At 67.1% G+C, this 230,686-nt stretch carries 180 protein-coding genes, 2 tRNA genes and 1 riboswitch (2 of these 183 only partly in view); of the genes, 96 read left to right on the forward strand and 86 right to left on the reverse strand.

Annotation, left to right across the window (positions count from 1 at the left end; all coding sequences use genetic code 11):
- Positions 1-743, forward strand: partial view of a TAXI family TRAP transporter solute-binding subunit gene (locus tag H7H34_RS07785; protein ID WP_185924809.1) — the 3' portion only. The gene continues 211 nt to the left of window position 1, outside the view; the window shows 743 of its 954 coding nt (coding positions 212-954); its start codon lies off the left edge, out of view; the stop codon is at positions 741-743.
- 151 nt (positions 744-894) lie between these two features.
- Positions 895-2,652, forward strand: coding sequence for a TRAP transporter permease (locus tag H7H34_RS07790; RefSeq protein ID WP_185924810.1), 1,758 nt, complete (start codon positions 895-897; stop codon positions 2,650-2,652).
- 84 nt (positions 2,653-2,736) lie between these two features.
- Here the strand turns inward: H7H34_RS07790 and H7H34_RS07795 are convergent, their stop codons facing one another.
- A complete protein-coding gene (locus H7H34_RS07795) occupies positions 2,737-4,242 on the reverse strand; it encodes an ABC transporter substrate-binding protein (protein WP_185924811.1) in 1,506 nt (501 codons plus the stop codon).
- An 85-nt stretch (positions 4,243-4,327) separates the two neighbouring features.
- Entirely contained in the window at positions 4,328-5,599 is a 1,272-nt protein-coding gene (locus H7H34_RS07800; RefSeq protein ID WP_120270768.1) for an acetylornithine deacetylase/succinyl-diaminopimelate desuccinylase family protein, read from the reverse strand.
- Positions 5,600-5,739: 140 nt separating this feature from the next.
- Between H7H34_RS07800 and H7H34_RS07805 the strand changes: the two genes are divergently transcribed.
- The gene (locus H7H34_RS07805) at positions 5,740-6,717 is read left to right on the forward strand and encodes a DUF6030 family protein (RefSeq protein WP_185924812.1); all 978 of its coding nucleotides are present in this window, start codon (positions 5,740-5,742) and stop codon (positions 6,715-6,717) included.
- Here H7H34_RS07805 and H7H34_RS07810 read toward each other — a convergent pair.
- Together H7H34_RS07810 and H7H34_RS07815 are read right to left on the reverse strand one after the other, a co-directional pair.
- The gene (locus H7H34_RS07810; RefSeq protein WP_120270770.1) at positions 6,695-7,621 is read right to left on the reverse strand and encodes a pirin family protein; all 927 of its coding nucleotides are present in this window, start codon (positions 7,619-7,621) and stop codon (positions 6,695-6,697) included. The two genes, H7H34_RS07805 and H7H34_RS07810, sit on opposite strands and share 23 nt — an antisense overlap.
- A 233-nt stretch (positions 7,622-7,854) precedes the next feature.
- Entirely contained in the window at positions 7,855-8,928 is a 1,074-nt protein-coding gene (locus H7H34_RS07815; protein WP_185924813.1) for a type I restriction endonuclease, read from the reverse strand.
- 153 nt (positions 8,929-9,081) lie between these two features.
- Between H7H34_RS07815 and H7H34_RS07820 the strand changes: the two genes are divergently transcribed.
- The gene (locus H7H34_RS07820; RefSeq protein ID WP_185924814.1) at positions 9,082-10,638 is read left to right on the forward strand and encodes an alkaline phosphatase family protein; all 1,557 of its coding nucleotides are present in this window, start codon (positions 9,082-9,084) and stop codon (positions 10,636-10,638) included.
- A gap of 11 nt (positions 10,639-10,649) precedes the next feature.
- Here the strand turns inward: H7H34_RS07820 and H7H34_RS07825 are convergent, their stop codons facing one another.
- Complete coding sequence (locus tag H7H34_RS07825; RefSeq protein ID WP_185924815.1) at positions 10,650-11,699, reverse strand: LysR family transcriptional regulator; 1,050 nt, start codon at positions 11,697-11,699, stop codon at positions 10,650-10,652.
- A gap of 179 nt (positions 11,700-11,878) precedes the next feature.
- On the opposite strand from H7H34_RS07825, the gene H7H34_RS07830 reads away from it, so the two are divergent.
- Complete coding sequence (locus H7H34_RS07830) at positions 11,879-12,337, forward strand: (2Fe-2S)-binding protein (protein WP_185924816.1); 459 nt, start codon at positions 11,879-11,881, stop codon at positions 12,335-12,337.
- A 4-nt stretch (positions 12,338-12,341) separates the two neighbouring features.
- Positions 12,342-14,564: a xanthine dehydrogenase family protein molybdopterin-binding subunit gene (locus H7H34_RS07835; protein WP_185924817.1), complete on the forward strand. Its 2,223-nt coding sequence runs from the start codon at positions 12,342-12,344 to the stop codon at positions 14,562-14,564.
- An 83-nt stretch (positions 14,565-14,647) separates the two neighbouring features.
- Here the strand turns inward: H7H34_RS07835 and H7H34_RS07840 are convergent, their stop codons facing one another.
- Positions 14,648-15,229: a hypothetical protein gene (locus H7H34_RS07840; RefSeq protein ID WP_185924818.1), complete on the reverse strand. Its 582-nt coding sequence runs from the start codon at positions 15,227-15,229 to the stop codon at positions 14,648-14,650.
- Positions 15,226-16,098 carry a hypothetical protein gene (locus tag H7H34_RS07845; protein WP_185924819.1) on the reverse strand — a complete coding sequence of 291 codons (873 nt, stop codon included), beginning with the start codon at positions 16,096-16,098 and terminating at the stop codon, positions 15,226-15,228. Before H7H34_RS07845 ends, H7H34_RS07840 begins: the two co-directional genes overlap by 4 nt.
- Positions 16,099-16,409: 311 nt before the next feature.
- Here H7H34_RS07845 and H7H34_RS07850 point away from each other — a divergent pair, with 311 nt between their 5' ends.
- The 6 genes from H7H34_RS07850 (at position 16,410) to H7H34_RS07875 (ending at position 23,963) form a co-directional block, all read left to right on the forward strand.
- On the forward strand, positions 16,410-17,558 hold the full coding sequence (locus H7H34_RS07850; protein WP_185924820.1) for an iron-containing alcohol dehydrogenase: 1,149 nt from the start codon (positions 16,410-16,412) through the stop codon (positions 17,556-17,558).
- Positions 17,559-17,659: 101 nt separating this feature from the next.
- Complete coding sequence (locus H7H34_RS07855; RefSeq protein WP_158592759.1) at positions 17,660-18,613, forward strand: LysR substrate-binding domain-containing protein; 954 nt, start codon at positions 17,660-17,662, stop codon at positions 18,611-18,613.
- A 140-nt stretch (positions 18,614-18,753) separates the two neighbouring features.
- Positions 18,754-20,013 carry a sarcosine oxidase subunit beta gene (locus H7H34_RS07860; protein ID WP_185924821.1) on the forward strand — a complete coding sequence of 420 codons (1,260 nt, stop codon included), beginning with the start codon at positions 18,754-18,756 and terminating at the stop codon, positions 20,011-20,013.
- Positions 20,014-20,027: 14 nt separating this feature from the next.
- Entirely contained in the window at positions 20,028-20,321 is a 294-nt protein-coding gene (locus H7H34_RS07865) for a sarcosine oxidase subunit delta (protein WP_185924822.1), read from the forward strand.
- A complete protein-coding gene (locus H7H34_RS07870; protein WP_185924823.1) occupies positions 20,318-23,308 on the forward strand; it encodes a sarcosine oxidase subunit alpha family protein in 2,991 nt (996 codons plus the stop codon). The genes H7H34_RS07865 and H7H34_RS07870 overlap by 4 nt, the downstream gene beginning before the upstream one ends.
- The gene (locus H7H34_RS07875) at positions 23,301-23,963 is read left to right on the forward strand and encodes a sarcosine oxidase subunit gamma (protein WP_158592760.1); all 663 of its coding nucleotides are present in this window, start codon (positions 23,301-23,303) and stop codon (positions 23,961-23,963) included. The genes H7H34_RS07870 and H7H34_RS07875 overlap by 8 nt, the downstream gene beginning before the upstream one ends.
- Before the next feature lie 136 nt (positions 23,964-24,099).
- Here the strand turns inward: H7H34_RS07875 and H7H34_RS07880 are convergent, their stop codons facing one another.
- The 5 genes from H7H34_RS07880 to H7H34_RS07900 form a co-directional block, all read right to left on the reverse strand.
- Positions 24,100-24,954 carry an ABC transporter permease gene (locus H7H34_RS07880; protein ID WP_120270782.1) on the reverse strand — a complete coding sequence of 285 codons (855 nt, stop codon included), beginning with the start codon at positions 24,952-24,954 and terminating at the stop codon, positions 24,100-24,102.
- Positions 24,955-24,968: 14 nt separating this feature from the next.
- Positions 24,969-26,273 carry an ABC transporter permease gene (locus H7H34_RS07885; protein WP_120270783.1) on the reverse strand — a complete coding sequence of 435 codons (1,305 nt, stop codon included), beginning with the start codon at positions 26,271-26,273 and terminating at the stop codon, positions 24,969-24,971.
- A gap of 337 nt (positions 26,274-26,610) precedes the next feature.
- Positions 26,611-27,711, reverse strand: a complete 1,101-nt coding sequence (locus H7H34_RS07890; protein ID WP_120270784.1) for an extracellular solute-binding protein — start codon at positions 27,709-27,711, stop codon at positions 26,611-26,613.
- 96 nt (positions 27,712-27,807) lie between these two features.
- A complete protein-coding gene (locus H7H34_RS07895) occupies positions 27,808-28,902 on the reverse strand; it encodes an ABC transporter ATP-binding protein (RefSeq protein ID WP_120270785.1) in 1,095 nt (364 codons plus the stop codon).
- 322 nt (positions 28,903-29,224) lie between these two features.
- Positions 29,225-30,766, reverse strand: coding sequence for a trimethylamine methyltransferase family protein (locus tag H7H34_RS07900; RefSeq protein ID WP_185924824.1), 1,542 nt, complete (start codon positions 30,764-30,766; stop codon positions 29,225-29,227).
- 283 nt (positions 30,767-31,049) lie between these two features.
- Here H7H34_RS07900 and H7H34_RS07905 point away from each other — a divergent pair, with 283 nt between their 5' ends.
- The 5 genes from H7H34_RS07905 to H7H34_RS23720 all read left to right on the forward strand — a co-directional run bounded on the left by H7H34_RS07905 (position 31,050) and on the right by H7H34_RS23720 (position 36,225).
- Complete coding sequence (locus H7H34_RS07905; RefSeq protein WP_185924825.1) at positions 31,050-33,611, forward strand: GcvT family protein; 2,562 nt, start codon at positions 31,050-31,052, stop codon at positions 33,609-33,611.
- Between the two features lie 271 nt (positions 33,612-33,882).
- Positions 33,883-34,896, forward strand: coding sequence for a betaine--homocysteine S-methyltransferase (bmt, locus tag H7H34_RS07910; protein ID WP_185924826.1), 1,014 nt, complete (start codon positions 33,883-33,885; stop codon positions 34,894-34,896).
- A 99-nt stretch (positions 34,897-34,995) separates the two neighbouring features.
- Positions 34,996-35,469: a hypothetical protein gene (locus H7H34_RS07915; RefSeq protein WP_185924827.1), complete on the forward strand. Its 474-nt coding sequence runs from the start codon at positions 34,996-34,998 to the stop codon at positions 35,467-35,469.
- 8 nt (positions 35,470-35,477) lie between these two features.
- The gene (locus H7H34_RS07920) at positions 35,478-35,756 is read left to right on the forward strand and encodes a hypothetical protein (RefSeq protein ID WP_185924828.1); all 279 of its coding nucleotides are present in this window, start codon (positions 35,478-35,480) and stop codon (positions 35,754-35,756) included.
- 268 nt (positions 35,757-36,024) lie between these two features.
- Complete coding sequence (locus tag H7H34_RS23720) at positions 36,025-36,225, forward strand: KTSC domain-containing protein (RefSeq protein WP_185924829.1); 201 nt, start codon at positions 36,025-36,027, stop codon at positions 36,223-36,225.
- A gap of 233 nt (positions 36,226-36,458) precedes the next feature.
- Here H7H34_RS23720 and H7H34_RS07930 read toward each other — a convergent pair whose 3' ends face one another.
- Entirely contained in the window at positions 36,459-36,974 is a 516-nt protein-coding gene (locus H7H34_RS07930; protein ID WP_185924830.1) for a hypothetical protein, read from the reverse strand.
- 137 nt (positions 36,975-37,111) lie between these two features.
- Positions 37,112-37,675 (reverse strand): ATP-binding protein, encoded by a 564-nt coding sequence (locus tag H7H34_RS07935; protein WP_185924831.1) that lies wholly within the window; start codon positions 37,673-37,675, stop codon positions 37,112-37,114.
- 197 nt (positions 37,676-37,872) lie between these two features.
- Here H7H34_RS07935 and H7H34_RS07940 point away from each other — a divergent pair, with 197 nt between their 5' ends.
- On the forward strand, positions 37,873-38,796 hold the full coding sequence (locus H7H34_RS07940) for a DUF1194 domain-containing protein (RefSeq protein ID WP_185924832.1): 924 nt from the start codon (positions 37,873-37,875) through the stop codon (positions 38,794-38,796).
- 48 nt (positions 38,797-38,844) lie between these two features.
- Here H7H34_RS07940 and H7H34_RS07945 read toward each other — a convergent pair whose 3' ends face one another.
- The 7 genes from H7H34_RS07945 to H7H34_RS07975 all read right to left on the reverse strand — a co-directional run bounded on the left by H7H34_RS07945 (position 38,845) and on the right by H7H34_RS07975 (position 45,584).
- Complete coding sequence (locus H7H34_RS07945; RefSeq protein WP_185924833.1) at positions 38,845-40,884, reverse strand: ASKHA domain-containing protein; 2,040 nt, start codon at positions 40,882-40,884, stop codon at positions 38,845-38,847.
- A gap of 32 nt (positions 40,885-40,916) precedes the next feature.
- Complete coding sequence (locus tag H7H34_RS07950) at positions 40,917-41,870, reverse strand: methyltetrahydrofolate cobalamin methyltransferase (protein WP_185924834.1); 954 nt, start codon at positions 41,868-41,870, stop codon at positions 40,917-40,919.
- Positions 41,867-42,763: a methylenetetrahydrofolate reductase gene (locus tag H7H34_RS07955; RefSeq protein WP_185924835.1), complete on the reverse strand. Its 897-nt coding sequence runs from the start codon at positions 42,761-42,763 to the stop codon at positions 41,867-41,869. The genes H7H34_RS07950 and H7H34_RS07955 overlap by 4 nt, the downstream gene beginning before the upstream one ends.
- Entirely contained in the window at positions 42,760-43,104 is a 345-nt protein-coding gene (locus tag H7H34_RS07960; RefSeq protein WP_067340388.1) for a virulence factor, read from the reverse strand. Before H7H34_RS07960 ends, H7H34_RS07955 begins: the two co-directional genes overlap by 4 nt.
- Before the next feature lie 264 nt (positions 43,105-43,368).
- Positions 43,369-44,016: a type B chloramphenicol O-acetyltransferase gene (catB, locus tag H7H34_RS07965; RefSeq protein WP_185924836.1), complete on the reverse strand. Its 648-nt coding sequence runs from the start codon at positions 44,014-44,016 to the stop codon at positions 43,369-43,371.
- A gap of 188 nt (positions 44,017-44,204) precedes the next feature.
- Positions 44,205-44,873: a DUF1638 domain-containing protein gene (locus H7H34_RS07970; RefSeq protein WP_185924837.1), complete on the reverse strand. Its 669-nt coding sequence runs from the start codon at positions 44,871-44,873 to the stop codon at positions 44,205-44,207.
- Positions 44,874-44,876: 3 nt separating this feature from the next.
- Complete coding sequence (locus H7H34_RS07975) at positions 44,877-45,584, reverse strand: corrinoid protein (RefSeq protein ID WP_185924838.1); 708 nt, start codon at positions 45,582-45,584, stop codon at positions 44,877-44,879.
- A 176-nt stretch (positions 45,585-45,760) separates the two neighbouring features.
- Between H7H34_RS07975 and H7H34_RS23725 the strand changes: the two genes are divergently transcribed.
- Positions 45,761-46,828, forward strand: a complete 1,068-nt coding sequence (locus tag H7H34_RS23725) for a methylglyoxal synthase (RefSeq protein WP_185924839.1) — start codon at positions 45,761-45,763, stop codon at positions 46,826-46,828.
- Positions 46,829-46,842: 14 nt separating this feature from the next.
- Here the strand turns inward: H7H34_RS23725 and H7H34_RS07985 are convergent, their stop codons facing one another.
- On the reverse strand, positions 46,843-47,589 hold the full coding sequence (locus H7H34_RS07985) for an NAD(P)H-dependent oxidoreductase (protein WP_185924840.1): 747 nt from the start codon (positions 47,587-47,589) through the stop codon (positions 46,843-46,845).
- A gap of 90 nt (positions 47,590-47,679) precedes the next feature.
- Between H7H34_RS07985 and H7H34_RS07990 the strand changes: the two genes are divergently transcribed.
- The 7 genes from H7H34_RS07990 to H7H34_RS08020 all read left to right on the forward strand — a co-directional run bounded on the left by H7H34_RS07990 (position 47,680) and on the right by H7H34_RS08020 (position 53,096).
- The gene (locus H7H34_RS07990) at positions 47,680-48,537 is read left to right on the forward strand and encodes a LysR family transcriptional regulator (RefSeq protein ID WP_245165009.1); all 858 of its coding nucleotides are present in this window, start codon (positions 47,680-47,682) and stop codon (positions 48,535-48,537) included.
- A 325-nt stretch (positions 48,538-48,862) separates the two neighbouring features.
- Positions 48,863-49,510 carry a DsbA family oxidoreductase gene (locus H7H34_RS07995; protein ID WP_371811368.1) on the forward strand — a complete coding sequence of 216 codons (648 nt, stop codon included), beginning with the start codon at positions 48,863-48,865 and terminating at the stop codon, positions 49,508-49,510.
- A 61-nt stretch (positions 49,511-49,571) separates the two neighbouring features.
- Positions 49,572-49,892, forward strand: coding sequence for a DMT family transporter (locus H7H34_RS08000; RefSeq protein WP_097174015.1), 321 nt, complete (start codon positions 49,572-49,574; stop codon positions 49,890-49,892).
- Positions 49,893-49,944: 52 nt separating this feature from the next.
- Entirely contained in the window at positions 49,945-50,319 is a 375-nt protein-coding gene (locus H7H34_RS08005; RefSeq protein ID WP_120270802.1) for a DMT family transporter, read from the forward strand.
- Positions 50,316-50,792, forward strand: a complete 477-nt coding sequence (locus tag H7H34_RS08010) for a nucleoside deaminase (protein ID WP_209006177.1) — start codon at positions 50,316-50,318, stop codon at positions 50,790-50,792. Before H7H34_RS08005 ends, H7H34_RS08010 begins: the two co-directional genes overlap by 4 nt.
- A 117-nt stretch (positions 50,793-50,909) precedes the next feature.
- The gene (locus H7H34_RS08015; RefSeq protein ID WP_185924843.1) at positions 50,910-51,329 is read left to right on the forward strand and encodes a MarR family winged helix-turn-helix transcriptional regulator; all 420 of its coding nucleotides are present in this window, start codon (positions 50,910-50,912) and stop codon (positions 51,327-51,329) included.
- Positions 51,330-51,581: 252 nt separating this feature from the next.
- The gene (locus H7H34_RS08020; RefSeq protein ID WP_185924844.1) at positions 51,582-53,096 is read left to right on the forward strand and encodes an ATP-binding cassette domain-containing protein; all 1,515 of its coding nucleotides are present in this window, start codon (positions 51,582-51,584) and stop codon (positions 53,094-53,096) included.
- A 35-nt stretch (positions 53,097-53,131) separates the two neighbouring features.
- Here the strand turns inward: H7H34_RS08020 and H7H34_RS08025 are convergent, their stop codons facing one another.
- Positions 53,132-54,046 carry a LysR family transcriptional regulator gene (locus tag H7H34_RS08025; protein WP_185924845.1) on the reverse strand — a complete coding sequence of 305 codons (915 nt, stop codon included), beginning with the start codon at positions 54,044-54,046 and terminating at the stop codon, positions 53,132-53,134.
- Positions 54,047-54,149: 103 nt separating this feature from the next.
- Between H7H34_RS08025 and wrbA the strand changes: the two genes are divergently transcribed.
- From wrbA to H7H34_RS08040, 3 genes are read left to right on the forward strand one after another with little or no spacing between them, the layout of a single operon-like run.
- Positions 54,150-54,776, forward strand: coding sequence for an NAD(P)H:quinone oxidoreductase (wrbA, locus tag H7H34_RS08030; protein ID WP_185924846.1), 627 nt, complete (start codon positions 54,150-54,152; stop codon positions 54,774-54,776).
- Entirely contained in the window at positions 54,776-55,996 is a 1,221-nt protein-coding gene (locus tag H7H34_RS08035; RefSeq protein WP_185924847.1) for an MFS transporter, read from the forward strand. The genes wrbA and H7H34_RS08035 overlap by 1 nt, the downstream gene beginning before the upstream one ends.
- Entirely contained in the window at positions 55,993-56,394 is a 402-nt protein-coding gene (locus tag H7H34_RS08040; RefSeq protein WP_185924848.1) for a VOC family protein, read from the forward strand. Before H7H34_RS08035 ends, H7H34_RS08040 begins: the two co-directional genes overlap by 4 nt.
- 30 nt (positions 56,395-56,424) lie before the next feature.
- Here the strand turns inward: H7H34_RS08040 and H7H34_RS08045 are convergent, their stop codons facing one another.
- Entirely contained in the window at positions 56,425-57,753 is a 1,329-nt protein-coding gene (locus tag H7H34_RS08045) for an aminotransferase-like domain-containing protein (RefSeq protein ID WP_185924849.1), read from the reverse strand.
- Positions 57,754-57,837: 84 nt separating this feature from the next.
- On the opposite strand from H7H34_RS08045, the gene H7H34_RS08050 reads away from it, so the two are divergent.
- The 5 genes from H7H34_RS08050 to H7H34_RS08070 all read left to right on the forward strand — a co-directional run bounded on the left by H7H34_RS08050 (position 57,838) and on the right by H7H34_RS08070 (position 61,913).
- Positions 57,838-58,467 (forward strand): LysE family translocator, encoded by a 630-nt coding sequence (locus H7H34_RS08050; protein ID WP_185924850.1) that lies wholly within the window; start codon positions 57,838-57,840, stop codon positions 58,465-58,467.
- A gap of 100 nt (positions 58,468-58,567) precedes the next feature.
- Positions 58,568-58,996, forward strand: coding sequence for a carboxymuconolactone decarboxylase family protein (locus H7H34_RS08055; RefSeq protein WP_209006179.1), 429 nt, complete (start codon positions 58,568-58,570; stop codon positions 58,994-58,996).
- Between the two features lies 1 nt (position 58,997).
- Positions 58,998-59,888, forward strand: a complete 891-nt coding sequence (sigJ, locus tag H7H34_RS08060; protein ID WP_185924852.1) for an RNA polymerase sigma factor SigJ — start codon at positions 58,998-59,000, stop codon at positions 59,886-59,888.
- Complete coding sequence (locus H7H34_RS08065; RefSeq protein ID WP_185924853.1) at positions 59,885-61,336, forward strand: MFS transporter; 1,452 nt, start codon at positions 59,885-59,887, stop codon at positions 61,334-61,336. The genes sigJ and H7H34_RS08065 overlap by 4 nt, the downstream gene beginning before the upstream one ends.
- A gap of 46 nt (positions 61,337-61,382) precedes the next feature.
- Positions 61,383-61,913 (forward strand): GNAT family N-acetyltransferase, encoded by a 531-nt coding sequence (locus tag H7H34_RS08070; protein WP_185924854.1) that lies wholly within the window; start codon positions 61,383-61,385, stop codon positions 61,911-61,913.
- A gap of 209 nt (positions 61,914-62,122) precedes the next feature.
- Here H7H34_RS08070 and H7H34_RS08075 read toward each other — a convergent pair whose 3' ends face one another.
- The 6 genes from H7H34_RS08075 to H7H34_RS08100 form a co-directional block, all read right to left on the reverse strand.
- On the reverse strand, positions 62,123-62,416 hold the full coding sequence (locus H7H34_RS08075; protein WP_185924855.1) for a GIY-YIG nuclease family protein: 294 nt from the start codon (positions 62,414-62,416) through the stop codon (positions 62,123-62,125).
- Positions 62,417-62,474: 58 nt separating this feature from the next.
- Positions 62,475-64,145, reverse strand: coding sequence for a formate--tetrahydrofolate ligase (locus tag H7H34_RS08080; RefSeq protein WP_185924856.1), 1,671 nt, complete (start codon positions 64,143-64,145; stop codon positions 62,475-62,477).
- A gap of 154 nt (positions 64,146-64,299) precedes the next feature.
- Positions 64,300-65,142: a 3-mercaptopyruvate sulfurtransferase gene (gene sseA, locus H7H34_RS08085; protein WP_185924857.1), complete on the reverse strand. Its 843-nt coding sequence runs from the start codon at positions 65,140-65,142 to the stop codon at positions 64,300-64,302.
- Positions 65,143-65,180: 38 nt separating this feature from the next.
- Entirely contained in the window at positions 65,181-65,894 is a 714-nt protein-coding gene (locus H7H34_RS08090; protein WP_185924858.1) for an alanyl-tRNA editing protein, read from the reverse strand.
- A 99-nt stretch (positions 65,895-65,993) separates the two neighbouring features.
- Positions 65,994-67,445, reverse strand: coding sequence for a cardiolipin synthase (gene cls / locus H7H34_RS08095; protein WP_185924859.1), 1,452 nt, complete (start codon positions 67,443-67,445; stop codon positions 65,994-65,996).
- Positions 67,446-67,581: 136 nt separating this feature from the next.
- Complete coding sequence (locus H7H34_RS08100; RefSeq protein ID WP_185924860.1) at positions 67,582-68,622, reverse strand: cysteine synthase A; 1,041 nt, start codon at positions 68,620-68,622, stop codon at positions 67,582-67,584.
- Positions 68,623-68,985: 363 nt separating this feature from the next.
- Here H7H34_RS08100 and H7H34_RS08105 point away from each other — a divergent pair, with 363 nt between their 5' ends.
- Positions 68,986-69,630: a ChrR family anti-sigma-E factor gene (locus H7H34_RS08105; protein ID WP_120270818.1), complete on the forward strand. Its 645-nt coding sequence runs from the start codon at positions 68,986-68,988 to the stop codon at positions 69,628-69,630.
- A 144-nt stretch (positions 69,631-69,774) separates the two neighbouring features.
- Entirely contained in the window at positions 69,775-70,602 is an 828-nt protein-coding gene (locus H7H34_RS08110) for an SDR family NAD(P)-dependent oxidoreductase (RefSeq protein ID WP_185924861.1), read from the forward strand.
- Between the two features lie 22 nt (positions 70,603-70,624).
- On the opposite strand, the gene H7H34_RS08115 is transcribed toward H7H34_RS08110, so the two are convergent.
- The 13 genes from H7H34_RS08115 to H7H34_RS08175 form a co-directional block, all read right to left on the reverse strand.
- Positions 70,625-71,968 (reverse strand): MFS transporter, encoded by a 1,344-nt coding sequence (locus tag H7H34_RS08115; RefSeq protein ID WP_185924862.1) that lies wholly within the window; start codon positions 71,966-71,968, stop codon positions 70,625-70,627.
- Positions 71,969-71,971: 3 nt separating this feature from the next.
- On the reverse strand, positions 71,972-73,201 hold the full coding sequence (locus tag H7H34_RS08120) for an SAM-dependent methyltransferase (RefSeq protein WP_185924863.1): 1,230 nt from the start codon (positions 73,199-73,201) through the stop codon (positions 71,972-71,974).
- A gap of 34 nt (positions 73,202-73,235) precedes the next feature.
- Positions 73,236-74,072, reverse strand: a complete 837-nt coding sequence (locus H7H34_RS08125; protein ID WP_185924864.1) for a DUF1365 domain-containing protein — start codon at positions 74,070-74,072, stop codon at positions 73,236-73,238.
- The gene (locus H7H34_RS08130; protein WP_185924865.1) at positions 74,069-75,373 is read right to left on the reverse strand and encodes an NAD(P)/FAD-dependent oxidoreductase; all 1,305 of its coding nucleotides are present in this window, start codon (positions 75,371-75,373) and stop codon (positions 74,069-74,071) included. Before H7H34_RS08130 ends, H7H34_RS08125 begins: the two co-directional genes overlap by 4 nt.
- Before the next feature lie 16 nt (positions 75,374-75,389).
- Positions 75,390-76,859 (reverse strand): cryptochrome/photolyase family protein, encoded by a 1,470-nt coding sequence (locus H7H34_RS08135; protein ID WP_185924866.1) that lies wholly within the window; start codon positions 76,857-76,859, stop codon positions 75,390-75,392.
- A 244-nt stretch (positions 76,860-77,103) separates the two neighbouring features.
- The gene (locus tag H7H34_RS08140; RefSeq protein WP_209006180.1) at positions 77,104-77,787 is read right to left on the reverse strand and encodes a single stranded DNA-binding domain-containing protein; all 684 of its coding nucleotides are present in this window, start codon (positions 77,785-77,787) and stop codon (positions 77,104-77,106) included.
- 354 nt (positions 77,788-78,141) lie between these two features.
- Entirely contained in the window at positions 78,142-78,936 is a 795-nt protein-coding gene (locus tag H7H34_RS08145) for an ABC transporter ATP-binding protein (protein WP_120270824.1), read from the reverse strand.
- On the reverse strand, positions 78,933-79,964 hold the full coding sequence (locus tag H7H34_RS08150) for a FecCD family ABC transporter permease (RefSeq protein WP_185924867.1): 1,032 nt from the start codon (positions 79,962-79,964) through the stop codon (positions 78,933-78,935). Before H7H34_RS08150 ends, H7H34_RS08145 begins: the two co-directional genes overlap by 4 nt.
- On the reverse strand, positions 79,940-81,019 hold the full coding sequence (locus H7H34_RS08155) for an iron ABC transporter substrate-binding protein (protein WP_209006181.1): 1,080 nt from the start codon (positions 81,017-81,019) through the stop codon (positions 79,940-79,942). Before H7H34_RS08155 ends, H7H34_RS08150 begins: the two co-directional genes overlap by 25 nt.
- Positions 81,020-81,086: 67 nt before the next feature.
- A complete protein-coding gene (locus tag H7H34_RS08160) occupies positions 81,087-81,905 on the reverse strand; it encodes a molybdate ABC transporter substrate-binding protein (protein ID WP_185924868.1) in 819 nt (272 codons plus the stop codon).
- Positions 81,906-82,013: 108 nt separating this feature from the next.
- Positions 82,014-82,847 (reverse strand): ABC transporter substrate-binding protein, encoded by an 834-nt coding sequence (locus H7H34_RS08165; RefSeq protein ID WP_120270827.1) that lies wholly within the window; start codon positions 82,845-82,847, stop codon positions 82,014-82,016.
- 23 nt (positions 82,848-82,870) lie between these two features.
- Positions 82,871-83,674, reverse strand: a complete 804-nt coding sequence (locus H7H34_RS08170) for an ATP-binding cassette domain-containing protein (RefSeq protein WP_185924869.1) — start codon at positions 83,672-83,674, stop codon at positions 82,871-82,873.
- Positions 83,667-84,374, reverse strand: a complete 708-nt coding sequence (locus H7H34_RS08175) for an ABC transporter permease (RefSeq protein WP_120270829.1) — start codon at positions 84,372-84,374, stop codon at positions 83,667-83,669. The genes H7H34_RS08170 and H7H34_RS08175 overlap by 8 nt, the downstream gene beginning before the upstream one ends.
- A 225-nt stretch (positions 84,375-84,599) precedes the next feature.
- On the opposite strand from H7H34_RS08175, the gene H7H34_RS08180 reads away from it, so the two are divergent.
- The gene (locus tag H7H34_RS08180; RefSeq protein ID WP_185924870.1) at positions 84,600-85,751 is read left to right on the forward strand and encodes a putative sulfate/molybdate transporter; all 1,152 of its coding nucleotides are present in this window, start codon (positions 84,600-84,602) and stop codon (positions 85,749-85,751) included.
- Positions 85,752-85,762: 11 nt separating this feature from the next.
- On the opposite strand, the gene H7H34_RS08185 is transcribed toward H7H34_RS08180, so the two are convergent.
- Complete coding sequence (locus H7H34_RS08185) at positions 85,763-86,818, reverse strand: META domain-containing protein (RefSeq protein WP_185924871.1); 1,056 nt, start codon at positions 86,816-86,818, stop codon at positions 85,763-85,765.
- Between the two features lie 315 nt (positions 86,819-87,133).
- Here H7H34_RS08185 and H7H34_RS08190 point away from each other — a divergent pair, with 315 nt between their 5' ends.
- Positions 87,134-88,846 carry a methyl-accepting chemotaxis protein gene (locus tag H7H34_RS08190; protein ID WP_120270832.1) on the forward strand — a complete coding sequence of 571 codons (1,713 nt, stop codon included), beginning with the start codon at positions 87,134-87,136 and terminating at the stop codon, positions 88,844-88,846.
- Positions 88,847-88,993: 147 nt separating this feature from the next.
- Positions 88,994-89,890, forward strand: a complete 897-nt coding sequence (locus H7H34_RS08195) for a VOC family protein (protein WP_185924872.1) — start codon at positions 88,994-88,996, stop codon at positions 89,888-89,890.
- Between the two features lie 24 nt (positions 89,891-89,914).
- On the opposite strand, the gene H7H34_RS08200 is transcribed toward H7H34_RS08195, so the two are convergent.
- Positions 89,915-90,418, reverse strand: coding sequence for a MarR family winged helix-turn-helix transcriptional regulator (locus H7H34_RS08200; RefSeq protein ID WP_185924873.1), 504 nt, complete (start codon positions 90,416-90,418; stop codon positions 89,915-89,917).
- A 145-nt stretch (positions 90,419-90,563) separates the two neighbouring features.
- On the opposite strand from H7H34_RS08200, the gene H7H34_RS08205 reads away from it, so the two are divergent.
- From H7H34_RS08205 to H7H34_RS08215, 3 genes are all read left to right on the forward strand, one after another.
- Complete coding sequence (locus H7H34_RS08205) at positions 90,564-90,944, forward strand: cupin domain-containing protein (RefSeq protein ID WP_185924874.1); 381 nt, start codon at positions 90,564-90,566, stop codon at positions 90,942-90,944.
- A gap of 15 nt (positions 90,945-90,959) precedes the next feature.
- Positions 90,960-91,181, forward strand: a complete 222-nt coding sequence (locus H7H34_RS08210) for a DUF4287 domain-containing protein (RefSeq protein WP_120270836.1) — start codon at positions 90,960-90,962, stop codon at positions 91,179-91,181.
- Between the two features lie 90 nt (positions 91,182-91,271).
- Positions 91,272-91,745 carry a TspO/MBR family protein gene (locus H7H34_RS08215; protein ID WP_185924875.1) on the forward strand — a complete coding sequence of 158 codons (474 nt, stop codon included), beginning with the start codon at positions 91,272-91,274 and terminating at the stop codon, positions 91,743-91,745.
- A gap of 81 nt (positions 91,746-91,826) precedes the next feature.
- Here the strand turns inward: H7H34_RS08215 and H7H34_RS08220 are convergent.
- Positions 91,827-91,901: transfer RNA gene (locus tag H7H34_RS08220), tRNA-Asn, on the reverse strand.
- Positions 91,902-92,113: 212 nt separating this feature from the next.
- Positions 92,114-92,339: riboswitch (cobalamin riboswitch) on the forward strand.
- 122 nt (positions 92,340-92,461) lie between these two features.
- On the opposite strand from H7H34_RS08220, the gene cobU reads away from it, so the two are divergent.
- Genes cobU through H7H34_RS08245 form a run of 5 tightly spaced genes read left to right on the forward strand, consistent with a single transcriptional unit; the run spans position 92,462 to position 100,075 of the window.
- Positions 92,462-93,049 carry a bifunctional adenosylcobinamide kinase/adenosylcobinamide-phosphate guanylyltransferase gene (gene cobU, locus H7H34_RS08225; RefSeq protein ID WP_371811369.1) on the forward strand — a complete coding sequence of 196 codons (588 nt, stop codon included), beginning with the start codon at positions 92,462-92,464 and terminating at the stop codon, positions 93,047-93,049.
- Positions 93,046-94,164, forward strand: a complete 1,119-nt coding sequence (gene cobW / locus H7H34_RS08230) for a cobalamin biosynthesis protein CobW (RefSeq protein ID WP_185924876.1) — start codon at positions 93,046-93,048, stop codon at positions 94,162-94,164. Before cobU ends, cobW begins: the two co-directional genes overlap by 4 nt.
- A gap of 36 nt (positions 94,165-94,200) precedes the next feature.
- Entirely contained in the window at positions 94,201-97,974 is a 3,774-nt protein-coding gene (gene cobN, locus H7H34_RS08235) for a cobaltochelatase subunit CobN (RefSeq protein ID WP_185924877.1), read from the forward strand.
- A 17-nt stretch (positions 97,975-97,991) separates the two neighbouring features.
- The gene (gene cobO / locus H7H34_RS08240) at positions 97,992-98,603 is read left to right on the forward strand and encodes a cob(I)yrinic acid a,c-diamide adenosyltransferase (RefSeq protein ID WP_158196361.1); all 612 of its coding nucleotides are present in this window, start codon (positions 97,992-97,994) and stop codon (positions 98,601-98,603) included.
- Positions 98,603-100,075, forward strand: coding sequence for a cobyric acid synthase (locus tag H7H34_RS08245; RefSeq protein ID WP_185924878.1), 1,473 nt, complete (start codon positions 98,603-98,605; stop codon positions 100,073-100,075). Before cobO ends, H7H34_RS08245 begins: the two co-directional genes overlap by 1 nt.
- A 2-nt stretch (positions 100,076-100,077) precedes the next feature.
- Here H7H34_RS08245 and H7H34_RS08250 read toward each other — a convergent pair whose 3' ends face one another.
- The 5 genes from H7H34_RS08250 to H7H34_RS08270 form a co-directional block, all read right to left on the reverse strand.
- Positions 100,078-100,692, reverse strand: a complete 615-nt coding sequence (locus H7H34_RS08250) for a DUF938 domain-containing protein (RefSeq protein WP_185924879.1) — start codon at positions 100,690-100,692, stop codon at positions 100,078-100,080.
- Between the two features lie 8 nt (positions 100,693-100,700).
- Complete coding sequence (gene cbiB, locus H7H34_RS08255; RefSeq protein WP_185924880.1) at positions 100,701-101,681, reverse strand: adenosylcobinamide-phosphate synthase CbiB; 981 nt, start codon at positions 101,679-101,681, stop codon at positions 100,701-100,703.
- Between the two features lie 4 nt (positions 101,682-101,685).
- On the reverse strand, positions 101,686-102,705 hold the full coding sequence (cobD, locus tag H7H34_RS08260; protein ID WP_185924881.1) for a threonine-phosphate decarboxylase CobD: 1,020 nt from the start codon (positions 102,703-102,705) through the stop codon (positions 101,686-101,688).
- A 115-nt stretch (positions 102,706-102,820) separates the two neighbouring features.
- Positions 102,821-105,463, reverse strand: coding sequence for an EAL domain-containing protein (locus tag H7H34_RS08265; protein WP_185924882.1), 2,643 nt, complete (start codon positions 105,461-105,463; stop codon positions 102,821-102,823).
- Between the two features lie 407 nt (positions 105,464-105,870).
- Positions 105,871-105,944 (reverse strand) — tRNA-Cys (locus H7H34_RS08270).
- 307 nt (positions 105,945-106,251) lie between these two features.
- Between H7H34_RS08270 and H7H34_RS08275 the strand changes: the two genes are divergently transcribed.
- Entirely contained in the window at positions 106,252-106,851 is a 600-nt protein-coding gene (locus H7H34_RS08275; RefSeq protein WP_185924883.1) for a DMP19 family protein, read from the forward strand.
- 62 nt (positions 106,852-106,913) lie between these two features.
- On the opposite strand, the gene H7H34_RS08280 is transcribed toward H7H34_RS08275, so the two are convergent.
- The 7 genes from H7H34_RS08280 to uraD form a co-directional block, all read right to left on the reverse strand.
- Positions 106,914-107,756, reverse strand: coding sequence for a hypothetical protein (locus H7H34_RS08280; protein WP_185924884.1), 843 nt, complete (start codon positions 107,754-107,756; stop codon positions 106,914-106,916).
- Between the two features lie 309 nt (positions 107,757-108,065).
- Positions 108,066-109,865, reverse strand: coding sequence for an NAD(P)/FAD-dependent oxidoreductase (locus H7H34_RS08285; RefSeq protein ID WP_185924885.1), 1,800 nt, complete (start codon positions 109,863-109,865; stop codon positions 108,066-108,068).
- 204 nt (positions 109,866-110,069) lie between these two features.
- Positions 110,070-112,007: a sigma-54-dependent Fis family transcriptional regulator gene (locus tag H7H34_RS08290; RefSeq protein ID WP_097173968.1), complete on the reverse strand. Its 1,938-nt coding sequence runs from the start codon at positions 112,005-112,007 to the stop codon at positions 110,070-110,072.
- A gap of 109 nt (positions 112,008-112,116) precedes the next feature.
- Positions 112,117-112,872: an aspartate/glutamate racemase family protein gene (locus tag H7H34_RS08295; RefSeq protein ID WP_185924886.1), complete on the reverse strand. Its 756-nt coding sequence runs from the start codon at positions 112,870-112,872 to the stop codon at positions 112,117-112,119.
- On the reverse strand, positions 112,872-114,152 hold the full coding sequence (locus tag H7H34_RS08300; RefSeq protein WP_185924887.1) for a TRAP transporter large permease: 1,281 nt from the start codon (positions 114,150-114,152) through the stop codon (positions 112,872-112,874). The genes H7H34_RS08295 and H7H34_RS08300 overlap by 1 nt, the downstream gene beginning before the upstream one ends.
- Positions 114,149-114,634 (reverse strand): TRAP transporter small permease, encoded by a 486-nt coding sequence (locus tag H7H34_RS08305; RefSeq protein WP_067222202.1) that lies wholly within the window; start codon positions 114,632-114,634, stop codon positions 114,149-114,151. Before H7H34_RS08305 ends, H7H34_RS08300 begins: the two co-directional genes overlap by 4 nt.
- A 4-nt stretch (positions 114,635-114,638) precedes the next feature.
- Positions 114,639-116,195, reverse strand: a complete 1,557-nt coding sequence (gene uraD, locus H7H34_RS08310; protein ID WP_185924888.1) for a 2-oxo-4-hydroxy-4-carboxy-5-ureidoimidazoline decarboxylase — start codon at positions 116,193-116,195, stop codon at positions 114,639-114,641.
- A gap of 113 nt (positions 116,196-116,308) precedes the next feature.
- Here uraD and H7H34_RS08315 point away from each other — a divergent pair, with 113 nt between their 5' ends.
- The gene (locus H7H34_RS08315) at positions 116,309-117,247 is read left to right on the forward strand and encodes a LysR family transcriptional regulator (RefSeq protein ID WP_185924889.1); all 939 of its coding nucleotides are present in this window, start codon (positions 116,309-116,311) and stop codon (positions 117,245-117,247) included.
- A gap of 56 nt (positions 117,248-117,303) precedes the next feature.
- Here the strand turns inward: H7H34_RS08315 and H7H34_RS08320 are convergent, their stop codons facing one another.
- Entirely contained in the window at positions 117,304-118,758 is a 1,455-nt protein-coding gene (locus H7H34_RS08320; RefSeq protein WP_185924890.1) for an NAD-dependent succinate-semialdehyde dehydrogenase, read from the reverse strand.
- Positions 118,759-118,840: 82 nt separating this feature from the next.
- Positions 118,841-119,557, reverse strand: coding sequence for a GntR family transcriptional regulator (locus tag H7H34_RS08325; RefSeq protein ID WP_185924891.1), 717 nt, complete (start codon positions 119,555-119,557; stop codon positions 118,841-118,843).
- 281 nt (positions 119,558-119,838) lie between these two features.
- Here H7H34_RS08325 and H7H34_RS08330 point away from each other — a divergent pair, with 281 nt between their 5' ends.
- Positions 119,839-120,867, forward strand: coding sequence for an Ldh family oxidoreductase (locus H7H34_RS08330; protein WP_185924892.1), 1,029 nt, complete (start codon positions 119,839-119,841; stop codon positions 120,865-120,867).
- 848 nt (positions 120,868-121,715) lie between these two features.
- On the opposite strand, the gene H7H34_RS08335 is transcribed toward H7H34_RS08330, so the two are convergent.
- Positions 121,716-125,771, reverse strand: coding sequence for a translocation/assembly module TamB domain-containing protein (locus H7H34_RS08335; RefSeq protein WP_185924893.1), 4,056 nt, complete (start codon positions 125,769-125,771; stop codon positions 121,716-121,718).
- A 248-nt stretch (positions 125,772-126,019) separates the two neighbouring features.
- On the reverse strand, positions 126,020-127,882 hold the full coding sequence (locus H7H34_RS08340) for an autotransporter assembly complex protein TamA (protein WP_185924894.1): 1,863 nt from the start codon (positions 127,880-127,882) through the stop codon (positions 126,020-126,022).
- Between the two features lie 566 nt (positions 127,883-128,448).
- On the opposite strand from H7H34_RS08340, the gene H7H34_RS08345 reads away from it, so the two are divergent.
- The 4 genes from H7H34_RS08345 (at position 128,449) to H7H34_RS08360 (ending at position 133,935) form a co-directional block, all read left to right on the forward strand.
- Entirely contained in the window at positions 128,449-129,582 is a 1,134-nt protein-coding gene (locus tag H7H34_RS08345) for a polysaccharide biosynthesis/export family protein (protein ID WP_120270859.1), read from the forward strand.
- A gap of 93 nt (positions 129,583-129,675) precedes the next feature.
- A complete protein-coding gene (locus H7H34_RS08350; protein WP_185924895.1) occupies positions 129,676-131,028 on the forward strand; it encodes a capsule biosynthesis protein in 1,353 nt (450 codons plus the stop codon).
- The gene (locus H7H34_RS08355) at positions 131,012-132,310 is read left to right on the forward strand and encodes a capsule biosynthesis protein (protein ID WP_185924896.1); all 1,299 of its coding nucleotides are present in this window, start codon (positions 131,012-131,014) and stop codon (positions 132,308-132,310) included. The genes H7H34_RS08350 and H7H34_RS08355 overlap by 17 nt, the downstream gene beginning before the upstream one ends.
- A complete protein-coding gene (locus tag H7H34_RS08360) occupies positions 132,307-133,935 on the forward strand; it encodes a capsular polysaccharide export protein, LipB/KpsS family (RefSeq protein ID WP_185924897.1) in 1,629 nt (542 codons plus the stop codon). Before H7H34_RS08355 ends, H7H34_RS08360 begins: the two co-directional genes overlap by 4 nt.
- Positions 133,936-133,957: 22 nt before the next feature.
- Here the strand turns inward: H7H34_RS08360 and H7H34_RS08365 are convergent, their stop codons facing one another.
- The 3 genes from H7H34_RS08365 to galE (H7H34_RS08375) form a co-directional block, all read right to left on the reverse strand.
- The gene (locus H7H34_RS08365) at positions 133,958-135,340 is read right to left on the reverse strand and encodes an aminotransferase class I/II-fold pyridoxal phosphate-dependent enzyme (RefSeq protein ID WP_245165011.1); all 1,383 of its coding nucleotides are present in this window, start codon (positions 135,338-135,340) and stop codon (positions 133,958-133,960) included.
- Positions 135,341-135,384: 44 nt separating this feature from the next.
- Positions 135,385-142,986 carry a type I polyketide synthase gene (locus tag H7H34_RS08370; protein ID WP_185924898.1) on the reverse strand — a complete coding sequence of 2,534 codons (7,602 nt, stop codon included), beginning with the start codon at positions 142,984-142,986 and terminating at the stop codon, positions 135,385-135,387.
- A gap of 432 nt (positions 142,987-143,418) precedes the next feature.
- On the reverse strand, positions 143,419-144,414 hold the full coding sequence (galE, locus tag H7H34_RS08375; RefSeq protein WP_185924899.1) for a UDP-glucose 4-epimerase GalE: 996 nt from the start codon (positions 144,412-144,414) through the stop codon (positions 143,419-143,421).
- A 313-nt stretch (positions 144,415-144,727) separates the two neighbouring features.
- On the opposite strand from galE (H7H34_RS08375), the gene H7H34_RS08380 reads away from it, so the two are divergent.
- The 8 genes from H7H34_RS08380 (at position 144,728) to H7H34_RS08415 (ending at position 154,369) form a co-directional block, all read left to right on the forward strand.
- Positions 144,728-146,047, forward strand: coding sequence for a UDP-glucose dehydrogenase family protein (locus H7H34_RS08380; protein WP_185924900.1), 1,320 nt, complete (start codon positions 144,728-144,730; stop codon positions 146,045-146,047).
- 54 nt (positions 146,048-146,101) lie between these two features.
- Positions 146,102-146,950, forward strand: a complete 849-nt coding sequence (gene cysQ, locus H7H34_RS08385; RefSeq protein WP_185926479.1) for a 3'(2'),5'-bisphosphate nucleotidase CysQ — start codon at positions 146,102-146,104, stop codon at positions 146,948-146,950.
- A gap of 750 nt (positions 146,951-147,700) precedes the next feature.
- Positions 147,701-148,606: a sulfate adenylyltransferase subunit CysD gene (cysD, locus tag H7H34_RS08390; RefSeq protein WP_185924901.1), complete on the forward strand. Its 906-nt coding sequence runs from the start codon at positions 147,701-147,703 to the stop codon at positions 148,604-148,606.
- Positions 148,607-148,616: 10 nt separating this feature from the next.
- On the forward strand, positions 148,617-150,503 hold the full coding sequence (gene cysN, locus H7H34_RS08395; RefSeq protein ID WP_185924902.1) for a sulfate adenylyltransferase subunit CysN: 1,887 nt from the start codon (positions 148,617-148,619) through the stop codon (positions 150,501-150,503).
- Between the two features lie 174 nt (positions 150,504-150,677).
- Positions 150,678-151,688 carry an ABC transporter substrate-binding protein gene (locus H7H34_RS08400; RefSeq protein WP_120270867.1) on the forward strand — a complete coding sequence of 337 codons (1,011 nt, stop codon included), beginning with the start codon at positions 150,678-150,680 and terminating at the stop codon, positions 151,686-151,688.
- A 170-nt stretch (positions 151,689-151,858) separates the two neighbouring features.
- The gene (locus tag H7H34_RS08405) at positions 151,859-152,647 is read left to right on the forward strand and encodes an ABC transporter ATP-binding protein (protein WP_185924903.1); all 789 of its coding nucleotides are present in this window, start codon (positions 151,859-151,861) and stop codon (positions 152,645-152,647) included.
- Positions 152,644-153,408 carry an ABC transporter permease gene (locus tag H7H34_RS08410; protein ID WP_067340180.1) on the forward strand — a complete coding sequence of 255 codons (765 nt, stop codon included), beginning with the start codon at positions 152,644-152,646 and terminating at the stop codon, positions 153,406-153,408. The genes H7H34_RS08405 and H7H34_RS08410 overlap by 4 nt, the downstream gene beginning before the upstream one ends.
- Before the next feature lie 115 nt (positions 153,409-153,523).
- Complete coding sequence (locus H7H34_RS08415) at positions 153,524-154,369, forward strand: class I SAM-dependent methyltransferase (protein WP_185924904.1); 846 nt, start codon at positions 153,524-153,526, stop codon at positions 154,367-154,369.
- 21 nt (positions 154,370-154,390) lie between these two features.
- On the opposite strand, the gene H7H34_RS08420 is transcribed toward H7H34_RS08415, so the two are convergent.
- From H7H34_RS08420 to H7H34_RS08445, 6 genes are all read right to left on the reverse strand, one after another.
- On the reverse strand, positions 154,391-155,482 hold the full coding sequence (locus H7H34_RS08420) for a hypothetical protein (RefSeq protein WP_185924905.1): 1,092 nt from the start codon (positions 155,480-155,482) through the stop codon (positions 154,391-154,393).
- A gap of 27 nt (positions 155,483-155,509) precedes the next feature.
- Positions 155,510-156,871 carry a KpsE/RkpR family capsule polysaccharide export protein gene (locus H7H34_RS08425; protein WP_120270869.1) on the reverse strand — a complete coding sequence of 454 codons (1,362 nt, stop codon included), beginning with the start codon at positions 156,869-156,871 and terminating at the stop codon, positions 155,510-155,512.
- Between the two features lie 79 nt (positions 156,872-156,950).
- Entirely contained in the window at positions 156,951-158,237 is a 1,287-nt protein-coding gene (locus H7H34_RS08430; protein WP_185924906.1) for a KpsE/RkpR family capsule polysaccharide export protein, read from the reverse strand.
- A 28-nt stretch (positions 158,238-158,265) separates the two neighbouring features.
- Positions 158,266-158,919, reverse strand: a complete 654-nt coding sequence (locus tag H7H34_RS08435) for an ABC transporter ATP-binding protein (protein WP_120270871.1) — start codon at positions 158,917-158,919, stop codon at positions 158,266-158,268.
- Positions 158,916-159,701, reverse strand: coding sequence for an ABC transporter permease (locus H7H34_RS08440; protein WP_158592765.1), 786 nt, complete (start codon positions 159,699-159,701; stop codon positions 158,916-158,918). Before H7H34_RS08440 ends, H7H34_RS08435 begins: the two co-directional genes overlap by 4 nt.
- Before the next feature lie 106 nt (positions 159,702-159,807).
- The gene (locus H7H34_RS08445; protein WP_185924907.1) at positions 159,808-160,902 is read right to left on the reverse strand and encodes an NAD(P)/FAD-dependent oxidoreductase; all 1,095 of its coding nucleotides are present in this window, start codon (positions 160,900-160,902) and stop codon (positions 159,808-159,810) included.
- Positions 160,903-161,101: 199 nt separating this feature from the next.
- On the opposite strand from H7H34_RS08445, the gene rfbC reads away from it, so the two are divergent.
- The 12 genes from rfbC to H7H34_RS08505 all read left to right on the forward strand — a co-directional run bounded on the left by rfbC (position 161,102) and on the right by H7H34_RS08505 (position 179,014).
- Positions 161,102-161,659, forward strand: a complete 558-nt coding sequence (gene rfbC / locus H7H34_RS08450; protein WP_120270874.1) for a dTDP-4-dehydrorhamnose 3,5-epimerase — start codon at positions 161,102-161,104, stop codon at positions 161,657-161,659.
- Positions 161,660-161,892: 233 nt separating this feature from the next.
- Positions 161,893-162,915, forward strand: a complete 1,023-nt coding sequence (locus H7H34_RS08455; protein WP_185924908.1) for an NAD-dependent epimerase/dehydratase family protein — start codon at positions 161,893-161,895, stop codon at positions 162,913-162,915.
- A 7-nt stretch (positions 162,916-162,922) separates the two neighbouring features.
- Positions 162,923-163,798: a dTDP-4-dehydrorhamnose reductase gene (rfbD, locus tag H7H34_RS08460; protein ID WP_185924909.1), complete on the forward strand. Its 876-nt coding sequence runs from the start codon at positions 162,923-162,925 to the stop codon at positions 163,796-163,798.
- The gene (rfbA, locus tag H7H34_RS08465) at positions 163,795-164,664 is read left to right on the forward strand and encodes a glucose-1-phosphate thymidylyltransferase RfbA (protein ID WP_185924910.1); all 870 of its coding nucleotides are present in this window, start codon (positions 163,795-163,797) and stop codon (positions 164,662-164,664) included. The genes rfbD and rfbA overlap by 4 nt, the downstream gene beginning before the upstream one ends.
- Positions 164,665-164,675: 11 nt before the next feature.
- Complete coding sequence (locus H7H34_RS08470) at positions 164,676-165,998, forward strand: rhamnan synthesis F family protein (protein WP_185924911.1); 1,323 nt, start codon at positions 164,676-164,678, stop codon at positions 165,996-165,998.
- 17 nt (positions 165,999-166,015) lie between these two features.
- Positions 166,016-166,885, forward strand: a complete 870-nt coding sequence (locus tag H7H34_RS08475) for a class I SAM-dependent methyltransferase (protein ID WP_185924912.1) — start codon at positions 166,016-166,018, stop codon at positions 166,883-166,885.
- Positions 166,885-167,637 carry a class I SAM-dependent methyltransferase gene (locus H7H34_RS08480; protein WP_120270879.1) on the forward strand — a complete coding sequence of 251 codons (753 nt, stop codon included), beginning with the start codon at positions 166,885-166,887 and terminating at the stop codon, positions 167,635-167,637. The genes H7H34_RS08475 and H7H34_RS08480 overlap by 1 nt, the downstream gene beginning before the upstream one ends.
- Before the next feature lie 323 nt (positions 167,638-167,960).
- Positions 167,961-168,869: a sulfate adenylyltransferase subunit CysD gene (gene cysD, locus H7H34_RS08485; RefSeq protein ID WP_185926480.1), complete on the forward strand. Its 909-nt coding sequence runs from the start codon at positions 167,961-167,963 to the stop codon at positions 168,867-168,869.
- Between the two features lie 2 nt (positions 168,870-168,871).
- On the forward strand, positions 168,872-170,773 hold the full coding sequence (gene cysN / locus H7H34_RS08490) for a sulfate adenylyltransferase subunit CysN (protein WP_185924913.1): 1,902 nt from the start codon (positions 168,872-168,874) through the stop codon (positions 170,771-170,773).
- Between the two features lie 140 nt (positions 170,774-170,913).
- Positions 170,914-171,903, forward strand: coding sequence for a UDP-glucose 4-epimerase GalE (gene galE / locus H7H34_RS08495; protein WP_185924914.1), 990 nt, complete (start codon positions 170,914-170,916; stop codon positions 171,901-171,903).
- Between the two features lie 69 nt (positions 171,904-171,972).
- Positions 171,973-176,991 (forward strand): glycosyltransferase family 2 protein, encoded by a 5,019-nt coding sequence (locus H7H34_RS08500; protein ID WP_185924915.1) that lies wholly within the window; start codon positions 171,973-171,975, stop codon positions 176,989-176,991.
- A gap of 25 nt (positions 176,992-177,016) precedes the next feature.
- Positions 177,017-179,014 carry an HAD-IA family hydrolase gene (locus tag H7H34_RS08505; RefSeq protein WP_185924916.1) on the forward strand — a complete coding sequence of 666 codons (1,998 nt, stop codon included), beginning with the start codon at positions 177,017-177,019 and terminating at the stop codon, positions 179,012-179,014.
- Here H7H34_RS08505 and H7H34_RS08510 read toward each other — a convergent pair.
- A complete protein-coding gene (locus H7H34_RS08510; protein WP_185924917.1) occupies positions 179,005-180,477 on the reverse strand; it encodes a class I SAM-dependent methyltransferase in 1,473 nt (490 codons plus the stop codon). The genes H7H34_RS08505 and H7H34_RS08510 overlap by 10 nt on opposite strands.
- A gap of 242 nt (positions 180,478-180,719) precedes the next feature.
- Here H7H34_RS08510 and H7H34_RS08515 point away from each other — a divergent pair, with 242 nt between their 5' ends.
- From H7H34_RS08515 to H7H34_RS08525, 3 genes are all read left to right on the forward strand, one after another.
- Positions 180,720-181,808, forward strand: a complete 1,089-nt coding sequence (locus H7H34_RS08515; protein ID WP_185924918.1) for a DUF2793 domain-containing protein — start codon at positions 180,720-180,722, stop codon at positions 181,806-181,808.
- 97 nt (positions 181,809-181,905) lie between these two features.
- Positions 181,906-183,093 carry a tetratricopeptide repeat protein gene (locus H7H34_RS08520; protein WP_185924919.1) on the forward strand — a complete coding sequence of 396 codons (1,188 nt, stop codon included), beginning with the start codon at positions 181,906-181,908 and terminating at the stop codon, positions 183,091-183,093.
- Positions 183,090-184,154: a glycosyltransferase family protein gene (locus H7H34_RS08525; protein WP_185924920.1), complete on the forward strand. Its 1,065-nt coding sequence runs from the start codon at positions 183,090-183,092 to the stop codon at positions 184,152-184,154. The genes H7H34_RS08520 and H7H34_RS08525 overlap by 4 nt, the downstream gene beginning before the upstream one ends.
- A 3-nt stretch (positions 184,155-184,157) precedes the next feature.
- Here H7H34_RS08525 and H7H34_RS08530 read toward each other — a convergent pair whose 3' ends face one another.
- The 4 genes from H7H34_RS08530 to H7H34_RS08545 form a co-directional block, all read right to left on the reverse strand.
- Positions 184,158-186,071 carry a nitric oxide reductase activation protein NorD gene (locus H7H34_RS08530; RefSeq protein WP_185924921.1) on the reverse strand — a complete coding sequence of 638 codons (1,914 nt, stop codon included), beginning with the start codon at positions 186,069-186,071 and terminating at the stop codon, positions 184,158-184,160.
- Positions 186,072-186,075: 4 nt separating this feature from the next.
- Positions 186,076-186,894, reverse strand: a complete 819-nt coding sequence (locus H7H34_RS08535; RefSeq protein ID WP_185924922.1) for a CbbQ/NirQ/NorQ/GpvN family protein — start codon at positions 186,892-186,894, stop codon at positions 186,076-186,078.
- A gap of 94 nt (positions 186,895-186,988) precedes the next feature.
- The gene (locus H7H34_RS08540) at positions 186,989-188,347 is read right to left on the reverse strand and encodes a cbb3-type cytochrome c oxidase subunit I (RefSeq protein ID WP_120270891.1); all 1,359 of its coding nucleotides are present in this window, start codon (positions 188,345-188,347) and stop codon (positions 186,989-186,991) included.
- 13 nt (positions 188,348-188,360) lie between these two features.
- Positions 188,361-188,843, reverse strand: a complete 483-nt coding sequence (locus tag H7H34_RS08545) for a c-type cytochrome (protein WP_120270892.1) — start codon at positions 188,841-188,843, stop codon at positions 188,361-188,363.
- Between the two features lie 175 nt (positions 188,844-189,018).
- Here H7H34_RS08545 and H7H34_RS08550 point away from each other — a divergent pair, with 175 nt between their 5' ends.
- Genes H7H34_RS08550 through mog form a run of 3 tightly spaced genes read left to right on the forward strand, consistent with a single transcriptional unit; the run spans position 189,019 to position 190,452 of the window.
- Positions 189,019-189,591: a cytochrome c oxidase subunit 3 family protein gene (locus tag H7H34_RS08550; RefSeq protein WP_185924923.1), complete on the forward strand. Its 573-nt coding sequence runs from the start codon at positions 189,019-189,021 to the stop codon at positions 189,589-189,591.
- Between the two features lie 5 nt (positions 189,592-189,596).
- Positions 189,597-189,857 (forward strand): cytochrome C oxidase subunit IV family protein, encoded by a 261-nt coding sequence (locus H7H34_RS08555; RefSeq protein WP_185924924.1) that lies wholly within the window; start codon positions 189,597-189,599, stop codon positions 189,855-189,857.
- Positions 189,858-189,903: 46 nt separating this feature from the next.
- Complete coding sequence (gene mog / locus H7H34_RS08560) at positions 189,904-190,452, forward strand: molybdopterin adenylyltransferase (RefSeq protein ID WP_185924925.1); 549 nt, start codon at positions 189,904-189,906, stop codon at positions 190,450-190,452.
- Here mog and ubiV read toward each other — a convergent pair.
- The 3 genes from ubiV to ubiT are packed head-to-tail and all read right to left on the reverse strand — an operon-like array spanning position 190,424 to position 192,886.
- Entirely contained in the window at positions 190,424-191,350 is a 927-nt protein-coding gene (gene ubiV / locus H7H34_RS08565; RefSeq protein WP_185924926.1) for a ubiquinone anaerobic biosynthesis protein UbiV, read from the reverse strand. The two genes, mog and ubiV, sit on opposite strands and share 29 nt — an antisense overlap.
- Before the next feature lie 4 nt (positions 191,351-191,354).
- A complete protein-coding gene (gene ubiU / locus H7H34_RS08570; protein ID WP_120270920.1) occupies positions 191,355-192,332 on the reverse strand; it encodes a ubiquinone anaerobic biosynthesis protein UbiU in 978 nt (325 codons plus the stop codon).
- Positions 192,332-192,886, reverse strand: coding sequence for a ubiquinone anaerobic biosynthesis accessory factor UbiT (gene ubiT, locus H7H34_RS08575; protein ID WP_209006182.1), 555 nt, complete (start codon positions 192,884-192,886; stop codon positions 192,332-192,334). Before ubiT ends, ubiU begins: the two co-directional genes overlap by 1 nt.
- A gap of 129 nt (positions 192,887-193,015) precedes the next feature.
- Between ubiT and H7H34_RS08580 the strand changes: the two genes are divergently transcribed.
- From H7H34_RS08580 to ileS, 11 genes are all read left to right on the forward strand, one after another.
- Positions 193,016-194,509, forward strand: a complete 1,494-nt coding sequence (locus H7H34_RS08580; protein WP_185924927.1) for a UbiD family decarboxylase — start codon at positions 193,016-193,018, stop codon at positions 194,507-194,509.
- Positions 194,506-195,081: a UbiX family flavin prenyltransferase gene (locus tag H7H34_RS08585; RefSeq protein ID WP_185924928.1), complete on the forward strand. Its 576-nt coding sequence runs from the start codon at positions 194,506-194,508 to the stop codon at positions 195,079-195,081. The genes H7H34_RS08580 and H7H34_RS08585 overlap by 4 nt, the downstream gene beginning before the upstream one ends.
- Before the next feature lie 133 nt (positions 195,082-195,214).
- Positions 195,215-196,633: a mannose-1-phosphate guanylyltransferase/mannose-6-phosphate isomerase gene (locus H7H34_RS08590; RefSeq protein ID WP_371811370.1), complete on the forward strand. Its 1,419-nt coding sequence runs from the start codon at positions 195,215-195,217 to the stop codon at positions 196,631-196,633.
- Between the two features lie 59 nt (positions 196,634-196,692).
- Positions 196,693-198,189, forward strand: coding sequence for a phosphomannomutase/phosphoglucomutase (locus H7H34_RS08595; RefSeq protein ID WP_185924930.1), 1,497 nt, complete (start codon positions 196,693-196,695; stop codon positions 198,187-198,189).
- A gap of 34 nt (positions 198,190-198,223) precedes the next feature.
- Positions 198,224-199,402, forward strand: coding sequence for an AGE family epimerase/isomerase (locus tag H7H34_RS08600; protein WP_185924931.1), 1,179 nt, complete (start codon positions 198,224-198,226; stop codon positions 199,400-199,402).
- Between the two features lie 122 nt (positions 199,403-199,524).
- A complete protein-coding gene (locus H7H34_RS08605; RefSeq protein WP_185924932.1) occupies positions 199,525-199,995 on the forward strand; it encodes a hypothetical protein in 471 nt (156 codons plus the stop codon).
- A 93-nt stretch (positions 199,996-200,088) separates the two neighbouring features.
- Positions 200,089-203,220 (forward strand): M10 family metallopeptidase C-terminal domain-containing protein, encoded by a 3,132-nt coding sequence (locus tag H7H34_RS08610; protein WP_185924933.1) that lies wholly within the window; start codon positions 200,089-200,091, stop codon positions 203,218-203,220.
- Positions 203,221-203,546: 326 nt separating this feature from the next.
- Positions 203,547-207,800 (forward strand): beta strand repeat-containing protein, encoded by a 4,254-nt coding sequence (locus H7H34_RS08615; protein ID WP_185924934.1) that lies wholly within the window; start codon positions 203,547-203,549, stop codon positions 207,798-207,800.
- Between the two features lie 318 nt (positions 207,801-208,118).
- Entirely contained in the window at positions 208,119-211,049 is a 2,931-nt protein-coding gene (locus tag H7H34_RS08620) for a beta strand repeat-containing protein (protein ID WP_185924935.1), read from the forward strand.
- Positions 211,050-211,195: 146 nt separating this feature from the next.
- Complete coding sequence (locus H7H34_RS08625; protein ID WP_185924936.1) at positions 211,196-212,521, forward strand: nucleotide sugar dehydrogenase; 1,326 nt, start codon at positions 211,196-211,198, stop codon at positions 212,519-212,521.
- Positions 212,522-212,662: 141 nt separating this feature from the next.
- Positions 212,663-215,800, forward strand: coding sequence for an isoleucine--tRNA ligase (ileS, locus tag H7H34_RS08630; protein WP_185924937.1), 3,138 nt, complete (start codon positions 212,663-212,665; stop codon positions 215,798-215,800).
- Positions 215,801-216,552: 752 nt separating this feature from the next.
- On the opposite strand, the gene iolG is transcribed toward ileS, so the two are convergent.
- Positions 216,553-217,551: an inositol 2-dehydrogenase gene (gene iolG / locus H7H34_RS08635; RefSeq protein WP_185924938.1), complete on the reverse strand. Its 999-nt coding sequence runs from the start codon at positions 217,549-217,551 to the stop codon at positions 216,553-216,555.
- 166 nt (positions 217,552-217,717) lie between these two features.
- Between iolG and H7H34_RS08640 the strand changes: the two genes are divergently transcribed.
- Positions 217,718-218,845 (forward strand): Gfo/Idh/MocA family protein, encoded by a 1,128-nt coding sequence (locus tag H7H34_RS08640; protein WP_120268249.1) that lies wholly within the window; start codon positions 217,718-217,720, stop codon positions 218,843-218,845.
- On the opposite strand, the gene H7H34_RS08645 is transcribed toward H7H34_RS08640, so the two are convergent.
- A complete protein-coding gene (locus tag H7H34_RS08645; protein WP_185924939.1) occupies positions 218,846-220,264 on the reverse strand; it encodes an aminotransferase-like domain-containing protein in 1,419 nt (472 codons plus the stop codon).
- A gap of 121 nt (positions 220,265-220,385) precedes the next feature.
- On the opposite strand from H7H34_RS08645, the gene H7H34_RS08650 reads away from it, so the two are divergent.
- Positions 220,386-221,246 (forward strand): DMT family transporter, encoded by an 861-nt coding sequence (locus H7H34_RS08650; protein ID WP_185924940.1) that lies wholly within the window; start codon positions 220,386-220,388, stop codon positions 221,244-221,246.
- A 9-nt stretch (positions 221,247-221,255) separates the two neighbouring features.
- Here H7H34_RS08650 and H7H34_RS08655 read toward each other — a convergent pair whose 3' ends face one another.
- Positions 221,256-222,137, reverse strand: coding sequence for a LysR family transcriptional regulator (locus H7H34_RS08655; RefSeq protein WP_185924941.1), 882 nt, complete (start codon positions 222,135-222,137; stop codon positions 221,256-221,258).
- 202 nt (positions 222,138-222,339) lie between these two features.
- Here H7H34_RS08655 and H7H34_RS08660 point away from each other — a divergent pair, with 202 nt between their 5' ends.
- The 3 genes from H7H34_RS08660 to H7H34_RS08670 all read left to right on the forward strand — a co-directional run bounded on the left by H7H34_RS08660 (position 222,340) and on the right by H7H34_RS08670 (position 226,524).
- Positions 222,340-223,839 (forward strand): CoA-acylating methylmalonate-semialdehyde dehydrogenase, encoded by a 1,500-nt coding sequence (locus H7H34_RS08660; RefSeq protein ID WP_067341626.1) that lies wholly within the window; start codon positions 222,340-222,342, stop codon positions 223,837-223,839.
- A 370-nt stretch (positions 223,840-224,209) separates the two neighbouring features.
- Positions 224,210-225,403 carry an acetyl-CoA C-acyltransferase family protein gene (locus H7H34_RS08665; RefSeq protein ID WP_120268245.1) on the forward strand — a complete coding sequence of 398 codons (1,194 nt, stop codon included), beginning with the start codon at positions 224,210-224,212 and terminating at the stop codon, positions 225,401-225,403.
- A gap of 113 nt (positions 225,404-225,516) precedes the next feature.
- Entirely contained in the window at positions 225,517-226,524 is a 1,008-nt protein-coding gene (locus H7H34_RS08670) for a ChaN family lipoprotein (protein ID WP_185924942.1), read from the forward strand.
- An 18-nt stretch (positions 226,525-226,542) separates the two neighbouring features.
- Here H7H34_RS08670 and H7H34_RS08675 read toward each other — a convergent pair whose 3' ends face one another.
- From H7H34_RS08675 to H7H34_RS08690, 4 genes are all read right to left on the reverse strand, one after another.
- Positions 226,543-226,869, reverse strand: coding sequence for a hypothetical protein (locus H7H34_RS08675; protein ID WP_147421841.1), 327 nt, complete (start codon positions 226,867-226,869; stop codon positions 226,543-226,545).
- 117 nt (positions 226,870-226,986) lie between these two features.
- The gene (locus H7H34_RS08680) at positions 226,987-229,104 is read right to left on the reverse strand and encodes a potassium/proton antiporter (protein WP_209006183.1); all 2,118 of its coding nucleotides are present in this window, start codon (positions 229,102-229,104) and stop codon (positions 226,987-226,989) included.
- 171 nt (positions 229,105-229,275) lie between these two features.
- Entirely contained in the window at positions 229,276-230,406 is a 1,131-nt protein-coding gene (locus H7H34_RS08685; protein WP_185924943.1) for a saccharopine dehydrogenase family protein, read from the reverse strand.
- Positions 230,407-230,521: 115 nt separating this feature from the next.
- Positions 230,522-230,686 carry the end of a helix-turn-helix domain-containing protein gene (locus tag H7H34_RS08690; protein ID WP_120268240.1) on the reverse strand. The gene runs 840 nt beyond the window's last position, so 165 of the gene's 1,005 nt are visible here — the last part of the coding sequence; the start codon falls outside the window, past its right edge; its stop codon occupies positions 230,522-230,524.

Here is a 230,686-nt window from a genome sequence, read left to right on the forward strand (position 1 = left end):
TGGAAGCGGCAGTTCGGCCGGGCAACTACGTTTTCACCACGCCTCCCGGCCTCGTCGGCCTGGCGCAGGGCGCCAAGGGCCCGTTCGACGGCAAGGGCAATCCGAAGTTCGACGAGATCCGCGCGCTCTTCCCGATTCCCTCGCTGACGATGCACTTTGTCATGTCGACGGAGAGCGGCGTGACCGATTTCGCCGGCATGGAAGGCAAGAACATCCTGATCGGCAAGGGCTCCTTCGGTGCGACGGAAGGCGCTAAGTATCTCGATCTCTTCGGGCTGAAGGACAAGGTCAACCTCGCCGACGTCGAGCTGTCCAATGCGGGCGCTGCGCTCAAGAACGGCCAGATCGACGGCTTCGTGACCGCCGGCTCCTGGCCGGCGCCGAATGTCATCGAGGCAGCCGCCGGCACCGGCGTGACGCTGCTCTCGCTTTCCGATGAGCAGGTCGCGGCGACCAAGCGCACCCGCACGGTGATCCCGGCCGGCACCTATGCCGGTCAGGACAAGGACGTCGTCACCACCTCGCTGGACGTGGTCGCCTTCGCCACCACCGCGATGGATGACGAGACTGCGTATCAGATGACTAAGACCTTCTGGGAGCAGAAGGAAAAGATGAGCGCCGATGCGCCGTGGTGGAAGGGCGTGACGACCGAAATGCTCGCCAGCATTTCCGGCAAGATCCACCCGGGCGCGCAGCGCTACTATTCGGAAAAGGGCATTGCCCTGACCGACGCGCAGAAGTAAGCGCACAACAGTCAGTGTCTGGGGCCGGCCTCTAAGCCGGCCGTCTGCCAGACTTACGCGGTTCCGGCCCGGGCATCTGTCCGGGCCGATGCCTTTTCCCTTGCAGCTTTCGTTTCCGGCTCGGTGCCGGCGGTTCACCAGGACGGCGTTCATGTCTCTTTCGGCCCGGCTCTTCTGGGCAGCGCTCGGCGCGCTGTCCATCGGCTTTCACCTCTGGCTGGTCTTCACCGGCCTGGTGCCAAACCTGGTAAGCCGGCCGTTGCACATGGCGCTTGCAGTTCCTTTCGTCTTCGTGCTGATGGCGCGTACTCCGTTCCAGCGCTGGACCGGCTTGCCGCTTGCCGCCGTCGGCATCGCCGCGTGCCTGTGGGTCGCCTGGAACCACGACATGCTGGGCGACCAGTACGGCTTCCTGGTGGATGACGGACAGCTCGCCATCGCCCTTGCCCTGCTTTTCGTCACGCTGGAGATGGCGCGCCGGGCCATCGGCTGGCCGCTGCCGCTGGTCGCCGCGATTGCGCTCGCCTATGCGGTCTGGGGCGAGGCGATCCCCGGCGAGTTCGGCCATCCCGGCCTGCCGATGGCCAGTCTCTTCGGCACGCTGACGATTGCCGAGGGCGCTCTGTGGGGCAAGCTGACTGGCGTCTCGGTCTCGGTCGTCGCCATCTTCGTCATCTTCGGCGCGGTGCTGAATGCCGGCGAGGCGGGGCAGGGGTTCATGAATGTCGCGGCGGCCGCCGCAGGCCGCCTGCGCGGCGGTGCGGCCAAGGTCTCGGTGATCTCCTCCGCGCTGTTCGGCTCGATTTCGGGCTCGGCCTCGGCCAATGTCGCCTCCACCGGCGCCATCACCCTGCCGGCGATGACCCGGCTCGGCTATCCACGCTCGCTCGCAGGCGCGGTCGAGGCGGTCGCCTCCTCGGGCGGTCAGATCATGCCGCCGCTGATGGGGGCAGGCGCCTTCGTGATGGTGGAGCTGACCGGCACGCCCTACTCGGACATCATGATGGCCGCGCTCCTGCCGACCTTTCTCTATTTCCTTGCCGTGTGGGTGGGCATTGATGCCTTCTCCTTCCGCCATGTGCTGAAAGGCATCGCGCCGGAGGACCGGCCGGCCCTGCGTGCGGTCGTCATCACCTCCGCCTTCTTCCTCGTGCCGTTCTCGATCCTGCTGTGGGGCATGTTCGGCCTCAAGGTGACGCCGCAATACGCCGCCTCGCTGGCGATCCTCGTCGGTGCCTTGCTCCTTGTCCTCGATGCTCGCCTGAGTTTCGATTGGCGCCGCACCCTGTTGCGACTGGAGGAAGCGGCGGTGAACTCCGGCCGGCAGATCGCCACCATCGCGGCGATCATCCTGTGCGCCTCCATCATCATCGGCGTGCTCGGGCTGACCGGTCTTGGGGTCAAGATCACCTCGCTGATCCTGTCCGGCTCGGGCGGGCTGCTGTGGCCGGCGCTGCTGCTCACCGCGCTCGCCTGCCTCATCCTCGGCATGGAGGTGCCGACGACGGCCGCCTACGTGATCTGCGTTTCGGTGGCCGGCCCGGCGCTTACCGCACTCGGCGTGCCGGTACTTCAGGCGCATCTCTTCGTGTTCTGGTACGCGCTGCTGTCGACCATCACGCCGCCGGTCTGCGGTGCGGTCTTCATTGCCGCCGGCATGGTCGGGGAGAACTGGCTGAAGGTCGCGGCCTCGGCCATGGCGCTCGGCCTCGGGCTCTATCTCGTGCCGCTCGGCATGATCGCCAATCCGGACCTGATCGCGCTCGCTGCTGACCCGGCCATGGCACTGCTCGCCGCTCTGAAAGTCGGCGCGGCCCTCTCGGCCATATCCTTCGGCGTCATCGCCCCGATCAATCCGCTGCTGCGCGCCGGGCTCGTTGCGGGCGGCGGCGTGCTGCTCTTCATCTAGCGAACGCCCGCAACGGCGCAATGAAAAGGGGCGGGGCCTTGCGGCCGCCGCCCCTCGTCGTTTCTGCCGGCCGTCAGGCCGGGGTCATTCCCAATAGACGCCGGTCAGGTCGTTCGCCTGGATCGGCGAGTTGACCCACATGCCCTTGAGGTTGGCGCTCCACACACCGGCCTTGGCCAGCTGGAACAGGAACACGTTGACCGCGTCCTCGGCGATGATCCGCTGGGCATCGCCCAGCAGCTTGTAGCGCGCCTGTTCTTCGGTCGTCGTCTCCAACTCGGCCATCACCTTGTCGAAGGCCTCGCTGTCATACTGGAAATAGTAGTCCTTGCGGCCGTAGATGTTGATGTCCATCGGCTCGGTATGGGAGATGATGGTGAAGTCGAAGTCCTTGCCCTTGAAGACTTCAGACAGCCACTGCGCCCATTCCAGCGGCACGATCTCCAGCTCGACGCCGATCTTCTTCAGGTCCGAGGCGATCAGCTCGCCGCCGCGGCGGGCATAGGTCGGCGGCGGCAGCTTCAAGGTCGCCTTGAACCCGTCCGGATAGCCGGCCTCGGCAAGCAGCGCCTTCGCCTTGTCGAGATCGAGCGGATAGGTGCCCGTCAGGTCGACATAGGCCGGGTGATGCGGAGCGAAATGGCTGCCGATCGGCGTGCCGTTGCCGAACATCGCGCCGTCGATCACCGCCTGGCGGTCGACCGCATGGGAGATCGCCCGGCGCACCCGCACATCGGAAAGGGGCCCTTTCTTGTTGTTCATGGCGAGGATGGTCTCGCCCTCGGTCGAGCCGACGGCCACGGTAAAGCGCGGGTCGGCCGCCAGCATCGGCAGGTTCTCGGTCGCCTGGAAGTTCGGGAAGGCGTCGATATCGCCGGCCATCAGCGCGGCGAGCTCCGCCGCCGGATCGGCGATGATGCGGAAGGTCGCCCGGTCGAGCTGCGCCGGCTCGCCCCAGTATTCGGCGTTCTTGGCCAGCTCGATACGGTCACCCTGCACCCACTGAACCAGCTTGAACGGCCCCGTGCCGATGGGCTTGGAGGTGTTGGAGGAGGCGGTCTCCTCCGCCACCATCGCGGCATCGCCCCAGCCCAGATTGAACAGGAACGCGCCGTTCGGCTTCTTCAGCGTGACCTTGAGCGTCAGCGGATCGACGACCTCGACCTCCTCGATGCCCTCGAACAGCGGCTTCTGCGCATTGGTGCTGAACTCGCCGCGTGCCCGGTTGAGCGAGAACTTGGCGTCGTTGGCGTCGAAGTCGGTGCCGTCGTGATACTTCACGTCCGCCTGCAGGTGGAACGTGTAGGTCAGCCCGTCTTCGGAAATCTCCCAGCTCTTCGCGAGCCAGGGCTTCACAGCTCCCTCCGCGTCGATGCGCGTCAGACCCTCGAAGATGTTGGCATAGGTGATCTCGTCGATGGCCGCTGCCGCGCCCGCGGTCGGGTCGAGATGCGGCGGCTCGAGCCGGACGCCGATATTGACGTCGGTGCGGATCGTCTGCGCGCCCGCCGGGGTGATGGGGGCGGTCGCCGCCAGCATCGCCGTGAGGGCGGTGGCGAGCACGCCGCGCCGGGTGAAACGTCCAGTCATGCCTGAGGCCTCCCGTTCTTTTGCACGTCCTTCGCCCGTCCGGCCACCGGAGGGGCGGGTTCTCTTCCCGCGTGTGCGGTGCACACTACCGCGCCATTCCCAGCAGCGCCATGGTCGCCTGGGCCATCACCTTCGCGCTGTCGACCATGTCGTCGATGCCCACGAACTCGTCCGGCCGGTGGGCCATGTCGAGAATGCCGGGGCCATAGGCGATGCAGTCGTGCAGGTGGCCGATACGCGCGATGTGCTTCTGGTCGTAGGAGCCGGGCGAGATCACATAGTCGGGGCTCTTGGCCAGCACCTCGCGGATGCCGTCCGCCACCGCCCGCACCACCGGCGCGTCGCGATCCGTCATGGTCGGGATCACTTCCATCAGGTCGCGGATGCGATAGTCGAAGTTCTGGCGCGTGCGCGTCAGGTCGTCGAGGATCGACATCACCTCGTCCTTGACCTCGTCCAGGCTCTCCTCGATCAGGTAGCGCCGGTCGATGACCATGCGGCAACTGTCGGGCACGCAAGGGGAGGGCAATCCGTCGAAGCCTTCGGGCTGGCCGCCATGGACCGAGTTGATGTTCAGCGTCGAGGAGCGCGCCCCTTCCGGCACCACCGGCATATCGGTGTGCTTGGCTGCCAGCTTGGGGAACAGCTCGGTCTCGAACCGGTCGAGCACCGCCCCCATGTGGCGCACGGCGCAGTCGCCCAGGAACGGCATCGATCCGTGGGCGATGGAGCCCTTGGTCTCGATCTCCGCCCACCACACGCCGCGATGGCCGAGGCAGATGCGGTCCTTGTTCAGCGGCTCGGGGATGATCACGTGGTCGACGCGCGGCTTGGAGAACATGCCGAGCCGGGCGAGATAGGCAACCCCGCCGAAGCCGCCGGACTCCTCGTCCACCGTGCCCGAGATCTCGATGGCGCCGGGAAAGTCCGGCACCGCCTCCAGCAGGGCCTCCACTGCGATGATCGAGGCGGCGAGGCCGCCTTTCATGTCGCAGGCGCCGCGTCCGTAGACCTTGCCGTCCTTCACCTCGCCGCCGAACGGATCGAAGGTCCATCCCTGGCCGGCCTCGACCACGTCGATATGCGAGTTGAAATGCACGCAAGGTCCGGGCCGGCGACCCTCGATGCGGGCGACCACATTGGTCCGCGGATAGCGGGCGCTGTCGCCCGGCGTGTCTTCTGCGCGGATGTAGCGAACCTGAAAGCCGCGCCGCGCCAGCCGGTTGCCGATCAGCTCGGCACAAGGGGTATAGGCCTCGCCCGGCGGGTTGATGGTCGGAATACGGATGAGGTCCTGCGTCAGCGCGACGACGTCGTCCCGCTTGTCCTCGACGCGTCTAAAAAGCGCCTCCAGCATGTGGTCTCCCGTGATAGGACTTGAACTGCGCAACCGGTGGTGTCGGGACGGCATCGTGCCTCAGGCCGGAACCGGTTTCCAGCGCATCCGCAAGGCAGGCCTTGCGGGATTTTCGGGCACGACGCCCGTCGGGAGCGGCAATGGCGAAAGACGCTGCGTCACGCGGTGGAGGGCGGCCGGAAAAATCGATCCTGCCTCCGCTCTTGCGCGGGGTGGCGGGACCGGGCGCGTCCGCGCTCGCCGCGTTGAACCGTCGCCGGATTTTCGCCAGGACCCTGATTCTGCTGGCGATCGGCAGCGGCGTGGCCGCCGGGTCGCTGCTGTTCCTGCGTCCGCCAGTCGAACCGCCGGCCCCTGTGGAGGTCGCGCCGCCCGACCCCTTCGCCGGTTTGCCGCCGCGCCTGCGGGCACGGCTTCTCGACGAGGCGCCAGATACCGCGCTCGAGCGCCCCGCCGCCTTCAAGCGGGTCTTCGGCGGTGATCCGCGCGACCTGTGCAAGGCGATCTCCGAGCTCGGCGTGCCCATGTCGGAATGGCGGCTCGATCCCTTCGTTGCCGGCTTCTGGTACTGCGTCAGCGATCTCGCGGTGATTGGCCGCGCGACGCCGGGAGGGGCGCGCTCGTCCTTGTTCGTCAACCTGCGCGGCCAGTCGGAACAGACGCTCAACACGGTGCGGATCAAGCTGAACGGCGACAACCCGCAGACGGCGCCGGCGGCCCGCGCCGCGCTCCTGCGCGTGCTGGATGCGGTCGGCGAGCGCTACGGCTGGCCCTGGCCGGCAGAGTTCCGGGCGGCCATCGAGCAGGGCGGAGAGGTGGAGCTGGAGCAGTTCGGCATGCGCCTGCGCGTGCTGCCGGAAGACGCGCAGCTGACGGGCGACGAGGCGTCTGTCGTCCGTCTCAACGTCATCCTCGATTTTCCCGTCGTCGACCTTGTGGCTCCGGCGGAGCTGTTCGCGCCCTTTGCCTGGGAGGAGGAGGCGAGCGGGCGCCGCCGCAACCGCCCGGTCGGCGGAGCGACGCTGCGCACGCCGCCCTCCGGCGACATCATCTTCAGCGCGACGGAGGAGGAGACGGAGGGCGAACGCCCGCCGCTCAGCGGCCGGGAAGCGGAATGAACTCTTCCGCGTCGCCAGGAACGGTGTCGAAGCGCATCTGCTTCCAGTCTTCCTTGGCCTGGTCGATCCGCTCCTTCGAGGAAGAGACGAAGTTCCACCAGATGTAGCGCGGCCCGTCCATCGGCTCGCCGCCCAGCAGCAGGAAGCGCGCCGGCAGGCTGCCGGTCGCCCGCACCGTGATGTTGTCGCCGGGCTTGAACACCAGAAGTTGGCCTTCCTCGAAGCTCTCGCCGGCGATCTCGATGGTGCCGCCGACCGTATAGATCGCGCGCTCCTCGTGGGTGGCGTCGACCGGCATGGTTCGGCCCGGCTCCAGCGTCACGTCCGCATAGATCGTCTCCGAAGCGGTCTTGACCGGCGAGCGGGCGCCGAACATGTCGCCCGCGATCACCCGGACATTGACGCCGTGGTCCTCCAGAACGGGCAAGCCGTCGCGGCCGACATGCTCGAAGGCCGGCGCGCTTTCCTCCGCATGCTTGGGCAGCGCCACCCAGCTCTGGATGCCGAAGAGCTTGCGCCGGTGGCCCTTCACTTGCGGGTCCTCGCGCTCGGAATGGACGATGCCGCTGCCGGCGGTCATCCAGTTCAGCTCGCCCGGACGGATAGCCAGGTCCGACCCTAGGCTGTCGCGGTGGTGGATCTCGCCCTCGAACAGGTAGGTCACGGTCGCAAGGCCGATATGCGGGTGCGGCCGCACGTCGATGCCGCCGGTCTCGAGGAATTCGGCCGGTCCCATCTGGTCGAAGAAGATGAAGGGGCCGACCATCTGCCGCTTCGGCGAGGGCAGGGCACGTCGCACCTCGAAGCCGCCGAGGTCGCGGGCACGCGGCACGATCACCGTGTCGATCAGGTCGCAGGCGCCGGCATCGCCGGGCGTGGGGTCGAGGTCGGGCATCCAGGTCATCGGCAGGTCTCCCTCTGGCGGCCTTGTCCGCGTCGGACAAGCGGCTGGTCATGAGACGGGCCGCTGGGTTCGGCGACCGTCCCTTAGGGTCTCGCCATTCCACGCGGAAGGCAAGGCAATGACAGGGAGATAACCCTTGCAGGATCTCGCGCTAGATGCGGCCGGCGCGACACAGCGTTCCCGTTTGCGGAACCAGCCGCCACCATCCCACCGGCCGGTTTGCCGAGAGTCCGTTAGGCAGGTTCTGGCGTCAGGTACCTTCCAACCGTTTCCAGAATTTTGTCTTTGTGAGCGAATATTTCTTCAAGGGTCTCTATCGGGACGCGCGTTTCTGTCTTCGTTTCATCAAATAGTCCAATGTAAAATTTCTTCCCATTGAAGTGAAGGCGAACAATGGGCTTGCGGTTATTGTTCTCGAAGAGGACGCCGCAATAAGATTTCTGGTCTCGCATGTGGATGTTGGAAGCAGGGGTCACTTCAGAGCAAATCGCCCTTATCATGTAGAATGCGTCAAGCTCTTCCTGAGTGGTAACGATGTCGCTCGCTTCCTCTTCTTCGGGAAGGCTATCAGCATCGGTGGCTCCGTCGCGCTCGTTGCCTTCCAGAACGGCATTGAATTTCTGCCGCGCTTTTTGTCTGAAAAGGTCGTCGAACGCACGCTTGATTATCGGTCGCAGTGACTCGACGACTTGTTTGGTGATGTTGCCTTCATAGAAGCTGCGGGCGACGGACTTTACAAACTCATCGTCCGGCGCGTTCCACTGGCTGTTGATGTAGGCGGTTGCCAAGCGTGTGTACTTCAACGAAGACGCCGCGGAGCGGATCTTTTCTATGTCGAACCGATCAACATGGAATTTCTCGATCTCCTTCAAGTCATTTTCGTCGTAAGCATCCAAATCAAACTTGAAAAACGGTGCGCTATCCATCTTGTTCTTGTCTTCGATGTCAGTGAAGAACCAGAACTGGATGCCATTGGTCAGGATGGCGATCCGAGCCTCGGTGACCGTAAAGTATCGGAATAGCTGATTGTACTGAGCGTCAGAAAGATTGGTGCTGATCGATTTCGCTTCGATTAGGTATTCAATTCTATCGCCAATCCGAACTGCGTAGTCGACTTTTTCTCCTTTCTTCGTTCCAACATCGGATACGAATTCGGGAATGACTTGCGATGGATTGAAGACGTCGAACCCCAAAGCTCGGAGAAAGGGCATCACCACAGCGTTTTTTGTGGCTTCTTCTGTTTGTGCCATCTTGCGCGCTGACTGTGAGCGGACGGACAGCTCGGAAACAGAATCCTTGAAACTCATTTTAACCCCCCAATAAAAACAACTGAAAACATATGCAATTATCAAAGTTCGAAATTGGAAATTCAACAATATTTTTCTAAGCTTCGGGTCCCGTCACCGCGCTGCAATGCTCCACTGCTAACCAGCCGAAAACTTGGTCTTGAAGGTCTGGCGATGTCTCTCAACGTGCTTCTCATCACTGCCGACCAGTGGCGCGGCGACTGTCTCGGGATCGCCGGCCACCCGGTCGTGCGCACACCCAATATCGACGCCCTGGCACGGGAAGCGGTGTATTTCTCCCGCCACTACTGCCAGGCCGCGCCCTGCGCGCCGGCACGTGCCTGCCTCTATACCGGTCTCTACCAGATGACCAACCGGGTGGTGCGCAACGGCACGCCGCTCGATGCGCGGCACGACACCATCGCGCTTGCCGCCCGCCGGGCCGGCTACGACCCGACGCTGTTCGGCTATACGGACCAGTCCGTCGACCCGCGCACGGTCACTGGCGACGATCCCTGGCTGCGCACCTATGAGGGCATTTTGCCGGGCATGAGCGTGCGTGTGCGCGTGCCGGAGGATCACGGCCCCTGGCTCTCCTGGCTGGCATCGCGCGGGCACGAGTTGCCCGATCCGCCGCAGGACATGTGGCTGCCTGTGGACGGTCCCGCCGATCCGCCCTCGGGCCGTCCGGCGCGCTATTCGGCCGAGGAGACCGAGACCGCGTTCCTGGTCGACGAGTTCCTGCGCTGGCTCGGCGAGGTGGAAAGCGCTCCGCCCGCCCGCGCCAAGGCCGGCGGGCGCCCCTGGTTCGCGCATCTGAGCTTCATTCGGCCGCACCCGCCCTTCATCGTGCCGGAGCCCTATGCCTCCATGTACGATCCGGCCGATGGGCCGGGCTTCCTCGGCGCGGCAACGCCCGACGAGGCGGCGCGCCTGCATCCCTTCCTCGGTTATGCGGTCGAGCAGCAGGACAAGTCGCATTTCGTCTGGGGCGCGACGGGCAAGGTGCGCGACTGGGACGAGAGCGTACGCCGGCAGATGCGCGCCACCTATTGGGGAATGGTCTCCGAGGTCGATGCGCAGATCGGCCGGATCGTCGCCGAGCTGAAGGCGCGCGGGGAATGGGACAACACGCTGGTCGTGCTCACCGCCGACCACGGCGAGATGATGGGAGACCACCAGCTCTTCTCCAAGCTCGGCTTCTACGATCAGGCCTATCACATCCCGCTGATCGTCCGCGATCCGCGCAAGGGCAAGGGCCATGGCCGGACGGTCGAGGCCTTCACCGAGTCTGTCGACATCATGCCGACGGTGCTGGAAGCGATCGGGGCGACCTGTCCGCCATGGCTCGACGGAGCGCCTCTGACCGCCTTCCTGGAAGGGGGCGTTCCGGCCGAATGGCGCGATGCGGCGCACTGGGAGTACGACTTCCGCGAGGTCGCGACCGGCGAGGCGCAGACCGCGCTCGGTCTGTCGCTCGATGCCTGCTCCATGAGCGTGATCCGCGATGCGGACGTGAAATACGTCCACTTCGCCGGCCTGCCGCCGCTGCTCTTCGACCTTGCCGCCGATCCTCACGAGACGCGCAATGTCGCGGATGACCCGGCTTATGCCTCGCTGCGGCTGCACTATGCGGAAAAGATGCTGTCCTGGCGCGCGCGCCATCTCGACCGACGGTTGACCGGCATCGAACTCACCGAGGACGGACCGGTCGACGCCAGAGGCGCCTGACCGGCAGGGCTTCAGGCGGACGCGGGAACGCGCTCGGTTTCGGCCGGGTGCTCCTGCGCTGCCGCCTCGGCGGCCATCTCGCCGGCGGGAGCGGGATTGGGGCGGCACATGCCGGCCAGCGTCTGGCAGATCGGCCAGCGGTCGGTGTCGCTGAGCGTCGTGACCTCACGCACCACGTCGGCCACGGTCTCGCGCAGCCAGCGATGGGCTGGCTCGGCATCGTCGCGCCCGTGCCAGATCAGCGACACGGTGAAGTCGTCCAGCTCCACCGGCGGTTCGAAGATTTCCAGGTCCAGCATTTCCGCCTTGGCCAGCGCGATACGCGCCGGCAGGCAGGAGACCAGGTCGGCCTTGGCGACCGCATAGGGCGCCATGATGAACTGCGGCAGCGTCAGGAACACCCGGCGCGACAGACCGCGATTGGCAAGCTCCCGGTCCAGCGAGCCGCCGGTGGCGTGGCGCGGCGTCACCACCACGTGCTCGGCCGCCACGAACTGTTCCAGTGTCGGCCCCTGCGGGCCGAACCGCCCGCGCCGGGCGATTCCCACCAGCCGGTCCGAATAGAGCGGCATCGCCCGGTGGCGTGCCTCCAGCTCGCCGGCAACGCCGATGGCCATGTCGATCTCGCCGTCGTCCAGCATCGGTGTCATGCCGGCGGCGCGGGAGTTCTTGATGTGCAGGTCGAGCTTGGGCGCTGCATTGCGGAACCGCAGGATCAGAGCCTCCAGCAGCACCGCCATCGAATTGTCGGTCATCGCGATGCGCACCGACCGGTCGAGGTTGCACGGGTCGAAGGTGAGCGCCGGCGCGATGGCCTCTTCGATCCGCCGCAGCGCCTCCGACACCGGCATGGCCAGCGACTGTGCCCGCGCGGTCGGCTCCATGCCCCGCCCCGAGCGCACGAACAGCTCGTCGTCGAGGAGCGCCCGCAGCCGCGACAGCGCGTTCGACATCGCCGGCTGCGACAGGCCGATGCGCCGCGCGGCGCGCGTCACGTTGCGCTCGCTCATGAGCGCGTCGAACGCCACCAGCAGGTTGAGGTCGACCGAGGATATATTCATCTCGTCAATGTTCCCGGATATCCAAAATCAATTGGACGATGGATGGATCGTGACCCACTTAAGGTCGCGTAGCAATCGCGCAAGTCCCGTCTCCCGGCTTTTTGCGTTTCTTCGGGCGGAAGAAAGCAGGGAGAGGGGACTGGCGCGATCCAGCCAATCCCGTTCATCAGGAGGGACGGATGATCCGATTGAACATCAATGGCCAGGATCGCGAGATCGATGTCGATCCCGATACGCCGCTGCTCTGGGTCCTGCGCGACGAACTCGGCATGACCGGCACCAAATACGGCTGCGGCATCGCCGCCTGCGGTGCCTGCACCGTCCATCTCGACGGCATGGCCGTGCGCTCCTGCCAAACCATGGCGAGCGATGCGGAAGGCATGTCCATCGTCACCATCGAGGGTGTCGACGGCAAGGCGGCCAAGGCCGTCCAGGACGCCTGGCGCGAACTCGAAGTGCCGCAATGCGGCTACTGCCAGTCCGGCCAGATCCTGGCCGCCACTGCGCTTCTCGCCGAGACGCCGAAGCCGTCCGATGAGGACATCGACATGGCGATGAGCGGCAATGTCTGTCGCTGTGCCACCTACACCCGTATCCGCGCGGCGATCCATCGCGCCGCCGACACGATGGAGGGCTGAGCTCATGTTTCATGTCATGAAGCGAATGCAGGACGCCGCCGCGCGTCCCACCCGCCGCAACTTCCTGAAGATGTCGGCGGTCGCCGCCGGCGGTCTCGTCGTCGGCTCGCGGCTCGCACTGCCCGGCGCGGCACTGGCCGAAGGGGCTGCGGCGGAAGATGCCTTCACGCCCTTCATCCGGATCTCGCCGGACGGCCTCGTCACGGTGCTGAACAAGCATCTCGACATGGGGCAGGGCAACGCCACCGGCCTTGCGACGCTCGTCGCCGAGGAACTTGACGCGGCCCCCGAGCAGATGCGGGCCGAGTTCGCCCCCGCCGATGTCGAGCGCTACAAGAACCTTGCCTTCGGCATGCAGGGCACCGGCGGCTCCACCGCCATTGCCAACTCTTTCGAGCAGTATCGCAAGGCCGGCGCCACGGCCCGCGCCATGCTGGTTGCGGCGGCGGCAAAGGCCTGGGGCGTTCCGGCCGGCGAGATCACCATCTCCGGCGGCACGCTGTCGCACAGTTCGGGCAAGTCCGGCACGTTCGGCGAATTCGTCGAAGCGGCGGCGAAGCTGGAGGCTCCGGCCGAGGTGACGCTGAAGTCCCCCGACCAGTGGGTCTATATCGGCAAGTCCTTCCCGCGGCTCGACGTGCCGAACAAGACGGTCGGCGCGCCGAACACCTACGGCATGGACGTCCAGCGCGAGAACATGCTGGTCGCCGTGCTCACCCGTCCGCTGGCCTTCGGAGCGAAGGTGAAGTCCTTCAACGCCGATGCCGCCAAGGCGGTAAAGGGTGTCGTCGATGTCATCGAGGTGCCGGGCCATGGCGTCGCGGTGCTCGCGACCTCCACCTGGCCGGCGATCAAGGGCCGCGAGGCACTGGAGATCGAGTGGGACGAGGCTGGTGCCGAGACCCGTTCGAGCGATGCCTTGTTCGCGGAGTATCGTGAACTGGCCGAAACGGCGGGGCCCGTGTTCCGCAACGACGGCGATGCGGAGGCTGCGATTGCGGGCGCTGCGACGGTGGTCGAGCAGGTCTTCGAGTTCCCGTATCTCGCCCATGGCATGATGGAGCCGATGGTGCTTACCATCCATGTCGAGGGCGACCGGGCAACGCTCTGGTATCCCTCGCAGTTCCAGACGGTCGACCAGCAGACGGCGGCGACGGTGCTCGGCATCCCGGTACAGAACGTGACGATCAACACGCTCTACGGCGGCGGCTCGTTCGGCCGGCGCACATCGCCCGATGCACGCCACATCCTCGAGGCGGCGAGCATCGCCAAGATCTGGGGCAAGTCGCAGCCGATCAAGCTGGTCTACACCCGCGAGGACGACACCCGCGCCGGCTACTACCGGCCGATGGGCGTCCACAAGGTGCGTGCGGGGCTCGATGCCGACGGCAATCTCGTCGGCTGGCATCACCGCATCGTCCAGCAGTCGCTGATGTCCGGCACGTTCATGGAGCAGTTCATGGTCCATGACGGCATCGACGAGACCTCGGTCGAGGGCGTCAAGGATGCCAGCTACGCGATCCCGGCCTTCCATGCCGAGCTGCATTCGCCGAAGGTCGGCGTGCCGGTGCTGTGGTGGCGCTCGGTCGGCCACACCCAGACGGGCTATGTCGTGGAAGCGATGATGGACAAGGCAGCCCGCGCCGCCGGCGTCGATCCGCTCGAGTTCCGCCGCCTGCACCTGTCGCAACCTTCCGGCATTGCCGAGCGCGACAAGGACAATGCCCGCAAGCTCGGTGTGCTGGACAAGGTCGCGCAGATGTCCGGCTGGTCTGGTTCGCAGAATGGCGAGCGGTTCCGCGGCATCGCCGTGCACAAGTCGTTCAACACCTATGTGGCCGAGGTCGCGGAGGTCAGCCGCCGCGAGGACGGAACCTTCCGGATCGAGAACGTGTGGTGTGCGGTCGACTGCGGCGTTGCGGTCAACCCGGACAACGTCAAGGCCCAGATGGAAGGCGGCATCGGCTACGGCCTTGCGGCGGTGCTGTTCAGCGAGATCACCCTGACCGACGGCCACGTGGATCAGCTGAACTTCGACACCTACCGTCCGCTGCGCATCGAGGAGATGCCGAAGGTCGAGGTCGAGGTTCTGGCCTCCGCCGAGGCCCCGTCGGGCGCCGGCGAGCCGGGCACCCCGCCGGTCGGTCCTGCTGTGGCGAACGCGATCCTTGCCGCCACCGGCGAGCTGCCGGCGGTCCTGCCGCTGACCAAGGCCGGTCTCGCGTAAGGTCCGTTGCTTCGGATCCAATATGAACGAACGGGCCGGCGCGCTTTCGCACGCCGGCCCGTTTTCTTGCGGTCTGCGCGTTCTCAGTAGACGCGGATGCGCGCCGGGATCGGATTGCCCTTGAACCGGACCGCGCCGATATACTCGCCCGCATCGGTCAAGGTCAGCGTGCCGACAAAGTCGCCGACGTTGAACAGCATCGTATCGCCCTTGAGCGTCAGCGACTTGCCTTCATAGCAGGCGCCTCTGTTGTAGAAATCGATACAGCCCTGTTGCCGGCTGCGGTAGCGCACCTCGTAGGAGAACACCGTGCCGTTGTCCTTGAGAAACCTCTGAACCTTCTCGTTGGCTCCGTTCGGCGCCAGCTCCAGGTCGATCCGCGGCAGCGCCATCAGCGCGTCGAAGGCGATCTGCTGGCGCAGGATCGGGTCGCGGGCACTCGCCAGTCCCGCGCGCGTTGCGTAGGCGCGCATCACCGGCTGGTCGGAGCAGGCCAGCCCCTGATAGGCGAAGAAGCGGTCGATCGGGTCCGCATTCGCATCCGACAGCACGTCGCGATACTGCTTGAGTTCGTCCTGCGACATCGTCTTGTACTCGTCGCAGGCCCATCCGGACGTCGTCATGGCCAGCAAGGCCGGAATGGCGAGTGTCAGGAGTTTTTTCATCTGCCCTGTTGCCCCGTCTGGTTCGGTTGTTCGGTGATCGCGACGTATTGCACGCCGTGCGAAGTCTGCACATTGAAGGTGGCGAGGCAGCCGGGAAACACCTGTGTCGGCGCGGCCGAGGTCACGCGGTAGGTCCACGGCGCCAGCGTTCCCTGCCGCCTGAAGGGGAAGGTGCGATCCTGGTTTTCCAGCAGGATGCCGAGCGCGCTCGGCCTTGCCTGGAATGCGCCATGGCCGCACAGGCTGAACGTTTCCGATGCCAGTACGTTGATGCTGCGCGGCGTCGCCGGCGCGGCCGCCTGCACCTCGCGCTGCGGTGTCCGGTGCATCGGTACGGCAACGCCCGGGTCGCTGCGGGAGGCGAGCTCGATGTCCTGAGGGGCGTCCTGTTCGTCGGCCTTCGGGGCCGGCGTCTCCAGCGGCCGCAGCGGCATGTCGTGGGCCGGCTCACGCGCGGCCGCTTTGGGTTCGGGCAGTGGCTCCGCGGTGGCTATCGGCGGAGGTTCTGCCTGCCGGGTATCGGCCTTTGCGGCCCCCGCCTGCGGTGGCTCGGCCGGGCTCTGCGGGGTCTTGACGGCGGCGGGAGGGGCAGTCTGTGCGACCTGCGCCGGCGCGGGCGTGCTCGGCGGCTGCTCAGCAGGAGGTGCTGTGAGCGGTGCAGCCTTCGTTTCCGGCGGCGGCGCTGCTGCCGGCGTTGCCACCTGTATTGGTGCAGGCGCAGTGGGGTGCTGCTGGGTGGCGACATAGGTGTAGATGGCAATGCCGACGCCCGCGACCGTACTCAGCGCGCCGATGGGAGCCCAGATCGGGTGCTTGGAGAACCGTTCGAGCGCGCCGGCCTGCCGCTGGTCGGAGTGAGCGTCGTCCATCTCGTCGAAAAAGCCCCGTTCGCGGCGTCGCCGCTCAAGTCACGTCACGAACCCATGTTGCCCTCCACGGCATCCGGACGGACAACCGAGGGGCAAGAACTGCATGCAGCCCCACTTTAGGCGTGCCGGGGAGGTGGTGTCGAGGCCCTGACGGCCATTCCGGCCCCCGACATAATGTCATTGGCCGATGGTTTTTTTGCATTTCCGTGCAAGGGCATTGCGGCCCTAGCATTTTCTCCTTCGTCCGGTTTCCGTCGCGGCCCATGCGGGCAGCGTCCGGGCCGGCTTGGCACCCTTTGCAGGGAGGGGAGATGCAGCCTTTCACCACCAATCAGGTGCCGCGCATCGTTGCGGGCCCGGGGCGCAGCAGCGAGATCGGCGCCATCGTCACCGAGCTTGCCGGGGCGGGGGCCTGCGTGCTGCTGGTCGCCGACAACGGCCTGACCGGCATCGGGCTGACGCAGCGCATCGCCGGCGTGCTCAAGGATGGCGGCCACCGCGTCGTCACCCATGACGCCATTGTCAGCGATCCGAAGGAGCCGGCCGTGGCCGAGGCGGTGCGCGTCGCCCGCCAGGAGGGAGTTGGCGCCGTCGTCTGCCTTGGCGGCGGCTCGGCCCTCGATGCGGGCAAGCTTGTCTCCGCGATGATCGGCGCGTGCGGAAAGCTCGAGGACTACCGCCTTGCCGCCGCCGCGCTGCCCGTGGCGCGGGTGCCGCTGGTCTGCGTGCCGACCACCGCCGGCACCGGCTCCGAGGCGACTGCCGTCTCGGTCATTTCCGATGCCGGGGGCACCAAGTACTGGTATTGGGCGCCGGCCCTGAAGCCCGATGTCGCCCTGCTCGACGCGCGGCTCACCACCGGCCTGCCGCCCCAGCTGACGGCGGCCTGCGGCGTCGACGCCATCGTCCATGCCATGGAGGCGGCGACGGGCCGCGCCGCCTTTGCCGAGAACTCCCGCATCTGCCACGAGGCAATCCGCCTCGCCACCTCGCATATCGACCGCGCCGTCGCCGAGCCGAACGACCTGGAAGCGCGCGGCGCCATGCTGCTTGCCGCCACCTGGGCCGGCATCGGCATCGACAATGCCGGAACGGGCATGGCCCACAACATCGCCCATGCGCTGGCAAGCCTCGTGCCGATCCATCACGGCCGCGCCGTCGCCATCGGCATGGCCGCTTCGCTCGGCTGGTCGATGGAAGGGGAGGAGGAGGCCTATACGGAGGTCGCCCGCGCCTTCGGCTGCGCCCATTACGGCGAGCTGCCGATGGCGTTTTCCGGTCTTGTCCGCCGTCTCGGCATCCGCCTGTCGCTGGCAGCCGACATCAACCGGCTGAGCCCGGAACGCCTTGCCGCGCGCATGGCCGCGCCGGAGAACGCGCCGATGCGCGCCGCCAGCCGCCGCCTCGTCACCGACGAGGACCTGCTGCTGCTGGCCGAGCGCGCGCTCGGCTTCGGTTGAAGACAGGGAAAGGGCTGCCGATGAACCCTTTGCAGCCGGACGCTGCCGTCGTAGCCTTCACCGAGCGGCGGGAGGATACGCGCCGCCCGGAACCTGTGAGCATGACCGCAAGCCCGATCGACCGCCGCCGTCTGCCGCTCAACTCGCTGCGCGCCTTCGAGGCCGCTGCGCGGCAGATGAGCTTCACCCGCGCGGCCGAGAGCCTCGGTGTCACCCAGAGCGCCGTCAGCCGCCATGTCCTCAACCTCGAGGAGGTGATCGGCGCCCAGCTGTTCGAGCGGCGCGGCTCCTCTCTGGCTCTTACCGCCGCCGGGCAGGACCTCATCGGCAACGTCACCCCGGCCCTCGACCGGCTCCAGGCCGGGCTCAACGCCATCTGCGAGATCGACCGCGGCGGCACGCTGCGCCTTGCCCTGCCGCCGTCCTTCGCCATTCGCATGGCCGCGCCGATCATCGAGACCTGCCGGGCGCAAGGCGGCGTCGCCATCGAGATCGACACGCCCTACGTGCTGGAAAGCCTCGACAGCACGGTTCACGACGCGGCCGTCGTCTTCTCCCGTCCGCGTGTCACCGACCAGGTGATGGACCTGTTGTGGATGGAGGAGCTGACCCTTTTGTGCCGGCCGGACATGGCGCCGCGCGTGCGGGAGGAGGGGATCGCCGCAGCGCTTGCCCGCGAGACCGTCATCCACATCCGCAACGAGGCGGGTCGCCACACCGCCTGGGTGGAGTTGTTGCGCGCCGCCGGCGTTACCGCCACCCTGCCGCAGGGCATCGTCTTCGACACCGCGCATATGGCACTGGACTTCGCCGCCCGCGAGGGCGGGCTGGTCGTCGCCGACCGCCGGCTCGCCGCGCGCGACATCGCCGAAGGGCGTCTTGCCGCTCCGCTTTCCGTCACTGCCGCCTCCGGCTTCGGCTATTTCATGCTGTTCCGCCCGGACGACCTGCAGCGCGAGGCGGTGCAGATCTTCCGCCGCCGCATGCTGACCGAGTTCGCGCCTTCGCTGGAGCGCCTGCCGGCGGGAAGCGAGCGGGCGCAAGGGGCGGCTTGAACGCCGGTTGTCGTGCGGGTCGCATATGCGACAGCGGCGGGACGGATATCGGCCATTGGGCCTTTCTCGTCGGCGGGTTAGGCTGGCTCCGCCCTCCGTTTTTTTAACCGGGCCTGCCCACCAGGAAGGACGTCTTGCCCTTGCAGAAATATTCGGCCCTCTCGCTGCTGCGCAACGCCCTGTCCGGACACCGCGACTGGCAGCCCGCCTGGCGTAAGCCCGATCCCAAACCCGCCTACGATGCGATCATCGTGGGCGGCGGCGGCCATGGTCTTTCGACCGCCTATTACCTCGCCAAGGAGCACGGCCTTACCAATATCGCGGTGCTGGAAAAGGGCTGGCTCGGCTCCGGCAATATCGGCCGCAACACGACGATCGTGCGCTCCAATTATATGCTGCCGGACAACAATCGCTTCTACGAGTGGTCGATGAAGCTGTGGGAGGGCCTGTCGCTCGACCTCAATTACAATGTGATGTTCTCTCAGCGCGGCGTCCTCAACCTGGCGCACACGCCGTCCCAGCTGGACGACTACGCCCGGCGCGGAAACTCCATGCGGCTGGAGGGCATCGACGCGGAACTGCTTGGCCGCGAGGAGGTCGCGCGCATGGTCCCGGGCCTCGACATGTCGCCAAGCGCGCGCTTCCCGGTGCTGGGCGGGCTTTTGCAGCCGCGCGCCGGCACCGCCCGCCACGACGCCGTCGCCTGGGGCTACGCACGCGCTGCCGATGCGCGCGGCGTCGACATCATCGAGAACTGCGAGGTCACGGGTTTCCTGCGCGAGGGCGGGCGGATCGTCGGCGTCGAGACGACGCGCGGCGAGATCCGCGCGCCCAAGGTCGGCGTTGCCGTGGCCGGCAGCACCTCGCAGGTGCTGCGTCTCGCCGGCATCGAGCGTCTGCCGATCGAAAGCCATGTGCTGCAGGCCTTCGTCTCCGAGCCGGTCAAACCGATCCTCGACTGCGTCGTCACGTTCGGCGCCGGCCATCTCTACATCTCCCAGTCCGACAAGGGCGGGCTGGTCTTCGGCGGCGACATCGACAAGTACAATTCCTACGCCCAGCGGGGCAATCTGCCGGTGGTCGAGCACGTCATGTCGGAGGTGAGCGTGATGCTGCCCTTCGTCTCGCGCCTGCGGCTGCTGCGCAACTGGGGCGGCATCATGGACATGAGCATGGACGGCAGCCCGATCATCACGACCGGCCCGCTGCCCGGCCTCTACCTCAATGCCGGCTGGTGCTATGGCGGCTTCAAGGCAACGCCCGCCTCCGGCTGGTGCTTCGCCTGGACGATGGCCAGGGACGAGCCGCACCCGCTCAACGCCCCCTTCACGCTCGACCGGTTCCAGCGCGGCTACGTTCTCGACGAGCGCGGCGCCGGCCCCTATCCGAAGATGCACTGAGAGGACGCCCGCCCATGCGCATCCATTGTCCCTGCTGCGGGCCGCGCGGCGTCGCCGAGTTCTCCTATGGCGGCGATGGCACCATTCGCCGGCCGGATCTCGCCGTTACCGACACCGACGCCCATGTCGCCTATGTCTATGAGCGGGAAAACCCGCGAGGGCCCCATGTCGAGCTCTGGCACCATATCGGCGGCTGCCGCCACTGGCTGCGGGTGACGCGCGACACGCTGACCCACGAGATCAGCAGCGTCGAGATGGCCGGGCGCTTTGCCGGCGATGCCGCGCGCATGCCGGGAGCGGGCGCATGAGCGGCTACAGGCTTTCCCACGGCGGCAGTCATCTCGACCGCTCGCGGCCGCTCGCCTTCCGTTTCGATGGCGAGCCGATGCAGGGCTTTGCCGGCGACACGCTGGCCTCCGCGCTGCTCGCCTCCGGCCGGGTGCTGGTCGGCCGCAGCTTCAAGTACCATCGCCCGCGCGGCGTCATGGGTGCCGGCCCGGAGGAGGCCAACGCGCTGGTCGAGCTGCGCGACGGTGCCCGTCAGGAGCCCAACACCCGCGCCACGATGACGGAACTCTATGGCGGGCTGGAAGCGGCGAGCCAGAACCGCTGGCCGTCGCTCTCCTTCGACATGATGGCGGTCAACGACCTGCTTTCGCCGCTGTTTTCCGCCGGTTTCTACTACAAGACCTTCATGGGAACGGGGCAGGCGACTTGGCATTTCTGTGAGCGCTTCATCCGCAAGGCGGCGGGCCTCGGCCGGGGTACCCATCTTGCCGATCCCGACCGCTACGAGAAGACCAACGCCTTTTGCGACGTGCTGGTGGTCGGTGCCGGTCCGGCCGGACTGATGGCGGCGCGCGCGGCGGTTGCCGCCGGCCTGCGCGTCATTCTGGCGGACGAGAACGCACGGCCCGGCGGGTGCCTCTTCGATGACGGCGTGCATCTCGACGGTCTGGCGCCGGCCGATTGGGTCTACGGCGCCTTGCGCGAGATCGAGGCAGGTGGCGGCCGCATCCTGCCGCGCACCAGCGTTTACGGCTATTTCGACGGCAACGTGCTCGGCGCGGTCGAGCGGGTCGCCGACCATAAGCGCAAGCCGGCCTCGTTCGAGCCGCGCCAGCGTCACTGGACCATCCACGCCCGCCATGTGGTGCTGGCAACCGGCGCCATCGAGCGGCCGCTGGTCTTCTCCGGCAACGATGCGCCCGGCGTCATGCTGGCCTCCGCCGGCCTTGCCCATGCGACGCGCTACGGTGTTGCCGTCGGCTCCTCGGTCGTCGTCTTCGCCAACAATGACGGCGGCGCACGCACGGCGATCCGCCTTGCCGACCTTGGCATGTCGATCAAGGCGGTGGTAGACCCGCGCCGCGAGATCGCTCCCGCTCTTGCCGCAGCGCTCGGTGAGCGGGGCATCCGCCTCGAAACCGGAGCGGTCGTCGCTGCCACCAGAGGGCGCAAGGCCTTGGCCGGCGTCGACATTCGCGGCTTCGACCCTGTTTCCGGCGTGCTCGGCGCCAATGTGATGCAGCCCGGATGCGACGCGCTTCTCGTCTCCGGCGGCTGGACCCCGAGCGTGCATCTGGCGAGCCAGGCCGGCAGTGCGCCGGTCTTCGACGATGCGCTGCAATCCTTCGTGCCGGGCACCGCCCGCGAGGCCTGGACGGCGGCAGGAGCCTGCGCGGGTACGCTGGACCTTGTCGGCTGCCTTGCCGCAGGCCTTGAGGCCGGACATAAGGCCGCCCAGGCTTGCGGAAAAACGCTGGAAAACGGCGGAATTCCGCTGCCCGAGTTGTCGGGGCAGCTGGCGGGCACCGACCTGCCGTTCCCGCTCTTCGACGTCCCGGCGACCGGCCGGGGCAAGCGGTTCGTCGACTTCCAGCACGACGTCACGGCGGATGACGTGGAGCTTGCCAATCGCGAGGGCTTCCGCTCGGTCGAGCACCTGAAGCGCTACACGACGCTCGGCATGGCCGCCGACCAGGGCAAGACCTCCAACGTCAATGCGATCTCGTTGATGGCCCGGGCGCGCGGCCTGAGCGCGCCGCAGGTCGGAACGACCCGCTTCCGCATGCCCTGGACGGCGGTGACCATCGGCGCGCTGGCCGGCCGCGAGACCGGCCACCACTTCGCGCCGGTGCGGCGCACGCCGATGCATGACTGGCACGTGGCAAAGGGCGCCGAGATGATGGCGGCGGGCCTGTGGATGCGCCCGCGCGCCTATATCGGGCCGGGCGAGACCCTGCGAGACGCCTATATCCGCGAGGCGACGGCCGTGCGCCACCGCGTTGGCATTGTTGACGTTTCGACGCTGGGCAAGATCGACGTGCAGGGCCCGGACGCCGCCGAATTCCTCAACCGGCTTTACACCGGCGGCTTTGCCAAGCTGCCGGTCGGCAAGGCGCGCTACGGCGTCATGCTGCGCGAGGACGGCATCATGTTCGACGATGGGACGGCCTGGCGGCTGGCGCCGAACCGCTTCCTCGTCACTACCACGACGGCCAATGCCGGCGCAGTGCTGGCCCATATGGAGCACTATCTGGAGGTGGTCTGGCCGGACCTGAACGTCCACGTCACCTCGGTGACCGACCGTTACGCCGGCATGGCGGTGGCGGGACCGCAGGCGCGCAAGGTGCTGCAGGCCGCGCTCGATGAGGGTGACGTGTCGGCCGAGGTGTGCCCGCATATGGGCATCGTGCGCGGACGCATCGCCGGGGCGGCGGTGATGATCGCGCGGCTCTCCTTCTCGGGCGAGCTGGCCTACGAGGTCTATTGCGACTGGCCGGCCGGCCTTGCCGTCTGGCAAGCACTGATGGAGGCCGGAAAACCCAATGGAATCATGCCTTACGGGATGGAGGCGCTCGGCACGCTGCGCATCGAGAAGGGACATATAACGGGCGCTGAAATGGACGGTCGGACCACGCTGGCCGATGTCGGGCTTGGCGGCATGGCGTCGCGGAAGAAGCCGTATGTCGGCTCGACGATGACGCAGCGTCCCGCTTTCGTCGATCCGGAAAGGCCGGTGCTGGTGGGGCTGATATCGCGGGACGGGCAGGCGATCCGCTCCGGCAGCCACTTGACCCTGCCCGGTGGAGGGGCGAGTCTGGGGCATGTCACCGCCGTGACGTGGTCGCCGGCCCTCGGCGCCAACATAGCGCTCGCCTTCCTGTCCGGTGGCCGTGACCGACACGGCGAGCCGCTGGAGGCGGCCTTCCCGCTGAAGGACGAGCGGGTGGCGGTGACGGTCACCGATCCCTGCTTCTATGACCCCGACGGGAGCCGAATGCATGTCTGACGCCAGCAACGCACCGCCCACCACCGCCGAAAGGACTGCCGGCACGACGCCGGAAACCGCCGTTGCCCGGCCGGTGGTCGGCCGGCTGGTGCCCGGCGAGGCGGCGGGCGCCGAAGACCCGTCGCTGACCTTGAGCGAGCTGTCCGCCGGCGCTCTGCTGGAAGTCGGCGCCTGGCCCAACCGATTGGAAACTGTTGCGAATCGCCTCGGCGAGCTCGCCGGCGTGACGCTGCCGGGCCGCCCGGGCCGCTTCACCGAAAGCGCCTCCGCGCTGGTCTGCTGGATCGCTTTCGGGCGGTTCATCTATGTGGGTGCGGCAGCCGAGGACACGGCCCGCGTCGACACCGCACTCGACACGGAGGACGCCGCCGTCGTCGATCTCGCCGGTGCGCGCCGGATCGTGCGGATCGAGGGCGGGGCGGCGCCGGCGCTGCTCAACAAGGCGGTCGCCATCGACTTCGACCCGGCCGCGTTTCCGGCCGGAGCGCTGGCCCAGTCGGTGATCCACCAGATCCCGGTGGTGATCCTGCGCCGGAGCGAAATGGCCTTCGACGTGCTGGCACCGTCGAGCCTTGCCGATGCGCTGATCGACTGGATCACGGATGCGGCGCTGGAATTCGGCTACCGGGTCGGGGAGCCCGGCACGATCCTGTAAGCACACCGAAAACGACCGGAAATACACGAAAAACCCCGCAACCTTTTGAAGCTGCGGGGTTTTTCGTTTCGAGACGGATTTTGCGAAATTCCGTCTCAATTTTCCGGATTTTCGAGAGCGCCGTCTCGAAATCGCCTCAGGAGGGCGTCAGCCCGCGCAACCTCTCCGAACGCCGCCGCAAGAGCTCCAGAACGGTCAGCAGGGCGATGGAGATCGCGACCATCAGGGAGGCGACGGCGAGGATGGTCGGCGAGATCTGTTCGCGTAGTCCGGTGAACATCTGCCAGGGCAGGGTCTTCTGGCCGGCCGAGCCGAGGAACAGGACCACGACCACCTCGTCGAAGGAGGTGATGAAGGCGAAGAGCGCGCCGGAGACGACGCCGGGCACGATCAGCGGCATCTGCACCTTGAAAAAAGTTGTCACCGGATTTGCGCCAAGGCTCGCCGCCGCGCGAACGAGGCTGCGGTCGAAGCCGACCAGCGTCGCCGTCACCGTGATGATGACGAACGGCGTGCCGAGGGCGGCATGGGCGAGCACGACGCCGAGGTAGGTGCCCTGCAGGCCGATGCGCGAATAGAAGAAGTACATGCCGGCGGCCGAGATGATCAGCGGTACGATCATCGGCGAGATCAGCACCGCCATGATCGCCGAACGCCAGGGCACATGGCTCTGGGACAGGCCGATGGCGGCGAGCGTGCCGAGCACAGTGGCGAGCAGCGTCGCCACCGGCGCGATGGCGAAGGAATTGCGCAACGCCTGCTGCCAGTCCGGGTTGGTGAAGAAGTCTTCGTAGTGCTTCAGCGAATAGCCGGCCGGATCCAGCGCCAGCATCTGCGGCGTGAAGGTGAAGAAGTTCTCCGCATTGAACGACAGCGGCACGATGATCAGGATCGGGAAGATCAGGAAGAAGAAGATCATTCCGCAGATCGCGCGAAAGCCGTAGTACCAGGCGCGCTGGCCGGCGGAAGCATAGGAGGGAAGGGCGCTCATCTGTGGTCTTCTCCTTATCCGAGCTTCACGTTGTCGATGCCGACGATCTTGTCGTAGACGTAGAAGAGCAGCATCACCGCGGCGAGCAGAAGCACGCCGAGCGCGGCCGCCAGACCCCAGTTGAGCGACGACGAGATGTGATAGGCGATGCGGTTGGAGATGAAGATGCCGCTGGTACCGCCGACCAGCTCCGGCGTGATGTAGTAGCCGATCGACAGGATGAAGACGAGGATCGACCCGGCGCCGATGCCAGGCACGGTCTGCGGGAAGTAGACCCGCCAGAACGCGGTCCAGTCCGTCGCCCCAAGGCTCTTGGCCGCCCGCACATAGGTGGGCGAGATGGTCTTCATCACCGAATAGAGCGGCAGGATCATGAAGGGCAGCAGGATGTGCGTCATCGCGATGATGGTGCCCGTCTGGTTGTTGATCATGACGAGGCGGCCGGCATCGCTGACAAGGCCGGTCCACACCAGGAAGTCGTTGATGACGCCCTGCTGCTGCAGCAGCACCTTCCAGGCGGAGGTGCGCACCAGCAGCGAGGTCCAGAACGGCAGCAGAACCAGGATCATCAAGAGGTTCGACGTGCGCGCCGGCAGTGCCGCCAGCAGATAGGCGATCGGATAGCCGAGCAGCAGGCAGCAGGCCATGATGGTCAGCGACAGGAACAGCGTGCGGGCGAACAGGAACAGGTAGATCCGCTCGTTCTCGGGCTTCAGCTCGACGCCGTCGGTCGTCATCTGCATGTCGACCGCATTGAGGAAGTAGCCGGAGGTCAGCTCGGGCGAGAAGCGCTTGAGCACCCGCCAGGTGGCGACATCGCCCCAGTCCTTGTCGATGTCGATGAATTGCGCCTTGTAAGGCTCGGCATCGTCCATCCGGTCGGCGCGCCGGCCGGTCTTGCGGAACAGGCTCGACATGCCGGAGGATTCGTAGTTGAGCCGCGAGCCGAGCCGCGTGTGGGTCTTTTCCTCAGTGGCGATCAGGAGGTCCGCATGAAGGGCCGCGAAGACCGGTTCGCCGGGCGCCTCGCCGGAGGTCTCGTCCCAGTCGGCCAGCGCCTCGACGGTCCTTGGCAGCGTGTCTGCGACGATGCCGTTCTCGACCGAGCGGAACAGCATGTCGGCGATCGGCGCGGCGAAGGTCAGCACGATGAACAGCAGGAGCGGCGCGATCAGCAGCAGCGCCCGCATCTTCTCTCGCCGCAGGGCTCGCATCAGGCTGACCTTGAGCGGGGTGCCGTCGCGGGTGGTGAGCACCTGCGGCTGCGGCGGCGGGTCGGCCGGCGGGGCGGCCCTGGAGACTGTGTCGGTTGTCGTCATGCTCGCTGTCCGTTCGGGACGTGTCGTCCGTGTTGGGTCATCCGGCAACGGAGGGGCCTCGGCCCTGCGGCCGGCCGAAAACGGCCGGGCGGCAGGCGGGCGGCCCAGGGGCCGGGACAGAGCCGCAAGAAGCGGCCGCGAAGGCGCCTTCCGTGGTCACCGGAAGAAGCGGCCTGTATCCGGACAAGCACGCGAGGGAGCACGCCGGAGCGCGTCTGCAGGCTTGTCGGGAGGCAGGCAGGGCGGCGGATCGCCCCATCGGCGCCGCGGCGGAACATCCGCCACGGCAATCGCGTCGGCGGGCGGCAGCATGCACCGCCACCCGCCTCAAGCCGCCTTAGCTGGCGAGCCAGGCCTGGAACTTGGCGTCCAGGTCATCGCGGTAATCGGCCCACCACTCGTAATTGAACAGGAAGGTGTTCTTGGAGTTGGCCGGGTCGGTCGGCATGTGCGGAGCCATCTCGATGCCGAGCTCGGCATGCTTGCCGACGAGCGGCGCCGAGGAGTCGCGGGCCGGGCCGTAGGAGATGTACTTGGCCTGGTCGGCGAGACGCTGGGTGTCGGTGGCGAAGCGCAGATACTCCATCACCGCGTCGAGGCGCTCCTTCGGCAGGCCGGCCGGCACGATCCAGCCGTCGAGGTCGAAGACCTGCGCGTCCCAGAGCATCTTGACCGGCTGGTCCTGCTCCTCGATCAGCGAGAACAGGCGGCCATTGTAGGTGGAGCCGATCACCACTTCGCCGTCGGCGAGCAGCTGCGGCGTCTCGGCGCCGGCCGACCACCACACGGTCTGGTCCTTGATCGTGTCCAGCTTGGCGAGGGCGCGGTTCACTCCTTCCTCGGTCTCCAGCATCTCATAGACGTCTTCCTTGGCGACACCGTCGCACAGAAGGGCCCATTCCATGTTGTTGATCGGGCGCTTTTCCAGCGCGCGCTTGCCTGGGAAGGTCTCCAGGTCGAAGACGTCGCAGATGTCGTCCGGCTCCTTGCCGTTCCACGCCTCGACGTCGGTGCGGTAGCCGAAGGTCGTGGAATAGACGATCTGCGGGATGAAGCAGTCGGCGACGATCAGGTCGCCGAAGTCCTTGGAAGCCGGCGTGCCGTCGGGCGCCGGGGCCAGCACCTCGTCGTGGTTGACCTCCATGGCGAGGCCCTCGTCGCACAGACGGATGGCATCGGAGGCGAGCACGTCGACGAGGTCCCAGGTCAGGTTGCCGGCCTCGTTCATGGCGCGCAGCTTGGCGACCGCCTCGTTCGAGCTCTCGTCGTTGATGATGGTCACGTCCGGATTTTCGGCCATGTAGGGCTTGTGATAGGCCTCGTTCTGCGAGTTGGAATAGGCCCCGCCCCAGGAGACGATGGTGAGGTCGATGGCGCTGGCGCCGGTCGTCATCATCGCCGTTGCAGCGCTTGCTAGAAGAAGCGTCTTGAAGGTCATGTAGTTCCCCTTGTTTTGAGTTGGGTGCGGGACATGGGGTCCCGGCTTTGGTCGCGGCGGCCCTGACGGGCGCCACAGCTGGTCGATCGGGCTGCGTCAGCCGACGGCGTCGAGCGCCTTGCAGTCGGACGCTGCCCAGCCGATCTCCACTGTCTGGCCGGTTCGCAGGTCGCGCCTCTGGCCGCGGTTGCGAACCTTGACAATGAATTCCGTGTTGCCGGCGACGTTCATCCGCACGCGGATGTGGTCGCCGAGATAGATCATTTCCTCGATGCGGCCCTTCACGAGGTTGTCCATCGACTGGTCGGTGTCGAATTCGACGCGCTCGGGGCGCAGGGAGATGGTGGTGCGTGAGCCGACGCCTTCGATATTGACCGCCTCGGCGGCCAGTTCGGTCCCGTCGTCCAGCCGCACCTTGCAATCGGAGCCGGAAACCTCGGTCACGGTGCCCGAGAGCTTGTTGTTCTCGCCGATGAACTGCGCCACGAAGGAATTCTGCGGGTTCTCGTAAAGCTCATCCGGCGTCGAAAGCTGCTGGATCACCCCGTCGTTGAACACGGCGACCCGGTCCGACATGGTCAGCGCCTCGGTCTGGTCGTGCGTCACGTAGACGATGGAGACGCCGATATTCTCGTGGATGTGCTTGATCTCGTACTGCATCTGCTCGCGCAGCTGCTTGTCGAGCGCACCCAGCGGCTCGTCCATCAGCACCAGCTCCGGCTCGAAGACGAGGGCGCGGGCCACGGCAACGCGCTGCTGCTGGCCGCCGGACAGCTGTGCCGGGCGCCGCGAGCCGAAGTCGCCGAGCTCGACCATGTCGAGCGCGCGCTTCACCTTCTCTTCCTGCTCCGCCTTGCCGATGCCGCGCACCTGCAGGGGGAAGGCGAGGTTCTCCGCAACGCTCATATGCGGAAACAGCGCGTAGTTCTGGAACACCATGCCGATGCCGCGCTTGTGCGGCGGCACGTTGTTGATCGGGTTGTCGTTCAGGAAGATCTCGCCATGGGTGGCAGGTTCGAACCCCGCCAGCATCATCAGGCAGGTGGTCTTTCCCGAGCCCGACGGGCCCAGCATGGTCAGGAACTCGCCAGGCGGAATATCTAGATTGAGATTTTTTACGACGAGCGTCTCGCCATCATAGCTCTTTTGAACATTTTCGTAGCGGACGGCAGCGCCCCTTGATTCTGTCATTGTTGCCCCTAAGCAAAATGCAGGCAAGGGGAATGCATTCGCGCCGAGTTAACGGCGCGTTCGCTCCTTTTCCCCTCTCGCGAACTCTTTTGGTCCGCTGTTTTGCCCTGTTGGTGACCGTACATAAGCAAAAAATGACAGGGATGGGAAGGGCATCTGTGGAAAAAATATTAAAATCTGAGTGAAAAAACAAAGCGCTCTTGCAGCGCAGCGAAGAATGCCGTGCCGAAGAGCGCCCGAGAAAGTCAGAGATTTGCTCTATTTTCGAGGGGTCTGGCGGAAATAGCCAGACCCCGTTTCGTATTCGCAAGATAGACTGTGATTAGACGTTGCTGTCCGGGAATTCAGCTTTTCGATTAGCCATGAAGCTGATCAGAGATTCGTCGATAGACGGATCGAGCGGCGGAGCCTCGTAGGATGCGAGCATCTGCTTCCACTTCCGGTTCGCCCGCCATGCAGCGTCCAGCCCGCCATCGGCGCTCCACTGTTCGTAGGAGTTGTTGTCGGCGATCTCCGAACGGTAGAAGGCGGTCTCGAAATTGCGCTGCGTGTGCATGGCGCCGAGGAAGTGGCCGCCGGGGCCGACCTCGGCCAGCGCGTCCATCGCCTGGGCTTCCTCCGACAGGTCGATGCCCTTGGCCAGCACGTGCATCATTCCGAGCTGGTCGGCATCCATGACGAACTTCTCGTAGGAGGAGCACAGGCCTCCCTCCAGCCAGCCGGCCGCATGCAGGCAGAAGTTCACCCCCGACACCAGCGTTGCCAGGATGGTCTGCGCGGACTCCTGCGCCGACTGTGCATCCGGGGTCTTCGAGGAGGTGAACGAGCCGCCGGAGCGGAAAGGCAGGCCTGCGCGGCGCGCAAGCTTCGCCGCGCCGTTGAGCAGCAGGCTGCCCTCCGGCGAGCCGAAGGTGGGGGCGCCGGACTGCATCGAGATGGACGAGACGAAGGCGCCGAAGACGACGGGCGCACCGGGGCGCACCAGCTGGGTCAGCGCGCAGCCGGCCAGCGCCTCGGCTAGCACCTGCGACAGGGTGCCGGCGACCGTGACCGGGCTCATGGCACCGGCCAGAATGAACGGCGAGACGATGCAGGCCTGGTTGGCCGCCGCATAGACCTTCAGCGCGCCGAGCATGGTCGCGTCGTAGACCAGCGGCGAGTTGGCGTTTATCAGCTGGATCATCACGCAGTTCTGGTCGACGAACTCCTTGCCGAAGACCAGCTCCGCCATGGCGACGGAATCGCGCGCCCGCTCCGGTGCCGTCACCGAGCCCATGAACGGCTTGTCCGAATATTTCAGGTGCGCGTAGACCATGTCGAAATGCCGCTTGTTGACCGGCAGGTCGACGGGCTCGCACACCGTGCCGCCCGAATGGTGCAGCCAGGGCGAGGCGTAGGACAGCTTCACGAAATTGCGGAAGTCCTCGATCGTGCCGTAGCGCCGGCCGCTGTCGAGATCGGTGACGAAGGGCGGGCCGTAGACCGGCGCGAACACGGTGTTGTTGCCGCCGATGACGACGTTGCGCTCCGGGTTGCGCGCATGCTGGACGAATTGCGAGGGCGCGGTCTTGATCAGCTCGCGCAGCATGCCCTTGGGAAAGCGCACGCGCTCGCCGGCAACGTCGGCGCCGGCCGCCTTCCAGATCGCGATGGTCTCGGGATCGTCGCGGAATTCGAGGCCGATCTCCGCCAGCAGCCGGTCGGCATTGGCCTCGATCAGCTCGGCGCCCTCGTCGCTGAGGATGTCGTAGACCGGCAGGTTGCGGGAAATGTAGGGCAGGGCGCCGGCCGCCTGCGATCCGCGCCGCTTTTCCGTTCTCGCCGCCCGGCCGCGCCGTCCGGCGCGCGCTTCCTGGTCACTCATGCGCTGCAAGCCCTTTGTGCATAACTGCCGTTGGCCGTTTTCCGACTGCCACTGTGCGACGGGGGGCGGCGCGTCTGCGGCGCGAAAGCGTCGTCGGTTTCTCTAAAAGCGTCATGCAGCCGGGGAGGGGGAAGTCGCCTCATCTTTGCGCCCGCGTGTCGTCGCGGGGATGGTGGCATGACGCAATCAGGCCATCGGGAGCCGCAAATCGTGGCGATACTGCCCGGCAAGGACGTGCCGGCGGGCCGCCGGCTTGCGGAATCGGTTGCGAAAAGGGTGGACAATGTCGGCGTTCCCGGACAAGGCACAAATCGTCATCGTCGGCCTCGGCGGCATCGTCGGTGCGTCGGTGGCGCATCATCTGCTGGAGCGCGGCTGGACCGATGTCGTGGGCATCGACAAATCCGGCATCCCGACCGATATCGGCTCGACGGCCCATGCCTCCGACTTCTGCTACACGACCAGCCACGACTACCTGTCGGTCTGGACGACGCAGTATTCCATCGATTTCTTCGAGAAGATGGGCCACTACGCGCGCATTGGCGGGCTGGAAGTGGCGCGCACCGGCGACGACACCTGGATGGAGGAGATCCGGCGCAAGGCGAGCTCCGCCAAGGCCTTCGGCACCCGCGCCCATCTGGTGACGCCGGCCGAGATCAAGCAGAAGTTCCCCCTGATCGAGGAGGAGATGGTCCAGGGCGGGCTGTTCGACCCGGATGCGGGCCTTGTCGTGCCGCGCTCGCAGACGGTCGCCGGTAAGCTGGTCGACGAGGGCGAGAAGACCGGCCGGCTGCGGGCCTTTGCCAACACGCCGGCGCAATCGCTGGTCATTGAGGACGGGCGTATTGCCGGCGTCGTCACCCATCGCGGCACGATCCGCGCCGACCACGTCATCGTCTGCGCGGGCCTGTGGGGCCGGCTGATCGCCGAGATGGTCGGCGAGGACCTGCCCGTCATGCCGGTCGATCATCCGCTGACCTTCTTCGGGCCCTATACCGAGTTCGAGGGCACCGGCAAGGAGATCGGCTGCCCGCTGCTGCGCGACCAGGGCAACTCCGCCTACATGCGCGACACGGGCGACCCGAAGACCACCGAGGGCGGCCAGATCGAGTGGGGCTATTACGAGACCGACGAACCGCGCCTGTGCCACCCGCGCGAGCTGCTGGAAAAGCACGAGGCGCGCCTGTCGCCCTCGCAGCGCGACCTGGAGATGGAGCAGGTGATCGGCCCGCTGGAGCGGGCGATGGAGCTGACGCCGATCCTCGGCGAGCTCGGCTACAACGAGAGCCACTCGTTCAACGGGCTGCTGCAGGTCTCCGCCGCCGGCGGGCCGTCCTGCGGCGAGAGCCAGAAGGTGCGCGGCCTGTGGTACTGCGTCGCGATCTGGGTGAAGGACGGGCCGGGCTACGGCAAGCTGATCGCCGACTGGATCACCGACGGGCGCACCGGCATCGACCACGCCTCCATCGACTATTCCCGCTTCTATCCGCACCAGCTGACCGAGGATTTCATCGAGGGACGCTGCCGCGAGGCGGCGCAGAAGATCTACTTCCCCGCGATCCATCCGCGCGAGCCCTACGCGACCGGGCGAGGTGTCAAGCGCTCGCCGTTCTACGAGCGCGAGGTGGAGCTCGGCGGCCACTTCATGGAGCTCGGCGGCTGGGAGCGCGCCCATGGCTACGCGGCCAACGAGCACTTGCTTGAAAAATACGGCGACCGCGTGCCCGAGCGGAAAAACGAGTGGGACAACAGGCACTTCTGGCGGGTGTCGAATGCCGAGCATCTGGCGATGAGCGAGGACTGCGCGCTCATCAATCTCTCGCATTTCTACATGTTCGAGGTCGAGGGCCCGGACCATGTGGAGCTGCTGGAATGGCTCTGCGCGGCGAAGATCGGCGGCGACGGCAACATCGGCAAGGGCATCTACACCCATTTCCTCGACGACGAGGGCATGGTGCGGGCGGACCTCACCGTGATCCGCCTGGCCGACCGTTGCCGCATCATCGACGGCGCCGATGCCGGCCCGCGCGACCTCCATTATGTCCGCCGGACGGCGCAGGACCGCGGACTTGACGTCACCGTCACTGATGTCAGCGAGCGCTATACCACCATCGGCATCTGGGGCCCGAACGCCCGCGAGAAGTTGAAGCAGGCGGTCACGGATCCGGCCGGCCTCGAGCCGGACGCCTTCCCCTTCGCGGCGATCCGCGAGATCGAGATCGCCGGACGCAAGGTGACGGCGCTGCGCCTGTCCTATGTCGGCGAGCAGGGCTGGGAGCTGCATATGCGTTACGAGGACGGGCTGGCCGTCTGGGACGCGCTGCGGGCGCTCGGCATCATGGCGGCGGGCGTGGAGACCTACGCCAATTCGCGGCGGATGGAGAAGTCGCTGCGCCTGCAGAACGCCGACCTGCTGACGCAGTACAACCTCTACGAGGCGGATCTTGCCCGTCCCAAGGTCAAGGAGGCCGACTTCCGCGGCAAGGCGAAGCACCTGGAATACCGGGCGCGCGAGCACCAGCCGGCGATGCTGTGCACGCTGGTGATGACCGACAATTTGGATGCGAGCGGCACGCCGCGCTATCCGGTCGGCGCGCTGCCGGTGATCGATCCGGCGACCGGCAAGACCCTGGTCGATGCGCTGGGCCGGCTCTCCTATACGACCTCGATCGCCTATGGCCCGACGGTGGGCAAGAACATCGCGCTCGCCTACCTGCCGCAGGAATTTGCCAAGGTGGGTCAGAAGCTCAGCGTCGAGTATTTCTCGCAAGAGTTTCCGGTCGAGGTCGCAGGCGTCGGTTACGCGCCGCTCTACGATCCGCAGAACCTCAAGCCGCGGAGTTGAGGGGCTGCGCGGGTCCGCGCTCCGGCCTCTCGGGCGTCATCCCGGCCGCAGCGCCGGGATCGGCGAGTCGGGAGCGTATGGGGTGCGCTCCGGGAGGTCCCCACGACCATGGTGCCTCTCCGGTCCCGGGTCGCGGCTGCGCCTTGCCCGGGATGACGAAAACAGTCGCCGGGGCGCGCCGTAGAGGTACGTTGATGCGAGGCCGAAAACAGACGCAGCGCGGTAAACTTTGCGCAACAGCAACACGCCATGACGGCAACAGGGCAGAACCATGAGCAAGCTTGACGAACTCCTCGCGAAAAAGGGCACGCTGCTTGCCGACGGCGCGACGGGCACCAACCTCTTCGACATGGGGCTGACCTCCGGCGATCCGCCGGAGGAGTGGAACGTCACCCAGCCGGAGAAGATCCGCACCCTGCACCGCAAGTTCGTGGAAGCCGGCGCCGATATCATCCTGACCAACACGTTCGGCGCCAACCGCCATCGGCTGAAGCTGCACAAGCTGGAAGGGCGCGTGCACGAGCTGAACAAGGCGGCGGCGGAGTTGGCCCGCGAGGTGGTGGCGGAGGCCGGGCGCGAGGTGATCGTCGGCGGTTCCATCGGCCCGACGGGCGAGCTGTTCGCTCCGCTCGGCGCACTCACCTATGAGGAGGCGGTCGAGGCCTTCGCCGAGCAGGCGGAGGGGCTGAAGGCGGGCGGCGCCGATGTCGCCTGGATCGAGACCATGTCGGCGCCGGAGGAAATGCGCGCGGCAGCCGAGGCAGCCGCGAAGGTCGGCATGCCCTTCGTGGTGACGGCAAGCTTCGACACGGCGGGGCGCACGATGATGGGCCTGCCGCCGAGCGGCCTGGGCGATCTTGCCGGCCAGTTTTCCTGCGCGCCCGTCGCCTATGGCTCGAATTGCGGGGTCGGCGCGTCGGATCTTCTCGCCGCCGTGCTGGAAATCACCCGCGATCATCCGGACGCCATCGTCATCGCCAAGGCGAATTGCGGCATCCCGGTCATTCGCGGCGACGAGGTGGTCTATACCGGCACGCCGGAGCTGATGGCCGACTATGCGCGGCTGGCGGTCGATGCCGGCGCGCGCATCATCGGCGGCTGCTGCGGCACGTCCTACGCCCACCTGGCGGCGATGCGCCAGGCGCTCGACGGGTACGAGAAGGGCACGCGCCCGAGCGTCGAAGAGGTCGTCGCCCGCATCGGCCCGCTGGTCTCCCCGCCGGCAGCAAGCCCCACGGAGGGCGGTGACGGCGAGGGCGGAAGGCGGCGGCGCAGGAGGGGCTAAGCGGCAAGCGGGCAGGGCAGCTCGGGACTGGACTTGTGCCGCACGGCCGGTCTCCGCCAATATGGCTGGCGAGGGGAGATCTGGCCGGGGAGGGGCACGGTGACACCAGCACATCGCTTTGCGGCGGCCATTCTCGGCGGTGCGGCGCTGGCCGCCGTGGCAGGTTCCGCCATTGCCCAGGACACCTTGCCGCCGCAGTTCCAGGGACTATGGCAAATCGTCAAGCCGGGCGAGACGCCCTCCTGTTCTCCCGCCGACGCCGATATCAGGATGCGGGTGTTCCGCGAGCGGATCGAGTTCCATGAAGGCAGGTGCGATTTCGTCTCGGTAAGAGCGAATGCCGACAGGACGAAAGCCGAGATCGAGCTGTCCTGCCGGGGAGAAGGCGAGGAATGGCGGGACCGCCAGGCCTGGACCTGGCGAAAGACGGAGACCGGTGCGGTCCTGTCGCTCGATTGGCTGGACCGGGATCTTTCGACGGTTCATTACGCCCCGTGCCGGGGCGATGCGTCGGCCGCCGCCGCGCCGGCCGTACCCGCCGGGCCTGTTACGACGACGGCAACTCGTCGCTGACGATCAGGATGGTCTCGGCCTCGCAGGCGGAGATCGTGGTGAACTCGGTGCAGAGCCGGGGCGCGCATATGTGCAATCTCAGCGGCATGGCTGAGGCGATGTCCGGCGGGTGGCGCTACACCGAAAGGATCGACGGTGTCGGGGACTGCCAGCTGGATATCCTGATCGGTGAGGACCGCAGTGTCCGCATGGTCGACCGCGACTGGACCTGCAAGGCCTATCACTGCGGCGCCCGCGCCGCCTTCGACCATATCGAGTTCGCACCTTCCTCCGAACGCGGGTGTTGAGGGGGCCGTAGAAGGGGATGCCGACGGGCGCGTTCTGCATCTTGTTTGTGTCTTTGGGCCCAGAGCTTTAATCGGAAGAGGGCAATCCAAGATTACGTCTTGCAAATAGGCCGAGGGGCTACGTTCTGATATTCTTGAAAGATGATAAAAGAGCTCGACCCTTTCGGTTGGGTGCATAAGATTTTTGGAGTTAATTTTTTTATATTGAAATTTATTTATTATTTTGGTTTGTTATTTTGATTTTATCTATGAAGAGGAGTTGTTCTGCATGCCTTACTTCAATTCAAGCGCTATTGCACGCGCGGAGTATGACCCTCGGACCGCAGTGTTGCAGATTTGGTTTGTCGAGAGTGGAGGGCCCTACGATTTTTTCGGGGTTCCGCAGCACATCTACGATGGACTTTGCGGTGCTTGGTCCAAGGGGGCTTATTACAATGAACACATCAGAGATCAGTATGGGAATGGTTAGGCTAGGTTGGCAGTAGCCGACCACGAGGCTAAAGTGCGGAAATGTCAGGGCTTCGCTCGCGGCCATCTTGAGCTATACGTCATGTATTCGACGGATACGAGAAAACGCGCGTCCGAGCGTTCCCGACGTCATCGCTCGCATCGGCAACGATGAGAGCCGCCCGAGGTAGCCTTGGAAGGAGCGCGAGCGCCAGGTCGGCTGCGCCCAAGAGAGAGCAGTGCTGAGCGTTTTACTCAGCTGCCCGGCGCCTGCATCCTGAGGCAGGCATCCAATATTTTGCCTGTTTTTGTCGAGCCTCGTGCATTCATGAGGTGAGGACGATCCGAGATGCCATCTTGCACCGCGATCTGCCGGCCGGCCTTCATGAACGCGTCCACAAAGCGGCGCGAGTTTGCCGTTGTCAGCTGAACTTGCGCAACTGCGAGGTTGTCTCCGACGGAGCCGGTCTCTCCGGTTTGAGACAGAAGAAGATCTCCATCGATCGCGAACTGCATATTTGGCGAGACAAGCGAGAGAACGTCCGTATAGGCGAAGCCCGGGACCGCACGGACAAGGACACCGGGCTTGCTCGAATCGCACATGATCAAAATGCCGGAGCGGATTGTCGACATGTTCGAAACGGTGACAGACAACCCTTTTGAGAAGGGGTTTTCTTCTACCTCCGCAGTCCATCTGTCGAAGCCCGCGATTGCATTTGAATAAGTCGCAAAAAGGAAAGGGAGAAGGAAAAGCATGCGTTTGATATTCATGATAAAACCGTGTTTTATTGAAGTTAATTCAGTATTTGCGAATTATGCTCGTTCCTGAGGGTTTGTCCAGAAGCTCGAGCCGCCTTTGAGAGGCGATTTCCTGGATTGTTGGGAAATTCAACGTTGGCGAGGGTGACTCACCCCTCAAGCTGCCCCACAACGCTCTCCACCAGCTCGTCCACCGGGCGGCTGCCGTCGAGGCGCAGGACGGGGGCGGTTTGGGCGCTAAGCCATTCCTCGTGGCGGGCGCGGTTGCGGCCCGAAAAGCCGGGCGTGTCGTAGCCGGCGGCCCATGCGGCGAAGGCCGTGTGGATCTCGTGCATGTCGCCGCCCGGATCGATGCGGGTGCCGTAGCGCTGGCGCTCGCGCGCCATCAGCCGTTCCAGCCGCAGGGGCGTCGGCGTCGCCACGAAGACGATGAGGTCGACCTCCTCGATCAGGGCATCGCCCCAGCCGTCGAACGAGCCGGTCAGCACCCAGCCGCGGCCCTTTGCCTGCTCTACTTCGGCCATGTCGGCGGCGATCAGGCGCACGCGGTCCTGCGGCGGGCGCTTCTGGGTGAAGGGCGGATCGGTCGGCAGCCAGTAATAGTCGTCGACATCGAACTGGGAGACGCCGAGACGGGCGGAGAGTGCCGCGCCGAGCGTGGTGACGCCGGCGCAGGAGGCGCCGGTGATGTAGATGCGGGCTGAACGGGTCATGCGGCGATCCTAGGACTGTGCTGCACGGGGTGCCAGTGCAACCTGCAAGGGCAGCCGCATCGGCAGTGGACGACTGGGGACAGGCAGCGGAAAGCCCGGCAAGCCTTGCTGCGGCGGGCGAGAATGCCGGTCTGCCTGTTCCCGCGATCACGCGACTGTGCGCTGGCGTTGCCGCGATCTTCCGCTAGGCTTTTGCAATGAGGTGGAGAGCAGGCGCCGTTGTCCGGTCGATACCTGCCGCGGCGCTGCTGCTGGCCGCGGGGCTGGCGCTTGCCGCTGCCCAGCCGGCACGGGCGCAGCCGGCGACGGCGACCGGCGAGCCTGTCGATGTCGCGCTGGTGCTGGCCATCGACGTGTCCCGATCCATGTCGCGCGAGGAACTGGCCATCCAGCGCAGGGGCTATGCCGAGGCGATTGCCAGCCGCGAGGTGCTGCGGGCGATCTCGCAAGGCCCGCACGGGCGCATCGGCATCGCGATCTTCGAATGGGCCGGGGATTTTCACGGACGCGAGGTCGTGTCCTGGACGATCATCGAGAGCGAGGCGGACGCGCAGGGCGTTGCCGCGCGGCTGCTGGAACAGGAGAGCATCGCCGAGCGGCGCACCTCGATTTCCGGCGCGCTGATGCGCGGTATGGCGATGCTGCAGGCGGTGCCCTACAGCGCCGAGCGGCTGGTGATCGATGTGTCCGGCGACGGGCCGAACAACCAGGGCCCGCCGGTGACCGAGCTGCGCGATGCGGCGGTGAGCCGGGGCATCACCATCAACGGCCTGCCGATGATGACCACCGACGGGTTCGCCCACATCTTCGGCATCCCCGATCTCGACGAATACTATCGGCGCTGCGTGATCGGCGGGCCGGGCGCTTTCGTGGTGCCGGTCAACGGCTGGGACCAGTTTCCCGAGGCGGTGCGCCGCAAGCTGGTGCTGGAGATCGGCGGACTGGCGCCGCCCGATGATCCTCTGCGCGATCCATGGCTCGATCTCTGGCAGCACCCGCTGCAGGACGCCCGCCCGCCGGTGGTGCCGGCGCAGTTTGCCGCGCCCGCGCCCTATGACTGCCTGATCGGCGAGAAGATCTGGCAGAACCGTCGGAACCTGTTCGACGACGGCTACCGCTAGTTCGGCGAACTGGAACGCCGCCTCGGCCGGCAGCGCTCGATGCGTGGTTCAGCCGCGCCGCCGACGCCGCCTGCGCCCGCCGTCGCCGTCTTCCTCCGAGCCTTCGCTGGCCGCGCGCGGCTCGGGCAAGGTCACCGCCTCGCGCAGCTTCACGAAGGGATCCACCTTGTTGGGGATCGCCATCGCGTTGACGAAATGCTCCTGGAAGCGCGGCTCCAGCGCGGTCTCGATCTTCTCGATCTCGCGCACGACGCGCTCGACCGTGCGCCGCTCGCCGCGATTGACCAGCGCCATGCGTGCGCCCGTGCCGGCGGCATTGCCGACGCTGGAGACATGGGCAAGGTCGCAATCGGGGATCAGCCCGAGGATCATCGCGTATTTGGTGTCGATATAGCTGCCGAAGGCGCCGGCAAGGCGAATGCGCTCTATTGGAGGATTGCCGAGCTTGTCGGAGAGCAGCTGGATGCCGGCATAGAGCGCGGCCTTGGCCAGCTGGATGGCGCGGATGTCGGTCTGGGTGATGGTGAGCTCGATGCCCTCGCTCGCCACCACATAGGCGAAGGTCCGCCCCTTTTGCACCACGCGCGACGACCGCTCGGCGAGCGCGCCGTCGATCAGCCCGTCCACGGTGATGACGCCGGCAAGATAGAGCTCGGCAACCGCCTCGATGATGCCGGAGCCGCAAATGCCGGTGACGCCGACCTGGTCCTTCTTTTCCGCGAACTCCAGATCGTCCGACCATTCGTCGAGGCCGATCACCTTGAAGCGCGGCTCGAGCGTCACCGGATCGATGCGGATGCGCTCGATGGCGCCGGGCGCCGCGCGCTGGCCGCAGGAAATCTCCGCGCCCTCGAAGGCCGGCCCCGTGGGGGAACTGGCCGCCAGCAGCCGGTCGCGATTGCCGAGCACGATCTCGGCATTGGTGCCGATGTCGACGACTAGGGTCAGCGCCTCTGCCTCGAACGGGCGGGTGGAGAGCGCGGCGGCGGCGGCATCGGCGCCGACATGGCCGGCGATGCAGGGCAGGATATAGGCGCGCGCGCCGGGATTGAGCTCCAGCCCGAGCTCGGAGGCGGGGATATGCACGGCGCCCGACACGGCAAGGGCGAAGGGCGCGCCGCCCAGCTCCGTCGGATCGATGCCGAGGAAGAGGTGGTGCATGATCGGGTTGCCGACGAAGACGGCGTCCATGACGTCCTCGCGGGTCGCGCCGACATCATTGACCAGCTTGGCGACCAGCGCATCGACGGCGGCGCGCACCGCCGCGACGAGATCGGGCAGGCGCGCCGGGTTCATCTGCACATAGGAGACGCGCGACATCAGGTCTTCGCCGAAGCGGATCTGCGGGTTCGAGGTGCCGGCCGAGGTGACCGTGCGCCCGTTGGCGAGATCGCAGAGATGCGCGGCAATGGTGGTGGAGCCGATATCGACGGCAAGTCCGTAGACGGTCGTCTTCTCGCCCGGCCACAGGGCGGTAACGCGCGGGGGAAAGCCGTCGTCCTGCCAGATGGCGGCGGTAACGCGCCAATGGCCGGCGCGCAGCACCTTCTGAACCGTCGGCAAGAGCGGCGGGTCGAGGCTGAGGCCGGCAAGCCCGGAGGCTTCGGCAACGGCGGCGAGCAGCCGGTCGCCGTCGCCCAGCGGCTGTTCCATGTCCGGCTCGCTGACCTCGACGGTGACGAGGCGGATGGCGCTGTCGGGGGCGACGGTGACGTTCTCGGCGCGCTTGCGCACCACCTGGCGGTTGGTCTGCGCCTCCATCGGCACGTCGACCACCATGTCGCCGAGGATCGCGGCCTGGCAGGAGAGGCGTCGGCCCTCCGGCAGGCTGCGCAGGGAGACGTAGCGGGCCTCCGCGTCGGTCACCGGGCCGAGATGGTCCGCCGTGCTGACGATCTGCTCCTTGGCGAAGGCGCCTTCGGAGACGGAGACCTGGCAGCGGCCGCAGATGCCGCGCCCGCCGCACACGGATTCCACATAGACGCCGAGCGCGCGCGCGGCATCCAGCAGCGGCGTGCCGAGCGGGAACGTGCCCCGCCGGCCGCTCGGCTGGAAAACAACCTTCGCCGTTTCGGGCGTCTCGCTCATGGCCTCGCCCGTCCTCGCTGTCGCCCGTTCGTTCAAGCGCTGGCCCGCCGTCGTCCCTCGCGTCCGCCGCGCCGCCCGGAGCTGCCGGAGGCGGCGGGGGCGGCCGCCGGGCCGCCTTCCGCGCCTGGCTTGTAGTCGCGATAGGTCATGATCCAGTCGGAACAGTTGGGATCGTTGCCGGTCAGGACGTTGGCGGCGCGCACCGCCTCCATCTCCTGCGGGCGGCAGGGATTCATGATGGCGCTGGTCATGCCGGCGCCGATCACCATCGGGATGAAGCCGGCATTGATGCCGTGCCGGTGGGGCAGGCCGAAGGAGATGTTGGACAGGCCGCAGGTGGTGTTGACCTTCAGCTCCTCGCGCAACCGGCGGAGCAGTCGGAAGACCTGCTGGCCGGCGCTGCCCATGGCGCCGATCGGCATGACCAGCGGGTCGACGACGATGTCATGGGCGGGAATGCCGTAGTCGGCGGCGCGCTCGACGATCTTCTTCGCCACCGCAAAGCGCACGTCCGGGTCTTCGGAAATGCCGGTCTCGTCGTTGGAGATCGCGACGACGGGCACGTTGTATTTCTTGACGAGCGGCAGGATCGCCTCGAGCTTTTCCTCCTCGCCGGTGACCGAGTTGACCAGGGGACGGCCCTTGGCGACGCGAAGGCCCGCCTCAATGGCGGCGGTCACCGAACTGTCGATGGACAGCGGCACGTCGACGAGGCTCTGGACGATCTCCAGCGTCCGGACCAGGAGCGGCGGCTCGGTCTCGTTGGGATTGACGGCGGTGACGCCGGCATTGACGTCGAGCATGGTGGCGCCGGCGGCGACCTGCGCGAGCGCATCCTTCTCGACGGTCGAGAAGTCGCCGGCGATCATCTCGGCGGCGAGCTTCTTGCGGCCCGTCGGGTTGATCCGCTCGCCGATCACGCAGAACGGCTGGTCGAAGCCGATGACGATCTCGCGGGTGGCCGAGGCAACGATGGTACGGGTCATTGAGCTACCTCTGCGGGGTAAGTCGCGGTGCCAGCGGCGGGAAACGTCCAGCTCCCGCGGGCGCTGAGCCAGTCGGCCGTCTTGGTCAGGCCGCCGAAGGGAAAGACGTGGATCTGCTGCAGCCGGGTCTCGGGCTGGGTCTGGATGCGCAGCTCCAGCGGGCCGACCATTGTCTCGGGATCGTAGCCCGACAGCATGGAGACGACGGCGCCGCCCCGCTTCTTCAGGAAGGAGAGCGAGTTCTCCACCCCGGCGAAGGCAGCGTATTTCAGCAGCGTGGTCATCTTGGCCGGGCCGGCGACGCCGATATGCACGGGGAAGCGGTTGCCCCAGGCGGCGATCTCGTCGAGCCAGAGGCTGACCTTCTGCGGATCGAAGCCGAACTGGGTGACGATGTGGAACTCCGCGTCGCTCTTCGCCGCGAGCTCGTGCTTGCGCATCAGGAAGGCGCGGATGGTCTCGCGCGAGATCTCCGGCGCGCCTTCGGGGTGGCCGGCAACGGCGATGCGGGTGATGCCGAGCCGGTCGAACAACCCGGTCTCGATCATCGCGACGGAGGAGGTGAGGGGACCGGGCGTCGGCGCCTCGCCGGCAATGGCCAGCACCTCCCGCACGCCGGCTTCCGCGACGAGGCGGGTCAGCCGGTACTCGAAGGCGACGAGCGAGGGATAGCGGCGCGCGGCCATGTGCGGCACCGGGACGAGACCGGCATCGGTGACCGTGCGGGCGGCGCGGACGATGTCGTCCTCCCCGACATTGCCGAGGTCGGTGAGGTAAAGGCGCGTGCCGGCGGGGACGAGACGGAGCAGCTCCGGCTTCTCCACCACCTGGCGGGGCGACATTTCCGTGGAGGCGGCAAGGCGCCCGAAATCGTTGAGGCGGTGGTCGGTCATGTCGCCGGTCCCGTGCTGGCGTGGTCGGGAGAGGGGGAGGCGGCTGCATCAAAGCCTTCGGCTGCGACAAGCGCCGCAAGCCGCTCCGGCGGATAGGCCTCGACAAGCGCGGCAAGCGCCGCCTCCGCTTCGGCCTCGAGATCGTCGCCGACCGCGACGGGATCGCCCCGCCGCCACTCGGCCAGATAGGCATCGCTGTCCTTGGCGCCGACGCGCATGGCGCAGCGGTCGACAGCCTGGATGAAACGTTCGGGCAGCTCTCGGCGGGCGCTGGCGCGGCCGGCCCGGACCAGCACCTGGGCCGGGATGTCACGCCAGTAGACGATGGTTTTTTGCGCCACGGAAAAGCCCTGCAAACCGGGTCGGGAACGCCTCTCGTTCCCGCGCTTTCAAGCATCATGATGCCTTCGGCCGGCCATCTCATCGGTGCACAGACGACACCGGAAAGTCAGAAAGCGACAGCGGCGGGACGCGCGGAAACACGGGCTTTCGGCGGGCACGAGGAAAGCGGCAGACGGGCGCTCGAAAGCGACACGCCCGCCGGGGGCTTTCGCTCCCGGCGGGCGTGCCTGTCGGTGTGCAGGGCATGCGCGATGCGCGGAGACTCAGGCCTCGGCTGTGCCGTCCGGGTCCGCCTTCCACCGGGCATACAGGGCGGCGATGTCGCCCGAGCACAGGGTGCGCATCTCGCGGCCGATCCGCTCGATCGGCCAGTCCCACCACGCCATCTCGAGCAGCATGGCGATCTCCTCGTCGGAGAAGCGCTTGCGGATCTCGCGCGCCGGGTTGCCGGCGACGATGGTGTAGGGGGGGACATCCTTCGTGACGACGGCTCGGCTGCCGATCATCGCGCCGTGGCCGATGCGGATGCCGGGCATGATCATCGCTTCCGCCCCGATCCACACGTCATTGCCGACGACCGTGTCGCCGGACGGACGGTAGCCGGTCTCCGCATCCGCGAAGGCTGGCTCCTCGGACATGAAGAAGAACGGGAAGGTGGAAATCCAGTCCATCCGGTGGCCCTGGTTGCCCGCCATCATGAAGCAGGCGCCGGTGCCGATGGAGCAGAAGCTGCCGATGACCAGCCGGTCGACATCGTCGCGGTCGGGCATCAGGTAGCGGGCGCAGTCGTCGAAGGAATGGCCGTGGTAATAGCCGGAGTAGTAGCTGTAGCGGCCGACCGAAATGTTGGGGTTGGTCACCTGCTCGCTCAGCAGCTTGCCCTTGAAGGGGCTTTCGAAAAAATTGCTCACGGGAGGTCGTCCTCTGTCGCGAGGCTGGGCCCTTTCCGGCCCGTTGGATGAGATGAGGGGACCGGTCCTGCGGCTCATGCCACGCAGACCCGTCCGTGCCGCCGGGACAGCGCTTCTAGCACGCGCTGGCTAGCGCGCAATGACACGGATGCAACAGATGCGTGCAAAGCGGCGACGGGTGCGCGGGATCAGGTGCCAATGGTGGTGAGGCGGGTTTCCAGCAGGCCGTAGCCGGTGACCCGCTTGGCATAGGCAAGGCCGAGCCGTTCGGCCGCCGCGCGGGCGCGCGCCTCGATTTCCGGATCCGCCGCCTGTTCCAGATAGAGCAGGCGGGTGTAATGGCCGAAATAGGCGTCGCGCAGCTCAGGATAGGTGTCGAGCCCGAGCGGGCGGATCACCAGCGTCTCGAAATGGCGGGCGAGGAAATCGGTGAGGTAGAAGGTGCCGGGCTCGGCCTCGGCTTCCGCGTCGAAGACATCGAGGCCGGCGAAGAAGGCGTAGCAATGGGCGCCCTCGATCCGCTCCACCCCTTCCTCGGCCAGAACCTTGTCGAGGAGGCCGCCGGTGCCGCAATCGCCATAGCCGACGAGAATGCGGGTGTGGTCGCGCTTCGCCTTGCGGATCTCGGCGCGCACGGCGGCGGGGATCTTCTCCGGACGGTTATGCAGCTGCGCTGGCAGGCATTGCAGTTCCACATGGGCAAGGCCGTTGGCCTCGACGATGGCGAGGATTTCCCTCGCGAGCGCGCCGCAGGCGATGACCAGAACCTTTTCGCGGGCGATGCCGGGTGCAACGTCGAGAGCCGGGGCGGCCGGTGCCGCCCCGTTCCCAGACGCGCCCGGAAGCAACGCCTGCATGGCTCAGCCCGCCCGCGCCGCCAGCTGGTTGTGCTTGCGCGCGATCAGGTCCTTGGCGAGTTCCACGGTGACGGCCGCATCGCGCCCGTAGGCATCGGCGCCGATGGCCTGGCTGAACTCCTCGTTCAGCGGCGCGCCGCCGACCATGACGATGTAGTCGTCGCGGATGCCCTTCTCGATCATCGTGTCGATGACGACCTTCATGTAGGGCATGGTGGTGGTCAGCAGGGCCGACATGCCGAGAATGTCCGGCTTGTGCTCCTCGATGGCCGCCAGGTAATTCTCGACCGGGTTGTTGATGCCGATGTCGATCACCTCGAAGCCGGCGCCCTCCATCATCATCGAGACGAGGTTCTTGCCGATGTCGTGGATGTCGCCCTTGACGGTGCCGATGACCATCTTGCCGACCTTCGGCGCCCCGGTCTCGGCCAGCAGCGGGCGCAGCAGCCCCATGCCCGCCTTCATGGCATTGGCCGACATCAGCACTTCCGGCACGAAGAGAATGCCGTCCCGGAAGTCGACGCCGACGATCCGCATGCCTTCGACCAGGGCCTCGGTGAGGATCGCGTAGGGCGTCCAGCCGCGCTCCAGCAGGATCTCCACGCCCTCGACGATTTCGTCCTTGAGGCCGTCATAGAGATCGTCATGCATCTGCTCGACGAGTTCCTCGTCGGACAGCGACCTGAGATCGAGATCGTCTTCCTGGGACATCGCGGGCGCTCCGTTTGCGCGTTCGGGGGACAGGGCTCGCTTACGGGCCTGCTCCCAGTACACTGGTTCGCGCCGCCTCCCGTCGATATCTTCAAAGCGACATGCGGAGTCGCGGGAGCGACAGCACCGGCGCCCGGCGGGCGCCGGCCGCAGACTTCAAGGGGACAGGTGCGTCGATGGCCTTCGATTTCATCTTCATGCTGACGGAGGACGACAGCACCGTCCCCGATGCCCGCCGCCGGCTGGACGAGGTGCTGGCGGGCGGCGCAAGGCATATCGGGTTCAAGGATGTGGGCCTGCCTTTCGAGGAGCTGCAGGGCCTCGCCCGCGACATTCGCGCCGCCGGCGGGCGGGTCTATCTGGAGGTGGTGAGCCTCGATGCGCAGAGCGAGCTGCGTTCGGCGCGCGCGGCCATCGGCCTGGAGGTCGACTGCTTGCTCGGCGGTACCCGGCCGGCCGAGGTGGCCCCGCTGTTGAAGGCGCATCCGATCCGCTACTACCCGTTTCCCGGCGAGATCGTCGGCCATCCGAGCGTGCTGGCGGGAACCATCGAAAGCATCACGGAGAGCGCCCGGGCGCTGGCCGATCTGGAGAGCGTGCACGGGCTGGACCTGCTCGCCTACCGTTTCGCCGGCGACGTGCCGGCCTTGATGCGCAGCGTCTGTGCGGCCTGCGACAAGCCGGTGATCATGGCCGGCAGCATCGACCGGGCGGCGCGCATCGTCGAAGTGGCGGAGGCGGGCGCGGCCGGCTTCACCGTCGGCACGGCGGCGCTGAAGGGCCAGTTCGCGGCCCCCGAAGGCGACCTGGCCGCGCAGGTGCGGGCGATCCTGTCGCTGACGCTGGAGGCGCGCCGCCGCTCCACCGCGCCGCGCCGTATCGCGCTGGTCGCCCACAATGCCCGCAAGGCGCATCTGCGCGCCTGGGTGGGGCGGCATGCGGAGGTGCTGCGCCGGCAGAAGCTGGTGGCGACCGGCGGCACCGGCGCCATGTTGCTGGAGGCGGTGCCGGGGCTCGCGATCCAGCGGCTGCAGCGCGGCTCGCATGGCGGCGACCAGCAGCTCGGCGCGCTGATCGCCACCGGCGAGCTGGACGCGGTGATCTTCTTCGCCGATCCGCACGGCCACCACACCAGCGATGTCGACCTGATGGCGCTGACCCGGCTGGCGATCCTGCACGACACGCCCATCGCCTGTTCTCCGGCGGCCGCGGACCTGGTGGTCGCGGCAAGCCTCGGCGGGTAGCGGGAGAAGCCTCGTCAGCCGCGCGCCGCGTGCTCGGTGCGCAGCGGCTGGCCGGCCGCATCCCAGTCCTGCCAGCCGGGAAAGGGGAGCGCGGGGAGGGTTTCCGCGCTTGCGACATGTGCTCCCCAGGCCTCAAGAACCGAGCCTAGGCGCTGTTTCTGGGTGCTCTCGTCCTCGTAGGAATAGCCGTGCCCCTGCACCCCGCAGGCGGTGAAGGGCGGCAGGACCGTGAAGCCGAGATAGTGCAGGGAGTAGTGCAGCGGCCAGAGCATCGTGGCGAAGTCGCCGCCGCGTGCACCCGGCCCGAAAGCGCTTTCCGGTGCGCCGGTTGTGACGCTGAGCAGGGCGCGGCGGCCACGGAAATAGCCGGCGTCGTAGCGCACGCGGCTGGTGTAGAGGCCACCGCTCAGGAACACCCGGTCGAACCAGCCCTTCAGCATTGCCGGCGGGCCGTGCCACCACAGCGGAAACTGGAGCACGAGCAGGTCGGCGCGCTCCAGCTCGGCAATCTCGGTGAGGACGTCCGCCGGGACGCTGCCGCTCTGCCAGGCGTGGCGCTGCTCGGCGAGCGGGACGAACGCGGCTGCATTATGCCTGTTGGTGTAATGCGCGCCCTTTTCGACCGGATCGAAGCCGGAGGCGTAGAGGTCCTGAAGGCTGACCGTGTGGCCGTCGCGGCTCAGCGCCTGTGCGGCCGCGCGGGACAGGGCGCCGTTGAAGGATCCCGGATCGGGATGGGCCTGGATGATGCGAACATGCATGCGGGTTTCCTCTGAATATGGACGTTCGCTTCAGCTTATCTTGCGAAAATGATAGGGTTACGGTCGATATCGCAGATGGAGTTTGCAGTTTTGCAAGATCGACTCGACTGGAGCGACTATCGCCTGGTGCTGGAGATCGCCCGCGCCGGGTCGCTGACGCTGGCCGGCCGCCAGTCCGGGCGCAGCCATGCGACGCTGTTCCGCCGGCTCAACGCGGTAGAGGAACGGCTGGGAACGCGGCTGTTCGACCGGCACCGCAACGGATACGCGCTGACCAAGGCCGGGGAGGCGGTCGTGGCCGCGGCAAAGGCCTTCGAGGAGCTGGCCGTCACGACCGAGCGGAAGCTTGCCGATCTCGACCGCCGAGCGGAGGGACTGGTCACCCTGACGACGACCGATGCGCTGTTTTCCGGGCTGATCGCGGGTGCGCTTACCCGGTTTCGCCAGGAGGCTCCGGCCATCTCGCTGGAGGTCAGGCTGTCGAACGACCTGCACGATCTGGCAAGGCGCGAGGCGGATATCGCCGTGCGTCCGACCACCGCTCCGGAGCCGCACCTGTTCGGGCGCAATCTCGGCGCGATCCGGCAGGCGGTGTATGCGCCCGCGCATATCGAGGACGATGCCGGGCTGCGGTGGATCGGCCCGGCCGCCTCCATGAACTACGCCCAGTACGAGCGCTGGCTGCGCCGGCAGGGCGCCGGGGAGGCAGCAATGGAGGTCGAGGGGACGCTCGGCATCCACGCGGCGGTGCGAGCCGGCGCGGGGCGGGCGGTGCTGCCCTGCTATCTCGGCGATGCCGACGAGGGCCTGCGCCGCTGCGGGCCGGTGGTCGAGGAGCTGGGAATCCCGCTCTGGATCCTGATCCATCCGGACCTGAAGGACGTGGCACGGGTGCGCAAGGTCCTGGAGTTCCTCGGCAAGGACAGGCAGCTCGGGCAAAGGCTCTGAGCCTGCCACGCTGTCGGGCGGCGCCGGCCGCCGGCGGTTCCTGCCGGCAGGCCTGATCACCTGCGGTGATCAAGACGATGAAAATTCCCTCACTTCAACGCATCCCCGATAGGTGCGATCCCGGTCACGTCTGACGCAAGGGGCGCTAAGCGCTGCCGCCCTGGCCGCCAGTCGCGCACCGCGCGCACCCACGTCCGGCGCTTCACGGGGCGCGGCCGATCCTCCGGAGGGTCGCTCAAAAATATGCTTGCGCATGCATATATATTGACAGTGAGGATGCTTCCAGTTTAATGCATGCGCATGCAAGCAAATGGAGAGGTGTGAAGTGAACACCGTAACCGTCTATTCCGACTATGTTTGTCCGTTCTGCCTGCTGGCGGAACAGGTGCTGTCGAAGGCCATCAAGGGCAGGGACGTCCCTGCCTCCTGGCGCATCTCCTGGCGTGCCTTCGAGCTTCGGCCCGAGCCGGTGCCGACCCTGCGGCCCGAGGACCCCTATCTGCCGGCGATCTGGAAGACCTCGGTCTATCCGCTGGCCGAAAGGCTCGGGGTGCCGATCCGGCTTCCCTCGATCTCGCCGCAGCCGCGGACGGGCAAGGCCTTCGAGCTTCTGGCGCTGGCGCAGGACCGCGGGGCGGATCACGCCTATTCGATGGAGGTCCTGCGGGCCTTCTTCCAGGACAACCGCGACATCGGCGATCCCGACGTGCTGGTCGAGCTGGCCGGGAAGGCGGGGCTGGACCCCGCCGAGGCACGCCGGGCGCTCGACAGCGGCGCCTATGCGGAGCGTCACCGCGAGGCGCTGCGCCATGCCCGCGAGGACATGGAGATCACCTCCGTTCCCACCATCGTCGTCGGCGACCGGGTGTTCCGGGGAACGCCGTCCATGGACGAGCTGGTTCAGGCACTGGACGAGCTGGAATCCAGCACCGGCACCCCGGACCGCTCCAGCCAGGCGGAGCTGCCGCTCTGACCGGCTTTTGCCCTCCCCAACCCACCAAACACCATTCCTCACTCATCAAAGGATGCATGAAATGAGCTGGCTTTATCTTGGAATCGCCGTCGTCTTCGAGATCGCGGTCGCAATCAGCGCCGGCAACGCGAAGGGCTTCACCCGCCTGTGGTGGACCATCGCGACGCTGGTCAGCGGCGCCATCGCCACCTTCTTCCTGAGCCTTGCGCTGCTCACCTTCGACGTGGGCGTCGGATACGCCATCTGGACCTCGGTGTCCGGGGTCGGGATCGTCATCCTCGGCGCGATGTTCTTCGGCCAGACGCTGAACGCCAAGAAGGCGCTGGGCATGATTCTCGTCATCGGCGGCGTTGTCGGCCTGCGCCTCAGCGGCGCCGCGTGAGGCGCGGCAAGTCCTCCCGAACAGTTTCTCCCGATCAAAGGAACCGAACATCATGGATACCAACAAGAACACCCAGAGCGTCGGCGCGGCATGGGGCATGCTCCTGCTGGCCAGCATCTTCGAGATTGGCTACGCGCTCAGCGTCGGCGGCAGCCAGGCCTTCACCGTCCTGAGCTGGTCGGTGGCGGCCGTCGTCTTCTTCCTGCTGACGCTGTACTTCCTCAGCGCCGCCCTGCGGACCATCGACGTGGGCATCGGCTATGCGGTCTGGGCCGGCATCGGCTCGGTCGGCGCGGCAGGCTTCGGCAGCGCGCTGCTCGACCAGCCGCTGACGCTGATCCAGACCTTCTGGCTGGCGGTGATCATCGTCGGCGTCGTCTGGTTGAAGCTCGCCGACAGCGCCAAGCTGCAGGGCGAGGCGGCATGACCCCCGCACGCCTCACCGAGCTCATGGAGGAGGCCGTCGCCTTCTCCGTGCAGCATGTCCACGACGGCGGCATTCCCTTCACGGCCCTTATCGTCGACCGGGACGGCGTGGTTCTCGGGCGCGGTGTCAACCGCGTCCGGGAGCATCACGACCCGACCGCCCATGCCGAGGTGGAGGCGATCCGCGACGCCTGCCGCCGGCATGGCACGACTCACCTGCACGGGACGACGCTGCTGGCCTCCGGAGAGCCTTGCGCGCTGTGCTACATGAGCGCCCACTATTCCGGCATCGCGCAGGTGCTCTTTGCCGCCGACCGCGAGGAGGCGGCAGCCCACGGCTTCGACTATCGCGGGACCTATCGGCTGTTCGCCCAGGACCCGCTGACCTGGCGCGTGCCAGCGGCGGGAAAGCTCACCGTCGGCGACAGCCTGTTGCCCTTCGCAAGCTTCGGCACCCGGCCGCACAAGAGCTAGGTTGAGGCAGGGGGCCGAGGCCTGGGCGGGGGGCATGGATGGGAACGAGGCTTGAAAGCGTTGTTGCATGAGCATACATGCTTCAGATCCGTCACCCTTCGTCCGGGAGAATTGCGCATGTCCGCAAGAGGCGATCTCTGGCTCCGGCTGGTCCAGTCGGTCGCGACCGTCGAAGCCGAGCTGGGCAGGATCCTGCAAGACCAGTACGGCATCGGCCTGTCGGACTACCGCGCGCTGGAGGCGCTCGAAAGGGCGCCGAAAAGCGAGCTGCGCATGCAGGAGCTGGCGGCCCATCTGCAACTCAACCAGAGCTCGGTTTCGCGGATGGTCGAGCGGCTGGAACGCAGCGGCCTCACCATTCGGGACCTGTGCCCGGACGACAAGCGCGGCGTCTACACGGTGCTGACCGACAAGGGCCGCGCGCATCTGACGGCGGCTCGGCCCGATTACGAAAAGGCGCTGGAGGCGGCCATCGCCAAGCATGGCGGGGGCGATGCTCTCGCCGCGGCCTTCGCCAGTGCGGGGCAGGCGACCTAGGCCGTTGCCGCAGGTCTGGCCGCAGGCACGCCGGACCGGGTTGCCGTGCGGCCCGTTAGATGCTGTTATTCTGCTCAGGAATCACGCCAGAGAGGGGAAGTCGATGCCTTACGATCACTTCCATGACAACAAACGCGGACCTGTCTCCGCCCCGCGCTTCTTCCCGCGGGGCTGACAAAGGACCGCATCGCCGTCTCATCGTCAGCCTTTTCGGCACCCTAGCGTGTGCCTGCCTGATCCGATGAGACTGCCATGTCCCTTATCTCTGCCAAAGACCTTTCCCTGACCCGCAGCGAGACCCTTTTTGCCGGGCTCGATCTCTCCATATCCAAGGGCGACCGCCTCGGCCTCGTGGCCGCGAACGGGCGCGGCAAGTCCTCGCTTCTGCGCATTCTGGCGGGCGAGGAGGACGCGACCTCGGGAACCGTTGTCCGCGCCCGCGGACTGGTCGCCGCCCTGGCGCCGCAGGATCCGCCGGAGCACCTGCTGCCGCTGAGCTTCTACGACGCGGTGCGCGACGCGCTTGCCGCGGAGGTCGCGGAAACCGAGAGCTGGCGGGTCGATATCCTGCTCGATGATCTCAGCGTTCCGGAGGAGCTGCGCGGGCGCGCCGTCGGCGAGCTGTCCGGCGGCTGGCAGCGCACCATGCTGCTCGCCAGGGCCGCCGTGATCGAGCCCGACCTGCTGCTGCTGGACGAGCCGACGAACCATCTCGATATCGGCCGGATCGGCGCGCTGGAGCGGTTTCTTGCCGGCCTGCCGCGCGATTGCGCGGTGATCGCGGCGAGCCACGACCGCGCCTTCCTGGACGATACGAGCACCCGCACGCTGTTTCTGCGACCGGCCGAGAGCGAGGATTTCTCCTTGCCCTATTCCCGCGCCCTGGAGGCGCTGGAGGAGCGCGATGCCGCGCGCGACCGGCAGTTCAGGAACGACATGCGCAAGGTCAAGGCGCTGCGCCAGCAGGCGGCCAAGCTCAAGAACATCGGCATCAACTCCGGCTCCGACCTGCTGGTCGTCAAGACGAAGCAGCTGTCCGAGCGCGCCGACAAGCTGGAGGAAAGCGCGCGCCCGGCGCATCACGAGGGGACGTCGGGGGCGATCCGGCTGACCAACAGCGGAACCCATGCCAAGGCGCTGGTCGCGATCGGCGATACCGCGATCACGACGCCGGACGGCCGGCTGCTGTTCCGCACGGGGAAGCTGTGGATCGGCAATGGCGACCGGATCGCGCTGCTCGGCGCCAACGGCACAGGCAAGACGCGCATGGTCGACAGGGTGCGGTCGGCCCTGGCGGGGGAGGACCCGGACATCCGGGGAGCGGCGAGCCTGAAGCTCGGCTACAGCGATCAGGCACTGTCCCAGCTCGCCGCGTTTGCAACGCCCTGGGATGCGGTCAAGCGTAGCGACAAGCTGACCGACCACCAGGCAAGGGCGCAGCTTGCCGGAGCCGGGATCGACATCGACGCGCAGAACGCGCCCCTTGCCCGGCTTTCGGGCGGCCAGCGGGCGCGGCTCGCCATGCTGCTCCTGCGCTTGTCGCGGCCGAATTTCTATCTGCTGGACGAGCCGACCAATCATCTCGACATCGACGGACAGACCATGCTGGAGGGCGAACTGATCGAGCACGGCGCCGCCTGCCTTCTGGTCAGCCACGACCGGACCTTCGTCAGTTCGGTGGCGACGCGGATCTGGGTGATTTCGGGCAGACGGCTGATCGAGGTGGACGACCCGGCCCCGGTGTTCGAGCGACTGATCGCAGAGTGACGGCAGGCGGCCCCGGCCTGTGCCCGGTGCCGGCCTCAGGCGCCGCCGGTGTCCAGTTCGATGAGAAGATCGGCAAGGCGGCGGGCCGCCGGGCCCATCGCCTCGTCCAGCCGGTGGGCGACATAGGCCTCCGACGCGGTTTCGCCGCCGCGCCCCAGCGCGCCGATGTTGAGCCGCGCCAGCCGGCCCTGCTCGATGTCCCGCTCCACCAGCCAGAACGGCAGGCGCCCCCATCCGGCGCCGCCGAGGATCAGGCTGTGCTTGGCGTCCTGGGTGTTGACCCGGCAGGTCTGCGGCGAGAGCACGCCGAAGTCGCGCCCTTCCGAAATGGCGGAAGGATCCGACAGCACGATCTGGAGATGGTCGGCAAGATCCAGCACCTCCAGGGGGCGGCCGGGCTCTCCGTCCGCGAGCGGATGCGTCGCGGCGACGACGGCAACCTGGGTGATGGACGAGAGCGCGTCGAAGCGGATGCGGGGGTCGCGAAAATCCTCGCCGACCATGACGGACAGGGCGCAGCGCTTCTGCCTCAGCGCGTCGAGCGGGCCACCGAGAGGCTCGACCCGCACCCGCACGGACACGGACGGGAAGTCCTGGCGCATCCGCGAGATCGCCCGGCCGACCTGCTGCAGCGGATAGAGCGTGTCCACCGCGACCGCGAGCTCGGTCTCCACCCCGTCCGCATAGCCGCGCGCCTTCGCCCGCAAGGCATCGACACGCACGATGATGTCCCGCGCATTGCCGAGCAGCGCCCGGCCCTGGGCCGTCAGGACGGGTCGGTGCCCCGAACGGTCGAACAGCTCGACGCCGAGCTGGGCCTCGAGGTTGGCGATGGCAACGCTCACCCCCGACTGCACGCGCGAGAGCTTCCGGGCGGCGGCACGGAAGCTGCCGCTTTCGGCGATCGTCACGAAGGTGCGCATCTGGTCGAGGGTCAGGGCATCGAGCATGATCAATCCAGATGATCGAGTTGATAGATTTTATATCACTTAAACTGTTCGAGATTTGGGGGCAACTTCGACCTCATTCGCAATCAGACGTGAGGTTGAAACGATGGCCAAGGTTCTCGTGCTCTACTACTCCTCCTACGGTCACATCGAGACGATGGCCGAAGCGGTGGCCGACGGCGTCCGTCAGGCCGGCGCGGCCGTCGCCATTCGCCGGGTGCCCGAGCTGGTGCCCGAGGCGGTCGCCGAGAAGTCCGGCTACAAGGTCGACCAGGGGGCGCCGGTCGCCACCGTCGCGGAGCTGGCCGACTACGATGCGATCATCGTCGGAACGCCGACGCGGTTCGGCAACATGGCCTCGCAGATGAAGAACTTCCTCGACCAGACCGGCGGTCTCTGGTTCGAGGACAAGCTGGTCGGCAAGGTCGGCAGCGTCTTCACCTCGACCGGCAGTCAGCACGGGGGGCAGGAGACGACCATCCAGTCCACCCAGACAGTGCTGTTCCACCTCGGAATGATCATCGTGGGCCTGCCCTACAGCTTCAAGGGGCAGATGCGGATGGACGAGATCACCGGCGGCTCGCCCTATGGCGCCTCGACGCTGGCGGATGACGGCAACGGCGGGCATCGCGACCCGAGCGAAAACGAACTCGACGGCGCGCGCTTCCAGGGGCGGCATGTCGCCGAGATCGCGCTGGCGCTGGCCGCCGGGCGGCAGGGCAGGGCCGCGTGATGACCGCCGCTGCAAGGCTGGAGCCGTCCGCCACGCGCTGGGCGGCCGTCGGCCTGATCGTCGCGGCCGGGATCGTCGCGGCGTTGCAGGTGGGCAAGGCGCCCATCGCAGCGCCCTTGCTGGAAGGCGATCTCGGCGTGGGGCTTGCAGCGCTCGGCTGGCTGACCGGTGTCTTCGCCCTCATCGGGCTGGTCGGGGGCATCCCGACCGGGGCGCTGGTCGGCAGTCTCGGCGCGCGCCGGGTCCTGGTCGCAGGGCTGCTGGTCACGGCGGCGGGCGCGGCAGCCGGGGCGCTGTCCGCAGGTCTTGCGATGCTCATGGTCTCGCGGATCGTCGAAGGCGCGGGGTTCCTGCTGATCATCGTCGCTGCTCCGTCGCTGCTCGGGCGCGTCTCCCGGCCCGGCGACCGGGACCTCGCCTTCGCGCTGTGGAGCTGTTTCATGCCGCTCGGCTTGGCGGCGGCGATGCTGGTCGGGCCGATGTTCGACGACTGGCGCGCGATGTGGTGGGCGAGCGGCGGGCTCGCCCTGGCGCTCTGCCTGCTGGTGCCGCTCGTCGTGCCGGTCTCCCGCGAGCGCCACGCCTGGTCATGGCGGCACCTGCGGGACGATACGGCGGCGGTCTTCGGCAATGCCGGGGCGGTCGGGCTCGCCATCTCCCTCGCGCTCTACAGCCTGATGTTCTTCGCGCTGTTCAGCTTCCTGCCGGTGCTGCTGATGGAGCAGATGGGCGTGTCCCACCGCACCGCCGGGCTGCTCAGCGCGCTGGCCTCCGCCGTCAACGTGATCGGCAACCTGGCGGCGGGCGTGATGCTGTCGCGGGGCGTCAGCCGGCCGGCGCTGCTGATCGGGGCCTGCCTGATCATGGGCGCGGCGAGCCTCGGCATCTTCCTGCCCCTGCTGCCGGCAACCGCGACGTTTCTCCTGTGCGTGCTGTTCTCGGCCGTCGGCGGCCTGATCCCGGCAACCATCCTGTCGTCCGCTCCGATCGTCGCCTCCTCGGCCGCCCTGGTGCCCGTGGTGATCGGCCTCATCGTTCAGGGCAACAATCTGGGACAGATCCTCGGCCCCGTTGCCGTCGGCAGCGCCATCGAGCGGTTCGGCTGGAGTTCGGCGGCGGTCATCGTTGCCGGCGCGGCCCTGATGGGAACAACCGTGGTGGTCGCCTATGCGCATCGGCTCGCGGTGCCGAATTCCGAAAGAAAGGGAGGCTCCCGATGAGCATCAACCTCGACCACACGATCCTGCCGGCGAAGGATGCAAAGGCCTCGGCCCTGTTCCTGGCAAGGATCCTGTCGCTGCCGGAACCGAGGGAATGGGGGCCGTTCTGGATGGTCACCACCGACAACGGCGTCAACCTCGACTACATGGAACAGAAGGGGGAACAGGCGGGAGACGTCGCCGCGCGGCACTACGCCTTTCTGGTGGATGAGGCGAGCTTCGACGCGATCCTGGCGCGGATCGAAACGGCCGGCCTGCCGTACTGGGCGGATCCGGCCAGAACCACGCCGGGACTGAACCGGCACGACGGCGGGCGCGGGCTCTATTTCGACGATCTCAACGGGCACCTGCTCGAGGTGATCACGCGGCCCTATGGCAGCGGCGGCTGGCAGCCCTGAAACTCCGGCCCTGAGGGGCGCCGAAGCCGGTCACTCGATCTGGTCCGGCGAGGACGCGGCAAGGGCGTTCAGCACGTCGAGACTGTCGGCCAAAACGGCCAGGGGCGGCGAGGCGAGGGCGAGGCGAACGGCGTTGGGCGCATGGCCCGGCGAGACGGCGAAGGCGCTGCCGGGAACGACGGCGATGCCCCGCCGGGCCGCGAACATCGCGAACGTGTCCGCGCGCCAATGGTCGGGCAGGGTGGCCCAGACGTGATAGGCGCGCGGATCGCCGTCGATCCGCAGGTTGCCGAGATGCCGGCGGGCGAGGGCGTTGCGGGACATGGCGTCCTCGCGCTTCAACTCGCCGATCCGGTGTGCGCTGCCATCGGACATCATCTGCAGGCCGAGGGCGAGGGGGAAGCCCGACGGCCCCCAGCAGCCGCTGCGCACGCTCGCGATGATCTGCCCGCGCATGTGAAGCGGGGCCGCGATGAAGCCGGCGGTGGTGCCGGGGGCAATCCGCTTGGAGAGACTGTCGACCAGAACGGCATGCGCCGGCGCGTAATGGGCGAGCGGTTCCTCGTCGGTCAGAAAACCGTAGATGCCGTCCTCGATGGCGACGAGGCGCGTGGTCTCGAGAACCGCCGCGATCTCCCGGCGGCGGGCCGTGTCCATCGTCGTGCCGACCGGGTTCTGCAGGCTCGGCTGAACATAGAGGCCGCTGAGCGGGGCGGCCGCGTGCGCGCGCAGGATCGCATCCGGCAGCATGCCTCGCGTGTCGCAGGCGATCGGCACCAGGGTGATCCCGAGGCGCGCGGCCAGCCCCTTGAAGACCGGGTAGGTCAGCGCCTCCACCCCGAAGCGGCTGCCCGGAGGTGCGAGGGCGGAGAGGGTCGCGGCGATGGCCTGCCGGCCGTTGCCGGCGAAGACGATGGCCTCAGGATCCGCCCGCCAGGCGACCCGGCGCAGATGATCGGCAACGATGGCGCGCGCCGCCGGCGTGCCCGTCGCTCCGATCGGCCGCGACACGTCCTCCATCGCGCTGCCCTGCAGCAAGGCGGCAACGGCGCGTCCCGTCATCGCCGCTTGCTCGTCGACGATGGGGAAGTTGAGCTCCAGGTCTATCGCGGCCGTTGCCGGCTCGGTGAGGGCAGGGGCCTGGCGCGAGGTCGGGAGGCGGACGAAGGTGCCGCGGCCGGTCTCGCCGGTCACCAGCCCGCGCCGTGCAAGCTCGGAATAGACGCGCGCCGCGGTCGAGGCCGCAATGCCGCGCCGATAGGCGAAGTCGCGCTGTGGTGGCAGGCGCTCTCCCGGCTTCAGCTCGCCCGACATGATCTGGGCGCTGAGCGCGTCGGCGATTTCCCTGAAGCCGTGCATCTATATTGCTCCGAGTGCAATGTTGAAATTGCACCGAGATTGTGAATGAACGAGGCTGCCTTCGCAACAGGCCGGAGGCATATCGTGGTCACGAGCACCAATCTTGCAGCATTCGCTCTCGTCTCGTTCGGGATGGTGATCACCCCCGGACCCAACATGATCTACCTGATCAGCCGCTCGATCCTGCAGGGCAGCGTCGCGGGCTTCATCTCGCTGTTCGGCGTGATCGCGGGCTTCGTCTTCTACATGCTGTGCGCGGCCTTCGGCGTGACGGCCATCGTGCTGGCGGTGCCCTTCGCCTTCAAGGCGATCCAGTTCGCTGGCGCTGCCTACCTGCTGTATCTCGCCTGGCGTGCGGTCAAGCCCGGTGCGGGCTCGGTCTTCCAGCCGCGCACCGACCTTCCCGTCGATCCGCCGCTGCGCCTGTTCACCATGGGCTTCGTCACCAATCTGCTCAATCCGAAGATCGCGCTGCTCTACATGTCGCTGCTGCCGCAGTTCCTCGACCTGGAGAAGGGCAACCTGCTGGCCCAGAGCGTGCTGCTGGGGAGCGTGCAGATCATGGTGAGCTTTGCGGTGAACGCGGCAATCGTGCTCGCCGCCGGCTGGGTGGCGCGCTGGTTCGCCACCCGTCCGGGCTGGATGCGGGTGCAGCGCTGGGCGATGGCGTCGGTGCTGACGGCGCTCGCCCTGAGCGTCGTCACCGCCCGCTAGCAGCGCATGGGCACGCCTTGCCGGAGATTTTCCGGCGGGCACGTCACAAACCGGCCGGCTCAATCGTCAAGCGGGTATACCCAAGCCAATGGAGCTTACGATGACGACCAAGCCGGTAAATCACTACAAGAACGTTCCCGATGTCTTCGGGGCGCTGGAGAATGTCCACGGGGCCATCGATGTGCACGGCCTCGACCGGATGCTGCACCATCTGGTGCAGTTGCGGGCCTCGCAGCTCAACGCCTGCGCCTATTGCGTCAAGATGCATACCAAGGAAGCGCGCGACGACGGCGAGACCAACGAGCGGCTGGACCGCCTGACCGTGTGGGAGCATGTCGGCGACTTCACCGCCAAGGAGCGCGCCGCGCTCGCCTGGACCGAGGCGCTGACCCAGCTCGACCGCAAGACCGACTACGGCGTGTTGCGTGCCGAGCTGCGCGAGCACTTCAGCGACACGGAGATCAGCGCATTGACCGCGACTGTCGCGATGATCAACCTCTGGAACCGCATCCAGGTCTCGACGCACTGACATGCAGCCCTCCGACACAGCCTTGTTCGAAGAACGGCGACCGTTCCTGACAGGTCTGGCCTACCGCATCCTCGGCTCGCGTGCCGAAGCCGAGGATGCGGTTCAGGACACCTACCTGAAATGGCAGACAAGCGAGCGCGCCACCATCTCCAACCCCGCCGGCTGGCTCACCGCCGCCTGTACGCGTCGTTGCATCGACATGCTGAGGTCCGCCCGCCGCGCGCGGGTGGACTATGTGGGTGCGTGGCTGCCGGAGCCGATCCAGACGATGACCGAAGATGGCCCGGAAGAGGCGGCAGACCTGTCGTCCACGCTCTCGCTCGCCTTCATGCTGGTGCTGGAACGGCTCGCCCCGAAGGAACGCGCCGCCTATCTCCTGCGCGAGATCTTCGACCAGTCCTACGAGGACGTGGCGGTCGCGCTGAACGTGAGCGAGGCGGCCTGCCGCAAGCTGGTGTCCCGCGCGCGCAGCCGCATCGGCCGGGAAGAGCCCGGCGCCGCCGTGCCGAAAGCCCGCCAGGACGCGCTGCTTGCCGCCTTCCAGGCAGCCATCATGACCGGAAGCACGGCGCAGCTCGCCAGTCTGATGCGCGAAGACATCGAGCTGAAGACGGACGGGGGCGGCAAGGTACAGGCCCTGCTGCAGCCGCTCATCGGCAAGGCCGACGTGCTGGACTTCGTCGGCGGAACGCTCGGCGAATACTGGTCCCGCTACGAGTGGCGGCACATCGACATCAACGGCGCGCGCGGGGCGCTGGTCCTCGACGGGCCCGAGATCGTCGCGTCGGTGAGCCTTGCCTGCGATGCCGAGGGGCGCCTGACCGGCATCTACATCATGCGCAATCCGGACAAGCTGGCGCGCCTCGGCGATGCCGAAAGGACCATCCAATGACCGATGCGCGTGTCGTCACAGCCTCGCCCGGCTGGGCGGACTTGCTGTCCGGCGGCAATCTTGTCCGCTCGCTCGCCCTGAGCGGCGGCGTCGCCCTGCATGCCGTCAATCTCTACATTTCGACGACGATCCTGCCGACCGTGGTGCGCGAGATCGGGGGGCTGGACTTCTATGCCTGGAACACGACGCTGTTCGTGATCGCCTCGATCCTCGGTGCGGCGCTGTCCTCTCCGGTATTGGCACAGACCGGCCCGCGCGGCGGCTATGTCGTGGCGGCGGCGGTGTTCATTGCCGGGACGCTGGCCTGCGCCGCGGCCGGATCGATGCCGGTGATGCTCGCCGGCCGCTTCGTGCAGGGCCTGGGCGGCGGCATCCTGCTGGCGCTGGCCTATGCGATGGTCCGGCGGGTCTATCCCGAGCCGCTCTGGCCGCGCGCGCTGGCGCTGCTGTCCAGCATGTGGGGCATCGCCACCCTGCTCGGGCCGGCGGTGGGCGGCATCTTCGCCGAACTCGACCTGTGGCGCGGGGCCTTTCTCATCCTGGTCCCCTTCGCAGCCCTGATCGCTTGTGCCGCGTTTCTGGTCCTGCCGAGGCGTGCGGCGGACGGAAAGGGCGCCGAGCCGTTGCCTCTCGTCCAGCTCGCGCTGCTGACGATTGCCGTCTTCGCCGCCTCGTGGGGTGGGATCGGCGAGACTATCGTGTCGACCGTTACGGGAATGCTGGCCGCCCTGATGCTCGTGGTGCTGTTCGTTGTGGTGGAGCGCAGATCGGCGAGAAAGCTGCTGCCGGCCGAGACATTCAGGCTGCCCGGCGCGCTCGGGAGCCTCTATGCGACCTCGGCGCTACTGGCCATGACCGTCACCTGTACGGAGATCTTCCTGCCGCTGTTCCTGCAGGAGCTGCATGGCCGCTCGCCGCTGGAGGCCGGCTATATCGCGGCCGTGATGTCGGCGGGCTGGACGGCCGCCGCGATCCTCGCCTCCGGGTTTCAGGGCGCGCGCCGCACGCTTGCGGTGCGGGCCGGGCCGGTCCTGTCGCTCGCCGCGATGATCGCCCTGGCGCTCGTTCTGCCGGTAGCCGGCCCGGTGTCTGGTCCGGCGGGCGACTGGCTGCGGCTCGCCCTGATCTGTGCCGCGCTGATCGCCGGCGGGGCGGGCGTCGGGCTCGCCTATCCGCATCTGTCGGCGATGGTCCTGCAGGTGGCCCCGCCCGAGGAGGCGGACAACGCGGCCTCGTCGATCATGACGGTGCAGCTCTGCGCCACCGCCTTCGGTGCGGCCATCGCCGGGCTTGCGGTCAATCTGGCCGGCGCGGGCGCGCCATCCGGTGGTATGGATGTGGCCAATGCGGCACGCTGGCTGTTCGTGACCGTGGCGCTCGCCCCGCTGCTCTGCATCCTCGCGATGCGCAGCGCATCGTTCCGGCAGGCGACCCTGCGATCCCGGTGAGGGACCGCAGGGGGCCTTTCCGACCGCAGACCTGAAGGGAATTGCAATGTCTGTCGCATTCGTCGAGCCGTATCCTGGATTGCTCGAGCGCCTGCTGCCGGTCGCACGGCAGATCTTCACCGACACGTTCGCGGAGCGCTACGACACGGCTGCCTTCGAGGTGTATTGCGACGAGGTCTATCGGCCCGGCGGGGCCATGTCGCAGGACTTCGAGGCACCTGGCATACGCTGGCTGGTGGCGGTGAGCGCGGGGCAGCCGATCGGCTATGCCAAGCTGAGGCCGCTTCGCGCGCCGGCGCTCGACGCCGAGCCCGGCGCGCTGGAGCTGCAGCAGCTCTACGTCCTGCGCGACTGGCAGGGCAGGGGCGTCGCCGACCGGCTGATGACATGGGCGCTGGAGACCGCCGCCGCAGAGGGGACGGGAGAGGTCTACCTGACCGTCTTCGATCACAACGAGCGGGCGAAGCGCTTCTACACCCGCTACGGGTTCAGGGAAGTCGGGCGCTGCACGTTCCAGCTCGGCGAGCGGATCGACGATGACCGCATCTGGCGCGTGCGCCTGCCGTCCCGCCGTTGAGGCAGCCACCTTCTCCGCTGTCATGCCTGCAAAGGCAGGCATCCAGTATCCGCTGGCGGTGTTGGTGACGCGAAAGGGCCGGGGGCTTCTTCGCGGTGTTTACGGCTTGAGCGGAAACGTCCGGGGTTACTGGGTCCCGGTCTTCGGCTGCGCCGAAACCGGGACGACAGGCGGAGGGCGGGGTGCTGCCTGCCTGTCTTTATGGTCGGCTACGGAAGGCCGTGAAAGAGGTCGCGCCAGTCGGGGTTATGTTCTTCGATGAGCCTGATCTTCCAGGCTCGTTTCCAGCGCTTGATCTGCTTTTCGCGCCGAATGGCGGCTTCGACATCGGTGTGATGTTCGAAATAGACAAGGTGGGTGACGTCGTGGCGGGAGGTGAAGGAGCGCGCGATCTTGTCGCGATGCTCCGAAACCCGGCGTGCAACGTCGTTGGTAACCCCCGTGTAGAGGGTTCCGCCGACGCCGCTGGCCAGGATGTAGACATAGTAGTTGTGATCGCGCATTCGCCCCACCCCGTTGGCGTTGCCCGATCACCCCTCGGCCGCCTCGCCAGGGCGACGGCTAGAACAGGCCCTCGATCTGGCCGTCCGCATCCAGGCGGATGTGGTTGGCGGAGGGCACCTTCGGCAGGCCGGGCATGGTCATGATCTCGCCGCAGATCGCCACGACGAAGCCGGCACCAGCCGAAAGGCGTACCTCGCGCACCGGCACGATGTGGCCGGTCGGCGCACCGCGCAAGGTCGGGTCGGCGGAGAAGGAATACTGCGTCTTGGCCATGCAGACCGGCAGATGGCCGAAGCCGTCCGCCTCCCAGCGCTCCAGCTGGTCGATGACCGACTTGTCGGCGGCAACGCCGTCGGCGCGGTAGATCTTGCGGGCGATGGTCTCGATCTTCGCCAGGAGCGGCATGTCATCGGGATAGATCGGCGCGAAGTTGGACGACCCGCCCTCGACCATCTCGACCACCTTGCGGGCGAGCGCCTCGGTTCCCTTGGAACCGTCCGCCCAGTGGCGGCACAGCACCGCCTCGACGCCCTGCTCGGCGGCATAGGCCTGGAGCGCGGCAACCTCCGCATCCGTGTCGCTGACGAAGTGGTTGATGGCGACGACCACCGGCAGGCCGAAGCTCTTCACGTTCTCGATGTGGCGGCCGAGATTGACGCAGCCGCGCACAAGCGCCTCGACATTCTCCTCACCCAGCGCCTCGCGGCCGACGCCGCCGTTCATCTTCAGCGCCCGGACGGTCGCGACGATGACCGCCGCGTCGGGCTTGAGGCCCGCCTTGCGGCACTTGATGTCGAAGAACTTTTCCGCGCCGAGATCGGCGCCGAAGCCGGCCTCGGTGACCACGTAGTCGGCGAGTTTCAGCGCGGTTCTGGTAGCAATCACCGAGTTGCAGCCATGGGCGATGTTGGCGAAGGGGCCGCCATGCACGAAGGCCGGATTGTTCTCCAGCGTCTGCACGAGGTTCGGCTGCATCGCCTCCTTGAGCAGGACGGTCATGGCGCCGTCCGCCTCCAGGTCGCGCGCGGTGACGGCGCTGCGGTCGCGGCGATAGCCGACGATGATGTCGCCGAGGCGCTTCTGCAGGTCGGCAAGGTCGCTGGCAAGGCAGAGGATCGCCATGATCTCGGAGGCGACGGTGATGTCGAAGCCGGCCTCGCGCGGGAAGCCGTTGGCGACGCCGCCGAGCGAGGAGACGATCTGGCGCAGCGCCCGGTCGTTCATGTCCATCACCCGCCGCCAGGTGACGCGCCGAGTGTCGATCTGCAGCGCGTTGCCCCAGTAGATGTGGTTGTCGATCAGCGCCGAGAGCAGGTTGTGGGCGGAGGTGATGGCGTGGAAGTCGCCGGTGAAATGGAGGTTGATGTCCTCCATCGGCACCACCTGGGCGTGGCCGCCGCCGGCAGCTCCCCCCTTCATGCCGAAGCAGGGGCCGAGCGAGGGTTCGCGCAGGCAGATCGCCGCGCGCTTGCCGATGCGGTTGAGTCCGTCGCCGAGGCCCACCGTGGTCGTGGTCTTGCCCTCGCCGGCAGGCGTCGGGTTGATGGCGGTGACCAGTACCAGCTTGCCGTCCGGCCGGCCGGATAGACCCTTGATGAAGTCGGAGCGGACCTTTGCCTTGGTCGATCCGTAGCTTTCCAGCGCTTCCGCCGGAATGTCGAGCCTGGCGCCGATCTCGGTGATCGGCTTCAGACTGGCTGCGCGGGCAATCTCGATGTCACTGGCCATGGCAAACTGTCCTCTCCCCGGGCGGTCGTTTCATCTGCCGCCGTCTATCGTTCGATTTGGAAAGCCAATCCTAAAGGCTGAGGGCAGGGCCGACTGTTTGCGAACCGACATGGCGGCATCGCGCAATCGTCGTCCTGCGGGTGAAAAGCTGCGATCAGTCGTCGCCGGTGGCGAGCGGCATGTCCTCGCGTCCGCCCCATTCCGTCCAGGATCCGTCATAGACGGCGGAGCGGTCGTGGCCGGTGATGGCGAGCGCCAGCGACAGGATCGCGGCGGTGACGCCGGAGCCGCAGCTGGTGATGACGGGGCGCGAGCGGTCGATGCCGGCCGCGTCGAAGGCGGCGGCAAGATCCTCGGCCGGCTTCAGGCGGCCGTCTTCCATCAACTCGGTGAAGGGCAGGTTCAGCGCGCCGGGCATGTGGCCGCTGCGAAGCCCTGCGCGCGGCTCCGGATCGCGGCCGGCGAAACGGCCGCGCGAGCGCGCGTCGAGGACCTGCTGGCCGCCCTGCAGCGCCTTGGCCACCTTGTCGAGATCGGCGACGAGACCGTTGTTGAGCCGGGCGGTGAAGTGGCGCTCGCCGCGCGGGGCGGGCGCGCCATCCTCGATCGGGCGGCCTTCCGCCTTCCACTTGGGCAGGCCGCCGTCGAGCACGAAGACCTGGCTGACGCCCATGGCGCGGAACATCCACCATACGCGGGCGGCCGAATAGAGCCCGATGCCGTCATAGACGACGATGGTCTGGCCGTCGCCGATGCCCATTTGCCGCATCATCGAGGAGAAGACATGCGCAGGCGGCAGCATGTGCGGCAGGTCGCTGGTCTTGTCGGCGACCGCGTTGACGTCGAAGAACACCGCGCCGGGAATATGGCCTTGCGGATATTCCGGCGGCACGTCCGGCTGGCCCACCGGCGGTAGCCAGGCATTGACGACGACGACATCCGGCGAGGCCATCTTGTCGGCCAGCCACTGGGTCGAGACGAGCGGGGAAAGCGCCATTCTTGAAAGCCTCGCTTGAGCGATGGAACGGGAGAGCGTCAGTCGACGAGCTGGATGCGCACGCGCCGGTTCTGACGGCCCTTCTTCTCGATCTTGGTGACGGCGAGCGGGCCGATCTCCGAGGTACGGCTGACATGGGTGCCGCCGCAGGGCTGCAGGTCGACATCGCCGATGCGGACCAGCCGCACGCGCCCGCTGCCCATCGGCGGCTTGACGCTCATGGTCTTGACCATCTCGGGCTTGGCCAGCAGCTCCTCGTCGGTGATCCAGTCGGTGGTGACCGCATGGTCGGCGGCGGCGATCTCGTTGACCTTCGCCGCGACCTCGTCCTTGTCCGGGCTGCCCTCGGGCAGGTCGAAGTCGAGACGGCCTTCGCCCTCGCCGATCTGGCCGCCGGTGACAGGAAAGGGCAGGACGACGGAGAGCAGGTGCAGCGCGGTGTGCACGCGCATCAGGCGGTAGCGGCGGTCCCAGTCGAGATGCAGCACGATCTCGTCGCCGACGGCAGGGAGCGTCTCGCCCTCGGCCGGAACATGGACGATCTGGCTGCGGTCCTCGCCATAGACGGTGGTGGCAATGGCGATCTGGCGGCCGTCGGCCAGCTCGATGCGGCCGCTGTCACCGGGCTGCCCGCCGCCGGTCGCATAGAAGACGGTCCGGTCGAGTACGATGCCGCCGCGATCGGTGATGGCGGTTACCCGCGCATCGCAGCTGCGCAGATAGGCATCGTCTCGAAAAAGCAGTTCCGTCATGAGAAGTCCCCGGTCGGTCAGCCGTGATTCAGGCAGGAGCGCCAGCCTATCCGATCGGCACCGGCAATCAACCATCCGCGGCGGCAAGGCCCGGCGCGGTCAAAGGATCGGCGAGAACAGCCGCGCAGCCTGGGCAATGAGGCGAAAGGCGAAGGAGCGCACCTCCAGATCCTCCGGCGTCGTCGGGCGGGAATTGGCGAAATCGCGCTCCAGCATCCGCTCCACCTTGTTCACGGAACGCTCGTGGGTGAACCACAGCGTCACCTCGAAATTGATGTGGAAGGAGCGGGAATCGAAGTTCACCGTGCCGATGCCGGCGAGCGCGTCGTCGACCAGGATCACCTTCTGGTGCAGGAAGCCGGAGGAGTAGCGATAGACCTTGATGCCGTAGTCGACCATGTCGTCGGCATGGGCATAGCTCGCCAGCCAGACCAGCCGGTGGTCGGCCTTTTCCGGCAAGAGGATGCGCACGTCGACGCCGCGCATGGACGCGGCCATCAGTGCGGTCTGCATCGCCTCTTCCGGCACGAAATAGGGACTGACGATCCACAGCCGCTCGCGCGCCCTGGCGATGGCCTCGGAAAAGGCGATGGCGCAGTCGTCGAAGCGGTCGGCAGGACCCGTCGGCATCACCAGAACCGGCTCGTCGCCCGGCTGGGGGATCGGCACCGGCAGATAGGGACGGATCGGCGTGCCGGTGGCCCAGTGCCAGTCTTCGCAGAAGGAGAGGGCACAGGCGATGGCTGCCGGGCCCACCACCTTCACATGTGTGTCGCGCCAGTGGCCGAATTCCCTCGATAGGCCGACATATTCATCGCCCACATTGTGCCCGCCGACCCAGGCGGCCTCGCCGTCGACCACGACGATCTTGCGGTGGTTGCGGTAGTTGAGCCGCATCGGCCCGGTGAAGCGCAGCCACTTGTGGCGCTGGTTGAAGCCGGCGATCTGAACGCCGGCCTCGCGCAGCCGGCGGCGATAGCTGCGCGGCAGGCTCTTGGAGCCGACGTCGTCGTAAAGGACATGGACCCGCACGCCCGCCCTGGCACGTTCGGTCAGCACCTCGGCAAGGCGCTGGCCGAGGCCGTCGTCGCGGATGATGAAGAACTGGACCAGCACCTCGTGGCGGGCCTTGGCAATGCCGGCGAAGATGGACTCGAAAGTGTCCGGCCCGTCGACCAGCAGCTCCACCGAGTTGCCGGCCAGGAACGGCACCTGGGCGATGCGGGTGAGCACCGGCCAGCTGGTGCTGGTGGTGGCATCGGCAAGGCGCAGCTCGCCGGCGCGCGCGGCGCGGGTGGTGCGGCCGGCATAGGTGCGGACCTCGCCGTAATCCTCGAAGCGCTTCCAGCCGAAGACGAGGTAGAGGAAGGCGGTGGGGAAGGGCAGGAACAGCAGCGACAGGAGCCAGGCGATCGAGCCCTGCGAGGTGCGCGAATGCAGCACCTCACGCACCGCGCACACGGCGGCAAGCGTGTAGAGCGCGAAGGTGAGCGCGGCGATGATCGGAAGGTTGGCGACGAGCGCCTCGGCGAGATCGAAGTCGCGGATCATCTCAACTCGGAGGTGAAAAGGGTCGGGGGAAGACGGTAGGCAGGAACCTGCCCGAATACAAGGCAGGCCTACCCCTTATGATCCGCTTCCCGCCCCCTTGCGCCGCCTTCCGCAGCGTCCCGCTCAGGTCACCTTCTCAGGCGACCTGCTCGAACGGGGCGGCGATGCTGCTCGGCTTTTCCAGCCAGCCCGGGACCGGCAGGTCCTTGGAGCGCAGGAAGTCCGGGTTGAACAGCTTCGACTGGTAGCGGTTGCCGTAGTCGCACAGGATGGTGACGATGGTGTGCCCCGGGCCCATCTCGCGCGCCATGCGGATGGCGCCGGCGACATTGATGCCGGAAGAGCCGCCAAGGCACAGGCCCTCGTGCTCCAGCAGGTCGAAGACGACCTGCACCGCCTCCGCATCCGGGATCTGGAACGGCATGTCGACCGGCGCATCCTCCAGATTGGCGGTGATGCGGCCCTGGCCGATGCCCTCGGTGATCGAGGAGCCTTCCGCCTTCAGCTCGCCATGGGCGTAGTAGTTGTAGAGCGCCGCGCCCATCGGATCGGCAAGGCCGATGCGGATCTTCGGATTGAACTGCTTCAGCGCCATGCCGACGCCGGCCAGCGTGCCGCCCGAGCCGACGGCGCAGACGAAGCCGTCGACCTTGCCGTCCGTCTGGCGCCAGATCTCCGGCCCGGTCGTCTCGATATGGGCCTGCCGGTTGGCGACATTGTCGAACTGGTTGGCCCAGATCGCGCCGCTGGCTTCCGTCTTGGCCAGCTGCTCGGCAAGGCGACCGGACAGCTTCACGTAGTTGTTCGGATTGCGGTAGGGCACCGCCGGCACCTCGACCAGCTCCGCACCGGCGAGCCGCAGCATGTCCTTCTTTTCCTGGCTCTGGGTCTCGGGGATGACGATCACCGAGCGGTAGCCGAGCGCATTGCCGACCAGCGCCAGGCCGATGCCGGTGTTGCCGGCCGTGCCCTCGACGATGACGCCGCCGGGCCGCAGGGCGCCGCGCGCCTCCGCATCTCGGACGATATAGAGGGCGGCACGGTCCTTGACCGACTGGCCGGGATTCATGAACTCGGCCTTGCCGTAGATCTCGCAGCCGGTCAGCTCGGAAGCCCGGTTCAGGCGGATCAGCGGCGTGTTGCCGATTGCGTCGATCACGGAGGTCTTGATGTCCATCGCTCGTTCCGTCCGTTCCAGGTGGCGGCACTCCCTGCAGAAGGAGCGGGCCGCGTATCAAGTGGGCCGGCAGGGTAGGCCGGAGGGGGCCGGGCCTTCAAGCGAACCCGTGCCATTTGTCTGGCCTTCGTTGATAATCCTTTCGGCCCTGTTCTACAAAGTTGGTCGATAAATCATCACAGTCCACGTAAGCTTGGAATCGTATGCTTGCGATGATCCGCTGCGGGACTGGCGTCGTATCACTGGCAAAGGATCTCCGGACACGACCGCACCGTCATTCGGGATGTATTGGCGCGGAGCCGTTCGTGGAGTATGAGCGATGAGACGCGGCCTTGGGGGTGCCGCGACAGGGATTGGATTGGAATGGACGCATCACGCGAACAGTTCGACGCGCTGCTGGCCGGATATGTGGCCGGCACGCTGGCCGAACCTGCAAGACTGCTTGTGCGGAGCCATCTCGACCTGTCGCCGGTCAATCGCGGTTTCGTCCGCGATCTTGAGGCTGCAGGCGGAGCGATGCTGGAAGATATCGCGCCGGTAGGGATCGACAACCGCGACGCCATGCTGGCGGCGATTTTCGCATCCCCTGCCGAGGAGCCGATCTCGGTGCCGCAGATGGTCACCAGAACGAGGCTGCCGCAGCCGCTCTTCGACTTCATCGGCAAGGATGTGGCGGAGATCCCCTGGAGGACCAAGATTCCGGGGCTGAAGGAGTACAAGGTCGCGGAGATGGACGGCTGCAGCGCCAGCCTGCTGTGGATCCGCGCCGGCATGGCGATGCCCTCGCACACCCATCACGGCACCGAGCTTACCCTGGTGCTGGAAGGCGGGTTCTCCGATCTCCACGGACACTACATCCGCGGCGATGTCGCCTATGCGGACGATGATATCGATCACCGCCCGGTGGCCGACGACGACGAGGACTGCATCTGCTTCGCCGTCACGGAAGGCAGCCTGCGCCTGACCGGCCCGATCGGCCGGCTGTTCGCACCGTTCATGCGCGGCTGAGCCGCCGCAAATCCGGGCGACCCCGTCCCGGCCGGACCCAGACAGGATCCGGCCGGAAAAATCTCCTTTGTCTTTCCGAACGTTCGAGGCGATCCGTCGGCGTCCGCCTGCCGTAAACCCTGAACAACAGGATGGAGGCAGACGATGAGCGCGAGAGCGATCGGGGCCGTTGCTCCGCAGGACGGCGTGGCCTGGGTGACCGGCGCAAGCTCCGGCATCGGGGCGGAACTGGCACTCGAGCTGCAGCGGCACGGTTGGACCGTGGCGGTGACGGCGCGCTCGGCCGATGCGCTGCAGGACCTTGCCGCACGCGCGCTGCCGGGTGCCATCCTGCCGATGCCGGGCGACGTGACGGATGCGGCCCGCATGGCCGAGATCGTTGCGGAGCTGGAAGAGCGCCATGGCGGCATCGCGCTCGCGGTGCTGAACGCCGGTGTCTACCTGCCGGTCGACGGGACCGATCCGGACCTTTCCGCCTTCCACACCTCCTTCGACGTCAATCTCAAGGGCACGGCCAACGCCCTGGTGCCGCTGGTGAACGCGATGAAGCCGCGCCGACGCGGCCAGATCGCCATCGTCGCCTCGGTGGCGGGCTATAGCGGCCTGCCGACCTCGGCGGCCTATGGGGCGACCAAGGCGGGCCTGATCAATCTGGCGGAGTCGATGAAGTTCGACCTCGACCGGCTCGGCATATGCCTGCAGGTGATCTCGCCGGGCTTTGTCGATACGCCGGCGACGAAGGACAATCCCTTTCCCATGCCGCACTTGATGAGCGTGGAGGCGGCCGTCGCCGAGTTGATCAAGGGGCTGGAGGACCCGGCCGACTTCGAGATCTCGTTCCCCAAGCGCTTTACCCGGCAGCTGAAGCTGCTGCGCATGCTGCCCTACCGGCTGTATTTCCCCCTGATCGCCCGAAGCACCGGCTGGTCGCGCAAGGGAGATCCGGCGGCAGAGCCGACAGACAAGGCGTAGGGCCGGCGGTCACGCCGGCCGGTCATCCCGGCGGGTTTGGCGCGGCCTCCCGCGCGGCGAGGGAGCGGGCAAGATCCGCATGCGCGCCCGCATCGAGCGGGAAGTTCCACATCAAGGCGATGGCAACGAGCTTGAGGGCGACGGGCACGAGTGCATAGAGCGCCACCAGCATGCCGAGGCCGCTGTCTCCGGTGCCTTCCGCGACAAAGCCGGCAAGGTCCAGCAGCGGAAAGGCAAGGCCCACGGCAAGCGCCAGCGACAGTTTCGTAGCAAGCCCCCACAGCGCGAAATAGAGCCCGGACCGGCGGCTGCCGGTCGCAAGGCGGTCGACGTCGATCACGTCCGCCTGGATCGCGGAAGGGAGGGCGAGATCGGCGCCGAGGGCAAGGCCGGTGAGGACGCAGATCGCCGCGAAACCGAGAAGGTCGCCCGGGCCGAGCAGCGGCACCAGGGCGAAGATCGCGCAGGCCCCCAGCATGGCGAAAGACCAGCTGCGATGCTTGCCGAGCCGCCTCGAGACGGCGATCCACAGCGGCACCCCGGCAATGCCGCAGAAAAAATAGAGAAACAGGAACGGCCCCTGCATCTGCGGGGCTTCCAGCACCCGCGCCACGAAGAACAGGAAGAGGGTGGCCGGCAACCCGTTGGCAAAGCCGTTGACGACGAAGGCAATGAGCAGGCGCACGAAGGGCCGGTTGGCGGCCAGATGGGCAAGGCCCTGACGCAGGCCGGGCAGGGCTCGGGCCGCCTCCGCCGGCTCCGGCAGGGCGCGGATCGCCACAACGACCGCCAGGGGAAGCGACAGCGCGACGAGCCAGGCCAGCACGGCAAGCGCATCGCCCTGGCTGCCGGCCCCGCTCGCCTCCACCAGCGCCGGCACCGAGATCGCGACCAGCGTTCCGACCAGCACCATCCCCTCGCGCGCGCCGGCGACGCGGCTGCGGCCGTGATAGTCGTCGGCAAGCTCCGCCCCCCAGGCGGTGTAGGGGATGATCGCCGCCGTATAGCCGAGCGAGAGCGCAAGGCCCCAGCCCAGCAGATAGGCCCAGCCGGCGTCGGCCGGCGGCGTCAGGATCATGAAGGCCGCGAGCGCGGCGGGAAGGGCGGCGAGCGCCAGCCAGCCGCGCCGCCGGCCGAGCGGCGGGTGGAAGCGGTCAGCGGCAAGCCCCACGAGAGGATCGGAGATCGCATCCGCGAGCCGCACGATCAGCAGGATGAAACCGACCTGCGCCAAGGGCAGGCCGATGGCACCGGCATAGTAGCTGGGCAGGATGACGTAGAGCGGCAGGGTGAGCGCTGCCAGCGGCAGCGCCGGTCCCGCATAGGCCGCAAGTTGCCCCCATGACGGGCCCGGCGCTGGCGCCATGTGTCAGTGCGCCTTTTCGTAGATCATCTGGCGCACGTCGATATTGCCCGAGCGGAAGCCGGCCTCGCAGTAGTGGAAGTAGAACTCCCACAGCCGCTTGAACCGGTCGTCGAAGCCGAGCGGGCGGATGCGCGGCCAGGCGTCCCAGAAGCGCTGGCGCCACTCCTCCAGCGTGCGGGCATAGTCGTGACCGAAGATGCGCTGGGCGGCGAGCTTCAGCCCGCTGCGGTCGCCGAGCGCTTCCAGCTCGCCCGGCGGCGGCAGCATGCCGCCCGGAAAGACGTGGCGCTGGATGAAGTCCGGCGTACGGCGGTAGTCGTGGAACAGCTTGTCCTGGATGGTGATGATCTGCAGGCCGGCGCGCCCGCCGGGCTTCAGGCAGTTCGACACGGTCTGGAAGTAGGTGCTCCAGTACTCCTCGCCGACCGCCTCGAACATCTCGATGGAGGCGACGCGGTCGTACTGCTGGCGCTCGTCGCGATAGTCCTGCAGCTTGAGTGTCACCCGGTCGGCAAGGCCGGCATCCTGGATGCGCTTGGAGGCGAAGTCGAACTGCTCGCGCGAGATGGTGAGGCCGGTGACCTTGGCGCCGATCTCGCTCGCGACGAATTCGGCAAAGCCGCCCCAGCCGCAGCCGATCTCCAGCACATGGTGATCGGGCGTGATGCCGCTTTCCTCCGCCAGCGCCCGGTACTTGCGCTTTTGCGCCTGTTCCAGGTCGTTGACGCCGCCGTCGTAGAGCGCCGAGGAATAGGTCATCGTGGGATCGAGCCACTCCCGGTAGAAGGCATTGCCGAGATCGTAGTGGGCCGAGATGTTGCGCCGCGAGCCGGAGCGGGTGTTGCGGTTCAGCCAATGGCGGAAACGCACCATCATGCGGAAGATCGGGCTACCGCGCAGCATGTCGGCGGTGGCATCGCGGTTGCGGCAGAACAGCTCCAGGAACGTGGTGACGTCGGAACTGGTCCACTCGCCGACCATGTAGCTTTCGCCGACGCCGATATCCGACCCGCTGAGCAGGCGGCGGATGAAGCGCCAGGAATGGATGCGTACCTCGGCCTCCGGTCCGGGCAACTCGCCACGGATCAGGAAGCGCTTGCCCTCAGGGGTCTCAATGCTCAGGGATCCGGCCTTGAGGTTGAGGGCGATGCGAAGGCCAAGGCGTGCGAGCCGGGGAAGTCCGGCCAGGGCCTGGCGGGCATTTTCAGGTGTGAGAACGATCGCAGTCGACATGGTCGGTCGCTCCTCGTCGGACAGCCGGGACATTTCAGCTACCCGTATATGCGTTGTGGCGTCGAATGGTTCCCGGACGTTGAGACGGCGAATGAAAAGGCGCGCCCTTCAGCCACAAACGGAGCGCCTCCCAGTGGATTCCGCCCACCACTTTGAGTGTCATGAACGGGATTTTCAAGCAGAGCGAGAGAAGCGCCCCGCTGCTCGCCGGTACCGCCGTGCCCGCGAAGGCGGCGGACAGAAGAGGCCCCGTTGCGTCACTTTCCAGGATGCGGATGCGCACCGCCTTGCCCGGCGGCAGCACGCGGAACGCATAGGTCTGTGCCATGTCGATGAAGGGAGAAACGTAGAAGGCCTTGGCGCGGGACTGGCGGATGCCCTCCGGCCCCCGCTGGCTCTCGCGCACCGGCTCGACATAGGTGTGAATGTCGCCGAACGTGTTGCGCACCTCGTAGACGAGGGCGAGAAGCTCGCCGGCTGCGTCATAGGCGAAATAGACCGACAGCGGATTGAACACGTAGCCGAGGATGCGCGGATAGCACAAAAGCAGGATCCGCGCCGGCGGCTCGTCGATCCCGCGCGCGGCCAGCAGCGTCTCGACATGGGCGCGCAAGGGGGAGCCGTCGCGCGGCCCGTGATCGGCCTCGTGGAAGGAGGCGAGGTTGAAGCGGCCGACGGAGAACAGGCGCGACTGCCGGTCAGCCTCGTCCAGCCGGTCGAGATCGACGAGCAGCGAGAAGACCGAATAGTCGAAGCGGTGGCCGAAGGGCTTCAGCCGGGCATGCATGACCTTGCCCGGATAGAGCACGGCGGCAGCCTCCGGCGGCGGGCCGTTGGCGTCCTGGGTCGTCGCCATGGGGCGCGTGGTCATTCGGCGGCCTCCGCAGTGCGCGCGACGCCGTCCGCGCCGACGCGCCAGGGGATCTCGCAGCCGATCGCCTCGGCGACCGAGAGGCCGGCGGCAAGGCCGTCCTCGTGGAAGCCGTATCCGCACCAGGCGCCGCAGAACCAGGTGTTGCGGTTGCCCTGGATCTGGCCGAGTGCCTTCTGCGCGGCGATGGCGGCCGCGTCGAACTGCGGATGATCGTACTCGAACCGGCCGAAAGTAAGGTCTTCGCTCGGCGGTTCCACCGGATTGAGGCTGACGAAGACCGGCTTGTCGCCGGGCAGGTTCTGCAGCCGGTTCATCCAGTAGGTGACCGAGGCATCGCGGTAGGGCGCGCCCGGATCGCTGGAGGCGATGTAGTTCCAGGACGCCCAGACCCGGCGCCGTTGCGGCATCAGGGCGCGGTCGCGGTGCAAATAGACCTGGTTGGGCCGGTAGCGCACCGCGCCGAGGATGTTGCGCTCCTCCGGCGAGGCATCCGCGAGCATCGCCAGCGTCTGGTCGGTGTGGGAGGCGAGCACCACATGGTCGAAGACATCCTCGTGGCCGGACGTGTCGCGCACATGGACGCGGCCGCCGCGGCGGGTGACCTCGGCGACGGGCGTTGCCAGCCGCACCCGGCCCTGCAGCGGCGACAGTAGCCGCTCGACATAGCTGCGGCTGCCGCCCGAGACCGTGCGCCAGACCGGGCGGTCGCGGTTGACCAGCCGGTGGTTCTCGAAGAAGGCGATGAAGTTCTCCGCCGGGAAGGCGAGCATGTGGGCTGGCGGCGTCGACCAGATCGCCGCGCCCATAGGCAGCAGGTAGTCGCTGGCAAAGCAGGGTGAGAACTTGCGCCGCTCGAGGTAGTCGGCAAGCGACAGGCCGGCGAGATAGCCGGAGGCGCGGTCGGCGACGCTCATGCGGTTGAAGCGCAGGATCTCGCGCAGCATCCACATGAAGCGCAGCGAGACGATGTTGCGCCGCTGGCCGAAGATGGTGCCGAGATTGCAGCCTGACCATTCCCGAACGCCGCCATCGAGCGAGAAGGAGAAGCTCATGTCGCTCGCCTCGGTGGCGACGCCGAGATGCTCGAACAGCGCGGTCAGGTTGGGATAGTTCAGCTCGTTGTAGACGATGAAGCCGGTGTCCACCGCCATCTGCGTGCCGTCATAGTCGATGTCCACCGTGGCGCTGTGGCCGCCGGGGCGCGCCCGCTTTTCGTAAAGCGTGACGTCGTGCCTCTCGCTCAGGGCCCAGGCGGCGCTGTTGCCGGCGATGCCGGAACCGATGACGGCGATGCGCATTGCGTATCCTTCTTCTTCAGGAAGCGTTTTTTATGGTCTGGAAGGCATCGAGGGCACGCTGGCGCGCCTTGGCATGCTCGACCATCGGTCGGGGATAGGTGTCGCCGAGGCGGATGCCGGCGCGCTCCAGCATCTCGCGCGGGGCCTCATGGGGCTTGTAGATGTGGGAGGCGGGCAGGCGGGCGAGCTCCGGCACCCAGCGCTTCACATAGATGCCGTCCGGGTCGAACTTCTCGCCCTGGCTGGTGGGGTTGAAGATGCGAAAGTAAGGGGCTGCATCGGCGCCGGAGCCTGCGACCCACTGCCAGCTGGCGGTGTTGTTGGCCGGGTCCGCGTCGACCAGCGTGTCCCAGAACCAGGCCTCGCCCTCGCGCCAGTCGATCATCAGGTGCTTGATCAGGAACGACGCGACGACCATCCGCACCCGGTTGTGCATGTAGCCGGTGTGCCAGAGTTCGCGCATGCCGGCATCGACCAGCGGATAGCCGGTCTGCCCCTTGGTCCAAAGGCGGAACTGCTCCGCATCCGACCGCCAGGGAAAGGCGTCGAAGCGCGGCTGGAAATTGGCGTGGCCGATGTCGGGGAAGTGGAACAGCAGGTGGTAGGAAAACTCCCGCCAGCCGAGCTCGGCGCGGAACTTGTCCAGCTGCTTGTCGCTGATCTCCTCGCGCGCGGCGGCGCGGTCGCCGGCCGCATGCCAGATGCGCCGGGGCGAGATCTCGCCGAAGCGCAGATGCGGCGACAGCAGGGATGTTGCGTCCTCGCCCGGCATGTCGCGCTCGTCGGCATAGCGGCGCAGCCGGTCGCCGAGAAACGCCTCCAGCCGCTTGCGCGCACCGGCCTCGCCCGGCGTCCAGGTCTCGCGCAGGCCGCCGGCCCAGTCCGGACGCGAGGGCAGGGGAAGCAGCGCATCGATCTCCTCGCTCTCAAGCGCGGGAGGCTGCGGCAGGAGCGTGGAGGGGGCCTTGAACTCCGTCGGCTGGGCCGGGGCGCCGCGCACATTCATCGCCCGGAAGAACGGGGAGAACACGCGGTAAGGCTGGCCCTCGCCGGTCTTAACGTCCCACGGCTCCGCCAAGAGCGCGCCGTTGAAGCTCTCGGCGACGAGACCGTCGTCGCGCAAGGCGGACTTCAGCTCCGTGTCGATGGCAATGCCGGGCGCGTCGTAGCGCCGGTTCCAGACGATGCGCCCGGCACCGGCCTCGGACACCACCTGGCGCACGGTCTTGGGGGCGGGTCCCTTGCGCAGGACCAGGGGCACGCCGACCTTGGCAAGGTCTTCGGCCAGCGCCTTCAGCGACAGGTTCAGCCACCAGCGCGATGCGCCTCCCGGCGCGCGGGGTGCGCCCTTGCCTTCGTCGAGCACGTAAAGGGCAATGACGGGGCGCCCCTCTCCAACGGCTGCGGCGAGCGCAGGATTGTCGTCGAGGCGCAGGTCATCGCGGAACCAGACGACAATCGGGGAGGGACTGTCCTTTGAGGGCATATGGCGAATGTTCCGTCTTCAGCGGGTCTGTGCTCATGGTTACGCCTTTCAGGGCCTGATGGATCAGCACTTTTTGCTGGGCCGGCGGGAAATGCGAGCAGGCCGGCGGCCAGAAACGAAAAACGGCCGCGTCGGGGGGACGCAGCCGTTTTTCGGGTCGTGGCAGTCATGGTCCGGAGCCGGACAACGCGGGGAAGCGGATTGCTCTGGCTCGGGCCGGTCAGTCAGTCGTGATCCGTTTCCCTCAGGCGCGGAACGGCTCGGTGATCCAGTTCCAGGCGACGGCGACACTGTCGGCGGCCGCGCCGAGGCTGGCGATGAGGGCGGTCCACACGGCATTACCGAACGCGGCGATGCGCATCATCGCGGTTGGTTCCGAGCGGGGCGTCTCCTCGATGAACTCGATCGTGGTCTGCAGGTTCGGGTCGTCGACGACGCGGCGGGTCACCACCAGGCGGGCGTCGGGTGCAACGCGGGACTGGTCGGTCTTGGCGACGCGGGTCTCCCCGTCCTGCGGGTCCGTCATGGCGCGCACGACGACGGCGCGGCCATCAGGCAAGAGGTGCGTCTCGTTCTGCGCGACTTCGCTGTCGTAGATGACTTCGCCGTGCTCGTCGATCAGCTCGACCCAAGCGGTCTTGCGGCCGTTGCGCTCGACCTCGCCGACCCAGATCGCGTAGGAGCTCTCACCGTCGGTGCCCTGGGGCGTGCCGAGCGTGACCGCCAGGCGGTCCTCGGGAATGAGGAAAGTCTCGCGGTCGCTCTTCTGGAGGACCGTCTCCGCGGATTCAGCGCGCAGTTCGGATGCGGTCACCGCCGCAGCGATACCGATCGCCGCCGCAATGGCCAGTCCAACATGCGCAGCACCGTGCCGCGAAGTCACACTGCGTGACTTTCCCGCAACGATATTCTTTGCAAGTTCAAACATTCGTCGCCTCCCAAGGCTGGGCGGTCCCGAGTTCTTTGGTCGGTAACCGCCTGAATGTTGCTAAGCTTGAGATTTGGTACTCATCGCCCAAATATTCTAGGCCAAGCGTAGCCAAACGTCTCTCAAACATCCTGACAAAACAGTAACGCGCATCACACCTGTGCGGTTCCCGCGGAAACGTTTTTTTCATACTTTCACAGGACGCGAGGGCAACGCGCTGGAATCGCACGGGTTTCAAACCGGGCGCAAATGCGGCAGGTGCCGGGCGAAAAGATGGCGAGGTTAATCTCACGTTTCCGTGAGTTCAGGCTCGGCGAAGCCTGGGCGGTCTTTCACGTCTGCTGAACAGGCGGATCACGCGCCGGGGCGCGCCTGCGGGCCGGCAAGGCTCGGCAGGCAGACAGTGCGCCCGGAGGCGGTGCGCTCCACCGTGACCTCGACGCCGTAGACCGTGGACAGCGCCTGCGGGGTCAGCGTTTCCTGCGGAGCCCCCTCCGCCAGGACGTTGCCTTCGTGCAACAGCGCCACCCGCGTTCCCACCGCAAAGGCGTGGTCGGGATCGTGGGTCGACAGGATCACCGTCAGTCCGCCGCCGGCAAGCCCGGCGATCTCGGCGAGCACCTTCGCCTGGTTGCCGAAGTCGAGGCTGGCGGTCGGCTCGTCCATGACCAGCAGCGGTGTTTCCTGGGCAAGGGCACGGGCGATCAGCACGAGCTGGCGTTGGCCGCCGGACAGGCGCGTGTAATCCTGCGGGGCGAGGTCGGCGATGCCCAGACGGGCGAGTGCGGCCTGTGCGGCCTCACGGTCGCGAGGCCCCGGCTGGGCGAAGGTGCCGAGCCGGGCGGTGCGGCCCATCAGCACCACCTCCTCCGCCGGGAAGGCGAAGGGGATCGCATGCGCCTGCGGCACATAGGCGATCTTGCGGGCGATCTCCGCGCGCGGCAGCCGGCCAAGCGATGTGCCGTCGAGCAGCACCTCGCCGCCCTGTGAGGGGATGAGGCCGAGCAGCGTCTTGAACAAGGTCGTCTTGCCCGAGCCGTTGGGGCCGAGCAGACACAGGACCTCGCCGGGGCCGGCGGCAAGCGTGATGTCGCGCCCGACGGAGCGGCCGCGATAGCCGGTGGCGAGCGCGCGGGTCGCCAGCCTCATGCCCAGGCCCTCCGCCCGCGCGCCAGCAGCCACAGGAAGAACGGCGCCCCGACGACGGCGGTGAGAATGCCGAGCGGCACTTCCGCGCCCGAGACGGTGCGCGCCAGCGTGTCGACGACCAGCATGTAGGCCGCGCCGAGGAGGGCCGCGACCGGCAGCAGCGTGCCGAAGCCGGGGCCGACCAGCATGCGCGCCACATGCGGGATGACCAGGCCGACCCAGCCGACGACGCCGGCAATGGCAACCGCGCTCGCGGTCACCAGCGTGGCGCAGCAGATCACGGCAAGGCGCAGGCGCCCCGCCTCGATGCCGAGCGAGCGGGCTTCCTCGTCGCCGAGCGACAAAACGTTGATGCGCCAGCGCAGCAGCACCAGGGGCACCAGCCCCAGCAGCACGACGGGCGCGGCCGGCAGGACGTCCTCGGCCTTGATGCCGGCCAGCGAGCCGAGCAGCCAGAAGGTGATGGCCGGCAGCTGGTCGTAAGGATCGGCCAGCACCTTGAGCAGCGAGGTCGCCGCACCGGTCAGCGCGCCGACGACGACGCCGGCCAGCACAAGCACCAGCGTCCGGTCGCCGGTGCGCACGGCCGCGGCGACGAAGCCGACAAGGGCGACGGCGGCAAGCCCGCCGGCAAAGCCCATCAGCTGGATCGCGGCGACGGGCAGCGACAGGAAGATGCCGAGCACCGCGCCGAGCCCGGCGCCGGCCGAGACGCCGAGAATGTCGGGCGAGACCAGCGGATTGCGGAACAGGGTCTGGTAGCAGGCACCGGCCGCGGCAAGGGCGGCGCCGACGAGAAGTGCGGCAGCAACGCGCGGCAGGCGGATCGACAGGAGGACGGTTGCAGCCCGGTCGCCCTCGGCAAGCGTGCCGGTCGCGCCGCGCCACAGCACGGCGAGCGCTTCGCCGGGCGACAGCGGGAAGGGGCCGATCAGCAGGGCCGCAAGCGCCAGCAGCGGCAGCGCGGCGACCAGCAGGGCAACGGCGAGCCCGGACCGGGGCCTCAAGGCGCGCGCCCGTTCGCCCATTCCAGCAGCGTGTCGAGTTCGGCGTCCGACAGCTCGACATGATACCAGAGCCGATAGAAGGCGCGGGTCTCCTCGCGCAGGTCCTTCGTCCAGAGCTCGGGGTAGAAGAGGCCGGCGAGCCATTTCAGGCCCATCATCCGGTTGAGGGAGGGCGGCCGGTCGATCCAGCCGAAGGGCGCGGTCGGCGAAAGGTAGACCCGCCCCTCGCGCACTGCCGTGATGCCGGACCACACCGGGCTCGACCACACGGCTTCGAAGAAGGTGCGGTCCCAGGTGATGATCGTGTCGGGATCGGCAAGGATCACCTGTTCGGGCGAGGCCTGCACCAGCCCGTACTGGCCCGGCGCCTCGGCGACGTTGCGCCCACCGGCCCGCTCGATGATCTCGGTGTTGATCGAGCCCTTCATGCCGGTCTCGAGCCCGTCGGGACCGCGTGCGAGGTAAACGCGCGGACGCTCCGCCTCGGGCACCGCGCCGAGCGCGGCGTCGAGAGCAGCGAAGGTCTCCTCTGCGTCGCGCGCCAGAGCCTCGCCGCGCTCCGGCACGCCGAGCGCCTCACCGACGAGGCGCAGGGAACTCGCGGTCTCGTCGAACCGGCCGTTGATCAGGATATAGGGAATGCCGGTCTGCGCCTGCACCCGGTCGGCAAGGTCGGCATAGGTGTCGCGCACGGAGCCGAAGTCGATGATGAGGTCGGGTTTCAGCGCCAGAACCCGTTCAAGGTTCGCCTCGCCGCCGCGTCCGGTCAGCCGGCCGGTCTCCGGCAGGTCGCGATAGGCCTCGGCGATATAGGGACGCTCCTCGCGGCGCAGCGCCCGGGGCCAGCCGAGCAGCGCTTCGGGCTTCAACGCATAGACGAGGATGGAGGCGGGCGGGCCGGCGGCGAAGACCCGCGAAACCATGTTGGGCACCTCGACGGTGCGGCCGGCGGAATCGACAATGGTTCTTGCCGAGGCAGGCGCGCCCGCGATCAGGACGGCCAGCAGCGCCGCCATCAGGGCCAGGGCAGGGGTAAGGGCGCGGGCAAAGGCAGGGAACCTGGCAGGCTGCGTCATTTCGGGCTCCCCTCTCGTTCGCCCCGGGTCATGCGCCCTCCATCGGGCGATAGCCGCCCGCCCGGTGTCAGTCGAGCGTGCCCGGCGCGTCGAAACCGTAGTCGGCCAGAATCTGCTGACCGGCCGGCGACAGTATATAGAGCGCAAGTTTCCAGGCGTCGCCAGAGGCCCCGTCCATCACCGTCAGGCCGTAATCTGCGCCGACCGCCAGCGTCGACGGCAGCTGCACGATCTTCAGCGCTTCCACTTCGTTGCGGGCGAGCAGCGCGTTGGTGCAATAGGTGAGGAAGATGTCGGCCTTGCCGCTTTCCATCACCCAGCCATAGGGATTGCGCCCTTCGGGGGCCGGCTCGCTGTTCTTGCCGCCGGTCAGTTGCAGTGCCTTGGCCTTGAGCGTTTCGGTGGCGCCCGCCGTCACGGCCTCGGCCTTGTCGAAGGCCTGGAAGGCGTAGTCGCCGGAGGGATCGGCCTTGGGCGTGGAGGTGCCGACGCGGATGTCCTCGCGCAGCATGGTGGCGAGCAGCCCGTCGCTGTCGGTCTCGACGTCGGGCTGGACGAGGGCGCACAGCCGGTTGCGCGCGAACAGGACCACCGGGGCGGCCTTGCCCGCCTCGGCGAGGCGCCGGGGATGGGCCATGTTGGCCGAGGCGAAGACCTCTGCCTTCTCGCCGCCCTCGATCCGCTCGCGCAGCAGGCCCGAGGGACCGAATGCCCGTTCGACTTCGGTGCCGGATGCCTTGGCGAAGGCATCGGCAATGTCGGTCATGGCCGACTTCAGGCTGCCGGCCGCATGCAGATGGACGGGAGCGGTGTCTGCCATGGAGGGCGTGCCGGAAGCGAGGGTGGCGGAAACGGCGAGAACCGTGGCGGCGAGGGTGCGGCGCATATGCAAAGCCTCAGGGCCGGGCCCTGACCGCAAGGGCGGGCCGAGGGAAACGAAGCCGGCGCGGGACGGACCCCGCGCCGGGGATGGGCCGGTTGTGCGGGATCCGCCTCAGCTGCCGGGCTTGGCGTTCGCGAAGAACAGCTGCTGGCCGTCGATCTTGTAGTCGGCGATGACCTGCTGGCCCTCGTCGGAGATCACCCAGTCGACGAACTGCTGGCCGAGATCGGCCTTCACGTTCGGGTGCTTCTCCTTGTTCACCAGGATGATGCCGTACTGGTTGAACATCTTCTCGTCGCCCTCGACGGCGATCTTGTACTCGCCCTTGTTGCCGAAGGAGATCCAGGTGGCGCGGTCGGTCATGATGTAGGCGCCCATGCCGGTGCCGGTGTTGAGTGTCGCGCCCATGCCCGAGCCGGTCTCGCGATACCAGCCGCCCGACGCCGCCTTGACATCGACATCGGCCGCCTTCCACAGGCGCAGCTCGGCCTTGTGGGTGCCGCTGTCGTCGCCGCGCGAGGCGAACGGAGCCTTGGCCTCGGCGATCTTCTTCAGCGCCTCGGTGACATTGCTGGAGCCGGCGACGCCGGCCGGATCGGACGGTGGGCCGACGATGACGAAGTCGTTGTACATGACGTCGAAGCGCTTCACGCCGTCGCCGTCGGCAACGAACTTCTCTTCCGCCGGCTTGGCATGGACGAACAGCACGTCGCCGTCGCCATTGGCCGCGTTCTTGATCGCCTGGCCGGTGCCCACGGCCACGACGCGGACCTCGATGCCGGTCTTCTCCTGGAACTTCGGCAGCATGAACTCGAACAGGCCCGAGTTCTGGGTGGAGGTCGTGGACTGCACCACGATGAACTTCTCTTCCGCATGCAGCGGGGCGGCAAGGCTCGTGGCCAGAAGGCCGGCTGCCGCGAGTGTCAGAAACTGACGACGAAGCATGTTGAAACTCCCTGTATTGTTGGTCAGCTTTGCGCGCCCTGTCCGTCGAGGAAAAGGCGCCCTTCCAGCCACGCTCGGGCGGCTTCGGAACGGGGGGTGGAGAGCACCCGCGAGGCCGGGCCGCTCTCCGCGACCTGGCCGGCATGCAGGAAGACGATGTCGTCTGCCAGCCGCCGGGCCTGGCCTAGGTCATGGGTCACCATCACGACTGTGACGCCGCGCCGGCTGGCGTCGGCGATCAGGCTTTCGATGGCCTGGGTCGAGGCCGGGTCGAGGCTCGCCGTCGGCTCGTCGAGAAACAGAAGCTCGGGATCGCAGGCGAGCGCGCGGGCAAGGGCGAGGCGCTGCTGCTCGCCGCCGGACAGGACGCGCGCCGGGCTGCGGGCGAGGTCGGAAAGCCGTGCCTTGTCCAGCGCCTCGTCGATGCGCGCCTGGCGCGCCGCCCCGCGCAGGCCCCGCACCTTGAGCGCGAAGGCGAGATTGGCCAGCACCGACCGGCGCAGCATGACCGGGCGCTGGAACACCATCGCCTGGGCGCGCCGGGCGCTCTTGTCGAGCGGGCCGCCGCGCCAGGTCATCTGGCCGGCAGAGGGTGCGATCAGCCCGTGCAGAAGCCGCAGCAACAGGCTCTTGCCGGCGCCGTTGGCGCCCATGATCATGGTCTTGCGGCCCTGGCCGATGCGGATGTCGATGCCGTCGATCAGCCGCTTTCCGCCGACCTCCAGCCGCAGGCCGCGCGCGTCCAGCAGGGCGGGCGCCGGGGGCGCTTCGTGCAGCTCCGGGCCGGCTGCGCCGTCCGCGCGTGCCAATGCTCCTGCTTCACGCATAGGCAGCCCTCGCGGCGGAGGCCCGCAGGCCCATGACGGCGGCATTCACCAGCACGGCGATCACCAGCAGCACCACGCCGAGCGCCAGCGCCAGCTCCAGGTTGCCCTTGGAGGTTTCCAGCGCGATCGTCGTGGTCATCACCCGGGTGACGTGGTTGATGTTGCCGCCGACGATGATCACCGCGCCGACCTCCGCGACCGCCCGGCCGAAGCCGGCCAGCGCCACGGTGAGCAGGCTGTAGCGCGCGTCCCACAGCAGCGCACTGACGCGGGTGAAGGGGCCGACGCCGAGCGAGCGGAACTGCTCGGAATATTCGCGGTCGAGATCCTCGATCACCTGGCGGGTGAGGGCGGCGACGATCGGCGTCACCAGGATGGTCTGGGCGATCACCATCGCCGTAGGCGTGTAGAGCAGCCCGAGCGGGCCGAGCGGACCGGAGGCGGACAGCGCCAGATAGACGATGAGGCCGACCACGACCGGCGGCAGGCCCATCAGCGAATTGAGCAGGACGGTTGCGAGAATGCGCCCGGGAAAGCGGAATGCGCCGACGACGGCGCCGAGCGGCAGGCCGATCACGCAGGCGACGATCACCGCGGTGATCGTGACGCGCAAGGACAGTGCGATGATTTCCATCAGGTCCGCGTCGCCCGACAGGATCAGGGCAACCGCGTCGCCCAAAACGGACGCGAAGTTCTGCATGCCTGTGATTTCTCCCTCTTATGGGAAGAAATACACAAAAAGATCGAAAAATCCACTGGCGGGCGACGCCCTATGGCAAATCTCATGATCAAAAATGCGGAGAACGTTGCATTCCCGCGGAATCTTCGGGATGCTGTTGGCCAGTTGCTGTGAGATCGCGCAAGAAAAAAGAAAATAATGCACGAAAATGCACAAAAACGCACAGTTGAGGTGGGTGTGGCGCCGATGGCACCGCAGCAAGGTCGCGTGCGCGACGGGCTGGCGCATGTGCTGGCCGAGGCCTCGGGCGCCTGCGGCGACCTCGGCACGTTCCTTCCCTATGTGGTTCTGGTGCTGGTCGCGGGCCTCGCTGCCCCGGCGCCGGTCTTCGCCGGATTCGCCATCGCCTACCTGATGGTGGCGCTGGTCTATCGCCTGCCCATCGCGGTGCAGCCGATGAAAGCCTTCGGCGTGGCGATCCTGACCGGGACCGTCGCCGGCGTCGAGATCGCCTGGGGCGGGGCGCTGCTCGGCGCGCTGCTGGTCGGTTTCGCCTGCACGCCGTATCTGGTGCGGGCGGCGCGCGCCATCCCGCAGTCGGTAGTGACGGGATTGCAGGCCGGGCTCGGCCTGCTGCTGGGGGCGCTGGCCTTGCGGATGATCGGCGGGCAGTGGTTGCTGGGGGCGGCGGCCGTCGCCGTGCTGGCGCTGAGCTTCGTGCTGCCGCGCGGGCCCTGGGCCCTAATGCTTGTGGTCGCCGCCATCGCGTTCGGCCCGCTGCTGGGCGATGGGCTTGCCGCGCCCGGCCTGACGCTGCTTGCCGCCGGCGGATCGGCGGACGGGGCCGGGCAGACGCCTTCGCTGTTGGATGCGGTGACGTTCGGCGTGCTGCCGCAGCTGCCGCTGACGCTGCTCAACGCGGTCGTCGTGGCCGCAGCCGTCGCGCGTTCGCTGCACGGCGAGGCGGCACGGCATGTGAGCGAGCGCCGGCTCGCGGCAACCTCGGGTCTCTTCAATCTGGTGATGGCGCCGCTCGGCGCCTTGCCCATGTGCCACGGTGCGGGCGGCATTTCCGGCCATCACCGCTTCGGCGCGCGCGGCATGCTCGCTCCGCTGCTGCTGTCGGCGCTGTGTGCGGCCGCCGCGCTGTCGGGCGATGCGGTGGTGGAGCTGCTGGCCCGTATCCCCGCGCCGGTCGCCGGCGCGCTGCTGCTCTATGCTGCCTGGGATCTTGCGTTCAGCCGCCGTCTGTTCGATGCCCGGCCCGATTGTCGCCCGGTGATCGCCGCGACAGCCCTCGGTACGTTCGGCCTCGGCGTGCTCCCCGGCTTTGTCGCAGGCCTTGCGGCCGAGGCGGTGCGGGCGCGCCTGTCCGCGCGGCGGCGCGCCAGCAGGTAAACCGCGCCTGTTCAGCCGTCGCGGCGGGCTTTCACCAAGGCACCGTCGCTGCCTTCCAGCAGCAGGGCGCCGGTCTCGTCGATGCGCCAGCCAGTGAGCTTCGGCAGGGTGTCCAGGAACTTGCGCTCCTGGTTCATCAGGGCCGGGGCGCAGCCCATCATCGTCGAGATCGCGCGCGGGTCGATGGCGATCCGGTCGCCATTGGTGGCAAAGCGGGTGCCGTAGCTGTTGCAGGTGGCGCGCCCGCTGAGCTGGCCGTCGGCGGCGAAGATCAGCGTCACGCGCGAATTGTCGATGATGCCGCTGCTCGAAATGCCCTCCACCACCCATTCGCCGCCCGGCAGGGTATCCAAGCCCGAGGCGATCTCGGGCGCCTCGATCTCCAGCGTGCAGGGCGGCTGCTCCTGTCCGCGCAAGGTGAAGCTCGCCTCCGGTCCCTTGGTCCACAGCACGGTGGTGGCGTCGTCCGCCGCCTCGTAGCGCACGCCGCTGGCGGCCGGCGTCTGCCTGAGAGCCAGCGTCTGACCGCCGAAGTCCAGAACGGCGATCTCGCCCTTGTGCTGCAGGCGGCCCGTCTCGTCGCCGCAGGCAAGGCGTGCCGTGGTCTGGACGGGCAGGCTGCGCACGAGCAGCACGTTGCCGGCCTCGATCTCGACCTTGCCGGTGGCCGCTTGCGGGATCTCGACCGCGATCGGCGCCGACACCCAGCCCGGGCCATCGCCATTGGTGAGTTGCAGGCGCAGGGCATAGCTGGTGCCGGGGACGAGGCTGGCGCCTTCTGCCTTCAGATAGAAGGGGAGCGGCACCTGCCGGCCTTCCAGCTTTTGGCGGTTTTCCGCAAGCAGGCGCACGGAGCCGGCATCGACAGCCGGGTCGAGCGCGCCCATCTCGCGCAGTTCGACCACCAGCTCCGCATCGCTGCCGATGGCGATCCGCTCGCGATAGGCGGCGCTGCCGATGACCTTCGCCGACCAGGTCTCGTCCTGCGCAAGGGCCGGCGTCAGCGCGGTACCGGCAAGGCTCCAGGCGAGAAGGGCTGCTGCGGTTGTTCTTGTCGTTCGTGCCATGCCTGTCCTGCCTTTCCTGCCAGGTCGTTCGCGCATCCTTGTCGCGGTGCGCGCTCGGTTGGATCCTTTCCCGGATTAGCGGCGAAAACGGGGCCGGCACAACCCTTGTCTGCGCATGTCCCTTCAGCGGTGCGAAAACGTATTTCGCCGTCCCTGGACCTGCGTTTCTGTGAAGAGATTCGAAGGCTGTCGCGGCTATTCGATAAATCTTCCCGTCAAATCAGTCCTCTTTTTTCTGTATCGGCAAATTTACCTAGCGTTCATGTCGGCCCGCCAATATCGCCGCAAGGTCACGTCCGCATCTGGAGGAGCGCAATGCGCAGCCGAACGTTCAGCCTCAGCGTCGCTCACAAGATTGGTGCCACGATGGCCCTGTTGATCGGGGTCGCGGTCATCAGCAGTCTTGTCTCCTTCAACGCCACCCAGCGGGTCGGCGAGAACGGCGTCGACCTGGGCGAGGCCGAGGCGCCGCTCGCCGATGCGGCGATGGAGATCAAGCTCTCCGCCACCCATGCCCATCTCCTGTTCGAGGAGATCATGTCCGGCGACCAGGGCGAGAGCGTCGAGGAGGTCTGGCGGCTGATCGACGAAGCCCGGTTCTATGCCCGGGCCATCCTGGAAGGCGGCAGCAACGACGAGGGGACTTTCATCGCGACCACCGATCCGGCGGTCCGCGAGATCGTCGAGGATGTCGCCACCAAGATCGACACGTTCGAGGAGGTCGCACGAGAACGCCATGCCGGCCTTGCCTCCGGGGTTGCGGGGGCGGCCGGGTCGAAGGCCGACGAGATCTTCGACGAAACGTTCGAGAGCTTCATCGCCCGCGCGGACGAGGCCGAGGAGCTGATCCACGATTCGATGGATGTGAGCCTTGCGAAGCTGCGTTCGGAAGCCGAGTGGGCGCGCACCGTCAGTCTCGGCGGTGTCGCCGCGATGATCCTCGTGTTTCTCGCCGGCACCGTCTTCGTGCATCGGGCCGTTGCGATGCGTCTGCGCGATCTCGACCGGCTGGCGCGCGCCTATGCCGATGGGGATACCGAGGCTCCTGCACCGACGTGGCGATCGGGCGACGAACTCGGGCGCCTGTCCGAGGCTCTGGCCCGGTTCCGCGAGGGCGTGATCCACCAGCGACGCCTGGCCGAGGAGGCTGCCGAGCAGGAGCAGCGCCGCGCCGGCGAGCAGCGCGAGCTGGAGCGCCGCACCGCGCAGTCCTTCCACGAGACGACCCGCGCGTTCTTCGATTCCCTGGAAGGGGCGGCCGGCGATCTGATGAAGGCCGTCGACACGCTGGAGACCATGAGCGTGCGCTCGGGCGAGCTTTCGGAGCGCACGACCGCCGCGTCGCGTCACGCTTCGGACAATGTGCAGACCGTGGCGGCCGCCGCGGAGGAGCTGTCCTCCTCGATTTCCGAAATCGCCCGGCAGGTGACCTCCACCACCGAGGTCGTGTCGCGGGCGAGCGACCACGCCAAGCGCACCAACGAGACGGTGTCGCGGCTTGCCGCCGGTGCCAGCAAGATCGGCGAGGTCGTCTCGCTGATCCAGGCGATTGCCGAACAGACCAACCTGCTGGCCCTCAACGCGACCATCGAGGCTGCGCGCGCCGGCGAGGCCGGCAAGGGCTTCGCGGTCGTTGCGGCAGAGGTGAAGGAACTGGCCACGCAGACCTCCAAGGCGACCGAAGAGATCGGGGCGCAGATCGCCGCGATCCAGGGATCGACCGAGGAGGCGGTGGCCGCCATCGGCGAGATCACCCGCACCATGCACGACGTGGACGGCTTCACCGGCTCGATCGCCGAGGCCGTCGACCAGCAGGGGCAGGCCACCGGTGATATCAGCCAGCACGCGCAGCAGGCCTCGACCCGGACCAGCGAGGTTGCGGACACGATGGGCGAGATGTCCTCGGCCATCGGCGAGACCAGCAAGGAGGCGGCGATGGTGCGCGAGCTGTCGCGCACGGTGCATCGCGAGGCCGGCAATCTGAGAAGCTCGGTGCGCGACTTCCTCGCCCGCTTCGACGCGGCATAAGCCGCAGCAGCGGGATTCGAGGGCGACTGTTTCCGATACGTGAACGATACTGTAAGGAAACGGCGGATTGTAATTGCGCGATGTGAAGCGCACATTCCAGGTCACAGACTGCGGGCCCAAAGCCCGCCTTGAGACCTGGAGACAGTCATGTCCGCCACCACCCTCGACATCCGAGCCGGCGCGCAAGCCGACCGTTTCGACATGGCCGCAGCGCCCCTGCGCGTCGGCCTCGTCACGCTGGCCGTGCGCGACAGCGCGCGCGTTGCAGCCTTCTATCGCGACATCCTGGGTCTGGAAGACCTCGGCACGGACGGTGCGGAGGTGCTGCTGGGCGCTGGCGGCGTGCCGCTGCTGCGCCTGCGCGGCGACGCGGAGCTCGAGATTGCGCCGCGCTCCGAGGCGGGCCTGTTCCACACAGCATTCCTGCTGCCGACGCGCGCCGACCTTGGCCGCTGGCTCGCCTTTGCCGCCGCGCGCGGCCTGCGCCTGCAGGGCGCGTCCGACCACAAGGTGAGCGAGGCGATCTATCTCGCCGATCCGGAAGGCAACGGCATCGAGATCTACGCCGACCGCGCCCCGTCCAGATGGACGGATGCGTCGGGCGCCATCGTCATGTCGACGGATCCGCTGGATGCGCCTTCGCTGCTCGCCGCCGCCGAGGGGACGCAGTGGCAGGGTGCGCCCGCCGGCACCATCGTCGGCCATGTGCACCTGCAGGTCGGGGCGACCGACAAGGCCGATGGCTTCTATGCCGGGCTGCTCGGCTTCGACATCGCCGCGCGCTATCCCGGCGCGAGCTTCTACGGTTCGGGCGGTTATCACCACCAGCTGGCCGGCAACATCTGGAACAGCCGGGGCGCGGGACCGCGAAAGGACGGACGCACCGGGTTGGCCGAGCTGGAGATCGTCCTGCGCGACGCCGGCCGGGCCGGGGCCATCGCCGATGCGGCGCGCAAGGCGGGGTTGGAGATGGCCGAGGAGGGGAGCGAGGGCCTCGTCATCGCCGACCCCTGGGGCACGCGCCTGCGCCTGACTGCAGCCTGAGGGCAGGGCGCCGGTCAGGGCCGCTCAGGCCTTGGCTTCCGCGGCCTCCAGCTCTTCCAGAAGCGCGCGCAACAACCCGGCCAGCGCCTCGCGCTCAGCCGGGGCAAGGTGCGCGAGATAGCGCGCCTCGTTCGCCATGTCCGCCCGGAACGCCTCTTCCGCCAGCAAGATCCCGGCCGGCGTCAGCACGACCTCGAGGCTGCGCCCGTCGCTCGCCGATTTCTCGCGCACGACCAGCCCCGCCTTTTCCAGCCTTGCCAGCCGATGGGTCAGCCCGCCCGAGGAGATCATCAGCGTCGAATAGAGCTCCGTCGGTGTAAGCCGATAGGGCGGCCCTGCGCGGCGCAAAGTCGAGATGACGTCGAACTCGCCCCGGTCGAGGCCGAAGCCTGAGAAGGTTCTCTCGATGCTGGCACCGGCCAGCAGCGTCAGCCGCCGCGCGCGGCCGAGGATGGCCATCGGCTCGGTGTCGAGATCCGGCAGTTCCCGCGCCCACTGCGCCCTCAGCCTGTCGACATGATCCGCCATGGCAGTCTCCGCTTCAGTTCCCGGTCCCCGCCGCTGCTCTAACGCGGCTTCAGGTTCGGTCTCTCGATATCAAGATATTTATCTTGACGCAAAGGCAAATCTCCGAAAGTATCTTCACGTCAAGATAAATGCAGGAGGGATTGCCATGATAGCCAGTGCTCACGCCTCGGCCAAAGAGGCCGGGCGGCCCGATATCTCCGTCCGCCGCCACCGCCCGCCGGCTCCGGGCGAAAGCCCGACGGTCCGGTTCGAGGGCAAGGACTACGGCGCGCCGGTGTCCATGTTCGTCACCGACAGTGCGCCGGGAACCGGATCGCAGCTGCATGTCCACCCCTATCGCGAGACCTGGGTGGTGCGGAAAGGCGAGGCGGAGTTCCTGGTCGGCGACGAGCGGCTGCGCGCCTCTGCCGGGGATATCGTCGTTGCGCCGGCCGATGTGCCGCATCGCTATCTCAACGTGGGTACGGATCAGCTGGAGCTGGTCTGCATTCACCCGTCCGATACGATCCGCCAGCGGGATCTTTAGGCAAGGAAGCCAGCTATGTCGTTGTCCGGAAAAACGCCGCCGGTGAAGGGGCCGGCCTCCTACTTCCCCTCCATCGAGAAGACCTACGGCCGGCCCATCGCCGAATGGAAGGCCCTGATCCGTTCGCAGTCCGGTCTCAAGCACATGGAACTGGTGGCCTGGCTGAAGCAAACCCACGGGCTCGGCCATGGTCATGCCAACGCGCTGGTTGCCCATACGCTCGCCGAGGATAAATGAGGGGGAACTTGGCCAGCCCGCGATGCGTTGGCTTGGCAAGAGGGGCTCGCCCCCGAGCACAACGGTTCGTGAACGTTCGAGGCAAAGCTGATGGATTCGTCGACCCTGCCGGCTCTTTTCGGGTTTCTGGCAGCCTGTTTTCTCGCCGCCCTGACCGGGGCGCTGTTCCGCCCCGGCGAATGGTACGAACGCCTTAAGAAGCCGTCCTGGCGCCCGCCCAACAAGCTGTTCGCCCCGGTGTGGACGATGCTCTACGTGATGATCGCGGTGTCCGGCTGGCTGGTCTGGCGCAAGGCGGGCTTTGAAGGCGCGGCCCTGCCGCTCACCGTCTACGGCATCCAGCTGGTGCTCAACGGGGTGTGGACGCCGCTGTTCTTCGGCCTGCACCGCCCGGACCTCGGCATGATCGACATCGTGCTGGTGTGGCTGTCGATTCTCGCGACGATCGTGCTGTTCTGGCCGGTGCACATGCTCGCGGCGCTGCTGCTCGTGCCGTATCTCGCCTGGGTCACCTTCGCCGCGGCGCTGAACTTCTCGATCTGGCAGCTGAACCGCGAGGGGTGAGGCAAACGCAAATTACCGCGCGGCGCGTTGCGTCGTGCGGTGGCGCGATGGTCGGCTATTTGGGGGAAGTTAGAAGAAGAGTGGCTCCCCGGGCCGGATTCGAACCAGCGACCAAGCGGTTAACAGCCGCTTGCTCTACCACTGAGCTACCGGGGATCACCAATCACGCGGGGCAGATGCACCGCGTCGGTGGCAGGCGTATAGCAAACTGCGCCGCCGCTTGCCAAGCCCTTTGTCGCAAAACTTTTCCACAGTCGGGGCGGGGCGCGGCTATCGGGGCTTTTTCGCCTGCGCCGGCAAATACTCCGCAAGGGAAGGCGTGCAAGGCCTTTCCGCCTCGCTGCTGGACGCGGGGCCCTTCGGCAGGCTATGAGTCGTCATCCTCCGGTCCTTTCTGACGGACGAAGTCCGATGAAAGGGGAAAGTCGGAATGCGGTGGGGGAGGACCCAAGTCGGGCTCCCGAATCCGCAGCTGCCCCCGCAACTGTGAGCGGCGAGTCTTTCTGCATGAACCACTGGGCCTTTTGGTCCGGGAAGGGCAGGACAAGGCGACGACCCGCGAGCCAGGAGACGAGCCGGATCATCCGGGCCCCCACGGGGCCCGGCCCGAAACGTCACGCGCCGTCGGGTGGACGGCAGGAGGCCAGAATGTTCCCGTTGAAGGGCGCCCGCCGCTTCAGCTCTCCCGGCATATCCAGCCGCGGGGAGACCTGCGCGTGAGCCATGCTCCCGCATCCAATACCTTGCCTGCCCCGGCTCGTGTCGTGGCCCGCACCGTGCTGGTGACGGGCGGCGCGCGCTCGGGCAAGAGCCTTTATGCCGAAGGGCTGGTGAGCGCAGCGCAGCGCGAGCGCATCTATGTCGCCACCTGCACACCCTTCGATGACGAGATGCGCCAGCGCGTCGACCGCCACCGTCACCAGCGGGGCGAGGGCTGGCGCACCATCGAGGAGCCGCGCGACCTTGCCGGTGTCATCGCCGCCGAAAGCACGGCCCAAAGCGCCATCCTCGTCGATTGCCTGACGCTGTGGCTCAGCAACCTGATTTTCGCCGAGGCCGATCCGGAAGTGGAAACGGTCCGGCTTGCCGAGGCGCTGCGCTCAGCGCCCGGTCCCGTCGTTCTCGTCACGAACGAGGTCGGCTCGGGCATCGTTCCCGACAATGCGCTCGCCCGCCGCTTTCGCGACGAGCAGGGGCGCCTCAATCGCCGCATCGCGGAACTCGCCGATGTCGCGGTGCTTGTCGCCGCCGGCCTGCCGCTCGTTCTCAAGCCGTCCCACCTTCAGCCGGAGATTCGCCTATGACCGCATCCACGCCCCGCACCGCCGGCAAGATCCCGGCCACCATCGTCACCGGCTTCCTGGGGGCCGGCAAAACGACGCTGCTCTCCAACCTCCTGCGCGAGGCGAAGGGCAAGCGCATCGCGCTCATCGTCAACGAATTCGGCGACATGGGCTTCGACGGCTCGCTGGTCGACGGCTGCGCCGATCCGGACTGCGCGGCGGAAGAGGTGGTGGAGCTGACCAACGGCTGCATCTGCTGCACCGTCGCCGACGACTTCCTCCCCACCATGGAAATGCTGATCGCCCGCGATGAGGCGCCGGACCACATTGTCATCGAGACCTCGGGCCTTGCCCTGCCGCAGCCGCTGGTGCGCGCCTTCTCCTGGCCGAGCGTCAAGACCCGCGTGACGGTCGACGCGGTGGTGACGGTGGTGGACGTTGCGGCCGTCGCCGAAGGTCGCGTGACGGGCGACGAGGTGGCGCTGGCTGCGCAGCGCGCCGCCGACGAGGCGCTGGACCACGACAGCCCGGTGGAGGAACTGTTCGAGGACCAGCTCGTCTGCGCCGATCTCGTGGTGCTGAACAAGGCCGACCTCGTCGACGCGGCGACGCTGGAGCGCGTGCGCGCCGAGGTTGCCGGCCGCGTCCGCGCGGCGGTGGAGATCGTCGCGGCGGAAAAGGGCATGCTTGCCGCAGACGTGCTGCTCGGCCGCGCCAGTGCCGCGGAAGAGGACATGCACGGCCGCGAGAGCCATCACGAGCATCACCACCACGACGACCATGACCATGATCACGACGATCACGATCACGACCATGACCACGATCACCACCACCACCATCATCACGACCACGACGACTTCGTCAGCCATGTGGTCGAGCTCGCCCCGCTCGCCTCTCTGAAGGACCTGGAAGCGCGCGTTGCCGCCGCCATGGCGGTGCCGGGCGTCCTGCGCATCAAGGGGGCGGTCGGCATCGAGGGCAAGGCGGCGCCTGCCATGGTGCAGGCGGTCGGCCCGCGCGTCGAAGCGTGGTTCGCGCGCGATGCACGCGGTCCCGGCCGCGTCGTGGTGATCGGCCTTGCCGGCTTCGACCTTGCCCGTGTCGAGGGCCTGCTCGCCAGCGCGCTCGCGGCCTGATCCGGACGACAGGCTAGGCGCAGGGCAGGAGACGGCATGCATATTCTCGCAGGACGCAGCGGACGCATCGACCAGGGCGACGAGGCGGTTGATCTCGGCCAGTCGCCGGCCGATGTCGTCGTGCTGTCGGCAGCCGATACGGAACTCGCCTCGCTAGCTGCCGTGGCGGCGGGCGGCGGGGCGGAGCAGCCGAGCCTGCGTCTTGCCAACCTGATGGCCCTGTCGCACCCCTATTCGGTCGACATGTATGCCGAGCAGACGGTGGCGGGCTCGCGGCTCGTCGTGCTGCGTCTGCTCGGCGGAGCGGAATACTGGCCCTATGGCGTCGAGCGGCTGACCGAGGCGGCGCGCGGCCACGGCCTGCACCTGGCGGTGATGCCGGGCGACGACCGCTGGGACGCGGATCTTGCCGCCCGCTCCACGCTGCCCGTCGACGAGGTGATGCGCCTGTGGCGCTACCTCGCCGAAGGCGGGGCGGAGAATCTCGGCAACTTCCTGCGCTACGCCGCGCATCTGCTGGACGGGGCGGAGGAGCCCGATCCGCCGCGCCCGCTGCCGCGCGCCGGCCTGCTGCTGCCCGGCCGGGCACGCCCGACGCTGGCCGACCTGCGGGCGACCTGGGCCGATCCTGCCGCCCCCGTTGCCGCCATCGTCTTCTACAAGGCCTTGATGCAGAGCGCTGCGACCGCGCCGGTCGAGGCCCTGTGCGAAGCGCTGGCGGGCGAGGGCATCAACCCGCTGCCGATCTTCGTCTCTTCGCTGAAGGAGGCCGAATCCGCCTCCGTGCTGGCCGCGCTCTTTGCCGAGGCGCCACCCGCCGTGGTGCTAAACGCGACAGCCTTCGCCGTCTCGAAGGCCGGCGAGGCCCACAGCGAAACGCCGCTCGACGCACCGGGCGTGCCCGTGCTGCAGGTGGTGTTCTCCTCGTCCTCGGAAGAGGGGTGGCGCGATGCAGACCAGGGCCTGTCGATCCGCGACCTTGCCATGCATGTGGTGATGCCGGAGGTGGACGGGCGCATTCTCACCCGCGCGGTCTCTTTCAAGGAGCAGGCGCCGCACGATCCGCTGACCCAGTCCGCGACCATGCGTTTCGTGCCGAAACCCGACCGGGTGGCCTTCGTCGCCGCCCAGGCCGCGCGGATCGCCCGCCTTGCCGCCACCCCGGCGGCGGAGCGCAAGGTGGCGCTGATCCTTGCCAACTATCCCAACAAGGACGGGCGCCTGGCCAATGGCGTCGGCCTCGACACGCCGGCCTCCTGCGCCCTGCTGTTGCAGCGGCTGGCCGCCGAGGGCTACCGCATCGACGGCGCGCCGGAGGGCTCTGCCGAGCTGATGGCGCGGATCAGCGACGGCCCGACCAACGACATCGCCGCCCGCCGCGTGCGCCATGGCGGCGCTGAGCTGCCGCTCGCTGACTATGCCGCCGCCTTCGCCCGGCTGCCGCAGGCGGTGCGCGAGGCAGTCACCGCGCGCTGGGGGGAGCCGCAAGACGATCCGCATGTGGAGGAGGGGGCGTTCCGCCTCGCCGTGACGCGCTTCGGCAATGCGGTCGTCGGCATCCAGCCGGCGCGCGGCTACAACATCGATCCCAAGGCGACCTATCACGACCCGGATCTCGTCCCGCCGCACCACTATTTCGCGTTCTACATCTGGCTGCGCGAGGCATTCGGTGTCCACGCCGTGGTGCATCTGGGCAAGCACGGAAACCTCGAATGGCTGCCGGGCAAGGCGCTGGCGCTGTCGGAAGACTGTTTCCCCGAAGCCGTGCTGGGGCCGCTGCCCAACATCTATCCCTTCATCGTCAACGACCCGGGCGAGGGCGCGCAGGCCAAGCGCCGCACCTCCGCCGTCATCGTCGATCATCTGACGCCGCCGCTGGCGCGGGCCGAAAGTCATGGCGTCGCCGCCGAGCTGGAGGTGCTGCTCGACGAGTATTACCTGGCGCAGGGCGTCGACCCGCGCCGGCTGAAGGCGCTGACCCGCGACATTCTCGAGGCGGCGGAACGACACGGTCTCGACCGCGACATCGGCCTGACCAGCGAGATGGACGAGGAGACGCGGCTCGCGCGGCTCGACGCGCATCTGTGCGACCTGAAGGAGCTGCAGATCCGCGACGGGCTGCATGTTCTGGGCGCTGCACCTGGCGGCGATCTGCTGACCGCGCTGCTCGTCGCACTGGTGCGGGTGCCGCGCGGGGAAGGGCCGGCGAATGAGGGCATCACCCGGGCGCTCGCCTGCGATCTCGGGCTGGAGGGCTTCGATCCGCTCGCCTGCGCCTACGAACTGCCCTTCGACGGGCCGCGCCCGCCGTTGCTTGAAGAGGTGGCAAGCAGCCCCTGGCGCAGCTGCGGCGACACGGTGGAGCGGCTGGAACTGCTGGCAGCCCGGCTGGCGGAGCAGGGATCTGCGCCGGACGGCTTTGCCGCTACCGCCGCGGTGCTGGAAGAGATCGAGACCCGCATCCGCCCGGCCGTCACCGCCTCGGGCGAGGCGGAAACCGCCGGCGTTCTTGCCGGTCTTGCCGGACGCTTCGTGCCGCCGGGGCCGTCCGGAGCGCCGACGCGCGGGCGCCCCGATGTACTGCCGACGGGCCGCAACTTCTACTCCGTCGATGTGCGCGCCGTGCCGACCGAGACCTCCTGGCGCATCGGCGCGGCCAGCGCCGAGCGGCTGGTCGAGCGGCATTTCCAGGACGAGGGCGAGTATCCGGCCGCCGTCGTGCTGACCTGCTGGGGCACGGCCAACATGCGCACCGGCGGCGACGACATCGCCCAGGCGCTGGCGCTGATCGGCGCCCGGCCGAAATGGGAGGCGGGCTCGGGCCGCGTCACCGGTTTCGACATCCTGTCGCTGGCCGAGCTCGGCCGGCCGCGCGTCGACGTCACGCTGCGGATTTCCGGCTTCTTCCGCGATGCCTTCCCGCATCAGGTCGACCTGTTCCAGTCGGCGGTCGCCGCCATCGCCAAGCTGGAGGAGCCGGAGGACGCCAACCCGCTCGCCGCGCGCGCCCGCAAGGAAGCCGCCCGGCTGGAGGCGGACGGCCTTGCCCCGGAAAAGGCCCGCCGGCAGGCGCTCTACCGGGTCTTCGGCTCGAAGCCCGGAGCCTATGGCGCCGGCCTGCAGGCGCTGATCGACGAGCGGATCTGGGATGCCCGCGCGGACTTTGCCGACGCGTTCCTCGCCTGGGGCTCCTACGCCTATGGTGGCGGGGCGAAGGGCGAGGGCGCCCGCGCCAGCCTGACCGCGCGCCTGTCGCAGGTCGACGCGGTGCTGCACAACCAGGACAACCGCGAGCACGACCTGCTCGACAGCGACGACTACTACCAGTTCGAGGGCGGGCTCGCCGCGACGGTGGAAACGCTGAAGGGCACGGCGCCGAAGATCTATCACAACGACCACTCGCGCCCCGAGCGCCCGGTGATCCGCACCCTGTCGGAGGAGATCGGCCGGGTGGTGCGGGGGCGCGCCGCCAATCCGAAGTGGATCGCCGGCGTCATGCGCCACGGCTACAAGGGCGCGTTCGAGATCGCCGCGACGGTGGATTATCTCTTCGCCTTTGCCGCCACCACCAATGCGGTGGGCGACCATCACTTCGACCAGCTCTATGATGCCTATCTGGACGACGGCGAAGTCCGCGCCTTTCTGGAGAAGGCCAATCCGAAGGCGCTGGAGGAAATCGAGGCGCGCTTCCGCGAGGCGGTCGAGCGCGATCTGTGGCGGCCGCGGCGCAATTCGGTGCGCGCGGCCTTGAACATCGAAAGCCCGCAGGGGGAAACTCCGCACGGGCAGGAAAGGGAGACGACCTCGTGAGCGACAAGAAGGCCGAAATGAGCGAAGAGGAGCTCAACGCCCGCCACGCCGAGAAGATGCGCAAGAAGAAGGCCGCGCGCGACAAGATCATGGCGACCAAGACCATCGAGAAGGGTCTCCTGATCGTCCATACCGGCAAGGGCAAGGGCAAGTCGACGGCCGGCTTCGGCATGGTGTTCCGCTCGCTCGGCCACGGCCACAAGGTCGCCGTGGTGCAGTTCGTCAAGGGCCGCATCGAGACCGGCGAGCGCATGGCGCTGGAACGCTTCTCCGACCTCGTCACCATCAAGCGCATGGGCGAGGGCTTCACCTGGGAGACCCAGGACCGCCAGCGCGACATCGATGCCGCCCGAGCCGCCTGGGAAGCGGCCAAGGACCTGATCCGCTCGCGCGAGCATCGCCTCGTCCTGTGCGACGAGCTGAACATCGTGCTGCGCTACGACTACCTGCCGATCGAGGAAGTCGTCGCCTTCCTGCGCGACGAGAAGCCGGAGGACGTGCATGTCGTCGTCACCGGCCGCAACGCCAAGGACGAGCTGATCGAGATCGCCGACCTCGTCACCGAGATGGAGCAGGTCAAGCACCCGTTCCGCTCCGGCGTGAAGCCGCAGGAGGGGATCGAGTTCTGATGGCGGTAGCCCGCCGCATCCCCGCACTGATGATCCAGGGCACCGGCTCGAATGTCGGCAAGAGTCTCGTCGTGGCGGGGCTCTGCCGGCTGTTCGCCGACCGGGGGCTGAAGGTGCGGCCGTTCAAGCCGCAGAACATGTCGAACAACGCGGCCGTGACCAGTGACGGCGGCGAGATCGGCCGGGCGCAGGCGCTGCAGGCGATGGCCGCGCGCGTGCCGCTGTCGGTGCACATGAATCCGGTGCTCTTGAAGCCCGAGACGGATGTCGGGGCGCAGGTCATCGTGCAGGGCCGGCGCGCGGGCACGATGCGCGCGCGCGAATACGGCAGCCGCAAGGCCGAGCTCCTGCCGAAGGTGCTGGAGAGTTTCGCCCGCCTCAGTGAGGGCGCGGACCTGGTGCTGGTGGAAGGGGCGGGCAGCCCGGCGGAGATCAACCTGCGCGCAGGCGACATCGCCAATATGGGCTTTGCCGAGGCGGTGGATATCCCCGTCGCCCTGTGCGGCGACATCGACCGCGGCGGGGTGATTGCAAGCCTTGTCGGCACCCATGCGATTCTGCCCGAGGCGGAGCGGACCCGCATCAAGGCCTTTCTCGTCAACCGTTTCCGGGGGGATGTGTCCCTGTTCGACGAAGGCGTGCGGGAGATCGCCGCACGCACTGGCTGGCGCCCGCTCGGCGTGGTGCCGTGGTTTGCCGATGCGCACCGCCTGCCCGCGGAGGATGCGCTGGCGCTGGAGGAAAGCGACGGCGACGGCTCGGTGAAGATCGCCGTGCCGGTGATCAGCCGCATCGCCAATTTCGACGATCTCGATCCGTTGCGGCTGGAGCCGGGCGTGACACTGGAGCTCATCGGCCCGGGCCGGCCGCTGCCGGGGGATGCGGATCTGGTGCTGTTGCCCGGGTCCAAGTCGACGGTCGGGGATCTCGCCTTCTTCCGCGCGCAGGGCTGGGACATCGATCTGGCCGCCCATGTGCGGCGCGGCGGGCGCGTCATGGGCGTGTGCGGCGGCTACCAGATGCTGGGACGGACGATCAGCGATCCCGACGGCATCGAGGGAACGCCCGGCACCGTCGACGGGCTTGGCCTGCTCGACGTCGACACGGTGCTGACGGCGGACAAGCGGCTTGTCGAGGTGACGGGCCGCCATGCGGCGAGCGGGGCGGCGCTCTCCGGCTACGAGATCCATATTGGCCGCACGCAAGGGGCCGACACCGCACGTCCCTTCGCGCTGCTGGGCGAGAGCGGCGAGCCGGACGGCGCGGTCTCGGCAAACGGTCGCATCGCCGGCACTTATGTGCACGGCCTGTTCGCGTCGGACACGTTCCGCGCCGGCCTGCTGGCGGAACTGGGCAGCGGCTCCACCCGTGCTTACGAAGGCGAGATCGACCGCACGCTCGACGCGCTGGCCGCGCATCTGGAAGCCTCGCTCGATATCGACGCGCTGCTGGAGATCGCCCGCGCGCGGTGACCTTACCCGCCGGTGCGCCGCCATATCAGCAACTGGTTGTTCGCCGGCATCGCAATGTCTTCCAGCAGGGTCAGCCCCTGCGCTTGCGCCAGCGCATCGAGCGCCTCGAAATCCCGAATGCCGCTCTGCGGGTCTCGCGCCCGCAATTGCGCGTCGAATTCGGCATTGCTCTCGGTGGTGAAGGCGCCGCCATATTTCATCGGCCCGTAGACGCAGCACAGACCGCCCGGCGCCAGGATCTCGCCGATGCGGGCGAAGAACTGCCCAACATGGGCGAAGGACATGATGTGCAGCGTGTTGGCCGTGAAGACCGCGTCGAAGGCATCGGGCGCCTCTGCCGCTGGCAGCGGCCAGGGCGGGGCGGCGACATCGAGCGCGAGCGGCGGCGGTGTCCGTTCCGTTCCCTCGCTCTCCAGCCGTGCCGCAATCCCCGGTATGGCGCCGGGCAGGTCGCTGCACTGCCAGACAAGCTGCGGCAGGGCTTGCGTCATGTGCAGCGCATGCTGGCCGGTGCCGCTGCCGATCTCCAGAACGCGCCGACGGTGTGCGAGATGGGGACGGAGTGCTGCGAGGATCGCGTCTTTGTTGCGCTCGGCCGATGGGGCGAAGGGAATCATCGCGGACCTCACAGGAACAGGGCAACGAGTGCGATGGCCGCGACCGCAACGCCCTGCAGCACCATCGCCTGGCGGAACACCTTCAGCGCCCTGGAAATGTCTCCGGCGGTCGCTTCGCGCCGGCCGCCTTCGTTCATGAACGGATCGTCGACCGTGTAGCCGGGATAGGCGCGCGGGCCGGCGAGCGCCAGTCCCAGGACCGAGGCCATTGCCGCTTCCGGCCAGCCGGCATTGGGCGAGCGGTGCTTCGGCGCATCCCGCCGCATCACGGCAAGGCTTTGCTTGATACTGCCGCCGTTCAGCGGCGCGGTGAGCGCCATGGCGAACCCGCACAGGCGCGCGGCCGGCCAGTTCACCAGATCGTCGAAGCGGGCCGAGGCCCAGCCGAAGGCCTCGTGACGCTCGGTCCGGTGGCCGATCATCGAATCCGCCGTGTTCACCGCCTTGTAGGCGATCAGCCCCGGCAGGCCGAGCAGCAGGAACCAGAAGGCCGGCGCCGTCACCCCGTCGGCGGCGTTCTCGGCGCAGGACTCGATGGCCGCGCGGGAAACGCCGGCCTCGTCGAGCTGTTGCGGATCGCGGCCGACGATCATCGCGACCGCCCGGCGGCCGCCGGCAAGCCCGTCCTCCAGCAGGCGGTCGCGGACCGCGGCCACATGCTCATAAAGGCTCTTCTGGGCGATGAAGATCGCCGCGATCACGGCGATGCCGATCTCGCCGAAGGGAAGGGCGCGCAGGATCGCCTCCAGCAGCGCGCCGATCAGCAGCGAGCAGGCAACGAGGCTGGCGAGAAACATGGCGCCGTAGATCTTGCGCGCGCGGGGCGAGGCGGCGGGGTCGTTGAAGTCCTGGTCGGCGATCTCGATCACCTTGCCGAACAGCACCACCGGATGCGGCACAGTGCTCCACAGCCAGCGCGGGTCGCCGACCAGTGCATCCAGCACCAGGGCCAGCAGCAGCAGGAAGGCGGTGTCGGCAAACAGCAGCATGGCCCTAGCGTCCCGATGCTGTGCCGCTGTCGGCCATGGCGTTCTGTAGCGCAGCCTCCAGTCGGACCAGTCCCTCGCGTCCACCGGGAAGGCCGATGCGCAGCCAGGTCGGGGCGTAGTCGAAGATGCGCGTCCAGATCCGCTGCCGGGCGAGCGCTTCATGCAGGCCGGCGGCGTTGCGCGTGCCCGCCAGCACGAACAGCGGCGTGCCGCCGAACACGGAAAGCCCGTGCATCTGCAGGGACAGAGTCAGGTCTGCGGCCTCGTCCGCCAGTTGTGCCATCATCGCCTTGCGCCAGGCAGTATTGGCGAGCGCCTCAGCCCCGGTCTCGATGGCCGGGCCGGAGACGGCCCAGCTCTCCAGCCGCTCGCGGAGGACGGCGAGAATGTTCTCGGGGCCTGCGGCAAAGCCCAGGCGCAGCCCGGCAAGGCCGTAGAACTTGCCGAAGGAGCGCAGCACCACCGCCGGGCGCCCGGCCAGATGCGGCAGCACGCTGGCGCCCGGCACGCAGTCGGCAAAGGCTTCGTCGATGACGAGCATGCCGCCGCGCTCCGCCATCTGCCCGGCCATGTGACGCAGGCTCGACGGGTCGACCAGTCGGCCGTCGGGATTGTTCGGGTTGACGATCACCAGCACCTTCACCTGAGGTGCCAGCTCCGCATGCGGCGAGGTGATCTCGCAGACCCGCCGTCCTGCGCGGCGCCAGCTATCCCCGTGGCTGCCATAGGTTGGCCCGGCAATGGCGACGTCGCCCTGCGGGAGCACATGCGGCAGCAGGGCGATCAGCGCCTGCGTGCCCGGCGCGGCGACGAGCTTCAGGTGGGCGGGCACCTCATAGGCCTTGCGCGCGGCGGCGAGCAGCCGATCGAGCGCGCCTTGCGAGGGCAGGTCCTGCCAGCAGCGGGAAGGCAGGGAGGGCACGGGATAGGCATGCGGATTGATGCCGGTCGACAGGTCCAGCCAGTCCTCGGCAAGTCCGCCATACCGGGCCATTGCGCCGCCCAGATCGCCGCCATGCTTCATGCGCTCGCCTCCGTTCCTTCCGTTCGGAACGGACCCTAGAACACGAGGCGCGAGGCAGGAAACGCTTTTCCGCGTGCGCAGCATGGGCGTCGCGTTTTGCCGCTTCGCGTGTCGCTCAGGTGGTCGGTTGCGATGAGGCGTGCGGGCCGGGGCGGCCGAGCAGGTATCCTTGGGCTCGCCCGCATCCGGCCTTGTGCACAAGGTCCAACTGCGCCTGCGTTTCCACGCCTTCCGCCGTGCAGTGCATGCCGATGCTGCGCGCCAGCCCGGCGATTGCCGAGACGATCGCCGCAGAGGTCTCGTCCTCCTCCATGCGCTGGATGAAGGTGCGGTCGATCTTCAGTCCGTTGAACCGATAGCGGTGAAGGCGGTTCAGCGAAGAGTAGCCCATGCCGAAATCGTCAAGCACGAGACCGACGCCGAGCGCCGCCAGGGCATCGAGGTCCTCGAACACTTCCGGGCCGCTGTTGATCAGCAGGTTCTCGGTGATTTCCAGCTCGATTCGGGTCGCAGGTGTGCCGTACCGCTCCAGTGCGGCGGCAACCGCCGGCACCAGGAGGCCCTTGCCGAACTGACGCGGGGAGGTGTTCAGCGACAACCGGGTGCCTTCGGGCCAGTCGCGCATGGCTTCCAGGCCGCGCTCGAGCGCGAGAAGGCCGATCTGCTCGACTAACCCTGTCTCCTCGGCGACTGGAATGAAATCGTCCGGTGGGATGAAGCTGCCGTCCGGCTGTCGCCAGCGGGCAAGAGCTTCATAAGTGCAGATCTGGTCACCGCTCAAATCCACGATCGGCTGGAACCAGATCTCCAGTTGCTTGTTCTCGACGGCTGCAGCAAGTCCGGTCTCGATCCGGCGGCGCGCAAAAAGCGCCTTCCGGATGTCCTCATCGAAGATGCGGTACCCGGGATCTGCGCTGGATTTTGCTCTGTAGAGTGCCGCATCCGCGTAGCTGTGCAGGGTTTGCGGGTCGGTCGCCGTCTCGTCGATGGCGACGATACCGATGCTGACGCCGGGATGGACGACTGCCCCCTCCAGTGTATGGGGCTGCGATATCTGCTCGACCAGCCGTTCCGCGACGGCTCGCGCGTTCGTGAGCGTTCCCAGCTTCAATATGATCGCGAACTCGTCGCCGCCAAGCCTGGCACTGACGTCGTTTGGAGCTGTCGCCTGTTTCAGGATCTGTCCGACCTGGACCAGCAGTTCGTCGCCCTTGAGATGCCCGAACTTGTCGTTGACCGCCTTGAAGCGGTCGAGGTCGATAAGCAACAGCGCCGACTTGGCGATCCCTTGCCGCGCAGCCGCGACGCAGGCCTCCAACTCCCGGGAGAAGACTGCGCGATTGGATAGCCCGGTAAGGGGGTCGGTTTCGGCGGCAATGCGAATGCGTTCGCTTGCCTCTTCGAGATCGGTGATATCCTCGTGCGTCTCGATCCAGCCGTCACCGGGGATGGGTGAAAGGGTGGTGGCAATGATCGTGCCGTCCTTCTTGCGCGACTTCAGACGGTAAATCTGGCCGTCGCGCAATCTCTTGCGAACGGTCCGCGGATTGGGGAGCGTAGAGGCCAGTCGTCCGTCGGCGGCAGTCTGCGCTTCGGCCACGGCCTCATGGGGCATGCCGGCACGCAAGGTATTGTCCTTGAGATCGAAGAGCTGGACCGCCTGCGCATTCCAGATCTGGAGCCGGTCGTCCGCATCGAACAGCATCACGCCCTGGCGCATCGAGGCGAGCAGGCTCTCCAGTTCCCGGGTCCGCTCCCGTGCTTCGGTTTCCTTGGCACGCAGATTGTACTCCAGCAGCTTGTGCTCGCTGACGTCCCAATTGAGACCGATGGCTTCTGCCGGGGCGCCCGTCGCGTCAAAACTGCATTGGGCATGGGCCTGAAGCCACCGCACGCTGCCGTCCCGGCACCGGATGCGGAAGCGCGAGGTGAAGCGGCCTCCGGCGTCCCGGGCGTTCTCGAACTCCGCGACAGCGCGGGAGAGGTCGTCCGGATGGACGCAGGCGGTCCAGTCTGCGAAGCGCCCGCTGAAGCGCGTGGGGTCGACATCGTAGAGAGGGAACATGGCGGCATCCCACTCCAGCCTGTCTGCCGGAAAGTTGTAGCGCCACATGGCGATCCGCGCCGAGTGACGCGCAAGGTCCAGCATCGTCAGGCTGCGTTCGGTCTCCTCATGCGACAAGATCGAACGGCGGACGCTTTCCGACAAAAGCCCGAGGATGACCACCCCGGCGACGTTGCCGAGGAGCAGCAGGTGCCAGGCGCTGGAGAGGATCGTCAGCCCGGTGGCAAATCCCCGGTCGACGAAGAAGCACGGCAGGACGAAGAATGTGCCCGCAAGCGCAAGGGCAACGAAATCGGGCAGGCTCGGCTTGCGACGCAGCTGACCGAACACGATCAGGCCGGCAACGACGCCGACGGAGGCGTAGACAAGCGGACTGAGCGTTCCGCCGATGACCGCCGGCCCTCCGACCCAGTAGCGCGCCGCGGCGGCAATTACACCGCAGGTCACCCCTGCGACGGGGCCACCGAAAAAGCCGGCGAGCATCGCAGGCGCCGCGCGCGTGTCGAAGGTTGCGCCGAGCGGAATGGTGACGGGGAAATTGACGACCAGGACGGCCAGTAGGCCGAAGGAGATGCCGATCAGCAGCTCCTGCAATCTGTTGGGCAGCTTGAGGCCGAAATGTTCCCGGGAAAAGAGCATTGCGAGCGCGCCAAGGCTCAGCAGGCCGATGTTGGCGATGCCGCTCAGCAGCATTGGGACCTCATGTGACCAAAGTATCGTTGTCGTGGATGGCTTTTGCGCATCCTTGAGGCTCTGTATAGCCAGTTTTCGGATGTGGTACAGTCCGGTTCACACCGGATCGTCCGCGATTGCACCAATTGATAGGGAGCGGAATTCGAAAAACGGGAATTTATTGATTGAAATGCAAGTAAACGTTGAGATTATTGGTGTATTTCAGTCAGGTTTGATGGAGTTTCGTGCGCACGGCAAGCCATCGCCTCTCGATAGGGCGTGCGCAGTTTTCCGCGTGGGATGAGGCTTGTTCCGGCTGCGTTAGATGCCGTTGTAGACGCAGCGACCTCGATAGGCGCCGCTGCTGGCAGCGCGGCTACCTGTCAAGACATCTGCCGTCAGAACATAGGATTGTCTAGAGAGGGTGCTGGAGGCCTCGCCCGGAATCGAACCGGGGTGCACGGATTTGCAATCCGCTGCGTCACCACTCCGCCACGAGGCCAGCGGGCAGACTTATCAATCACATGCGAGGCAAGGTCAAGCGGTGTTCGCCGTTTCCCCCGCACGTCCGGCGAAAATCGTCGGGCAGCCCGCGACAAGGCCGCGCCCGCGCTGTCTTGTCCACAGGGGATGGGAAGGCGCGTCCGGCAAGATATGCCCTCTGGCAGATCATTTTATGCAAGGCATTTACGTGTGCACAACCTGAGGTCGATTACGTTGTGCAGAGTTGTTCGAATGGCGAGGCACGAGACGTGTTCGGAAAGAGGCGCGGACCGCCGGCAGATATGAAGCCGGTGAACGATGACGAGATGATCAAGACCCTCCCTATCCGCAGGCGGATATGGGATCTTGCCCAGCCGGGCATTCAGACTCGGCTGCGGCTTGGAGATAAGGGCTATCTGGATTTCTTCGAGATCGACCAGAGCCTTGTGGACTTCGTCAACATCCTGTGCAATCGGGCGAGAATGCCGATGGGCCGGATCTATCCGAAATTCAGGCAAGCCTACTACTTCAGTTATTATATGGCGCAGGTGAACAATGGCGGCCATCGTCAGTTCATCGTCAATTCCAGCCCGAGGCGGGTTTGGTATCTGGAGGAAGCCCTGATGGCGGCTCACGCGATGGGGGCGCAGGAATACGCCGAGGTCCTGGTCGACTACCTGGGTTGGCTGCGCCAGAATCCGGAGAAGATCGATCAACTGTCGGACTGGTCCGACAAGGCGGTGGCCGCACCTCTTTATGCGCTCGACGACCGCTTTTTCGCGCACCAGAAAGGGCCTGAGCCCGTCCACTATCTGGTGGAGTGGATCGCAACCTGGCCGGAGGTCGCCGTTCTCGAAGACGATGCCTACGACGCGGAGATCGAGCGCATCTTGAGGTTGGTGCCGTCGCCGGCCGTTCAGGTGTAAAGGCTTTTGATGCGCTGGGCGGGATGGTGTTGTTGCCTCCCGTCCGGCGAAGCCTACCCCGGTCAGGACGCGCAGGCGTCCTTGCCGTAGGCGTTGAGGGCCTCGCCCAGGCGCTGTGCTTGTTCGGTGGAGGAGGCCTTGAACTGCAGCAGTTGGGGAACCATTACCGCGCCGGAGATCAGGTCCTCCCGCTTTTCCCCGGACTTGTTGAACTGCAGGAATATTCCCGCCAGCTGAGGGGCGGGGAGGGCCGCAACCTGCTGGGCGAAATCATAGAACTGCGGCGCGTCCTTGTGAGGCTGGATCGGACCGCCGCCCACACCGACGGATGTCAGGCGGAAGACAAGTGTTCCGTTCTGCGATTTCAGGATCTGCTCCAGCCGATCGCGACCTATGCCCGTTCCGCTTGCGACGGCCGTACTGTTTTCCCGGGTGGAGGTTTGTCCGTTGGACAGCGTGAGCTGGCCTTCCTTGCTCTGGAACTCGGCGGGCAGAAGCTTCGATATCCGTTCGGCCTGGTCGAGAAGTTTGCCGTCCACCGGCTTTCTCTCGAAGCTCAGAACCGCTCCGTTCTGGTCGGTCGGTGTTATCCCGGCGCGGTCCAGATTGAACAGCGAAAGATCGGTTCGCAGGACCTGCCGGATATTCCAGCCCATCGGGTTCACGGCCGCCACGGTCACCTTCAGCTCGCAGCCCCTAAAGACGATATTGTCTTGCGCAAGGTCCGGGCTGCTCTCCGCGAGAATCTGCCTGACGGCGGCTTCCGGATCCTCACCCTGACAACCGCTTGCAAGCAGCAAGACGCCCAGCAAGGCAGCCGCCTTGGCTGCTGTGCTCACTGGGGAGGATTTGGATTGGTTCCGGAGGCGAGAAAGGTCAGGGCGCGCAATAGTCGTGAGTTTCATCGATCTTGTCGTCCGAAATCAGGCTGTATGTCTATTGAAGCGGTATTCGAAAGAATGTGTCTCTGCTGCTGGGACGATGCTTTCGACCGGAACAGGCCTGCACCGCAGCACTCTTCTGCGTTGTAGCTGGTCTTTTCGCGGATTGCCGCGACAATCTGGATGTTGCCCTGCTTGTTTGCGCAATCCTGCCTGCGTGCGGCTGCGGGACTGGCCAATTCGGCGGACACAAGACAGCTTGCTGCCGGCGACCCTGAACACGCAAAAACCGGGCGGATCGCTCCGCCCGGTCCTGTGTCGGCTGGCCCTGGCTCAGCCCTTGTGGTGCACCTGTTGCAACCCGTAGACCGGCGTCGGGATGCCTTCCATCCGCGCTTTCAGCTGAAGCGACAGGAACTGCGAGTAGTGGCGCGACTGGTGCAGGTTGCCGCCGTGGAACCACAGCGCTTCCTGCTGCGTCGGCTTCCACATGTTGCGCTGCTCGCCCTCCCAGGGGCCGGGGTCCTTGGGCGTGTCGGAGCCGAGGCCCCAGACCTTGCCGACCTTGTCGGCGGTCTCCTGGTCGATCAGGTCGGCGACCCAGCCGTTCATCGAGCCGTAGCCGGTGGCGTAGACGATCACGTCGGCCGGGATCTCGACGCCGGTGTCGAGCTTGACGGACGTCTCGGTGATCTCCTCCACCTCGCCGGCGGCCAGCTTGATCTTGCCGTCGATGATCAACTGCGAGGCGCCGATGTCGATGTAGTAGCCCGACCCGCGCCGCAGGTACTTCATGAAGAGCCCCGAGCCGTCGGCGCCGAAGTCCAGCCGGAAGCCGGCCTTCTCCAGTGCCGCATAGAAGTCGGCGTCGATCTCGCGGATCTTGTCGTAGATCGGCTTCTGGAACGTGTGCATGATCCGGTAGGGGAGCGAGGCGAAGATGAGATCCGCCTTCGCCGTGGTCATGCCGCCGGCCACCGCCTGCTCGGAATAGAGCGCGCCCAGCCCGTGCTCCATCAAGGGTTCGGAGCGCACGATATGGGTGGTCGAGCGCTGCACCATGGTCACGTCGACGCCCGCCTCGTAAAGCGCGGCGCAGATGTCATGGGCCGAATTGTTCGAGCCGATGACAACGACCTTCTTGCCCTTGTACCCGTCGGGGCCGGGATGCTTCGAGGAATGGTGCTGCTCGCCGGCAAAGCGGTCTGCGCCCTTGAACTGCGGGATGTTGGCCTTGCCCGACATGCCGGTCGCGAAGACCAGCTGCTTGGGCCGCAGCACCACTTCCTCGCCGTCCCGGTCCACCGTGACGACCCATTCCTTGTTGGCCTCGTCCCATTTCGCCGAACGTGCGGTGGAGCGGGTCCAGTAGTTCAGCTCCATCACCTTGGTGTACATTTCCAGCCAGTCGCCGATCTTGTCCTTCGGCGCGAAGACAGGCCAGTTCTTCGGGAAATCGATATAGGGCAGGTGGTCGTACCAGACCGGATCGTGCAGGCAGAGCGACTTGTAGCGCTTGCGCCAGGAATCGCCCGGCCGGTCGTTGCGCTCCACGATGATCGTCGGAACGCCGAGTTGGCGCAGCCGCGCGCCGAGCGCGATGCCGCCCTGGCCGCCGCCGATGATCACCACATAGGGCTGCTTGGTATAGCCGAGCGTCGCGGCCTCTTCCTCGCGCTCCTCCTTCCAGGTCTTGCCGCCGGGATTGACCCCGTGCTTGGCGCCGAGCGGCCGGCTGAAGCCGGACTTCTCCTCGTGGCCCTTCAGCTCGACCATGGTGGTCAGCAGCGTCCAGATCAGCCCGTCCTTGAGGCGGATCAGGCCGTAGCCCCGCGCCACCGCGGTCTCGAAGGTGATCCAGGCCTGGGTCACGCCGTCGGCCTCGCTGGCCTCCTCTCCTTCCGCCACCTGCCAGGCGGTCGGCTTGGTCAGGGCGAGCTGCGCTTCCAGCATGTCGCGGACTTCGCTGCGTCCCTCGGCGGTCTTGAGGTTCCAGGTGAAGGTCACGAGATCGCGCCAGTAGCACTCCTCGGCGAACATGTTCACGGCCTCGTCGATCCGGCCCGCCTCCAGCGCCCCGCCGAACCGGTCGAGAAAGGCCTGCACGCGGGCCGTCGGTGTCTTGTCGAGCATATCGTCTCCTCCCGTTGCTCATGTCTCCGGGGACGGATCTGCGCCCGCCCGGTGCAAGGTAGGTGGCAAGCCGCGTGCCAGTCTCGAAAAGGCTGGGAGCTCTTTTTCTTCAAGGGCTTGCGTATGTGTGTTGCAGGACCTGTTGCAGCGTTGCGCAACAGGCCTGCAACACCTGTCGCAGGCGATGCGACAGGCCGGAGCAGGTCAGCCGGTGCGCGGGGTGCCGCGTTTCAGCCAGCGATGCACGGTCGAGCGGTTGACGCCGAGCCGGCGCGCCAGCGCCGAGACATTGCCGCCGCAGGCCGCGAGCTCTTGCAGGAGGTCGCCTTCGCCTGCCGCATCCGTGCTGCCGGGCGGCGTTGCCGGCGGCATCGGGGCGAGGGCAGGGCGCAGCGGTTGCCTGGCGCCCGGCCGGCCGATCTGCTCGGGCAAGGCCTCGGCATCGATCCTGTCCCCGTCCGCCAGCGCTGCAGCGACCTTCAGGGCGTTGTGCAATTCCCGCAGGTTCCCCGGCCAGTGGTGGGCACGCAGCGCCATGCGCGCGCCGGGGGACAGGCGCGGGCTGCCGCCCGTCTCGGCGGCGATGCGGGCCAGCATGCGCTCGGTGAGCGCATCGAAGTCCAGCCGCTCGCGCAAGGGCGGCAGGGTGAAGGTGGCGGCGTTGAGCCGGTAGTAGAGGTCCTCGCGGAACCGGCCCTCCGCCACCAGCCGGCCGAGATCCCGGTGCGAGGCGGAGATGAGCTTCAGCCGCACGGGCCGTGTCTTCAGCGCGCCGACGGGCTGCACCTCGCCCTCCGACAGGACGCGCAGCAGGCGGCTTTGCAGCGAGAGCGGCATGTCGCCGATCTCGTCGAGAAACAGCGTGCCGCCGGCCGCGGCCTCGATCAGGCCGGTCTTGCCGCGTGGGGCCGCGCCGGTGAAGGCGCCGGGAGCGTAGCCGAACAGCTCGGACTCGATCAGGTGCTCGGGGATCGCCGCGCAATTCACAGCGACGAAGGGGCCGGGGCGCTCGCGGCTTTCGTGGATGGCGCGGGCGAGATACTCCTTGCCCGTCCCGGTCTCGCCATGGATCAGGATAGGGATGTCGAGCCCGGCGAGCCGCGACACCCGCGCCAGCATCGCCTCCATGCGCGGATCGCCGAAACTCAAGGTGGAGAGCGCGCCCGGCAGGCGCGGACGGGCGGTTGCCGGCCCGCGCGGCGCCACGACCGGCGCGATGGAGCTGGCGAAGAAGGCCGAGCCGTCGCGCGCCCGCAGCACCCGTTCCCGGTCGGCACCGCCGCGCATGTAGCGCGGCAGGTCGTTGATATCGATCTCGAAAAACCGGTCGATCCGCTCGCCGATCAGTTCTCGCGCGGTGAAGGCGGTCAGGTTCATCGCCCGCGCCAGCGCGTTGAAGCCGCCATGGGTGATGCCGGTGACGCGGCCGGTTCCGTCGAGCGACAGCGCCGCATCAGGGTCGACGTCGAGAAAGTCCGGCAGGCGCGACAGCCGCAGCACCCAGTCGTTGCGGGTGCGCGAGATCAGGTTGGCAAGCTCGATCCGCCGCGCGGTCGCCGCGACCAGATGCAGCGCCAGCTGCTGGCTGGCCTTGGCGGTGGGCGAGCGCAGTTGGGAGATATCCAGCACGGCGGTCAGGTCGCCGAGCGTGTCGTAGATCGGCGCGGCGGTGCAGGTCAGGCCGATATGGCTGCTGTCGAAATGGTCGTCCTGGTGGATCACCACCGGCTTGCCGGAGACGATGCAGGCCCCGACCGCGCAGGTGCCGGCGCGGTTTTCCGACCATTCGGAGCCGAGATAGAGCCCGGCCTTGCGCAGCTGGTTGTCGAAGGTCGGGTCGCCCATGAACTCGACGGTGACGCCGCGCGCATCCGACAGCAACAGCACGTATTTCTGTTCGGCGACCTGGTTGAACAGTGTTTCCAGCCCGCTGCGGCCGATGCGGATAAGTTCCTCCGCCTGCTCGCGGTGCTCGCGCAGCTTCGTCTGCGGAACGATATAGGCTTCCTGCGCCTGGGCCGGGTCGAGCCGGTAGTCGTTGACGCAGCGCAGCCACGACTGGACGACGGGCATATCCCGGCCGCTCGCCCCGCCCATGGCGACGCGCTCGATCTCCCTGATGTGCGACAGCGCCGACACCATGGCTATTTCCTCCCGCCGCGATGCTCGCATGGCAGGGCGCCCCTCACAAGGCGGGATCGGGGACTTGTGCCAAAGGAGGAGGACGCGGGCGCGGGGATATCCGCTGCGCTCAAGGCGCGTCGGGCGCGTCCTTGCCGGCGATCCGGTGTGCGAGCGCCGGGGAGAGGCCGGTGCTGTCCTTCGCCGGCGGGCGGGCATAGCTGCCCTTGTCCGCGCCGGAGGGGCGCAGGCGGTGAAGCGAAACCGCCTGCAGGACCGCGGCTTTCACCGGGTCGAGAAGCACCGCCGGAACCTCGTCGGCGATATCCCCGGCCAGCCCGGCGATCGGCGCGCCGCCGAGTATCAGGATATCCGCATGCGCTGCTGCGCGGCGGCAGGTCTCCACCAATGGCGCGCGCATCTCCTCCGCCACTGCCGCGATGGAGCCGAGGGTGGCATCCGGCGTGAACGTGCCGGCAAAGCGCATGCCGAGCCCCGCGCGCGTCACCTGCTCCTCGTACCAGGGCGTGAGGCGGGGCGAGAAGGTGACGAAGGCGAAGCGCTCCCCCAGTGCCAATGCGGCGAGCATCGCCGCCTCGGAAAGCCCGGTCACCGGCAGGTCGAAGAGCTCGCGCGCCGCAGACAGCCCCGGATCGCCGAAGGCGGCGATGACCGCGGCATCGAAGCGTCCCTCGTGCTGCGCCAGCAGGTCGAGCACGGCGGCGCCGGCAATCTGGGCCTCCGCGCGCGAGGAGATGTAGGGAAAGCCTTGGCGTGCGGTCAGGGGCAGCAGTTCGACATCGGCCGGCAGTACCGTTGCCGCGCTGCGCGCGAGGCGGTCGGTCAGCGCCTCGGTGGTATTGGGGTTGAGCAGCAGCAGGCGCATCAGTAGCCCAGCCTTTCGGGCAACCAGGTGACGATGCCGGGAAAGATCATGCAGGCCAGCAGCACGGCATACATCGCCGCGATGAAGGGCCAGCTCTCGCGCACCAGCTCGCCCATCCTGACGCCGGTAATGCCGCAGACGACGAACAGCACGACGCCGACCGGCGGGGTCAGCATGCCGATCACCAGGTTGAAGACGAAAAGAAAGCCGAAATGCAGCGGATCGATCCCGTATTGCAGGGCGATTGGGTGGAACAGCGGCACCAGCATGATGTAGGCGGCGTTGGATTCCAGGAACATGCCGACCACGAGCAGCATCGCCGCGATCAGGCAGAGGAACAGGAACGGACTGTCGGTGACGCCCTGCATCAGGCCGGCGAGCTTCATCGGCAGCAGGTCGATGGTGAAGAGAAAGGTCACCGTCGAGGCGAAGGCGATCATCGCGCCGACCAGTGCGGAGGTCTTGGCGGCGGTAAGCAACACGTCCGGCAGGTCGGACAGCTTCAGCTTGCGCGTCACGAAGAAGCCGAGGACCAGCGCGTAGCAGACGCCGACCGCGGCCCCTTCGGTCGGGGTGAAGGCACCGCCGACGATGCCGCCGATGACCAGAACCGGCATCAGGAAGATGACGAGGCTGCGCCTCAGCTCGCGCAGAATGTTGGAGAGCGTCACCGGCGTGCCGGCCAGCGGGTAGTTCCGCTTCCAGGCGATCAGCCAGCACAGGATCATGAACAGGGCGAACAGGATCAGTCCGGGAATGACGCCGGACATGAACATGCCGCCGACCGACACGCTGGACCCGGCCATGAACGCGTAGACGATCATCGCGCCGGAGGGCGGGATGATCGGGCCGAGATTGGCGGCCGCCGCCACGATGCCGGTGGAGAAGCCGAGGCCGTATTGCTTCCTGAGCGATGGCACCAGCGTGGAGGAGAGGGCCGAGGCGTCGGCGACAGCTGCGCCCGAAACGGAGGCGAGGCCTGCGCCGGCGACGATGGTCACCTGCGCGAGGCCGCCACGCACCCGGCCGATGAAGGCGTTGGCGAAGTCGACCAGCCTGTCCATGATCCCGCCCTTGAGCATCAACTCGCCGGCGATCATGAACAGCGGGATCGACATCAGCGGAAACGAGTTGACCGCGTTCATCAGGCGCGGCGCCAGCACCGCGACGTCGATGCCCGACAGCCACAGGCCGGCGAGCGCCGCAACGCCGAGCGAGAAGGCGAGCGGCATGCCGAGAAGGGCCAGCACGAGAAAGGTTGCGATGACGAAGAGGCTCATGCCCGGGGCTCCATCGGGACCAGCGCGAGATGGACGAGATGCAGGGCCGAGTGCAGCGCGCCGAGAATGACGGGGAAGAAGAATACGCTCGAGGTGATGTTCAGCGCGCCCAGCCGCTCGGACCATGTGGCCAGCGCGACGCCGATGGTGGTCCAGAACACGACGCCCATCAGCGCCGCGCCGAGGGCGCTGGTCGCGCGTGCAACGAGGCGCTGCACGCCGGCGGGCAGGCGCTCGACCAGCAGCGTGATCCCAACATGGGTCCCGTCGCGGATGCCGAGCGGGATCGCGAGGAAGATCGTCCACACGAAGGCGATGCGGCTGACCTCGTCGGCCCAGTCGAGCGAGCCGTTGAAGACATAGCGCATCACCACCTGGGCCGAGACCACGGCGACCATGGCGGCCGCACCCAGGATGACGAGGAGGCGCGCGCCGGTATCGGCGCGCGCAAGGACGAAGGTCAGGAGGCGGTCGAGCGCCATCGGGTCACATGCCGAGCTTGGCGGTCTCGGCATCCAGCAGCTTCACCAGCTCCGGATCGAGGCGGGCCTTGGTCTCGGTGGCGACGCCGGCGGTTTTTTCGCGCAGGGCGGCTGCCAGTTCCGGCGAAACCTCGGTGAAGGTCATGCCCTTGGCCGTGAGCTGCGCCAGGCCCGCTGCATCCTGCTCGGCGGCCAGCTCGCGCTGATAGGCAACGGCGGTCGCCATGGCCTCGCGGACCATTGCCTGCTTCTCCGGGGCGAGCCCGTCGAACCACTTCTTGTTGCCGACGACCGAGATGAAGTCGAAGAAGTGCCCGGTGTTGGAGACATGCTTCTGCACCTCGGCATAGCCGGCGACATTGATGATCGCGAAGGGGTTTTCCTGGCCGTCGATCACGCCCTGTTCCAGCGCGGAGTAGAGCTCCTTCACGTCCATCGCCACCGGATTGGCGCCGAGGGCACGGAAGGTGGCGAGATGCGTCTCGTTCGGCTGCAGGCGGATCTTCAGGCCCTCGATGTCACTGATGGCGACCACCGGGCGGACATTGTTGGTCAGGTGACGGAAGCCCAGCTCCATGTAGCCGAGGGAGGTCATGCCCTCCTTGGCCATCATGTCGTCCAGCGCAGTGCCGACCGGTCCGTCAGTGATGGCGAAGGCTGCCTCGCGGCTCGGGAACTGGAACGGCAGGCCGATGACCTCAAGCTCCGGCACGGTGCGGGTCAGGTAGGCGGTGCCCACCCACATCATCTCGATGGCGCCGATCTTCACGGCCTGAACGTTTTCGGCCGCCCCGCCCAGCTGCTGCGCCGGGAAGACGTTGACGTCGATCTCGCCGCCGGACAGGCGCTCGAGCTCTTCCTCGAACTTCGCGATGGCAAGCGAGGAGGAGTGCTCGGTGGCGAAGTTGCCGGCGATGCGGATCGTGTCCTTGGCATCGGCCATGGCGGTCGACAGCACGAGGGCGGTGGAGGCGACAAGCGGGAGGATGGCTTTCATGGCTGGGTGCTCCAGGGTTGCGGCGAGGGAGGTCCGGGGCGGTTTCGCGCCCGGCCCGAAGGCGCGGGCGGCACGGGAGCGGATCACCGAGGCGATCTCGTCCAGTGTGGCGGCATGCTCTTCCGGCGCAGGCGCTGCGAGGCGGCGCTCGAAAGTGGCAAGAAGGGTTTCAAGGTCCGGCACGCGGTGCAGGGCGATGATGAAGGGATGGGAGAACCGCGCCCGATAGGCGGCATTGAGCGCGCGCAGCCGGGCGGCATCGTCCGCTGACAGCGACAGCAGGCCAAGCCGGGCCTGTTCGCCGGTCGAGGCGTCGGTCATGCGCCCTTCGGCCGCTTCCTGGCCGGCAAGCTCCGGGTGAGCGGCAAACAGCACCCGCTGGCGCTCGGTGCCGGCTGCAAGGATCGTGTCCGCCAGCGCCGCGGCAAGCGCCGCATCGTCCGCGAAGGGGCGCTGGTCGACGGTCAGCTCCACCACCCAGGGGGAGCGCTCGACCAGGGGCTCCAGCAGCGCTAGCGCTGTTTCGCGGGAAGCCGAGTTGAGCGTGTCGAGGGCGGAAGTCATGGCGGGCCTTTGCCGTCCGGTGTCCTTTATGCCCTGAACGCTAGCCGGCCCTCGTCATTGCAATCCATGACATTATCGACAATCCTGCATTCTAGAAATTAGGATGCCCGGAAATGTCGCTCCACCTCGTTCCCCGCGGGTTGCACTATGTCGAGGCCGTTGCAGAGCACGGCTCGATCCAGGCGGCCTCGCGCGCCATCGGCATTGCCGCTTCGGCGATCGACCGGCAGATCAAGCTGCTGGAGGACCGGCTCGGGGTACAACTGTTCGACCGCATGACCACGGGCATGACCTTGTCCCCGGTCGGCGAGATGTTCGTGGTGCTGGCGCGGCGCTGGCGGGCGGACGAGAACCGCCTGTGGTCCGACGTGAAGCAGATGCAGGGCATCAGCCTCGGCCATATCCGCCTCGTGACGATGGACAGCCTCGTCAACGGCGTGCTGCCGCGCTTCCTGCATCATGTGGCGGAAGTGTATCCGCGGGTTCGCATCGACGTGGAGATCACAACGCCCGACGATGCGATGGCCGTGCTCGATCGGGGCGATGCCGACGTGGCGCTCGCCTTCAACCTGCGCCCGCATCGCGACCTGCATGTGGTGTGGAGCGCCGAGCTGCCGCTGCACTGCGTCGTCGCGCCCGGCCATCCGCTTGCGGAACTGAGCCAGGTGAGCCTTGCCAAGGTGCGCGACCAGGCAACCGTGGTGCAGAGCCCGTCGCTGGCGATCCGCCGGATGCTGGACGCCCGCCACGGTTGGATGTTCTCGGAGAACCGCCCGCCGGTGGTCACCAACTCGCTGCAGCTTCTCAAACAGCTCGTCGTCTCCGGCAGCCATGCCGCGCTCACCTCGGAGCTGGACACGGCGCAGGAACTGCTGGACGGGCGCCTCGTCGCCATCCCCGTGACGGGGCAGAACGTGGTGCCGCAGAGCATCGCGCTGGCCATCAGCTCCCGCCGCGCGCTGCCGCGCATCGCCACCCGCGTCGCCGATCTTCTCGCCGCCGATGTCGCGGCGATGCTCGCCGAGGTGCGAGCGCGCAACCAATTGACCTGAAACGCAAAAGGGCCGCCCCGGAGGGCGGCCCTTCGCTTATTCGGAGTGGGACAGGATCAAAGCCCCAGCCCGCCGACGCAGGCATATTTGATGTTGAGGTAGTCCTCGACGCCGTATTTCGAGCCCTCGTTGCCGAGGCCGGAATCCTTGACGCCGCCGAAGGGCGCGACCTCGGTGGTGATGAGCCCCTCGTTGACACCGACCAACCCGTATTCCAGCGCCTCCATGACGCGGAAGGCGCGCCCCAGATCCTGGGTGTAGAAGTAGCAGGCAAGGCCGTATTCGGTGTCGTTGGCCATCGCCACCGCCTCGTCTTCCGTGTCGAAGCGGAAGAGGGGCGCGAGCGGCCCGAAGGTTTCCTCGCGCGCCACCTTCATCTCCGGGGTCGCGCCGACGACCAGCGTCGGCTCGAAGAAGCTGCCGCCATTGGCGTGGCGCTTGCCGCCCAGAACCACCTTGCCGCCCTTGGCGAGTGCGTCCTGGATGTGCTCCTCCACCTTCTCGACGGCCTTGCCGTCGATCAGCGGGCCCTGTGTCACACCCTCTTCGAGGCCGTTGCCGACCTTGAGCGCGGCGACGGCGGCCCCGAGCTTTTCGGCGAAGGCATCATAGACGCCGGCCTGCACGTAGATGCGGTTGGCGCAAACGCAGGTCTGGCCGGAATTGCGGAACTTGGAGGCCATAGCCCCTTCCACCGCCGCGTCGAGATCGGCGTCGTCGAAGACGATGAAGGGGGCGTTGCCGCCGAGCTCCATCGAGATCTTCTTCATGTGGGCGGAAGCGTTGGAGGCGAGCTTCTTCCCCACTTCCGTCGAGCCGGTGAAGGTGATCTTGCGCAGATGCGGGTTCTCGCACATTTCGGCTGCGATCTCGGCGGCCGAGCCGGTGATGACGTTCACCACCCCGCGCGGGAAGCCGACTTCCTCGGCAAGCGCTGCGAAGACGAGGGCGGAGAAGGGCGTCTGGCTCGCCGGCTTGATCACCATGGTGCAGCCGGCGGCAAGGGCCGCGCCGAGCTTTCGCGAAATCATCGAGTGGGGGAAGTTCCAGGGGGTTATCGCGCCGGTGACGCCGACCGGCTCCTTGGTCACCAGGATCCGCTTGCCGCGCCAGGGCGAGGGGATGATGTCGCCGTCGATGCGCTTGGCCTGCTCGGCGAAGAAGCGGATGTATTTGACGCCGAGGGCGATCTCGCCCTTCGCCTCGGCCAGCGGCTTGCCCATCTCGGTGGTGAGGATTTCCGCCAGCGCGTCGTGATTGGCCATGATCGCATCACACAGCTTGTGCATCAGGGCGCCGCGTTCCTCCGCTGTCGTCGCCTTCCAGTCCTGGAAGGCGAGATAGGCGGCCTCGATGGCCCGGGCGGTCTCCGCCCGGCCGCAGCGCGGCACGGTGCCGATGATCTCGCCGGTCGCCGGATTGTCGACCTCGATCACCGATCCGGTGTCGGCGTGGGTCCACAATCCGCCGATATGGCAGGACTGCTTGAAGAGCCTGTGGTCGCTGATCATTCTTGCACTCCCGTTGTGTTGTCGTTGCGCGCCGGCAGGAGCCGGCCATCGTCCTGTCGGGGCCGCGCATGCGGCCCGAAACTCAGCGAAGCGTCACGGAATAGACGAGATCCTGCGTGTTGCAGGCACTGACCCGCCATTCGACCGGGGTTCCCTCCAGGTCATAGGCGATGCGGTCGACGGCCAGCAGCGGGAAGCCCGGCGCAACCTCCAGAAGGCCGGCCTGCTCCGCATCGGCCGCAATCGACCGCAATTCCTCATGCACCGCGGTGACCATCACCCGGAATTCGCTCTGGTACATGGCGTAAAGCGCCTGGGGCAGCCGCAGGTTCCCGATGCCGGCGAAACGGTGGCCCGGCAGCACGATGCGCTCGACCAGAACCACCTGTCCTTCGAGGCTGCGCTCGCGGAACATCCGCACTACCGGTGCGCCGGGGTCCAGGTGAAGCCGTGCGGCCTCCGCCTCGTCCGCCGTGCCGTCCTCGACGCTGGTGCGGCGAAGGTCCGGCGTCAGCCGCTCGCCCCCCGGCCGGGCGAGAAAGAAGAACTGGAACATCGGCCGTGCGACCTGAGGCTGGCGGGCGAAGCTGCCCTTGCCCTGCCGCCGCTCGATCAGGCCCTCGGCCGCCAGGGTCTCCACCGCCTTGCGCAGCGTGCCCTGGGCAACGCCGAACTCGCCCGCCAGCGCCTGCTCGCTCGGCAGCTTGTGGCCCGGCGGCCAGCTGCCGTCGGTCAGCCGGGTCCGCATGATGTCCTCGACCCTGCGGTAGAGCGGACTGTATCCGGCCTTGGCGATCATGAAGGAGGAACCTCATGCGGAGGGAGCATTGAAAACGCGTGCTTCGCATCATTCATCAGACAAATATCATATACAAGAATATGATGGAGGTCTCGCCCCGCAATCGGTCCCGGCGATCGACTTTTGCGGCCCGCCCCGGTGCGGCGAAGGGCGCGGGCGGAGGGGGGCGGCGCACACGCCCCTTTTCGCGCGGCGCGAAGCGGTCTAAACGGCGGGAAGACCAGGCGCCCCCACGCGCTGCAGCCCTTAATCCGGCCCTGCCGACCACGAAAGCCTTCGCCATGTCCTCCCCGGTCACCCTCACGCTGGACGAAGCCGGCGCCTTTGCCCGCGCCGCTCTCATCGCTGCGAACACCTCCGCAGAAAACGCCGAGTCCGTCGCCCGCGCGCTTGTCGCCGCCGAAGCGGACGGCCAGGCCGGCCATGGCCTGTCGCGGGTGTCTTCCTATGCGGCGCAGTCGAAGAGCGGCAAGGTCGACGGCCATGCAGTGCCGGACTTCTCGCGCCCCGCGCCGGCCCTGCTGAGGGTCGATGCGGGCCTCGGTTTCGCCTATCCGGCCTTCGATCTCGTCATCGACGCGCTGCCCGGCATCGTCGCGGAAACCGGCATCGGCCTTGCCGCCATCCGCCGCTCCCACCACTTCGGCCAGGCCGGCGCCCATTGCGAGAAGCTGGCGGAGAAGGGCCTCGTTGCCTTCGTCTTCGGCAATGCGCCCAAGGCCATCGCGCCGTGGGGCGGTCGCAAGCCGCTGTTCGGCACCAATCCGATCGCCTTCGCCGCGCCGCTGTCTGAGGGGCGGGCGCCGCTGGTGATCGATCTCGCCGTCTCGCGCGTCGCGCGTGGCCGTATCCTGTCGGCGCAAAAGGCCGGCCTGCCGATCCCTGAAGGCTGGGCGCTCGACGTCGACGGCAACCCGACGACCGATGCCGATGCGGGCATGGCGGGCACGATGATCCCCATCGGCGAGGCCAAGGGCGCGGCGCTGGCCCTGATGGTGGAGGTGATGGCCGCCGCTCTGGTCGGGGCGAGCCTTGCCTTCGAGGCATCGAGCTTGTTCACGGGGGAAGGGGCCGCGCCGGACCTTGGCCAGACGGTGATCGCCATCGATCCGGGCATGAGCTCGGCCGGCGCCTACGGCGAGCGGATGGAGACGCTGGTCGCGGCCATCGAGGCGGAGGACGGGGTGCGCCTGCCGGGATCGCGCCGGCTCGAGGCGCGCGCCCGAGCCGCCCGCGAGGGTCTGACTATCCCCGCAGCCGTGCATGCGGAAATCGCAGCGCTGGCCGGCGAGGATTGGCGCGACGCCTGAGGGGATTTCTTCGGCGCGCCACCTCCACCGCTGTCATGCCTGCGAAGGCAGGCATCCAGTATCCGCCGGGGTGGTTGGTAGGGACGCCGGCGGATGCGACTTTGTGCCGGCGCCGCGACCTGAGCGGCACGACCTGTGGTTACTGGATCCCGGTCTTCGGCTGCGCCGAAACCGGGACGACAACGGGGGTGACCCGTGCCATCGCACAGGCCTCTCCTTGCGTCCTCCCGGACGGCGCGCGAGCGCCGAGCCGGGACCGGAGAGCCGAGGGCGCTTGCGGACGCGCTCCGGGACGGAGCCACGACCGCCGTGGCCCGCCGGTTCCGGGTCGCGCTTCGCTTGCCCGGAATGACGCGTCGGGAGGTTGGAGCAAAGACAACACCTGCCGAGGTTGCCAATGGGTCCCGGCTCTCCGGCTTCGCCTGCGGCCGGGATGACGGCCTGAGAAGGAGGCGCGGTCCTGGCTTTCCCCTCCGAAGTCACCCCGGGCAAGCGGAGCGCGACCCGGGGGCCATTGGTTGCCAGAGCGACGGCGAGACGCACAGGCCTCTCCTTGCGTCCTCCCGGACGGCGCGCGAGCGCCGAGCCGGGACCGGAGAGCCGAGCGCGCTTGCGGACGCGCTCCGGGACGGAGCCACGACCGCCGTGGCCCGCCGGTTCCGGGTCGCGCTTCGCTTGCCCGGAATGACGATGAGAGAGGGCGGGGCAAGGTCGCGGGTGGATGCGGCTTTGTGCCGGCGCCGAGGCCTAAGCGGCACGACCTGTGGTTACTGGATCCCGGTCTTCGGCTACGCCGAAACCGGGACGACAACGGGGGTGACCCGTGCCATCGCTCTGGCTGCCTTCCGCTAGTTGCCGAATTCGCGCTCGAAGAAGATGCCGGCCTTGGACTCGCCGTCCGCGCCGACCTCGCCGCGCAGCTTCAGCGACTTGGTGACGTCGATGTCGACGGTGACACGGCTGGAGCCGGCTTCCGTGCCCTGTTTCACGCCGAGATAAATGTTGTCGCTCAGGTACTTGCCGACGGCGAGCGAGGGGCCGGAGGTCCCGTCGGTCTCCACGTCGATGGCATCGACGCCGAGCGACTGGCGTAGCGCGCCGAGCGGGCCTTCGCCGCTGCCGCCGGTCAGCGCCAGAACGGAGGCGCCGAGCTGGGCGATCTGCGTGGGCGAGAGCTGGCTCATCGACCGGTCGAACAGGAACTGCGCCAGCACCTCGTCCTGCGGCAGCTGCGGCGAGGAGGTGAAGGCGATCTCCGGCTGCGCCGCCGGGCCGGTGACGGTGATGGTGACCGCCGCGCTGCTGGTCTGCGAGGTGGCGGCGAAGTCCAGCCGCGGCATCAGGGAGCCGGTGAAGCTGACATCGCCCCGGTTGAACTGGACGCGCCGGGTCAGCACCTGCAGCAGGCCGCGCCGCATGTTGAACGAGCCGATGGCCTGGATGTCGGCGGTGGTGCCGGCCACCCGCAACGTGCCGCCCATTTCCGCGTCGAGACCACGACCGCGAACGAAGATGCGTCCGGGGGCGGAGACAGTGACGTCCAGTGCGATCGGCCGGCTGCTGCCGCCGCCGGAACCGCCCTGGTCGCGGGCCAGCGCTGCGTCCTGCTGGCGCACCGCTTCCGGTGCGTTGACATGGGTCACCGCGAGGGGATTGATCGCCCCCGGCAGGCTGCTGGGAATGGTGATGTCGGCACGGGCGACGGTGACGTTACCCTCCAGCCGGGCACCGCGCGCCTGGTCGGCGAGGGGGCCGGTCAGCCGCAGGTCGGCGCCGACCGTTGCCTGCACCACGCGACCGTCGGAATAGCGCCCGTCGCGCACTTGTACCCTGAGGTCCGCCGGCATGCCGGCGCCGAGCCCGACCCGCCCGCCGGCCGACAGGTTACCCCCGGCGGCGATGGCTGCGTTAAGATCGTTGATCGCAACACCGGCATTGTCGATGGCGATGCTGCCGGTGAAGTTCTGCAAGGTGAGCCCGGAGGCGAGCTGCGTCAACGACAGCTGGCGCGGCTGCAGGGTGATGCTGTAGCGCGGCGCGGCGAAGGGGCCGGTGACCTTGCCCGAGACGGCAAGCCCGCCCTGGCCGGAAAAGCCCGACAGGATCAGCCGCTGCCGTGCCGCACCGACCGGGACGTTGCCGGAGAGCGTGATGTCGAGGGCCCCGGGCGCCGCAATGGCGACGGGCCCGCTGGCGGTGAGCGCCAGTCCGTCCGAGCCGGTGATGTCCGTCGTCTGGGTGATGCGGCCGCCCTGGAAGCGGCCGTTGGAGCGCAGATTGACCGCCGCAATGCCGTTCTCGCGCAAGGGGGCGGCGGAGAGCTCGGCGATCGACAGCGACCATTCGGCCTGCGGGTCGGCCGCAGCGCCGCGCACGGTGACCGTGCCCGAGGCGCTGCCGGTCGGGGCGACGCCCGGCGCGAGCGGGGCCAGCGCCGTCAGCGGCAGCGCGGCGATCTTCGCGTCGATGGCGAGGCGGTCGGAAGCGGTGCCGCTGATGTCGATGCGGCCTTCGCCGATCCGCAGCCCCAGGTTCTCGATTGTGGTGGTGCCGTCGGCGATGCCGATCCGCGCCTCGCGCGCTAGGCGCGTGGCAAGACCGCGATAGCGCCCCTGAAGCGAGGACAGCAGCACATCCAGCCCGTTTTCGGTCGGCTGCAGGGCCGCGGTCAGCACCACGCCATCGGCATTGCCGCCCTGCGACAGGCGGGCGTCCACCTCGATATCGGTGCGCGAACCCTGTGTGGTCGCGGTCGCGGTGACCGTCTCGATGGCGGTGCCGCCAGCATTGATGCCGCCAAGCCGCGCCTCGCCCGAAAGCTTGGGAGCCGCAAGGCCGCCGCTGGCGGTGCCCGAGGCGGCAAGCCGGGCGATCCGGTTGCCGGCAACGACCACGTCTTCGCCCTGCAGGTCGAGCTGCGCCCGTTGATCGGCGCCGGTTCCCGTCAGCGCCAGCTTGCCCGACAGCGCGCCTTCCAGTTCCGTCAGGGCGAGGGCCGAAAGCTCGGAGAGCTTCGGCGCGGCGATGTCGAGCGTGCCGGTGACGGTGCCGAGCGCATCGGCAAGGTCGCCGATCTCGAAGGCGCCGGTGATCCGGTTTTCCCCCGTCGCCAGCGAAAAGGTCGGGATGGAGAGGCCGGGGCCTTTCGGCTCCGCGTCGATCTCCGCATCCAGCCGGTTGCCGTCGACGGTGCCGCGCGCCTGGATATTCGCGGACAGCGCGTCCGGTGCTGTCGTCGCGGTGACGTCAATCTCAAGATCTGTGACCGGCTTGCCGGCGAGCTGCAACGCCTCGGCCGTGAGCTTCGCGACGACGTCGGGGCCGGTGAGCGTGCCCTTGGCCGTGCCTTCGATCCGGGCCGCACCCACGACTTGCGGCGCGAAGCGGGCAAGGTCGGCGAGCGTCACCGTATAGCTGCCGTCGATGGTCTCCGCCGTGACAGCGCCGTCGAACGTCGTCTCGATGCCGTTCAGCGTCAGGGTGAGGGCGTCGATCTCCGCGCCCGGGGCGGCCGGGTCGACGGTGGCGCGCGCGTCGAGCGTCAACGGCCCGGCGAGCATCTCTGCGCCCTCGATCAGCGGCTGCAGGTGGCGCGCGGTCAGTTTGGCGGTGAGGCCGAGCGGGGCGTCCGCGGTGGTGGTGTCCAGCTGTTCGCCGGCAAGGCGCAGGCCGATGCCCTCCAACTGGGCTTCCGTGGTCTGCAGGCGCACTGTGTCGAGCGCCAGCGACCAGTCGAGCGCATCTCGCGGGCCGCTGGCAGTCAGTGACAGGTTGGTCTCGCCGATGGCGATGAGCCGGTCGGGCAATTCGATGCCGATCATCGCGCCGTCGCCGGCCGACAGGCGCACCTTCGCGTCCGCATCGATCCGCCCGTCCTCGGGCAGGTCGGCGCGGAAACTGGAGGACAGCGTGCCGGTCGCCAGGGTGCCCTGTGCCCGCCGCGGGGCGAAGTCACGGGTGAGGATAACCTCCGCGTCGAGCACCGTGCGGCCCATGACCAGCGCGGCGGCGACCGGCGGGGCGAGGGCGGACAACTCGCCCTCCAGCCGCGCGTTCAGCTTGCGGGTGTCCCCGGTCTCGGCAAGGCGGGCGGTGCCCGCGATCTCGGTGCGCCCGTCCAGCGCCAGCGACAGCTGCGCCTGCCAGTCGTCCAGCGGGCCGTCGCCCTTCAGCGCGATGTCGAGCGCCGGCAGGCCCTCGATCTGCAACAGCCTTGCGGCAAGGCCGCCGCGCGGCTCCTTCACCGTGACGTCGAAGAACAGCTCCTCGGCCTGCGGCATGAAGCGCACGGTCGCGGCGATATCGCCCGGCGTGCCGTCGATGCGGCTGATGGTGAGTTCGGCATTGGCCGCCTGCGGGGCGTCGGACAGGCTCGCCTGCGCCTGCGCGGTCAGGCGAACCGGGATGCCGACGACGGGGGCGCCGATGTCGATCTCCGCGATCCGGGCCTGGCCGAGGCGGAAGGGCAGCAGCGGCACGGAGCCGCCGGACGTGTCCTCGCTCTGCGAGGGGACGGGCAGGCGCGCAAGGGAAACGCGGGCGACGTCGACGGCTTCGACATCGATAGTGCCGGACAGCAGCGCCAGCGGAGCCCAGGCAAGCCGGGCCTGCTCGACAGTCAGATAGGTGCCTTGCGCGTCAGAGACCTCGACCCGCTCGACGCCGGCATCAAGGCCCCAGCCGACCGTGAGGCCGGAGAGCTTCACGCCGCCGTCCGGGCCGCCGGCGATCCCGTTGACCAGTGACACGACCGCGTTGCGCCCCGCATCCGTCTGCAGTGCGCCGAGCAGGCCGAGCGCCAGCAAGGGCACGATCACCACGATGGCGGCGAGCACGCGCAGCAGCAGCCGGGCTGTGGCACGCAGGAAGGAGCGGGAACGGCGGCGGGGCATCGGCTCGGTCAAGTCACGCCCCCCGGCGAGCTGGAAAACGATTCGTCATGGAAAGACTTATCCCGCAATCTTGAAGCGAAATCATGGCGTAGCGGCAGCTTGCCCTGAATCGATGCCTCAAGGCGTTGAATCGGAATCGGAACCTTATCGGCTCCGATTATGTCGCTGAAATGATTCGCAGAATCGATTTTCGAGACGATTTTGCAAAAATTCGGGAAATTTTGCGTTCGGAGCGCCGAAACCGTCTCAATTTCTCGAAATCAGAACGCCTGGCTGAGGCCGACATAGACGGCGAAGCTGGGGTCGTCCTTTTCCGGGTTGAGCGGCACGGCGACGTCGAGCCGGAGCGGCCCGACCGGGGTGAAGTAGCGGATGCCGGCACCGGCGCCGACCTTCAGCCCCTCCGAGAAATCCGGATAGACGGAGCTGAAGCTGTTGCCCGCGTCGACGAAGCCGACGAGGCCGATCGTCTCGGTGACTTTCATCCGCACTTCTGCCGAGGCCTCCACATAGGAGCGCCCGCCGGTGACCTCGCCGGCGATCCGCGGGCCGACATTGCGATAGGCGTAGCCGCGGATCGAGCCGCCGCCGCCGGAGAAGAAGCGCCGGGCCGCCGGCACCGCGCGGATGGACGGGGCGATGATGCTGCCGGCGCCGAGGCGCCCGGCGAGCACGAAGCGGCGGGACTCGTCCAGCGCCTGGTAGGCGGAGACCTGCGCCTTGGTGAAGAGCATGAAGTTGCCGCCCTTGGCGTCATAGGCGGGTTCGGCGAAGGCGACCGCGTTGATGCCCTTCGTCGGGTTCAGCTTGTCGTCGCGGGTGTCGTAGGCGACCTCGCCGATGATGCCGGTCAGCAGGTAGGTGCGGTTGCCGAAGACGTCCTGCTCGTCGGCGAACTGGACCTCGGCGCCGACCCGCGCCGACAACTGGTCGCTGAACTCGCGCCGGACGAAGGCGTCGAGCGTGACGTTGCGGCTGCGATAGGCGTCCGGAATTTCCTGCTTGGCGCTGAGGCTGGTCGTGAAGGTGGTCAGCGGCCCGAAGGCGCCGGGCTTCTCGAAGGCGATGCGGCCGGCATATTCCAGGTCCGACAGGCTGTTGTCGCCGATGCGGCCGACCGAGCCCTCGATGCTGAGCAATTCGCCGCGGCCGAACAGGTTGCGCCGCCGCCAGTAGGCCTCGACGCCGAAGCCTTCCGAGCTCGACCAGTTGGCGCCGACGCCGATGACGTTGCGCTTGCGCTCGGAGACCTCGATGGTCATCGGCAGGCGCCCGTCGGGGCCGACCTGCTCGCCCGGCACGATACGCACGGAGGAGAAGATGCCGAGATCGGACAGCCGCTTGGTGGCGCGCTCGATCGCCTCGGGCGAATACTGCTCGCCCTCCGGCAGCATGGCCTGGGTGACGACGAAATCCGGATCGGTCGCCTCGGTGCCGCTGACGGTGACCTCGCCGAAGCGGGCCGCCCGGCCGGGGGCTGCGACGAGGCGCACGTCCAGCCGGTTGGTCGCGTGGTCGGCGACGATCTCGCGCCGTTCGATGCTGGCGAAGGGATATCCGGCCGCCTTCAGCTGGGCGACGATCTGCTGCTCGGCGCGCAGCACCTTCTCGGAATTGGCGGTCTCGCCGGGGACAAGTCCGTAGCTCTCCGGCGTGCCAACCAGGGCGTCCTGCGAGGTGCTCTCGACCGCAAGGTTGCCGAAGGAAAACAGCGCGCCCGGCGAGACGCGGATCGTCACCGGAACGGGGCGCGGGCCAGGCAGGGAGGGCATGCGCAGCGCCGCCTCCAGCGTCAGCCCGGCAAGGCGGATGTCGACGGTGCCGGCATAGTAGCCCTCGACATAGAGCCGGCCGACAAGGCGCTCGAAGTCGGAATTGGCGCGGGCGATGAGACCGGCCTCGCCCGAGGGCGGGCGGTCCGCATCGCTGACGAGTTCGGAGGTGCTCTCTAGCCTCTCCTTGAGCTCATCGTTGGAGCCGGCCAGCGACAGGGTGACGGTATAGGGGAAGGGATCGACGACGGCGGTTTCCGTCTCGCTCTCCGACTTGCCGAAAGGCAGCCAGCCAAGCAGGTCGAGCGCGGCGGCCGGAGAGGACGGAAGGCTGAAAAGGGACCCGGCCATCAGCGCAGCAAAAAGGGCGCGCCGGCGAGTGCCTCGCTGCGCCGTCCTCGCATTCCCCGTCAAAAACGCCGACGAGTCTGCCGCCCGGATCTCGTTGATACGCACGAGACATCCTGTTCCGGTTGAGCCCGAAAGGTCCTTCATCGACCCATCTTGTAAGCCTCAGGCTAGGCCCGAATGGTTGACCGGTTCTGAACCGATGGCCCCATCCGGACCAATTCGCTCACCATATGGCATGTTTCATGCGCTTTGACGAATCTCGCCCTGCGGCGGATTCGGCGAGGCAGGGCGCGCGGTTGCGGGTGCCGGCCGCGATTGCCGTCAGGGTAGAAACGCTGCCCGCTCCTGTCGCTCCCCTCGAAATCCGGCCCACAAATGCCTGAAAACGGGGACAATTTTGTCAGATTCATTTTCTGTTTGATTAACCAATGAGGTAAACAATGTTGCCGATGGACAACAGGTGCCGGGCTTGCGGCGGCGCGTGTCCATCCAGCTTGGACACCCGCCCGAGAGGGTGCTAACAGAAGCGGGCGTGACACGTCCGGAATGTCACTACCGAGGCCTTGATGCGTTTCTTGATCCCTGTTTTCCTTGCGTTTTCGCTCGCGGGCTGTGCTGGCCTGCCTGGGCAGGGACCGGCTGCGATCACCATCACGTCCGAGGAAATCGAGGGCGACGCGGTCAGCTCGGACTACGTGCTCCTGTCGCTCGACCGCCAGACGATCTCGGCCGTGCACGACTATCGCCCGGCGCTGTTCTCCCGCCACTTCGCCTCGGTGCCCGGTGCCGGCCGTTCGACGCGCCTTGGCATCGGCGACCGCCTAGTCGTGACGATCTGGGAAGCGGCACCGGAAGGCCTGTTCTCCACCACCGACGGCAAGAACGTCTCCGTTCCCGTGGTGGTCGACGAGGCCGGCTATATTTTCATTCCCTATGCCGGCCGCATCCAGGCGAACGGCCTGTCGGTCGAGGGGCTGCGCTCCTCGATCCAGGAGCGGCTGAAGGGCAAGGCCATCGAGCCGCAGGTTCTGGTCCTGGTGGAAGGCAACGAGAGCAGCGGCGTCGTCGTGGTCGGCGACGTGATGAAGCCCGGCCAGTACACCATGTCGGTGCGCGGCATGCGCCTGCTGGAAGCGGTGGCGCGGGCCGGCGGCTCGCGCGAGGCGACCTACGAGACGGTGGTGACGGTCAAGCGCGGCTCGCGCTCCGGCGAGGCGCGCCTCGTCGACCTGATCGAATATCCGGAAAACAACATCTGGCTGACGCCGGGCGACAACGTGCTGGTGACGCACAAGCCGCGCACCTTCTCCGCCTTCGGCGCGGTGCAGGCGACGCAGCTCGTGCCGTTCAAGACCGAATCGGTGACCCTGGCCGAGGGCCTTGCCCAGGTCGGCGGCCTGAAGGACTTCTTCGCCGATGCCGGCGGCATCTTCCTGTTCCGCTTCGAGGACCGGGAACTGGTGCGCCGGATTCGCGGTGACGAGGTGGCGCAGAAGTTCTCCAAGACCCGCGTGCCGGTCGTCTACAAGCTGAACATGCGTCAGGCCGAGGCCTTCTTCCTCGCCCGTTCGTTCGAGATGCGCGACAAGGACATCATCTACGTCGCCAACCATCCGACGGCGGAGTTCGGCAAGTTCCTGCAGATCATCGGCCCGCTGCTGTCGAGTGCGAGAACGGTCGACGCGCTGGCCACCAATTGATGGCGGGCCGCGCCCCGGAAAGGGGGCGCACGCCCGCGACGCCGCGAGCGGCAGGCTTCCGCCAACCGGCCGGCGTCGCAACGGACGCCTGACATGCCGCAAGAGACGCAAACGCGCACGGTGCTGTTCCTGCAGGGTCCGCCCTCGGACTTTCCGCGCGTCGTCGCCAACGAGCTGGAAGCGCTCGGTCATCGCACCCTGCGCATCAACCTGAGCCTGTCCGACTGGCTGCTGTGGCACGATGCCCGCTGCACGAGCTATCGCGGCAGCCTGACGGCGTGGCCGGATTTTCTCGAGGCCTATGTCCGCAAGCACGGCGTCACCGACATCGTCTTCTATCAGGACCGCTTCCCCTACCACTCGGCGGCCATCGAGGTCGCCGGGCGACTGGGCCTGCGTACGGTCGCCTACGAGAACGGCTATCTGCGCCCCGACTGGATCACCGCGGAACTCGACGGCATGTCCGCGCGCTCGCTGTTTCCCGACGACGTGAGCGCGATCCGCGAGGCGGCCTCGGTGTTGGCGCCCATCGACCTGACCGTGCGCTATCGCCATCCGTTCTGGCTGGAGGCGGTGCACGAGGTGACCTTCCACCTCGTCAATGCGTTCCTCTTCCTGTTCTGGCCGCGCTTCACCCAGGACAAGTTCTACCATCCGATCTTCGAGTTCACGGCGATGGTTCCGCGGCTGCTCTTCGCCAGCCGGCGCGACCGCAACGCCAATATCCTGATCGCCGACCTGATCGAGTCGCGCTGTCCGTATTTCGTCTTTCCGCTGCAGCTCCAGAGCGACTACCAGCTGCGCTACAATGCGCAGTATGGGCATCTGGCCGAGGCGCTGGACGAGGTGTTCGCTTCTTTCGCCGCCAATGCGCACCTGGCGGCGCAGCTGGTGATCAAGATCCATCCGATGGACCAGGGCATCGAGCCATGGGGGCGGATCGTGCGCCAGCTGGCGCGCAAGCACCGGGTCAAGCACCGGGTCCATCTGGTCGACGGCGGCCATCTAGTGACGCTGCTGGAGCATGCTTCCGGCGCGCTGATGGTCAACTCCACCACGGGCCTGCATGCGGTGCGGCTCGGCTGTCCGGTGAAGATCCTCGGCGTTGCCGTCTACGATCTGCCGGGGCTGACCTGCCAGCTGCCGCTCGACCGGTTCTGGCGTACGCCGCAGGCCCCCGATGCCGGCGTCTACGACGCGGTGCAGCGGCTGATGGGCCATGCGATCCAGATCCAGGGCAATTTCTACACGGCCGAGGGCAAGCAGGCGGCCGCGCGCGAACTCGCCCGCCGGCTGACGCAGAACGGCGTCAACGAGCCCGGCGCCTGCGTGCGTCCGGCACCGCGCGGGGAAAAGGCGCGGCGGCTCGGCATTCCCATGACCTTCACGCAGGAGATGCAGGTTCGCGGCCGCATCGGGCGGTGGTGGCGTGCCTGGCGCGGCTGAGACGCGCGCAGGCCGCGCCCGGCATTTCCTGTTCCTGCAAGGGCCGCTGTCGCCGCTCTACCGCAGTATCGGCGCAAGACTGGCCAAGGCCGGCCACCGGGTGACCCGGGTGAATTTCTGCAGCGGCGACTGGTTGCACTGGCACGGGCGCGAGTGCCGATTCTGGCGCGGCAAGCTCGCCGACTGGCCGGCCGAGGCGGCGCGGCTGATGGAGGAGGGCGGCGTCACTGATCTCGTGCTGCATGGCGACACGCGGCCCTATCACCGCCCGGCGGTGCTGGCGGCGGAGCAGCGCGGGGTCGCCGTCCATGTCACCGAACTGGGGCTGGTGCGGCCGGGTTACATGACGCTGGCGCGCGGCGGGCTCGGCGTGCTGAGCCGGCTGCCGGACGACCCGGCGATCATCCGCCGCGCAGGGGCGCGTCTGACTGATCCGGACCTGTCGCCCCGCTATCCCGGCTCCTTCGCGCTGGAGGCCTGGCAGGACGTGTCCTATCACCTGCCGAATGTCGCGGGCTTTGCCTTCCATCCCTCCTATCGCCGCCACACGCCGAGCCATCCGCTCGTCGATTACCTGTCCTGGATACGCCGGCTCGCCGGTGAGCGGCGGCGCAAGGCCGTGGCTTCGCGCATCGAGGCGGAGCTCCTGGGGGGACAAGAGCCGCTGTTCCTGCTGCCGCTGCAGGTGGAGGGGGATTACCAGATCCTGGCGCATTCCCATTTCGGCACCATGCGCGCAGCGCTCGGCCACGTGATTGCGGCGTTTCGCGAAGGTGCGTCGAAAGAGGCCCGGCTGGTGGTGAAGGCGCATCCGCTGGACAATGGCGAGGTGGACTGGCGGGCAGAGATCGCGCGTCATGCCGGCGAGGACGGAGGGCGGATCGTCTTCCTCGACGGCGGGTCGCTGGCCGCGCTGTTCCCGCGTCTTTCCGGGTTGGTGACGGTGAACTCGACCGCCGGGCTCGACGCGCTGAGGGCCGGGGTGCCGGTCGCAGTGCTGACGCCGGCGCTCTACGACATGGAGGGGCTGACCCATCGCGGTCCGCTCGAAAGCTTCTGGCGGGCGCCGCAGCCGCCCGATCCGGCGCTGCTTGCCGATTTCCTGAAAGTCGTGGTGGCAAGCTCGCAGCTGCGCGGCTCGATCCACAATCGCGAGGGGCTGCATGTCGCCGTGGCGACGATGACGGCGCGGCTGCTGGACGACACGGCACCGGATCCGGACTGGCAGGCGGAGCTGCCGCCGCGCCTTGCCCGCGCCCGCGCGATGGGTGTGCCGCTGTGAGCGTGTGGCCGACCTGCCGGCGCTGGCTCGTCGCGGGCAAGGAGCTTGCGCCGTGTGCCCGCGCGCTTGCCGCGATCCTGGGGAAGCCGGCAGTTGTTGCGACCCGCGCGCCGCAGACGGGCGAAGGGCTGGTGTGCCCTGCCGGAAGCGCCGAGGTGGCGGAGCGGGCGCGGCAGGCGGCAGGGACCGGCGTTCCGTTGCTGCTGGCCGGCCTGATCCGCCTCGATGCCCCGCCGGCCCCGCTCGCCAGAGATACGCTGGTGGCAGTTCTCCTGCCGGTCGATCCGGCAGTGGTTCTGCGCGAAGGCGAGGCAGCGGCGAGCGCCGCTGCGGTCGCGGCGCTGAAAGCTGTGGCGCTTGAGGATGCGGCGGGCTGGGGTTCTGCGCTGTGTCGGAGTTTCGGGCTCGATGAGGACCTGGCCGAAGAGTGGGCCGGGATTCTGCTGGCGCAAGCGCACATCTATCCTTCGCCCTATGAGGCGGGACAGGCGCTGCCGGCGGCGCTGGCGCTGCAAGGAGTGGCGGCGGCCGCGCGGCGGGTGGAGGTTTCGCAAAAGCCGCTGTTCTGCTTCGGCGCCAAGTCCTGGAACCACGCGACGATCCGTGCGGCGCTGGCGGGACCGGGCCGGGATTTCGCCTTCTGTGCGAGCGCGGACGAGGCGATTGCCCGCGCGGCGCGCGAGGGCGGACGGGCGCTCGGCTGGGCGGCGGGCGTGAGTGCCGAGGCCGAGGCGGCGGCGGCTCGCGCGGGCGTCGACCTGTGGCGGATCGAGGACGGCTTCCTGCGCTCGGTCGGGCTCGGTGCGGGACTGGCGCGCGGCGCCTCGGTCGGCTTCGACAATGAGGGCATCTATTTCGATGCGCTGCGGCCGAGCCGCATGGAGCGGCTGCTGGGGGAGCGGGAACTGACCCCGGTGGAGCGGGCCCGCGCCGACGGGCTCATCGCCCGCATCCGCAAGGCGCGGGTCACCAAGTACAATGTCGGCGGCAAGGGCACGCTGCCGAGCGTGCCGAGAGATCGCACGGTGATCCTGGTGCCGGGGCAGGTGGCGGACGATGCCGGCGTGCGCCGCTCGCTGTCGGCGACCATCGACTGCGCGGCTTGCCAGAACGTCAATCTGGAGCTGCTGCGGCAGGTGCGCGCCCGCAACCCGCAAGCCCATATCCTGTTCAAGCCGCATCCGGATGTGGCCGCGCGCTTGCGCGCCGGGCGGCTGGAGCCGCACGAGACCGAAGGGCTGGCCGATCAGGTGGTGGAGGGCTGCGATATCCTCGACCTCGTCGATCTGGCCGACCGGGTCGAGACCTTCTCCTCGCTGAGCGGCTTCGAGGCGCTGCTGCGCGGCAAGCCTGTGACGGTCTACGGCATGCCGTTCTATGCGGGATGGGGGCTGACGGACGACCTGACCGAGTGCGCAAGGCGCGGGCGGCGGCTGGATCTGGCAACGCTCGCCCATGTCGCCTTCATCGACTATCCGCTGACGGTCGATCCGGTGAGCCTCGTCCCTTGCGGGCCGGAATTCCTGATCGCGCGGCTGGAGAGCCAGAGGGCGAGCACCCGCCACCGGATCGTGACGCGGATCCGGCAGGAGCTGTCCTGGCTGGGGCGCAAGCTGGGGCTCTAGCTTGCCGTCTTAACTGGTCTGTCTAACTTGTCTGGCGGACGCTTTTGACCAGCGACGAGAAGCCGACATTCTCTTCCCGCATTGTCTTCAGCTCCTGGGCGGTGGCATCGACCGCGCGGTCGATCTGCTCGGCGCTGTGCTCGCTGGTGATGAAGAAGCGGATGCGGGCGGATTTTTCCGCGACCGCCGGGAAGACGATGGGCAGCGCGTTGATTCCGCGTGCCAGCAAGCGGTTGGAAAGCGTTGCCGCGCCGATGGAATCGCCGACGATGACCGGAATGACGCTGAGGCCGGCGCTGGGGCCGGTGTCGAGGCCGGCGGCCCTTGCGCGCTCCAGGAAGCGCCGGCCGTTGGCCGCAAGCCGCTGCACGCGCTCGGGCTCGCGCTCCAGGAGGTCGGCGGAGGCGATGGCCGCCCCGGCAAGCGCCGGCGACAGGCCGACGGAGAAGACGAAGCCGGGCGCGGTGGCGCGCAGGTAGTCGCACAGGGCCTTGGAGCCGGCGATGTAGCCGCCGCAGGCCGAGAAGGTCTTGGAGAGCGTGCCCATCCACATTTCGACGCTGCGCGGATCGACGGAATACTGCTCCGCGAGCCCGCGCCCGGTGGCGCCCAGCACGCCGACGGAATGGGCCTCGTCGACCAGCAGCCAGCAGTCGAAATTCTGTTTCAGGCGGATCAGGCGGGCAAGGTCGGGATAGTCCCCGTCCATGCTGTAGATGCCCTCGACGACGATCAGCACATGGTCGAACTTGTGCCGGTTCTGCGACAGGATCTGCTCCAGCGCGTCGAGATCGCCATGGGGGAAGTTCATCCGAGCCGCGCCCGACAGGCGCGCGCCCTCGGTGACCGAATTGTGCACCAGGGAATCGGTGAGGATAAGGTCGTCGCCCTGCATCAGGTGGCCGATGACGGTGACGTTGGTGGCGTGGCCGCTGACCATCACCACCGCATCCTCGACGCCGTGCAGGCGGGCGAGGCGCTCCTCCAGCTCGCGGTGGATTGGCCGCTCGCCGGCCACCACGCGGCTGGCCGAGGCGCTGGTGCCGTAGGTGGCGATGGCGCGGGTGGCGGCCTCGTTCACCTCCGGATGGCCGTTCAGGCCGAGATAGTTGTAGGAGGCGAAATTGTCGTAGGTCTTGCCGTCGATCACCGTGGTGGCGCCGGCAACGCCCGCATGCGGGCGGAAGAACGGGTTGTCGAGGCCGATGAGATCGGCCGCGGCCCGGTGCATGCGCAACTGGCGCAGCTGCGGCAGTTCGGAGAAGTCGAAGGCGGCGGGACCGGGAGGCGGCGGGGCCTGCACGGCCGGGCGCGCGGGCTGGCGCTGACGCGCCGCCTTGTGGCCGGCGCGAAGGTTCGCCATCAGCTCGCGCCGCTCGTCCGACTTGCTGCCGTGCTGGTCCAAGTTGTCGTCTCCTCGAGAGCTGGGCGTTGCGCCCGCATCGCCCACTATAGCAGCGAGCGGACGTTGCGGGTGCGTTCCTCGACCTCGGCCGCCACATCGGCCAGCGCCTCCGCGTCGCCGTCGAACACGTCGTCGCCGAGATGCTGCATGGCGTTGGTGCGGGCTTCGCTGGACAGATCCGAGCCAACGCCGGCGACGCCCGACAGGGCCTGGTCGGCGATGCGGGTGGCCATGTCGCTGAGCGTTGCGCCGTTGGCCAGCGACATCAGCGGGATGTCGATGCCGAACTGGCGTTCCGCCGCCATGCGCAGCTCCAGCGCCATCAGCGAATCCATGCCGACTTCCGTGAGCGGACGCGCCGGGTCGATATCGTCCTCGCCGATGCGCAGGATGCGGCCGATTTCCACGGCCAGCAACTTGCAGATCTTGGCGATGGCGCTGGCGCGGTCGAGACCCTTGACCAGTGCGGCAAGATCGATGGTGCCGCCTTCGCCGGCCCCGTCATTGCCGGCCGCGATCCCCAGCCGCTCGGCGAAGGGCGTGGCGAGGAGGGCGAGATCGCGCCGCGCCGCCGCCCAGTCGATGCGGGCATAGCCGGGCGCGGCCGCGGCCGCGTCGTCCTGCGGCAGGGCCATGAGCGTTGCCAGCCCGTCCAGCGCCTCGCGCGCGGTGAGCGCGTGGCGTCCGAGCTTGCGCGCCAGCAGGTCGCCGACATCGGCGTTGCGGGCAAGGTAACCGGCATCGGAAATCGCGCCCCAGGCAACCGCAAGGCCGGGCAGGCCTTCGGCGCGCCGGCGGGCAGCAAGGCCCTCCAGATAGCCGTTGGCGGCCACATAGTTGGCCTGTCCCGGATTGCCGACGAGCGTGGTGGCAGAGGAGAACAGCACGAACTGGCGTAAGGAATCGCCCCGCGTCAGCCGGTCGAGAAGCTGCGCGCCGCGCACCTTCGGCGCCAGCACGGCGTCGAGCTGCTCGCGGGTGAGGTTGGAAAGCAGGGTGTCGTGCAGGACCATCGCCGTGTGGAAGGCGGCCTGGATCGCGCCGGCATCCTTGCGGATCGCCGCAAGCGCGGCCGTGACAGCGCTTTCGCTGGTGGCATCGCACGCATGACCGACGACCGTGACGCCGCGGCGGCCCATCTCCTCGATCAGGGCAGCGGCCTCCGGCGTGGTGGCGCCGCGCCGCGACAGGACGTCGATGCGTGTCGCGCCCATGTCGGCGAGCCGGCCGATCAGCGCCGCGCCGAAGCCGCCGAAGCCGCCGACGACCACGAGGCTTCCCGCCTCGCTCTCGAAGCGGAAGGGCGCGGGCGCAGCCTGCGGGGCTGCGGGCTGCTGCGGCGGGCGGATGACGATCTTGCCGATATGGCCGGCCTGCTGCATCAGGCGGAAGGCGGCGACCGCCTCGTCGGCCTCGAAGGCGCGATAGGGCAGGGGCGACAACGCGCCGCCGGCGAAGAGCTGCATCAGCTCGTCGAGCAGGCGCTCGGCCAGGGCCGGCTGATGGATCAGCAACTGGTCGGCATCGATGCCGAAATAGCTGAGATTGCGGCGGAATGGCCGCAGGCCCAGATGGGTGTTCTCGTAATAGTCGCGCTTGCCGAGCTCGAGGAAGCGGCCGAAGGGGGCCAGAACCTCGATGCTGCGCTCCATCGCCTCGCCGGACAGCGAGTTGAGCACCACCTCGATGCCCTTGCCGCCGGTCAGCCGCATCACGTCGTCGGCGAAGGTCAGCGAGCGGGAATCGAGCACGTGGTCGACGCCGAGCTGGCGCAGAAGGCTGCGCTTTTCCGGGCTGCCGGCGGTGGCGATGATCGTCGCGCCGATATGGCGGGCGACCTGGATCGCGGCAAGGCCGACGCCGCCGGCACCGCCATGGATCAGCACGGTCTCGTGCGCTTCCAGCCGGGCAAGCCGGTGCAGCGCGTAATAGCTGGTGAGGAAGGCGACGGGGATGGTCGCCGCCGCTTCCGGAGCGAGCCCCTGCGGCGTGCGGGCGCAGCCCTTTTCCGAGACGGTGACGCGGCTGGCGAAACAGGCCGGCGCAAAGGCGATGACCTTGTCGCCGGGGCGCAGGCGGCGCGCTTGCGGGCCGGTGGCAACGACCGTACCGGCGCATTCCATGCCGAGCGTCGGGCCGGCGAAGCCGTCCTCCAGCGCCTCTTCCGGCAACAGGCCGAGCGCCCACATCACATCGCGGAAGTTGAGGCCGCTCGCCTCCACCGCAATTTCGACCTCGTCGCCGACAAGGGCACGGGCGGGAAGGCGCGACCACGACAGGCGGTCGAGCGAGCCCTGCTGGGCGATGTCGAGGCGCAGGATGCCGGTACCCTCGTCCGCCGCGCCGGTGCCGGGCTGCGGCAGCTCCGGACCGCGCTCCAGGCGCAGGCCGAGACGGGTGTCGCCGTCGATGACCAGCTCGCGCTCGTCGGTGCGGTCCAGCCCGACGATCTCGGCGGCAAGGCGCAGGGCGGCAGCGCTCGCGTCGAGATCCTTGCGGATATCGACGAGCCGCAGGCCGGCGGAGGGGAACTCGTTCATGGCGACGCGGCCGAAGGCCCACACGCCCGCCTGCAGCGGATCGGGGGACGTGCCGCAGGCCGGGGCGCGCGCGCCTTCCGGCGCGACGACAATGATCGGGCCGGCCGCGCTGCCGCGTCCCTTGAGCATCTGCGCCAGCTGCCAGGTGCGGGCGGAGAGAGCGGCGCTGGCATCCTCACCGGAACCGGTGCGGGCATAGGCGCCGGCGAGATGGACGATGCCGTCGCGCGCGGCGGCGGCAAGCGGCGTGGCCTCGTCCCAGATGGCGGGATCGTCGAGATCGGCGGCCATCATTTCGTCATTGGCCGCCGGGGCGCCGCCGGCCACCAGCACCGCGTCGATGCGGTGCGGCTTCAGGCATTGGCGCAGCGCCGAGGCGACGGCGCGCGAGGGACCGTCCACGTCGCAGACGATGGCCATGCGCCGCAGCTCCGCCTCGCTCTCCGCAGCGCCGTTGCTGTTGGCAGCGGAGTGGTCGGAGGGGAGGGTGGGCGCACGGGCGATCAGAATGCTGGCATCGACCTCGCCGCCGGCAAGCGGCAGGGCCTCGGCCAGGCCGAAGCCGAAGGCGGCAAGGCGGGCGGCCCATCCCTCGCCGCCGAGCAGCGGGGTGGCAGGACGCGGCGAGCCGGGAACGGGCGTCCACCAGTCGGCGCCGGTGCCCAGGATCAGCTCGGCATCGCTGGACGGCGCGCGCTCAAGAGCCAGCAGCTGACCGCCGGGCGACAGCATCGCGGCAAGGTCCTTGAGCACCGCATCGCCTGCGCCGCTCAGCGTGTCGCAGCAGACGGCGAAATCGTAGGGGCCGCCCTCGGCAAGGGCGCCGTCCTCCAGCGAGAGGAAGCGCGTCTGGGCGCTGCCCTGCCAGTTGCGGCGCAGTCGCTCGGCAGCCCCCGGCGAGGGATCGCCGACGGTGAGCGTGGCGTTGTAGGGCGACAGCAGCGTGTCGAGATGGCGGGCGACGGGGAACGAGCGCTCGCCGAGAACCAGAACGGAGAGCGGCTTGTCCTGCGGCCAGTCGGCAACGGCCCGTCCAGCGATGTCGAGACAGGCGCGGCGCAGGGCCTGTGCGGCCGGATCGGCATTGCGCCAGCCGGCCAGCAGGGCCGAGGCGAAGACATCGCCGGCGCTGGCGGGCAGGCCCTGCCGCAGAAGGTCCGGCAGGTCGTCGGCAAGGCGTGCGAGCAGGGTCGCCTGCGAGCCATGGGCGCCGGCCTCGAAGACCAGCGTCTGCACCAGCGAGGCGGGGTCGAGCCCGTCGGCGGGATCGGCGATCCGCCACTTGCCGTCTTCCTCCTCGGCCAGATCGTGATGGGCGAGAAGCTCGAGGAAATGGGCGGCGAAGGGCGCGGCGCTTTCGTGTAGGGCACCGTCGCGAACCTTGGCGGAAAGGACAAGGGGGGCGCCGCCGAGCACGTCATGGAGCGCCCGGTGGGCGATCGTGCGGGCAAGCGCGTCGGCCAGCAGGGCGGCGTCCGAGGGATCGTAGTCCTCGCTCGCCACAAGGCCGAGGTCGCCGGCAATCGCGGCAAGCGGCAGGACATGCGCCGCGCCCGCATCGGCCGGCGTCAGCAGGCGCGAGACGACGCGGTAGGTGAGGCCATGGTCGCGCTCAGTCATGTGGAACTGAACCGCCTTGAAGCGGGCACCCGTCAGGCGCGCGACGAGGCCGCCCTCGGCGTCGAGATAGTCGAAGCTGGCGACCAGAGAGCGGGCGCTGCCCTTCTCGACCTGGATGCGCACGGCAACGGGAACGGAAGCGGGGGCATGCAACTCGATGCCGGAAAAGCGGATCGGCAGGAAGCCGCCCTCGGCCGGCTCGGCCCGCTGCCCCAGCAGGGCGAAAAGGCCATGGAAGCCGGCATCGGCGACCGCCGGGTGCAGGGCGAAGGTGCCCGGCTCGGGCGCGGCGGCCGGGGCGAGCAGGCCGAGGCGCGCCTCGCGCTCGCCCGACAGGACGGCGGTATCGGCAAGGCGGAAGGCCGGGCCGTAGTCGAGGCCATGCGCCAGCGTCAGCCGGTAGATCTCGTCATGGGAGACCTTGGTGCCGGCTGTGTCCGCTTGCGGCGCGGGCGCGTCCGCTGCACCGGCCAGCGTGCGGAAGCCGGCCTTGGCGTAAAGCGACCAGTCGGCGCCGGAAAGGCGCGGGCGGGCATGGATCTCGATCACCCGGTCGTCCGGCGACAGGCGCACCATGGTCTCGAAGGTCTTGCCCTCGTCGAGCACGAGCGGGCGCAGGATTTCCAGGTCGCGCACCTCGATGCGCGCCTCGCCGGTCCACTGCAGGGCGGCGCGCAGGGCCATCTCGATGAAGCCGGCAGCCGGGAAGACGGCGGTCTGCTCCACCTTGTGATCGGCGAGGAACGGCAGCAGGTCGAGGTCGATGACGTTGAACCACTCCGCCGTTTCCGGGCGCAGGCGCTTGCCGGCCAGCGGCCAGCCGCGCTCGCCATGGGCGGTGATGCGCTCGTCCGTCTCCGGCGCCAGGAAGGGGGTGAGCTGCCAGGGATAGTCCGGCAGGACCGGAAGGTTGCGCCCCTGCGGTCCGACATACAGGTCGAGATCGGGCGCAGCGCCATGGGCGACGATGCGCGCGGCGATGGTGTCGATATCGGCGAGAGGCGCGCCTTCGCTGCGAGGCGCCTCGAGGCTGGCGAGCACCGGCGTCTGATTGCCGATGCTGCGCAGCGCATCGCGCACATAGGTGGTGAGAACCGCTTTGGGGCCGATTTCGACGACGAGGTCGACCGGCTGCTCGGCAAGGCGCGCGACCGCATCGGTGAAACGCACCGGGCGGCGGACATTCTCCCACCAGTAGGAGGCATCCGGCGTGATCTCGTCCTGCTCCGGCGTGACGGAGGAGAGGAACGGGATCGCCGGGGCGTTGCAGGTCAGCGTGCCGAGCGCCTCGCGCAGTGGCGTCTCGATGGGATCGACCAGTGCGCTGTGGAACGGATAGGCGATGTTGAGCTTGCGCAGGGCCCACCGCTTCTTGCGGGCAAGGCGGGCGAAGGCGTCGATGCTCTCCGACGGGCCGGAGATGGTGACGCTGCGCGGGGAGTTGATGGCCGAGAGCTCGATGCCCGGCAGGCCGGCTTCCGCGATGGCCGCACGCGCGTCCTCCGCCGGCAGCAGGAGCGCCGCCATGCTGCCGAGATGGCGCACCACCTCCTGCTGCGTCGAGCGGGCATGGATGATGCGCGTGGCGGTGGCCAGATCCAGCATCCCCGAGCACCAGGCAGCGGCGACCTCGCCGACGCTGTGGCCGAGCACGGCGGAAGGTTCGATGCCGCGCGACTTCAGCGCGGTGACGAGGGCCACCTGGACGGCAAACAGCAGCGGCTGGGCGATCTCGGTCCGCTCGATCTCCGTCTCCAGGTCCTTGGAGAACAGCATGGTGACGAGCGACCAGCCCGAAACGGCCATGAAATGCCGGTCGACGGTCTCCAGCGCCTCGCGGAAGGCCTTGTCGCCGGAATAGGCGTCCTGGCCCATGCCGGCCCATTGCGAGCCGTTGCCGGAGAAGGCGAAGGCAACGCCGCGGGTGCGCGGGGCGGTCTTGCCCTCGATGGCGCCGGCCGCATCCTCGCCGCCGGCAAAGGCGGTCAGGGCGGACAGCTTTGCGGTGCTGTCGCCGAGCACGACGAGGCGATGGTCGTGCAGGTCGCGGCGGCGGGCGGCGGCGTCGATCACCGCGCCGGCCTTGTCGCCGTGATCCTCGACAAGCGCGGCATAGCGGCCGGCCAGCTCGCGCAGTGCGGCCTGCGAGCGCGCCGAGATCACCAGCGGCGCGGTGTCCGGCACGCGGCTGTCCTCGGCACCCTGCGGCGCGACGTCGCCGATGACGGTGTGGGCATTGGTGCCGCCGAAGCCGAAGGAGTTGATGCCGGCAAGGCGCGGACGCGCGCCCCGCGCCAGCTCGACCTGCTCGGCGGCAACAGAAAGGTTGAGGCCGGCGAAGTCGATGTTCGGGTTCGGCTCGTCGAAATGCAGGGACTTCGGCAGCCGGTCGTGGCGTAGCGCCAGCACCGACTTGAGGATGCCGACGAGGCCGGAGACCGGCTCCAGGTGGCCGACATTGGTCTTGACCGAGCCGATGGGCAGCGGGGCGCCGCGCTTGCGGCCGATGGCGGTGCCGAGCGCGTTCGCCTCGGCCGGGTCGCCGACCTGGGTGCCGGTGCCGTGAGCCTCGACGAAGGCGAGATCGTCCGGCGAAATGCCCAGCTCGTCGCTGTAGATGCTCTCCAGCAGGGTCTTCTGCGCCGGCGAGGAGGGCAGCGACAGGCCGGCGGTGCGTCCGTCCGCATTGATGCCGGTGGCAAGGATGCGGGCACGCGGTTCGCGTGCGGTCGTGTCGCGCTGCAGGATCATCGCCACCGCGCCCTCGGAACGGACATAGCCGTCGCCCGAGGCGTCGAAGGCGCGACACAGGCCCTGCGGCGACAGCATCGAGGCGCGGGCGAAGCCGATGAAGGGGAAGGGGCTGAGCAGCAGGTTGACGCCGGCGACGATGGCCGTGTCGATCTGCCCGCTCTCGATGGCGCTCACCGCCTGGTGCAGCGCCACCAGCGAGGACGAACAGGCGGTGTCGAGCGTGAAGCTCGGCCCGCGCAGGTCGAAGATGTAGGAGATGCGGTTGGAGATGATCGACAGGGTGTTGCCGGTCATCGTCTGCATGTCGACGGACGGCAGGTCGAACAGCAGCCGCTGGTGATAGTCGAGGCCCGAGGCGCCGACATAGACGCCGGTCTGGGTGCCGGCGAGATCGGACGGGCGCAGGCCGGCATTCTCGATGGCCTCCCACACGACCTGCAGCAGCAGCCGCTGCTGCGGATCGATCTGCACCGCTTCGCGCGGGGAAATGCCGAAGAAGCCGGCGTCGAAGCCCCAGACGTTGTCGATCTGTCCGGCGGCGAAGGTGAAGCTGCGGCCCGAGGTGCCGGGGCGGGGATGGTGGAAGCCGCGCGTGTCGAAGCGGTCGGGGCGTATCTCGCTGACGGAGCACAGCCCGTCGTCGAGCAATGTCCAGAAGGCCTCCACTGTCCCGGCACCGGGAAGGCGTGCCGAATAGCCGGTGATGACAGTGTTATTCGCGCGCAAGGACATCCAGAACTCTTCCGTAGCGGCTCTTGCGAGCCAATGCTGCCAAGCGGCGGCGACCCGCGAGGATGCCACCGGATGTTGTCGTCGGGTTGCATGTCCCCTGCACCCGCCGTGCCGGGCCCTGCCGGCCCGAAACCGGATCCGCCCCCGGATCCGTTTCATGGATCCGACCCGCCGGATCCAGTCCATCGCCCAGCCTTCGACCAGGGACGGTTCCTGCCGCCGTCCCCCCGCCGGGCATCTTGCCCCCCAGCCTCGAAGCAGGTTCGCGAAGCGGTATCGGGGGGAACTTCAATATATCAAGACGAGGCGGTCTTCAAAGCGTCGATAATAAGGCAATATTGCATCGCAGCATGGATTTCTCCAGATATTTGTGCCCTTACGGAATCTTTGAGCCCGCTATCTGAAATGTCTCATCTTTCAAGATGATGACACTCAGCTCTCGCTGCGTTGCAAAAGCTTGCGCTCCCAGGCGAGGGCATGTCCTGCGATCATGTCGATGTCGTCATGGGCAGGTGTCCAGCCGAGCCTTGCGAGAATCTGCCGGTTGTCGGCGATGACGCTGGCGATGTCGCCGGGCCGGCGCGGGCCGGTGCGCACGGCAAAGTCCTTGCCGGACGCGCGCTTCACCGCGGAAATCGTCTCCAGGACGGTGTATCCGCGCCCATAGCCGCAATTGAGGGTGAAGCCGGCATCGCCCGCCCGCAGCTTCTGCAAGGCAAGGTAATGCGCCTCCACAAGGTCGGCGATGTGGATGAAGTCGCGCTCGGCGGTGCCGTCACGCGTGGGGTAGTCGATGCCGTGGATTGTCAGCCCGTCGCGCAGGCCGAGCGCGGCCTCGCAGGCGACCTTGAGCAGATGCCCCGCGCCCCGCGTCGAATGGCCGGTGCGTCCCTGCGGATCGGCGCCGGCGACGTTGAAATAGCGCAGCACGCCGCAGCGCAGCCCGTGGGCGCCGGCGATGTCGGACAGCATCCGCTCGCTCATCAGCTTGGACATGCCATAGGGCGAGGCGGGCTGCGTCGGTGCCTTTTCGTTCACCGGGCGGCCGCCGACCTCGCCATAGACGGCGGCGGTGGAGGAGAAGATGAAATTGGAGATGCCGGCCGCGCGGCATCCCTCGACCAGCGCCAGCGTCGCGCAGGTGTTGTTGCGATAGTATCTCTCGGGATGTTCGACGGATTCGGGCACGGAGACCGATCCGGCGAAATGCAGCACCGCGTCGACCGGCTCGCCGGCGAGATCCAGCGCATGGGCAAGGGCTTGGCCATCGGCGACATCGCCGCGGTGGAAAAGGGCAGCCGGGGGCACGGACCATTCGTGCCCGCCCTGAAGGCTGTCGAGAATGACGACGCGCTCGCCCGCGTCCAGCAGGCGCCAAGCCATGTGGCTGCCAATGTAACCGGCGCCGCCGGTCACAAGAACTGCCATGTTCCCCTCCTGCCGATGATCGCCGCCAATTGATCGCGGCGGCGCGCACAACGCCCGTCCGCGCGTGCCCGCCTCAGCCGTGTTAGCGGGTTGACAAACCGGTGGCAAGCGAACAGGAACGCAGCGGACCGGCATGCCTTGACGCTGGGACCGTGCGCGCAGCGCACGAGACCCGAAGGGACGCCAGGACCCGGGACGCCTGTCGGGGTTCCGCCTGCAGATCGTGACGTGAACAGCACCGGTACGGCCCCGCGGCGCCGCCTCCCGCCCGACCGCAAGGCCCCTCTCTTTCCAGGAAAGTCCAGGAGCACGCATGCGTATCGCAATGATTGGCACCGGCTATGTCGGCCTGGTTTCGGGTGTCTGCTTTTCCGAGTTCGGCTTCGACGTCACCTGCGTCGACATCGACGCAAGCAAGATCGAGCGGCTCAATGCGGGCGAGGTGCCCATCTACGAGCCCGGCCTCGACGGGCTGATCGAGCGGAATCTCTCCGCCGGGCGCCTGTCCTTCACCACGGATTTCGACACGGCCGTGGCCAGGGCCGATGTGGTCTTCGTCGCGGTCGGCACGCCCTCGCGCCGCGGCGACGGCGAGGCGGATCTCACCTACGTCTATGCTGCCGCGCGCCAGATCGCCAAGGCGATGCGGCCGGGCACGGTGGTCGTCATCAAATCGACCGTGGTGGTCGGCACCTGCCGGAAGGTGGCCGAGATCATCCGCGAGGAGCGGCCGGGCGTCGACTTCTCCGTCGCCTCCAACCCGGAATTCCTGCGCGAAGGCTCGGCCATCGAGGACTTCATGCGTCCCGACCGCGTGGTGGTCGGCGCCGAGGACGAGCGCGCGGAAACCGCGCTGCGCCGCCTCTACCGTCCGCTCTATCTGCGGGAGACGCCGATCCTCGTCACCTCGCTGGAAAATGCCGAGCTGACCAAATACGCGGCCAACGCCTTCCTGGCGGTGAAGATCACCTTCATCAACGAGATCGCCAACCTGTGCGAAAAGGTCGGCGGCGACGTGCAGAAGGTGGCGAGCGGCATCGGCCTCGACAACCGCATCGGCTCCAAGTTCCTGCATGCCGGTCCCGGCTTCGGCGGCTCGTGCTTCCCCAAGGACACGACCGCGCTGGCCGCCACCGGCCTGAAGCACGGCGCGCCGCAGCGGCTGGTGGAAACCACGATCGCCGTCAACGAGGAGCGCAAGCGGCAGATGGCCGAACGGGTGCTGGCGGCGCTCAGGCCCGACACTGCCGGCAAGCGTGTCGGCATTCTCGGCATCGCCTTCAAGCCCAATACCGACGACGTGCGCGACGCCCCCTCGCTGGTGATCGTACCGGCGCTGCAGGCGGCCGGCGTCACCGTGGTCGCCCACGATCCCGAGGCGCGCGGCCAGGCCGAGCCGCTGCTGCCGGGCCTGGAGTGGCGGGCCAACCCCTATGACGTCGCCGACGAGGTGGACGTCCTTGCGGTGATCACCGAGTGGAACACCTATCGCGGCCTCGACCTTGCCGAGATCGCCCGGCGCATGCGCGGGCGTGCGGTGGTCGACATGCGCAACATCTGGCAGGGCTCCGATGTGATCGCCGCCGGCCTCGATTATCAGGGCATCGGCAAGACGCCGCTTTCGGTCGGCTGACGCGCCCGACAGATCACCTCACGCGCAACACATGACCGGAGACAGGCCATGCGGATGACGGACGACATGCAGGCGCTCAGGGCGCTCTGCCTCGAGGCGGGCGCGGTGCTGCTCGACTATTTCCACGGCGGCGTCGCGGTGGAGAGCAAGGCCGACGACAGCCCGGTGACCGAAGCCGACCGCCGGGCCGAGGCGATCATCCTTGCCGGACTTGCCAAGGCGTTTCCGGGCGTGCCGGTGGTCGCGGAGGAAGAAGTCTCCGCCGGCCGGCTGCCCGAGGCCGTCGGCGAGCGGTTCTTCCTCGTCGATCCGCTGGACGGCACGCGCGAGTTCATCTCCGGCCGCGGCGACTTCACGGTGAACATCGCACTGGTGGAAAAGGGCGTGCCCGTCATGGGCGCGGTCTACGCGCCGCATCGCGGTGCGCTCTATCTCGGGCGCCTCGGCGAGGGCGCGGTGGAGGAAACGGTCGCGGTGGACAGCGCCGGCGCCGGCGGCGAGGTCGTGCCGCTGCGCGTGCGGGCCGAGCCGAAGGTGCCGCCGGTTGCGGTCGCCAGCCGCTCGCACCGGGACGCGGAGACCGACGCGCTGCTCTCCGCAATGGGCGTGACGGATACGGTCAGCGTCGGCTCGTCGCTGAAGTTCTGCCTGGTGGCGCGCGGGGAGGCGGATCTTTATCCGCGCTTCGGGCGGACGATGGAGTGGGATACGGCCGCAGGCCACGGCGTGCTGCTGGCCGCCGGCGGCAGTGTCTGCCGCCTCGACGGCGAGCCTTTCCTCTATGGCAAGCGCAACCAGCCGCATGACTCGGATTTCGCAAATCCGGGTTTCCTGGCGGCGGGAACGGCCGACCTGGTGCGCGCGGCCGCCGCGAAAGTGGCCGAGGCGTCCGCTGCCGGCTGATGCCAAAGGAACGCTGAGTGCGGGAGGGCTCGAGTGTCCTCGCTGCCGCTCTGGAAACGAATGGGCCCCGGATCTCGCGATGCTCGTCCGGGGTGACGGCAGAGGGGATGAAGGGCCAAGCCTCTCCCTCGGAGGTCATCCCGGCCGCAGGCGAAGCCGGAGAGCCGGGACCCATTGGTACCCTCGGCAGGTGTTTGTCGCTCCAACCTCTCCCCAGCGTCTTCCCGGACGAGGCCGAAGGCCGACGATCCGGGATCGGGGAGGCAGGGTGATTCCCTCTTTTTCTGAGCGCACCTCACACGCCCTCGGCTCTCCGGTCCCGGGTCGCGCTTCGCTTGCCCGGGATGACGAACCGAGAGGGCGGTGCGCGCGAGCGAGCGCTGTCCGGGAGGAGGAGGAGAGATTGGCGCGCTCCCGCCACCGCTCTGGGAACGAATGGGCCCCGGATCTCGCGATGCTCGTCCGGGGTGACGGCAGAGGGTGGGGTGACGGCTGAGGGGATGCGAGGCCTTCGCCAGTCTCCACGCCTGTCATCGCGGCCCAAAGGGTCGTCGAAGCGTCCGCAAAAGCTGCGAAATGACAGAGATTTTTTAAGGAGTGCCGCTTGTCGGCAATCCTGTTTCTCGCGCTTGTGCGCGCGGCTCCTTAAGTCGTGGACGATAGCTGCCGGGAGCAGTTGACGGAACGGGGACGCAGGGGCGCTCCCGCCGTCTTCGTGCCTCTCCCGGCCTCGTGCACGAGGAGACGTCCGTGTCCAACCGGGGAAGCCATCTGCGCCGTCTGGAGGCGCAATCCATCGAGATCATCCGAGAGGTCGTCGCCGAGATGTCGCGACCGGTGATGCTCTATTCGATCGGCAAGGATTCGAGCGTCATGCTCCATCTGGCGCGCAAGGCGTTCTACCCTGCGCCGCCGCCGTTTCCGCTGCTCCACATCGACACGACCTGGAAGTTCCGCGAGATGATCGCGTTCCGCGACCGGATGGCGGCGGAAGCGGGCATGGAACTGCTGACCCACAGCAACCAGCAGGGACTGGCCGACGGCATCAACCCGTTCGACCATGGCTCGTCCTACTACACCCAGGTGATGAAGACCGACGCGCTGAAGCAGGCGCTGTCGCATTACGGCTTCGACGCGGCCTTCGGCGGTGCGCGGCGCGACGAGGAGAAGTCGCGCTCCAAGGAACGGGTGTTCTCCTTCCGCACCTCCTCGCACGGCTGGGATCCCAAGAACCAGCGCCCGGAGTTGTGGTCGATCTTCAACACGCGGGTGCGCCCGGGGGAATCGCTGCGCGTCTTCCCCCTGTCCAACTGGACCGAGCTCGACATCTGGCAGTACATCCGCTCCGAGAACATCCCCATCGTGCCGCTCTACTACGCGGCCGAGCGCCCGGTCGTGGAGCGCGACGGCATGCTGGTGATGGTGGACGACGAGCGCCTGCCGCTGCGCCCCGGCGAGGTGCCGCAGATGCGCCAGGTGCGGTTCCGCACCCTCGGCTGCTACCCGCTGACGGCGGCGATCGAGTCGCCCGCCACCACCCTCGACGAAATCGTCACCGAGATGCTGATCGCCCGCACGTCGGAGCGCTCCGGCCGGCTGATCGACCACGACGAGGCGGCGTCGATGGAAAAGAAGAAGCGCGAAGGCTATTTCTGAGGATTGAACGATGAACCAGGCAATGCCTTCTCTCGCCGGTCAGGCGGTCGACTATCTCGGCGATCATGAACAAAAGGGGCTGCTGCGCTTTCTCACCTGCGGCAGCGTCGACGATGGCAAGTCCACGCTGATCGGACGCCTGCTGCACGACACCAAGCGGGTGTTCGAGGACCAGGTGGCGGCCCTGCAGAAGGACTCGCGCAAATACGGCACGCAGGGCGAGGAACTCGACTTCGCGCTGCTGGTCGATGGCCTGGAGGCCGAGCGCGAGCAGGGCATCACCATCGATGTCGCCTATCGCTTCTTCGCCACCGAGGCGCGCAAGTTCATCGTCGCCGACACGCCCGGCCACGAGCAGTACACCCGCAACATGGCGACGGGCGCCTCCAACTCGGATCTGGCGATCATCCTGATCGACGCGCGCAAGGGCGTGCTGCAGCAGACCCGCCGCCACTCCTTCATCGTCTCGCTGCTGGGCATCCGCCACGTGGTGGTGGCCGTCAACAAGATGGATCTGGTCGGCTACGAGCGCGAAGTGCTGGAGCGGATCCGCGCGGAGTACGAGGCGTTCTCGCAAGGCTTCGGCTTCGAGACGCTGGAAGTGATCCCGATGTCGGCGCTGACCGGCGAGAACGTCACCCGCCGCAGCGAGGCGATGGACTGGCACGACGGTCCGACCCTGCTGGAGCATCTGGAAGCGGTGGATGTCGCCGGCGAGGATCGCCTGGGTCCGTTCCGCATGCCGGTGCAGTGGGTGAACCGCCCGAATCTCGACTTCCGCGGCTATGCCGGCACTGTCGTCAGCGGCGCGATCCGCCCCGGCGACAAGGTGGCGGTAGCCGCGTCCGGGCGCGTTGCCACGGTGGCCCGCATTGCCACGATGGGGGGCGACCTGGACGAGGCGGTGGCGGGCGATGCGGTGACCATCACCCTGCAGGAAGAGGTCGACATCTCGCGCGGCGACGTGCTGAGCACGCCGGAAAGCCGACCGGAGGTCTCCGACCGCCTGAGCGCCCACGTGATCTGGATGGGCGACCAGGGGCTGCGCACCGACCGCAACTACGTGATCAAGGCTGGCAAGCGCAGCACCACCGGCGTGGTGGCGCGCATCGAGCACGGCATCGACGTCAATTCGCTGAAGCATCTGCCGGCGAGCACGCTGGCGCTGAACGAGATCGGCTTTTGCGAGATCCACCTGAGCGCGCCCATCGCCTTCGACCCCTACGAGGTCAATCGCGAGATGGGCTCCTTCGTGCTGATCGACCCGCTGACCAACCAGACGGTCGGCGCGGGCCTGATCTGGGCAAGTCTCAGGAAGGCGGACAACATCCACCGCCAGGCCTTCGACATCGACCGGGCGGCCCGCGCAAGGCTGACCGGGCAGACGCCGCGGGTGCTCTGGTTCACCGGCCTGTCGGGCGCCGGCAAGTCGACCATCGCCAACCTTGTCGAGCAGCGGCTGCACGCGCAGGGACGGCTGACCTTCCTGCTGGACGGTGACAATGTGCGCCACGGGCTCAACCGCGACCTCGGCTTCTCCGAGGCCGACCGGGTGGAGAACATCCGGCGGGTGGGTGAGGTCTCGCGCCTGTTCACGGAAGCGGGCGTGATCACGCTGGTGTCGTTCATCTCGCCGTTCCGCTCGGACCGGCAGATGGCGCGCGACCTGTTCGCGCCGGGCGAGTTCGTCGAGATCCATGTCCATGCACCGCTGGAAGTGGCCGAGACGCGCGATCCCAAGGGGCTCTACCGCAAGGCGCGGGCAGGCGAGATCAGCAATTTCACCGGCATCGACAGCCCCTACGAGGCGCCGGACAGCGCCGAACTGGTGCTCGACACGGTGTCGCGGTCGGCCGAGGACCTGGCCGACGAGGTGATCCGCTATCTCGGGCTCTAAGGCCTGAGGCGAAATGCCGAAAAAACCGGCCGGAAGCGATGCCTCCGGCCGGTTTTGCCGTCTTTTTGGGCGGCCTTGCACGCTAATTGAGCGTGATCCAAAATTGCTTGATAGATGGGCAATTGCGGGGCAGTCTTGCTGGTGACCTTTCATAAAAACACCAGTGGGGACCCTATGCGCAGACTGTTTGGCATTGCCTTCGCCCTGACGCTGGCCGCTCCGGCCGCGATGGCGGAAACCGAGATCAAGTTTACCCTCGACTGGAAGTTCGAGGCCCCGGCCGCTCCCTTCTTCATCGCCCAGGACAAGGGCTATTTCGCCGAGGAAGGCCTCTCCGTCACCATCGACACGGGCGCGGGCTCGCGCGAATCGATCCCGCGGGTCGCCACCGGCGCCTACCAGATGGGCTTCGGCGACATCAACGCGCTGATCAAGCTGCTGGACGAGCAGCCGGACCTGAAGGTCAAGGCCGTGATGATGGCCTACGAGCGCCCGCCCTTCGCGGTGATCGGCCGCAAGAGCCTCGGCGTCACCGAGGACCCGAAGTCCCTGGAAGGCAAGAAGCTCGGCGCCCCGCCGCCGGATGCCGCCTTCGGCCAGTGGCCGGCCTTTGTCGATGTCGCCGGGCTCGATACGTCCGGCATGACCATCGAGAATGTCGGCTTCCCGGTGCGCGAGCCGATGCTGGCCCAGGGCCAGGTCGACGCGATCTTCGGCTTCTCCTTCTCCTCGGTGATCAACCTGAAGTCGCAGGGTGTCCCGGTCGACGACATCGCCACCATCCTGATGGCGGAAAACGGCCTCGACCTCTACGGCAACGTGGTGATGGTCAACACCGACTTCGCCGAGAGCAATCCGGAGGCGGTGAAGGGCTTCGTCAAGGCGCTGGTGCGCGGCTTCCTCGATACGATCGCCGACCCGGAGGCCTCCGTGCCTTACGTGCTGAAGCGCAACGAGGTGCTGGACCAGGCGACCGAGACCGACCGCATCCTGATGGCCGTGGACGGCTCCATCGCCACCCCGGCGGTGAAGGCCAACGGCTTCGGCGGCGTCGACATGGCCAAGCTCGCCAAGTCGATGGAATACCTGAAGACCTCCATGGGCGTGAGCGACACCCCGCCGGCGCCGGAGCGGGTGTTCGACCCCTCCTACCTGCCGCCGGTCGAGGAGCGCATGATCAAGTAAGGGGCCGCGCCCGCGCCACGTCTTCCCGGCCGCACAGGCGGGGAAGGGGAGGCGCGGGCGTCGTTTCCTCGCCTCCTGGCGCCTCGCTCCCGCAAGGCGTCCCGCGCCGGGCGCACCCGCCCGTCCTGTGGCCCGCACGGCCGCATCATCCTTTGGAGTTTCGCCCAGCCGTGACAGGTTTCGTCGATCTCAACAACATCCGCCTTGCCTATGGCGGGGGCGATGGCACGCTGGCCCTCGACGGCCTGACCATGGCCGTGCAGAAGGGCGAGTTCGCCGCCGTCGTCGGCCCGTCGGGCTGCGGCAAGTCCACCCTGATGAAGCTCGCCACCGGGCTGATCCGCCCGCAGGCCGGTACGGTCGAGGTGGCCGGCAAGGAAGTGGACGGACCCGTTTCCGTTGCCGGCATGGCCTTCCAGAACCCCTCGATGCTGCCCTGGCGCACGACGCTGAAGAACGTCATGCTGCCGCTGGAGATCGTCCAGCCGCACCGCCGGCGCCTGAAGAGCGAATACGAGAGCTACGTCGCCCGGGCCGAGAACCTGCTGGAGATCGTCGGCCTCAAGGGCTTCGGCGACAAGTTTCCCTGGCAGCTGTCGGGCGGCATGCAGCAGCGCGCAAACCTCTGCCGTGCGCTGATCCACGATCCGGCGCTGCTGATGCTGGACGAGCCGTTCGGCGCGCTCGACGCCTTCACCCGCGAGGAGCTGTGGCAGGTGATGCGCGACCTGCATGCGGAAAAGGGCTTCACCGTCATTCTCGTTACCCACGACCTGCGCGAGGCGGTGTTCCTGGCCGACCGCGTCTTCGTGATGAGCGCGCGCCCCGGCCGCATCATCGTCGAGCAGGAAGTCGACTTCCCGCGCCCCCGGCCCATCGACCTGACCTATGACGGGGGCTTCAACGACATCGTCCACGATCTGCGCGGACACATTGCCGAGGCGAGGGCCGCCGCATGACCAACGATCGCTGGATCAAGGCCGCCCCCTGGCTGTGGACCATCGGCCTGTTCGTCGTCTGGGAGGCGGCGTGCAAGGGCTTCGACATCGCCGTCTTCATCCTGCCGGCGCCGACCGACATCTGGGCCGCCATCGTCAAGTACTGGTCGCCGATCTGGAAGAACTCGCTGCAGACGCTGTTCACCACGACCGTCGGCTTCCTGCTGGCGGTGGCCGGCGGACTGGCGCTGGGGCTGGCCATCGGCTGGAGCCGGGCGATCTATGCGGGCCTCTACCCGCTGATGATCGGCTTCAACTCCGTCCCCAAGGTCGCCGTCGTGCCGATCCTGGTGATCTGGTTCGGCATCGGCACGGTGCCGGCGGTGCTGACCGCCTTCCTGATCGCGTTCTTCCCCATCGTCGTCAACGTGGCGACGGGGCTCGCCACCATCGAACCGGAGATGGAGGACGTGCTGCGGGCGCTGGGCGCGAAGAAGATGGACATCATGCTGAAGGTCGGCATCCCTCGCTCCATGCCCTATTTCTTCGGCTCGCTGAAGATCGCCATCACGCTGGCCTTCGTCGGCTCGGTGATCTCCGAGACCGTGGCGGCGAATGCCGGCATCGGCCACATGATGCTGGCGGCGCAGTCGCAGTTCAACGTGCCGCTGGTCTGGGCGGGCCTCGTTGCGCTCGCCGTGCTCGGCATCGTCATGTATGCGGCGATGGCCTGGCTGGAAATGCGCATGACCGGCTGGGCGCACCGTTCGGGCCGGCAGTAATCCCTAGCGCGACGGCGCAACACTCCGGCGGAACCTGCCGCCGGAGTGCCGGCAGGGTGTAGGCAAGCGGAGCGCGAGCCTGTAACACGGTCGGCAACAGCCGCCGGAGACCTGCATGTCGTTCCTTTATGTCCTGAAGCGCCGCATCCAGCGGAACCTGCCCAAGCCGCTCCAGCGCAAACTTCAGGAGGCGATCTATTTCGCGCTCTACCGGCTGTCGCCGGCCCGCCACCAGAACTTCTTCAACAGTGGTTTCTCGCCGGCTGAGGCACCGTGGACGGAGCTTGCCCCCTTCGACCGCGAGCCGCTGCAGTCGACGCTCTACGACAAGGTGCTGTGGGAGTTCACCCGGGACCTTGCCGCCAACCAGGGCGGGGAGTGGGGCGACATCCTCGACATCGGCTGCGGCCTCGGCGGCGGCGTGCAGGTGGCCCATCACCGCTTCCCGCAGGCGCGGATCACCGGCGTCGACGTCAATTCCAGCGCGGTAAGCGTCTGCCGCAAGCGCCTGCAGCACATCCCCTCGATCCGCATCCTGCAGGGCAATGCCCGCGACCTGCCGCTGGCCGACGGCTCCTTCGACATGATCTTCAGCGTCGGCGCGGCGAGCTATGTCGGCATGGACGCCTTCACGAAGGAAGCAACGCGCGTGCTGCGCCCCGGCGGCGTCCTGAGCTTCTCGGTCGGCTACACGGACAAGGCCTTCGCCGACCAGCGCAAGATCGTCGACGAGCTCTGCGAGAAGAACGGGCTCGACGTGCACAAGGTGGTCGACATCACCGAGAACGTCTTTGCGGCCATCGCCGAGGACGTGCCGCGCCGCCGCGAGCTGATCGAGCGGGTGCCCTGGCCGTTCCGCGACTATGCGAGCGACTGGGCCGACATGCCCGGCACCATGCGCTACCAGGAATATGTCGACGGCCGCCGCCTCGACTACGCGGTCTGCTGCGTCAAGCGCTGAGGCGCGAGGGACGGGGGCGCTTCAACGCCGCTGGGCGGCCTGCGGCACGCCGCCCGCGGGAGCGGGGGCGGCTGCGCCGAACTCGGTGTCGATGACACCGCGCAGCTCGCGGTAGAGCAGGGCGTCGAATTCCAGATATTCCTGCACCTTCTCGATGCCGTGCAGCCGCTCGGCCAGCTCCATCGTGCCCGGCAGCACGTAAGGTTCGTAGCCGCCGAAGATGTCGCGTCCCGTGACTTCCTCGACGCAGGTGTTGAACGCGTCGATCCGCTCCTCGACGCCGACCGCATCGAACTCGGCCAGCCGGTCCAGCGCCATGCTGATATGCCGCTCTTCCGGCTCGTCACCCTGATCGCAGACCAGCGTGCGTACGAAGGGGTCGGCAATCGCCTGCGCCTGCTGCGGGCGCAGCCGCGTGAAGGCGTCGCGCAGCGATTCCTCGCTCTCCAGGTTGATGGTCTCGCACAGGCCGAACAGGTTCTCGAGCCCGGAGACGAGGTTCTCCAGCAGCTTGCGGTTTGACGACCGCGAGATCTGCTTGATCATGATCAAGCGCTCGGCGAGCTCCACGATGGGATCGCGCAGCAGCGCGATGCGCATGTATTCGCGGCTCAGCAGGAACTCGGCGATGCGGTTGTGATTGCTGCGGCCCATCACGAACTGCGAATGGGCGTTGTGGTTGATCAGGATGCTGGAGATTGTCGCGAAGGTGATGCGTTCGCTGTTGGTATAGGTCAGGCTGAACAGGTTGCTCGCCATGTTGCGCATGCGGATCTGCGGCACGACGCAAAGGTTGAAGAACATCACCCGCTTTTCGATGCGGAAAGGTGAGGCCGTGTGCCGGTGCACCATCAGCCCGGTTTCCTGCTCGACGAGCTGTACGTTGTCGGCTTTCTGGATGCCCTTGACGATCTTGTCGTCGATGTGGAAGCCGACGAAGCCCGTCGTGTGAAGCCCCAGGTCCTTGATGTCCTGACGGTTCACGTTCGGGCCGATGACGGCGATTTCCTCGTCGTTGACGATGACCTTCACATGCGGCGTGCCGCCAGGATTGTTGGGCACGATCCAGCCGGAGAGGACGCCGTTGGCCTGTCGGTCGATGTGAAACTGCACTGTGCAGGGTCTCCCGGGGCTGTCCCGTCAGATCGCGTGGTCCTTGACCGATGCGACGATCAGCGAGGCGATCGCCCAAAGGACGAAGGAAATGAAGAAGATCATGAAGATGCCTGCGGCAACGCGCGGATAAAGCGCGGTGTCGGGCACGCTGGGGCGAACGATCTCGACCAGGTAGAGCTGCTGGCGCTCCGTCTCCTGCCGGGCCCTCTCGAAGGACGAGGTGGCGATGGAGTAGCGATTGGCGGCGAACTCCTCCTCTAGCCGCAGGTTCTCGAAGCTGGCGACCACGTCCGAGACGGTGCCGCCGCTGCGCCCCTGCGAGGCCAGCAGGCCCTCCTGCTCGGCGATCTGGGCCTTGACCTCGGCCAGCTCGCGCTCGATCACCTGGCGCGGCGCGAAATCCCGGTCGATCATCGAGGCCGTCGTCTCAAGCCGGGCCTCGAGCTCGATCCGCTTGATCATCAGCTGGGACAGGACCTGGCCGATGGACTCGGCCGTCATGGTCGGGTCGATGATCTCGCTGGCGTTCCGGTAGCGGCGCAGCGCTTCGCGCGCCTCGGCAAGATCGGTGCGGGCGAGTTCCACATCGGCCATGGCGACGCGCAGCGCTTCCTCGCGGGCACGCCGGGAAATCTCGTTGACGAGCGTCTCGCTCTTTTCCACCACCTGGCGGGCCAGCCAGTCCGCTTCCTCGGCGGAAAAGGCGGTCGCCTCGACGGTGATGATGCCCGACTGGGTGTCGAGCGAGGCGGTGACCCGGTTCTGCCAGTACTCGACGATATCTTCCCAGGTCGCGTCGCTTTCCAGCGTCGCGAAGAAGTCGCCGCGGTCGCGGTTGTACAGGCGGAAGATGGTCTCCTTGCCGCCGACATCCTCGATGATCGCGCGGCTCTTGACGTAGTTGAGCACGGCGAAGCTGTCGGGACTGGTGCCCGAGACGCCGGCGACCTTGGCGACCATGGCCAGCGTGCCGGTGCCGACCTCCTGCTGGGTGTCGCCGCTGCGCACCATGAAGCGGGTCTCGGAGGCGAAGATGTCCGAGGCCAGAACGAGGAAATAGAGCGCGGCGAGAAGGGTCGGGATCATCACGAAGATGCCGAAGGTGCGCAAGAGCCCGCCGCCGCGCCGGCCGCTCGCGTCGGTCTCACGCAGTTCCTTCAGGTCCTCGCGGACGGTCTTCACCAGGCCGGTGACCTGGGCCCCGGCGCGCGCGAGAGGGCCGCGGCGGCGCGGTGCAAGGGCGTCCGCATCGGTGCCGCCGCCGGTCACGGACACGGCGCGGGCGGCAACGGCCTCGGCCCTTGCCGGCTTGTGTCCCGTCTTCGCGTCTTGCGCCTTGTTGCCCCGATCCTTGGTGCCGGGGCGTCGTGAAAGCAGTCTTTGCATCGTCACGTCCAGCGCCTCGCGGGTTCTGCAGCATGCGGGCATGCGGCCCGCAGCACGTGCTCCAGCCTCGCATTCATGGTCATGCCGCCAGATGGTTGCGGACCAGCACCGCAAGCCCGACAAGCGCGCCCCAGGCAGCGACGCACAGCACCAGGACCACGGTCCAGGACCAGATCCGGCGGGGATACTCGGCATCCTCCGGCAGGGTCGGCTGCATCACGACCGCCGTATAGACCTGCCTCCGGTCAGCGTCCAGCCGCGCGCGCTCGTATTCGAGACTGGCCTGGGTGTACTGCTTGCGGGCGATCTCCTGGTCGAGCAGGTAGCGGTCGAACAGCGCCTTGGTGGTGGAGAGCGTCTCGCCGGTGCTGCCGGGCGAGGCGATCTCGCGGCGCAGGCGCGCGATCTCGCCTTCCAGCGTTTCGATCTGCCGGGTCAGGAACTGCATCTGCGGCGTGTCGGCATTCATCGAGCCGAGCAGCGTCTGGCGCCGCACCTTCATGTCGGTGAGGCGCACCTCCAGCTCGGTCGCGACCGCCGAGATCGACTTGGCATAGGTCTCGGGATCGAGCAGGCCGGTGGTGTTGCGCAGGTTGGCAAGGTCCTCGCTCAGCTTCTTAAGCCGCTCCTGCGCCTGGTCGAGATCCTCGCGGTTGAACTGCAGGAGGTCCGTGCGGGCGCGGGCCGACAGGTCGTTGACCAGTTCGTCGATGGCCTCGAGGATCAGCCGGTTCACCTCCTGCGCGTCTTCGGCCGAGAAGGCCTGCACCGTGATGGTGACGATGCCCGACAGGGACTCCACATGGACGCCGACCCGTTCGCGCCAGTAGTCCATGAAATCCTCGATCGGATCGCCTTGCGGAAACCGCGAGAAATAGTCGATGCCGCCCGCGTTGAATTTTCCGAACAGGTCGGTGCGCTCCTGCAGCCGGTCGACCAGCGCGCGGCTGTGGACGTAGCTTTCCACCACCATGGCCTCCTGCATCAGGTTGCCGGTGGGCAGGCCGGTCAGCGACATGAAGGAGGCGGGGGTCGTGGTCTTGAAGTTGCGCAGGGAGAACTGCATCTCGGACTGGTAGCGGTCCGAGGCGACAAGGCCGAAATAGACGCCGGCGACCAGGGCGGGCAGCAGGACCAGAAGCAGCCAGCTGGCGGCGATGGACAGCAGGAACAGCCGCTCGCCGCGGCGGCGCCTGAAGCCGCCGCCGCCGATGACGCGACGGTTCGAGCGGATGCGCCGGCTGGCCTCCTTGAGGGCCGCCGAGATCGCTTCCGTTCGCTTCTCGCTCTTCGGTGCCTTCTCGACGACGTCGCCGCCGCCGCCGAGCACCACGTCTATGAGCGCGTCCGACATCTTCTCCGCCATTCGCCGCAGGCTGTCCCGCCCGCGGCCGCTACATGTTCAACTGCTTGTACATCTCGACCGCATCCGAGACCGAATCGAAGAAATACATCTTTCCATCGGCCAGCACGATGCCACGGTCGCAATACATCTGCACAAGCTCGATGCTGTGCGAGATCATGATCATATCCGAATATTGCTTGCGCTTGTTGAATTCGTCCCGGCAACGCTGCTGGAAGCGGGAGTCGCCGACCGCCATCACCTCGTCGATCAGGTAGCATTCGAAGTCGATCGCCATCGACAGGCCGAAGGCGAGGCGCTGCTGCATGCCGGAGGAATAGGTGCCGAAGGGCGCGTCGATGAAGGGGCCGAGCTCGGAAAAGTCCTCCACGAAGCGCACCGCCTTGCGGATGTCCTGCCGGTAGACGCGGGCGACGAACTGGATGTTCTCCCGGCCGGTCAGAGCCGGATGCAGGCCGCCGGCGAAGCCGAGCGGCCAGGACACGCGCGACTCGCGCACGATGCGCCCGCTGTTGGGCATCTCCGTGCCGGCGATCAGCCGCATCAAGGTCGACTTGCCCGCGCCGTTGATGCCCATGATCCCGTAGCTGACGCCCTTGTCCAGCCGGAAGCTGATGTGGTCCAGCACGATCTTGAGCGTCTTCTGCGTGCGGTAGAACTTGAAGACGTTCTGGAACCTGATCATTTCATCAAGAGCTTTCCGCGAACGGCCCGCTCCGCCGCAAAGCCCAGCAGCAGGATGAAGAGCGAGACCTGCACCACGTACATGGGTTCCACGGTGCTGCCGCCATATCCGTCGTAATACGCGGTGCGCAGCCAGGAAATGCAGTGATAGAGCGGGTTGTAGACGATGTATTCCAGCACCCAGTGCGGCATCATGCTGGGCAGGTAGAGCGCGCCGGAGGTGATCCACTGGGCGATCATGATCAGGATGAAGATCGCCACCCACATGGGAAACAGCACCAGGATCACGCAGCTGAGCAGGCCGACCGAGATGCCGTAGAGAACCGTGACCGCGATGGCGGCGATGGCGATCTCCGGCCGGTTCGGCAGGAAGTCGACGCCGGCGATGTAGAGGATCGTGCAGAAGGCGAGCAGCACGCACATCGCGGTGATCATCTCCAGCAAGGCGCGCGCCAGGATGATGTCGATCACCTTCACCACCGGGAACAGCAGCATCGGCTTGTTTTGCTGGATGGCGAGCATCATCATCCGGCCCGGATACAGGCACAGGATGTAGGGCATGATGCCGGTGCCGAAGAACACCACATTGTTGGTGCCGAGCGGCACGGCCCGGCCGATCGCGACCCAGATGCCGAGCATCGCCAGAAGGTGGGTGAGCGGCCACGCGACCGCGATGACGAAACCGATCGCCGTGCGCCCGAACCGGGTGCGCATGTCGCGCAGGATGAGGGCGCCCAGCACGGCCTTCTGATTGGCCAGCGCGGCGACGAAGGACGTCGTCATGTCACTCCCGAAGCTTCTGGTCCCGGCCATGCGTGTTGCATTGCGGGATAATTGACCGGGGAACGCGACGATTCCATGGCATGTCCGGGCCGGCGGGGCAATGCACCTATTCCCCCAGGCGATCGGCGGCGAGCCCGGCAAGCGCCAGCGCCGAGGTCAGGCCGGGCGACTCGATGCCGTAGAGCGCGACGAGGCCGCGATGGCCGTGCTCGCGAGGTCCGTCGATGCGAAAATCGGCCGCCGGCTCGCCGGGGCCGGAGATCTTCGGCCGGACGCCGCTGTAGTCGGGGCGCAGCGAGCCGTCGGCAAGCTCCGGCCAGTACTTGCGGATCTCGGCATAGAAGCCGTCCGCCCGGCGCGGATCCACCGTGTAGTCGAGGCTGTCGATCCATTCCACGTCGGGACCGAAGCGGGCCTGGCCGCCCATGTCGAGCGTCAGGTGGACGCCGAGCCCGCCGGGCTCGGGCACCGGATAGATCAGCCGCGAGAAGGGCGCGCGGCCGGTGATGGAGAAGTAGCAGCCGCGCGCGAAATAGGCCGTCGGCGGCTGCGTGCCGGACAGGAGGGCGGCAAGCGAGGGCGCGCCGTGGCCGGCGGAGATGACGAGATTGCGGCAGGTGAGGGCAAAACCCTCGGCGCCGTCCTCGACCGTCAGCCGGTAGCCGTCGCCGAGGGCGGCAAGACCCGTGACCTTTGACCCGCAGACCACCTGGCCGCCGCGCGCCTCCAGCCCGCCCTGCAGGGCCAGCATGAAGCCGTGGCTGTCGACGATGCCGGTGGACGGGGAGAGCAGGGCGCCCTCGCAGGCAAGGTGCGGCTCCAAGGCCAGAGCGTCGGCGCGCGACAGGAATGCAAGGTCGTCGACGCCGTTCGCCTCGGCCCGGGCGCGAATGTCCGAAAGCGTCTCGACCTGCTCGGGCGAGGTCGCGACGATCAGCTTGCCGAGGCGGCGGTGCGGAACCCCGTGCTCGTCGCAGAAGCGGTAGAGCAGCTCGCGCCCGGCAAGACAGGCGCGCGCCTTGAGACTGCCGGCCGGATAATAGATGCCGGCGTGGATCACCTCGCTGTTGCGGGCGCTGGTCTGCGAGCCGATGATCGGATGCTCCTCGAGCACCATCACCTCCTGGCCGCGCAGAGCCAGTTCGCGGGCAATGGCAAGGCCGACCGCGCCGGCGCCGATCACCACCGTCTCGACATCCATCCACCGCTCCTTCCCAAGCTGCCGGCAAAGCGCCGCATTTCCATGTGACTTCGCTGTCGCTTAGGCCATCGGCAAGGTCATCGCAACAGGAGGGAGACACTCCGCCTGCGGCGCGGCCTTGTTCGCCCTGGCAGCGTCTTCTATACAACGCCGGGTCCGTTCCGGTGCCCCGAACTCCAAAGGACAGGCATCCGTTTCCATGTCGCTTGACGTTACCAGCCTCGAAATTCCCGAAGTAAAGATTATTCGGCCGAGGAAATTCGGCGATCATCGCGGGTTCTTTTCGGAAGTCTACAACAAGAAGGCTTTCGCGGACGCCGGTATCGATCTCGATTTCATCCAGGACAATCATTCCTACTCGGCGGAAGCGGGGACCCTGCGCGGCCTGCACTACCAGGGCGGCGAGTTTGCCCAGGACAAGCTGGTGCGGTGCGTGCGCGGCCGGATCCTCGACGTTGCCGTCGACATCCGCAAGTCGTCTCCGACCTTCGGAAAATGGGTGTCGGCGGAGATTTCCGCGGCCGAATGGAACCAGATCCTGGTGCCGGTCGGCTTCGCCCACGCCATCCTTACCCTCGAGCCGGATACCGAGATCATCTACAAGGTGACCGGCTACTACGCGCCCACCCACGATTTTGGCATTCGCTGGAACGATCCGGACCTCGGCATCGATTGGGGGATCGCCGAAGACAAGGTGATCCTGTCCGACAAGGACCGGGTGCAGCCGTTCTTCAAGGATGTAATCCACTGGTTCTGACACGTCAGACGCGAGGCGAGCCGGCGCGCGATGACGATTTCTTGAAGATTCGCCAACCTGCGGGTTGATTGGATCGTCTTGCGCTGCAAAATGCGGCCGTCGGTAAACGACGTCGCGTGATCCTGGGCGAGAGTCGGGCAGGGAAGAAGGCATCCGGGGCAGGGTGCCTTCCTGGAAATGCAAGGGGCTGACAGTTCTGTCGGCCTACAACTCGAAACGCGGTCGGTGTTTGCATGGAAACTGTTCTGGTCACAGGCGCGGGCGGCTATATCGGCACGACCCTGGTGCCGTTGCTGCTGGAAGAAGGCTATGCGGTGCGCGCGGTCGACCGCTTCTTCTTCGGCCGAGACCTGTTGCCCGAGCACGAGCGGCTGGAGATCGTCCGCCAGGATGCCCGGCTGATCGACCCGGCGCTGCTGTCCGGCATCGATCACGTGATCGACCTCGTCGCCATCTCCAACGACCCGTCCGGCGAGGAGTTCAGCCGCGAGACCGACCAGATCAACCACATCTCGCGCGTTCGCACCGCCAGGCTCGCCCGCGAGGCCGGCGTCAAGCGCTACGTGCTGCCGTCCTCCTGCAGCCTCTACGGCTTCCAGGAGCCCGGCGTGATCGCCACCGAGACCACCCCGACCAATCCGCTGACCGCCTATGCGCGCGCCAACGAGATGGCCGAACACGGCGTGCTGCCGCTCGCCTCCGACGATTTCACGGTGGTGGTGCTGCGCCAGGCGACGGTCTACGGCTACAGCCCGCGCATGCGCTTCGATCTCGCGATCAACGGCATGGTGTTCGGCGCCTGGAAGACCGGCAAGCTGCCTCTGATGCGCGACGGCACCCAGTGGCGCCCGATGGTGCATGTGCGCGACACGGCCCGTGCCCAGATCTTCATGCTGAGCGCCCCGGCCGACAGGATCAACGGCCAGATCTTCAACGTCGGCTCGGACGAGAACAACTACCAGATCGGCCCGCTGGCACAGATCGTCGCCGACACGCTGCCGAACGATGTCGCCATCGAATGGTACGGAGACCCCGACCACCGTTCCTACCGGGTCGGCTTCGACAAGATCGAGGCGCTCGGCTTCAAGGCCGAACTGACCGCGGTCGACGGTGTGCGCGATGTGCTGGCGGCGCTGGAGGACGGGCGCACCGACAAGACGACCCAGACCATCACGCTCGCCTGGTACAAGGAACTCGTGACCTGGCATGAACGCATCAAGGAGCTCGAGCTCAACGGCGGCATCCTGCGCATCTGAGGTTCCCATGAAGACGATCCTTCTTGGTCCCGGCGGCCAGCTCGGTACGGACATCCGCCGGGCGAACGATGCGGCTGGCGGCGTGCTCGACATTGTTCCCGTCGGCCGCGACCGGCTCGACCTTGCCGATTTCGACCGGGTGCGTGAGCTGCTCTCGACGGCCGACTTCGATGTGCTGGTGAACTGCTCCAGCTACCACAAGACCGACGAGGTCGAGGGCAACGCCCAGCAGGCCTTCACCATCAATGCCCATCTGGTTGCGCTGCTCGGCGAACTGGCGCAGGCGAAGTCGGCGCGCTTCGTCCATGTGTCGACCGACTACGTGTTTGGCGGCCAGGACAAGCGTGAGCCTCTCGACGAGGCCGACCCGCGCGCGCCGGTCAACGTCTACGGCGCCAGCAAGGCGATGGGTGAGGATCTGGCCCGGCTCGCCTGCGAGAACACGCTGATCCTGCGCGTCGCCTCGCTGTTCGGCGTGGCCGGCGCCAGCGGCAAGGGCGGCAACTTCGTCGAGACGATGATCCGCTTCGGCCGCGAGCGCGGGCACCTGCGCGTCGTCGCCGACCAGCACATGTCGCCGACCTCGACCAAGGACATCGCCGCCGCGCTGCTGACCATGCTGCGCGACGAGGTGCCGGCCGGCACCTGGCATGTGGTGAATTCCGGCGCGACGACCTGGCACGGCTTTGCCGAGGAGATCATCCGCAGGTCCGGGACCAAGGCGAGCGTCGAGGCGATCCCCTCGTCCGAGTTCCCGACGCCGGCACGCCGGCCGGCCTATTCGGTCCTGTCGAACGACAAGCTCTCCAAGGCGATCGGCGCCCCGCGCCCCTGGCAGGAAGCGCTCGAGGCGTATCTGGCCGAGAAGGGGTACCTGGCGTGAGAGGCATCGTGCTCGCCGGCGGGTCCGGTACCCGCCTTTATCCGCTGACGCGGGTGACCAGCAAGCAGCTGCTGCCGGTCTACGACAAGCCGATGATCTACTACCCGCTGTCGGTTCTGATGCTGGCGGGCATCCGCGAGATCCTGATCATCTCCACGCCGCGCGATCTGCCAAGCTACGAGGCGCTGCTGGGCGACGGCAGCCAGTGGGGCATCCGCCTGTCCTACGTGGTGCAGGAGGAGCCGCGGGGCCTGGCGGAAGCCTTCATCCTGGGCGAGCGCTTCATCGACGGCAGCCCCTGCGCCCTCGTGCTCGGCGACAACATCTTCTACGGCCACGGCCTGTCCGAGCGCTTGGTCAAGGCCTCGGCCCTGACCGCCGGCGGCAAGGTCTTCGCCTATCACGTGCAGGATCCGCAGCGTTACGGCGTCGTCGAGTTCGACGAGGCGGGACGCGCGGTGTCGCTTGAGGAAAAGCCGACGAGCCCGAAGTCGAACTGGGCTGTCGCAGGGCTCTATTTCTACGATGCCAAGGTGGTGGAACATGCCCATCAGGTGCGCCCATCCGCGCGCGGCGAGCTGGAAATCACCGATATCAACCGCCGCTATCTCGAGGCAGGGCAGCTGACGGTGGAAAAGCTCGGCCGAGGCTTTGCCTGGCTCGACACCGGCACCCATGACAGCCTGATGGAGGCTTCGGAATTCATCCGGGCGATCGAGCACCGGCAGGGGCTGAAGGTCGCCTGCCTGGAAGAGATCGCCATGGTGAACCGCTGGATCACCCCGGAAGATGTCGCCGAACTCGCCAAGCCGCTCGCCAAGACGCTGTATGGCGAGTACCTCCTGCAGATCAGCGGACGAAAATAGGCAGACGGAACATGCTCGGGCAGGTCATCCACCCAGTCATCTTCTTCTTCTACAAGATCATCAACCGGCTCTGGTACCTGTACTGGTACTTCGTCGTCATCATGCCCTACGAGGTCTATGCCCGCTTCGTCTGCCGGCTGGACCCCAAGCTCTATTCGGAAAAGCGCCGCATCCTCGGCGTGAGCGAGGGGCGCCGCTCGCATGAGGGCAAGCGCTTCGCGATCTTCGTGATCTACACGAAAGCGGACATCCAGGTCTTCACCCGAACGGCCATCGACGCGCTCAACGCGCGCGGCATCAACATCGTCTTCGTCACCAACATGCGGGCGAGCGGCGATGTGCGCGAGGACCTGCTGGACAACTGCCATCTGTTGATCGAGCGCGAGAACCTGGGCCGCGACTTCGGCGCCTACAAGGACGGCTTCAGCCTGCTGCGCAAGCGCGAGCCGGTGATCGACAAGCTGATTCTGATGAACGACAGCGTCTATTACCTGCCGAACGGTCTCGACGAGATCTTCGCCAAGCTGGACGCCAACGAGCCGTTCATCGGCCTGACGGAAGTGTTCGAGCACCACTACCACGTCCAGTCGTTCCTGCTGGCCTTCAACCGCGACGTGATCGAGGCGCCGGCCTTCCTGGAATATTGGGACAAGTACCTGCCGATCAGCACCCGACGCTGGTCGGTGCACAAGGGCGAGGTGGGGCTGACCAAATGCGTGCTGCGCAAGGTCGGCCAGGGCCCGCACATCATCGTCAACCCGGTCGAGGTCTACAACATCCTCGTCGGCATGGATTTCGGCGAACTGCGCTCGACCATCGACCTCGTGCCGTTCCGCAACAGAAACCTGCTGCGCAAGCAGCTCTACAAGCTGATCGAGATGCGCTCCAGCCAGGCGATCTCGGAAGAGGCGCTGGCCCAGGGCCAGTTCATCGAGCGCTTCGCCGATCTCGTCAATACGGCCCGGGCCAAGGGCACTTCCCTTGCCGACGACGACGACGTCACCAAGGCGCTGGACCTGCGCTACGACTTCCAGAGCCGGCGCAACCTCAGCGACTTCAAGGTGGCCGAGTTCATCGAGGGATACGTCAAGCTTCTGACCGAGCGCAACCAGATCCATTTCGGCGGATTTCTCTACTACAAGTTCCTCGGCATCCCGATCCTGAAGCGCGATCTGGTCTATCGCGGCGTCTACACGTTCGAGCAGATCAACAAGATCATCGACGAGCTCGACCTGCCGTTCGCCGAGGAAATCCGCGTCGACATCCGCAGCAAGGGGATGGGGCGCTACTACAAGGGCCTCAAGAAGGTCCTGTTCCGCTACGGCTCGATCTGAGAATGAGGGCAGCAACCATGGCAAACAGGCTGCTCGGCCGGCTTATCGGCACGCTTGCAGGGGTGCGGCGCGCGGTGTCGCCGCGAAACGCACGCGGGCATCAGGACGCAGCGCTCGACGAGCGCTACGACATGCGCCCGGCACGCGCGGAAAACGCCGTCGACCTGTTCGAGGGCGAATGGTCGGGGGCCCTGCCGGGCCTGCCGCCCAACGGCAAGCCGGCCTTCTACGCCGATCCGCGCGTCGACTTCTTCGAGCGCGCCAGCGGCGGGTATGTGAACAAGCACGTGCTGGAGCTGGGGCCGCTGGAGGGCAGCCACACCTACATGCTGCAGATGAAGGGGGCGGCCTCGATCACCTCCATCGAGGCGAACACCCGCGCCTATCTCAAGTGCCTGATCGTCAAGAACAACTACGGGCTGCACAAGGCCCGGTTCCTGCTCGGGGATTTCCTGAAATATCTCGAGGAGGAGCCGCGCCGCTTCGACGCCATCGTCGCGAGCGGCGTGCTCTACCACATGAGCGATCCGGTGGCGCTGATCGAGGCGATGTGCCGGAGCGCCGATGCCATCGGCATCTGGACCCATTACTACGACCACGACATCCTGTCGCGCCATCCGGTCTATGCCAACCGCTTCGCCGCGCCCGAGACGACCGAACATCGCGGCGTGCCGCTGACCATGAGCCGGCAGACCTATGTCCAGCAGGCGCTCGACTGGAAGGGCTTTTGCGGCGGCGCCGAGCGGGTGACCCGCTGGGTCGAGAAGGACTCGCTGCTACGCCTGTTCGACACGCTCGGTTTCGACGTGGAGATCGGCAAGGACGATCCGGGCCATGTCAACGGGCCGGCGCTGACCTTCGTCGCCAGGAAGCGGAAGAGCGCGTGATGGGCGGGATCGTGCAGCGTATCGTCGGCGCGCTGACGGGCGCCAAGGCGCGCGCGGAAGCGGAGAAGCCGCACTTCCAGCGCGACTACGAGCGCCATGTCCGCAATCTCAAGGAGAGCCACCCGCTGGACGAGGCGATGTCGCTGGCCGTCGGCGGGCACTACGACATTCAGGGCCGGATACATCTGGAGTTGCTGCGCTCGCTGGGCCTCAAGGACGGCGACAGCCTGATCGATCTGGGCTGCGGCAGCGGCCGGACCGCAAGGCAGTTGGCCGAGAGCGGCAGCTACGGCTATCTGGGCATCGATGTGGTCAAGGACCTGATCGACTATGCCCGCGCCCATACGCCGGCCGACTACCGCTTCCATATCTCCACGAACCTGAAGATCCCGGCAGAGGATGCGTCCGCCGACATCGTCTACTCGTTCAGCCTGTTCACGCATCTGCTGCACGAGGAAACCTACCTCTACATGGAGGAGGTGAGCCGGGTGCTGCGGCCGGGCGGGACGTTCCTGTTCTCGTTCCTGGAGTTCGGCAATCGCGGCCATTTCCCGGTCTTCCTCGGCAGTGTCGAGCAGCAGAGAAACGGGACGAAGCCGGTGATGAACATGTTCATCGAACGCAATGTGATCGAGCTTTGGGCGGAAAAGCTCGGCTTTGCCGTCGAGAAATACGTTGAGGGATATCGCGAGATCGTGCCGGATGGGCGCCTCGGGCAGACCGGGGCCGTGTTGCGGCGTCTCGAACGCTAGGGCAGGTAGAGAAAAACGTCGGTTTGGGACGCTGTTCCAACGGCTTGATCGCACCGCACCGAGCAACTAGAAGGAGTGCACGGAATGAGTGTCGAAGCGGTTTTCAGCCGCCGGTCCTTCCGTTCGCCAGGGAGCCCGATCATGCCGCGCAAAGGTGCGGCAGGCGGGGGCGGAACAGGCCATCAGAGCCAGTACGGACAATCCGGCAGCCAGGAAGCGGCTCGCCTTGCGCACCACCGCGACGGTCTCGCTGCAAGCGGGACTGCGATGCGGCGCGAGGTGGCTTGATGCATGAGGAAGGGTCGAACTTGCAAGAAGACGTGATGGCGCCCGGCCGCCTCGACAATCTCAGGACGCTCGAGGCGGAAAGCATCCACATCATCCGGGAGGTGGCGGCCGAGTTCCGCAATCCGGTGATGCTCTATTCGATCGGCAAGGATTCCTCCGTCCTGCTGCATCTGGCGATGAAGGCCTTCGCGCCCTCGCGCCTGCCTTTCCCCCTGATGCATGTCGACACGACGTGGAAGTTCCGCGAGATGATTGCCTTTCGCGACGAGACGGCGAAGCGGATCGGTGCGGATCTCATCGTGCATACGAACGAGGACGGCATCCGGCAGGGCATCGGCCCCTTCAGCCACGGCTCCTCCGTGCACACGCATGTGATGAAGACCGAGGCCCTGAAGCAGGCGCTCGACAAGTACGGCTTCGACGCGGCCTTCGGCGGCGCCCGGCGCGACGAGGAAAAGAGCCGCGCCAAGGAGCGCGTCTTCTCGTTCCGCAGCAAGGCCCATGCCTGGGACCCGAAGAACCAGCGTCCGGAACTGTGGAACCTCTATAACGGACGCATCGCCAAGGGCGAGTCGATCCGTGCGTTCCCGCTGTCCAATTGGACCGAGCTCGACATCTGGCAGTACATCCTGCTGGAGAACATCCCCATCGTGCCGCTCTACTACGCCAAGCGGCGACCGGTGGTGCGGCGCGACGGCATGCTGATCATGGTCGACGACGAGCGCATGCCGATCGGTCCTGACGACCGGGTGGAGGACCTGTTGGTGCGCTTCCGCACGCTCGGTTGCTATCCGCTGACCGGCGCGATCGAGTCCGATGCGGACACGCTGCCGGCGATCATCCGCGAGATGCTGGTTGCCCGCACCTCCGAACGCTCGGGCCGCCTGATCGACCACGACGACAGCGCCTCGATGGAAAAGAAGAAGCGCGAGGGGTATTTCTGACCATGCGCAATCCGGATCCGTCCGCCTCCGACGAGGCCGTGCGCGAGTACATCCTGTCCCAGGTCAACAAGGACCAGCTGCGCTTCCTGACCTGCGGCAGCGTGGACGACGGCAAGTCCACCCTGATCGGGCGCCTGCTCTACGACACCAAGCTGATCTTCGAGGATCAGCTCGCCGCGCTGGAGCGCGACTCCACCCGCCACGGCACGGTCGGCGACGACATCGACCTGGCGCTGCTGGTGGACGGCCTAGAGGCCGAGCGCGAGCAGGGCATCACCATCGACGTCGCCTATCGCTTCTTTGCGACCGACCGGCGCAAGTTCATCGTCGCCGATACGCCCGGCCACGAGCAGTACACCCGCAACATGGCGACCGGCGCCTCGACCGCCGATCTTGCCGTCCTGCTGGTCGATGCGCGCAACGGGCTGATGACCCAGACGCGCCGGCACGCCTTCATCGCCTCGCTGCTGGGCATCCACCATGTGGTGCTCGCCATCAACAAGATCGACCTGGTCGGCTATTCGCAGGAGCGGTTCAACCAGATCGAGGCGGAGTTCCGCGCCTTCGCGCAAGGCTTCGACTTCGAGACGCTGGTGGCGATCCCCATGTCTGCGCGCTTCGGCGACAACGTCACTGCAGCCGGCGAGAACATGCCCTGGTACGAGGGGCCGACGTTGCTGGAGCATCTGGAGACGGTCGAGGTCGGCCGCGACGACGATGCCCGCCCGTTCCGATTCCCCGTCCAGTGGGTGAACCGCCCGAACCTCGACTTCCGCGGCTTTTCCGGCACGATTGCCGGCGGCCGCGTCAGTGTCGGCGACGAGGTGGTGGTCGCGGCCTCGGGCCGGACTTCGACGGTCAAGAGCATCCTGTCCCAGGTGGGCGAGACGCAAAGCGCCGGCTCCGGCGAGGCCGTGACCCTGGTGTTGAACGACGAGATCGACGCCTCGCGCGGCGATGTCATCGCCGCTGCTGCCGCCCGTCCGGATGTTGCCGACCAGTTTGCCGCGCATCTGATCTGGATGTCGGAAGAGGCGCTGCTGCCGGGCCGCTCCTACCTGCTCAAGATCGGCACGCGGACGATCACCGCCTCGGTGACGGAGATCAAGCACAAGATCAACGTCAATACGTTCGAGCGGGCCGCGGCCAAGACGCTGGAGCTGAACGAGATCGCCTTCGCCAATCTGGCGATGACGGTGCCGGTCGCCTTCGATCCGTACGAGGCCAACCGCACCACCGGCTCGTTCATCCTGATCGACCGGCTGACCAATGCGACGGTCGGCGCCGGCATGGTCTGGTTCGCCCTGCGGCGGGCGACCAACATCCACTGGCAGGCGCTGGAAGTGGACCAGGCGGCGCGCGCGCAGAGTCTCGGCCAGACGCCGGCGGCGCTGTGGTTCACGGGCCTGTCCGGCTCGGGCAAGTCGACGGTCGCCTCGCTTCTGGAAAAGAAACTGCATGTCCGCGGCCGTCACACCTACACGCTGGACGGCGACAACGTGCGCCACGGGCTCAACCGCGATCTCGGGTTCACCGATGTCGACCGGGTGGAGAACATCCGAAGGGTGGGCGAGGTGGCGCGGCTGTTCGTCGATGCCGGCCTGCTGACGCTGATCTCCTTCATCTCGCCGTTCCGCAGCGAGCGTGCCATGGCGCGCGAACTGTTCCCGGAAGGGCGCTTCATCGAGGTCTTCGTCGACACGCCCATCGAGGAATGCCGCCGGCGCGACCCCAAGGGTCTCTACCGGAAGGCGGATGCAGGCGAGCTGCGCAACTTTACCGGCGTCGACAGCCCCTACGAGGCGCCGGAAAATCCGGAAATCCACATCCGCACGATGGGCCGCGACCCAGAGGAGATCGTCGATGAAATCATCGCCTATCTGGAGGCGCAGAACCTGATCTGAGTTCGGTCCCGGCTTCGTGGATCGGACGAAGCCGGGGACCGCCAGCCGCCGGATCGGCAACCGTGTGACCAGCGTCACAATGTTGCTGCGACGGCTGACCATGATGCACTGCAACATACCGAGAGACGGGAATCGGTGGCATGGCGGAAGAGACTGTTCTGGTGACGGGCGGGGGCGGCTATATCGGCTCCCATTGCTGCAAGGCGCTGCGCCGCGCAGGCTATCTGCCCGTTACCTTCGACAATTTCGTCACCGGCTGGCGGGAGGCGGTGCGCTTCGGTCCGCTGGAGGAAGGCGATCTTTCCGACCGGGCGCGCCTCGATGAGGTCTTCGCCCGCTGGAAGCCGGTCGCCGTCATGCACTTCGCGGCACTTTCGCAAGTGGGCGAGTCGATCAAGGATCCGGGCCGCTATTGGCGCGGCAACGTCTCGGCGACGCTCAATCTCATCGAGGCAGCGACGGCCGCCGGGTGCCTCGACTTCGTCTTTTCATCGACCTGTGCGACCTATGGCGAACAGGACGGCGTGGTGCTGGACGAGGACACCTCGCAGGCGCCGATCAACGCCTATGGCGCCTCGAAGCGGGCGATCGAGGACATGCTGCGGGACTTCTCCGTCTCGGCCGGCCTGCGCCACACCATCTTCCGGTATTTCAACGTGGCCGGCGCCGATCCCGACGGGGAGATCGGCGAGTGCCACGTTCCCGAAACCCATCTCATTCCGCTGGTGCTCGACGCGATCAGCGGTCGGCGCGAGGCCATCACCATCTTCGGCACCGACTACCAGACGCCGGACGGGACCTGCATCCGCGACTACGTCCATGTCTGCGATCTCGTCGACGCGCATCTGTCCGGCCTCCAATGGCTGAGGCAGGGCAACAGCAATCGCGTCTTCTGCCTTGGCACGGGACGGGGGTTCTCCGTGCGCGAGGTGATCGAGGCGGCGAGCCGCGTTACCGGCCAGCCGGTGCCGGTGCTGGAGGGGGCCAGACGCGAGGGCGATGCCACGCAGCTCGTGTGCGGCTCAACCAGGGCGCGGACGGAACTGGGCTGGGATCCGCAGCGGTCCGCTCTCGAGGACATGATTTCCGACGCCTGGCGCTGGCATCAGCGCGGCGCGTACAAGAACTGAATGCAAGACCTGCAGATCGGGACAGCGATGTTGAAAACTGGGACGAACAGGCCTGCGAAGAAGAAGCTTTTGGCCAATCTTGCCTTCTGGCGCGGACCGTCTCCCGACTTCCATGTCGACAAGACGGGGCCGCTGCTGATCGCGGGCTGGGCCTGGTGGCCGGAACGGCCGGGCGAGCGCATCAGCATCGAGATCCTGAGCGGTGCGCAGGTGGTCGCCACCGTCGAGGCCAACCAGTTCCGCGAGGATCTGCTGAAGGCCGGAAAGGGCGACGGCGCGCACGGGTTCCAGATCACCCTTCCCGAGCCGGGCGTGACCGACCGGCTTGGCCTGCGCTGCAAGGGCGCGCGCCGCCCCTTCTGGCAATCGCCGCGCGTTGCCGCCGGCAAGGTCGACTTCCACATCGACAGCAAGACCCCGGGGCGCATCACCGGCTGGGCCTGGATGCCCAAGAAGCCGGGCGAGCGCGTGCGCATCGAGGCCGTCGCCGATGGCCGGGTGGTCGCCGCCGCAACGGCGGATGGGTATCGCGACGACCTCAAGCAAGCCGGCAAGGGCGATGGCGCCCATGCGTTCGACATGCACCTGCCGGAAGACGTGGCCAAGACGCCGCCGGCACGGCTCAGCCTGCGCCTTGCCGGCGCGCGCGTGCCCTTCCACGTCTTCCCGCAAGCGGCCTCGGCCTCGGCGCTGGACTTCAACGTCGACACGGTCAGCGACGAGGGTATCGTCGGCTGGATCTGGGCCCCGGCAACGCCGGAAAAGCGCCTGCCGCTTGAACTGGTCGAGGACGGCGTGGTGCTGGCCGAGACCGTCGCCGACCTTTATCGCCAGGACCTTGCCGATGCCGGCAAGGCGGGCGGTTCCTGCATGTTCCGCTTCGCCATCCCGCCCGTGCTGCGCGACGGCCGTTCGCACGCCATCGAACTGCGCTGCAAGGGGCGCCCGAAGCCGTTCCATGCGGTGGAGGCGCGGACCTTCGCCAAGGTGCGCTGCGAGCTGCCGCTGCTGACGCCGCTGGCTGTCGAGGGAGCAGCCTGGCTGCCGCAAGGCGCCGGCGCTTCGGTGGATATCGAGATCTCGCTGGACGGCAAGGTGGTGCACAAGGGAACGACTAACGCCTTGCACGCCTTTTCCTGGCGCGCCAAGCCGGCCGACATCGCCGCGCTGGTGAAGCCGGCCGGCATGGACGGCCCGGTGAAGGTGCGCGTTGCCGTGAGCGCCAATGGCCAGCCGGCCGGCTCGGCGCAGGTGCCGGTGCACATCGCTGCCGACGGATCGCTTGCCGTATCGGTGGCCGAGGTCTCCGAGCGCAGGATCGCAGGGCAGGGGCTGCTGCTGAAGGCGGCGAGCGGGCTGTGCGGCGTGTGGATCGGCGAGCGCCGGGTTGCCGAGCTGTCCGCCGCGCCATTCTTCTCCTTCGACACGCATGTGCCGGCCCTGAAGCTGGAAGACGCAACCCACACGGTGCGCATCGGCTCGGCCGAAGGGGATGGCAAGGCGGCCAGTGTAGCCTTCTCGCGGGAGCTGGCCTTTCACCGTTTCGATCTGTCGATGGACATCGCCGACGACCGGATTTCCGGCAAGGTGGTCGACCGTTGGCAGGAGAACCGCGAGACGGCGGTGGAGATCCTGATCGACGACAAGCCCGTGGCGATCGAGGTTGCCCGCGGACTGCCGAACGACGATGCCGGCATCGGCCATTTTGCGGTTTCCATCTCGGCGCGCTGGCGCGATGGGCTGCCGCACCGGGTCGAGGCCCGCATCGTCGGCGACGAGCGCCGCTGGCCGGAACGGCCGTTGATGTTCCGCGCGGGCGAGCCGCGCACCAACGCGCTGACCCGCGTCGAGCATGTCGGCGGCGCCGTGTCCGGTTGGGTCGTGCTGCCTTGGGACGGCGAGGCGGTCGCCGAGGTCTCGCTGATCGTCGACGGCAAGGTGGTGGAGACGCGCCCCGCCCGCGATCCCCATCCGCAGCTTGCCGCAGAAAGCTTTCTGACCGACGCGCATGGCTTCCGCTTCGAGCGCCCCATCCCGGAAAAGGCCGCGGTACGCGTGCGCGCCACGTTCGACGGGCGGGTGCTGCTGGACCAGGCGGTGTCCACCGGCGGAGGCGCCCATCGGCTGCAGGATGCCGGTCACAGCCGCACCGGCGCCTGTTTCGTCATGCCCGATCCCCTGGTCAACGCGCAGTCGCGCGAGGAGGCGCGGAGCGTGCTTCTGGCGGCGGTGGCTGCCGCGCGCGCCGGCGTTGCGCCGATCACTGTCGTCTCCTGCGGCCACCGCGCCTCGTTGCGCGGGGCGAGCGGCGATCTCGCCCCCCTGGTGGAAGACCTGGTCGGCCGCGAGAATGCCGGCCTGCTGGCAAGTGCGGCTTTCGTGCCGCTGCCGCAGGCAGTGCTGCCCTCGACCGCCGGCGGAGCGCAGGAGCGGGCCTATGCGCTCGACCTGTGGGCGCGGGCCAATGCCTTCTCGCTGATAGCCGGCACCAGCCGCTCGGGCATTCTCTCCTATTGCGCCACCTCGCGCCGGCAGGGCCTGCTGCCCGCCACGACGCAGGTGGTGATGCTGGCCGACACCTTCGCGGTGCAGGACCTGCTCGACCGTGACCAGCTGCTGGAGCGGCCGGAGCTTCTGGTGGAAGAGGCGCTGGAAAAGGCGGCTCTTGCAGCCTGCACCCGGATACTGGCGCCCTCGGCACAGGTTCTGGAGACCTGCGCCGAGCTGGAGCCTTCGGTCCGCGAGCGCAGCCTCGTCGTTCCGGCCGAGATCGGCACGGCGGCCAGCGCCGCCGGCTTCCCGCAGGAGGGGGGCGAGCGCCGCTGGCTGGTCTTTGCGGCCCCCTTGCGCACCCGCACCGGGCTTGTCCAGCTCTGCGATGCCCTCGACCGCCTGATGCGCCGGCCTGGCATCGACCCGGACACGGTCGGCGTGGTCTTCGCCGGCACCGAGGACTGGGTGCGAGGCCGCCGCGCCAGCGCCTATATCCGCGAGCGCGCCCGCAAGTGGCGCTTCGGCTTGCGCATTCATCTGGACCTGACGCTCGACAGTTTCGCCGGGCTGCTCGGCTCGTTTGCCGCAAACGGCATCGGCGTCCGCCTTCCGGCGGTCGAAGGCACCGCGTGGGACAGCCTCGCCAGTGCTGCCGAGCTTCCCTTGGCCGATCTGTCGTCGGTGCGGGCGGGCAATGCGACCGACCTTGCCGATGCGCTGGATGCCGCGCTTTCCGGTGCTCGCGCGCCTCTGGCCCAGGGGGCCGCGAGGAGCGCGATGGGCGCGGCCCTTGCGCAGGAGATCGCCGCGGCCGCCCCGCAGACGGCGAGTGCCGCGAGCGCCGCGCCGCGTCCGCGCGTCAGCGTCTGCATCAGCCATTTCAACCGCACCAGCCTGCTGCGGCAGACGCTCGCCTCCGTGCTGGCCTGCGGCTATCCGGAGCTCGAGATCGTCGTCGTCGACGATGGCAGCGCCGTGCCGGGCATTTCCCGAGAGCTGGCAACGATTGAAGAGGAACTCGCCGCCGTTAACGGCAAGGTGGTGCGCCAGCCCAATAGCTACCTGGGTGCGGCCCGCAACACGGCGGTGCGCAATTCTACCGGCGAGCTGATCGTCTTCATGGACGACGACAACCTCGCTCATCCGGGCATGATCGATGCCTTCGTCGATGCGCATCTGGCGACGGGGGCAGACATCGTCACCTCGCGCTTTGCCATGTTCGACGGGACCGACGCCATCGAGCCGGGCCGCGACATCCCGCGCGAGATCGGCGTGCCGCTGATCCCCGATCTTGCGGTTGGCGTGCTGTCCAACTGCTTCGGCGATGCCAACATGCTGATCACCCGCGCGGCCTTCGAGAAGATCGGCGGGTTTACCGAGGATTTCGGCCGTGGCCACGAGGATTGGGAGCTGTTCGCGCGGGCCAGCACGCTCGGCCTGCGGCACGAGCTGCTGAACCGGGCGCATTTCTGGTACCGGGTGGCGGCGCAAAGCATGCTGCGCGGGCGCGAGAGCGCCCAGGTCGACTTCCAGCGCAACATCCGCGCCTATTCTCACGAGCTGCCGCACGGCGTCCACCGCATGCTGATGCTGGCGCAGGGCCTGACCCAGCGCTGGGACCAGCCTCCGGTCGATCCACACCTGCCGGCTCGCAGCGGCCTGCCGGTCGCCGGCCGCATCGCCTATGGCCGTGTCGCCGTGATCATGCGCACCAAGGACCGGCCGATCCTGCTGCAGCGCGCGCTCGACAGCGTGCTGTCGCAGACCTACACCGACTGGGCGCTGGTCGTGGTCAACGACGGCGGCGATCCCGAGCCGGTGCGCCAGCTGGTGGAGGCGCGCCGCGCCGCCTTCCAGGGCCGGGTGCTGGTGATCAACAATCCTGTCTCGACCGGCATGGAGAACGCCTCGAACGCCGGCGTCACCAACTCGGCAAGCGAGTTCCTCGTTGTGCACGACGACGACGACGCCTGGGATCCGAAGTTCCTGGAGCGCTGCATCGGCCATCTCGACACCTCCTCGCCGGATGTCGGCGGCGTGGTCACCCACGCGACCGTGGTGATCGAGGATATCGAGGGCGACAACGTCATCGAGCGCCAGCGGTTCCTGTTCAAGAACATGGAGGCGCTGGAGCTGACGCGGCTTTCGGTCGAGAACCAATTCCCGCCGATCTCCTTCCTGTTCCGCCGCGTGGTGATGGAAACGGTCGGCCTGTTCGACGGCGAGCTGCCGGTGCTGGGCGACTGGGACTTCCACCTGCGCGCGGCACAGCGTTTCCGCGTCGATGTGCTGCGCGAGCCGCTGGCCTTCTACCATCACCGCTCCGCCGGCACGACGAGCGAGTACGGCAACACGGTCGTGGCACAGAAGGACGTGCACCGGATCCAGCGCGCGCTCTACATCAACCGGCACATGCGCGAGGGGATGGGCCAGGGCAGCAGTGACGGGCAGATGCTCTACATGGGCGAGATGCACCGGGAGGTCACCGACCAGCTGCACCAGATGCGCCAGCACATGCACTGGCTGGAAAAGATGCTCAACGACCGCGCCGAGCACATGAAATATGTCGAGTCGCTGATCGCCAAACGCCTTTGATCCGACGCTTGCGAAAGCACCGCTCATGACCTTGAACTATCTCGATCTGGACGTGGCACGCCTTCCCATCGCATCAGCGCGCGGCGAGGCGGGCCGTGCGGTTGCCGCCGGCAAGGATCTGGACGACATCCTGCGCCGGCTCGCGCCCTTCGACGTGATCTCCTTCGATATTTTCGAGACCCTGCTGCGGCGCGAGGGCGTGTTCCGCCCCATCGACCTGTTCCTGACCATCGGCGAGAAGGCCGGCCCGCTGCTCGGGCTGTCGCCGGGGGAGTTCGCGCGTCTGCGCATGCGCGGCGAGCGCGATGCCCGCTGCGCGCTGGAGGCGCGGCGCGGCCACGAGGTGACGCTGGCCGAAATGTATGGCCGGATGAACGCGCTGCTGCCGACGCAGGGGCGTCCCAGCGTGACGCAGGCCGCGCTCGTCGAGGCGCAGCGGATCGAGCAGGAAATAGAACTGGAGCACTTGCGCCCGGTTCCGAGCGTCGAGCCGATCTATCACTGGGCGGTGCGTGCCGGAAAGCGTGTCGTCCTGGTCTCGGATTTCTACTCTTCTGCCGCGTTCATCAACGAGGCGCTGTCACGCAACGGCTACACCGACCACGAGCGGTTGTTCGTCTCCTGCGACGTCGACCACACCAAGCATCACGGCGACCTCTATGCCCATGTCTGCGAGGAGATGGGCGTGGCACCCCGGCAGATCGCCCATATCGGCGACAATCCGTGGTCGGACGGCTCGCGTGCGCTGCAAGCCGGCATCACGCATCTGCGCGTCGCCAATCCGGCGGGGCGGCTGATCGGCCGCTGGCGCATCGACTGGCGCAATCCGAGCCCGCAGCCCTCGAGCGCGGTGTTCGCCAGCGTTGCGGATGAGCTCTTCGGCTCCGGTATCGCCTTGCGCGAGCCGGAGGACATGCCGGTGCTGGAGAGGGTCGGCCGCGAATGCCTCGGGCCGCTGCTGTTCGGCATGGCCGGCTGGCTGCACGAGGCGGCGCAGGCGAACAAGACGCCGGTGCTGCATTTCTGCTCGCGCGACGGCCTGATCATGAAGCGAGCCTTCGATCTGTTCCGCAGGCGTTTCGGCACGAAGACGGACAGCCGCTACCTGATGGTCTCGCGCCAGGCGATCTACCGCGCCCGCGCGGTGAGCGAGCCGGAGGCGGCGGCCGCGCTCTTCGCCCAGAACTGGGCCCGCCTGACGCCGGCAGATGCGCTGGCGCGCTGGGGGCTGGACCCGCAGGAGTTTGCGGCTCAGATCCTCAGTGCGGGCTTTTCATCACCGCAGGATGTCGTGGCCATCGGCGACAGGGCCGGGGCAGGGCGCTTTGCCAAGCTCTTCGAGGCATGCCGGACGGCGCTGCAGGCCGCCAACCAGGCGCATGCGGACCTTTTTGCCGACTATCTGGCGCAGGAAGGGGTGATCGGCGCGGATGCGGTCACGCTGGTCGATATCGGCTGGCACGGCTCGCTGCAGAAGGGCCTCAGTGAGGTGCTGCGCGCGCGCGGCTGGCGCGGTCGGCTGGCAGGCCGCTACCTCGGACTTTTCCTCGACAGGGCGGCGCTGAGCGGCTTCGACGCGGCAGGCTACCTCTTTTCGCTCGACGGCACGCCGCGGGCGCAGGCGCTGCGCAGGAGCCCGAGCCTTGTCGAGCTGCTGCACACCGCCGGCCACGGGTCGACGGCGGGCTATCGCCGTGATGGAGACGGGATCGTTGCCGTGTGCGAGGAGCGCCCCGACGAGGAGCGCCAGCACGCCGAGGCCATCGGGCCGATCCAGGAGGCCGCGCTTGCCTTCGTCGAGGAGATGCTCGCCAATCCCCGCCTTGGGCCCGGCGCGCTCGACCCGGCCGACGCCTTCCGCGGGCTGGATCGCCTGCTCGGCCGGCCGTCCGCGGACGAGGTGGAGATCATCGGCCAGCTGCGGATCGCGGCGAACTACGGCGCCACCGCGACCAGCACTGCCTTGACGGACCGGTCTCCCGAAGGCTACCGATTGTGGAATGTGGTTGATATCTACGACTGATACTTGTTTCTCAGGAATTCTTTCTCTTCACTGGAGAGAATTCCTTTCATTTGAACAGCATCAATCATCTTACTCATGTTTTCACGGTCGATTTTGATGGAGTTTTTGAACTCCTGATAAACCTCTCCGGAAATCTCCGTACGCACGCGCTCCTTCTCGATGCTCAGGGAGCTGATGCCAAGAAACTCCGAGATAATAGAGCCTTTGAGCTCATCACTCAGCTCGGCCCTGAGGAGAAGCGCGCGGCCTTTCCCGAGCGAGAGATTCTGGTATCCGCTTTCGATGAGATCAATCCGGTTGAAGTCCACGCCAAGTGCCTTGGTGAGCTGTGTGCTTATCCACCAGTTGCAGGACTCGAAAGGATACTTCTCCAAGAATATCCGCGCCAGCGATTCCGCATTATTCTGATCTTCTTTGGAAGCATAGAGGTCGAGGTTTTCGAAGAAGTCCGAGATATTGCGTTCTACAGGATTCCTGAACGGAATGATGAAGTCCGCAGAGTATGAATCGGTCTCGTACCGGTTGATGACTTCCAGACTCAAGTCAAGATGAGTGGGAGGCGTCACGCCGGACTTCTCATAGGTGGCCTTACTGCGTTCGACCTGCGACCGATCCAGAATATGGAAGGAGTAAATTCTCCGGCCGGCGACCTCGTAGGATTTTCCAAGCGCCTTTGTAATGGCAGTGTTTGCGACTTTGCCCATATTGAACACGCAAATATCGCGAGCAATAATCTGTGTAAGTCCAAAATTTTGAGGTGCAACCTTTCGCAGGGCTACATCATGGTAACCTTCAGGATGCATGCCGATATAACGCATCTCGAGCCCATAATGGATTATTGCCTCGCAAGCTGCTTTGTAAATGCCGTACCTAACCTGCTCTAACGGGGACCAGATGGTAAAGTCATTGAGGATAATGTACCCGCCGAATTTTAGTTTCCTGTAGGCGGTGTCGATGTCGCGGGCGACTTGTGCGTAGTAATGACCGGCGTCAATGTAGATTACATCGAAGTGGCCATCCGGAAAGGAGTCGAGGATGTTCCAGGAATACCCTTCACGCTTTTCCACTTGGCCGGACTGAATTTCTTTCTCGACGAAGCTATCGTTAAAGAGCGCATAGCTGATGTCAGCAAGGTAGAGTTTTTCCGGCGAAAGATGATCGATCAGTGTTCTCGCAAACTTGCCAGTTTGCGTGCCGACCTCAATGACGGTGCCCCCTTTGGGAAGCCGCTTTAAAATCTCAGTTCTGCTCGAGACCACCTGGCAGGTCTGTAGAAGATGGTCGGGAATGGTCGGGGCCTGTCCATCTATAACAAAATGCGGGGCGGACTGGTATTTCCTGTGGTAATTTTGGATCGAAGCTTCGGCTTCTTTGTTTTTCTTTCTGATATCGTCAGCAGCGAAAATTCTATGGATGCCATCCGAGTCCATAAACGGATACTTGAATTTTGTCTCATTCGTCATGATTAGCTATTCCGTTTATTGCGTGTTACGCGCTGCTTCCGACTTTTGTCGCGCTGAAGACTTCTAGTCGAAAGTCGGTCTCATTTCAATGGACGACTACCCTGACCAATGAGAGATCCCGTTTGATCGAAAGCTCCGCCGTTGCATCGAAGGTTGCACTGCTAGCATCCTCGGGATGCATGAAGTTATCCGCGGCGACAATCCGGGCGTGATTATGGCTTCTCCAATCGGAGGAGCGGATCATGAGCCACTTTACCCAGAAACTCGGACTTCCGGTGATGGGCGCGTCGCAGGCCCAGAAGCACGTCACGCACAATGAAGCCCTGACCATTCTCGACAGTCTTGTTCAATTGGCGCTGGTGTCGCGTTCGCTCGAGGCGCCGCCGATCGATCCGCAAGACGGGGGGTGTTATCTTGTGGCCGGTGAGGGGGCTGGGGCGTGGGAGGGGCGAGGTTCGACCATCGCGCACTGGCAGTCTTCGGTGTGGACGTATTTTCAACCTCGGGCCGGCTGGATCTCGTGGATCGTCGACGAGGAGCTTTTGCTGGTTTTCGACGGTGACGCGTGGCGCGCTTTTCCTGGGAACTTCGGCTCCCTTGGCATCAACGCTGCTGCTGACGAGATGAATCGGCTGGCGGTGGGAGGTCCGGCAAGCCTGTTTGATGGGAGGGAGGGCGGTCATTCTCTCAAGGTGAACAAGGCGATCTCGGGAGCTTCGGCAAATTTGGTATGGCAAACCGGCTATTCGGGGCGTGCTGAACTTGGACTCCTGGGATCGGACGATCTGCAATTGAAGGTATCAGCAGACGGAAATATCTGGGAGCATGCGATTACCGTAGATCGGACCAATGGAAATGTTGGTCTTGGAAAGACGCCTGGCGCGGCGCGGTTGGAAATTTCGGGCGGCATCAGAAATACCTCGTCGTTTTCACCATACCTGCAGCTGGCAAACACCGGCCCGAGCGGCGCGCAAGCCTGGATCGGCATCCCCGACTGGAACCGCTCGGCTTTCTATATCTACGGGAGCGTTACCGACATCATGACGATGTATGACACGCCCACGCGGTCGCATCGATTGTATGGCGGCGGCAGCGAGCGGATCCGGATCGCCAGCGGCGGCGACGTCGGCGTTGGAACCGTGACACCGACGGCACGGCTGCACGTGGCGGGGCCGGTGCGGACAGGGAGCTATCTCAAGGCCGCGTTGCCGTCGGCAGCAACCGTCGGGGCCGGCACGCTCGCCTATGTCCAGGATGCGGCCGGCGGCGCCCAGTTCGCCTATTCCGACGGGACCCAGTGGCTGAAGATGCGCGACGGGGCTCCTGTCTGAGGTGTGGAAACCCTCTGCAGCGCGCTCTGGAACTGGTAGTTGACTGCCCGCTGGTCTAGGTATGGTTGCCGACAACCTGACGAGCAGGAACTTCATGATGACCATGCAGGGTCAGCTGCCGGACCTCAGCGCGCTCGCGGACAAATACGGTTCGGACAAGGGCTATCGCAATCGCGATGCCCACGGCTACACCGCCGTATATGACCTGCTCCTTGCCCATCGCAGGGCAGAGCCGCTCAATTTTCTGGAGATCGGGCTGCTGGTCGGCGGGCCGGAAGCGGCAGGCGGCAGCGCTCGCCGCGAGACCGTCGATGCCCCATCGATTAGGATGTGGCGGGACTATCTGCCGAACGCCCGGATCTTCGGCTTCGACATATCCGATTTCTCGGCCGTTTCCCTTGACCGTTTCACGTTCGTGCAGGGCGATATGGGGGAGCCTGCGGACCTTGCCCGACTGCGAGAGACGTGTCCGGACGGCTTCGATGTCGTGGTGGATGATGGATCGCACGCCTCGTGGCATCAGCAGACGGCGTTCATCGAGCTCTTTCCGGCGCTGGTGCCGGGTGGGACCTACATCATCGAGGACCTGCACTGGCAGCCGGCGCAGATCGAAGAGCTGAAGAGCGTGCCGAAAACGGCCGAGCTGTTCTCGCGGTTTCTGCTGGAGGGCCGGTTCGCGGAAACCGGAGATATCCCCGAAGAGCGCTATCTGGAGGCCGCCTCGCAGATTGCCGGCGTGACGTTCGTCAATGAAGCGGGCCTGCCCACCGGCCCCGCCAAGATGGTGATCATCCGCAAGAAGGCGGGAGAGGATCTGCAGCCCTCGCGCAGCTATCATCGCTCAAGAGTTTTCCAGCGTCTTGGCAAGGCGGAAGAGGCCGCGGAATGGGCGCGCAAGGCCGAGACGGAAGATCCGTCGCATTTCGATGCGGCGCATGAACATGCAAGGCTCACGTTTTCGCTGGAAGGACCAAGCTCCGCGGCCGTGGATCTGGCCCGCGGGCTCGTTGAGCGCTTTCCCGACAACGACCGCGGGCTGGCGCTCGGCGCCTGGGTTCTCTCGCGCCTTCCCGAGCACCTTGCGGAAGGCGTCGGCCTTCAGCGAAGGGCGGTGGAGCGGGCCCCCGGTGTTGCGGGTTACCGGGTGACGCTGGCCCATCTGCTGCGTCGCTCCGGCGAACACGATCTTGCCCGCTCGGTCCTGGAAGAAACCCTGGAGCTTTTCCCGGACAACGAGCTTGCCCGTCAGCGACTGGCGGAGCTCACGACGAAGGACGGAACGTGATCCTGCGTCCCAACCTGTTGCGCAAGGCGGCGCTTGCCACCGCCTTCGATCATTTCACGGGCAGGCCAAAGACGGCCTATCCGACGCGCTATCACTATGTGGAGATCTGCGGGGCCGAACTGGCGGCGACGGGGCTGCAGCTCGGCCGCATAGGCCAGCACGGATTGACGCTGACCGACGGGCAGGGACGGAGCCTTGCCATCGTCGTGCGCTATGTGACCGCGCGCGACCTGCGTCTGCTGTCGGCGTTCCGCGCAAGGGGCGGGCGCGTCGCCTATCTTCTCGACGACGATCTGTGGGCGATGGCGAGCGATACGCGCCTCGACGCCCGCTACCGAGGGCGGATCGCGCGGTTCCTCTCTGGCCTGTTCCCAAGGCTGCTCGAGCGCGTCGACGTCGCGGTCGCGCCGAACCGGCGCCTGCTGGAGCGGCTGGCGCCGCTACCCGGCGCGTTTCTGCATCCCGCCGACCTTGCCCCCACCGGCGACCTTGCGCATTTCGACCGGGAGGACGGCGAGACGCGGGTGCTGTTCCTGGGAACAGCGACCCATGCGGAGGACTTCGCCGCCGTCGCCCCCGGCCTTGCCGAGGCGCTCGCCGCCGAGCCGGGTCTGCGTGTCGAAACGTTCCTGGGGACAAAGGGCGAGGCCCTGCTGCCCGCCTCGCGGCAGGTGGCGCACATGATGCCGCTGGTGCTGGAGGACTTCCAGCGCTGGCTCAACAGGGCGCGCCACCACATCGCGCTGGCGCCCTATGCGGTCAATCCGGTCAATGACGGCCGCTCGATCATCAAGCTGCACCAGCATGCGGTGGCGGGCGCCGCCGGCATCTACACGCCGACGGCGGTGTTCGCGCCGGTGATCGAGGATGGCCGCAACGGTCTCTTCGCCGCGCATGATCCCGCAGCGTTCCGAGATGCGGTGCTGAGGCTTGCCCGCGACCGGGCGAAGGCGAAGGAAATCGCGCAAGGAGGAATTGCGCGCAGCCGCCGGCTCGGCGACCGGACTGCAGTCGCCGGTTTCTGGGCGGGCCTTGTCGTGGGAGAGGACGGCGGCGCTTGATCCTTACGAGACGAGGCGTCGGTAGATCGCCGGCAGGGCGCCGGGCAGCCGCTCCGGATCGGCGATGATCGCGTAGGAGCCCTTGCCGAACAGGTAGGGGAAATAGTCGCGCGCCGCCTCGTCGACGGTAACGCCGAAGACGGTCAGCCCCTCCCGCCTGGCCTCGCGGATCGCCTCGCGCGTGTCCTCGATCCCGTAGCGCCCTTCGTAATAGTCGATGTCGTTCGGCTTGCCGTCGGTGAGCAGCAGCAGAAGCCGGTGGCGCTGCGGCCTTGCGGACAGCTGCCTGGCGATATGGCGGATGGCGGTGCCCATGCGTGTGTACTGGCCGGGAGTGAGCGCCGCGATTCGGCGTTCGACGGCGGGGCCGAGCGGCTCGCCGAAGTCCTTCACCGTGTCGACGCGTACGCTTTGCCGCCGGCGCGAGGTGAAGGTGTGGATCGCGTGTTCGTCGCCGCAGGCGGTCAGGCCGTGGGTGAGGGCGAGCAGCGCCGCCTTTTCGACGTCGAGCACCCGGTGATTGCCGATCCAGGCGTCGGTCGACAGCGAGACATCCATCAGCACGGCGACGGACAGGTCCCGCTCGACGGCGCGGCCGCAGGTGAACAGGTTCTCGGTGCCGGCGCTGCCGGCACGCCGGTCGGCCTCGGCACGCACGAGAGCGGACAGATCGAGATCGTCGCCGTCGGGTTGTCCGTGCAGGACGATGCGCCTGGGGCGCAGGGCCTCGAACTGGCGGCGAACGGCGCGGATGCGCCGCTGCATCGCCTCGTCCGGCTGCCAGAGATCGCCGCTCTGCGGAGCGCGCGCGGCGACGACGCGGCAATGGTCCGGCCGGTGGGCGCGTCGCTTCCAGTCCCATTCGGGATAGGTCAGCCTGCCGGCAAGGCTTCCCTCCTCGGCCTCGGAAGGGGCAAGGTCGAGATCCATCTTGAGCCGCACGCCGGCCTTCTGCCGGTTGCTGCCGATGGTCAGTTCGCTGATGTCGTCGGCCGCCTGCCGGGCGCCGTCCTCGTCGTCGTCATCCACCCGGCGGTTGACATTGACCATCTCGGCCAGGGAGAAGATCGTCTCGAACCGGTGGAAGTAGAGCGGATCGCCCCGGTCGCTCATGTCGGTGTCGCGCCGCTCCGCCTGCCGGCGGCGGCCGTCGACGGCAATGGAGGTTCCGGTCGGATCTTCGGCGTCGTCGGGGCGTGGGGCGCCGGCCTCCTCGCGGATTTCGCCGAACAGCGGGATGGGCAGATAGGTGCGGTAGCCGCGCGGGGCCTTGACGCCGGCAAGGCGGGCGTCCGGGCTCTCGATCAGGGCGAGAAGACTGTCCGCATCCTCGCCGCGTTGGCCGCCGAGCAGGGCCTGGATTGCCTGTTCGACGCGCATCTCCACCGCGGGAAGGGAGCGCTGCGGGCGAACGGCAAGGGCTGCCACGCGCAGCCGGTGGAACAAGGGGCGCAGGCCCGGCCAGGCGCGCAGCGTCGCACGGGTCGTGGCAACGCTCATGCGCAGCCGCTGAAGGTCGTCGACCAGAGGATCGCCGCTCGGCGTCACCCCCGCGCCGGCATGGGCGAACCAGGCGACCAGCCACTCGTACAGCGCGATATTGTCGGAACGGTCGGGAAAGCTGTCGAGGACGGCCGGCAGGCGCAGCGTCGACTTGTCGAGGATGGCGAGGCTCATCTTCTCCGCGCCGAGCCCCATGCGCCGCAGCGGCGACAGGCGGTGCGCGGAAACCGTCGGCGCGCTTTCGACTAGACGCAGCGCGCCGCTGCCGCCCATCGCCCGGAACAGCACGCCGAGCCGCGTGCGCATGTCGGCGAGCGTCACGGCCGCCTCGGGATGATGGGGCAGGGTGGTCAGGCTGCCGACCAGCCTGTGCCAGTGGGACCCGACGAACTCTTCCGGCTCGAACAGCGACATGGCATCACCCGAGGGCAAGGTCGGCGACGCGGGCAAGGGCGGCCTGCACGTCCGGATCGTCGCTGAGCGGCTGCAGCAGGGCCGCGTCGATGGCCGCCGCCGGCTTCATGCCGGCCTTGATCAAGGTTGCCGCGTAGACGATGAGCCGCGTCGAGGCGCCTTCGTCGAGGTCCTGGCCCTTGAGGTCGCGCAAGGCGTTGGCGATGCGCACCAGCGGCACGCAGCGATCGGGCGCAAGGCCGGTCTCGCTGGCGACGATGGCCGCTTCCGTGTCCGGGTCGGGATAGCCGAACTCCATCGCCACGAAGCGCTGGCGGGTGGAGGGCTTCAGCGACTTCAGCACGTTCTGGTAGCCGGGATTGTATGAGACGACGAGCATGAACTCGGGCGGGGCGAACAGCGTCTCGCCGGTCCGCTCCAGGGTCAGCGTGCGCCGGTCGTCGGTGACCGGGTGCAGCACCACGGTCACGTCCTTGCGCGCCTCCACCACCTCGTCGAGATAGAGGATCGCGCCCTCGCGCATTGCGCGGGTCAGCGGCCCGTCGGCCCAGACGGTCTCGCCGCCCTTCAGCAGATGGCGTCCGGTCAGGTCGGCGGCCGTGAGGTCGTCATGGCAGGCGACGGTGTAGAGCGGCCGGCCGAGGCGCGCAGCCATGTGGGCGACGAAGCGCGTCTTGCCGCAGCCGGTCGGCCCCTTCAGCAGCACCGGCAGCCGGTTGCGCCAGGCCTGCTCGAACAGCATGCACTCATCGCCGGAGGCCGCGTAGAAGGGCAGGTCCGGAGTTTCGCCGTTTGCGGCGAGGGGAGAGGTGGCGGGGATCATCGCGGATCGCTCCTTGTTGCGCCGGGGGGCGCTTGCGCAAAAGACGGGGCGGAATAAGAGGGCCGGGCGCCGGCAATGCGGCGCCCGGCTTGTGTCACTCGGCTGCCTGCAGCGAGGCCGCACGACCCTCGCGAGCGACCTTGCGCCGTTCGCGGACGGGGCCGAACACCGCCCACAGGAACATCAGCGCGGCGATGACGACGAGAATGCCGGAGCCGAGGCGCACCCAGTAGAAGGGGGCGATCTCGTCCTGGACCTCCATGTAGGACATGCCCAGTACGCGCTGCAGGTGGACCTGCACGGCGCCGGCAAAGGTCAGCGCGAAGGTCATCACCATCATCGCGCCGCTCATCAGCCAGAAGGAGGTGATGTTCAGCGTCTGGTGATAGGGCGCCTTGCCGCGCAGATACGGCATTGCATAGGAGATCAGCGCCAGGTTCAGCATCACATAGGCCCCGTAGAAGGCCAGGTGCCCATGGGCGGCGGTGAGCTGCGTTCCGTGCGTGTAGTAGTTCACGAAAGACAGGGTGTGGAGGAAGCCCCACACGCCGGCGCCGAAGAAGGCCCCGACCGTGCAGCCGAGCGACCACAGCACCGCGGCCCGGTTCGGATGGTCCTTGCGACCGCGGAAGACCATGGTGAAGGCGAAGACCACCATCGCGAAGAACGGCGCGACCTCCAGTGCGGAGAAGATCGAGCCGACCCACTGCCAGTAGCCGGGCGCGCCGATCCAGTAGTAGTGGTGGCCGGTGCCGAGCAGGCCCGAGAACAGGGCGAGGCCGACGATGGAGTAGAGCCACTTCTCGATGACTTCACGGTCGACGCCGGTCAGCTTGATCAGCAGGAAGGCGAGGACCGAGGCCATCACCAGTTCCCACACGCCTTCCACCCACAGGTGGACGATGTACCACCAGTAGACCTTGTCCAGCGACAGGTTGTCCGGCGCGTAGAAGGCGAAGAGCCAGAAGACGGCGATGCCCCACAGGCCCAGCAGCAGAACGCTGGTCACGGCGGTGCGCCGGCCCTTCAGCACGGTCATCGACACGTTGTAAAGGAAGATCAGCGCCACCACGACGATGGCGATCTTGATCCAGAGCGGCTGCTCCAGGAACTCGCGTCCGCCATGGATGCCTTGAGTGTAGCCGATGACCGCGGCCAGTGCGCCGACCATCAGCAGCACGAGCTGCACATAGGCGAGGAACGGGCTCTCGATCTCGCGCTCCGCCTCTTCCGGCACCAGGTAGTAGGCGCAGCCGAAGAAGCCCATCAGCAGCCAGACGATGAGCGCGTTGGTGTGGATCATGCGGATGATGTTGAACGGCATCAGTTCCGCAAGCGTGTTCGGCAGGACATAGACCGTGCCGGCCAGGCCGCCGGCAAGGATCTGCACGCCGAACAGGACCATGGCACAGACGAAGTACCAGTAGGCCACTCTTTGGGAAGCGTATTTCATCGGGGTTTGCTCCTCAGCCCGCGTCGTTGGGCGGCCAGCCCTGCGTGTCGATCCGGCTCGTCCACTCCAGGAAGTCGACGAGATCGTTCAGCTCCTGGTCGGTCAGGTTGAACTGGGGCATCTGCCGGCGCCCCTCGATGCCGGTGGGCTGGGCCTGCATCCAGGCGATGAGGCCGGCCCTTGCGCCTTCCGGGTCGTCCTTGCCGCCGTAGCGGACCCAGACATTGCCGACCTCGGGCGCAAAATAGGCGCCTTCACCGAGGATCGAGTGGCAGTTGACGCAGGAGTTCTTCTCCCACACGTGCTTGCCGCGGATCACCGCCGCGGTCAGCGTCTCTTCGTCGGTCGAATTGGTGACGATGTGCCAATGGCTTTGCGCGGTCAGGGCGACGAAGACGACGAAGAAGAAGATCGAGCCACCGTAGAAAATGTTTCTGGCGGCCGACTTCGTGAAACGCTCGACCGGCGGTCGATGCGGTTCGCTTGGTCCGGACATGTGTGCTCTCCAGTTGCTGGCGGATGCCGTCAGTGGAGCCAAGAGCTAGGGCCAAGGCGTCGGACGAACGTTGTTCCAGCGCAAACTCGCCCGCACCACCTCGCCGCGAGTTTGAGCCTGCTCAAACTCAGCCGGGCGGGCGCCTGCTAGGGTCGCGCCGACTGGAGGCGCAAGCATGCATGAGGACGTCGCGGGCGAGACGCCCGACGAAGGATGGGGACCGCTGGACGGACTGCCCGGCAACCCGATGATGTGGATCCTGATTCTCGGCGAGCTCGCCGTGTTCGGTGCGCTGCTTGTCGGATTCTCGGTCGCGAGGGCGCTTGACCCGCTCGCCTTCGCGCAAGGGCAGGCGGCACTGGACGTGCGGCTCGGCGGGCTCAACACGCTGGTTCTGATCGCCAGCGGCTGGTGCGCGGCGCTCGCAGTGGAAGGGCGCAAGACGGGCCGCTCCGGGCGGCCGCAGCTTGCAGCGGCGATGGCGCTCGGGGCTGTGTTCCTCGTGGTGAAGGGCGCCGAATATGCCGCCAAGATCTCACTGGGCTACGGCCCGGACAGCGGCACGTTCTTCGAACTCTACTATCTCGTCACCGGCTTCCACGCCCTGCATGTGCTGGCCGGCATCGTGCTGCTTGCCGTGGTCGCCTGCTACAACAGCCTGGAGACCCTGGAGACCGGCACCGCCTTCTGGCACATGGTCGACCTGGTCTGGCTCCTGGTCTTCCCCGTCGTCTACCTGATCGGGTGATCTCCATGACACGCCTGCATGTCGCCGCCCTTGCCCTGGCTGGGCTCGCCGCCGCTTCGCTCGCCGTGCCGGATGGCGGCACCCCGGTCCTCGTCTGGTCGATCCTTGCCCTTGCGCTCGCCAAGGCGTGGGTCGTGCTGACCCAGTTCCTCGGCCTGCGCGAGGCACCGGCCGGCTGGCGTTACGGCCTCATCGCCCTCATCGCCGCGCTGGGCGGCACCATCGGCGCGGTCTTCACCGCCGCGCATTACTCCCTTGCCGGTTGAAGCCGACTGACCGGCAGCCCCTCCCTTCCTCCCAAGGAACAATCTCATGGCAAGTACACTGGGCAAGCCCGCCCGCATCGGCATTCTCACGGTTTCGGATCGGGCCAGCGCGGGCATCTACGAGGATCGCAGCGGGCCGGCGGCGCTCGAGTGGCTGCGGGCGCATCTGGTCGGCGACTGGGAGTTCGTCGGCCGCATCGTGCCGGACGGCGCCGACAGTGTTGCCGGCGCGATGCGCCATCTGTGCGATGTGGAAGGGTGCGACCTTTTGCTGGTCACGGGCGGCACGGGGCCGGCTCCGCGCGACGAGACGCCGGAAGCGCTGGCGCAGGTCGCAACACGGTTCCTGCCCGGTTTCGGCGAGGCGATGCGGCAGGCGAATCTCGCCGAAGTGCCGACCGCGATCCTCTCGCGGCAAGAGGCTGGCACGCGCGGCGCCAGCCTCATCATCACCCTGCCGGGCAAGCCGGCGAGCATCGCCACGTCGCTGCGGGCGGTCTTCGCCGCCGTGCCCTATTGCCTCGACCTCATCGGCGCGGCACGCATCGACACCGATCCGGCGCGGCTCAAGGCGTTCCGGCCGGCTGCATCCTGACCTGATCCTTGGAGCCCGACCAGGAGACCCCGGTCGGGCCGTCCAGGAAGCCGTCGCAGAAGGCCCCGCCCGGCGCATGCGGCAGGGCCTTGGCGCAGAACTCTTCCGCATCGATGCGGCCCGCCGTCAGATGTGCGAAGAGCTCGATCACCTCGAAGAAGCCGCTGGTCTGCGGCGACAGGCGCAGGCCCGCGACGCCCGCCTCGCGCAGGGCCGGCAGGTGATGCGCCATGTTCGCGCATTGGCCGGAGAGGGTCTGCAGCCCGTTGATCGCCAGGAATTGCTGGTCGTCGAGCGTGTCGACGGCGAGCCCGTCCGGGTCCTCGGCGCAGACGAACTGGCACTGGTCCTTCGCCCGGTCGTGATAGCGCGCATGATAGCAGCGCCCGGACATGGCGAGCGGCAGGCGTCCCCAGCCCCACACCTCGACCGGCATGTCGGTCGCCGCTGCAATGCGGCGGACGGAGGTGGCGGACAGCTCCGGCGGCAGGCAGACGCGCATTGAGCCGCGCCGCGCCAGAACCGCCAGCGTGCCCTCGTTGTAGACGTTCACCAACGGGCCGACGGAAAAGCGCGCGTCCGGTGACAGATGCGCCAGCATGGTGAGGTCGTTGACCTCCACCTCCAGGTCCATCGCGGCCAGTTCCGCGGCCATTCGCCGTTCCCGCTTGAGCGGAGTGACGAGGGCGAGGCTGGTCAGGGCCACATCCTTGCCGCCGGCCAGCAGCTGCGCGATCGCATCGGGCAGGCGGGTCTGGTAGAAGGGGAGCCGCTTCGAGCAGACGAGCTCGCCGATGACGACGCGGGAAATGTCCGGCGTATCGGCCAGCCGCTCGTAAAATGCGCTCCACTGCCCCGGATCCCAGAAGCCCTGGATCGGGCCGACGGTCAGCTGCATCTGCTTATCTCCAGATCTTGTTGTAGGCGCCGGCGGTCGCGGCCTGTCCCTCGGTCAGCCGGGCAAGCGTGCCGAGCGGCACCTCGCGCCCTTCGGCGAGCGCCTCGACCGCCTGGCGGAAGTTCCGCACCACCTGCGCGACATAGGCGCGCGAGCGCTGGCGGCCCTCGATCTTCAGCGCCGTGACGCCGGCACGGGCAAGCGCGGGCAGCAGCTCCGAGGCGTCCAGGCTCGCCGGGTCCTCGAACACGTAGCCGGTGCGCGTGCCGACCTTGAAGCAGCCTTTGCACAAGGTGGGGTAGGGGGCGGGCGCCTGCGCCGGGGTGCGGTGGATGGTGTAGCCGCCGAGGCGCGCGGCCAGCTCGCCGTCTTCTTCGGCGTAGGCGACGTGGCTTGCCGGCGAGCACACGCCGTTCATGTTCGGCGACTTGCCGGAGATGTAGGAGGACAGCGAGCATCGGCCCTCGGCCATGACGCAGAGCCCGCCGAAGACGAAGACTTCCGTCTCCACGTCGATGTCGCGGTTGATCGAGGCGATCTCGTCGACGGTGAGCACGCGGGGCAGCACCACCCGCTTCACGCCGAAGGCGCTTGCGTGGAAGTTGATGACGTCCGGGTTCGCCGCCGCCGCCTGCACCGAAAGGTGGCGGCGCAGCGAGGGATGGCGCTCGGCCGCATGGGCGATCAGCCCGAGATCGGCAAGGATCACCGCGTCGGCACCGAGCGCTTCCGCGTCGCTCACCGCCCGGTGCCAGAGCTCCGTCTCGCCGGCCCGCGGGAACGTGTTGATGGCGACCAGTACCTTGGCGCCGCGCGCATGGGCATAGGCGATGCCGTCCGCCATTTCGGGGCGGGAGAAGTTGAGGCCGGGAAAGTTGCGGGCGTTGGTGTCGTCGGCAAAGCCGCAATAGATGCTGTGGGCGCCGGCATCCACTGCAGCGCGTAGCGAAGCCGGTGTGCCGGCGGGGCAGACGAGCTCCATCATCGCACGCCTCCCGCGCGGGTGAGTGGCACGCCCGTTGCCGCTTCCAGGCGGGCGATTGCGCGTGCGGCCAAACCCGACAGAGGGCCGGTGAGGCCGGCCAGTTCCGCGCCGATGTCGAGTTCCGCATCATCAATGGCATTGCGCAGAGCCAGAACGGCGGACGTGTCGCCTTCAACGGTGAGGTCGCGGGAGAAGAAAAGTGCGTCGCCGTCCCAAACCCCATGGACGAGGCCGACCAGGGCCGCGAGGCTGCCGGTGATGCGTGCATCGCCCTCCGGCGGTTCGCGGTGGAGGCTGACCGCCGGCGTGTCGCGGGCAAGGTCGAGCAGGAAGGACAGCGGCACGTCGCTCGCCGTCACCACGAAGCGCGTCCGGCGATAGGGGCCGAGGCGCTCCAGCAGTCCGGCATGCCGCGCGAGAATCCGGCGCGTCACCTGCGTTAGCAGCAGGTCCGCCGGCCCGTGCGGTGCCATTCGCACACCGAAGGCCAGAAGCGCCGGCATTTTCGGAATGGCGCGATGTTCCAGAGGATCTGCAAGGGCTTGCGGCATGGGGCGCTCCGGCAGGAGGGGACGGGTGCCGCGCACCATAGAGGGGCGATCTCCCGCCGTTGTTGATCCGCATCAACTTCGCGGGCGATCCGCTTTGCTAAGGCAGGGCACCCTTTTCAAGGAGCCGCCATGCGCCGCCTGCCAGCCTTTCCCGATCTCCGCAGCTTTCTGCGCTGGTGCGATGCAGCCGGCGAGATGTGCTCCATCGCCCAGCCGGTGCGGCTGCGCGAGGAGGTCACCGCCGTGCACCGCAAGGTGCTGCTGGCGGGCGGGCCAGTCCTGCGCTTCGAGCGTCCGCTCGCCGAAGACGGCTCGGTCTCCTCCATCCCGCTCATCGCCAATCTCTTCGGCACCCGGCGGCGCGTTGCTGCCGGTCTCGGTATCGAGCCTGCCGATATCGCTCAGCTTGGAGAATTTCTCGCCGCGCTGCGCAGCCCCGTGCCCCCGCAAGGCGTCGGTGATGCGCTTTCGCGCTGGCCGCAGATGGCGGCGGCCCTCAGGGCCCGCGTCAAGGTGCTCGGCAGGGGTGTCTCGCAGGAAGAGCGGATGGGAGAACCGGACCTGTCGCGCCTGCCGGTCCAGACCTGCTGGCCGGGAGATGCGGGCCCGCTGATGACCTGGCCGGTGGTGCTGACCCGCGATCCGGGGTCGCAGGCGAGCGACAGCGGACGCTACAATGCCGGCATCTACCGGGCGCAGGTGCTGGGCCCCGACCGGCTGATCCTGCGCTGGCTGCCGCACCGGGGCGCGGCGGCTCATCATCGCGGCTGGGTGCGCAAGGGGGAGCCGATGCCGGTGGCCATCGCGCTCGGCGCCGATCCGGCCTTGCTGCTAGCCGCGGCCCTGCCGCTGCCGGAAACCGTGTCGGAGCTGGCCTTCTCCGGCGTGTTGCGCGGGGCGCGCACTTCGCTGGCGCCCGCCGTCACCGTGCCCATGCTGGTTCCCTCCAGCGCGGAGATCGTGGTGGAGGGCTGGGTGCATCCGCAGGAGACGGCGCCGGAAGGCCCGTTCGGCGATCACACGGGCTATTACAACTCGGTCGAACCTTTCCCGGTGATGCGGGTGAGCGCGATCACCCACCGGCGCGATCCGCTTTATCTCTCCACCTGGACCGGCCGGCCGCCGGATGAGCCCTCCATCATCGGCGAGGTGTTCAACGAACTGGCGCTTCCCGTCATCCGCCAGCAGATCCCGGAAGTGGTGGACCTGTGGCTGCCGCCGGCCGCGTGCTCCTACCGCATCGCGGTGATCGCCATCGAGAAGCGCTACCCGGGCCAGGCGCGCCGGGTGATGCTGGCGCTTTGGGGGCTGCTGGCGCAGTTCAGCTACACCAAGATGATCGTGGTGGTGGACGCCGATATCGATCCGCGCAACTGGGACGACATCGCCTGGGCGCTGGCGACGCGCTATGACCCGGCCCGCGACACGATGCTGCTCGATCGCACGCCGATGGATTATCTCGACTTCGCCTCGCCGCTGGAGGGGCTCGCCGGCAAGATCGGGCTCGACGCGACGGTGAAGCTCGGATCGGAGACCGACCGCGCCTTCGGCGAGGTGATGCGGCTCTCGCCCGAGGCGGAGGGCGCCGCCGAGCGCATCCTGAAAGCGGAGGGGCTGGCATGACCCGCGTGGTTCTTGGCGTCTCGGGCGCTTCCGGGGCGCAGCTGGCGCTCGCCTGTGCCCGCGATCTGGCCCGACGCGGCGCGCTGCTCGATCTCGTCGTCAGCACCGGGGGAGGGCGGACGCTGGAGCTGGAGGGAGGCGAAGACGCGCGAAGCGAGCTGTCCGCGCTTGCCGTGCGTGAACACTCGATTGCCGATGTAGGTGCGGAGATCGCCTCGGGCTCGAGCGCGATCGCCGGCATGATCGTCGCCCCGTGTTCCATGCGCACGCTCAGCGCCATCGCCCATGGCCTCGACGACAACCTGCTGACGCGGGCGGCCTCGGTTCAGCTCAAGGAGCGCCGGCCGCTGGTGCTGCTGGTGCGCGAGGCGCCGCTCTCGCTCATCCACCTGCGCAACATGGTGCTGGCGACCGAGGCCGGTGCCATCATCCTGCCGCCGGTGCCGGCCTTCTATCTGCAGCCTGCCTCGCTGTCCGATGCGGTTGCGCAGATCGCCGCGCGCGCAGTGGACCTGTTGCGGCTGGGGCCAGCGCAGGCGCGCGCCTGGTCCGCGCCGGCCTCTCCCGATTGAGCTTCAGGGCGTTTTTCTCTGCTGTTTCACACCTCTGGGATTTCGGGTTAACCTCCTGTCAGTCCGGGATTGGGCAAAAGAGGGTCTGACCTTTCCGCATCCTGCGGCAAACCCCGGTGACGAGAGACCTTGCGTGATCATCCCTTGCATCTTGTCCGGTGGCTCCGGTTCGCGGCTCTGGCCCCTGTCGCGCTCGGCTCGACCCAAGCAGTTTCTTCCGATCTTCGACGGTGAGAGCCTGTTCCAGAAGACGTTGAAGCGCTTTGCCGGCCCCGCCTTCTCGGCGCCCATCGTCATCTCCAATTCCGAGCATCGCTTCCTCGTCGGCGAGCAGATGGCGGAAGTTCGCGCTCCGGCCGAGGATACGGCCATCGTGCTGGAGCCCGTCGGCCGCAACACGGCGGCGCCCGCGGCCATCGCCGCGCTGCTGGCCGAGGCGCGCGACCCGGACGCGCTGGTTCTGCTGGCGCCCTCCGATCACCTGCTGCGCGACACCGACGCCTTTGCCGCTGCCGTCGAGCGGGCGCTGCCGGCCGCAAGGGCCGGGCGCATCGTCACCTTCGGCATCAAGCCGTCCGAACCCAACACGGGCTACGGCTATATCCGTCTGGCGGAAGCCGGCGAGGGGCCTTGTGCGGTCGAGGCTTTCGTCGAGAAGCCGGATCTTGAGCGCGCCCGCGCGTTCCTTGCCGCCGGGACCTATGTCTGGAACGCCGGCATCTTCCTGTTCTCCGCCCGCGCCATGCTGGAGGAATTCGCGCGGCATGCACCCGAGGTCCTCGCCCGCGTGAAGGAGGCCCTGGCCGCTGCGACCCGCGATCTCGACTTCCTGCGCCTCGATGCCGGGGTCTTCTCGCAGGTCCCGAATATCTCCATCGATTATGCGATCATGGAGAAGTCGGAGCGGATTTCCTGCGTGCCGATGGAACCGGGCTGGAGCGATCTGGGTTCCTGGTCTGCGGTGTGGGAGGCTTTCGAGAAATCCGATGAGGGCAACAGCGTTCTGGGAGAGGCGCGTTTCGTGAAGGCGCGCGACAATCTCGTCGTCAGCGATGGTGCGCTGGTCTCGGTGGTCGGCCTCGACCATGTCATGGTGGTCGCCACCAAGGATGCGGTCCTGGTTGCCGACAAGGCCCATGCCCAGGATGTGAAAACCGTGGTCGAGGGGCTGCAGGCGGAAGGCCGCCGCGAGACCCGCGAGCATCGCCGGCTGTACCGCCCCTGGGGCTGGCGCGAGGAGATCGCCGTCGGCGGCCGGTTCCAGGTGCAGGAAATCGAGATCAAGCCGGGCGAGAGCATGTCCCGGCAAAGCCACGTCAACCGGGCCGAGCACTGGGTGGTGGTCTCCGGCACGCTCTCGGTCGAGATCGACGGCGAGACGCGGTTGATGACCGAGAACCAGTCGGCCTACGTTCCGGTGGGAGCGCGCCACCGGCTCGCCAATCCGGGCCGGGTGCCGGCGCGTGTCATAGAAATCCAGTCGGGCGCCTATATAGGCGATGACGACATTATCCGTTACGACGAGGCGGGGGCGCCATTTTCGTCCAAGTAAGTGCGGGCCTGTCTTGCGACCCGCGCGAGCCGAACCGGACCAGATCCTGAGGAAGATACATGCTGCCAGTGCCTGTCGCCGAACTGAAGCCGAACACCTACGCCTACGAATCCCGGCCGATGGTGAAGGCCACCGGGTTCCGCGAGTATGACGCCCGCTGGCTGTTCGAAAAGGAAATCAACCTGATGGGGATGCAGGCCCTCGGCATGGGCATTGCAACCCTCATGCGCGAGCGCGGCGTGCGCCCCGATATCGTCGTCGGGCATGACTTCCGCGGCTACTCCGCCGCCATCAAGATGGCGCTGGTCACCGGCCTGATGGCCGGCGGCGTGCGTGTCCACGACATTGGCCTGGCGCTGTCGCCGATGGCCTATTTCGCGCAGTTCGCCCTCGACGTGCCGGCGGTCGCCATGGTCACGGCCTCGCACAACGACAATGGCTGGACCGGCGTCAAGATGGGCATCGAGCGTCCGCTGACGTTCGGTCCCGACGAGATGGGACGCCTGAAGGAGATCGTGCTGACAGCGAGCTTCCGCGAAGGCTCGGGCAGCTACCGTTTTGTCGAGAACTTCCAGGAGCAGTATATCGCGGACCTCACCAATCGGCCGCGCCTGTCGCGTCCGATCAAGGTGGTCGCCGCCTGCGGCAACGGCACGGCCGGCGCCTTCGCGCCGCGCGTGCTGGAGGCCCTGGGCGCCGAGGTGATCCCGCTCGACTGCGAGCTCGACCACACCTTTCCGCGCTACAACCCCAATCCGGAAGACATGAAGATGCTTCATGCGCTCCGCGACCAGGTGCTGGAGAGCGGCGCCGAGGTGGGGCTGGGCTTCGACGGCGACGGCGACCGCTGCGGTGTCGTCGACAACGAGGGCGAGGAGATCTTCGCCGACAAGGTCGGCGTGATGCTGGCCCGCGACCTGTCCGCGCTGCATCCCGGCTGCCGCTTCGTCGTCGACGTCAAGTCGACCGGCCTGTTCGCCACCGATCCGGTGCTGCAGCAGAACGGGGCCGTGACCGACTACTGGAAGACCGGCCACTCCTACATCAAGCGCCGCGTCAACCAGCTGGACGCGCTCGTCGGCTTCGAAAAGTCCGGGCACTACTTCTTCAACGCGCCGATCGGCCGCGGCTATGACGACGGCCTCGTCTCCGCCATCGCCATTCTCGACATGCTGGACCGCAACCCGGGCCGCTCGATGGCGGATCTGCGCCGCGCGCTGCCGCGCACCTGGGGCTCGCCGACCATGTCGCCGCACTGCGCCGACGAGATCAAATACGAGGTCGTCGACCGGGTGGTGGAGCGCTTCACCGCCATGAAGGAGAACGGCGAGACGATTGCCGGGCACAGTATCGCCGATCTCGTCACCGTCAACGGCATCCGCGTCGTTGCCGAGGACGGTACCTGGGGTCTGGTACGTGCCTCGTCCAACAAGCCTGAGCTTGTCGTCGTGGTGGAAAGCCCGGTCTCCGAGGAACGCCTGCACGCCATGTTCCACGCGGTGGATGCGGTCCTGCGGGAAAATCCGGAAGTCGGCGACTATAACCAGACGCTCTGACGCTGCTGCGTCGGTCTTGGGGGAGGAGGCGGTAGTGCGCGCGACAGGGTCCGAGGAGTCCGCCTCCGAACTGATGGTGGTTCGCGAACGGCTGAAGAACTGGCTCGTGCGAGACGCCTTGCCCCTTTGGGCCGAGGCCGGCTACGACGCGGCGAGCGGGCACTTCGCCGAGAGCCTGGAACTGGGAACGGCTGAGCCGTCTTCGGCTCCGGCGCGGCCGCGCGTGCCGCCCCGGCAGATCTATTCCTTCGTTGAGGGCGCGCGGCTCGGCTGGCCGGGGGATGCGGCGCGCATCGCGGCCCGCGGGCTTGGCGCCTTCCATGGCCGCTTTCTCCAGAAGGACGGCAGCCTGCGCCCGCCGGCGGCGGATGGCTCGCGTCCCTTCGATCTCTACGACCAGGCCTTTGCCCTGTTCGCCTATGCCAGCATCGCCGGCGCCGTGGCGAGCCTGCGCGAGATCGCCGTCGAGGAGGCCAGGCGCCTTCGGGACCTTTTGATGGAGACGCTCGGCCATCCGGACGGCGGCTTCGAGGAGGATGTTCCCCGCCGGCTGCCGCTGCGCGCCAATCCCAACATGCACCTCTTCGAGGCGGCTTTGGCCTGGGAGCGGCTTTCGGGCAGTCCGCGCTGGGGCGACATGGCGAGCGGCATCGCCGAACTCGCTATGAGCCGTTTCATCGATCCCGATCTGGGGGTGCTTCGCGAGTATTTCGAGGGCGACTGGTCGCCGGCGGCGGGCGACGCCGGGCACAGGGTCGATCCCGGCCACCTGTTCGAGTGGTGCTGGCTGCTGACGATCTGGGGGCGCAGGACCGGCCGCGACGATGCCCTTGCCGCGGCGGCCCGGCTCTATTCGGCCGGACTGCAGCATGGCATTTGCCCGGATCGCGGCGTGGTCATGCTGGAGATCGGCGACGACCTGCGCCCGCGCGATCCGGTGGCACGGCTGTGGTCCCAGACCGAATGGCTGAAGGCCTCCCTGGTGATGATGGAAGAGGCCCGCAAGGCCGGCGACGTGCCGCGCGAGCGCGAGGCCGCAGCATCAGCGATTGCGGCCGCCCGTGTCATCGAGACCTATCTGGACGTTGAGCCGCGCGGTCTCTGGCGCGACCGCCTGGCGCCGGATGGCCGGTTCATCGATGAGCCGGCGCCGGCCAGTTCGCTTTATCACCTCGTTTGCGCCATTGCCGAACTCGACCAGGTCTGCGGCTGAGGCGGTCCCGCTATCACGCAAATTTCACGCAACTCGTGGAAAGTGGCGTGGAACGGGGTTATGGTTAATTCCGGTAGGTAATTTAGGCAGTGCGTGATTCTGGTTCAGCACGGCGTCGCGCAATGAAGACCGTTATGAACAGGGTCCGGCATGGCGTGCTTTTTTTGGCTGTTGCCGTTGCGGCAGTGGCAGGTATGCTGACTGGCCCGCGAATGGCCGATGCCGGCGAAAAGGTAACCGATCTGGTGTTTGCACAACGACCTGAGGAGCTTGTCGTCTCCTGCGATTTCGGTGGCGATGATTGGCGCAGGAACGCATGCGAAGGTCTCCTCGCGCGCCTTCGGGAGCGGCTGCCGGACATTGCGGTCCGGACCGGCGGCGACGATGGCGATGCCCGTTCCATGCGGGTGGCCGTGGAGTGGGTGAGGTCTCACGAGACTTTCGTGATGGCGCGCCTTTCCTGGCGTCAGGGCTCGGCCGCTGCGGCTCAGGGGCCCGTTATCGAGTTTTCCGTCAATGACCGACAGGTCAATTTCTCCGACGCACGGCCCTTTGGCCGGATGCTGGCGGACACTTTGCCTGTGGGGGGATGATTATCGACGACCGGCGCCTGCAGCCGGTCATCAGGACGCCAGGCGTCCGATCAGATTGCGAAAGGGTGTGAGATCATGTGTGACCTTTGTGCGATGACCTACCGGGATCCCGAAGTTCCCGTCGTTGCCGGCTACAGCTGCGACGAGACGTTCACTCCGGGTGCGGATACGGACTTCGCGGTCATCTCGGAAGGCGTGGATGCCTCTGCAAGCACGTCCACCTCCTACACGATCAATGTCGGCGACAGCTTCAACGGCACTCTGACGAGCGGCGATCAGGACTGGGTGCGGGTCACGCTCGAGGCAGGTACGACCTACAACATCGCATTGACCGCAAACACGTCGGGCCTCGACACTTATCTTCGCGTCCACAACTCCTCCGGTACTCAGATCGCCTTCAACGACGATGGAGGCGACGGCTTAAATTCGTTCCTCTCCTTCACTGCGACGACCGGCGGCACCTACTATCTGAACGCAGGCTCCTATAACGGTCTATCCACCGGCAACTACACCCTGTCGATCACGGCCCCGCCGCCGCTCCCGGTCTTCGATAACGACCAGATCGCCGCGCAGCTGACCAATGGCTATTGGGAAGCGACCGGACGCTCGCAGCGGTCCTTCAATGTGTCCTCCGGCGGCACGCTGGATGTGAACATCACGGGCCTGACGGCCGAAGGGCAGTTTCTCGCCACCCAGGCCCTGGCCGCATGGACGGCCGTGACCGGTATCAACTTCAACTTCGTGTCCGGGTCCGCCGCGATCACCATCGACGACAACGACAGCGGCGCCTACAATAGCTCGACCACCAGCGGCAACACGATCCTGTCGTCGACCGTGAACGTCTCGACCGCCTGGCTCGCCAATTCCGGCACGACGATCGACAGCTATTCCTTCCAGACCTACATCCATGAGATCGGTCATGCGCTGGGGCTGGGGCATGCCGGCAACTATAACAGCACGGCGACCTACGGCGTCGACAACCACTACAGGAACGACTCCTGGCAGGGCACCGTGATGTCCTATTTCGACCAGGACGAGAATACGTATATCAACGCCACGCGTGCCTACATCATCACGCCGATGGTGGCCGACATCATCGCCATCCAGAACCTGTACGGCGCGTCGACGACGACCAATCTCGGCAACACCGTGTATGGCTCCACGGGCGCCAACAACACAGGCACCTATATCGACAATTTCCTGAGCTACGGAAACAACGTTGCGCTGACCATTTACGATAATGGCGGCATCGACATTCTCGATTTCTCCGGGATCAATGCTGCCCAGCTGATCGACCTGCGTCCCGAGACCTATTCGAACGTGGGCGGGCTGACCGGCAACCTGACCATTGCTCGCGGCACTGTCATCGAGAACGCGACCGGCGGCAGCGGCAACGATACCCTCATCGGCAACAGCGCGAACAACCACCTGAACGGAAATGCCGGCGCCGACACGATGATCGGCGGTACGGGCGATGACGTGTACTACGTCGACAATGCTGGCGACATGATCGTCGAGAATGCCGGCGAAGGCTACGATACGATCATCAGCTCCCTGTCGTTTGTGCTGTGGCAAAATGGCCAGAATATCGAAGCGTTGCAACTTCAAGGTACTGCAAACCTTAATGGTACCGGTAACGCTCTGGACAATACGATTACCGGCAATTCCGGCGACAACGAACTGAATGGAGCCGCTGGCGCTGACTGGATGATCGGCGGTGCTGGCAACGATACGTACATCGTCGACAATGTCGGCGACATGGTCGTCGAGAATGCGGGTGAGGGAACGGACCGTGTCTACAGCTCGGTGAACTTCACGTTGAGTGCGCATAGCCAGCACCTTGAGAACCTGTATCTGACTGGAAGTTGGAACATCAACGGCTACGGCAATGGGCTGGCGAACATCATTCAAGGCAACAGCGGCAACAACAGCCTCGGCGGTGGTGGTGGTAACGACACGCTGTATGGCGGTGGCGGCAACGACTCGCTCGATGGCGGTTGGGGTGCCGACCACATGGAAGGTGGCTGGGGCAACGACATCTATTATGTCGACAATGTCGGCGACACGATCGTCGAGCTTGAGAACGAGGGTACGGACAGTGTCTATTCCTCGATCACGTTCGGCCTGAGCTCTCAGAGCCAGCACCTCGAGAACCTGTATCTGCAGGGAACGGGGAACATCAACGGCTACGGCAACGGCCAGAACAACATCATCGCGGGCAACATCGGCAACAACAGCCTTGCCGGCGGTGGCGGCAACGACACGCTGTATGGCGGTGGCGGCAACGACACACTCGATGGCGGCTGGGGTGCCGATCACATGGTCGGCGGCTGGGGCAACGACACCTACTATGTCGACAGTGCCGGCGACACGATCGTGGAGCTTGCCGGAGAAGGGGTGGACAGCGTCTACGCCTCGATCACGTTCGGCCTGAGCTCGCAGAGCCAGCACCTCGAGAACCTGTATCTGCAGGGGACTGGGAACATCAACGGCTACGGCAACGGCCAGAACAACATCATCGCCGGCAACATCGGCAACAACAGCCTTGCGGGTGGCGGCGGCAACGACACGCTGTATGGCGGTGGCGGCAACGACACGCTCGATGGCGGCTGGGGTGCCGATCACATGGTCGGTGGCTGGGGCAACGACACCTACTATGTCGACAGCGCCGGCGACACGATCGTCGAGCTTGCCGGAGAAGGGGTGGACAGCGTCTATTCCTCGATCACGTTCGGCCTGAGTTCGCAGAGCCAGCACCTCGAGAACCTGTATCTGCAGGGGACGGGGAACATCAACGGCTACGGCAACGGCCAGAACAACATCATCGCCGGCAACATCGGTAACAACAGCCTTGCCGGTGGCAACGGCAACGACACGCTGTATGGCGGTGGCGGCAACGACAACCTGGATGGCGGCAACGGCAACGACATCCTCGATAGCGGCTGGGGGTCTGATTTCCTGAACGGCGGTGCAGGCAACGATACGCTGACCGGTGGGTCCGGCGATGACACGTTCGCGTTCCTGAACGCCGGCGATACTGACACGATCACCGACTTTGAGAACGGGGTCGACACGATCCGGATCGGGGTTGGCGCCAGTAACTTCTCGCAGGTGACGGTGACGGATGTGGGGGCGGACACGCACCTGACCTTCGGCAGCAACACGGTCATCCTGCAGAACTTCGACCACACGCTGATTTCCTCGGGTGACTTTGCATTCGTGTGACCCGGGCCGAGATGTGCTGACGAGATGGATGCCGGCGATTTTGCAGGATTGCCGGTATTCGCCCCGAACGGGCAATGGGCACCCTTGCGGGCTTTCGCTCAAGGGGCTCAAAATTGCCCGAGGCGTTTACAATTTGATTCTTATTGCGATAACTAACAGGGCTGACTGATCGAACCGCGTTTCTCGCTCGCAATTTCCCGCCTGAAGACCTCTCCCCGATAAAGTATTTCGGTTGCGGCGAGGGGCATTGATGCCAGGCTCAATCGTGCCGAGCGACGCCGTTCAAGGGGATTTGGGCCATTGCCAGGCTCATTGGAGGGGTTGAAATGACGACGTATTCAGGCGGAAACGGTAACGATACATTTTCGATCACCGGGTTCGGTCACGATTATATCGGGAGCGGCGGCAACGATACGATCACGCTTCTTCCTGAAGTCGACCTTTATGTCGATTACCGGGGCTTCTCGGCAGCGTTGACGGTTGTCATCGACGGGGACGCCGGCGGCGGTCAGGTCACGAAGGACGGGATCGGCACGGATACTTTCCTTGCCGGCGGGGAACTGGATCCGGACGTCAGTGCCCTGACATTCGGCCTCGGCTCGGGCAATGACAGCGTCACCATCGACGATCCCGGCGGCATTTTTTACAGCATCCAGTCCAGCGCCGGCAACGACACCATCACGAACCTCGGCGGGTTCGTTCGGGTCGACTATCGCAACGTCGGAACGGGCATCACCTATACCAGCAACAACGGCTCGGGCGTCAGCGGCACCGTGGTCGGGGCTGGCATGGGGACGGACACGCTCTCCAGCGTCTTCGAGATCATGGGCTCGGCCGGCAACGACACGTTCAATGGCGGCAACGGCGACGAGCGTTTCATCCCGCTCGGCGGCAATGACATCGTCAATGGCGGCGCCGGGTTCGACCTGGTCCGGTTCGATCGCGACGGCATGGGATCCGTCATTGTCGATCTTTCCGCCGGAACAGCGGTGGGAACGTTCAACGGCGTTGGATTCTCGCACAGCCTGTCCGGGATCGAATATGTCCGCGGGTCGCGTACGGAAAGCACACAGTTTACCGGCTCCAACGCTGACGAGCGGTTCGACGGTTATGCCGGCGACGATGTCTTCAACGGCGGCGGCGGCAACGACATCATCAATGTCGGCACCGGCAGCGACACGGTCTTTGGTTCGACCGGCAACGACACGATCAATGTTCTGGCGACTGAAGAGGTCTTCCTGAACTACAGTTCGTTCTCCAGCGCCTTGTCGGTCAATCTTACCGGCACGACGATGACCATCGACAAGGGCGTCGGTGGCACCGATACGGTCAATATCGGCGGGCCCTACGACGGCAGCGGCACGATTACCCTTGCTCTGGGCTCCGGCAACGACAATGTCACGATCGATTCGGTCTCTGGCATTTTTGTCCAGGTCCGAGGCGGCGCAGGCGACGATACGATCACCCAACTGGGTTACGGTTTTGTACGGGCGGATTATCGCAACGTTTCGTCCGGCATCACTTACACCAGTAACAACGGCATCAATGTCAGCGGTACGGTGACCGGAACAGGTGTCGGCACCGATACTCTGGTGGGCCTCTCGGAAATCCGCGGCACCGATTACGATGACGTCTTCAACGGCGGGTCCGGCAACGAGCGCTTTATTCTGCGCGGCGGCAACGACACGTTGAACGGCGGCGACGGCTACGACACGGTGCGTTTCGACCAGGACGGCATGGGGGCGGTGACTGTCAATCTTGAGGCAGGTACTGCAACAGGTCTGTTCAACGGCAATGCCTTCAGTCACACCCTGTCCGGCATCGAGGCGGTCCGCGGTTCGCGCACCGGCGACGACAGCCTGACGGGGTCGTCCGGCGATGACACACTGGAAGGGCGTGGCGGCAATGACACGCTGAACGGCGGGGCCGGCAACGACTACCTCGATGGTGGTGATGGCGACGACATCATCAACACCGGCGAGGGCGAGGATACGGTCATCGGGTCTGCCGGCAACGACACGATCAACGTCCTGCAGCAGCATGACGTTTATGTCGACTACGCCGGGTTCACCACCAACATGGCGATCAGCATGACCGGTACGGTCATGACCATCGACAAGGGAACCGGGGATGTCGACACGCTGAACGTGACGGGGCCCATCGATCCGGAGTTGGGCAGCGTCGCTCTCGCGCTCGGCTCCGGCAACGACACCGTGACGATCAACGCGACTGCGGGTATTTTCGTGCAGGTTCGCGGCGGCGCCGGCGACGACACCATCACGCAGACAGGTGATGGTTCGGTCCGTGCAGACTATCGCAACGCGTCGTCCGGTATCACCTATACCAGCAACAACGGCTCCGGCGTCAGCGGCACCGTGACCGGCGCAGGCATCGGCACCGATACCCTGGTCAACGTGAGCGAGATCCGCGGCTCCGACTCCAATGACGTCTTCAACGGCGGCGATGGCGACGAGCGTTTCATCCTGCGCGGCGGCAACGACACGGTCGATGGCGGCGGCGGGTTCGATACGGTGCGCTTCGATCGCAACGGTATGGGCGCTGTGACGGTCAATCTCGCGGCCGGTACGGCGACGGGTCTGTTCAACGGCAATGCCTTCAGCCATACGCTCGCCAATATCGAGCACGTTCGCGGATCGCGTACCGAGAGCGACACATTGACCGGTTCCAACGGAAACGACCGGCTCGAAGGTCTCGGCGGCAACGACACCCTGGACGGTGGCCTGGGAGCCGACACGCTGATCGGCGGTACGGGTGACGACACCTACTACGTGGACAACGTCGGCGACACAATCGTCGAGCTTGAGAATGAGGGCACGGACAGGGTCTACAGCTCGGTCACATTCGCTCTGAGCTCGCAGAGCCAGCACCTCGAGAACCTGTATCTGCAGGGAACGGGGAACATCAACGGCTACGGTAACGGCCAGAACAACATCATCGCGGGCAACGTCGGCAACAACAGCCTTGCCGGCGGTGGCGGCAACGACACCCTGTATGGCGGTGGTGGCAACGACACGCTTGATGGCGGTTGGGGTGCCGACCGCATGGAAGGTGGCTGGGGCAACGACACCTATTATGTCGATAATGTCGGCGATACGATCGTCGAGCTTGAGAACGAGGGCACGGACAGCGTCTACGCCTCGATCACGTTTGCCTTGAGCTCGCAGAGCCAGCACCTCGAGAACCTGTATCTGCAGGGAACGGGGAACATCAACGGCTATGGCAACGGCCAGAACAACATCATTGCCGGCAACAGCGGCGACAACAGCCTTGCTGGCGGTGGTGGCAACGACACGCTGTATGGCGGTGGCGGCAATGACTCGCTCGATGGCGGTTGGGGTGCCGACCATATGGAAGGTGGCGCCGGCAACGACATCTATTATGTCGACAATGTCGGCGACACGATCCTCGAGCTTGAGAACGAGGGTACGGACAGTGTCTATTCCTCGATCACGTTCGGCCTGAGCTCTCAGAGCCAGCACCTCGAGAACCTGTATCTGCAGGGAACGGGGAACATCAACGGCTACGGCAACGGCCAGAACAACATCATCGCGGGCAACATCGGCAACAACAGCCTTGCCGGCGGTGGCGGCAACGACACGCTGTATGGCGGTGGTGGCAACGACAGCCTGGATGGCGGCTGGGGTGCCGATCACATGGTCGGTGGCTGGGGCAACGACACCTACTATGTCGACAGCGCCGGCGACACGATCGTCGAGCTTGCCGGAGAAGGGGTGGACAGCGTCTACGCCTCGATCACGTTCGGCCTGAGCTCGCAGAGCCAGCACCTCGAGAACCTGTATCTGCAGGGGACTGGGAACATCAACGGCTACGGCAACGGCCAGAACAACATCATCGCGGGCAACATCGGCAACAACAGCCTTGCCGGCGGTGGCGGCAACGACACGCTGTATGGCGGTGGCGGCAACGACACGCTCGATGGCGGCTGGGGTGCCGATCACATGGTCGGCGGCTGGGGCAACGACACCTACTATGTCGACAGCGCCGGCGACACGATCGTCGAGCTTGCCGGAGAAGGGGTGGACAGCGTCTACGCCTCGATCACGTTCGGCCTGAGCTCTCAGAGCCAGCACCTCGAGAACCTGTATCTGCAGGGGACGGGGAATATCAACGGCTACGGCAACGGCCAGAACAACATCATCGCCGGCAACATCGGCAACAACAGCCTTGCCGGTGGCAACGGCAACGACACGCTGTATGGCGGTGGCGGCAACGACAACCTGGATGGCGGCAACGGCAACGACATCCTCGATAGCGGCTGGGGGTCTGACTTCCTGAACGGCGGTGCAGGCAACGATACGCTGACCGGTGGGTCCGGCGACGACACGTTCGCGTTCCTGAACGCCGGCGATACCGACACGATCACGGACTTCCAGGACGGGATCGATACGATTGCAATCGGCCTCGGGGTGACGCAGTTCTCGCAAATCACCGTGACGGATGTGGGGGCGGACACGCACCTGACCTTCGGCACCAACACCATCGTGCTGCAGAACTTCGACCACACGCTGGTGTCGGAGAGCGACTTCAGCTTCGTGTGATCCTGTTCAAGTATGACGTTGACATGTATACCGGCGACCCGCTTGGGCCGCCGGTCCTCGCGACGAGACTATGACTTGGGAAGATCCTGTTGGGGTTGCGTTGAAACTGCCGCAGGCGTCTACAATCGCATCTATATGGCGATAACTAACAGGGCTGACTATTCAAAACGGTGCTCCGCGCACGCATTTTCTGCCTGAAGACTTCTCCCCGATAAAGTATTTCGGTAGTTGGGAGGGCGTTGATGCCAGACTCAACCGCGCCGAGCGATGCCGTTTAGAGGCATTCGAGCCATTGCCAAGCTCACTAAAGGGGTTGAAATGACGACGTATTCAGGCGGAAGCGGAAACGATGTGTTCTCGATCACCGGGCTCGGTCACACTTATATCGGAACTGGTGGAAGCGATACGATAACGCTTACTCCTGAGGTCGGCCTTTACGTCGACTACTCAGCGTTCATCGAAGGACTCGCGGCCACCATGGAGCGTGGGCCGGGTGGAGAACACATAGTTGCCATATCCGGGGTCGGCTCAGACACGTTCGTCTTCAGCGGCGATTTTGATCCCGATGTCAGCAGTTTGACGATCGCCCCCGGTTTGGGCGATGACGCAATCGTAATCGATCGTTATTTCGGGATGCCCTGCGAGATTCTGTCGAGTGCAGGCGATGACACCATCACCGGTGGCTACGCTTGGTATGGTACTCCTGCGGCCGGTCAGTACGCCGGTTTCGTCAGCGTCGTCTATGCCGATGTCGCGTCGGGGATCGTCTATACCGGTAACAATGGCGCGAATGTCAGCGGCACTGTGACGGGCGTTGGGATCGGCACTGATACACTGGAAGATGTTGCTGTGATCGTCGGCTCGAACGGCGACGACACGTTCACCGGTGGCTGGGGCGATGAGCAATTTGTCATGCTCGGCGGCAACGATACCGTGAACGGAGGGGATGGCTGGGACTCCGTGAGGTTCGACCGGGTTGGTATGGGCGGCGTGACCGTGGATCTCGGCGCGGGCACGGCGACGGGAAGCTACAACGGCAATGCCTTCAGTCACACGCTGTCGAGCATCGAGGTTGTCCTCGGTTCCTCCGCAGAGGATATTATTACCGGCTCCTCGTCCTTTAACAGACTACAAGGGGGCGGCGGCAACGACACGATTTACGGTGTCGGCGGCATTAACATCATCGACGGTGGCGAAGGTGCCGATACAATGATCGGCGGCACCGGGAATGACTCATATATTGTGGACAATGTCGGCGACATCGTCATCGAGAACTCGAGCCGGGGTGGCCGCGATGGTGTGATGAGTTCGATTAGTTATACACTAACCGATTTTGTTGAAAGTCTGACTTTGGCCGGCTCCGCAAACATCAACGGTTACGGAAACGATCTGAACAATATTATTAACGGCAATTCGGGAAACAACATCCTGGATGGCGGTGCCGGCGCCGATGGAATGATCGGTTGGGATGGCGACGACACATATTATGTCGATAACATCGGTGATTCCATTCTTGAGAGTTCTGGAGGAGGTACAGATTCGATTTATAGCTCAATCTCGTTGGGGCTGAGCGTGTTTGCTTACGTCGAAAACTTGTATCTAATCGGGACTGGGAACATCAACGCGTGGGGTAGTTGGCAGGCGAACATCATCGCGGGCAACGTCGGCAACAACAACCTGGACGGCAATCAGGGCGACGACACGCTGTATGGCGGCGGCGGCAACGATACGCTTGATGGCGGCGACGGCGCCGACCATATGGAAGGCGGTTGGGGCAACGACACCTATTATGTCGACAATGTCGGCGACACGATCGTCGAGCTTGAGAACGAGGGTACGGACAGCGTCTACGCCTCGATCACGTTCGGCCTGAGTTCGCAGAGCCAGCACCTTGAGAACCTGTATCTGCAGGGTACAGGGAACATCAACGGCTACGGCAACGGCCAGAACAACAACATTCAAGGCAACAGCGGCAACAACAACCTTGCCGGCGGTGGCGGAAACGACACCTTGGATGGTGGCCTAGGCGCCGATCACATGATCGGCGGTTGGGGCAACGACACCTACTATGTCGACAGTGCCGGCGACACGATCGTCGAGCTTGAGAACGAGGGAACGGACAGCGTCTACAGCTCGATGACGTTCGGCCTGAGTTCGCAGAGCCAGCACCTCGAGAACCTGTATCTGCAGGGAACGGGGAACATCAACGGCTACGGCAACGGCCAGAACAACATCATCGCCGGCAACATCGGCAACAACAGCCTTGCCGGCGGTGGCGGCAACGACACGCTGTATGGCGGTGGCGGCAACGATACGCTCGATGGCGGCTGGGGTGCCGATCGCATGGTCGGTGGCTGGGGCAACGACACCTATTATGTCGATAATGTCGGCGACACGATCGTCGAGCTTGAGAACGAGGGTACGGACAGCGTCTATTCTTCGATCACGTTCGGCCTGAGCTCGCAGAGCCAGCACCTCGAGAACCTGTATCTGCAGGGGACTGGGAACATCAACGGCTACGGCAACGGCCAGAACAACATCATCGCCGGCAACATCGGCAACAACAGCCTTGCCGGCGGTGGCGGCAACGACACGCTGTATGGCGGTGGCGGCAACGATACGCTCGATGGCGGCTGGGGCGCCGATCACATGGTCGGCGGCTGGGGCAACGACACCTACTATGTCGACAGCGCCGGCGACACGATCGTCGAGCTTGCCGGAGAAGGGGTGGACAGCGTCTACGCCTCGATCACGTTCGGCCTGAGCTCTCAGAGCCAGCACCTCGAGAACCTGTATCTGCAGGGGACGGGGAATATCAACGGCTACGGCAACGGCCAGAACAACATCATCGCCGGCAACATCGGCAACAACAGCCTTGCGGGTGGCAACGGCAACGACACGCTGTATGGCGGTGGCGGCAACGACAACCTGGATGGCGGCAACGGCAACGACATCCTCGATAGCGGCTGGGGGTCTGACTTCCTGAACGGCGGTGCAGGCGACGACATCCTGACCGGTGGGTCTGGCGACGACACGTTCGCGTTCCTGAACGCTGGCGACACGGACACGATCACGGACTTCCAGGACGGGATCGATACGATTGCAATCGGCCTCGGGGTGACGCAGTTCTCGCAAATCACCGTGACGGATGTGGGGGCGGACACGCACCTGACCTTCGGCACCAACACCATCGTGCTGCAGAACTTCGACCACACGCTGATTTCGGAGAGCGACTTCAGCTTCGTGTGACCGGAGGATAGGGCGAGCGCCCGGCGGGGGAGAACTCTTCGCCGCCGGGACTTGCCGCGCTGCGACGCCTGTGCGACACGAAACGGCATGCGGAAGCTCTTCCGCATGCCGTTTCTATTTCATCGAACCCTACCAGAGATCCGATCATGGCCGCGGACACTGCCCACTCCGATGCCCTTGCCAGCCTGCGCGCCCGCCTTGCCGACCGCTCCGCCGTCATCGGCGTCATCGGTCTCGGCTATGTCGGCCTGCCGCTTGCCTTGCGCTTTTCGCAGATCGGCCATCCGATCGTCGGCTTCGACGTGGACCCGGCGAAGGTCGCAAGGCTCAACGCGGATCGCGGTTTTCCCCGCTATGTCGGCAATCGGCGCGAGGAGGTGCGGTTCGCCGGCCCCTTCGAAGCGACGACGGACTTCGCGCGCGCGGCTGACTGCGACGCGCTGATCATCTGCGTGCCGACGCCGCTCGGCCGCTTCCACGATCCGGATATCGGCTACATTCTCGATGCCGCCCGTGCCATCCGCCCCTACCTGCGCTCCGGCCAGGTGGTCGCGCTGGAATCGACCACTTATCCCGGCACCACCGAGGACGACATGCTGCCGGCGATGGCGCGCGAGGACCTGGTGGTGGGCCAGGACATCTTCGTCGTCTACTCGCCCGAGCGCGAGGATCCCGGCAACGCCAGCTTCGGCATCCGCGAGATCCCCAAGGTGGTGAGCGGCGTCACCGACGCCTGCCTTGCCGCGGCAGAAGCGCTCTATGGCTCCGCCGTCGACCAGCTGGTGCCGGTCTCCTCGACCCGCGTCGCCGAGATGACCAAGCTGCTGGAGAACATCCACCGTGCGGTCAATATCGGCCTCGTCAACGAGATGAAGACGCTCGCCGACCGCATGGGCATCGATATCTTCGACGTTATCCGCGCCGCCGCCACCAAGCCCTTCGGCTTCACTGCCTTCTATCCCGGCCCCGGCGTCGGCGGTCACTGCATCCCGGTCGACCCGTTCTACCTGACCTGGAAGGCGCGCGAATACGGCCTGCACACCCGCTTTATCGAGCTGGCCGGCGAGATCAACCGCTACATGCCGGACTTCATCGTCGAGAAGCTGATGGACGCGCTCAACGGCCACCGCAAGGCGCTCAACGGCGCGAAGGTGCTGGTGCTCGGAGCCGCCTTCAAGAAGAACATCGACGACATCCGCGAGTCGCCGAGCCTGATGGTGATGGAGCGGATCGTCGCGCGGGGAGGGGAGCTCTCCTATGCCGACCCCTTCGTGCCGCAGCTCTCGCTGGAAAGCGGCCACGCGTTTGCCGCCGTGGAGGCGGATGCCGAGACCATCGCCAGCCAGGACGCCATTGTCATCGCCACCGATCACGATGCCTTCGACTACGCGATGATCCTCGACAAGGCGAAGCTGGTGATCGACACCCGCGGCCGCTATCCGGCGAGCGAGCCGAAAGTGACGCGCGCCTGACCCTGTGCCAAAGGCCGGCATGGCGGACATGCCGGCCGTGACGATTGTATTTTTCCTGCCGGTCGGCTAACCCACGCAACGACATCTTGCGGGCTGCGGGCCGTCTTGACCCGGCAACCAAATCAGAACGGGACATCTGTGATGTACGAAGCCATCGATCCGAATCCCAATTTTCCCAAGCTCGAGGAAGACATCCTCAAGTTCTGGCAGGAAAACCGGATTTTCGAAGCTTCGGTGGAGAACCGCCGCAACCAGGACGGGGCGGGTGAGTACATCTTCTACGACGGCCCTCCCTTCGCCAACGGCTTGCCGCATTACGGGCACCTGGCCACCGGCTTCGTCAAGGACCTGATCCCGCGCTACCGCACCATGCGCGGCGACTGCGTCGAGCGCCGCTTCGGCTGGGACTGCCACGGCCTGCCGGCGGAGCTGACGTCGGAGAAGGAGCTCGGCATCTCGGGCCGCAACGAGATCCTCGAATACGGCATCGGCAAGTTCAACGAGCACTGCTCGGTCTCGGTCATGCGCTTCACCAACGAGTGGCGCTACTATGTCGAGCGCCAGGGCCGCTGGGTCGACTTCGAGAACGACTACAAGACGATGAACCTCTCCTTCATGGAGAGCGTGATCTGGGGCTTCAAGCAGCTCTGGGACAAGGGGCTGGTCTATCGCGGCTACCGCGTCGTGCCCTATTCCTGGGCCGTGCAGACGCCGCTGTCGAACTTCGAGACGCGCCTCGACAACTCCTATCGCGAGCGCCAGGACCCGGCGCTGACCGTCGGCTTCCTGCTCAAGGGCGAGCGCTTCGCCTCGGTGCCGACGCGCCTGCTCGCCTGGACGACGACGCCCTGGACCCTGCCGTCCAACCTTGCGCTCGCCGTATCGCCGGATCTCGATTACGCGATCCTGGAAAAGGACGGCGTGCGGGTGATCCTCGCCGAAGCGGCGCTGGAGCGCTACGAGCGCGAGTTCGGCGAGTGGCAGAAGGTCGGCGCGCTCAAGGGCGCGGAGCTGGCCGGCACCGCCTACGAGCCGCTCTTCCCGTATTTCAAGGACACCGAGAACGCCTTCGCCGTGCTTGCCGCTGCCTTCGTCGAGGCCGGCGACGGCACGGGCTGCGTGCACATCGCACCGGGCTTCGGTGAGGACGACTTCGAGCTGGCCCGCGACCGCGGCATCCCGCTGGTCGTGCCGGTGGACGAGGCGGGCAAGTTCACCGCCGAGGTTGCCGACTATGTCGGCCAGAACGTCATCGAGGCGAACAAGGACATCATCCGTGACCTCAAGGCGCGTGGCGATACCGTCTATCGCCACGAGACCTATCTTCACGACTATCCCCACTGCTGGCGCACCGACACGCCGCTGATCTACAAGGCGATCGACGCCTGGTATGTCGCCGTATCGCAGTTCAAGGACCGGATGGTCGAGCTCAACCAGCAGATCGACTGGGTTCCCTCGCATGTGCGCGACGGCCAGTTCGGAAAGTGGCTGGAAAACGCCCGCGACTGGAACATCTCGCGCAACCGCTTCTGGGGCTGCCCGATCCCGGTCTGGGTGAGCGACGACCCCAACCATCCGCGCATGGACGTCTACGGCTCGCTGGAGGAGCTGGAGCGCGACTTCGGCGTGAAGGTAGACAACCTGCACCGTCCGATGATCGACGAGCTGGTCCGCCCGAACCCGGACGATCCGACCGGCAAGGCGATGATGCGCCGCGTGCCGGAAGTGCTCGACGTGTGGTTCGATTCCGGCTCGATGCCCTTCGCCCAGCAGCACTATCCGTTCGAGAACAAGGAGCATTTCGAGCGGAACTTCCCGGCCGACTTCATCGTCGAATACGTCGCCCAGACCCGCGGCTGGTTCTACACGCTGATGGTCCTGTCGACGGCGATCTTCGACCGTGCGCCGTTCCGCAATGCGGTCTGCCACGGCGTGGTGCTGGACGAGAACAAGCAGAAGCTCTCCAAGCGGCTGCAGAACTATCCGGACCCGGTCGGCGTCTTCAACACCTACGGCGCCGACGCGCTGCGCTGGTACATGCTGTCCTCGCCGCTGCTGGTCGGCGGCGACCTGGCTGTGGCCAAGGACGGCCGCGGCATCGCCCAGGCGCTGCGCCAGGCGATCATCCCGATCTGGAGCGCCTATTACTTCTTCACGCTCTATGCCAATGCCGACCAGTACAAGGCGCAGGTCCGCTTCGACCAGAAGGGCCTGCTGGACCGCTATATCCTGGCCAAGACCCGCGAGCTGATCGAGCAGATCGAGGGCTCGCTGGATGCCTACGATATCCCGTCCGCCTATTCGCATGTGCCGGGCTATATCGACGCGCTCAACAACTGGTACATCCGCCGTTCGCGCTCGCGCTTCTGGGGCGAGGAGCTGAACGACGACAAGCGCGACGCGCTGGACACGCTCTACACGGTGCTGACGCACCTGATGCGCGTGCTGGCCCCGATGATGCCGTTCGTCAGCGAGCGCATCTACAAGGGCCTGACGGGCGAACTGTCGGTGCATCTGGCCGACTGGCCGGAAGCGGCCAGGATGCCGAGCGATCCGGATCTCGTGCGCCGCATGGACCTCATCCGCGACGTTTGCAACTCGGTGATGTCGCTGCGCGAGGCCAAGCGCCTGCGCGCCCGCCTGCCGCTGAAGACGCTGACCGTCGCCCATGCGGACATCGAGGATCTGCGCCCGTATTCGCAGCTGATCGCCGACGAGGTGAACGTCAAGGAACTGGTGCTGGAGGCCGATCCGCTGTCGGTCGGCGAGCACAGCCTGGTGGTCAAGCCGCAGATCGGCAAGCGCCTGGGCCAGAAGATGAAGGAGGTGATGACCGCCTCCAAGACCGGCAACTGGACGCTGCGGTCCGACGGCATCGTCGAGCTGGCGGGCGTCGAGCTGCCGCCCGAAGACTACACCATGCGCGTCATGGCACCGGAAGGCTCCGACACGGGTCTCTTCGATGCCAGCCGCGGCGTGGTGGTGATGGACACGCGGATCTATCCGGAGCTGGAGCGCGAAGGTTATGCCCGCGACGTGGTCCGCCTCATCCAGCAGACCCGCAAGGATGGCGGGCTGCAGGTGACCGACCGCATCCGTCTCAATCTGGTCCTGCCGGAGACGCTGGTCCAGGCAGTGGAGGAGCATCGCTCCCGCATCGCCCAGGACACGCTGGCGCTGGAGCTGACCATCGGCGGCGCGCTGGACGGAGCCTACCGCGCCACGCACGAGGTCGGCGGCAGCGAGATCGCCATCGAGCTCGTCAAGGCCGAGGCCTGATCGCGGGGATTGCACTGACAAGGCCCGCGGGGACAAGTGCCCCGCGGACCAACGCCTGGCGCGGTCCGGCGGCGGACCACGACGACGGGGACAAGCGGTAAAACGAGATTGAGAGAGCTTTCTCGAAATCTCGCGTCGCCGTTTGAGCGTTTGATTTTAAGTATCTGAAATTGTTTTGTTATTTTTGTTGGGTTGTTCTCCCGAATTTCGAGACGGATTTTGCAAAAATCGCTCTCGAAATCCGCTGAAATCGAGACCGCTGTCCAAACCGGCCGGACGGCTTGAGTGATCGGGCGACGAACCTGCCCGCATCGCTTCCCCCTTGCGCAAACCTCCCCCGCGTCTCCGCTTACGCTTCGTGTGGGATGACGCCGGAGAGGTTGGAGCGCAGCGCTGGCGGTGACCGGCCGACGCGAACCCACCCCTCGGCTGTCGTCCCGGTTTCGGCGAAGCCGAAGACCGGGAACCAGTAACCCCGAACGGATCTGCTCGAGCCTCGGCGTTGCCGCCGGACCGTTGGTGGCGGCCGTCATCGCGCCACCGTCAGCCCCCACGGATACTGGATACCTGCCTTCGCAGGTATGACAACCGAGAGTGGGGTGCGTGCCGTCCGTCTCACGCCTGCTGAGGGTGCCAATGGGTCCCGGCTCTCCGGCTTCGCCTGCGGCCGGGATGACCCTTGAGGGGTGGGGCAGCGTTGCGGCTCGCCGATCCGGCCGGGATGATCTCCGAAGGGAGGCGCCGCCCGTCCCCTACAACCGGACCGGCTCGCCGCTTTGCGCGGAGAGCGTTGCCGCGTCGGCGAGCCGCTGCGCCATCAGTCCGTCATGGCCGCTCGGTGAGGGCAGGGTGGTGCCGCGCGCGCAGTCGATGAAGGCGGCGAGCTGCAGCCGGTAGGCTTGCGCGTAGCGCTCCAGGAAGAAGTTCTGCACCGGGTCGGCGGTGAAGCCCGAGGCGGTCGCCAGTTCCACCGTCGTCTCGTGCTGGTTGCCGGCGCGCAGCAGGCCGAGCGAGCCGTGCACCTCCACCCGCTGGTCGTAGCCGTAGGTGGCGCGGCGCGAGTTGGAGATCTGGCAGATCCTGCCGCGCGCGGTCTTCAGCAGCACCGCGGCGGTGTCGACATCGCCCGCCTTGCCGATCTCAGGGTCGACGAGGGCGGAGCCGACCGCATGCACCTCCACCGGCTCGTCGCCGAGCAGGAAGCGCGCCATGTCGAAGTCGTGGATCATCATGTCGCGGAAGAGGCCGCCCGAGCGCTCGATATAGGAGACCGGGGGCGGGGAGGGATCGCGCGACAGGATCGTCACCAGCTCGACCTCGCCGATCCGCCCTTCCGCGATGCGCGCGCGCAAGGAGGCGAAGTTCGGGTCGAAGCGGCGGTTGAAGCCGATGAACAGCGGCACGCCGGCCGCCTCGACCACCTCAAGCACGCCCTCGATGCGCTGCGCCGACATGTCGACGGGCTTTTCGCAGAAGATCGCCTTGCCGGCTTTGGCGGCGCGCTCGATGAAATCCGAGTGGGTGTCGGTCGGCGAGGCGATCAGCACCGCGTTCGATCCCTTGCCCTCCAGCGCCTCGTCGAGCGAGATCACCGGCGCGCCGAGGCGCGTTGCAAGGGTTGCGGCGGCCACTTCCACCGCATCGCAGATGCCGGCCAGCCGGACGTCGTTGGTCTCCGCCGCACGCGCGGCCAGATTGGCGGCGTGGATCTGGCCGATCCGGCCCGCACCGATGACAGCTACAGACAGCAAGGTCTTGATCCTTTCGAGGAACGTTTATTCCATATTGACGCAATCATAGAATTTGCGTTTCATCCACGCAAGATCGCATGCACCGGCATGCGGGCCGTTTCCGGACGTTACGCACCGGTTTCGGCCGGGTATCGCGTGCCGGACACTGTCGCAAGGAGACAGCGCCATGACCAGCCCGGACGGGTCCCTCGGTGTCGGCCTGATCGGCACCGGCTACATGGGCAAGTGCCACGCGCTGGCCTGGAATGCGGTGCGCGCCGTCTTCGGCGATGTGGCGCGTCCAAGGCTCGAAATGCTGGCGGAGGTCAACGAGGATCTGGCCCGCCAGCGGGCCTCGGCCTTCGGCTTTGCCCGTGCCACTTCCGACTGGCGGGCGCTGGTGAACGACGCGGGCGTCGATGTGGTGTCGATCACGACGCCGAACGCGTTTCATCCGGAGATGGCGATTGCCGCGCTGCAGGCCGGCAAGCATGTGTGGTGCGAAAAGCCGATGGCGCCGGCTCTTGCCGATGCGCAAGGGATGCTGGCGGCGGCGCGCAGCAGCGGGCGCATCGCGGCGCTCGGCTACAACTACATCCAGAACCCGGCCTTTCGCGAGATCGCCCGCATGATCGCGGATGGTGCCATCGGCGAGCCCATCCAGTTCCGCGCCGAGATGGACGAGGACTTCATGGCCGACCCGGAGCAGGCCTTCTATTGGAAGAGCGAGGCGAGTTCCGGCTACGGCGCGCTCGACGATTTCGCCGTGCACCCGCTGTCGCTGGCGCACCGGCTGTTCGGCAAGGCGGAGCGGGTGTTCTGCGACATGGCGAAGCCCTATGCCACCCGGCCGCTGGCCGAGGGCGGGCGCCGCGCCGTGGAAACCCACGACATGGCCAATGTCCTGCTGCGCTTTTCCGGTGGGCTGCAGGCGAGCCTGCTGGTCAACCGGTCGGCCTGGGGGCGCAAGGGCCGCATCGCGCTGCAGGTCTTCGGCTCGAAGGGCTCGATCCTCTACGACCAGGAGCGGATGAACGAGATCGAGCTGTACAGCGCGACCGGCGATCCCGCCCGCCAGGGCTTTACCCGCATTCTCACGGGACCTGCGCACCCGCCCTATGGCAGCTTCGTGCCGGCGCCGGGCCACGGTCTCGGCTTCAACGATCTCAAGGTGATCGAATGCCGCGAGCTGATCCGCCTCATCCGGGGCGAACCGGCGAGCCTGATCACTTTCGAGGAAGGGATCGAGATCGAGCGCACGGTGCATGCCGCTGCCCGGTCCTTTGCCAGCGGCGGCTGGGAAGAGGTCGGCTGATCAGCTCGCCTGCGAGCGGCGCCCGGTGATCTCGCGGGCCTCGGTCAGCGCTTGCCGCAGCACCGCATCGACCTCCGGACCGCCCATCTGGCTGACGTTGAAGCGCATGAATCCGGTCTGCGTCTGCGCCGCGCTGAAGGCGTTGCCCGGCGCCAGCACGATGCCCCGCTTCAGCGCGGCACGGGCGACATCGGCCGCATCCAACCCCTCCGGCAGCCGGCACCACAGGTAGAAGCCGCCGCGCGGCTCCAGCCACGGTGTGATGCCGAGCGCGCTGAGCCGTGACGCTGCCTGCCTCCGCGCCCTGGCAAGGCGGCCCTGCAGGGCAGCGACATGCTTGCGATAGCCGCCATCGGCCAGCACAACGCGCAGCAGCTCGGCCGCCATCGGGCTCGGCCCGCCGAAATTCGTCGCCACCTGCAGGTCGATCAGCGCGGAGATCCAGTCGGGCCGGGCGGCGATGTAGCCGCAGCGGGCCGAGGCCGACAGCGTCTTGGAGAAGCTGCCGATGCGGATCACCCGCTCCAGCCCGTCGAGCGCGGCAAGGCGGGGGGAGGGCTCCGGCTCGAAGGCGGCGAAGATGTCGTCCTCGATGATGGTGAGGTCGTGCTGCGCGGCGAGCACCAGGAGCCGGTGCGCCACGGGAGCCGAGATGGTAGCGCCGGTCGGATTGTGCAGGGCGGAGTTGGTGAGGTAGAGGCGCGGCCGCGCGCTCGCCAGCACCTGCGCGAACCGCTCCGTGTCCGGTCCCTGCGGGGTGTAGGGAACCCCGACGATCCGCACCTGATGCGCCCGCAGCAAGGCCTGGAAGTTGAAATAGCAGGGATCGTCGACCAGAACCGTGTCGCCGGGGCGCAGCAGCAGCCGGCAGATCAGGTCCATTCCTTGTGTCCCCGAACCGGCCAGCAGGATGCGGTCGGGCGGCACGTCCAGCCCCTGCTCGGCAAGATCGCGGGCGATGAGGCGGCGCAACTCGCCCTGACCCTGCGCGCTGCCGTAGTCGGCGAGCGTTTCCGCCTCCACCCGCGACAGGGCGCGCAGGGCCCGCCGGAGAGCATCGGTGGGCATCCAGTCGGCCGGCAGCCAGCCGCAGCCGGGCTTGGGCAGGGCGGGATCCGCATCCAGCGCCTGGCGCGAGATCCAGAAAGGGTCGATGGCCCGGTCGAGCCGTGCTCCCGTGGCGGCGATCTGAAGCGGCTGCGGCGTGTCCAGCACGAAGAAGCCGGAACCGCGCCGGGCTGTGATCAGCCCGTCGGCGGCCAGCCGGTCGTAGGCCTCCACCACGGTGGAGGGCGAGACCTGCATGGAGGCGGCGAGCCCGCGGATCGAGGGAAGGCGCTCGCCCGGCGTCAGCGTCCGCGTCTCGATCCGCTTGCGGATCGCGGCCATCACGGTTTGCGTGCGCGTGCTCCGGGTCATCCTGTTGCCCATCTGTATGGTCGATTGCATCAATACAGTTTGGATCGATTGTACTGGTCTGTACCTGTCTCCGCCAGCGCTCCTGCGCCACACCTTGCGGATGATGGACAGGAACAGCGGCATGCACTCACCTCTCGCCGCCTGGGGCAACGGTCTCCTCGGCGTTCTGATCTTCAGCGGCTCGCTGCCGGCGACCCGCGTTGCGGTCGGCGGGTTCAGCCCGCTGTTTCTCACCTCGGCGCGCGCGGTGCTGGCGGCGCTGATGGCCGGCGCGATCCTGCTCGTGCTGCGCCAGAAGCGCCCGGCGGCGGGCGACGTGGTGCCGCTGGTGCTGGTTGCGCTCGGCGTCGTCGTCGGCTTTCCGCTGCTGACCGCCATGGCGCTGGAGCATGTCACTGCGGCCCATTCCATCGTCTTCATCGGGTTGTTGCCGCTGTCGACGGCGATCTTTGGCGTGTTGCGCGGCGGCGAGCGCCCGCGTCCGCTGTTCTGGGCGTTTTCCGGCGCCGGCGCGCTGGCCGTCGCCCTCTTCGCTGTGCAGGGCAACGGCGAGATCTCGCTGGTCGGCGACCTGCTGATGCTTGCTGCGATCCTCGTCTGCGGCTTCGCCTATGCGGAAGGCGCGCGGCTGGCGCGTCGTCTTGGCGGCTGGCAGGTGATCTGCTGGGCGCTGGTCTTCTCTCTGCCGCCGATGGTCGCGCTGGCTCTGCTGGTCCATCCGCAGACGCTTGCCGGCATTGCCATGCCCGCCTGGGCCGGCCTTGCCTATGTCTCGGTCTTCTCGATGCTGGTCGGCTTCTTCTTCTGGTATCGCGGCCTTGCGCTCGGCGGCATTGCCGGCGTCGGCCAGCTGCAATTGCTGCAGCCCTTCTTCGGCCTGCTGCTGGCCGGTCTGCTGCTCGCCGAGCCGGTCGCCCCGTCGATGATCGCCGTCACCGTCTTCGTGGTGGCCTGCGTCGTCGGGGCGCGCCGTTTCGCCTGAGCGGCGCGCTCAGGAAAAGATCCCGCGTTCGCTCGCCACCGCCTCGGAGATGAAATCCGCGACCACGCGCACGCGCCCAAGGTCGCGGACGCTCTCATGCAGCACCAGCCAGTAGCCGCGCGAGATCGTGCGCTCGGGCAGCACCTGCACCAGGTCGGGGTCGCTGCGGGCGATGAAGGCATGCAGGATGCCGATGCCGGCACCAGCGCGCACCGCCTCGGTCTGGCCGAGCGCGGAAGCGATCTCGAAGCGCGGCTGGAAGGCGCGGTCGATCTCCTCGGCATAGGCGAGCGCGCCGGAATAGACGAGATCCTCCACATAGCCGACCAGCGCGTGCGACTTGAGCTCCGCAGCGGTTTTCGGCGTGCCGGCCCGGGCGAGATAGGCGCGCGAGGCGTAGAGGCCGAGCGTGTAGTCGACCAGCTTGCGCGCCACCAGCCGGCCATGGTCCGGCCGCTCCACGGTGATGGCGATGTCCGCCTCGCGCCGCGACAGGGAGACCGCGCGGGGAACGGGGACGAGCTGCAGTGTCAGGGCCGGGTGGCGCTCGGTCAAGGTGCCGAGGCGCGGGGCGAGGAAGGCGACGCCGAAACCGTCGGGCGCGCCGATCCGCACGGTGCCGGAGACTGCGACATCCGCATCGCCGATCTCGGCGCGGGCCTCCAGCATCTCCGCCTCGATCCGCTCGGCGGTGGCGAGGAACCGCTCGCCGGCCGTCGTCAGCGCCGATCCGGTGGTGCGCCGGTCGACCAGCTTCACGCCGAGATCGTCCTCCAGCGCGCTGAGGCGGCGCGCCACCGTCGCGTGATTGACGCCGAGCGCTCTTGCGGCGGCCAGCAATTGTCCGCTGCGCGCCACGGCGAGGAAAATGCGTGTATCGTCCCAGTTCATGCGCGTTCTCCGGCAGGCTTCGGGGGGCAGCTGCGGATCAGCGCTAGCATGGCTATAAATTTCGCACAACGGATGCGGCTTTCCGCCTATTGTGCGCAACAAAAAACGAAGGCATGACAGTGTCAGCCTCGAACGTGGCATCTGGCCGCGAGAAGCTGCGCGCTCCATCGTGCGGGCTGCGCCACAAGGGAGAGAACGACCCATGAAGACAATCGGACATTTCATCGGCGGCAAGCATGTCGAGGGCACCTCGGGCCGGTTTGCCGACGTCTACAACCCGGCCACCGGTGAGGTTCAGGCCAAGGTGGCGCTCGCCTCGCAGGCAGAGCTGCGCGCCGCGGTCGAGAACGCCGCTGCCGCCCAGCCGGCATGGGCCGCCCAGAACCCGCAGAAGCGCGCCCGCGTGCTGATGAAGTTCGTCGACCTGCTGCATCGCGACATGGACAAGCTCGCCGAGGCGCTGTCGCGCGAGCACGGCAAGACCATTCCGGACGCCAAGGGCGACATCATCCGCGGTCTCGAGGTTGCCGAGTTCTGCATCGGCGCGCCGCACCTGCTGAAGGGCGAGTTCACGGAAGGTGCGGGCCCCGGCATCGACATGTACTCCATGCGCCAGCCGCTGGGCGTCGTTGCCGGCATCACGCCGTTCAACTTCCCGGCGATGATCCCGATGTGGAAGTTCTGCCCGGCGATTGCCGCCGGCAACGCCTTCATCCTGAAGCCGTCGGAGCGTGACCCGTCCGTGCCGATGATGCTGGCCGAGCTGATGATCGAGGCGGGCCTGCCGGCCGGCGTCCTCAACGTCGTCAACGGCGACAAGGAAGCGGTCGACGGCGTCCTGGACGATCCGGACATCATGGCGGTCGGCTTCGTCGGCTCCACCTCCATCGCGGCCTACGTCTATTCGCGTGCCACCGCCAACGGCAAGCGCGCGCAGTGCTTCGGCGGCGCCAAGAACCACATGATCATCATGCCGGATGCCGACATGGACCAGGCGGCCGATGCGCTGATCGGCGCCGGCTATGGTGCTGCCGGCGAGCGCTGCATGGCGATCTCGGTTGCCGTCCCGGTCGGCGAGGAAGCCGCCAACGCGCTGATGAAGCGCCTGATCCCGCGCGTCGAAGCGCTGAAGATCGGGCCTTACACCGCCGGCAACGATGTCGACTTCGGCCCGCTCGTCACCGCCCAGGCGCTGGCTCGCGTCAAGGGCCTGGTCGACCAGGGCGTGAAGGAAGGCGCGACGCTCGCAGTCGACGGCCGCAACTTCACCATGCAGGGCTACGAGAACGGCTACTTCATGGGCGGCTGCCTGTTCGACAACGTCACCAAGGACATGTCGATCTACAAGGAAGAGATCTTCGGTCCGGTGCTCTCCGTCGTGCGCGCCAAGGACTATGACGAGGCGCTCGAGCTGCCGATGAGCCACGAATACGGCAACGGCACCGCGATCTTCACCCGCGACGGCGACACGGCCCGCGACTTCGCCAGCCGCATCAACATCGGCATGGTCGGCATCAACGTGCCGATCCCGGTGCCGCTCGCCTACCACACGTTCGGCGGCTGGAAGAAGTCCGGCTTCGGCGATCTCAACCAGCACGGCCCGGATGCGTTCCGCTTCTACACGCGGACGAAGACGGTGACCTCGCGCTGGCCGTCGGGCCTGAAGGACGGCGCCGAGTTCGTCATTCCGACCATGAAGTGAGCCTTGGTCCGGCCCTTCGGGGCCGGACCGATCGTGCCGGTGGCACGACCGCGAGTGCACGCGGGCGCCAGCCCGCGCCACGACCGCCACCCGGAAATATTGCGAAACCTGCTTCGGCCTGGCCGGGGCGGGTTTTTGTTTGCGCGAGGAGGGGAGCCGGTTGGCATGGCGCGGGAGCTTGAAAACGCTTCCTGATCCACCTGTCCGCCCGGCCTTCGGCGACACGTCCGCCTTGCTAAATATGCCGTGGCTTGTTTACCTGTCGCCCAGGGGCAAACTGGGCTGGCATCGGGGTCGGGAGGCACTCTCCTCGTCGTCGGCGACTGGACGGAAAATTCACAGGTCGGGCAATACGGAAGCGAGTAGATTTATGTCGAAGCGTGAAGTGGTGTTCCTGTCGGGGGTGCGTACGGCCATCGGGTCGTTCGGCGGTGCCTTGAAATCCGTGCCGCCGACCGAGCTCGGCGCCAAGGTCGCTGCCGAAGCTGTGCGCCGCTCGGGCGTCGAACCCCAAGAAATCGGCCATGTCGTCTTCGGCCATGTCATCAACACCGAGCCGCGCGACATGTATCTGGCGCGGGTTGCGGCAGTGGATGCCGGCATTCCGGTGGAAACCCCGGCGCTGACGCTGAACCGGCTTTGCGGTTCGGGCGCGCAGGCCATCGTCTCCGCCGCGCAGTCGATCCTGCTCGGCGATGCCGACTATGCGCTGGCGGGCGGCGCCGAATCCATGAGCCGTGCCCCGTTCTCCAGCCCCGGTGCCCGCTTCGGCGTGAAGATGGGCGATGCGGTGATGCACGACATGATGCTCGGCGCGCTGAATGATCCCTTCGGCGGCGGCCATATGGGCATCACGGCGGAGAATGTCGCCGCCCGCTACAACATCAGCCGCGAGGCGCAGGATTCGCTCGCGGTGGAGAGCCAGCATCGGGCGGGGCTCGCCATCCGGGACGGGCGCTTCAAGGAGCAGATCCTGCCGATCGAGGTGCAGGCCGGGCGCACCGCCGTCACCTTCGACACCGACGAGCATGTGCGGGCCGACACCTCGCCCTCGACGCTCAGCAGCCTGCGTCCGGTCTTCCGCAAGGACGGCTCGGTGACCGCCGGCAACTCGTCCGGCATCAATGACGGTGCGGCAGCGGTGGTGCTGGCCGACCGGGCGCTGGCGGAAGCGCGCGGGCTGAAGCCGATGGCCCGGCTGGTCGGCTATGCCCATGCGGGCGTCGAGCCGGACGTGATGGGCATCGGCCCGGTCCCGGCGGTGCAGAAGCTGTTCGAAAAGACCGGCCTCACGGCCGCCGATTTCGACCTCATCGAATCGAACGAGGCCTTCGCGGCGCAGGCCTGTGCGGTCATGCGCGAGCTCGGCTTCCCCTCCGACCGGGTCAACCCCAATGGCGGGGCCATCGCGCTTGGCCATCCGGTCGGCGCCACCGGCTGCATCATCACGGTCAAGGCGCTCTACGAGCTGGAGCGCACCGGCGGCCGCTACGGCCTGGTCACCATGTGCATCGGCGGCGGCCAGGGCATTGCGCTGGCCATCGAGAACCTGAACGTCGACTGATCGGGCGCGGGGCCTTTTCCTTTGTTGAAAAGGCCCCATCTGCCTGTCGGTCGCTGCCCGCCGCGGATAGGACGGGTGGGGCGTTGCGTTGCCCGATCATGGAATCCAAGGACATGACCCTGTCGGCCCTGCGGCTTGCCGCCGCCCTTGTGCTCGTCCCGCTCGCGGGCGTTCCTTCCGCGCTCTCTCAAGCCGCTTTTCCTGACGGGGCTCCCTCCGGCGGGTTCTCTCTGTCGGACGGCGCGGACCATCCGCTCGCCGCGCGTGTCTGGTCCGTCGCAAGGTCCGCCTTCGTGCCGCCGGCCGAGGTCGAGCAGGTGGTCGCAGGCGCGCGCTTCGTGCTGCTCGGCGAGATCCACGACAACCCTGACCATCACGCGCTGCAGGCACGGCTGTTGGCGGCGGCGGCGGGGAAGGGCGCGCGCAAGCCCGCCGTGGTGCTGGAGATGCTGCCCCGCGACCGGCAGGGCGATGTCGATGCCTATCTCGTCGAGGGCAAGGGCACGGCGGAGGGTTTCGGCGAGGCACTTCGCTGGGCGGAGAGCGGCTGGCCGGATTATGCGATCTACCGGCCGGTGATCGAGGTCGCGGTCGCGCAGGGCTTGCCGGTCGTTGCCGGCGATACGCCGCGCGGCGAGCGCCGCAAGATCGCGGCGGAAGGCATGGCGGCGCTCGGCGCGGACGAGGTGGCGGCGCTGCGGCTTTCCGAGCCCTTGGGCGAGGCGGCGGACGGTGCCATGCTCGACACCCTGTTCGACGGGCATTGCGCAATGATGCCGCGCGAGGCGCTGACCCCGCTCGTCGCCGTGCAGCGCCTGCGCGATGCAAGGCTTGCCGATGCGATGATTTCAGCGGGCGACGAAGGGGCTGTCCTGATCGCAGGCAGCGGCCATGTCCGCAAGGATCTCGGCGTGCCGCGCTATCTCGAATGGCGGGCGCCGGACGCGAAGGCCGTTGCCGTCGGCTTCGTCGAGGTGAGGGAAGGCGAGAACGAGCCCTCGCTCTATGCGGGCGGAACCGCGGACCTTCCGCCCCCTTACGACTATCTCTGGTTCACGCCCCGCAAGGATCGCGGGGATCCTTGCGAGGAATTGAAGGAGCGGTTCGGCGGCAAGAAGTAAGGGCCGCAGGCGAACGGCTCAGGGGGCCGGGGCGGCCGGTTGCGGCTGGGATGCCGGCGCCGCCACGGCGCCCGGACCCAGCAGGGCCAGATCGTAGCACTGCCGGATCTGCACGGCCTGGTCGGGCGTCAACTCCTGCCCCTGTACCGAGAATTCCTCGAACGTCACCTTGTAGTTCGAAGACGTGATGACCGAGTTTTGGGAGACGCGGTACGGCTTCGGCACATTGGCCTGCTCCACGCAATTTGCGTAAGCCATCAATTCCTTGGGGGCTTTTGCTCCGCCGCAGGCGGCAACCAGAGAGGCCGAGGCAAAAACAAGGGCAAGCGTAGTCAATCGGTGCATGCTGAACTTCCATGACATGAAATGAAAGACACTGTGACGGCCGCACCATAAGCGAGCATCGCCACGAGGTCTTCCCCTCATGTCATGTTTTTCGCCCGCCGTCAGGCGGCGGCGGGATCAGCGCGACGGGTCGCTGCCGGCGGCGGCAAGACGCGGCGTCTCGCCGGTCTCGTCGTCCGGGTCCTCGTCCTTGCGTGCGGCCGGGGCGTCGTCCTCGTCGTCGTCCTGGGCGTCGTCCTTCGTTGCCGCGCGCGGCGGAGCGGGCGGCCTCGGCGCCGGGGAACCGGCGGTGTCCGTCTGCGGCGCACCGGACGCCGGGCGCGCGTCCTGCGCGGCGGCTGCAGCCACCGCCGCAGACGGGGCCTCCGTTGCCTCCGGCCGGTCATAGGCGCTCTTGCGCCGTGCCAGCACCTTGGCCCGCGCCCGGTTGCGGCGGATGCGTCCGGCGATCCGGCGGGCGACCTTGTAGATGTCCTCGCGCGAGAAGAAGAAGGGCAGGGTCGGTTCCGCCGGCTCGACATGCTCGACGGCAAGGCCGACGGCGGTGATGACGTGGTCGTCATCGATCGCGCGAACCACCAGGTCGATGTCGCCATAGGCGACGCGGTCGGTCGGCTCCACGTCGTCGCCGAGCTCGCGCATCATGAAGGCGCGCAAGGTCAGGTCCGCATCGCCCTTGTTGACGTGGAAGCCGTAGAGCGCGCCGAGCTCGGCCAGCCGGGTCTCCGGGTCGAGGTCGAAGTCGCCGAACAGCGCCGGGTCGTTCTCCTCCTGCGTCGCGGCGGCGAACAGCGTGTCGAGCACCGGCACCTGGCGCGGGCTGGCGAGGATGTAGAGCCGGTCGCCGGGCTGCGGCTTGCCGGCCTTCTGCAGGCGGATGTTGCGGCCCTCGCGCAGGATCAGCACCGGCCGCGCCCAGCGGGGAATACGCTCGCCCCGGGCGACCGGGCTCGCCGGATGGACGGTGTAGCCGACCAGTTCCAGGTCCTGGCCGCCGGGCAGCTCCAGCTCGATACGGTCGACCGGCCCCATGCGCGCGGGCACGGTCAGCTTCAGCCAGCGCGCCATGGGGCGGATCGTCCAGCCCTGCAGCACCAGCGAGGTCAGCACGATGAGGAACGTGACGTTGAAGATCTCCTGCGCGTTCGGCAGGCCGGAAATCAGCGGCAGGATGGCGAGCAGGATCGACACGGCTCCGCGCAGACCCACCCAGGACACGAAGGCGATCTCGCTGCGGGAAAAGCCGAAGGGCATCAGGCACAGCCAGACCGCGAAGGGGCGGGCGAGGAAGATCAGCACGGCGGCAAGGCCGAAGCCCTGCACCGCCACGTCGCCGAACTGCGAGGGCGCCGCCAGCAGGCCGAGCGTGACGAACATGCCGATCTGGCTGAGCCAGGTCGTGCCGCCCTGGAACTTCTTGAGCGAAGGCTGCTGGCGCATGCGGACATTGCCGCACAGGATGCCGGCGACATAGACCGCCAGGAAGCCGCTGCCGCCGACCAGGGTGGTCACGGTCATCAAGACCAGCGCCAGCGCCAGCACCAGGATGGGATAGAGCGCGGCTTCGAGCTTGATGCGATTGACGATCTGGACGATGGCATAGCCGCCGGCCAGGCCCGCCAGCAGGCCGAGGCCCATCTGCCGGACGAATTCCAGGATCATCTCGGCGCCGGCCGCCGCATCCGCTTCCATCGAGCCGGCGGTGATCATGCCGATCAGCGTCACCGTGAGGAAGATGGCCATGGGGTCGTTCGAGCCGGATTCGACTTCCAGCGTCGCGGAGATCATCTCGCGCAGGTTCACCCCGCCGACCCGAAGCAGGAAGAACACCGCGGCCGCGTCGGTCGAGCCGACGATAGCGCCGAGCAGCAGCCCGTCGGTCCAGGCCCATCCGAACAGGTAGTGCGCCGCCGCGCCGACGACGCCCGCCGTCAGCACCACGCCCAGGGTCGCCAGCGCCACGGCGGGCGCTGCGGCCAGGCGGAACGTCGCCAGCCGGGTGCGGAATCCACTGTCGAACAGGATGAAGGTGAGGGCGATGGAACCGATGAAATAGGCGGCCCGGGTGTCGGAGAAGGCGATGCCGCCCGGTCCGTCCTCGCCGGCGGCAAGGCCGACCACGAGGAACACCAGCAGCAACGGGGCGCCGATACGGAAGCTCACCAGCGATGTGAACACCGAAAGGGCGACGAGCCCGGCGGCGATCAGGATCAGCAGGTTGAGCGTCTCGAACATCGGCGGGCATTCTCCGGGCGCGTGCGATCGCGCCGTGTCTGGACCGTGACGACCTCTCGGTTATCGGCAAATCGCGCCCGAAGCGGGGCGTACCACCGGTATTGTATTGATATGAGTTAAAAAAATGGCGGTGCCAGGCACCGCCACGCGTTTTTTGCAAACTTTTCCGCCTCACGCTGCCGCGCGTCGTGCCCCCGCCGGTGCGGCGCCGATCGCGCCACTGTCCTGGCCATAGGCGCGGCCGAAGCGGTTGGCGAGGAAGGCGTGGAGCGGGATTGCCTCCTGCGTGACGAAGCCGCGTGCCGGCAGCGTGCCGTCGCGCAGCATGTCCAGCGTCGCGCAGATGCCCGACGCGGTGGTGATCTGGATCGCGCTCCAGGTCTCGCCGCCGACATCCTGCGCCGTCACCCGGTAGACCGCCGACATCTGCTCGCGCTGGTCGCCGCGCCGGCCCGAGGCGGTGATGAACACCAGCACCACGTCCTGCCGGGTGATCGGCACCGCCGTCTCCAGCACGTCGCGCATCAGGTCGCGCCGGTCCTTCAGGCCGAGGTCTGTCAGCAGCAGCCGCATGATGTCGCGGTGGCCGGGATAGCGCACGGTGAGGTAGCGCAGGTTCCGCACCCGGCCCTGCAGCGTCTCGGCTAGCGAGCCGAGCCCGCCGGAGGTGTTGAACGCCTCGTAGTCGACGCCGTCCAGCGAGAAGGTCTCGTAGCCTTCCAGCGGCTGCAGCAGCGTCCGTTCGCCGTCCAGCACCGCCTCGCACGGATTGCAGTACTCGTTGATCAAGCCGTCCGTCGACCAGGTTAGATTGTATTTCAGCGCGTTCGTCGGGTAGCGGGGCAGGGCGCCGACCCGCAGGGTCAGGTTCTCCAGTGTGTCGAAGCGGCCGGCAAGGTCGTGCGCGGCGATGGAGACGAAGCCCGGTGCCAGGCCGCATTGCGGGGCAAAGGCCGTTTCCGCGTCCTGCGCCAGCTCTCTCACGGCCTTGGTCGAGGCGACGTCCTCGGTCAGGTCGAGATAATGCGCCCCGGCGCGCTTCGCGGCACGCGCGATGGTCTGGGTGAGGAAGAACGGGGCGGCCGACAGCACCGCGCGGTGCCCGGCAAGCGCCTCTACCAGCGCCTCCTCGTCGGCGACATCCACTTGCGCAATGGCCACATCCGGGCGCCGTGCGGCGGCCAGCGCCGCCGCATCCCGGTCGGCGATGGTCACGCGGTAGTCGCCCGTCGCGGCGAGCAGGGCGGCGATGGTGCGGCCGATCTTTCCCGCACCAATGATCAGCACCGGCCAGACAGTCATGACGAAAATCTCCTCTGGATATTGTTTCCATGAGGATATCTCGGCTCATGTCCGGGCATCAGGGCACAGTGCGTCGATTCTGACGCCGTTTCCGGCAATATGACGGAGTTTCCGTCTATATGCCGGTTACCTCCAGCCGGTTGCGGCGGACAAAGTCGGAGGGCGTCATGCCGTATTCGCGCAGGAACAGCTGCGAGAATCGGCTCGGATTGGCATAGCCCACCGCCAGCGCCGTCTCGGTCACCGTCGCCCCGTCGCGCGCCAGCAGCGTGCGCGCCTC

This window comes from Stappia sp. 28M-7 (genome assembly GCF_014252955.1).
In the GTDB taxonomy this organism is placed as follows: domain Bacteria; phylum Pseudomonadota; class Alphaproteobacteria; order Rhizobiales; family Stappiaceae; genus Stappia.

What these genes read in the sequence shown, in the direction of transcription:
- H7H34_RS07790 (WP_185924810.1), top strand. Translation starts at nt 895, where the DNA reads ATGTCTCTTTCGGCCCGGCTCTTCTGGGCAGCGCTCGGCGCGCTGTCC.
- H7H34_RS07795 (WP_185924811.1), bottom strand. Translation starts at nt 4,242, where the DNA reads ATGACTGGACGTTTCACCCGGCGCGGCGTGCTCGCCACCGCCCTCACG.
- H7H34_RS07800 (WP_120270768.1), bottom strand. Translation starts at nt 5,599, where the DNA reads ATGCTGGAGGCGCTTTTTAGACGCGTCGAGGACAAGCGGGACGACGTC.
- H7H34_RS07805 (WP_185924812.1), top strand. Translation starts at nt 5,740, where the DNA reads ATGGCGAAAGACGCTGCGTCACGCGGTGGAGGGCGGCCGGAAAAATCG.
- H7H34_RS07810 (WP_120270770.1), bottom strand. Translation starts at nt 7,621, where the DNA reads ATGACCTGGATGCCCGACCTCGACCCCACGCCCGGCGATGCCGGCGCC.
- H7H34_RS07815 (WP_185924813.1), bottom strand. Translation starts at nt 8,928, where the DNA reads ATGAGTTTCAAGGATTCTGTTTCCGAGCTGTCCGTCCGCTCACAGTCA.
- H7H34_RS07820 (WP_185924814.1), top strand. Translation starts at nt 9,082, where the DNA reads ATGTCTCTCAACGTGCTTCTCATCACTGCCGACCAGTGGCGCGGCGAC.
- H7H34_RS07825 (WP_185924815.1), bottom strand. Translation starts at nt 11,699, where the DNA reads ATGAATATATCCTCGGTCGACCTCAACCTGCTGGTGGCGTTCGACGCG.
- H7H34_RS07830 (WP_185924816.1), top strand. Translation starts at nt 11,879, where the DNA reads ATGATCCGATTGAACATCAATGGCCAGGATCGCGAGATCGATGTCGAT.
- H7H34_RS07835 (WP_185924817.1), top strand. Translation starts at nt 12,342, where the DNA reads ATGTTTCATGTCATGAAGCGAATGCAGGACGCCGCCGCGCGTCCCACC.
- H7H34_RS07840 (WP_185924818.1), bottom strand. Translation starts at nt 15,229, where the DNA reads ATGAAAAAACTCCTGACACTCGCCATTCCGGCCTTGCTGGCCATGACG.
- H7H34_RS07845 (WP_185924819.1), bottom strand. Translation starts at nt 16,098, where the DNA reads ATGGACGACGCTCACTCCGACCAGCGGCAGGCCGGCGCGCTCGAACGG.
- H7H34_RS07850 (WP_185924820.1), top strand. Translation starts at nt 16,410, where the DNA reads ATGCAGCCTTTCACCACCAATCAGGTGCCGCGCATCGTTGCGGGCCCG.
- H7H34_RS07855 (WP_158592759.1), top strand. Translation starts at nt 17,660, where the DNA reads ATGACCGCAAGCCCGATCGACCGCCGCCGTCTGCCGCTCAACTCGCTG.
- H7H34_RS07865 (WP_185924822.1), top strand. Translation starts at nt 20,028, where the DNA reads ATGCGCATCCATTGTCCCTGCTGCGGGCCGCGCGGCGTCGCCGAGTTC.
- H7H34_RS07870 (WP_185924823.1), top strand. Translation starts at nt 20,318, where the DNA reads ATGAGCGGCTACAGGCTTTCCCACGGCGGCAGTCATCTCGACCGCTCG.
- H7H34_RS07875 (WP_158592760.1), top strand. Translation starts at nt 23,301, where the DNA reads ATGTCTGACGCCAGCAACGCACCGCCCACCACCGCCGAAAGGACTGCC.
- H7H34_RS07880 (WP_120270782.1), bottom strand. Translation starts at nt 24,954, where the DNA reads ATGAGCGCCCTTCCCTCCTATGCTTCCGCCGGCCAGCGCGCCTGGTAC.
- H7H34_RS07885 (WP_120270783.1), bottom strand. Translation starts at nt 26,273, where the DNA reads ATGACGACAACCGACACAGTCTCCAGGGCCGCCCCGCCGGCCGACCCG.
- H7H34_RS07890 (WP_120270784.1), bottom strand. Translation starts at nt 27,711, where the DNA reads ATGACCTTCAAGACGCTTCTTCTAGCAAGCGCTGCAACGGCGATGATG.
- H7H34_RS07895 (WP_120270785.1), bottom strand. Translation starts at nt 28,902, where the DNA reads ATGACAGAATCAAGGGGCGCTGCCGTCCGCTACGAAAATGTTCAAAAG.
- H7H34_RS07900 (WP_185924824.1), bottom strand. Translation starts at nt 30,766, where the DNA reads ATGAGTGACCAGGAAGCGCGCGCCGGACGGCGCGGCCGGGCGGCGAGA.
- H7H34_RS07905 (WP_185924825.1), top strand. Translation starts at nt 31,050, where the DNA reads ATGTCGGCGTTCCCGGACAAGGCACAAATCGTCATCGTCGGCCTCGGC.
- bmt (WP_185924826.1), top strand. Translation starts at nt 33,883, where the DNA reads ATGAGCAAGCTTGACGAACTCCTCGCGAAAAAGGGCACGCTGCTTGCC.
- H7H34_RS07920 (WP_185924828.1), top strand. Translation starts at nt 35,478, where the DNA reads ATGGTCTCGGCCTCGCAGGCGGAGATCGTGGTGAACTCGGTGCAGAGC.
- H7H34_RS23720 (WP_185924829.1), top strand. Translation starts at nt 36,025, where the DNA reads ATGCCTTACTTCAATTCAAGCGCTATTGCACGCGCGGAGTATGACCCT.
- H7H34_RS07930 (WP_185924830.1), bottom strand. Translation starts at nt 36,974, where the DNA reads ATGAATATCAAACGCATGCTTTTCCTTCTCCCTTTCCTTTTTGCGACT.
- H7H34_RS07935 (WP_185924831.1), bottom strand. Translation starts at nt 37,675, where the DNA reads ATGACCCGTTCAGCCCGCATCTACATCACCGGCGCCTCCTGCGCCGGC.
- H7H34_RS07940 (WP_185924832.1), top strand. Translation starts at nt 37,873, where the DNA reads ATGAGGTGGAGAGCAGGCGCCGTTGTCCGGTCGATACCTGCCGCGGCG.
- H7H34_RS07945 (WP_185924833.1), bottom strand. Translation starts at nt 40,884, where the DNA reads ATGAGCGAGACGCCCGAAACGGCGAAGGTTGTTTTCCAGCCGAGCGGC.
- H7H34_RS07950 (WP_185924834.1), bottom strand. Translation starts at nt 41,870, where the DNA reads ATGACCCGTACCATCGTTGCCTCGGCCACCCGCGAGATCGTCATCGGC.
- H7H34_RS07955 (WP_185924835.1), bottom strand. Translation starts at nt 42,763, where the DNA reads ATGACCGACCACCGCCTCAACGATTTCGGGCGCCTTGCCGCCTCCACG.
- H7H34_RS07970 (WP_185924837.1), bottom strand. Translation starts at nt 44,873, where the DNA reads ATGCAGGCGTTGCTTCCGGGCGCGTCTGGGAACGGGGCGGCACCGGCC.
- H7H34_RS07975 (WP_185924838.1), bottom strand. Translation starts at nt 45,584, where the DNA reads ATGTCCCAGGAAGACGATCTCGATCTCAGGTCGCTGTCCGACGAGGAA.
- H7H34_RS23725 (WP_185924839.1), top strand. Translation starts at nt 45,761, where the DNA reads ATGGCCTTCGATTTCATCTTCATGCTGACGGAGGACGACAGCACCGTC.
- H7H34_RS07985 (WP_185924840.1), bottom strand. Translation starts at nt 47,589, where the DNA reads ATGCATGTTCGCATCATCCAGGCCCATCCCGATCCGGGATCCTTCAAC.
- H7H34_RS08000 (WP_097174015.1), top strand. Translation starts at nt 49,572, where the DNA reads ATGAGCTGGCTTTATCTTGGAATCGCCGTCGTCTTCGAGATCGCGGTC.
- H7H34_RS08005 (WP_120270802.1), top strand. Translation starts at nt 49,945, where the DNA reads ATGGATACCAACAAGAACACCCAGAGCGTCGGCGCGGCATGGGGCATG.
- H7H34_RS08010 (WP_209006177.1), top strand. Translation starts at nt 50,316, where the DNA reads ATGACCCCCGCACGCCTCACCGAGCTCATGGAGGAGGCCGTCGCCTTC.
- H7H34_RS08015 (WP_185924843.1), top strand. Translation starts at nt 50,910, where the DNA reads ATGTCCGCAAGAGGCGATCTCTGGCTCCGGCTGGTCCAGTCGGTCGCG.
- H7H34_RS08020 (WP_185924844.1), top strand. Translation starts at nt 51,582, where the DNA reads ATGTCCCTTATCTCTGCCAAAGACCTTTCCCTGACCCGCAGCGAGACC.
- H7H34_RS08025 (WP_185924845.1), bottom strand. Translation starts at nt 54,046, where the DNA reads ATGCTCGATGCCCTGACCCTCGACCAGATGCGCACCTTCGTGACGATC.
- wrbA (WP_185924846.1), top strand. Translation starts at nt 54,150, where the DNA reads ATGGCCAAGGTTCTCGTGCTCTACTACTCCTCCTACGGTCACATCGAG.
- H7H34_RS08035 (WP_185924847.1), top strand. Translation starts at nt 54,776, where the DNA reads ATGACCGCCGCTGCAAGGCTGGAGCCGTCCGCCACGCGCTGGGCGGCC.
- H7H34_RS08040 (WP_185924848.1), top strand. Translation starts at nt 55,993, where the DNA reads ATGAGCATCAACCTCGACCACACGATCCTGCCGGCGAAGGATGCAAAG.
- H7H34_RS08045 (WP_185924849.1), bottom strand. Translation starts at nt 57,753, where the DNA reads ATGCACGGCTTCAGGGAAATCGCCGACGCGCTCAGCGCCCAGATCATG.
- H7H34_RS08055 (WP_209006179.1), top strand. Translation starts at nt 58,568, where the DNA reads ATGACGACCAAGCCGGTAAATCACTACAAGAACGTTCCCGATGTCTTC.
- sigJ (WP_185924852.1), top strand. Translation starts at nt 58,998, where the DNA reads ATGCAGCCCTCCGACACAGCCTTGTTCGAAGAACGGCGACCGTTCCTG.
- H7H34_RS08065 (WP_185924853.1), top strand. Translation starts at nt 59,885, where the DNA reads ATGACCGATGCGCGTGTCGTCACAGCCTCGCCCGGCTGGGCGGACTTG.
- H7H34_RS08070 (WP_185924854.1), top strand. Translation starts at nt 61,383, where the DNA reads ATGTCTGTCGCATTCGTCGAGCCGTATCCTGGATTGCTCGAGCGCCTG.
- H7H34_RS08075 (WP_185924855.1), bottom strand. Translation starts at nt 62,416, where the DNA reads ATGCGCGATCACAACTACTATGTCTACATCCTGGCCAGCGGCGTCGGC.
- H7H34_RS08080 (WP_185924856.1), bottom strand. Translation starts at nt 64,145, where the DNA reads ATGGCCAGTGACATCGAGATTGCCCGCGCAGCCAGTCTGAAGCCGATC.
- sseA (WP_185924857.1), bottom strand. Translation starts at nt 65,142, where the DNA reads ATGGCGCTTTCCCCGCTCGTCTCGACCCAGTGGCTGGCCGACAAGATG.
- H7H34_RS08090 (WP_185924858.1), bottom strand. Translation starts at nt 65,894, where the DNA reads ATGACGGAACTGCTTTTTCGAGACGATGCCTATCTGCGCAGCTGCGAT.
- cls (WP_185924859.1), bottom strand. Translation starts at nt 67,445, where the DNA reads ATGATCCGCGACTTCGATCTCGCCGAGGCGCTCGTCGCCAACCTTCCG.
- H7H34_RS08100 (WP_185924860.1), bottom strand. Translation starts at nt 68,622, where the DNA reads ATGGACATCAAGACCTCCGTGATCGACGCAATCGGCAACACGCCGCTG.
- H7H34_RS08105 (WP_120270818.1), top strand. Translation starts at nt 68,986, where the DNA reads ATGGACGCATCACGCGAACAGTTCGACGCGCTGCTGGCCGGATATGTG.
- H7H34_RS08110 (WP_185924861.1), top strand. Translation starts at nt 69,775, where the DNA reads ATGAGCGCGAGAGCGATCGGGGCCGTTGCTCCGCAGGACGGCGTGGCC.
- H7H34_RS08115 (WP_185924862.1), bottom strand. Translation starts at nt 71,968, where the DNA reads ATGGCGCCAGCGCCGGGCCCGTCATGGGGGCAACTTGCGGCCTATGCG.
- H7H34_RS08120 (WP_185924863.1), bottom strand. Translation starts at nt 73,201, where the DNA reads ATGTCGACTGCGATCGTTCTCACACCTGAAAATGCCCGCCAGGCCCTG.
- H7H34_RS08125 (WP_185924864.1), bottom strand. Translation starts at nt 74,072, where the DNA reads ATGACCACGCGCCCCATGGCGACGACCCAGGACGCCAACGGCCCGCCG.
- H7H34_RS08130 (WP_185924865.1), bottom strand. Translation starts at nt 75,373, where the DNA reads ATGCGCATCGCCGTCATCGGTTCCGGCATCGCCGGCAACAGCGCCGCC.
- H7H34_RS08135 (WP_185924866.1), bottom strand. Translation starts at nt 76,859, where the DNA reads ATGCCCTCAAAGGACAGTCCCTCCCCGATTGTCGTCTGGTTCCGCGAT.
- H7H34_RS08140 (WP_209006180.1), bottom strand. Translation starts at nt 77,787, where the DNA reads ATGTTTGAACTTGCAAAGAATATCGTTGCGGGAAAGTCACGCAGTGTG.
- H7H34_RS08145 (WP_120270824.1), bottom strand. Translation starts at nt 78,936, where the DNA reads ATGAGGCTGGCGACCCGCGCGCTCGCCACCGGCTATCGCGGCCGCTCC.
- H7H34_RS08150 (WP_185924867.1), bottom strand. Translation starts at nt 79,964, where the DNA reads ATGGGCGAACGGGCGCGCGCCTTGAGGCCCCGGTCCGGGCTCGCCGTT.
- H7H34_RS08155 (WP_209006181.1), bottom strand. Translation starts at nt 81,019, where the DNA reads ATGACGCAGCCTGCCAGGTTCCCTGCCTTTGCCCGCGCCCTTACCCCT.
- H7H34_RS08160 (WP_185924868.1), bottom strand. Translation starts at nt 81,905, where the DNA reads ATGCGCCGCACCCTCGCCGCCACGGTTCTCGCCGTTTCCGCCACCCTC.
- H7H34_RS08165 (WP_120270827.1), bottom strand. Translation starts at nt 82,847, where the DNA reads ATGCTTCGTCGTCAGTTTCTGACACTCGCGGCAGCCGGCCTTCTGGCC.
- H7H34_RS08170 (WP_185924869.1), bottom strand. Translation starts at nt 83,674, where the DNA reads ATGCGTGAAGCAGGAGCATTGGCACGCGCGGACGGCGCAGCCGGCCCG.
- H7H34_RS08175 (WP_120270829.1), bottom strand. Translation starts at nt 84,374, where the DNA reads ATGCAGAACTTCGCGTCCGTTTTGGGCGACGCGGTTGCCCTGATCCTG.
- H7H34_RS08180 (WP_185924870.1), top strand. Translation starts at nt 84,600, where the DNA reads ATGGCACCGCAGCAAGGTCGCGTGCGCGACGGGCTGGCGCATGTGCTG.
- H7H34_RS08185 (WP_185924871.1), bottom strand. Translation starts at nt 86,818, where the DNA reads ATGGCACGAACGACAAGAACAACCGCAGCAGCCCTTCTCGCCTGGAGC.
- H7H34_RS08190 (WP_120270832.1), top strand. Translation starts at nt 87,134, where the DNA reads ATGCGCAGCCGAACGTTCAGCCTCAGCGTCGCTCACAAGATTGGTGCC.
- H7H34_RS08195 (WP_185924872.1), top strand. Translation starts at nt 88,994, where the DNA reads ATGTCCGCCACCACCCTCGACATCCGAGCCGGCGCGCAAGCCGACCGT.
- H7H34_RS08200 (WP_185924873.1), bottom strand. Translation starts at nt 90,418, where the DNA reads ATGGCGGATCATGTCGACAGGCTGAGGGCGCAGTGGGCGCGGGAACTG.
- H7H34_RS08205 (WP_185924874.1), top strand. Translation starts at nt 90,564, where the DNA reads ATGATAGCCAGTGCTCACGCCTCGGCCAAAGAGGCCGGGCGGCCCGAT.
- H7H34_RS08210 (WP_120270836.1), top strand. Translation starts at nt 90,960, where the DNA reads ATGTCGTTGTCCGGAAAAACGCCGCCGGTGAAGGGGCCGGCCTCCTAC.
- H7H34_RS08215 (WP_185924875.1), top strand. Translation starts at nt 91,272, where the DNA reads ATGGATTCGTCGACCCTGCCGGCTCTTTTCGGGTTTCTGGCAGCCTGT.
- cobW (WP_185924876.1), top strand. Translation starts at nt 93,046, where the DNA reads ATGACCGCATCCACGCCCCGCACCGCCGGCAAGATCCCGGCCACCATC.
- cobN (WP_185924877.1), top strand. Translation starts at nt 94,201, where the DNA reads ATGCATATTCTCGCAGGACGCAGCGGACGCATCGACCAGGGCGACGAG.
- cobO (WP_158196361.1), top strand. Translation starts at nt 97,992, where the DNA reads ATGAGCGAAGAGGAGCTCAACGCCCGCCACGCCGAGAAGATGCGCAAG.
- H7H34_RS08245 (WP_185924878.1), top strand. Translation starts at nt 98,603, where the DNA reads ATGGCGGTAGCCCGCCGCATCCCCGCACTGATGATCCAGGGCACCGGC.
- H7H34_RS08250 (WP_185924879.1), bottom strand. Translation starts at nt 100,692, where the DNA reads ATGATTCCCTTCGCCCCATCGGCCGAGCGCAACAAAGACGCGATCCTC.
- cbiB (WP_185924880.1), bottom strand. Translation starts at nt 101,681, where the DNA reads ATGCTGCTGTTTGCCGACACCGCCTTCCTGCTGCTGCTGGCCCTGGTG.
- cobD (WP_185924881.1), bottom strand. Translation starts at nt 102,705, where the DNA reads ATGAAGCATGGCGGCGATCTGGGCGGCGCAATGGCCCGGTATGGCGGA.
- H7H34_RS08265 (WP_185924882.1), bottom strand. Translation starts at nt 105,463, where the DNA reads ATGCTGCTGAGCGGCATCGCCAACATCGGCCTGCTGAGCCTTGGCGCG.
- H7H34_RS08275 (WP_185924883.1), top strand. Translation starts at nt 106,252, where the DNA reads ATGATCAAGACCCTCCCTATCCGCAGGCGGATATGGGATCTTGCCCAG.
- H7H34_RS08280 (WP_185924884.1), bottom strand. Translation starts at nt 107,756, where the DNA reads ATGAAACTCACGACTATTGCGCGCCCTGACCTTTCTCGCCTCCGGAAC.
- H7H34_RS08285 (WP_185924885.1), bottom strand. Translation starts at nt 109,865, where the DNA reads ATGCTCGACAAGACACCGACGGCCCGCGTGCAGGCCTTTCTCGACCGG.
- H7H34_RS08290 (WP_097173968.1), bottom strand. Translation starts at nt 112,007, where the DNA reads ATGGTGTCGGCGCTGTCGCACATCAGGGAGATCGAGCGCGTCGCCATG.
- H7H34_RS08295 (WP_185924886.1), bottom strand. Translation starts at nt 112,872, where the DNA reads ATGCGCCTGCTGCTGCTCAACCCCAATACCACCGAGGCGCTGACCGAC.
- H7H34_RS08300 (WP_185924887.1), bottom strand. Translation starts at nt 114,152, where the DNA reads ATGAGCCTCTTCGTCATCGCAACCTTTCTCGTGCTGGCCCTTCTCGGC.
- H7H34_RS08305 (WP_067222202.1), bottom strand. Translation starts at nt 114,634, where the DNA reads ATGGCGCTCGACCGCCTCCTGACCTTCGTCCTTGCGCGCGCCGATACC.
- uraD (WP_185924888.1), bottom strand. Translation starts at nt 116,195, where the DNA reads ATGACTTCCGCCCTCGACACGCTCAACTCGGCTTCCCGCGAAACAGCG.
- H7H34_RS08315 (WP_185924889.1), top strand. Translation starts at nt 116,309, where the DNA reads ATGTCGCTCCACCTCGTTCCCCGCGGGTTGCACTATGTCGAGGCCGTT.
- H7H34_RS08320 (WP_185924890.1), bottom strand. Translation starts at nt 118,758, where the DNA reads ATGATCAGCGACCACAGGCTCTTCAAGCAGTCCTGCCATATCGGCGGA.
- H7H34_RS08325 (WP_185924891.1), bottom strand. Translation starts at nt 119,557, where the DNA reads ATGATCGCCAAGGCCGGATACAGTCCGCTCTACCGCAGGGTCGAGGAC.
- H7H34_RS08330 (WP_185924892.1), top strand. Translation starts at nt 119,839, where the DNA reads ATGTCCTCCCCGGTCACCCTCACGCTGGACGAAGCCGGCGCCTTTGCC.
- H7H34_RS08340 (WP_185924894.1), bottom strand. Translation starts at nt 127,882, where the DNA reads ATGGCCGGGTCCCTTTTCAGCCTTCCGTCCTCTCCGGCCGCCGCGCTC.
- H7H34_RS08345 (WP_120270859.1), top strand. Translation starts at nt 128,449, where the DNA reads ATGCGTTTCTTGATCCCTGTTTTCCTTGCGTTTTCGCTCGCGGGCTGT.
- H7H34_RS08350 (WP_185924895.1), top strand. Translation starts at nt 129,676, where the DNA reads ATGCCGCAAGAGACGCAAACGCGCACGGTGCTGTTCCTGCAGGGTCCG.
- H7H34_RS08370 (WP_185924898.1), bottom strand. Translation starts at nt 142,986, where the DNA reads ATGTCCTTGCGCGCGAATAACACTGTCATCACCGGCTATTCGGCACGC.
- galE (WP_185924899.1), bottom strand. Translation starts at nt 144,414, where the DNA reads ATGGCAGTTCTTGTGACCGGCGGCGCCGGTTACATTGGCAGCCACATG.
- H7H34_RS08380 (WP_185924900.1), top strand. Translation starts at nt 144,728, where the DNA reads ATGCGTATCGCAATGATTGGCACCGGCTATGTCGGCCTGGTTTCGGGT.
- cysQ (WP_185926479.1), top strand. Translation starts at nt 146,102, where the DNA reads ATGACGGACGACATGCAGGCGCTCAGGGCGCTCTGCCTCGAGGCGGGC.
- cysN (WP_185924902.1), top strand. Translation starts at nt 148,617, where the DNA reads ATGAACCAGGCAATGCCTTCTCTCGCCGGTCAGGCGGTCGACTATCTC.
- H7H34_RS08400 (WP_120270867.1), top strand. Translation starts at nt 150,678, where the DNA reads ATGCGCAGACTGTTTGGCATTGCCTTCGCCCTGACGCTGGCCGCTCCG.
- H7H34_RS08410 (WP_067340180.1), top strand. Translation starts at nt 152,644, where the DNA reads ATGACCAACGATCGCTGGATCAAGGCCGCCCCCTGGCTGTGGACCATC.
- H7H34_RS08415 (WP_185924904.1), top strand. Translation starts at nt 153,524, where the DNA reads ATGTCGTTCCTTTATGTCCTGAAGCGCCGCATCCAGCGGAACCTGCCC.
- H7H34_RS08425 (WP_120270869.1), bottom strand. Translation starts at nt 156,871, where the DNA reads ATGCAAAGACTGCTTTCACGACGCCCCGGCACCAAGGATCGGGGCAAC.
- H7H34_RS08430 (WP_185924906.1), bottom strand. Translation starts at nt 158,237, where the DNA reads ATGGCGGAGAAGATGTCGGACGCGCTCATAGACGTGGTGCTCGGCGGC.
- H7H34_RS08435 (WP_120270871.1), bottom strand. Translation starts at nt 158,919, where the DNA reads ATGATCAGGTTCCAGAACGTCTTCAAGTTCTACCGCACGCAGAAGACG.
- H7H34_RS08440 (WP_158592765.1), bottom strand. Translation starts at nt 159,701, where the DNA reads ATGACGACGTCCTTCGTCGCCGCGCTGGCCAATCAGAAGGCCGTGCTG.
- H7H34_RS08445 (WP_185924907.1), bottom strand. Translation starts at nt 160,902, where the DNA reads ATGGATGTCGAGACGGTGGTGATCGGCGCCGGCGCGGTCGGCCTTGCC.
- rfbC (WP_120270874.1), top strand. Translation starts at nt 161,102, where the DNA reads ATGTCGCTTGACGTTACCAGCCTCGAAATTCCCGAAGTAAAGATTATT.
- H7H34_RS08455 (WP_185924908.1), top strand. Translation starts at nt 161,893, where the DNA reads ATGGAAACTGTTCTGGTCACAGGCGCGGGCGGCTATATCGGCACGACC.
- rfbD (WP_185924909.1), top strand. Translation starts at nt 162,923, where the DNA reads ATGAAGACGATCCTTCTTGGTCCCGGCGGCCAGCTCGGTACGGACATC.
- H7H34_RS08470 (WP_185924911.1), top strand. Translation starts at nt 164,676, where the DNA reads ATGCTCGGGCAGGTCATCCACCCAGTCATCTTCTTCTTCTACAAGATC.
- H7H34_RS08475 (WP_185924912.1), top strand. Translation starts at nt 166,016, where the DNA reads ATGGCAAACAGGCTGCTCGGCCGGCTTATCGGCACGCTTGCAGGGGTG.
- H7H34_RS08480 (WP_120270879.1), top strand. Translation starts at nt 166,885, where the DNA reads ATGGGCGGGATCGTGCAGCGTATCGTCGGCGCGCTGACGGGCGCCAAG.
- cysD (WP_185926480.1), top strand. Translation starts at nt 167,961, where the DNA reads ATGGCGCCCGGCCGCCTCGACAATCTCAGGACGCTCGAGGCGGAAAGC.
- cysN (WP_185924913.1), top strand. Translation starts at nt 168,872, where the DNA reads ATGCGCAATCCGGATCCGTCCGCCTCCGACGAGGCCGTGCGCGAGTAC.
- galE (WP_185924914.1), top strand. Translation starts at nt 170,914, where the DNA reads ATGGCGGAAGAGACTGTTCTGGTGACGGGCGGGGGCGGCTATATCGGC.
- H7H34_RS08505 (WP_185924916.1), top strand. Translation starts at nt 177,017, where the DNA reads ATGACCTTGAACTATCTCGATCTGGACGTGGCACGCCTTCCCATCGCA.
- H7H34_RS08510 (WP_185924917.1), bottom strand. Translation starts at nt 180,477, where the DNA reads ATGACGAATGAGACAAAATTCAAGTATCCGTTTATGGACTCGGATGGC.
- H7H34_RS08515 (WP_185924918.1), top strand. Translation starts at nt 180,720, where the DNA reads ATGAGCCACTTTACCCAGAAACTCGGACTTCCGGTGATGGGCGCGTCG.
- H7H34_RS08520 (WP_185924919.1), top strand. Translation starts at nt 181,906, where the DNA reads ATGACCATGCAGGGTCAGCTGCCGGACCTCAGCGCGCTCGCGGACAAA.
- H7H34_RS08530 (WP_185924921.1), bottom strand. Translation starts at nt 186,071, where the DNA reads ATGTCGCTGTTCGAGCCGGAAGAGTTCGTCGGGTCCCACTGGCACAGG.
- H7H34_RS08535 (WP_185924922.1), bottom strand. Translation starts at nt 186,894, where the DNA reads ATGATCCCCGCCACCTCTCCCCTCGCCGCAAACGGCGAAACTCCGGAC.
- H7H34_RS08540 (WP_120270891.1), bottom strand. Translation starts at nt 188,347, where the DNA reads ATGAAATACGCTTCCCAAAGAGTGGCCTACTGGTACTTCGTCTGTGCC.
- H7H34_RS08545 (WP_120270892.1), bottom strand. Translation starts at nt 188,843, where the DNA reads ATGTCCGGACCAAGCGAACCGCATCGACCGCCGGTCGAGCGTTTCACG.
- H7H34_RS08550 (WP_185924923.1), top strand. Translation starts at nt 189,019, where the DNA reads ATGCATGAGGACGTCGCGGGCGAGACGCCCGACGAAGGATGGGGACCG.
- H7H34_RS08555 (WP_185924924.1), top strand. Translation starts at nt 189,597, where the DNA reads ATGACACGCCTGCATGTCGCCGCCCTTGCCCTGGCTGGGCTCGCCGCC.
- mog (WP_185924925.1), top strand. Translation starts at nt 189,904, where the DNA reads ATGGCAAGTACACTGGGCAAGCCCGCCCGCATCGGCATTCTCACGGTT.
- ubiV (WP_185924926.1), bottom strand. Translation starts at nt 191,350, where the DNA reads ATGCAGCTGACCGTCGGCCCGATCCAGGGCTTCTGGGATCCGGGGCAG.
- ubiU (WP_120270920.1), bottom strand. Translation starts at nt 192,332, where the DNA reads ATGGAGCTCGTCTGCCCCGCCGGCACACCGGCTTCGCTACGCGCTGCA.
- ubiT (WP_209006182.1), bottom strand. Translation starts at nt 192,886, where the DNA reads ATGCCGCAAGCCCTTGCAGATCCTCTGGAACATCGCGCCATTCCGAAA.
- H7H34_RS08580 (WP_185924927.1), top strand. Translation starts at nt 193,016, where the DNA reads ATGCGCCGCCTGCCAGCCTTTCCCGATCTCCGCAGCTTTCTGCGCTGG.
- H7H34_RS08585 (WP_185924928.1), top strand. Translation starts at nt 194,506, where the DNA reads ATGACCCGCGTGGTTCTTGGCGTCTCGGGCGCTTCCGGGGCGCAGCTG.
- H7H34_RS08595 (WP_185924930.1), top strand. Translation starts at nt 196,693, where the DNA reads ATGCTGCCAGTGCCTGTCGCCGAACTGAAGCCGAACACCTACGCCTAC.
- H7H34_RS08605 (WP_185924932.1), top strand. Translation starts at nt 199,525, where the DNA reads ATGAAGACCGTTATGAACAGGGTCCGGCATGGCGTGCTTTTTTTGGCT.
- H7H34_RS08610 (WP_185924933.1), top strand. Translation starts at nt 200,089, where the DNA reads ATGACCTACCGGGATCCCGAAGTTCCCGTCGTTGCCGGCTACAGCTGC.
- H7H34_RS08615 (WP_185924934.1), top strand. Translation starts at nt 203,547, where the DNA reads ATGACGACGTATTCAGGCGGAAACGGTAACGATACATTTTCGATCACC.
- H7H34_RS08620 (WP_185924935.1), top strand. Translation starts at nt 208,119, where the DNA reads ATGACGACGTATTCAGGCGGAAGCGGAAACGATGTGTTCTCGATCACC.
- H7H34_RS08625 (WP_185924936.1), top strand. Translation starts at nt 211,196, where the DNA reads ATGGCCGCGGACACTGCCCACTCCGATGCCCTTGCCAGCCTGCGCGCC.
- ileS (WP_185924937.1), top strand. Translation starts at nt 212,663, where the DNA reads ATGTACGAAGCCATCGATCCGAATCCCAATTTTCCCAAGCTCGAGGAA.
- H7H34_RS08640 (WP_120268249.1), top strand. Translation starts at nt 217,718, where the DNA reads ATGACCAGCCCGGACGGGTCCCTCGGTGTCGGCCTGATCGGCACCGGC.
- H7H34_RS08645 (WP_185924939.1), bottom strand. Translation starts at nt 220,264, where the DNA reads ATGACCCGGAGCACGCGCACGCAAACCGTGATGGCCGCGATCCGCAAG.
- H7H34_RS08650 (WP_185924940.1), top strand. Translation starts at nt 220,386, where the DNA reads ATGCACTCACCTCTCGCCGCCTGGGGCAACGGTCTCCTCGGCGTTCTG.
- H7H34_RS08655 (WP_185924941.1), bottom strand. Translation starts at nt 222,137, where the DNA reads ATGAACTGGGACGATACACGCATTTTCCTCGCCGTGGCGCGCAGCGGA.
- H7H34_RS08660 (WP_067341626.1), top strand. Translation starts at nt 222,340, where the DNA reads ATGAAGACAATCGGACATTTCATCGGCGGCAAGCATGTCGAGGGCACC.
- H7H34_RS08665 (WP_120268245.1), top strand. Translation starts at nt 224,210, where the DNA reads ATGTCGAAGCGTGAAGTGGTGTTCCTGTCGGGGGTGCGTACGGCCATC.
- H7H34_RS08670 (WP_185924942.1), top strand. Translation starts at nt 225,517, where the DNA reads ATGACCCTGTCGGCCCTGCGGCTTGCCGCCGCCCTTGTGCTCGTCCCG.
- H7H34_RS08675 (WP_147421841.1), bottom strand. Translation starts at nt 226,869, where the DNA reads ATGCACCGATTGACTACGCTTGCCCTTGTTTTTGCCTCGGCCTCTCTG.
- H7H34_RS08680 (WP_209006183.1), bottom strand. Translation starts at nt 229,104, where the DNA reads ATGTTCGAGACGCTCAACCTGCTGATCCTGATCGCCGCCGGGCTCGTC.
- H7H34_RS08685 (WP_185924943.1), bottom strand. Translation starts at nt 230,406, where the DNA reads ATGACTGTCTGGCCGGTGCTGATCATTGGTGCGGGAAAGATCGGCCGC.